At 70.2% G+C, this 227,309-nt stretch carries 222 protein-coding genes, 2 tRNA genes and 2 pseudogenes (1 of these 226 only partly in view); 72 read left to right on the top strand and 154 right to left on the bottom strand.

The genetic code is table 11. The features are described from left to right. From IEY73_RS08920 to trpS, 10 genes are all read right to left on the bottom strand, one after another. Positions 1 to 727, bottom strand: partial view of a thymidine phosphorylase gene (locus IEY73_RS08920; protein ID WP_189078617.1) — the 5' portion only. 557 nt of this gene lie to the left of the window's left edge; the window shows 727 of its 1,284 coding nt (coding positions 1-727); the start codon lies at positions 725 to 727; its stop codon lies off the left edge, out of view. A 43-nt stretch (positions 728 to 770) separates the two neighbouring features. Then, the gene (locus IEY73_RS08915) at positions 771 to 1,499 is read right to left on the bottom strand and encodes a cytidine deaminase (protein WP_189078655.1); all 729 of its coding nucleotides are present in this window, start codon (positions 1,497 to 1,499) and stop codon (positions 771 to 773) included. A gap of 38 nt (positions 1,500 to 1,537) precedes the next feature. Further along, positions 1,538 to 2,806: an ABC transporter permease gene (locus tag IEY73_RS08910; protein ID WP_189078616.1), complete on the bottom strand. Its 1,269-nt coding sequence runs from the start codon at positions 2,804 to 2,806 to the stop codon at positions 1,538 to 1,540. A gap of 1 nt (position 2,807) precedes the next feature. Next, a complete protein-coding gene (locus IEY73_RS08905) occupies positions 2,808 to 4,109 on the bottom strand; it encodes an ABC transporter permease (RefSeq protein ID WP_189078615.1) in 1,302 nt (433 codons plus the stop codon). Beyond that, complete coding sequence (locus IEY73_RS08900; protein ID WP_306661478.1) at positions 4,106 to 5,641, bottom strand: ABC transporter ATP-binding protein; 1,536 nt, start codon at positions 5,639 to 5,641, stop codon at positions 4,106 to 4,108. Before IEY73_RS08900 ends, IEY73_RS08905 begins: the two co-directional genes overlap by 4 nt. 158 nt (positions 5,642 to 5,799) lie before the next feature. Continuing rightward, positions 5,800 to 6,894: a BMP family lipoprotein gene (locus IEY73_RS08895; RefSeq protein ID WP_189078614.1), complete on the bottom strand. Its 1,095-nt coding sequence runs from the start codon at positions 6,892 to 6,894 to the stop codon at positions 5,800 to 5,802. A 261-nt stretch (positions 6,895 to 7,155) separates the two neighbouring features. After that, positions 7,156 to 7,563 carry a hypothetical protein gene (locus IEY73_RS08890; protein WP_189078613.1) on the bottom strand — a complete coding sequence of 136 codons (408 nt, stop codon included), beginning with the start codon at positions 7,561 to 7,563 and terminating at the stop codon, positions 7,156 to 7,158. Positions 7,564 to 7,570: 7 nt separating this feature from the next. Continuing rightward, entirely contained in the window at positions 7,571 to 8,491 is a 921-nt protein-coding gene (locus tag IEY73_RS08885; protein WP_189078612.1) for a YihY/virulence factor BrkB family protein, read from the bottom strand. Positions 8,492 to 8,511: 20 nt separating this feature from the next. Then, a complete protein-coding gene (locus tag IEY73_RS08880) occupies positions 8,512 to 9,060 on the bottom strand; it encodes a 2'-5' RNA ligase family protein (RefSeq protein ID WP_189078653.1) in 549 nt (182 codons plus the stop codon). After that, a complete protein-coding gene (gene trpS, locus IEY73_RS08875) occupies positions 9,057 to 10,082 on the bottom strand; it encodes a tryptophan--tRNA ligase (RefSeq protein WP_189078611.1) in 1,026 nt (341 codons plus the stop codon). Before trpS ends, IEY73_RS08880 begins: the two co-directional genes overlap by 4 nt. A gap of 246 nt (positions 10,083 to 10,328) precedes the next feature. On the opposite strand from trpS, the gene galE reads away from it, so the two are divergent. The 3 genes from galE to IEY73_RS08860 are packed head-to-tail and all read left to right on the top strand — an operon-like array spanning position 10,329 to position 12,703. Continuing rightward, the gene (gene galE, locus IEY73_RS08870) at positions 10,329 to 11,306 is read left to right on the top strand and encodes a UDP-glucose 4-epimerase GalE (RefSeq protein ID WP_189078610.1); all 978 of its coding nucleotides are present in this window, start codon (positions 10,329 to 10,331) and stop codon (positions 11,304 to 11,306) included. Positions 11,307 to 11,318: 12 nt separating this feature from the next. Continuing rightward, a complete protein-coding gene (gene galK / locus IEY73_RS08865; protein ID WP_189078609.1) occupies positions 11,319 to 12,470 on the top strand; it encodes a galactokinase in 1,152 nt (383 codons plus the stop codon). 32 nt (positions 12,471 to 12,502) lie between these two features. Beyond that, entirely contained in the window at positions 12,503 to 12,703 is a 201-nt protein-coding gene (locus IEY73_RS08860) for a hypothetical protein (RefSeq protein ID WP_189078608.1), read from the top strand. Between the two features lie 44 nt (positions 12,704 to 12,747). Here IEY73_RS08860 and cysN read toward each other — a convergent pair whose 3' ends face one another. The 17 genes from cysN to IEY73_RS34075 all read right to left on the bottom strand — a co-directional run bounded on the left by cysN (position 12,748) and on the right by IEY73_RS34075 (position 40,196). Next, positions 12,748 to 14,046 (bottom strand): sulfate adenylyltransferase subunit CysN, encoded by a 1,299-nt coding sequence (cysN, locus tag IEY73_RS08855; protein ID WP_189078607.1) that lies wholly within the window; start codon positions 14,044 to 14,046, stop codon positions 12,748 to 12,750. Next, entirely contained in the window at positions 14,046 to 14,957 is a 912-nt protein-coding gene (gene cysD / locus IEY73_RS08850) for a sulfate adenylyltransferase subunit CysD (protein WP_189078606.1), read from the bottom strand. The genes cysN and cysD overlap by 1 nt, the downstream gene beginning before the upstream one ends. Positions 14,958 to 14,995: 38 nt before the next feature. Then, complete coding sequence (locus IEY73_RS08845; RefSeq protein WP_189078605.1) at positions 14,996 to 15,886, bottom strand: 3'(2'),5'-bisphosphate nucleotidase CysQ; 891 nt, start codon at positions 15,884 to 15,886, stop codon at positions 14,996 to 14,998. Positions 15,887 to 15,976: 90 nt separating this feature from the next. Continuing rightward, positions 15,977 to 17,500, bottom strand: coding sequence for a sugar transferase (locus IEY73_RS08840; protein ID WP_373292760.1), 1,524 nt, complete (start codon positions 17,498 to 17,500; stop codon positions 15,977 to 15,979). A 467-nt stretch (positions 17,501 to 17,967) separates the two neighbouring features. Beyond that, a complete protein-coding gene (pth, locus tag IEY73_RS08835) occupies positions 17,968 to 18,555 on the bottom strand; it encodes an aminoacyl-tRNA hydrolase (protein WP_373292756.1) in 588 nt (195 codons plus the stop codon). 74 nt (positions 18,556 to 18,629) lie between these two features. After that, on the bottom strand, positions 18,630 to 19,247 hold the full coding sequence (locus tag IEY73_RS08830; RefSeq protein WP_189078603.1) for a 50S ribosomal protein L25/general stress protein Ctc: 618 nt from the start codon (positions 19,245 to 19,247) through the stop codon (positions 18,630 to 18,632). 252 nt (positions 19,248 to 19,499) lie between these two features. Continuing rightward, a complete protein-coding gene (locus tag IEY73_RS08825) occupies positions 19,500 to 20,480 on the bottom strand; it encodes a ribose-phosphate diphosphokinase (protein ID WP_189078602.1) in 981 nt (326 codons plus the stop codon). 129 nt (positions 20,481 to 20,609) lie between these two features. Then, on the bottom strand, positions 20,610 to 22,088 hold the full coding sequence (glmU, locus tag IEY73_RS08820) for a bifunctional UDP-N-acetylglucosamine diphosphorylase/glucosamine-1-phosphate N-acetyltransferase GlmU (protein ID WP_189078601.1): 1,479 nt from the start codon (positions 22,086 to 22,088) through the stop codon (positions 20,610 to 20,612). 110 nt (positions 22,089 to 22,198) lie between these two features. Next, positions 22,199 to 22,270: transfer RNA gene (locus IEY73_RS08815), tRNA-Gln, on the bottom strand. Positions 22,271 to 22,360: 90 nt separating this feature from the next. Next, the gene (locus tag IEY73_RS08810; RefSeq protein WP_189078600.1) at positions 22,361 to 23,287 is read right to left on the bottom strand and encodes a CE1 family esterase; all 927 of its coding nucleotides are present in this window, start codon (positions 23,285 to 23,287) and stop codon (positions 22,361 to 22,363) included. Between the two features lie 45 nt (positions 23,288 to 23,332). Next, complete coding sequence (locus IEY73_RS08805) at positions 23,333 to 25,153, bottom strand: hypothetical protein (RefSeq protein WP_229715678.1); 1,821 nt, start codon at positions 25,151 to 25,153, stop codon at positions 23,333 to 23,335. Positions 25,154 to 25,247: 94 nt separating this feature from the next. Next, a complete protein-coding gene (locus IEY73_RS08800; protein ID WP_189078599.1) occupies positions 25,248 to 26,954 on the bottom strand; it encodes a hypothetical protein in 1,707 nt (568 codons plus the stop codon). After that, complete coding sequence (locus tag IEY73_RS08795) at positions 26,951 to 27,880, bottom strand: sulfotransferase domain-containing protein (protein WP_189078598.1); 930 nt, start codon at positions 27,878 to 27,880, stop codon at positions 26,951 to 26,953. The genes IEY73_RS08800 and IEY73_RS08795 overlap by 4 nt, the downstream gene beginning before the upstream one ends. Further along, entirely contained in the window at positions 27,873 to 28,643 is a 771-nt protein-coding gene (locus tag IEY73_RS08790; RefSeq protein ID WP_189078597.1) for an alpha/beta fold hydrolase, read from the bottom strand. Before IEY73_RS08790 ends, IEY73_RS08795 begins: the two co-directional genes overlap by 8 nt. A gap of 31 nt (positions 28,644 to 28,674) precedes the next feature. After that, a complete protein-coding gene (locus IEY73_RS08785; protein WP_189078596.1) occupies positions 28,675 to 28,968 on the bottom strand; it encodes an acyl carrier protein in 294 nt (97 codons plus the stop codon). Positions 28,969 to 28,980: 12 nt separating this feature from the next. Further along, positions 28,981 to 33,417 carry a type I polyketide synthase gene (locus IEY73_RS08780; protein ID WP_189078595.1) on the bottom strand — a complete coding sequence of 1,479 codons (4,437 nt, stop codon included), beginning with the start codon at positions 33,415 to 33,417 and terminating at the stop codon, positions 28,981 to 28,983. Further along, a complete protein-coding gene (locus IEY73_RS34075) occupies positions 33,411 to 40,196 on the bottom strand; it encodes a type I polyketide synthase (protein ID WP_189078594.1) in 6,786 nt (2,261 codons plus the stop codon). The genes IEY73_RS08780 and IEY73_RS34075 overlap by 7 nt, the downstream gene beginning before the upstream one ends. Positions 40,197 to 40,611: 415 nt before the next feature. On the opposite strand from IEY73_RS34075, the gene IEY73_RS08770 reads away from it, so the two are divergent. Together IEY73_RS08770 and IEY73_RS08765 are read left to right on the top strand one after the other, a co-directional pair. Then, the gene (locus IEY73_RS08770; RefSeq protein ID WP_189078593.1) at positions 40,612 to 41,574 is read left to right on the top strand and encodes an acyl-CoA desaturase; all 963 of its coding nucleotides are present in this window, start codon (positions 40,612 to 40,614) and stop codon (positions 41,572 to 41,574) included. A 137-nt stretch (positions 41,575 to 41,711) separates the two neighbouring features. Next, entirely contained in the window at positions 41,712 to 42,314 is a 603-nt protein-coding gene (locus IEY73_RS08765) for a TetR/AcrR family transcriptional regulator (RefSeq protein ID WP_189078650.1), read from the top strand. Positions 42,315 to 42,346: 32 nt separating this feature from the next. Here the strand turns inward: IEY73_RS08765 and IEY73_RS08760 are convergent, their stop codons facing one another. From IEY73_RS08760 to IEY73_RS08730, 7 genes are all read right to left on the bottom strand, one after another. Further along, positions 42,347 to 42,811 (bottom strand): DUF4383 domain-containing protein, encoded by a 465-nt coding sequence (locus IEY73_RS08760; protein ID WP_189078592.1) that lies wholly within the window; start codon positions 42,809 to 42,811, stop codon positions 42,347 to 42,349. Then, positions 42,811 to 43,272, bottom strand: a complete 462-nt coding sequence (locus IEY73_RS08755; protein WP_189078591.1) for a DUF4383 domain-containing protein — start codon at positions 43,270 to 43,272, stop codon at positions 42,811 to 42,813. The genes IEY73_RS08760 and IEY73_RS08755 overlap by 1 nt, the downstream gene beginning before the upstream one ends. Before the next feature lie 79 nt (positions 43,273 to 43,351). Beyond that, on the bottom strand, positions 43,352 to 45,163 hold the full coding sequence (locus tag IEY73_RS08750; RefSeq protein ID WP_189078590.1) for an ABC-F family ATP-binding cassette domain-containing protein: 1,812 nt from the start codon (positions 45,161 to 45,163) through the stop codon (positions 43,352 to 43,354). 7 nt (positions 45,164 to 45,170) lie between these two features. Continuing rightward, the gene (locus tag IEY73_RS08745; RefSeq protein WP_189078589.1) at positions 45,171 to 46,115 is read right to left on the bottom strand and encodes a 4-(cytidine 5'-diphospho)-2-C-methyl-D-erythritol kinase; all 945 of its coding nucleotides are present in this window, start codon (positions 46,113 to 46,115) and stop codon (positions 45,171 to 45,173) included. Then, positions 46,112 to 46,552 (bottom strand): Uma2 family endonuclease, encoded by a 441-nt coding sequence (locus IEY73_RS08740; protein ID WP_189078588.1) that lies wholly within the window; start codon positions 46,550 to 46,552, stop codon positions 46,112 to 46,114. The genes IEY73_RS08745 and IEY73_RS08740 overlap by 4 nt, the downstream gene beginning before the upstream one ends. Continuing rightward, positions 46,549 to 47,436, bottom strand: a complete 888-nt coding sequence (gene rsmA / locus IEY73_RS08735) for a 16S rRNA (adenine(1518)-N(6)/adenine(1519)-N(6))-dimethyltransferase RsmA (protein ID WP_189078587.1) — start codon at positions 47,434 to 47,436, stop codon at positions 46,549 to 46,551. The genes IEY73_RS08740 and rsmA overlap by 4 nt, the downstream gene beginning before the upstream one ends. A gap of 26 nt (positions 47,437 to 47,462) precedes the next feature. Beyond that, entirely contained in the window at positions 47,463 to 48,362 is a 900-nt protein-coding gene (locus tag IEY73_RS08730; RefSeq protein WP_189078586.1) for a TatD family hydrolase, read from the bottom strand. Positions 48,363 to 48,470: 108 nt separating this feature from the next. Here IEY73_RS08730 and IEY73_RS08725 point away from each other — a divergent pair, with 108 nt between their 5' ends. Next, positions 48,471 to 49,499 (top strand): hypothetical protein, encoded by a 1,029-nt coding sequence (locus IEY73_RS08725; protein ID WP_189078585.1) that lies wholly within the window; start codon positions 48,471 to 48,473, stop codon positions 49,497 to 49,499. Between the two features lie 60 nt (positions 49,500 to 49,559). Here the strand turns inward: IEY73_RS08725 and metG are convergent, their stop codons facing one another. Then, positions 49,560 to 51,359 (bottom strand): methionine--tRNA ligase, encoded by a 1,800-nt coding sequence (gene metG / locus IEY73_RS08720; RefSeq protein WP_189078584.1) that lies wholly within the window; start codon positions 51,357 to 51,359, stop codon positions 49,560 to 49,562. 143 nt (positions 51,360 to 51,502) lie between these two features. On the opposite strand from metG, the gene IEY73_RS08715 reads away from it, so the two are divergent. Beyond that, on the top strand, positions 51,503 to 53,164 hold the full coding sequence (locus IEY73_RS08715) for a hypothetical protein (RefSeq protein ID WP_189078583.1): 1,662 nt from the start codon (positions 51,503 to 51,505) through the stop codon (positions 53,162 to 53,164). Between the two features lie 11 nt (positions 53,165 to 53,175). Here the strand turns inward: IEY73_RS08715 and rsmI are convergent, their stop codons facing one another. Then, a complete protein-coding gene (gene rsmI, locus IEY73_RS08710) occupies positions 53,176 to 54,036 on the bottom strand; it encodes a 16S rRNA (cytidine(1402)-2'-O)-methyltransferase (protein WP_189078582.1) in 861 nt (286 codons plus the stop codon). A 16-nt stretch (positions 54,037 to 54,052) separates the two neighbouring features. Between rsmI and IEY73_RS08705 the strand changes: the two genes are divergently transcribed. The 3 genes from IEY73_RS08705 (at position 54,053) to IEY73_RS08695 (ending at position 59,811) form a co-directional block, all read left to right on the top strand. Next, positions 54,053 to 55,669 carry a dolichyl-phosphate-mannose--protein mannosyltransferase gene (locus tag IEY73_RS08705; protein WP_373292759.1) on the top strand — a complete coding sequence of 539 codons (1,617 nt, stop codon included), beginning with the start codon at positions 54,053 to 54,055 and terminating at the stop codon, positions 55,667 to 55,669. A gap of 705 nt (positions 55,670 to 56,374) precedes the next feature. Further along, positions 56,375 to 57,286 (top strand): hypothetical protein, encoded by a 912-nt coding sequence (locus IEY73_RS08700; protein ID WP_189078580.1) that lies wholly within the window; start codon positions 56,375 to 56,377, stop codon positions 57,284 to 57,286. Continuing rightward, positions 57,286 to 59,811, top strand: coding sequence for a bifunctional polysaccharide deacetylase/glycosyltransferase family 2 protein (locus IEY73_RS08695; RefSeq protein WP_373292755.1), 2,526 nt, complete (start codon positions 57,286 to 57,288; stop codon positions 59,809 to 59,811). The genes IEY73_RS08700 and IEY73_RS08695 overlap by 1 nt, the downstream gene beginning before the upstream one ends. 80 nt (positions 59,812 to 59,891) lie before the next feature. Here IEY73_RS08695 and IEY73_RS08690 read toward each other — a convergent pair whose 3' ends face one another. Continuing rightward, on the bottom strand, positions 59,892 to 61,127 hold the full coding sequence (locus IEY73_RS08690; protein WP_189078579.1) for a GAF domain-containing sensor histidine kinase: 1,236 nt from the start codon (positions 61,125 to 61,127) through the stop codon (positions 59,892 to 59,894). 104 nt (positions 61,128 to 61,231) lie between these two features. Between IEY73_RS08690 and IEY73_RS08685 the strand changes: the two genes are divergently transcribed. Together IEY73_RS08685 and IEY73_RS08680 are read left to right on the top strand one after the other, a co-directional pair. Next, complete coding sequence (locus IEY73_RS08685) at positions 61,232 to 62,248, top strand: NAD(P)-dependent alcohol dehydrogenase (protein ID WP_189078578.1); 1,017 nt, start codon at positions 61,232 to 61,234, stop codon at positions 62,246 to 62,248. 22 nt (positions 62,249 to 62,270) lie between these two features. Then, positions 62,271 to 62,513: pseudogene (locus IEY73_RS08680) on the top strand (VOC family protein); the annotation flags it as partial. Between the two features lie 74 nt (positions 62,514 to 62,587). On the opposite strand, the gene IEY73_RS08675 reads toward IEY73_RS08680, so the two are convergent. From IEY73_RS08675 to IEY73_RS08650, 6 genes are all read right to left on the bottom strand, one after another. After that, positions 62,588 to 62,661: transfer RNA gene (locus tag IEY73_RS08675), tRNA-Ala, on the bottom strand. Positions 62,662 to 62,737: 76 nt separating this feature from the next. Continuing rightward, positions 62,738 to 63,481, bottom strand: coding sequence for a divisome protein SepX/GlpR (gene sepX, locus IEY73_RS08670; RefSeq protein ID WP_229715677.1), 744 nt, complete (start codon positions 63,479 to 63,481; stop codon positions 62,738 to 62,740). A gap of 168 nt (positions 63,482 to 63,649) precedes the next feature. Beyond that, on the bottom strand, positions 63,650 to 64,291 hold the full coding sequence (locus IEY73_RS08665) for a GNAT family N-acetyltransferase (protein WP_373292754.1): 642 nt from the start codon (positions 64,289 to 64,291) through the stop codon (positions 63,650 to 63,652). Next, on the bottom strand, positions 64,291 to 65,601 hold the full coding sequence (locus IEY73_RS08660; protein ID WP_189078574.1) for a molybdopterin molybdotransferase MoeA: 1,311 nt from the start codon (positions 65,599 to 65,601) through the stop codon (positions 64,291 to 64,293). Before IEY73_RS08660 ends, IEY73_RS08665 begins: the two co-directional genes overlap by 1 nt. Further along, positions 65,598 to 66,509, bottom strand: coding sequence for a UTP--glucose-1-phosphate uridylyltransferase (locus IEY73_RS08655; RefSeq protein ID WP_189078573.1), 912 nt, complete (start codon positions 66,507 to 66,509; stop codon positions 65,598 to 65,600). The genes IEY73_RS08660 and IEY73_RS08655 overlap by 4 nt, the downstream gene beginning before the upstream one ends. A gap of 51 nt (positions 66,510 to 66,560) precedes the next feature. Further along, complete coding sequence (locus IEY73_RS08650; protein WP_189078572.1) at positions 66,561 to 68,672, bottom strand: diguanylate cyclase; 2,112 nt, start codon at positions 68,670 to 68,672, stop codon at positions 66,561 to 66,563. 81 nt (positions 68,673 to 68,753) lie between these two features. On the opposite strand from IEY73_RS08650, the gene IEY73_RS08645 reads away from it, so the two are divergent. Together IEY73_RS08645 and IEY73_RS33460 are read left to right on the top strand one after the other, a co-directional pair. Next, positions 68,754 to 69,392, top strand: a complete 639-nt coding sequence (locus IEY73_RS08645; RefSeq protein WP_189078571.1) for a 5-formyltetrahydrofolate cyclo-ligase — start codon at positions 68,754 to 68,756, stop codon at positions 69,390 to 69,392. Positions 69,393 to 69,431: 39 nt separating this feature from the next. Beyond that, positions 69,432 to 69,590 (top strand): annotated as a pseudogene (locus tag IEY73_RS33460) (FmdB family zinc ribbon protein); the annotation flags it as partial. Positions 69,591 to 69,652: 62 nt separating this feature from the next. Here the strand turns inward: IEY73_RS33460 and IEY73_RS33455 are convergent. Further along, positions 69,653 to 69,874 (bottom strand): hypothetical protein, encoded by a 222-nt coding sequence (locus IEY73_RS33455; protein ID WP_229715690.1) that lies wholly within the window; start codon positions 69,872 to 69,874, stop codon positions 69,653 to 69,655. A gap of 196 nt (positions 69,875 to 70,070) precedes the next feature. On the opposite strand from IEY73_RS33455, the gene IEY73_RS08635 reads away from it, so the two are divergent. After that, a complete protein-coding gene (locus IEY73_RS08635; protein WP_189078569.1) occupies positions 70,071 to 70,613 on the top strand; it encodes a hypothetical protein in 543 nt (180 codons plus the stop codon). Positions 70,614 to 70,629: 16 nt separating this feature from the next. Here the strand turns inward: IEY73_RS08635 and IEY73_RS08630 are convergent, their stop codons facing one another. Both IEY73_RS08630 and IEY73_RS08620 read right to left on the bottom strand, forming a co-directional pair. Beyond that, positions 70,630 to 70,809 (bottom strand): hypothetical protein, encoded by a 180-nt coding sequence (locus IEY73_RS08630; protein WP_189078568.1) that lies wholly within the window; start codon positions 70,807 to 70,809, stop codon positions 70,630 to 70,632. A 503-nt stretch (positions 70,810 to 71,312) separates the two neighbouring features. Then, complete coding sequence (locus IEY73_RS08620) at positions 71,313 to 71,789, bottom strand: DUF2231 domain-containing protein (RefSeq protein WP_189078566.1); 477 nt, start codon at positions 71,787 to 71,789, stop codon at positions 71,313 to 71,315. A 224-nt stretch (positions 71,790 to 72,013) separates the two neighbouring features. On the opposite strand from IEY73_RS08620, the gene IEY73_RS08615 reads away from it, so the two are divergent. Together IEY73_RS08615 and IEY73_RS08610 are read left to right on the top strand one after the other, a co-directional pair. Further along, positions 72,014 to 72,442: a Fur family transcriptional regulator gene (locus IEY73_RS08615; RefSeq protein ID WP_189078565.1), complete on the top strand. Its 429-nt coding sequence runs from the start codon at positions 72,014 to 72,016 to the stop codon at positions 72,440 to 72,442. 31 nt (positions 72,443 to 72,473) lie between these two features. Next, entirely contained in the window at positions 72,474 to 73,334 is an 861-nt protein-coding gene (locus tag IEY73_RS08610) for an oxygenase MpaB family protein (protein WP_189078564.1), read from the top strand. Positions 73,335 to 73,361: 27 nt separating this feature from the next. Here the strand turns inward: IEY73_RS08610 and IEY73_RS08605 are convergent, their stop codons facing one another. The 7 genes from IEY73_RS08605 to IEY73_RS08575 form a co-directional block, all read right to left on the bottom strand. Continuing rightward, positions 73,362 to 74,174 carry a RecB family exonuclease gene (locus IEY73_RS08605; RefSeq protein WP_189078649.1) on the bottom strand — a complete coding sequence of 271 codons (813 nt, stop codon included), beginning with the start codon at positions 74,172 to 74,174 and terminating at the stop codon, positions 73,362 to 73,364. 66 nt (positions 74,175 to 74,240) lie between these two features. Beyond that, entirely contained in the window at positions 74,241 to 74,849 is a 609-nt protein-coding gene (locus IEY73_RS08600) for a MarC family protein (RefSeq protein ID WP_189078563.1), read from the bottom strand. Positions 74,850 to 74,901: 52 nt separating this feature from the next. Next, a complete protein-coding gene (locus IEY73_RS08595; RefSeq protein WP_189078562.1) occupies positions 74,902 to 75,753 on the bottom strand; it encodes a PHP domain-containing protein in 852 nt (283 codons plus the stop codon). A gap of 77 nt (positions 75,754 to 75,830) precedes the next feature. Next, positions 75,831 to 76,673, bottom strand: a complete 843-nt coding sequence (locus IEY73_RS08590; protein WP_189078561.1) for a PH domain-containing protein — start codon at positions 76,671 to 76,673, stop codon at positions 75,831 to 75,833. A 9-nt stretch (positions 76,674 to 76,682) separates the two neighbouring features. Continuing rightward, complete coding sequence (locus IEY73_RS08585) at positions 76,683 to 76,841, bottom strand: hypothetical protein (protein WP_189078560.1); 159 nt, start codon at positions 76,839 to 76,841, stop codon at positions 76,683 to 76,685. Positions 76,842 to 76,951: 110 nt separating this feature from the next. Continuing rightward, the gene (locus IEY73_RS08580; RefSeq protein ID WP_306661475.1) at positions 76,952 to 77,620 is read right to left on the bottom strand and encodes a DUF6758 family protein; all 669 of its coding nucleotides are present in this window, start codon (positions 77,618 to 77,620) and stop codon (positions 76,952 to 76,954) included. A gap of 126 nt (positions 77,621 to 77,746) precedes the next feature. Next, positions 77,747 to 78,364 carry a TrmH family RNA methyltransferase gene (locus tag IEY73_RS08575; protein WP_373292753.1) on the bottom strand — a complete coding sequence of 206 codons (618 nt, stop codon included), beginning with the start codon at positions 78,362 to 78,364 and terminating at the stop codon, positions 77,747 to 77,749. A 487-nt stretch (positions 78,365 to 78,851) separates the two neighbouring features. Between IEY73_RS08575 and trxA the strand changes: the two genes are divergently transcribed. The 4 genes from trxA (at position 78,852) to IEY73_RS08555 (ending at position 83,039) form a co-directional block, all read left to right on the top strand. After that, complete coding sequence (gene trxA, locus IEY73_RS08570; protein ID WP_189078558.1) at positions 78,852 to 79,214, top strand: thioredoxin; 363 nt, start codon at positions 78,852 to 78,854, stop codon at positions 79,212 to 79,214. A 149-nt stretch (positions 79,215 to 79,363) separates the two neighbouring features. Beyond that, on the top strand, positions 79,364 to 81,358 hold the full coding sequence (locus IEY73_RS08565) for an intein-containing Rv2578c family radical SAM protein (protein ID WP_373292752.1): 1,995 nt from the start codon (positions 79,364 to 79,366) through the stop codon (positions 81,356 to 81,358). Between the two features lie 145 nt (positions 81,359 to 81,503). Next, complete coding sequence (locus IEY73_RS08560; protein WP_189078556.1) at positions 81,504 to 82,133, top strand: hypothetical protein; 630 nt, start codon at positions 81,504 to 81,506, stop codon at positions 82,131 to 82,133. 102 nt (positions 82,134 to 82,235) lie between these two features. Then, on the top strand, positions 82,236 to 83,039 hold the full coding sequence (locus IEY73_RS08555) for an SDR family NAD(P)-dependent oxidoreductase (RefSeq protein ID WP_189078555.1): 804 nt from the start codon (positions 82,236 to 82,238) through the stop codon (positions 83,037 to 83,039). A 40-nt stretch (positions 83,040 to 83,079) separates the two neighbouring features. On the opposite strand, the gene IEY73_RS08550 is transcribed toward IEY73_RS08555, so the two are convergent. From IEY73_RS08550 to IEY73_RS08540, 3 genes are all read right to left on the bottom strand, one after another. Beyond that, complete coding sequence (locus tag IEY73_RS08550; RefSeq protein ID WP_189078554.1) at positions 83,080 to 83,742, bottom strand: DUF4190 domain-containing protein; 663 nt, start codon at positions 83,740 to 83,742, stop codon at positions 83,080 to 83,082. A 110-nt stretch (positions 83,743 to 83,852) separates the two neighbouring features. Beyond that, positions 83,853 to 84,260, bottom strand: coding sequence for a CoA-binding protein (locus IEY73_RS08545; RefSeq protein ID WP_189078553.1), 408 nt, complete (start codon positions 84,258 to 84,260; stop codon positions 83,853 to 83,855). Further along, complete coding sequence (locus tag IEY73_RS08540) at positions 84,257 to 85,159, bottom strand: DMT family transporter (RefSeq protein ID WP_189078552.1); 903 nt, start codon at positions 85,157 to 85,159, stop codon at positions 84,257 to 84,259. Before IEY73_RS08540 ends, IEY73_RS08545 begins: the two co-directional genes overlap by 4 nt. A 152-nt stretch (positions 85,160 to 85,311) precedes the next feature. On the opposite strand from IEY73_RS08540, the gene IEY73_RS08535 reads away from it, so the two are divergent. After that, complete coding sequence (locus IEY73_RS08535) at positions 85,312 to 86,025, top strand: HAD family hydrolase (RefSeq protein WP_189078551.1); 714 nt, start codon at positions 85,312 to 85,314, stop codon at positions 86,023 to 86,025. 11 nt (positions 86,026 to 86,036) lie between these two features. Next, the gene (locus tag IEY73_RS08530; RefSeq protein ID WP_189078550.1) at positions 86,037 to 86,537 is read left to right on the top strand and encodes a hypothetical protein; all 501 of its coding nucleotides are present in this window, start codon (positions 86,037 to 86,039) and stop codon (positions 86,535 to 86,537) included. Here the strand turns inward: IEY73_RS08530 and IEY73_RS08525 are convergent. Further along, positions 86,534 to 87,427 (bottom strand): PhzF family phenazine biosynthesis protein, encoded by an 894-nt coding sequence (locus tag IEY73_RS08525; protein WP_189078549.1) that lies wholly within the window; start codon positions 87,425 to 87,427, stop codon positions 86,534 to 86,536. The genes IEY73_RS08530 and IEY73_RS08525 overlap by 4 nt on opposite strands. A gap of 27 nt (positions 87,428 to 87,454) precedes the next feature. Here IEY73_RS08525 and IEY73_RS08520 point away from each other — a divergent pair, with 27 nt between their 5' ends. From IEY73_RS08520 to IEY73_RS08510, 3 genes are read left to right on the top strand one after another with little or no spacing between them, the layout of a single operon-like run. Further along, entirely contained in the window at positions 87,455 to 88,747 is a 1,293-nt protein-coding gene (locus IEY73_RS08520) for a magnesium transporter MgtE N-terminal domain-containing protein (RefSeq protein ID WP_189078548.1), read from the top strand. Continuing rightward, a complete protein-coding gene (locus tag IEY73_RS08515) occupies positions 88,744 to 89,268 on the top strand; it encodes a DUF1003 domain-containing protein (RefSeq protein ID WP_189078547.1) in 525 nt (174 codons plus the stop codon). Before IEY73_RS08520 ends, IEY73_RS08515 begins: the two co-directional genes overlap by 4 nt. A 21-nt stretch (positions 89,269 to 89,289) precedes the next feature. Beyond that, entirely contained in the window at positions 89,290 to 90,447 is a 1,158-nt protein-coding gene (locus IEY73_RS08510) for an Mrp/NBP35 family ATP-binding protein (protein ID WP_189078546.1), read from the top strand. Between the two features lie 23 nt (positions 90,448 to 90,470). On the opposite strand, the gene IEY73_RS08505 is transcribed toward IEY73_RS08510, so the two are convergent. Together IEY73_RS08505 and IEY73_RS08500 are read right to left on the bottom strand one after the other, a co-directional pair. Next, positions 90,471 to 90,938: a twin-arginine translocase TatA/TatE family subunit gene (locus IEY73_RS08505; RefSeq protein ID WP_189078545.1), complete on the bottom strand. Its 468-nt coding sequence runs from the start codon at positions 90,936 to 90,938 to the stop codon at positions 90,471 to 90,473. Between the two features lie 103 nt (positions 90,939 to 91,041). Then, complete coding sequence (locus tag IEY73_RS08500) at positions 91,042 to 92,307, bottom strand: S1C family serine protease (protein ID WP_229715676.1); 1,266 nt, start codon at positions 92,305 to 92,307, stop codon at positions 91,042 to 91,044. 223 nt (positions 92,308 to 92,530) lie between these two features. On the opposite strand from IEY73_RS08500, the gene IEY73_RS08495 reads away from it, so the two are divergent. Beyond that, positions 92,531 to 93,094, top strand: coding sequence for an O-methyltransferase (locus IEY73_RS08495; protein WP_189078544.1), 564 nt, complete (start codon positions 92,531 to 92,533; stop codon positions 93,092 to 93,094). On the opposite strand, the gene IEY73_RS08490 is transcribed toward IEY73_RS08495, so the two are convergent. Together IEY73_RS08490 and IEY73_RS08485 are read right to left on the bottom strand one after the other, a co-directional pair. Beyond that, positions 93,091 to 94,515: a leucyl aminopeptidase family protein gene (locus IEY73_RS08490; RefSeq protein WP_229715675.1), complete on the bottom strand. Its 1,425-nt coding sequence runs from the start codon at positions 94,513 to 94,515 to the stop codon at positions 93,091 to 93,093. The two genes, IEY73_RS08495 and IEY73_RS08490, sit on opposite strands and share 4 nt — an antisense overlap. A gap of 76 nt (positions 94,516 to 94,591) precedes the next feature. Then, positions 94,592 to 94,759 carry a DUF3117 domain-containing protein gene (locus tag IEY73_RS08485; protein WP_189078542.1) on the bottom strand — a complete coding sequence of 56 codons (168 nt, stop codon included), beginning with the start codon at positions 94,757 to 94,759 and terminating at the stop codon, positions 94,592 to 94,594. A 274-nt stretch (positions 94,760 to 95,033) separates the two neighbouring features. On the opposite strand from IEY73_RS08485, the gene IEY73_RS08480 reads away from it, so the two are divergent. The 3 genes from IEY73_RS08480 (at position 95,034) to IEY73_RS08470 (ending at position 97,548) form a co-directional block, all read left to right on the top strand. Then, positions 95,034 to 95,846, top strand: coding sequence for a PaaX family transcriptional regulator (locus tag IEY73_RS08480; protein WP_189078541.1), 813 nt, complete (start codon positions 95,034 to 95,036; stop codon positions 95,844 to 95,846). After that, positions 95,843 to 96,628, top strand: a complete 786-nt coding sequence (locus IEY73_RS08475) for an enoyl-CoA hydratase-related protein (protein WP_189078540.1) — start codon at positions 95,843 to 95,845, stop codon at positions 96,626 to 96,628. The genes IEY73_RS08480 and IEY73_RS08475 overlap by 4 nt, the downstream gene beginning before the upstream one ends. A gap of 107 nt (positions 96,629 to 96,735) precedes the next feature. Then, the gene (locus IEY73_RS08470; protein ID WP_189078539.1) at positions 96,736 to 97,548 is read left to right on the top strand and encodes a S1 family peptidase; all 813 of its coding nucleotides are present in this window, start codon (positions 96,736 to 96,738) and stop codon (positions 97,546 to 97,548) included. 48 nt (positions 97,549 to 97,596) lie between these two features. Here IEY73_RS08470 and IEY73_RS08465 read toward each other — a convergent pair whose 3' ends face one another. The 5 genes from IEY73_RS08465 to ndhC all read right to left on the bottom strand — a co-directional run bounded on the left by IEY73_RS08465 (position 97,597) and on the right by ndhC (position 100,340). Continuing rightward, on the bottom strand, positions 97,597 to 98,127 hold the full coding sequence (locus IEY73_RS08465) for a hypothetical protein (RefSeq protein ID WP_189078538.1): 531 nt from the start codon (positions 98,125 to 98,127) through the stop codon (positions 97,597 to 97,599). 16 nt (positions 98,128 to 98,143) lie between these two features. Beyond that, a complete protein-coding gene (locus IEY73_RS08460) occupies positions 98,144 to 98,785 on the bottom strand; it encodes a DNA-3-methyladenine glycosylase I (RefSeq protein ID WP_268240427.1) in 642 nt (213 codons plus the stop codon). Positions 98,786 to 98,835: 50 nt separating this feature from the next. Beyond that, a complete protein-coding gene (locus IEY73_RS08455; RefSeq protein WP_189078537.1) occupies positions 98,836 to 99,333 on the bottom strand; it encodes an SRPBCC family protein in 498 nt (165 codons plus the stop codon). Next, on the bottom strand, positions 99,330 to 99,893 hold the full coding sequence (locus tag IEY73_RS08450; protein ID WP_189078536.1) for a DivIVA domain-containing protein: 564 nt from the start codon (positions 99,891 to 99,893) through the stop codon (positions 99,330 to 99,332). The genes IEY73_RS08455 and IEY73_RS08450 overlap by 4 nt, the downstream gene beginning before the upstream one ends. Before the next feature lie 69 nt (positions 99,894 to 99,962). Beyond that, positions 99,963 to 100,340 (bottom strand): NADH-quinone oxidoreductase subunit A, encoded by a 378-nt coding sequence (ndhC, locus tag IEY73_RS08445; RefSeq protein WP_189078535.1) that lies wholly within the window; start codon positions 100,338 to 100,340, stop codon positions 99,963 to 99,965. 185 nt (positions 100,341 to 100,525) lie between these two features. Between ndhC and IEY73_RS08440 the strand changes: the two genes are divergently transcribed. Together IEY73_RS08440 and IEY73_RS08435 are read left to right on the top strand one after the other, a co-directional pair. Next, the gene (locus tag IEY73_RS08440) at positions 100,526 to 102,388 is read left to right on the top strand and encodes a 2-oxoacid:acceptor oxidoreductase subunit alpha (RefSeq protein WP_268240426.1); all 1,863 of its coding nucleotides are present in this window, start codon (positions 100,526 to 100,528) and stop codon (positions 102,386 to 102,388) included. Continuing rightward, a complete protein-coding gene (locus IEY73_RS08435) occupies positions 102,381 to 103,418 on the top strand; it encodes a 2-oxoacid:ferredoxin oxidoreductase subunit beta (RefSeq protein WP_189078533.1) in 1,038 nt (345 codons plus the stop codon). Before IEY73_RS08440 ends, IEY73_RS08435 begins: the two co-directional genes overlap by 8 nt. A gap of 20 nt (positions 103,419 to 103,438) precedes the next feature. Here IEY73_RS08435 and IEY73_RS08430 read toward each other — a convergent pair whose 3' ends face one another. Further along, positions 103,439 to 104,458: a potassium channel family protein gene (locus IEY73_RS08430; RefSeq protein WP_189078532.1), complete on the bottom strand. Its 1,020-nt coding sequence runs from the start codon at positions 104,456 to 104,458 to the stop codon at positions 103,439 to 103,441. 212 nt (positions 104,459 to 104,670) lie between these two features. Here IEY73_RS08430 and IEY73_RS08425 point away from each other — a divergent pair, with 212 nt between their 5' ends. Continuing rightward, on the top strand, positions 104,671 to 105,192 hold the full coding sequence (locus tag IEY73_RS08425) for a phospholipase (protein ID WP_189078531.1): 522 nt from the start codon (positions 104,671 to 104,673) through the stop codon (positions 105,190 to 105,192). Between the two features lie 116 nt (positions 105,193 to 105,308). Here IEY73_RS08425 and IEY73_RS08420 read toward each other — a convergent pair whose 3' ends face one another. Both IEY73_RS08420 and IEY73_RS08415 read right to left on the bottom strand, forming a co-directional pair. Continuing rightward, positions 105,309 to 107,960, bottom strand: coding sequence for an adenylate/guanylate cyclase domain-containing protein (locus IEY73_RS08420; protein WP_229715674.1), 2,652 nt, complete (start codon positions 107,958 to 107,960; stop codon positions 105,309 to 105,311). A 321-nt stretch (positions 107,961 to 108,281) separates the two neighbouring features. After that, positions 108,282 to 108,506: an FmdB family zinc ribbon protein gene (locus tag IEY73_RS08415; RefSeq protein ID WP_189078530.1), complete on the bottom strand. Its 225-nt coding sequence runs from the start codon at positions 108,504 to 108,506 to the stop codon at positions 108,282 to 108,284. Between the two features lie 106 nt (positions 108,507 to 108,612). Between IEY73_RS08415 and IEY73_RS08410 the strand changes: the two genes are divergently transcribed. Both IEY73_RS08410 and IEY73_RS08405 read left to right on the top strand, forming a co-directional pair. Continuing rightward, the gene (locus tag IEY73_RS08410) at positions 108,613 to 109,932 is read left to right on the top strand and encodes a lytic transglycosylase domain-containing protein (RefSeq protein WP_189078529.1); all 1,320 of its coding nucleotides are present in this window, start codon (positions 108,613 to 108,615) and stop codon (positions 109,930 to 109,932) included. Positions 109,933 to 110,056: 124 nt separating this feature from the next. Continuing rightward, on the top strand, positions 110,057 to 111,070 hold the full coding sequence (locus IEY73_RS08405; protein WP_189078528.1) for a GNAT family N-acetyltransferase: 1,014 nt from the start codon (positions 110,057 to 110,059) through the stop codon (positions 111,068 to 111,070). 43 nt (positions 111,071 to 111,113) lie between these two features. Here the strand turns inward: IEY73_RS08405 and hemB are convergent, their stop codons facing one another. The 7 genes from hemB to IEY73_RS08370 all read right to left on the bottom strand — a co-directional run bounded on the left by hemB (position 111,114) and on the right by IEY73_RS08370 (position 117,910). Further along, positions 111,114 to 112,103 carry a porphobilinogen synthase gene (hemB, locus tag IEY73_RS08400; RefSeq protein WP_189078527.1) on the bottom strand — a complete coding sequence of 330 codons (990 nt, stop codon included), beginning with the start codon at positions 112,101 to 112,103 and terminating at the stop codon, positions 111,114 to 111,116. Positions 112,104 to 112,144: 41 nt separating this feature from the next. Continuing rightward, positions 112,145 to 113,731 (bottom strand): bifunctional uroporphyrinogen-III C-methyltransferase/uroporphyrinogen-III synthase, encoded by a 1,587-nt coding sequence (locus IEY73_RS08395; RefSeq protein ID WP_189078526.1) that lies wholly within the window; start codon positions 113,729 to 113,731, stop codon positions 112,145 to 112,147. Then, the gene (hemC, locus tag IEY73_RS08390) at positions 113,728 to 114,684 is read right to left on the bottom strand and encodes a hydroxymethylbilane synthase (protein WP_189078525.1); all 957 of its coding nucleotides are present in this window, start codon (positions 114,682 to 114,684) and stop codon (positions 113,728 to 113,730) included. Before hemC ends, IEY73_RS08395 begins: the two co-directional genes overlap by 4 nt. Further along, a complete protein-coding gene (locus IEY73_RS08385) occupies positions 114,681 to 115,970 on the bottom strand; it encodes a glutamyl-tRNA reductase (protein WP_189078524.1) in 1,290 nt (429 codons plus the stop codon). Before IEY73_RS08385 ends, hemC begins: the two co-directional genes overlap by 4 nt. After that, positions 115,967 to 116,704 carry a redox-sensing transcriptional repressor Rex gene (locus IEY73_RS08380; RefSeq protein WP_189078523.1) on the bottom strand — a complete coding sequence of 246 codons (738 nt, stop codon included), beginning with the start codon at positions 116,702 to 116,704 and terminating at the stop codon, positions 115,967 to 115,969. Before IEY73_RS08380 ends, IEY73_RS08385 begins: the two co-directional genes overlap by 4 nt. Positions 116,705 to 117,002: 298 nt before the next feature. Then, positions 117,003 to 117,644, bottom strand: a complete 642-nt coding sequence (locus IEY73_RS08375) for an HAD family hydrolase (protein WP_189078522.1) — start codon at positions 117,642 to 117,644, stop codon at positions 117,003 to 117,005. A gap of 11 nt (positions 117,645 to 117,655) precedes the next feature. Further along, a complete protein-coding gene (locus IEY73_RS08370) occupies positions 117,656 to 117,910 on the bottom strand; it encodes a glutaredoxin family protein (protein WP_189078521.1) in 255 nt (84 codons plus the stop codon). Between the two features lie 451 nt (positions 117,911 to 118,361). On the opposite strand from IEY73_RS08370, the gene IEY73_RS08365 reads away from it, so the two are divergent. Together IEY73_RS08365 and IEY73_RS08360 are read left to right on the top strand one after the other, a co-directional pair. Next, entirely contained in the window at positions 118,362 to 119,222 is an 861-nt protein-coding gene (locus IEY73_RS08365) for an ECF subfamily RNA polymerase sigma factor, BldN family (protein WP_189078520.1), read from the top strand. A gap of 157 nt (positions 119,223 to 119,379) precedes the next feature. Next, positions 119,380 to 120,618: a DUF5667 domain-containing protein gene (locus IEY73_RS08360; protein ID WP_229715673.1), complete on the top strand. Its 1,239-nt coding sequence runs from the start codon at positions 119,380 to 119,382 to the stop codon at positions 120,616 to 120,618. A 139-nt stretch (positions 120,619 to 120,757) separates the two neighbouring features. On the opposite strand, the gene IEY73_RS08355 is transcribed toward IEY73_RS08360, so the two are convergent. The 5 genes from IEY73_RS08355 to IEY73_RS08335 form a co-directional block, all read right to left on the bottom strand. Continuing rightward, positions 120,758 to 121,735, bottom strand: a complete 978-nt coding sequence (locus IEY73_RS08355) for a lysophospholipid acyltransferase family protein (protein ID WP_189078519.1) — start codon at positions 121,733 to 121,735, stop codon at positions 120,758 to 120,760. After that, on the bottom strand, positions 121,732 to 122,808 hold the full coding sequence (locus IEY73_RS08350; protein WP_189078518.1) for an NAD-dependent epimerase/dehydratase family protein: 1,077 nt from the start codon (positions 122,806 to 122,808) through the stop codon (positions 121,732 to 121,734). Before IEY73_RS08350 ends, IEY73_RS08355 begins: the two co-directional genes overlap by 4 nt. Before the next feature lie 67 nt (positions 122,809 to 122,875). Then, on the bottom strand, positions 122,876 to 122,977 hold the full coding sequence (locus IEY73_RS08345; protein ID WP_007465623.1) for a 30S ribosomal protein bS22: 102 nt from the start codon (positions 122,975 to 122,977) through the stop codon (positions 122,876 to 122,878). A gap of 177 nt (positions 122,978 to 123,154) precedes the next feature. Next, positions 123,155 to 123,397, bottom strand: coding sequence for a helix-turn-helix domain-containing protein (locus IEY73_RS08340; protein WP_189078517.1), 243 nt, complete (start codon positions 123,395 to 123,397; stop codon positions 123,155 to 123,157). 144 nt (positions 123,398 to 123,541) lie between these two features. Then, positions 123,542 to 124,462 (bottom strand): proline dehydrogenase family protein, encoded by a 921-nt coding sequence (locus tag IEY73_RS08335; RefSeq protein WP_189078516.1) that lies wholly within the window; start codon positions 124,460 to 124,462, stop codon positions 123,542 to 123,544. Between the two features lie 79 nt (positions 124,463 to 124,541). Between IEY73_RS08335 and IEY73_RS08330 the strand changes: the two genes are divergently transcribed. Continuing rightward, positions 124,542 to 125,078, top strand: a complete 537-nt coding sequence (locus IEY73_RS08330) for a CGNR zinc finger domain-containing protein (RefSeq protein WP_189078515.1) — start codon at positions 124,542 to 124,544, stop codon at positions 125,076 to 125,078. A gap of 46 nt (positions 125,079 to 125,124) precedes the next feature. Here the strand turns inward: IEY73_RS08330 and IEY73_RS08325 are convergent, their stop codons facing one another. After that, positions 125,125 to 125,934 carry a sugar phosphate isomerase/epimerase family protein gene (locus tag IEY73_RS08325; protein WP_189078514.1) on the bottom strand — a complete coding sequence of 270 codons (810 nt, stop codon included), beginning with the start codon at positions 125,932 to 125,934 and terminating at the stop codon, positions 125,125 to 125,127. A gap of 141 nt (positions 125,935 to 126,075) precedes the next feature. Between IEY73_RS08325 and IEY73_RS08320 the strand changes: the two genes are divergently transcribed. Beyond that, positions 126,076 to 126,957 carry a DUF3109 family protein gene (locus IEY73_RS08320; RefSeq protein WP_189078644.1) on the top strand — a complete coding sequence of 294 codons (882 nt, stop codon included), beginning with the start codon at positions 126,076 to 126,078 and terminating at the stop codon, positions 126,955 to 126,957. Positions 126,958 to 126,979: 22 nt separating this feature from the next. On the opposite strand, the gene IEY73_RS08315 is transcribed toward IEY73_RS08320, so the two are convergent. Beyond that, positions 126,980 to 127,663 carry a response regulator gene (locus tag IEY73_RS08315; protein WP_189078513.1) on the bottom strand — a complete coding sequence of 228 codons (684 nt, stop codon included), beginning with the start codon at positions 127,661 to 127,663 and terminating at the stop codon, positions 126,980 to 126,982. 21 nt (positions 127,664 to 127,684) lie between these two features. Continuing rightward, positions 127,685 to 128,977, bottom strand: coding sequence for a sensor histidine kinase (locus tag IEY73_RS08310; RefSeq protein ID WP_373292750.1), 1,293 nt, complete (start codon positions 128,975 to 128,977; stop codon positions 127,685 to 127,687). A 201-nt stretch (positions 128,978 to 129,178) separates the two neighbouring features. Between IEY73_RS08310 and phoU the strand changes: the two genes are divergently transcribed. Beyond that, positions 129,179 to 129,832 (top strand): phosphate signaling complex protein PhoU, encoded by a 654-nt coding sequence (phoU, locus tag IEY73_RS08305; RefSeq protein WP_189078512.1) that lies wholly within the window; start codon positions 129,179 to 129,181, stop codon positions 129,830 to 129,832. Between the two features lie 90 nt (positions 129,833 to 129,922). Here the strand turns inward: phoU and IEY73_RS08300 are convergent, their stop codons facing one another. Next, a complete protein-coding gene (locus IEY73_RS08300) occupies positions 129,923 to 130,669 on the bottom strand; it encodes a phosphoglyceromutase (RefSeq protein ID WP_189078511.1) in 747 nt (248 codons plus the stop codon). Between the two features lie 139 nt (positions 130,670 to 130,808). On the opposite strand from IEY73_RS08300, the gene IEY73_RS08295 reads away from it, so the two are divergent. The 3 genes from IEY73_RS08295 (at position 130,809) to IEY73_RS08285 (ending at position 136,742) form a co-directional block, all read left to right on the top strand. Continuing rightward, positions 130,809 to 132,053: an MFS transporter gene (locus IEY73_RS08295; protein ID WP_189078510.1), complete on the top strand. Its 1,245-nt coding sequence runs from the start codon at positions 130,809 to 130,811 to the stop codon at positions 132,051 to 132,053. Positions 132,054 to 132,459: 406 nt separating this feature from the next. After that, positions 132,460 to 135,270 (top strand): PAS domain S-box protein, encoded by a 2,811-nt coding sequence (locus IEY73_RS08290; RefSeq protein WP_229715671.1) that lies wholly within the window; start codon positions 132,460 to 132,462, stop codon positions 135,268 to 135,270. Continuing rightward, on the top strand, positions 135,267 to 136,742 hold the full coding sequence (locus IEY73_RS08285; protein ID WP_189078509.1) for a chemotaxis protein CheW: 1,476 nt from the start codon (positions 135,267 to 135,269) through the stop codon (positions 136,740 to 136,742). Before IEY73_RS08290 ends, IEY73_RS08285 begins: the two co-directional genes overlap by 4 nt. A gap of 109 nt (positions 136,743 to 136,851) precedes the next feature. Here the strand turns inward: IEY73_RS08285 and IEY73_RS08280 are convergent, their stop codons facing one another. Together IEY73_RS08280 and mshA are read right to left on the bottom strand one after the other, a co-directional pair. Continuing rightward, the gene (locus IEY73_RS08280) at positions 136,852 to 137,439 is read right to left on the bottom strand and encodes a type III secretion system chaperone family protein (RefSeq protein WP_189078508.1); all 588 of its coding nucleotides are present in this window, start codon (positions 137,437 to 137,439) and stop codon (positions 136,852 to 136,854) included. After that, a complete protein-coding gene (gene mshA / locus IEY73_RS08275) occupies positions 137,433 to 138,737 on the bottom strand; it encodes a D-inositol-3-phosphate glycosyltransferase (RefSeq protein ID WP_189078507.1) in 1,305 nt (434 codons plus the stop codon). Before mshA ends, IEY73_RS08280 begins: the two co-directional genes overlap by 7 nt. 134 nt (positions 138,738 to 138,871) lie before the next feature. Here mshA and IEY73_RS08270 point away from each other — a divergent pair, with 134 nt between their 5' ends. Both IEY73_RS08270 and IEY73_RS08265 read left to right on the top strand, forming a co-directional pair. Next, the gene (locus IEY73_RS08270; RefSeq protein WP_189078506.1) at positions 138,872 to 139,627 is read left to right on the top strand and encodes an SDR family oxidoreductase; all 756 of its coding nucleotides are present in this window, start codon (positions 138,872 to 138,874) and stop codon (positions 139,625 to 139,627) included. Beyond that, positions 139,624 to 140,379 carry a class I SAM-dependent methyltransferase gene (locus IEY73_RS08265; RefSeq protein WP_189078505.1) on the top strand — a complete coding sequence of 252 codons (756 nt, stop codon included), beginning with the start codon at positions 139,624 to 139,626 and terminating at the stop codon, positions 140,377 to 140,379. The genes IEY73_RS08270 and IEY73_RS08265 overlap by 4 nt, the downstream gene beginning before the upstream one ends. A 90-nt stretch (positions 140,380 to 140,469) precedes the next feature. Here IEY73_RS08265 and IEY73_RS08260 read toward each other — a convergent pair whose 3' ends face one another. Beyond that, entirely contained in the window at positions 140,470 to 142,197 is a 1,728-nt protein-coding gene (locus IEY73_RS08260; protein ID WP_189078504.1) for a CBM96 family carbohydrate-binding protein, read from the bottom strand. A 161-nt stretch (positions 142,198 to 142,358) separates the two neighbouring features. Continuing rightward, on the bottom strand, positions 142,359 to 142,760 hold the full coding sequence (locus IEY73_RS08255) for a response regulator (protein ID WP_189078503.1): 402 nt from the start codon (positions 142,758 to 142,760) through the stop codon (positions 142,359 to 142,361). Between the two features lie 240 nt (positions 142,761 to 143,000). Between IEY73_RS08255 and IEY73_RS08250 the strand changes: the two genes are divergently transcribed. After that, complete coding sequence (locus tag IEY73_RS08250) at positions 143,001 to 143,207, top strand: DUF7455 domain-containing protein (protein WP_189078502.1); 207 nt, start codon at positions 143,001 to 143,003, stop codon at positions 143,205 to 143,207. Between the two features lie 113 nt (positions 143,208 to 143,320). Then, complete coding sequence (locus IEY73_RS08245) at positions 143,321 to 144,823, top strand: sensor histidine kinase (protein ID WP_229715670.1); 1,503 nt, start codon at positions 143,321 to 143,323, stop codon at positions 144,821 to 144,823. On the opposite strand, the gene IEY73_RS08240 is transcribed toward IEY73_RS08245, so the two are convergent. The 3 genes from IEY73_RS08240 to IEY73_RS08230 all read right to left on the bottom strand — a co-directional run bounded on the left by IEY73_RS08240 (position 144,809) and on the right by IEY73_RS08230 (position 147,163). Further along, positions 144,809 to 145,738 carry a CDP-alcohol phosphatidyltransferase family protein gene (locus tag IEY73_RS08240; RefSeq protein WP_189078501.1) on the bottom strand — a complete coding sequence of 310 codons (930 nt, stop codon included), beginning with the start codon at positions 145,736 to 145,738 and terminating at the stop codon, positions 144,809 to 144,811. The two genes, IEY73_RS08245 and IEY73_RS08240, sit on opposite strands and share 15 nt — an antisense overlap. Before the next feature lie 62 nt (positions 145,739 to 145,800). Next, the gene (locus tag IEY73_RS08235; RefSeq protein ID WP_229715669.1) at positions 145,801 to 146,343 is read right to left on the bottom strand and encodes an SRPBCC family protein; all 543 of its coding nucleotides are present in this window, start codon (positions 146,341 to 146,343) and stop codon (positions 145,801 to 145,803) included. Between the two features lie 109 nt (positions 146,344 to 146,452). After that, the gene (locus IEY73_RS08230; RefSeq protein WP_229715668.1) at positions 146,453 to 147,163 is read right to left on the bottom strand and encodes a hydrolase; all 711 of its coding nucleotides are present in this window, start codon (positions 147,161 to 147,163) and stop codon (positions 146,453 to 146,455) included. A 379-nt stretch (positions 147,164 to 147,542) separates the two neighbouring features. On the opposite strand from IEY73_RS08230, the gene IEY73_RS08225 reads away from it, so the two are divergent. Beyond that, entirely contained in the window at positions 147,543 to 148,352 is an 810-nt protein-coding gene (locus IEY73_RS08225) for a peptidoglycan DD-metalloendopeptidase family protein (protein ID WP_189078499.1), read from the top strand. Between the two features lie 213 nt (positions 148,353 to 148,565). On the opposite strand, the gene csrA is transcribed toward IEY73_RS08225, so the two are convergent. The 5 genes from csrA to flgN form a co-directional block, all read right to left on the bottom strand. Then, positions 148,566 to 148,805 (bottom strand): carbon storage regulator CsrA, encoded by a 240-nt coding sequence (csrA, locus tag IEY73_RS08220; protein ID WP_189078498.1) that lies wholly within the window; start codon positions 148,803 to 148,805, stop codon positions 148,566 to 148,568. Positions 148,806 to 148,881: 76 nt separating this feature from the next. Continuing rightward, positions 148,882 to 149,274: a flagellar assembly protein FliW gene (gene fliW / locus IEY73_RS08215; RefSeq protein ID WP_229715667.1), complete on the bottom strand. Its 393-nt coding sequence runs from the start codon at positions 149,272 to 149,274 to the stop codon at positions 148,882 to 148,884. A 41-nt stretch (positions 149,275 to 149,315) separates the two neighbouring features. After that, a complete protein-coding gene (locus IEY73_RS08210; protein ID WP_229715666.1) occupies positions 149,316 to 150,164 on the bottom strand; it encodes a flagellin N-terminal helical domain-containing protein in 849 nt (282 codons plus the stop codon). Between the two features lie 57 nt (positions 150,165 to 150,221). After that, positions 150,222 to 151,604: a flagellar hook-associated protein FlgK gene (gene flgK, locus IEY73_RS08205; protein ID WP_189078495.1), complete on the bottom strand. Its 1,383-nt coding sequence runs from the start codon at positions 151,602 to 151,604 to the stop codon at positions 150,222 to 150,224. Continuing rightward, a complete protein-coding gene (flgN, locus tag IEY73_RS08200) occupies positions 151,604 to 152,089 on the bottom strand; it encodes a flagellar export chaperone FlgN (protein ID WP_189078494.1) in 486 nt (161 codons plus the stop codon). The genes flgK and flgN overlap by 1 nt, the downstream gene beginning before the upstream one ends. Before the next feature lie 253 nt (positions 152,090 to 152,342). On the opposite strand from flgN, the gene IEY73_RS34215 reads away from it, so the two are divergent. The 14 genes from IEY73_RS34215 (at position 152,343) to IEY73_RS08130 (ending at position 165,483) form a co-directional block, all read left to right on the top strand. Further along, a complete protein-coding gene (locus IEY73_RS34215) occupies positions 152,343 to 153,536 on the top strand; it encodes a flagellin N-terminal helical domain-containing protein (RefSeq protein ID WP_189078493.1) in 1,194 nt (397 codons plus the stop codon). Between the two features lie 122 nt (positions 153,537 to 153,658). Then, the gene (gene fliD / locus IEY73_RS08190; protein WP_189078492.1) at positions 153,659 to 154,981 is read left to right on the top strand and encodes a flagellar filament capping protein FliD; all 1,323 of its coding nucleotides are present in this window, start codon (positions 153,659 to 153,661) and stop codon (positions 154,979 to 154,981) included. Positions 154,982 to 155,008: 27 nt separating this feature from the next. Then, complete coding sequence (gene fliS, locus IEY73_RS08185) at positions 155,009 to 155,407, top strand: flagellar export chaperone FliS (protein WP_189078491.1); 399 nt, start codon at positions 155,009 to 155,011, stop codon at positions 155,405 to 155,407. 37 nt (positions 155,408 to 155,444) lie between these two features. Next, positions 155,445 to 155,765: a hypothetical protein gene (locus tag IEY73_RS08180; protein WP_189078490.1), complete on the top strand. Its 321-nt coding sequence runs from the start codon at positions 155,445 to 155,447 to the stop codon at positions 155,763 to 155,765. A gap of 191 nt (positions 155,766 to 155,956) precedes the next feature. After that, the gene (locus tag IEY73_RS08175) at positions 155,957 to 156,304 is read left to right on the top strand and encodes a flagellar basal body rod protein FlgB (protein ID WP_189078489.1); all 348 of its coding nucleotides are present in this window, start codon (positions 155,957 to 155,959) and stop codon (positions 156,302 to 156,304) included. 2 nt (positions 156,305 to 156,306) lie between these two features. Beyond that, positions 156,307 to 156,699, top strand: coding sequence for a flagellar basal body rod protein FlgC (locus tag IEY73_RS08170; RefSeq protein WP_189078488.1), 393 nt, complete (start codon positions 156,307 to 156,309; stop codon positions 156,697 to 156,699). Between the two features lie 5 nt (positions 156,700 to 156,704). Beyond that, the gene (fliE, locus tag IEY73_RS08165) at positions 156,705 to 157,022 is read left to right on the top strand and encodes a flagellar hook-basal body complex protein FliE (protein WP_189078487.1); all 318 of its coding nucleotides are present in this window, start codon (positions 156,705 to 156,707) and stop codon (positions 157,020 to 157,022) included. 1 nt (position 157,023) lies between these two features. After that, positions 157,024 to 158,616: a flagellar basal-body MS-ring/collar protein FliF gene (fliF, locus tag IEY73_RS08160; protein ID WP_189078486.1), complete on the top strand. Its 1,593-nt coding sequence runs from the start codon at positions 157,024 to 157,026 to the stop codon at positions 158,614 to 158,616. 42 nt (positions 158,617 to 158,658) lie between these two features. After that, positions 158,659 to 159,681 carry a flagellar motor switch protein FliG gene (fliG, locus tag IEY73_RS08155; RefSeq protein ID WP_189078485.1) on the top strand — a complete coding sequence of 341 codons (1,023 nt, stop codon included), beginning with the start codon at positions 158,659 to 158,661 and terminating at the stop codon, positions 159,679 to 159,681. Beyond that, positions 159,665 to 160,342, top strand: a complete 678-nt coding sequence (locus IEY73_RS08150; protein WP_229715665.1) for a FliH/SctL family protein — start codon at positions 159,665 to 159,667, stop codon at positions 160,340 to 160,342. Before fliG ends, IEY73_RS08150 begins: the two co-directional genes overlap by 17 nt. A gap of 28 nt (positions 160,343 to 160,370) precedes the next feature. Continuing rightward, the gene (locus tag IEY73_RS08145; RefSeq protein ID WP_229715664.1) at positions 160,371 to 161,678 is read left to right on the top strand and encodes a FliI/YscN family ATPase; all 1,308 of its coding nucleotides are present in this window, start codon (positions 160,371 to 160,373) and stop codon (positions 161,676 to 161,678) included. A gap of 124 nt (positions 161,679 to 161,802) precedes the next feature. Further along, positions 161,803 to 162,414 carry a flagellar FliJ family protein gene (locus tag IEY73_RS08140; protein WP_229715663.1) on the top strand — a complete coding sequence of 204 codons (612 nt, stop codon included), beginning with the start codon at positions 161,803 to 161,805 and terminating at the stop codon, positions 162,412 to 162,414. A gap of 5 nt (positions 162,415 to 162,419) precedes the next feature. Further along, complete coding sequence (locus IEY73_RS08135; protein WP_189078637.1) at positions 162,420 to 163,400, top strand: transglycosylase SLT domain-containing protein; 981 nt, start codon at positions 162,420 to 162,422, stop codon at positions 163,398 to 163,400. 112 nt (positions 163,401 to 163,512) lie between these two features. After that, positions 163,513 to 165,483, top strand: coding sequence for a flagellar hook-length control protein FliK (locus IEY73_RS08130; protein WP_189078484.1), 1,971 nt, complete (start codon positions 163,513 to 163,515; stop codon positions 165,481 to 165,483). Here IEY73_RS08130 and IEY73_RS08125 read toward each other — a convergent pair. The 27 genes from IEY73_RS08125 to IEY73_RS07995 form a co-directional block, all read right to left on the bottom strand. Then, complete coding sequence (locus tag IEY73_RS08125) at positions 165,474 to 166,472, bottom strand: sulfotransferase family protein (RefSeq protein ID WP_189078483.1); 999 nt, start codon at positions 166,470 to 166,472, stop codon at positions 165,474 to 165,476. The genes IEY73_RS08130 and IEY73_RS08125 overlap by 10 nt on opposite strands. An 86-nt stretch (positions 166,473 to 166,558) precedes the next feature. Next, entirely contained in the window at positions 166,559 to 166,792 is a 234-nt protein-coding gene (locus IEY73_RS08120) for a hypothetical protein (protein WP_189078482.1), read from the bottom strand. Beyond that, on the bottom strand, positions 166,789 to 168,468 hold the full coding sequence (locus IEY73_RS08115) for a hypothetical protein (RefSeq protein ID WP_189078481.1): 1,680 nt from the start codon (positions 168,466 to 168,468) through the stop codon (positions 166,789 to 166,791). The genes IEY73_RS08120 and IEY73_RS08115 overlap by 4 nt, the downstream gene beginning before the upstream one ends. Next, positions 168,446 to 170,485 (bottom strand): flagellar biosynthesis protein FlhA, encoded by a 2,040-nt coding sequence (locus tag IEY73_RS08110; protein ID WP_189078480.1) that lies wholly within the window; start codon positions 170,483 to 170,485, stop codon positions 168,446 to 168,448. Before IEY73_RS08110 ends, IEY73_RS08115 begins: the two co-directional genes overlap by 23 nt. Positions 170,486 to 170,594: 109 nt before the next feature. Beyond that, complete coding sequence (locus IEY73_RS08105) at positions 170,595 to 171,674, bottom strand: EscU/YscU/HrcU family type III secretion system export apparatus switch protein (RefSeq protein ID WP_189078479.1); 1,080 nt, start codon at positions 171,672 to 171,674, stop codon at positions 170,595 to 170,597. Between the two features lie 96 nt (positions 171,675 to 171,770). Continuing rightward, positions 171,771 to 172,535, bottom strand: coding sequence for a flagellar biosynthetic protein FliR (locus tag IEY73_RS08100; protein WP_189078478.1), 765 nt, complete (start codon positions 172,533 to 172,535; stop codon positions 171,771 to 171,773). Continuing rightward, positions 172,532 to 173,323: a flagellar type III secretion system pore protein FliP gene (fliP, locus tag IEY73_RS08095; protein WP_189078477.1), complete on the bottom strand. Its 792-nt coding sequence runs from the start codon at positions 173,321 to 173,323 to the stop codon at positions 172,532 to 172,534. The genes IEY73_RS08100 and fliP overlap by 4 nt, the downstream gene beginning before the upstream one ends. 11 nt (positions 173,324 to 173,334) lie before the next feature. Further along, entirely contained in the window at positions 173,335 to 173,712 is a 378-nt protein-coding gene (locus IEY73_RS08090; RefSeq protein ID WP_189078476.1) for a flagellar biosynthetic protein FliO, read from the bottom strand. A 3-nt stretch (positions 173,713 to 173,715) separates the two neighbouring features. Continuing rightward, entirely contained in the window at positions 173,716 to 174,456 is a 741-nt protein-coding gene (gene fliN / locus IEY73_RS08085; protein ID WP_189078475.1) for a flagellar motor switch protein FliN, read from the bottom strand. After that, positions 174,453 to 175,415, bottom strand: coding sequence for a flagellar motor switch protein FliM (locus IEY73_RS08080; RefSeq protein WP_229715662.1), 963 nt, complete (start codon positions 175,413 to 175,415; stop codon positions 174,453 to 174,455). The genes fliN and IEY73_RS08080 overlap by 4 nt, the downstream gene beginning before the upstream one ends. A gap of 89 nt (positions 175,416 to 175,504) precedes the next feature. Continuing rightward, on the bottom strand, positions 175,505 to 175,963 hold the full coding sequence (locus tag IEY73_RS08075; RefSeq protein WP_189078474.1) for a flagellar basal body-associated FliL family protein: 459 nt from the start codon (positions 175,961 to 175,963) through the stop codon (positions 175,505 to 175,507). A gap of 18 nt (positions 175,964 to 175,981) precedes the next feature. After that, positions 175,982 to 176,998, bottom strand: coding sequence for a flagellar motor protein MotB (locus tag IEY73_RS08070; protein ID WP_189078473.1), 1,017 nt, complete (start codon positions 176,996 to 176,998; stop codon positions 175,982 to 175,984). A gap of 4 nt (positions 176,999 to 177,002) precedes the next feature. Further along, positions 177,003 to 177,791 (bottom strand): motility protein A, encoded by a 789-nt coding sequence (locus IEY73_RS08065; RefSeq protein WP_189078472.1) that lies wholly within the window; start codon positions 177,789 to 177,791, stop codon positions 177,003 to 177,005. Next, positions 177,791 to 178,069 carry a flagellar FlbD family protein gene (locus IEY73_RS08060; RefSeq protein WP_189078471.1) on the bottom strand — a complete coding sequence of 93 codons (279 nt, stop codon included), beginning with the start codon at positions 178,067 to 178,069 and terminating at the stop codon, positions 177,791 to 177,793. The genes IEY73_RS08065 and IEY73_RS08060 overlap by 1 nt, the downstream gene beginning before the upstream one ends. Before the next feature lie 174 nt (positions 178,070 to 178,243). Next, on the bottom strand, positions 178,244 to 179,407 hold the full coding sequence (locus tag IEY73_RS08055) for a flagellar hook protein FlgE (RefSeq protein ID WP_189078470.1): 1,164 nt from the start codon (positions 179,405 to 179,407) through the stop codon (positions 178,244 to 178,246). A gap of 2 nt (positions 179,408 to 179,409) precedes the next feature. Then, positions 179,410 to 179,889, bottom strand: coding sequence for a flagellar hook assembly protein FlgD (locus tag IEY73_RS08050; protein WP_189078469.1), 480 nt, complete (start codon positions 179,887 to 179,889; stop codon positions 179,410 to 179,412). Positions 179,890 to 180,076: 187 nt separating this feature from the next. After that, the gene (locus IEY73_RS08045; protein ID WP_189078468.1) at positions 180,077 to 180,565 is read right to left on the bottom strand and encodes a hypothetical protein; all 489 of its coding nucleotides are present in this window, start codon (positions 180,563 to 180,565) and stop codon (positions 180,077 to 180,079) included. Between the two features lie 7 nt (positions 180,566 to 180,572). Then, a complete protein-coding gene (locus IEY73_RS08040; RefSeq protein ID WP_189078467.1) occupies positions 180,573 to 180,935 on the bottom strand; it encodes a response regulator in 363 nt (120 codons plus the stop codon). Next, a complete protein-coding gene (locus tag IEY73_RS08035; RefSeq protein ID WP_189078466.1) occupies positions 180,932 to 181,420 on the bottom strand; it encodes a chemotaxis protein CheX in 489 nt (162 codons plus the stop codon). The genes IEY73_RS08040 and IEY73_RS08035 overlap by 4 nt, the downstream gene beginning before the upstream one ends. Next, entirely contained in the window at positions 181,417 to 181,803 is a 387-nt protein-coding gene (locus tag IEY73_RS08030; protein WP_189078465.1) for a response regulator, read from the bottom strand. The genes IEY73_RS08035 and IEY73_RS08030 overlap by 4 nt, the downstream gene beginning before the upstream one ends. Before the next feature lie 7 nt (positions 181,804 to 181,810). Then, positions 181,811 to 182,656, bottom strand: coding sequence for a CheR family methyltransferase (locus IEY73_RS08025; protein WP_189078464.1), 846 nt, complete (start codon positions 182,654 to 182,656; stop codon positions 181,811 to 181,813). Further along, positions 182,656 to 183,831 (bottom strand): protein-glutamate methylesterase/protein-glutamine glutaminase, encoded by a 1,176-nt coding sequence (locus IEY73_RS08020; protein ID WP_189078463.1) that lies wholly within the window; start codon positions 183,829 to 183,831, stop codon positions 182,656 to 182,658. The genes IEY73_RS08025 and IEY73_RS08020 overlap by 1 nt, the downstream gene beginning before the upstream one ends. After that, on the bottom strand, positions 183,828 to 184,718 hold the full coding sequence (locus tag IEY73_RS08015) for a hypothetical protein (RefSeq protein WP_189078462.1): 891 nt from the start codon (positions 184,716 to 184,718) through the stop codon (positions 183,828 to 183,830). Before IEY73_RS08015 ends, IEY73_RS08020 begins: the two co-directional genes overlap by 4 nt. Next, positions 184,718 to 185,155: a chemotaxis protein CheW gene (locus IEY73_RS08010; RefSeq protein WP_189078461.1), complete on the bottom strand. Its 438-nt coding sequence runs from the start codon at positions 185,153 to 185,155 to the stop codon at positions 184,718 to 184,720. The genes IEY73_RS08015 and IEY73_RS08010 overlap by 1 nt, the downstream gene beginning before the upstream one ends. 1 nt (position 185,156) lies before the next feature. Then, positions 185,157 to 187,490, bottom strand: coding sequence for a chemotaxis protein CheA (locus IEY73_RS08005; RefSeq protein ID WP_189078460.1), 2,334 nt, complete (start codon positions 187,488 to 187,490; stop codon positions 185,157 to 185,159). 96 nt (positions 187,491 to 187,586) lie between these two features. Beyond that, the gene (locus IEY73_RS08000; RefSeq protein WP_189078459.1) at positions 187,587 to 188,285 is read right to left on the bottom strand and encodes a response regulator transcription factor; all 699 of its coding nucleotides are present in this window, start codon (positions 188,283 to 188,285) and stop codon (positions 187,587 to 187,589) included. A 228-nt stretch (positions 188,286 to 188,513) separates the two neighbouring features. Next, the gene (locus IEY73_RS07995; protein WP_373292749.1) at positions 188,514 to 189,602 is read right to left on the bottom strand and encodes a UDP-N-acetylmuramate dehydrogenase; all 1,089 of its coding nucleotides are present in this window, start codon (positions 189,600 to 189,602) and stop codon (positions 188,514 to 188,516) included. A gap of 68 nt (positions 189,603 to 189,670) precedes the next feature. On the opposite strand from IEY73_RS07995, the gene IEY73_RS07990 reads away from it, so the two are divergent. From IEY73_RS07990 to IEY73_RS07980, 3 genes are all read left to right on the top strand, one after another. Further along, the gene (locus IEY73_RS07990; protein ID WP_189078457.1) at positions 189,671 to 190,429 is read left to right on the top strand and encodes a maleylpyruvate isomerase family mycothiol-dependent enzyme; all 759 of its coding nucleotides are present in this window, start codon (positions 189,671 to 189,673) and stop codon (positions 190,427 to 190,429) included. Positions 190,430 to 190,557: 128 nt separating this feature from the next. After that, a complete protein-coding gene (locus IEY73_RS07985; RefSeq protein WP_189078456.1) occupies positions 190,558 to 191,976 on the top strand; it encodes a GH1 family beta-glucosidase in 1,419 nt (472 codons plus the stop codon). Positions 191,977 to 191,980: 4 nt separating this feature from the next. Beyond that, on the top strand, positions 191,981 to 192,997 hold the full coding sequence (locus IEY73_RS07980; RefSeq protein WP_189078455.1) for a LacI family DNA-binding transcriptional regulator: 1,017 nt from the start codon (positions 191,981 to 191,983) through the stop codon (positions 192,995 to 192,997). Positions 192,998 to 193,017: 20 nt separating this feature from the next. Here the strand turns inward: IEY73_RS07980 and IEY73_RS07975 are convergent, their stop codons facing one another. Beyond that, positions 193,018 to 193,794: an EI24 domain-containing protein gene (locus IEY73_RS07975; protein WP_189078635.1), complete on the bottom strand. Its 777-nt coding sequence runs from the start codon at positions 193,792 to 193,794 to the stop codon at positions 193,018 to 193,020. A 108-nt stretch (positions 193,795 to 193,902) separates the two neighbouring features. On the opposite strand from IEY73_RS07975, the gene IEY73_RS07970 reads away from it, so the two are divergent. Continuing rightward, positions 193,903 to 194,307 (top strand): hypothetical protein, encoded by a 405-nt coding sequence (locus tag IEY73_RS07970; RefSeq protein ID WP_189078454.1) that lies wholly within the window; start codon positions 193,903 to 193,905, stop codon positions 194,305 to 194,307. An 88-nt stretch (positions 194,308 to 194,395) separates the two neighbouring features. Here IEY73_RS07970 and IEY73_RS07965 read toward each other — a convergent pair whose 3' ends face one another. The 11 genes from IEY73_RS07965 to mtfM all read right to left on the bottom strand — a co-directional run bounded on the left by IEY73_RS07965 (position 194,396) and on the right by mtfM (position 201,863). Continuing rightward, entirely contained in the window at positions 194,396 to 195,283 is an 888-nt protein-coding gene (locus IEY73_RS07965) for an alpha/beta fold hydrolase (protein WP_189078453.1), read from the bottom strand. Continuing rightward, entirely contained in the window at positions 195,280 to 195,597 is a 318-nt protein-coding gene (locus IEY73_RS07960; protein WP_189078452.1) for a DUF2516 family protein, read from the bottom strand. The genes IEY73_RS07965 and IEY73_RS07960 overlap by 4 nt, the downstream gene beginning before the upstream one ends. A gap of 57 nt (positions 195,598 to 195,654) precedes the next feature. Further along, positions 195,655 to 196,107: a hypothetical protein gene (locus tag IEY73_RS07955; protein ID WP_189078451.1), complete on the bottom strand. Its 453-nt coding sequence runs from the start codon at positions 196,105 to 196,107 to the stop codon at positions 195,655 to 195,657. Further along, positions 196,104 to 196,583, bottom strand: coding sequence for a helix-turn-helix domain-containing protein (locus IEY73_RS07950; RefSeq protein ID WP_189078450.1), 480 nt, complete (start codon positions 196,581 to 196,583; stop codon positions 196,104 to 196,106). The genes IEY73_RS07955 and IEY73_RS07950 overlap by 4 nt, the downstream gene beginning before the upstream one ends. Positions 196,584 to 196,652: 69 nt before the next feature. Continuing rightward, positions 196,653 to 197,576 (bottom strand): asparaginase, encoded by a 924-nt coding sequence (locus IEY73_RS07945; RefSeq protein ID WP_189078449.1) that lies wholly within the window; start codon positions 197,574 to 197,576, stop codon positions 196,653 to 196,655. Beyond that, positions 197,573 to 198,406 (bottom strand): beta-keto acid cleavage family enzyme, encoded by an 834-nt coding sequence (locus IEY73_RS07940; protein ID WP_189078448.1) that lies wholly within the window; start codon positions 198,404 to 198,406, stop codon positions 197,573 to 197,575. The genes IEY73_RS07945 and IEY73_RS07940 overlap by 4 nt, the downstream gene beginning before the upstream one ends. A 9-nt stretch (positions 198,407 to 198,415) precedes the next feature. After that, positions 198,416 to 199,441, bottom strand: coding sequence for a CAF17-like 4Fe-4S cluster assembly/insertion protein YgfZ (gene ygfZ / locus IEY73_RS07935; RefSeq protein ID WP_189078634.1), 1,026 nt, complete (start codon positions 199,439 to 199,441; stop codon positions 198,416 to 198,418). Between the two features lie 8 nt (positions 199,442 to 199,449). Further along, entirely contained in the window at positions 199,450 to 199,866 is a 417-nt protein-coding gene (locus IEY73_RS07930; protein ID WP_189078633.1) for a Fur family transcriptional regulator, read from the bottom strand. A gap of 40 nt (positions 199,867 to 199,906) precedes the next feature. Further along, a complete protein-coding gene (locus IEY73_RS07925; RefSeq protein ID WP_189078447.1) occupies positions 199,907 to 201,157 on the bottom strand; it encodes a saccharopine dehydrogenase family protein in 1,251 nt (416 codons plus the stop codon). Next, positions 201,154 to 201,765 carry a heme-binding beta-barrel domain-containing protein gene (locus IEY73_RS07920; RefSeq protein ID WP_229715682.1) on the bottom strand — a complete coding sequence of 204 codons (612 nt, stop codon included), beginning with the start codon at positions 201,763 to 201,765 and terminating at the stop codon, positions 201,154 to 201,156. The genes IEY73_RS07925 and IEY73_RS07920 overlap by 4 nt, the downstream gene beginning before the upstream one ends. Continuing rightward, positions 201,759 to 201,863: a small membrane protein MtfM gene (gene mtfM, locus IEY73_RS34070; RefSeq protein ID WP_268240430.1), complete on the bottom strand. Its 105-nt coding sequence runs from the start codon at positions 201,861 to 201,863 to the stop codon at positions 201,759 to 201,761. The genes IEY73_RS07920 and mtfM overlap by 7 nt, the downstream gene beginning before the upstream one ends. A gap of 13 nt (positions 201,864 to 201,876) precedes the next feature. On the opposite strand from mtfM, the gene IEY73_RS07915 reads away from it, so the two are divergent. Then, entirely contained in the window at positions 201,877 to 202,251 is a 375-nt protein-coding gene (locus tag IEY73_RS07915) for a DsrE family protein (RefSeq protein WP_189078445.1), read from the top strand. Between the two features lie 78 nt (positions 202,252 to 202,329). Here IEY73_RS07915 and IEY73_RS07910 read toward each other — a convergent pair whose 3' ends face one another. The 3 genes from IEY73_RS07910 to IEY73_RS07900 form a co-directional block, all read right to left on the bottom strand. After that, positions 202,330 to 205,191 (bottom strand): RICIN domain-containing protein, encoded by a 2,862-nt coding sequence (locus tag IEY73_RS07910; protein ID WP_189078444.1) that lies wholly within the window; start codon positions 205,189 to 205,191, stop codon positions 202,330 to 202,332. A gap of 629 nt (positions 205,192 to 205,820) precedes the next feature. Next, positions 205,821 to 206,681, bottom strand: a complete 861-nt coding sequence (locus IEY73_RS07905) for a hypothetical protein (RefSeq protein WP_229715660.1) — start codon at positions 206,679 to 206,681, stop codon at positions 205,821 to 205,823. 43 nt (positions 206,682 to 206,724) lie between these two features. After that, the gene (locus tag IEY73_RS07900) at positions 206,725 to 207,705 is read right to left on the bottom strand and encodes a Gfo/Idh/MocA family protein (protein WP_189078443.1); all 981 of its coding nucleotides are present in this window, start codon (positions 207,703 to 207,705) and stop codon (positions 206,725 to 206,727) included. Between the two features lie 38 nt (positions 207,706 to 207,743). Between IEY73_RS07900 and IEY73_RS07895 the strand changes: the two genes are divergently transcribed. After that, a complete protein-coding gene (locus IEY73_RS07895) occupies positions 207,744 to 208,523 on the top strand; it encodes an NUDIX hydrolase (RefSeq protein ID WP_189078442.1) in 780 nt (259 codons plus the stop codon). 11 nt (positions 208,524 to 208,534) lie between these two features. On the opposite strand, the gene pstB is transcribed toward IEY73_RS07895, so the two are convergent. From pstB to IEY73_RS07855, 9 genes are all read right to left on the bottom strand, one after another. Next, positions 208,535 to 209,311: a phosphate ABC transporter ATP-binding protein PstB gene (gene pstB / locus IEY73_RS07890; protein ID WP_189078441.1), complete on the bottom strand. Its 777-nt coding sequence runs from the start codon at positions 209,309 to 209,311 to the stop codon at positions 208,535 to 208,537. A gap of 14 nt (positions 209,312 to 209,325) precedes the next feature. Continuing rightward, positions 209,326 to 210,408 carry a phosphate ABC transporter permease PstA gene (gene pstA / locus IEY73_RS07885; RefSeq protein WP_189078440.1) on the bottom strand — a complete coding sequence of 361 codons (1,083 nt, stop codon included), beginning with the start codon at positions 210,406 to 210,408 and terminating at the stop codon, positions 209,326 to 209,328. Positions 210,409 to 210,425: 17 nt separating this feature from the next. Further along, positions 210,426 to 211,496 carry a phosphate ABC transporter permease subunit PstC gene (pstC, locus tag IEY73_RS07880; protein WP_189078439.1) on the bottom strand — a complete coding sequence of 357 codons (1,071 nt, stop codon included), beginning with the start codon at positions 211,494 to 211,496 and terminating at the stop codon, positions 210,426 to 210,428. Positions 211,497 to 211,542: 46 nt separating this feature from the next. Continuing rightward, entirely contained in the window at positions 211,543 to 212,631 is a 1,089-nt protein-coding gene (gene pstS / locus IEY73_RS07875; protein ID WP_189078438.1) for a phosphate ABC transporter substrate-binding protein PstS, read from the bottom strand. A gap of 295 nt (positions 212,632 to 212,926) precedes the next feature. Further along, positions 212,927 to 213,244 carry a DUF1416 domain-containing protein gene (locus IEY73_RS07870; protein ID WP_189078437.1) on the bottom strand — a complete coding sequence of 106 codons (318 nt, stop codon included), beginning with the start codon at positions 213,242 to 213,244 and terminating at the stop codon, positions 212,927 to 212,929. 5 nt (positions 213,245 to 213,249) lie between these two features. Further along, positions 213,250 to 214,098 (bottom strand): sulfurtransferase, encoded by an 849-nt coding sequence (locus tag IEY73_RS07865; RefSeq protein WP_189078436.1) that lies wholly within the window; start codon positions 214,096 to 214,098, stop codon positions 213,250 to 213,252. Positions 214,099 to 214,249: 151 nt separating this feature from the next. Then, complete coding sequence (locus tag IEY73_RS34370) at positions 214,250 to 214,327, bottom strand: Ms5788A family Cys-rich leader peptide (RefSeq protein ID WP_311772860.1); 78 nt, start codon at positions 214,325 to 214,327, stop codon at positions 214,250 to 214,252. Between the two features lie 86 nt (positions 214,328 to 214,413). Then, the gene (locus tag IEY73_RS07860; RefSeq protein WP_189078435.1) at positions 214,414 to 215,202 is read right to left on the bottom strand and encodes an LmeA family phospholipid-binding protein; all 789 of its coding nucleotides are present in this window, start codon (positions 215,200 to 215,202) and stop codon (positions 214,414 to 214,416) included. Positions 215,203 to 215,367: 165 nt separating this feature from the next. Continuing rightward, entirely contained in the window at positions 215,368 to 216,366 is a 999-nt protein-coding gene (locus IEY73_RS07855; protein WP_189078434.1) for a hypothetical protein, read from the bottom strand. 283 nt (positions 216,367 to 216,649) lie between these two features. Between IEY73_RS07855 and IEY73_RS07850 the strand changes: the two genes are divergently transcribed. Both IEY73_RS07850 and mshD read left to right on the top strand, forming a co-directional pair. Continuing rightward, positions 216,650 to 217,372: a winged helix-turn-helix transcriptional regulator gene (locus tag IEY73_RS07850; RefSeq protein ID WP_189078433.1), complete on the top strand. Its 723-nt coding sequence runs from the start codon at positions 216,650 to 216,652 to the stop codon at positions 217,370 to 217,372. 18 nt (positions 217,373 to 217,390) lie between these two features. Continuing rightward, positions 217,391 to 218,269: a mycothiol synthase gene (mshD, locus tag IEY73_RS07845; RefSeq protein WP_189078432.1), complete on the top strand. Its 879-nt coding sequence runs from the start codon at positions 217,391 to 217,393 to the stop codon at positions 218,267 to 218,269. An 8-nt stretch (positions 218,270 to 218,277) separates the two neighbouring features. Here the strand turns inward: mshD and IEY73_RS07840 are convergent, their stop codons facing one another. The 4 genes from IEY73_RS07840 to IEY73_RS07825 form a co-directional block, all read right to left on the bottom strand. Beyond that, entirely contained in the window at positions 218,278 to 219,285 is a 1,008-nt protein-coding gene (locus IEY73_RS07840; RefSeq protein WP_189078431.1) for an inorganic phosphate transporter, read from the bottom strand. Between the two features lie 3 nt (positions 219,286 to 219,288). Continuing rightward, a complete protein-coding gene (locus IEY73_RS07835; protein WP_189078430.1) occupies positions 219,289 to 219,915 on the bottom strand; it encodes a DUF47 domain-containing protein in 627 nt (208 codons plus the stop codon). Positions 219,916 to 220,020: 105 nt separating this feature from the next. Further along, positions 220,021 to 221,022, bottom strand: a complete 1,002-nt coding sequence (locus tag IEY73_RS07830) for a PI-PLC domain-containing protein (RefSeq protein ID WP_189078429.1) — start codon at positions 221,020 to 221,022, stop codon at positions 220,021 to 220,023. A gap of 155 nt (positions 221,023 to 221,177) precedes the next feature. Then, complete coding sequence (locus IEY73_RS07825) at positions 221,178 to 221,684, bottom strand: DUF402 domain-containing protein (protein ID WP_189078428.1); 507 nt, start codon at positions 221,682 to 221,684, stop codon at positions 221,178 to 221,180. A gap of 240 nt (positions 221,685 to 221,924) precedes the next feature. Here IEY73_RS07825 and IEY73_RS07820 point away from each other — a divergent pair, with 240 nt between their 5' ends. After that, on the top strand, positions 221,925 to 223,847 hold the full coding sequence (locus tag IEY73_RS07820) for an ATP-dependent DNA helicase (protein ID WP_229715681.1): 1,923 nt from the start codon (positions 221,925 to 221,927) through the stop codon (positions 223,845 to 223,847). Here the strand turns inward: IEY73_RS07820 and IEY73_RS07815 are convergent. Next, positions 223,824 to 225,086 (bottom strand): AI-2E family transporter, encoded by a 1,263-nt coding sequence (locus IEY73_RS07815; RefSeq protein WP_189078426.1) that lies wholly within the window; start codon positions 225,084 to 225,086, stop codon positions 223,824 to 223,826. The two genes, IEY73_RS07820 and IEY73_RS07815, sit on opposite strands and share 24 nt — an antisense overlap. Positions 225,087 to 225,296: 210 nt before the next feature. On the opposite strand from IEY73_RS07815, the gene IEY73_RS07810 reads away from it, so the two are divergent. Further along, positions 225,297 to 225,593: a GroES family chaperonin gene (locus IEY73_RS07810; RefSeq protein WP_189078631.1), complete on the top strand. Its 297-nt coding sequence runs from the start codon at positions 225,297 to 225,299 to the stop codon at positions 225,591 to 225,593. Here the strand turns inward: IEY73_RS07810 and IEY73_RS07805 are convergent. After that, positions 225,584 to 227,309, bottom strand: a 1,726-nt coding sequence (locus IEY73_RS07805) for a PrsW family intramembrane metalloprotease (protein ID WP_268240422.1), incomplete at its 5' end; no start/stop codon positions are given. The two genes, IEY73_RS07810 and IEY73_RS07805, sit on opposite strands and share 10 nt — an antisense overlap.

The raw sequence follows: 227,309 nt of genomic DNA, 5'->3' as shown, positions 1-227,309 counted from the left end.
TGTCGGTGAGCAGGGCGACCGTGTAGACCCCGCTGTCGTGTCCCAGCCGGACCATGGTCCGGGCCAGTTCCCGGGCCGAGTCGATGTCCTTCATGAAGGCTCCGGAGCCCACCTTCACATCCAGCACCAGCGCTCCGGTGCCTTCGGCGATCTTCTTGCTCATGATGGAGCTGGCGATCAGCGGGATCGCCTCGACCGTGCCGGTGACATCGCGCAGCGCGTACAGCTTCCGGTCGGCCGGGGCCAGGCCCGCGCCGGCGGCGCAGATCACCGCGCCGACCTCCTGCAACTGCCGGAGGAACGCGGCGTTGTCCACCGTCGCCCGCCAGCCGGGCACCGATTCCAGCTTGTCCAGCGTGCCGCCGGTGTGCCCCAGCCCGCGGCCGGACAGTTGCGGGACGGCCGCGCCGCACGAGGCCACCAACGGGGTCAACGGCAGCGTGATCTTGTCGCCCACCCCGCCGGTGGAATGCTTGTCGGCGGTCGGCCGGGGCACCGTGGACAGGTCGAGCCGGTCCCCGCTGGCGATCATCGCGGCGGTCCACCGCGCGATCTCCCCGGGCGTCATCCCGCGCAGCAGGATCGCCATGGCCAGCGCCGACATCTGTTCGTCGGCCACCGTGCCCCGGGTGTACGCGTCCACCACCCAATCGATCTGGGCGTCGGTCAGCGTCTGTCCGTCCCGCTTGGCGCGGATGACGTCCACCGCCGCGAAACCAGTGCTCATGTCTCCTCCGTACGGGTCCGGCCGGCCGCCTCGCCGCGATGCCTCATTCCCGGCTGTCCCCGTGCTCCGGCCAGCGCACTCCGATGCCGTCCGGCGGCGCACCCTCGCCCGCCCAGGACAACGCCCCGGCGGGGTCCACCACCACGATGCGCGGGGTGCGGACACGGCCCCAGCGCACCGCGCCGTCCGCGGTCGGGAAGTGCGGCCCCTCCTCCAGCACGCCCTTGTCCGCGTCGCTCTCCTGCGGGCTGCCCGCGGAGCGTTCCCAGTACGCGGTCCACACCTGAGCGCCGCCGGCCAGATCCGGATGCACGAAGACGGTCCCCCGCCCGCGCCAGCGGGCAAGCTGCGCGGGCACCTCGGGCACCGCGGCCGGACCGGTGACCCGGGCGATATCCTCGGGACCGAAGGCATGCGGCAGCAACTCGGCCATGGTCAACGGCTGCGGCACGGCCTCCACCAGGCACTCCGCGCCACCGGCTTCGTAGAGCAACTGCCGGCAACGACCGCACGGCATCAGCGGCGACCCGGCGGCATCCACGCACGAGACCGCGACGAGCCGACCGCCGCCCGTGGCGTGCAATGACGTGACAAGTCCGCATTCGGCGCACAGGCCGACGCCGTAGGAGGCGTTCTCCACGTTGCAGCCGACCACGATCCGGCCGTCGTCGACCAGCCCGGCCACCCCGACCGGAAAATCCGAGTACGGCGCGTACGCGTGCCGCATGGCCTCGATCGCGGCCTCCCGCAGCACCGCCCAGTCGATCTCCATGCCCGTCATCTTCCTCTCCCGGGCCGCGGTCCGGGCGTCTACCCCGAGGTGTACGGCTGTCCGTCCGCCGCCGGTGCCCGCACCCGGCCCACCAGACCGGCCACCGCGATGATGGTCGCCACGTAGGGCAGCATGTTGAGGAACTGGCTGGGTACCGGGCTGCCCACCGCGCTCAGATAGGTGGCCAGCTTCTGCGCGAAGCCGAAGAACAGCGCCGCCCCGAACGCGCCGAACGGGGTCCACCGACCGAAGATGAGCGCGGCCAACGCGATGAAGCCCGCGCCGGATGTCATGTTCTTGTTGAAGCTGCCCGTCGCCACCAGCGTGAAGTACGCCCCACCGATGCCCGCCACGACGCCGCCCAGCAGCACGTTCAGGTATCGCAGACCGCGCACCCGGATGCCCACCGTGTCGGCCGCCGTCGGGTGCTCACCGACCGCGCGGGTCCGCAGCCCCCAGCGGGTGCGGGACAGCGCGACGTGGATCAGCACCACCACGATCAGCGCCAGCCACACCAGCAGGTTGGTGTCGAAGAGCACCGGGCCCAGCACCGGGACCTCGGCCAGGCCGGGAATGCGCCACTGCGGCATCTGCGGCGGCTGGTTGTACGTCTGCGCCTGGGGCTGCATCAGCCGCTCGTACAGGAAACCGGTCACCCCCAGCGCGAACAGGTTCAGCACCATGCCGACCACCACCTGGTCGACCAGGAAACGGATGGCGAACACGGCAAGCATCGCGGCGATCAGCACTCCGCCCATGGCCGCGCTGATCAAGCCCAGCCAGACGCTGCCGGCCATGGTGCCGACCAGGGCGGCGCCGAAGGCGCCCATCAGCAACTGCGCCTCGATCGCCACGTTCACCACGCCGGAGCGCTCGCCGAGGACGCCGGCCATGGCGCCCAGGATCAGCGGCAGGCCCAGTTGCAGGGTGCCGTTCACGGTGTCCACCAACGGCAGGAACTTGCCGGCGACCTGCCAGCACAGGAACGACACCACGAAGCCGACGATGCCGATCGACAGCAATGTGGTCTGCCAGCGCGGCGCCACACCGATCAGCATCGCGACCCCGGCGCCCACCGCCACCAGGCCGAACAGCACCGCACCGAGCTGCCCCTGGATGTCCAGCGCGGCGCCCTCGGCGTTCTCGCTCAGCGTGAAACGGGCGCTCTCGCCGGTCGCGAGCGCGCCGAACACCACGGTCGCCAGCAGGCCGATCAGCACCAGGGCCGCACCGAGGCGGCGCTGCCGGTTCCAGAACCGGTCCGGAGCGGTGACCTCCGTGAGGTCTTCCACGGTCGCGGTCGACATGTCACCAGCCCTTTGTCATCGTGGCGCCGATCCGCGCGGTGCGGGCGGCTCGGAGTTGGAAGATCGCCTTCACCAGGGCGGGCGCGGCGATGAAGATGACGATCAGCGCCTGCAGCACGGTGACCAGTTCCAGGGAGATGCCGGAGAACGACTGCATCCGGTTGCCGCCGGCGCGCAGCGCGCCGAACAGGATCGCCGCGAGCAGCGTCCCCCACGGCCGGTTGCGGCCGAGCAGCGCGACAAGCAGGCCGTCGAAGCCGATGTTGCCCGCCACGGCCGGCGTCAGCGCGTACGCGGTGCCCAGCACCTGGGTCGCGCCGCCCAGCCCGGCCAGCCCGCCGGCGACCACCATCAACAGCGTGTACGTACGGGCCACGCTGATCCCGGCAGTCCGGGCGGCGGCCGGGTTGGCGCCCACCGCGCGCAGCTCGAAGCCGAACGACGACCGGTTCAGCAACCAGGCGACCCCGGCGGTGACCGCGACGGCCAGCACGATGCCGAGGTTGACCCGCAGCGCACCACCGAACGAGGGCAGTTGCGCGGACTCGGCAACCGTCTTGCTGATCGCATCCGTGCGCTTCGGGTCCTGGACGCCGTCCTGCAGGATGAGCCAGGTCAGGAACAGCGCGGCGGTGTTGTTCAGCATGATCGTGACGATCACCTCGTGCGCGCCGGTGCGCGCCTTGAGGATGCCCGGGATGAAACCCCACAACGCCCCGCCCAGCGCGCCGCAGATCAGCGCGACGACGAGGTTGAGCACCACCGGCAGCCCGAAGGCGAAGCCGGCCACCGCGCCGGTGATGGTGCCGATCACCGCCTGCCCCTGGCCGCCGATGTTGAACAGGCCGCCGCGGAACGCCAGCGCCACCGACAGGCCGGTGAACACCAACGGCGCCGCGTACGTCAACGTCTCCGAGATCGGCGCGAACGCGGCCCGCCAGCTACCGGTGCCGTGCAACCAGGCGGACATGGTGGCGGGGTCGAAGACGGCACCCTTGAAGAGATCCGCGTACGCCCCACTGATCAGATCCCAGGAACCGGTCAACGCGTCGCTCGGGCGTGCGGTGAAGTAACCGAACATGGCCAGCACGTCGGAGTCCGACACCACGATCAGCACCGCGCCGATCACCATCGCCAGCACGATCGACCAGATGGTGACCACGACGGTGTTCGCAGACCACAGGTTGTGCAGGAAGTTGCTCGCCAACGAGCCGCCGGGGCCGGCGGTCGGGGCGGCAGCCGCGTCGTCGGGCGATGCGGCCTCGTCCTCGCGCGGCGCCTCGACCGAGGGGTCGCTGCTCACTTCGGCTCCTCCTCCGCACCATCGGCGGGTTCGCCCGCGCCGGGTGTCACGCCGTCGGCGGGCTTGTCCGCGCCGGGTGTCACGCCCGCCATCAGCAGGCCGAGTTCCTCGCGCGGGGTCTGCGGGTCCACCACGGCCAAGACGCGCCCGCGGTACATCACCGCGACCCGGTCGGCCAGCGCGACCACCTCGTCCAGCTCGCTGGAGACCACCAGCACCGCCGCGCCGGAATCCCGCTCCCGCACGATGCGACCGTGGATGAACTCGATCGAGCCGACGTCCACCCCGCGGGTCGGCTGCGCCGCGATGAACAGCCGCAGCGGCCGGGACATCTCCCGCGCCACCACCACCTTCTGCTGGTTACCGCCGGAGAGGGTGCTGACCGGCGCGTCCGGCGAGGAGGTGCGGATGTCGAACTGCTCGACGCGTTCGCGGGCAGCCGCGGCGATGGCGGCCGGGTTCAGCTTGACGGCATTGCCGTACGGCGCCCGGTCGTACGTGTCCAGCACGAGGTTCTCGGCGACGGTGAACTCCTTGACCACCCCGTCGAGGCTGCGGTCCTCGGGCACATAGCCCACACCGGAGCGCAGGATCTGCTTGGTGCTCATGCCGAGCAGGTCCTCGCCGTCCACCGTGACCGCCCCGGCACGCGCCGCCCGCAGTCCCATCAGAGCCTCGACCAGCTCGGTCTGCCCGTTGCCCTGCACTCCGGCGATGCCGAGCACCTCACCGGCGCGCACCGAGAGGTCCACCCCGTTCACGGCGCGCACCCCACGGTCGTCCTCGACGATCAGCCCGGTGACCGTCAGCACCTCGCGGCCGGGCTGGGACGCCGCCTTGCCCACCTCCAGCGTCACGTCGCGCCCGACCATCAGCGCCGCCAGCTCGTCCTCCGGCGTCTCGGGGGTGGCCGTGCCGACCGTGCGCCCGCGCCGGATCACGGTGATCCGGTCCGCGATCGCCTTGACCTCTTTGAGCTTGTGCGTGATGAAGACGATGGACTTGCCCGACTCGGTGAGCGACCGCATCACCGTCAGCAGTTCATCGGTCTCCTGCGGGGTGAGCACCGCGGTCGGTTCGTCGAGGATCAACAGATCCACGTCCCGGGTGAGCGCCTTGACGATCTCCACCCGCTGCTGCGCCCCCACCGGCAGGTTCTCCACCAGCGCGTCCGGGTCGACCGGCAGGCCGTACCGTTCGGACACCTCGACGACCTCGCGCCGCACCCGCCGGCGGTCCAGCCAGCCCGCCACCCCGCCGCGGGTCCGTTCGGCGCCGAGGGCCACGTTCTCCGCGACGGTGAACACCGGCACCAGCATGAAGTGCTGGTGGACCATCCCGATGCCGGCCGCGATCGCGTCGCGCGGGCTGCGGAACGTCCGCGGCCGTCCGTCGACGAGGAACTCGCCCTCGTCCGGCTGCAGCAGGCCGTACAGTTGGTTCATCAGCGTCGACTTGCCGGCACCGTTCTCGCCGAGCAGCGCGTGCACCTCACCGGGCTCGACGGTGATGTCGATGTGATCGTTGGCCACCAGGTCGCCGAAGCGCTTGGTGATGCCGCGCAGTTCCAGTCTCAGCGGAGTCTCCTCGCAGGCGCGGTCTCCGGAGGGGCCCGGAGCTCAAGCCGCCGCCCGGCCGCGGGGCGAGGTCCCGCGGCCGCGCGGCGGCCGAGATCTTATCTAGAAAACGATCACTTCGGCGCGTTGGCCGACTCGACCTTCACGGTGCCGTCGATGATGTCCTGCTTCAGCTTGTCGACCTCGCCCTTGAGACCGGCGTCGACCTTGCCGTCGAACTGGTTGTACGGCGCGAGCGAGACACCGTTGTTCTCCAAGGTGCCCACGTAGCCCGGGTCGGCGGCCAGCGGCTGGCCGGAGGCGCCGTTGACCACTGCCTCCTTGACCGCTTCGTTGATGTTCTTCACCACGGTGGTCAGGAAGACGTCGCAGTACTGCTCGGCGCTCTTGCAGCCGTCCTGGTCGACCCAGATGACGGAGACCTTGCCGCCGGACGCCTTGGCCACGTCCGCGGTGCCCAGCCCGGTGCCGCCGGCCACCGGCATCACCACGTCCGCGCCCTGGGCGACGAACGTGTTGGTGATCGATTTGCCCTTGTTCTGGTCGCCGAAGTTGTCGGCGAAGGTGCCGTTCTGCTTCGCCTTGTCCCAGCCGAGCACCTTGACGCTCTTGCTCTTCTGCTTGTTGTAGTACGCCACGCCGTCGACGAAGCCGTCCATGAACACGGTCACCGGCGGGATGCTCAGGCCGCCGTAGGTCGCGACGGTGCCGGTCTTGGTGTAACCGGCCGCGAGGTAGCCGGCCAGGAAGGCGGCCTGCTCGGTGGCGAACTGCATCGGGTAGACGTTGCCGGCGCCCTGGATCGCGCCGTCCACGATGGCGAACTGCTGGTCCGGGTTGGCCTTGGCGACCTTCTCGGTGGCGGTGGCCATCAGGCCGCCGACCGCGAGGATGAAGTCGCACTTCTGGTTGACGAACTGGCGGAGGTTGGGCTCGTAGTCTGCCTCTGCCGTGGAGGCGACGTACTTCGGCTTGACGTTGTCCTGGTCGTCCGCCGCCGCCTGCATGCCGGCCCAGGCCGAGGCGTTGAAGGAACGGTCGTCGATGCCGCCGGTGTCGGTCACCATGCAGGCGCTGTATGCCGGGGCGGCGCTCGCACCGCCGCCGCTGGGGCTTTCGTCAGGGGCGTCGCCACAGGCTGCGGCGGCGAGTGTCAGCCCGCCCGCCGCGAGAATCGCCACGATCCGCTTCCCACGTACTGGGCGCAAGACGCCCTCCTTCCTCCGGCTCGCCGATACCTCTCGGTGAGTCTTCGGCGGCAAAGGTACGCGCAGGCCAGAGCGCTCGTCAGGAGATCCAGCCGTACTGTTGGCGCACCGTTATCTCGCCGCAACCGCAACGCTCGGTCCCCGCTGCTTCGGGACTGATTAGGGGCGAATTGCCCCATCGGCGGCGTAACACGCCGTTAACGCCGCGAGGGCCACGAGGTGGGTGTGCCGTCGGCGAAGGCCCGTTCGGATTCGGCGCGGCTACGGGCTCTGCGCGAGGCCCGGCAGGCGGGCCGCGATCCGCGCGAATCCGGCACGGACCTCGGATGCGGCGGGTGCCGGGCCGGGCTCCACCCGTTCGACGTCGACGTCGACGTCGACGTCGTCGTCGGCCGTGGCCGCACCAGCGTCCGGGCCGCTGCGGGCCATCTCGATCTCGTCGCGGATCGCCTCCGCGTCCACCAGCGGCAGCAACGGTTCCACCACCGCCATCAACTGCTCGTCGGCCACCACCGCCTGGGCGAGTGCGAGCGCATGCGCGCGCTCATACGGCCCGCAGACCACCGGTTCCCAGTCCTCGTCCTCGTCCAGCGTGCCGATGGTGACGACCCATGGCAGGTCAGCCACCGGCGAGTCCGGGGGCAGGCTGAGTGTCATGAGAGTGCCCACGGGGACATCATTCCGGGTGACGATGCCGAATCCAGGTATTTTGCCCCACTGGGGCATTTTTATCGTCAGCCGAGAGATCGACGACTCGCCCGTGCGGACTGGTCGCCGCCCACGCCGCGCCGAAGAGCAGCAACTGGTTGAAGACGTACAGATAGACGAGCACGCCGACGGCGCTGGCCACCAGGCCGTACGCGGGATTGCGCTCGACCAGCCCGACGAACGACCGGCCCACCGTGTTGAGCAGCGTGATGCCGATGCCGACCTGCAGGACCGGCGGCAGCATCCGGCGCACGGTCATCCGCAGCCGGGGCACGGCGGCCAGCAGCGCCGCGGCGAGCAACATGTTGATCCCGGCGGTGAAGACCAGACTGACCACGGACAGCACCGTGCCCACCCGGCCGCCGGCCAGCCACTCCAGCAGGTGCTCCAGGCCGTACACGGCGGAGACGAGCACGGCGAGCAGCAGCAGAATGCCCAGCAGCACGCCGAGATCGACCGCCTGCCGTACGCCGAGATAGCCGGGCTGCTGGTTGAGCCGCCAGATCAACCGCTGTGAGGAACGGATCGCCTCGACCCAGCCGATCCCGGTGAAGGCGAGCCCCACGATGCCCACGATCCCCACGGTCCGCCCGCTGTCCAGGATCTGCTGCAGGTCCACGAACGGCAGGTTCTGCTCCAGGAACGCGCGCACCAGGTCGAACAGCGCCGGATTCTGGTCCAGCAGGATGCCGAAGACGGAGTACCCGATGAGCAGCAACGCGAAGATGGCGAAGAATCCGTAGTAGGCGATCGCCGCGGCGAGACGCCCGCCCTGGACTTCGAGGTAGCGGAGCACGGCGCGGCTGAGGTGGTCGAAGTTCGGCGAGCGATGCCGGAGCACCATCAGACGCGATCCGACCGCGTCGTAAGCACGGTCGACCGGATTCACGGCCTGACCGTACCCAAGATCTAGCCGCCCAGGGAGAAGTCACGCCGGGGATGCCAGGGCCCGGCGCTGCCGTGCCCGTTGCCGCCGTGCGAGAAGAGCGTGAACGCGGTGACCTCGAAACGCGCGGAGAAGCCGGCCAGGTCGTCGAAGACCGCGTCGAGCTGTTCCGGCGGCACATCCTGGGCCACGGTGACGTGCGGGTGGTAGGGAAAGCGGGTGTCGCGGTGTACGCCTTCGGCCGCCGCGATCGCCCCGGCGAGCAGCTCGCACTCGCTGATCCCCATCGCCAGGGCGACGAACACCACCTCGGTGATCGGCCGGAAGGTGCCGGTGCCGCGCAGATGAATGGTGAACGGCGGGTGGGCCGAGGCGACCGCCTCCAGGTGCTTCTCCACGGCGGGCAGCACCGCGGTGTCCACCTCGGTCGGCCCGAGCAGTGTGACGTGCGCCGGCGTGTACGCCGCTTGCGGATCACCCGTGGCGGCGCGCCGAACGGTCAGCGCGGTTCCCCACGGCTGCGGCACGTCGATGGCCACGCCGATCCGGGTGCGATCCACCACGCGGGTCAGGCCCCCCGTACGGGGCTCAGAAAACCGACGTGCTGGTAGGCCTCGGCCAGGGTGGGGGCGGCGACCGCACGCGCCTTCTCGGCGCCGACCGCGAGCACCTTGTCGAGATAGCCGGGGTCTTCAAGGAAGGCCCGGGTGCGCTCCTGCACCGGCTTGACGAAGCCCACGACCGCGTCGGCCAGGTCCTTCTTCAAGTCGCCATAACCGCGACCGTCGTACTGTTCGAGCAGCTCGTCGATGGTGCGCGTGGTCAGCGCGGCGAAAATGGTCAGCAGGTTGCTGACGCCCGGCTTGTTCTCCTCGTCGTACAGGATCTCCCGACCGGTGTCGGTGACCGCCGACTTGATCTTCTTCGCCGAGCGGGCCGGGTCCTCCAGCAGGTCGATGATGCCGGCCGGCGAGGACGAGGACTTGCTCATCTTGGCCGTCGGGTCCTGCAGGTCGAAGATCTTCGCGGTGTCCTGCAGGATGTAGGCCGCGGGCAGGTTGAAGGTCCGGCCGAACCGGGAGTTGAACCGCTGCGCCAGATCGCGGGTGAGCTCCAGGTGCTGCCGCTGGTCCTCGCCGACCGGCACCTGGTCCGCCTGGTAGAGCAGAATGTCCGCGGCCTGCAGGATGGGATAGGCGAACAGGCCGACCGTGGTGCCGTCCTGGCCGCTCTTCGCGGACTTGTCCTTGAACTGCACCATCCGGCTGGCCTCGCCGAAGCCGGTGATGCACTGGAGCACCCAGCTCAACTGGGCGTGCTCCGGCACGTGCGACTGGACGAACAGGGTGCACCGCTCGGGGTCCAGGCCGAGCGCGAGTAGCTGAGCGGCGGAGATCCGGGTGCGATTGCGCAAGGCGATCGGATCGTGCCCCATGGTGATCGCATGCTGGTCGACCACGCAGTAGAACGCGTCGTGCGTCTCCTGCATCGCCACCCAGTTCCGCAGCGCCCCGAGGTAGTTGCCGAGATGAAACGAATCGGCCGTCGGCTGGATGCCGGAGAATACCCGGGGGCGTTGGTCAGCGTGGGACATGAGCGCCATTCTGTCAGCAACGGGGACCGTGGGGCGAAGAGACCCGACCGCCCTCATCGCCGGGATCGGCGGGCCCGTCCGGCTCCGATCCGGCCGGGCAGAAATGTTTGACCATGTTTGTTTCTGGTGGTTTATGATTGAGCTAGAGCGCCCCGGAGGGTCGAGGCGCCCAGCGTACGCGCGGTCGGCACAGGGGTTCGCCCTACGCTGGCCGGGCATGGTGCCCGCGAACCGGAGGTCAACGTCGTGAAACTGCTCGTCACCGGAGGCGCCGGCTACGTCGGCAGCGTCGCCAGCCGCCTTTTGCTGGACGCCGGCCACGAGGTGGTCGTCCTGGACGACCTGTCCACCGGGTTCCGCGCCGCGGTGCAGCCGGACGCCACATTCGTCCAGGCCGACGTGGCCGCGGCGGCGACGGTGCTGACCCCGCAGGCCGGCTTCGACGCCGTGCTGCACTTCGCCGGCCTGATCGCCGCCGGGGAGTCGATGGCCAAGCCGGAACTCTACTGGCGGCAAAACATGATCGGATCGCTGGCGCTGCTGGACGCGGTCCGCGCCGCCGGCGTGCCCCGGTTCGTGTTCTCCTCCACCGCCGCGGTCTACGGCAACCCGGCCGAGCTGCCCATCCCGGAGACCGCGGCCAAGGCGCCCACGAACACGTACGGCGCGACGAAGCTCGCCTTCGACTACGCGCTCACCTCGGAGAGCTTCGCCCACGGGCTGGCCGCGGTGTCGCTGCGTTACTTCAACGTGTGCGGCGCCTACATCCGGCCGGACGGCACCGCTATCGGCGAGCGGCACGACCCGGAGACCCACCTCATCCCGATCGCCCTCCAGGTGGCCGCCGGCAAGCGGGACAAGCTCCAGTTGTTCGGCGACGACTACCCCACCCCGGACGGCACCTGCATCCGCGACTACATCCACGTCGAGGATCTGGCGCGGGCGCACCTGCTCGCCCTGGACGCGACCGCACCGGGCGAGCACAAGATCTACAACTTGGGCAGCGGCACCGGCTTCTCCAACCGGCAGGTCGTGGAGGTGGCCCGCGAGGTCACCGGCACCGAGCTGCCGGTCGAGATCGCGCCGCGCCGGCAGGGCGACCCCGCATCCCTGGTGGCGTCGTCCGAGCTGGCACGCGCCGAGCTGGGGTGGACACCGCAGAAGACCACGTTGCCGGACATCATCGGCGACGCCTGGGAGTTCTACCGGACCCACACGGCGTGATGTGATCACCGCATGACGACGGACAACGATGTTGCAGCCCGCGCCGCAGCCGCCTTCACCGAGACATATGGAACCGAGGCGGAAGGGCTGTGGGCCGCGCCCGGCCGGGTCAACCTGATCGGTGAGCACACCGACTACAACGACGGGTTCGTGTTGCCGTTCGCGCTGCCGTTCCGCACCGTCGCCGCGGCAGGCCGGCAGTCGGCGGGGTGGACCGTCTGCACGGACTACACGTCCGGGTCGGTGACGTTCGACGACCCCCGGCCCGGGTCGGTGGACGATTGGGCGGCCTACCCGGCCGGCGTCGTCTGGGCGCTGCGGGAATCCGGGTTCGTGGTGCCGCCGGCTCGCATCGCGCTGGCGTCCGACGTCCCCGTCGGCGCCGGGGTCTCGTCCTCGGCCGCGCTGGAGTCCGCCGTGCTGACCGCCCTCGCCGACCTGGGCGGGCTGGACCTCCCGGCGGCCGACCGGCCGGCGCTGGCGCAGCGGGCGGAGAACGCGTACGTCGGCGCGCCCACCGGCATCATGGACCAGTCCGCGGCGCTGCGGTGCACGGAGGGGCACGCGTTGTTCCTGGACTGCCGCAGTGGGCGGGTGGAGCAGATCCCCTTCGACGTGGCGGCGGAGAGCCTGTCCGTCCTGGTCATCAACAGCAACGCACCGCATCGGCACGTGGACAGCGAGTACGGCGCCCGCCGTTCCTCCTGCGAAGAGGCGGCCCGGCTACTCGGCGTCGACGCCCTCCGTGACGTGCCGGCCGACGGACTGGACGGCGCCCTCAAGCAGCTCGACGACGAGGAGATGCGCCGCCGGGTGCGGCACGTGGTGACCGAGAACCAGCGGGTGCTGGACACCGTCGAGGTGCTCCGGTCCGGCCGGATCCGCGACATCGGTCCGCTGATGACCGCCTCGCACGCGTCGATGCGCGACGACTTCGAGATCACCGTCCCGGAGGTCGACGTCGCCGTGCAGGCGTCGCTCGCGGCGGGCGCGTACGGCGCCCGGATGACCGGCGGCGGCTTCGGCGGATGCGTGCTGGCGCTGGTGGACGCGGACCGGGCGGACGCCGTGATCGACGCGGTCACCGCGGCGTACCGGGATCGCGGCTTCACCGAGCCCACCCCGTTCGTCGCGGTCCCCGGGCCGGGTGCCACCAAGCTTTGAATGAAGCCGCCGATCCGGGGTACCGCACGGATATGACTGATGAGGTCGAACACCACGAGCCGAACAAGTACGGCTTCGCGGGCGGTGCCACCACGCCCGACCCGGAGCCGCCGGTGACCTCGGCCGACGACGTCCACGGCGAGGACGTCGCCGTCCCGGCGGGGGATCTCACCGGCGCGATCACGCACGCGATCGAGGATCCGTTGCATCACAAGAACCACGACGACGAGTGAAGGCGGCGGGGTGGGTCTCGTCCCGCCCCGCCCGTCACCGCCGTCTAGTTGGCCTCGATGATCATGCCCGCGGCGACCGTCCGGTTGGTGGACTCGTCGATCAGGATGAACCCGCCGGTCGTACGGTTCCGGCGGTACTCGTCGGCCAGCAGCGGCACCGTGGTGCGCAGCTTCACCCTGCCGATCTCGTTGAGCGCCAGGTCGGATGCTTCCTCGTCACGGTGCAGGGTGTTCACGTCAAGCTTGTACTGCAGCCCGCGCACCACCGCCCGCGCCGCCCGCGTGGTGTGCTTGATGGCGTACTTCCCGCCGACGCGCAGCGGGGCCGACTCGTCCATCCAGCAGACCATCGCCTCGATGTCCTGCGCCGCCTCCGGGGCGTTGTGCGGCCGGCAGATCATGTCGCCGCGCGAGATGTCGATCTCGTCGGAGAGCCGCACGGTCACCGACATCGGCGGGAACGCCTCGTCGACCGGCCCCTCAGCGGTGTCGATGGAGGCGATCGTGCTGGTCATGCCGGACGGCATGGCCATCACTTCGTCGCCCGGCTTGAGCACGCCGGAGGCCACCTGCCCGGCATAGCCGCGGTAGTCGGTGACCGTGGTCGACTGCGGCCGGATGACGTATTGCACCGGGAACCGCACGTCCACCAGGTTCCGGTCGCTGGCGATATGCACGTGCTCCAGATGGTGCAGCAGCGACGGGCCTTCGTACCAGGGGGTGTTCTCCGAACGGGAGGCGATGTTGTCGCCATTGAGGGCGGAGATCGGGACCACCGTCAGGTCCGGCACGTCGAGCTTGGTGGCGAACGAGGTGAATTCGTCGGCGATCTTCTCGAATACCGAATGATCCCAATCGACGAGGTCCATCTTGTTGACGCACAGCACGAGATGCGGCACCCGCAGCAGCGAGGTCAGGAACGCGTGCCGACGGGACTGCTCGACCAGGCCCTTGCGCGCGTCCACCAGGATCAGCGCCAGGTCGGCCGTGGACGCACCGGTGACCATGTTCCGGGTGTACTGAATGTGCCCCGGCGTGTCCGCGATGATGAACTTGCGCCGCGGGGTCGCGAAGTAGCGGTACGCCACGTCGATGGTGATCCCCTGCTCACGCTCGGCCCGCAGGCCGTCGGTGAGCAGCGCCAGGTTGGTGTACTCGTCGCCGCGGGCGGCGCTGACCGCCTCCACCGCTTCGAGCTGATCGGCGAAAATGGTCTTGGTGTCGTACAACAGTCGACCGATCAGGGTCGACTTCCCGTCGTCGACACTGCCCGCGGTGGCGAATCGCAGCAGATCCATGTTCCGGGCCATGGCGGTGTCCGCCTCCAGCACAGCCTGGCTCATCAGAAGTAGCCCTCCCGCTTGCGGTCTTCCATTGCCGCTTCGCTGACTCTGTCGTCGCCGCGTGTCGCACCGCGCTCGGTGATCCGGGTGACCGCGACCTCTTCGATGACCTTCTCCACGGTGTCCGCATCCGAGAGCACGGCGGCCGTCTGCGACGCGTCACCGACCGTGCGGTAGCGCACACGCTTGACCATGGGGGTCTCACCCTCGCGCGGGCGGAAGAACTCGTTGACCGCGTAGAGCATCCCGTCACGCTCGATCACCTCGCGATCGTGCGCGTAGTAGATGCCCGGCAGCCCGATCTTCTCCTTGGCGATGTAGTGCCAGACGTCCAGCTCGGTCCAGTTGGAGAGCGGGAACACCCGGATCGACTCGCCGGCGTGGTGCCGGCCGTTGTACAGCGACCAAAGCTCGGGACGCTGATTCTTCGGATCCCACTGGCCGAACTCGTCCCGGAAGCTGTACATGCGCTCCTTGGCGCGCGCCTTCTCCTCGTCGCGTCGCGCCCCGCCGAAGAGCGCGTCGAAACGGTACTTCTCCACGGCCGCGAGCAGCACCGGTGTCTGGATCCGGTTGCGGGTACCGTCCGGAAGCTCCCGCACCGTGCCGGAGTCGATCGCCTCCTGCACGCTGGCCACCACCAGGTTCAGGCCCAGCGCAGCCACCCGGGTGTCGCGGAACTCGAGGACCTCGGGGAAGTTGTGACCGGTGTCCACGTGCATGACGGGGAAGGGGATGCGGGCCGGCGCGAACGCCTTCTCGGCGAGCCGAAGCATCACGATCGAGTCCTTGCCCCCGGAGAACAACAGCACCGGACGCTCAAACTCCGCCATCACCTCCCGCATGACGAAGATGCTCTCGGCTTCGAGAGCATCGAGGTGGGTGACGCGGTAAGGCTTCGTTTGGCTCATCGGCTTCCCGGACCCTTTCAGTGTCGGCCGAGTCGGTGTCAGGTTAGCGGGAGGTGACGCTGCAGCGCGGCAAGCAGGCGTGGCGCAAGATCCTTGCGGCAGACCACCAGGTCGGGGAGTTTCGGATCGGCTTGGTTGTATTTCAGCTCAGTTCCGTCGATTCGGGAAGCGTGCAGCCCCGTGGCCGACGCCACAGCCACCGGTGCGGCACTGTCCCATTCGTACTGACCACCGGCGTGGATGTAGGCGTCCGCGTCCCCGCTCACCACCGCAGCGATCTTCACACCCGCCGATCCCATCGGCACCAGCTCGGCGCCGATGTCCTCGGCCAGCGCGGTCACGAACGACGGCGGTCGGGTGCGACTGGCGGCGATCCGGATCGGCCCGCCGGTCGCCACCCCCAGGGGCAACGGCGGGTAGGCGGGCGGGTGATCTGTTGCCAGTGTACGGTGCCGGGCCGGCATCGCCACCGCGCCGGCGGCCAGGCAGCTCGGGCTGGAGCAGTCCGCCGTCCACAGCGCCACGTGCACCGCCCAGTCGGTGCGGCCCTGCTCGGAGAACTCCCGGGTGCCGTCCAGCGGGTCGACGATCCACACCCGGTTGGCGCCGAGACGATCCGGGCGGGCCGCCTCGTCGCCGGCCGGCCAGGCCAGCCGGGAACCGTCGTCCTCCTCCGACAGCACCGCGTCGGAGGGACGCCACCGGGCCAGTTCGCTGCGCATCAGGTCGTGCGCGGCCTTGTCACCGGCCGCCTTCAGCGCGCCACCGTCCGCGAACCCCATATCCTCCCGGACCTGGAGCAGCAACTGCCCGGCGCGGTCGGCGAGCCAGCGGGCGAACGCCGCGTCGATGACCGGTGGCGTGCCGCCGTCGGCGGACGCGTCGCGCTGCCGGGCGGCGTGCGCCGGCGACTCTGCCTGCTCGCGCATGTGCGGACTCCCTTGTCGTCAGTAGACCCCGTCGGTGGGCCCGTCGTCAGTAGACCCCGTCGGTGGGCCCGTCGTCAGTAGACCCCATCGTCAGTAGGCCCCGGAGGAACGGACCACGGCGGACATCGTCCGCATCAGGATCACCAAATCCAAACTGAGCGACCAGTTCTCCACATAGCGAAGGTCCAGTCTGACTGCTTCCTCCCACGGCAAGTCAGATCGTCCCGAGACCTGCCACAGGCCCGTCATGCCGGGTTTTACCGCCAGTCGTCGGCCCACGTCACCGGCGTAGGCAGCCACCTCCGACGGCAACGGTGGACGCGGCCCGACCAACGACATCTGACCCGCCACGACGTTGAGTAGCTGCGGTAGCTCGTCCAGCGAGAACCGGCGCAACCACCTGCCCACCGTAGTGACCCGTGGATCATCACGCATTTTGAAGAGCACGCCGTCGTGCTCGTTGAGATGCTTCAGCTCGGCAAGCCGGGCCTCGGCATCGACGTACATGCTCCGGAACTTGAAGATCCGGAACTCGCGTCCGTCGCGACCGACGCGAACCTGCCGGAAGAGTACCGGTCCGCGCGAGGTGAGCCGCACGCAGAGTGCCACGCCCAGCAGCACCGGCCCGAAGAGGAGGACCAACAGCAGCGCACCGAACCGATCGACGGCATCCTTCACCAAGCGAGCGCCGCCGTGCAACCGCGGATGCTCGACGTGCAGCATCGGCAGCCCGTCGAACGGCCGGATCGTGGTGCGAGCGCCGGCCACGTCCACCAGCGCGCTGGCCACCACCAGATCCACCTCGTCGCGTTCCAGCCGCCAGGCCAGCCGGCGCAGTTGCTCGCCGTCCAGTTCCGGGCAGCCGAGCACCACGACGGTGTCCACGTCCGCCGCGTCCACCGCGGTGGCCACATCGTCGAACGTCCCGTAGACCGGCAGGTCGATCGCACCGTCGTGGTGCTCCGGCAGGCAGGCCCCGACCACCTCCAGGCCGTGGTAACGCTCCCGGCGCAACTGTCGGGTGATCGACACCACCGACATCTCGTGCCCCACCACCAGCACCCGGCGCAGGCACTCGCCGCGCGCCCGCGACAGATGCAGCCGCTTGCGCAACGCGAACCGCAGCACCAGGGCGGACGCGACGGTGGCGGGCAGCGCCGCCAGCACGTACGAGCGGGCCAGGTCCAGCCCGAGCGCGTACGACAGGACCGCCGCCCCGGCGATCAAGCCGATGCCGCCGCGAATCACCCGCTCGTACTCGTCGGTGCCGACGAACAGGTATCGCCGTTCATAGGCGCGGCTGCCCACCAGGGCCAGCAGCATCACCAGCGGCAGCAGGGCGGACAGCAGCAGATATCCCCGGTTGTACGCGGTGACCTGGGTCCCGAAGCGCACCGCGAACGTCGCCGCCCCGGCCGCGACACCGGCGGTCAGGTCGGCCACCAGCAGGTTCCGCACATATCGACGTTCCCAGCGCTGCCGCCGCGACATCGCGGCGTGCCTGCCACGCAGCCGGACGAACGGCCGGACCGGCGGTCGGACCGCAGCGGAACGATTGGGCCGCACCGCGCGGTGCCGGTCGGCCGCGTCATTGTGGGACGGACCGAACGGCATGGTGGCTGCGAGCGGCACCGCGTTCGGATCCCCGGCACCGGCCGGGGCCGGGCTCGACGGCCGGGACGGCAGCGGAATCTTGCTGTTCATGCCGCGTCCGGCGTGCGGCTTGGGACCGCGCGGACGAGCACCGTGATTGGCCGGCGGGTGGTTGGCCGGGCCGTAGTTCTCGGCGGGCGGTCCGGCCTTCAGCACCGGACCGCCGGGCGAGGGCACGCTCCGGCCGAACTCGTCGGGCGGAGCATCTGGCGGGCTCAGGGTCGGCAACGCGGCGGTCTGTTCCTGCGTCGCCGCCCGGTGGCCTCCGGAATGATCATCCAACAATCCCGACGAACCTCCCCCGGCACGCGATCGATCTCACGCCATATGGCGTCTCCAAGAAGAGAACGCGCGTACCAGGAGCAGCGTCACGGTGCCAATAGATGGACAAAATAGTCCAAATGATTTCACCGTCTGGCTACGCAATGTCAGCTTCCGTGATACTTGTTCTGCGCCCACTCGACGCCCTCCAGCACCACGGCCTCCGCCACGTCGGCCGCCCGGTCCACCAAGAAGTCGAGTTCCTTGCGCTCCGCCGAGCCGAAATCCGACAGCACATAGTCGGCCGGGTCCTGCCGCCCCGGCGGCCTCCCGATGCCGAAGCGGACCCGGGCGTACTCCTTGCTGCCCAACGACTTGGACATGGACCGCAGGCCGTTGTGGCCGCCCTCGCCGCCGCCACGCTTCACCCGCACCTGCCCGTACGGCAGATCGAGTTCGTCATGCACGGCGATCACCCGGTCCACCGGCACCTTGAAGAACTGCCCGAGCGCGGCCACCGGCCCGCCGGACAGGTTCATATAGGTCAGCGGCTTCAGCAGGATCAGCTTCGGACCGCCGTACCCGAGGCGGCCCTCCGCGACGTCGGCGCGCGCCCGCTTGCTGCGGCCGAACTTCCCGGCCACCCGGGACGCCAGCAGGTCGACCACCAGGAATCCCACATTGTGCCGGTTCCCGGCGTACTCCCGGCCCGGATTGCCCAGCCCGGCAACCAGCCACGGCCCGTCGTCGCCCATCACAACCCCTCACATGCGATCAGGGAAAGCACCCCGGAGGGCGCTTTCCCTGATCACCAATGTCTTGCCGCGGATCACTCCGCGTCGGTCACCTCGGCCTCGGCGGCCTCGTCCTCGGCGGCCTCGCCCTGCATCTGTGCGGCGCTCTGCGCCTGAGCGATGGTCGCGATCACGTAGCCGGGGTCGACGGCCAGCGTGACGCCGGACGGCAGCTTCACATCGGCGGCCGTGACCTGCGCACCGGCCTCCAGGCCCTCGATGGACACCTCGAACTCCGGCGGCAGGTGCATGGCCTCCGCGGTCACCGGCAGCGTCATCGACTCGTTCACCACGAGCGTGTTGCGGGACGCCTCACCGGTCAGCGCCACCGGCACCTCGACCTGCACCTGCTCACCGCGGCGCACGATGATCAGGTCCACGTGCTCGTAGCTGTCCCGGATGGGGTCGCGCTGGATGGCCTTCGCCAGCGCCAGCGTCGGGCCGGCGTTGCCGGCGATGTCGATGGCGAACACCTGGTTGGCGCCGCCGTGCCGGATCGCCGCCGCGAACTCGCGCGCCGGGAGGGCGATGTGCTGTGGCTTCTCGCCGTGGCCGTACAGCACGGCAGGCACCAGGCCGGCCCGGCGCGTGCGGCGGGCACCACCCTTGCCGAACTCGGTGCGGGGCTCGGCGCTGATCTTTACCTCGGACACGGGGAAACTCCTGAAACTCTTCTTTCGGCTGCGGGGCTGAGCCGGCGGGTAGCGGGCGGTGCACCGGCCGGTCCCGAGGGTCCGGCCGTCGTCAGGCGCTGCTGGACGAGGGGGCGCGCTGGGCACAGGCCCGAGGCACCGCGTCGATCACGGCACCTCCTGGCGTCTGCGAGACTTCAGCAGACCGCGGGGCACCCTCGCCGTGGCAACCGCACCAGCTTACCTTCCCCGAGCACCGCATGCTGTCGCGGGTCAGCTCAAGCCACCGAACAGGGTGGTCACCGACCCGTCGTCGAAGACTTCGCGGATCGCCCGCGCCAGCAACGGAGCGATGGACAACACGGTGATCTTGTCGAGTCTCTTCTCCGGCGGCAGGGGCAGCGTGTTGGTCACCACCACCTCACCGATCCGGCTGTTCTTCAGTCGCTCGGTCGCCGGATCGGACAGCAGCGCGTGCGTCGCCGCGACGATCACCTCGGCCGCTCCGGAGTCGTGCAGGATGTCGGCCGCCTTCGCGATCGTCCCGCCCGTGTCGATCATGTCGTCGACGATCAGACACACCCGGCCCTCGACCTCGCCGACCACCCGATTGGCCACCACCTGGTTCGGCTTCGTCGGGTCGCGGGTCTTGTGGATGAAGGCCAGCGGGCAGCCGCCCAACCGGTCGGTCCACCGCTCCGCGACCCGCACCCGGCCGGAGTCCGGTGCGACCACCGTCATCGGCCGGCCCTCGAACTTGCGCTCCACGTGCTCGGCCAGGATGTCCATGGCGAACAGGTGGTCCACCGGCCCGTCGAAGAAGCCCTGAATCTGCGCGGTGTGCAGATCCACGGTCAGGATCCGGTTGGCACCGGCCGTCTTCAGCAGGTCCGCCATCAGGCGGGCGGAGATCGGCTCGCGGCCGCGGTGCTTCTTGTCCTGCCGCGAATACGGATAGAACGGAAGCACTACCGTGATGCGTTTCGCCGACCCGCGCTTCAACGCGTCGACCATGATCAGGGTCTCCATGACCCAGCGATTCACGCCTTCGGTGACCGACTGCACCACGAAGGCGTCGGACCCGCGCACCGATTCCTTGAACCGGACGAAGATCTCCCCGTTGGCGAACTCGTACGAATCGGTCGGCGTCGGAGCGACCCCGAGCACCTGCCCGATCTCCTCCGCCAGCTCCGGGAAACCCTGACCGGAGAAAAGCATCAAACTCTTACGGTTCTCCGCGACGATGCTGCCCATCGGCTCGTCTGCTCCCGTGCGTCGAGGGGATGTTCGCTTGCAGTATCCCCCGCATATGCGCGGACGCCACCCTGCCCGGCGTGCCCGTGGGATGACTCACGCGGTTGGCACGCGGGGAGTGAGTTCCCGCTAACGCCCGGCGTCGCCGGACGCATCGGCATCGCCGTGCCGCTCGGCGGGCTGCTGGGCGGCGGCGCGTTCGGCGGCCTCCGCGGACACCGTGCCGGCTCGCCGCCGCACGGTCCACCCGTCGACGTTGCGCTGCTGCGCCCGGGTCACGCCGAGGTTGCCCGCCGGCACCTCCTTGGCCACCGCGCTGCCGGCCGCCACGTACGCCCCGGCGCCCACCTCCACCGGGGCGATCAGGACCGTGTCGCTGCCCACGAACGCCGCGTCACCGACCGTTGTGCGATGCTTGCGCACTCCGTCGTAGTTGGCGAAGATCGTCCCCGCTCCGATGTTGGCCTGCGCGCCGATCGTCGCATCGCCGACATACGACAGGTGCGGCACCTTGGCACCCTCGCCCACCTCGGCGTTCTTGGTCTCGACGAACCCGCCGACCTTCGACTTGCGCGCCAGCCGGGTGCCCGGCCGCAGGTAGGAATAGGGCCCCACGGTCGCCTCGGGGCCCACCTGCGCGCCCACCACGTGCGCCCGCAGCACCGTCGCACCGGCGCCCACCACGGCGTCCACCAGCGTCGTGTCCGGACCGATCACCGCGCCCGCCGCGATCGTCGTGGTGCCGCGCACCTGCGAGTTCTGGTCGACCACCGCATCCGGTTCGAGTCGTGCCGTCACGTCGATCCAGGTAGTCGCCGGGTCCATGATCGAAACCCCGGACCGCATCCACGCGGTGTTCACCCGGTCGCGCAGCAACGCGCGCAACGCGGCCAGTTCGGCCCGGTCGTTGCAGCCGAGGGTCTCGTCGGGATCGGCGGCGACGAACACCCCCACCGGCTGCCCCACCTCCGCCAGCAGGCCGAAGACGTCCGTCAGATATTCCTCGCCCTGGTCGTTGTCGGTGGACAGCTTGCCCAGCGCGGTGCGCAGCGCGGCCACGTCGAACGCGTAGATGCCCGCGTTGACCTCGCGCACCGCACGCTGCTCGGGCGAGGCGTCCCGCTCTTCCACGATCTGCCGCAGATTGCCCGCATCGTCGCGGATCACCCGGCCCAGTCCGACCGGGTCGGCCACCTGGGCGGCCAGCACCGTCGCGGACGCCTTCGACTCCTCGTGCGCCGCCACCAGGGACGCCACGGTCTCCGGGCGCAGCAGCGGCACATCGCCGTTGAGAACCACCACCGTGCCCTCCGCCTCGGGCACCGCGTCCAGTGCGATCCGCACCGCGTGACCGGTGCCGTTCTGCTGCTCCTGCAGCACCGGTGTCGCCTCCGGCTGGATCTCCGCGAGGTGCGCCTCGACCTGCTCCGCGCGGTGCCCGACCACGACCACCGTGCGGGACGCCTGCGCCGCACCGGCCGCGCCCAGCACATGCCCCAGCAACGTGCGGCCGAGCAACGGGTGCAGCACCTTGGGGGTGGCGGACTTCATCCGCTTGCCCTCGCCGGCGGCGAGGACGACGACGGTACGGCGGGGGGCCTGACTCACGCGGGACTCCATTGTTCGCAGTGTTGTCGATGTCGGGGACGGCGCCGACTCAGCCGTCCCCGAGGCGTCATAAACGCCCATGCCATACATGAGCTCGTGCCACACATGAGCTCGGCCGCCAGGACTCGAACCTGGAATATTCGGACCAAAACCGAAGGTGTTGCCAATTACACCACGGCCGATCGGCTCGTCCGCCAGCGTAGCGGGCGGCGACCACGTGCAGAACTTACTACCTCACCCGCGGGCGCGCGTGGTCCGCCCGCGGTGCGGCGTCACGCCTTCGGGTGCGCCGCGAAGAAATCGGCGATCACCCGCGTCGCGTCCACCGCCGAGGACGGCGGGTCCAGATGCAGCAGGCGTTCGGCCGCCGGGGCGCTGCGCCCGCCGGGCCACTGGTGTCCCGCGCCGGCGACGGTGACCAGGTCGACCGCGCGGCCATCGGGACAGCCCGCGGTGGAGGTGGTCACCTCGCCCGTACGCCGGGTGTGTGCCGCCCCGCACTCGTCCACCGCCCGCCAGGTGGCGATCAGGTCGGGCACCGCCGGTCCGTCGATCCTGGCGGGCAGGCGTGCGCCCGCCCCCGCGTTGTCCCGCTTGCCGGGGCCTCCGCGGTACGGGACGGTGCCGTCGGCGGTGCCGTGCACGGCGATGACGGACAGCGGATGCGGGTGCGGGCAGGGGTTGAGCATCGTTCCGGCCACCGGGCCGATCGCCGCGAACAGGCTGGTCTCACAGGCCAGTCGATAGGTGAGGAAGGCACCGTTGGAGATGCCCGTGACATAGACCCGGTCCGGGTCGACGCGGTCGGCGAAGGAGGCCACCAGCGCGGTGATGAAGCCGACGTCATCGACGTCGTCCCGGGCGGCCACGCCGCAGCAGTCCGGATCGGCGTTCCAGGTCCGGCGGACCCCGTCCGGGTACGCCACCAGGAACCTGCCGGCGTCCGCCCGGGCGTCCCAGCCGTACGACTGCTCGGCCTGGGCACCGGTCCCGGCCGCGCCGTGCAGCACCACGACCAGCGGCGCCGACGACGGCAGGCCGGCGGGCAGGTAAAGGCGATAGGTCCGGTCCAGTCCGGACACCGTGATGGTCCCGCCGGACCGGCCGACCGGTGGCGACGGCGAGGGCGGCGCTGGCGACGGCGCACGCGTGCAGCCGGCGAGCAGGATCAGCAGGGCCAGCGGGACCAGTCGGGCCATCTCGTCATCCTTCCCTTCACCGGTTCGAGACCGGTACGGGCGAGGTCAGCGTCCGGTCATCTCCAGCAGTTCCCAGCCGCCTTCTGGACGCAGGTCGCGGCGGTCGGTGCGCAGGTTCATCGGATTGGCCATGCCGAGGTACAGACCCCCGCCCCCGTTCGGGATCATGTTCCGGATGCCGTAGTTGAGGTAGTTGCCCTCGCCACGGACATTGATCGGCTGCGCGGCCTGACCCGCCGAGGGGAACATCCACAGGTCGCCGCCGAAGGTGGCCGGGTTGATGTACGGCTGATGCCAGTTGCCCGGGTCGGCCAGCGCCCTGCGGGCACGGGCGTTGACCGGCGCACCGGTCGCCGCGCTGGCCAGCAGATCCTTGACCAGATAGCTCCAGTCCATGGTGCCGACGAACAGCTTCCCGTCGGTCACGGTCATCCGCCACGTGTAGTTGTTGAACAGGTATCCGAAGCCCGACTTGCCGTACTTCGGCGTCCATCCGGTCGGCACGTCACGCCACTCGGCGGTGGCCGGATCCCAGGCGGGCAGGGTGGACTCGCCGTACAGCAACTCGATCTTCTGGGTGGGCCCGCCGAGGTCCTTGCCGCGCCAGATGCTGATCGCCCGTTGGGTCTTGACCGCCTGCTCCTTGGCGGTGGCGTCGTCCGCGGGCGGGTAGACGGTGGCGTGCACGGTGCTGGACTTCATCGGCACGTGCATGGTTCCCCAGTAGACATATCCGTCGAAGGCGGCGATCCCGCCCCCTCCGTAGGTCGCCGAGACGACCCGATCGGTCTCGTACTGGCGGGCGTTCCACACCTGCGTCCAGCCCGCCGCGTCATCGGGGGTGAGGCCGGGCTCGCCGTCCGCCAGCCGCGGGCTGATCCACAGGCCGGCGAGCATCTGCTGAGTGGTGGGCTTCTCGGCGGGCCAGCTAGTGGCCGCGAGGCGTCCGTCGTACTCGGTGAGGTCCGCGGCCTGCACCGGCAGATCCGCCACCGTCTGGAAGGCGAACGGGTCGGTGCGCGAGCCGGTCCATCGCCACACCGCTCCGCCGGCCGAGCCGTTGCGGCCGATGCCCACGCCGAGATACAGCGCGTCGTCGGCGACGAGGAAGGTGCGGATGTTGCCGTAGTCCGCGAAGTTGATCGACCCGAGGTACGCCTTGGTGGTGGCGTCGAACGCGAACATGTTGAGGGTGTTCTCCAGCGCCGGGCCGCCGAGCAGGACGACGCCGCCGAAGGTGCCTGCGGCGCGCAGCCCGACGGTGTGCGCGAGGCGGGCGGCATCCACGGCGCCGCGGGCACGGATGCGCGCGGACATGTCGACCGACCGGCCGGTCACCGTGTCGTAGGTCCACACCTGCGGTGCGCGCATGTCGCCCAGGTACGGCGGGATCGCACCGTCCGCGAGCGCGGTCTGGCTGTTTCCGTACTCGCAGGTCCAGTTGTCGTTGGCGGTGGGCACGACATAGTCCAGGGTGGCGCCGCTGACCAGGCAGTGCACGTTGGCGCCGGTCCCGAACCAGATGGTGCGCCCGGCCTGGGTGAGCCCCCAGACGTACGCCTGGTTGACCTTGGGCCGGCCACCCCGGCACGGCGGCCCGGCGGGGTAAGCGAGTCCGACACCGGCGAAGCACTCGTCCGGACGGGCCTTGGCCAGCCGGCGAAAGCGGTAGGGCAGCCGGCTGATCAGGGCTTCGTCGCGGTTCCGGGTGGCCGCCGCGGTCGCCGCCTCGGTGGCAGCGGTGGCGGTGGCGGTGGTGCGATCGGCGGAGCCGCGGCCGGCGGCCGGGACCGCGGCGGCGGGCACCGCAGCGGCGAGGAAGGCGACGCCGGTCGCGGCGGCCGCCAGGAACGATCTTATATTCACGCTTTTCGATTCCTTTCGGAACATGCGAAGGGCGCCCCCGCACTCCGCGGGGGCGCCGGAAAGCGTGGACGGGCGCGCCGCCCGTCCACGTCCGTCAGCGGTTCCTGGTCAGCCGGATCAGCTCCCACCCGCCCTCGGGCACGTCGTCGTCCGGGTCGGTACGCAGGTTCATCGGGTTCGCCATGCCGAGGTAGAGCCCGTCCCGATCGACGATCATGTTGCGAATGCCGTAGTTGAGGTAATTGCCGGCCCCGGTCTTGGTGATCGCCTGCGCGGGGGCCTCCGCCGCCGGGAACATGTAGAGGTCGCCACCATACTGATCGGGGTCGATCGGAATGGTCGGCGAGTCCATCGTGGCGCGGGTGACGCGGGCGACCGCGTCGGATCCGCCGCCGGTGACCTGGCCGGCGATGTCCTGGATCAGGTAGCTCCAGTCCATCGTGCCGACGAACAACTTCCCGTCGGTGACGGCCATCCGCCAGGTGTAGTTGTTGAACTGGTACCCAAATCCGGACGTGCCGTACTTCGGCGTCCAGCCGGTGGGTACGTCGGCCCAGGTGCCGGTCGCCGGGTCGTAGGCGGGAAGCGTGCTCTCGCCGTACAGCAACTCGATCCTCTGGCCGGGCCCGCCGAGGTCCTTGCCGCGCCAGATGCTGATCGCCCGTTGGGTGTTCTTGACCTGCAGCGCGATCGCCTCGTCGCCGGACTGCGGATAGAGCGTCTGATGCACCTTGGTGGCCTTCAGCGGCACGTGCATGGTTCCCCAGTAGAGATACCCGCCGTACGACGCGATCCCGCCGCCGCCGTAGGTGGCCGAGATGACGCGATCGGTCTCGTACTGACGCGCGTTCCACACCTGCGTCCAGCCCGCCGCGTCCTCGGGACGCAGTCCCGGAGCGCCGTCGGCCAGCGGCGGGCTGATCCACACCCCGGCCAGCATCGCCTGCGACGTGGGCTGATCGGCGGGCCAACTGGTGGCGGCGATCCGGCCGTCGTGCAGGGCGAGGTCGGCGGCCTGCACCGGCAGATCCGCCACGGTCTGGAAGCGGAACGGCGCACGGGCGGAACCGGTCCAGCGCAGCACCGCGCCCCCCGCGCCGCCGTTGCGGCCGATGCCCACACCGAGGTAGAGCGCTCGGTCGGCGACCAGGAAGGTGCGGATGTTGCCGTACGCCGGAAGGTTGACCGACCCGATGAAGCGGTGCGTGCGGGCGTGGAAGGCGAACAGGTTCAGGCTGTCACCCAGCGCCGGGCCGCCGAGCAGCACCACGTCCTGCAGCGTCCCGGCGGCGCGCAGCCCGACGGTGGTGCGCAGGCGTTCGGCGTCCTGCGGCGAGCGCCGGCTGATCTCGGCCGACTTGTCGACCGCGCGCCGGGTGCGGGCGTTGTAGAGCCAGACCTGCGGTGGGCGCTGGTCACCGATCTCCGGCGGGATGTCCGGGTCGTTCTCGGCGATCTGGCTCTCGCCGTATTCGCAGACGTAGTTGTCGTTGACCGTCGGCTGCAGCACATCCAGGGTGGCGCCGCTGGTCAGGCAATGGGTGTTGGCACCGGTGCCGAACCAGACGTCGGCGCCCACCTTGGTCAGCCCCCACACGTACGCCTGGTTCACCTTGGGTGTCCCCTCGGCGCACGGCGGACCGGGCGGATACGGCTGCCCGATGCCGGCGAAGCACTCGTCCGGTTGCGCCTTCGCCAGCAGCCGGAAGGAGTAGGGCTGGTCGGCTGCCTGCGCGGGCACCGCCGCGGCGGCGGCACTCAGGACACACGCGCCGAGCAGCGCAAGGAGTCGACGGCTCACAGCTTCACCGGCGCCTTCACGTGGTGCGCCACCGACCCGGCCCAGCCGGCGGGATCGGCGAAGCCGAGGAACTCACCCAGCCGCGTCAGCCCGCCGACCGGGTCGCGGACCAGATCTTCGTAGGCCATGGTGTGCAGGCCGGCCGGCGGGCTGTCGGCCAGCGCCTGCTCGGCCTGGCTGCTCATGAACGCGCACAGGGACAGGTAACGGCTGGGGTCGGCGCCGCGCTCGGCGAGTAGCTCCGCGGTGAGCCGGCCGGGCAGGTAGCGCTCCAGTTCCGCGGGCACCGGCTCGCCGGGCTGCACGCCGAAGGTGTCCACGCCGTACCGGCCGTAGGTCTCCACGCGCAACTGGACGAGTTGGAACGACGGATGCTTGCTCATCGACGCCGCGGTGTCCACCCAGTTGCGGGTCAGGTAGACCACCTTCGCGGTCGGGTAGTTCGCCAGCAGGGAGGTGGCCACCTGGCTGGAACCGCCGGAGCGTTCCACCCAGCGGTCCCGGCCCAGCGACTCGGCGAGCAGGTCGAGGAACTGCTGATGGTGCGCGGCCACCGCCTGGGTGGGGAAGCACGGCACCTGCTCGGCGAGGCGGGCGAACAACGCATCCGGGTCGTCGGTCAGCTTGGGCAGCGTGATGGCCAGGATCCGGGGCAGGTTGACCAGGTCCCCGGCATACCGGCCGGATTCCGGGTACCGGACCTCCTTGGGCGGCACCCCGATGCGGAAGAGCACGGAGAGCTCCTCCTTCGGTCCGCTGAGGACCTTCCAGTAGTCCGGTCCGCTGATCACCTCGGTGCTGCGGTTCCACGGCGCCACGGACATGAAGAACTCCTGCACCGAGCAGGTCCGCGGTTCGCGCGCGATGAGGTCCGACAGCAGCGTCGATCCACAGCGGCCGTTGCTGATGATGATGGCTCTATCCATGGCTCGTCCCCTCGGCGAACGATTTCCGCGTGTCCCGCAACCAGGGCAGGATCTGGTCGCGAACCTGGGCGCGGTGTTCCAGGAGCAGGCTGTGCCGCCCGCCGTCGATCACCACCGTGCGCGTCTGCGGCATCAGCGCCTCGGTCTGCGGTGCGAGCTGGCGCACCGCGGACTCGCCACCGAACAGGCAGAGCACCGGACAGGTGATTCCGGCCAGGTCGTCCGGGGTGGGCAAGGCGCTGGCATGCAGCTCTGCACGGATCGGGGTGTCGCGCAGCAGGGCCAGGGTGTCCCGCACCCGGCGACCCCCGCCGCCGGGGAACGCCGCCGCCTGGGCGAGCCGCCGCTCGATCCGGTCGAACCAGGCCGGCACGGGCGGGGCCGACTCGATGGCGACGATGCCGGCGACTCGCTCCGGGCGGCGCGCCGCGTACCCGAAGGCGATCGTCCCGCCGAACGAATTGCCCAGCAGATGCACCGGTTCGTCCACCGACCAGTGCCGGTCGAGCAGCGCCGCCACATCGTCGACGAAGTGGCCCAGTGCGTACCCGCGGGGCGGCCGGTCGCTGCGCCCGTGCCCGCGCAGATCGTGCATCAGCACCCGCATGCCGGCCGCGGCCAGCGACGGCGCCAGGGTGAGATACCAGCTAGCCAGGCTGTCGCCCGCCATCCCGTGCAGCAGCACCGCGGTGCCCCGGGCGGGCCCCTGCGGCGGTAGTTCCTCGACGTGCAACCGGATGCCGTTGACCTCGGCGGTGTTCATGCGCCGCCCCCACCTCGCGCGCGGCGGCCGGTCACCGGGTGGGCACCCGGTCGAGCGAGCCGGCGATGTGATCGACCAGTTGCCCGACCCGCAGCTCACCCATGGACGCGACGTCGAGTCCGGCGACGAACTGGGCGAAGTTCACGGCGTCGCCGTAGCGCGCCTGCAACCGGCCGGCCAGGGAGACCACGTCGAGGCTTTCCAGCCCGAGGTCGTCGCGGAAGGTGCTGTCCATGGTGATCTCGACGCCGTCGTCGAAGTCACCGAGCACGGCGCGCAGCATGGCGTCGATGTCGGAGAGGATGTCGGTGCGGTCGGCGGACATGATGGTGCTCCCTTACTCGTCGACGACGGTCCAGGCCACGACGTATCGGCGCGGCGGCAGATCGGGTGGGTTGGTGAGGTCGCGGGTGTGCACGACGAACGAGCGGTCGCCGATCGTGACATCGAGCCGGTCCGCGGCACCGACAGCGACCGTGAACCGGCGCGGGTTGCCGTCCAGGCCGGTGCCGAGCGCCTTGCCGACCGCCTCCTTGGCGGCCCAGAACCGGGCGAAGTCGCGCTCCGGGTCGCGCATCGCGGCGATCTCCGCCTCGGACAGCGCGAAGCGGACGGTGGCGTCGTCCCGCGGCGTCACCTCGGCCACGTCGATGCCCACGTCACGGCTGGGATGCGCGATGGCCACACCCACCTCGCCGCTGTGCGCCAGCGACACCCGGCACTCCACCAGGCCGGGACGGACCTCGACGTACGGGCGACCGCTGGGCTCGTTGCGCACGGTGAGCTCGATCGGGTAGACGTCGGTGTGCCCGGCGTCCCACTGCCGGAACCGCACCGCGTCCTTGGCCGCGATCCGGCCGAGCAGCCACTGTTTCTTCGCCGCGCCGGTCATCCGCTCGTACTCCAGCGCCGCCTTGCCGCCCAGGATGCCCCGCGCGGCCATGCCCTGGGTGACCAGATCGGTCCAGGCGTCGAAGGCGGCCGTCCATCCCTCCGGCTGGCGCAACGACATCGGGTATCGCTCCGGGAACCGCTCCGCGGGACGTGCGCTGGGATGGCTGTCGAAGCGGCGGTCGGTGGCGCCGTCGATCCGCGCCCAGACGCGCCCGTCGACGGACAGTTGGGTGTCCGCGACCAGCTCGCCGTCGTCGATCCTGCGGACCCGGGCGACGCACTCGAACGCGGTGCCGGGAGGTGGAGGCGGCCCGAAGAAGCGGACATGTCGCAAGCCGACCGGCAACGCCACGGTGCGGAACGGCTGGGTGGTGATCAGCCAGTTCCCGATCAACTGCAACGCGTTGTCCAGCAGGGCGCCCGGCGGATGCGGGGCGGTGACCACGCCCCGGACGTGCATGTCGCCCAGCGCGTGCACCGCGGTGACGCCCTGGAAGCGCGGGCCGTGGAACATCAGCCGTTCCTCGTACATCCGGGCGGCGCTGACCGACGGCGGCCGTTCAGTCGCCGGGTCGTGCGTCCACACCGGCTCGTCGGGCGCCGGGTATTCCGCGGCCATCTCGACGATGGACCGGGCGTACCCGCCGAACACCACCGACAGCCGGTTCGCGCCGACCTTCTTCACCACGATGTCGACCCGTTGCGGTGGAGCGGCGATGAGCCAGCGGTGGAACTTCGCCTCGTGGACCGCGATCGCCCGCAGACCGGGCACGGCCGCCTCGGCGGCCTCCATCATGTGCGCGACAACCGTGGTCGCGGGCACCACCGGCCAGCGATCCTCGATGTCCGGCCAGTCATCGGGCTGCACGAAGAAGCAGTGGTCCCGCAGGTACGGCATGGCCTCCACGGACACGTCCAGGGCGCTGCGCACCAGCAGGCCGTCGGGCACCTCCGGGATGACCGGCCGCGGGGGCGCTGCGGGCCGGGATGCCACCGTCCGGGAGGTCGCGACATTCATCACCGTCACCGCATCCTGCGCGGTCTCCTGCAACAGCGCGGCCAGCTCGGCCGCCGCGCTGGAAGTTCCGGCAAGCCGTTGCAACGCCGCCAATGCCGTGGGTCTCGCATCCGCCGACACCGGCTCCGACGCAGCGGCGGGCGCCGGCACGCCGCGCCCGGCCATGCCCAGCAGATCGGCCGCGCCCGTGCCCAGCTTGACCAACGGCCCGCCCAGGTCGAGCCGGATGCGCGGCCCGGTGCGCGCGGCGGGCGCCGCCACCGCACGTCGGCCCGGCGCCGAGCCGGATGCCGGGGAGCCGGATGCCCGCACCGGCTCCAGCGCCGTCCGGTCGGGTGTGCCACCGTCCACCCACAGCGCGGTCGCGACCCGGCGGAGCTGGTTCATGCCGCCGCGCCGCGACACGTTCACCGGCATCGCCAGGTGATCGTGCTCGCGCAGGTTGTCATCGATGACGGTGGCCAGTTGCCCGGCACCCACCTGGAGAAACGCGCGGATCCCGGCGTCGTACATGGCCCGGATCGTCTGCCGGAACCGAACCGGCTCGATCATGTGCCGGATGAAGAGCGCGTTCACCTCGTCCGGATCCGCGGGGAACGGCGCGGCAAGCGTGCCGGACCACACCGGGACCGCGGTCGGGTGCACCTCCCAGCGGCCCAGCGCGGCGCCGATCGCCTGCAGCCCCTCGGCGAACACCGGCGTGTGAAAGGCCGACCGGAACGGCAGCAACTGACACAGCACGTTGCCGGTGCGCAGATCGTCGACCAGGCGCTGGACCTGCTCGCGGGGCCCGTTCACCACGCATTGCGCCGGGGCGTTGTCGTGCGTGAGGACCACCCCCGGGTAGTCCGCCAGCCGGGGCGTCACGGCATCCACCGACGCGCTCACCGCGGCGAACGCGTACCCTGCCACCTCGACCGTGTCGGCGTCGAAGATGCCCAGAAAAGCGTCCACACCCCGGGTGCTCATCTGCCCGGTGACCGCAGCCGCCGTCCACTCGCCGATGCTGTGGCCGGCCACCGCGTCCGGACGTACGTTCATCCGGGCCAGCGCCTCGTGCAGCACCCGGCCAACCTCGACCAGCCCGGTGCCGTGCCGGCCCAGATCGTCCGCGGTGTACTCGCGGTACGGCAGTCCGAAGTGGGCGGCCACATCGGTCACCCGGGGCGCGAACTCCGCCTCCACGCCGGGAAAGACGAACGCCAGCTTGCCGCCGCCGGGGCCGAGCAACGGCTGCGGCGTGAACCAGATGTCCCGTCCGCCCCGCCACGGCTGAGCGCGGGCGACCATCTTGCGAGCCGCCGCGAGGCGGTTGTCGCTCGGATCGACCACGCCCAGCCGGACCGGTCCGCCGCTGGCGGCCGTCGGCAGGTCACGAACGTCCGGGCGGTCCAGCAACTCGGCCATCGCCGCCACGGACGCAGCGGACAGCCACACCACCCGGTCGGGTTCGTCCACCGCCGCCGCGAGGGGCGTGGCGTGCTGCTCCACGATGACGTGCGCGTTGATGCCGCCGAACCCGAACGCGTTCACACCGGCCCGGCGCGGCCCGGCACCCGGCCACGGGCGCGCCTCCGCGATCGTCTCGAACCGTGTCGCCGCCATCTCGGCGCGCGGGCGCGTCACGTTCAACGTCGGCGGCAGCACCCCGTGATAGACCGCCAATGTCGCCTTGATCAGGCCGGCGATGCCCGCGGCGGGCATCGCGTGCCCGATCATCGACTTGACCGAGCCGATCACCGGACGCTCACCCGCGACGTACGGGCCGAACACCTCGGCCACCGTGGCCAGTTCCGCCGCGTCGCCGGTCGGCGTCGCGGTGCCGTGCGCCTCCAGCAGCCCGAGCGCATCCGGCGCGGCCGGGTCGAGACCGGCCATCTCCCAGGCACGCCGGATCGCCAGCGCCTGCCCGGAGCTGGCCGGGTTGAACATGCTCGCCGAGCGTCCGTCACTGGACGTGCCGCTGCCCCGGATCACGGCGTACACCCGGTCGCCGTCACGGTGCGCGTCGGCCAGTCGCTTGAGCACCACCATGCCGGTGCCCTCGCCGATCAGCACGCCGTCCGCGTCCGCGTCGAACGGCCGGATCTCACCGGTACGACTGAGCGCCTGCAACTGGCTGAACACCGACCAGAAGCTGATGTCGTGCACGTGGTGGGTGCCACCGGCCAGCACCGCATCGAGGCGGTGCTGGGCCAGCTCGGTCATGCCCTGGTCGACGGCCAGCAGGGAAGAGGCACAGGCCGCGTCGATGGTGTACGCGGGACCGCGCAGGTTCAGCCGGTTCGCCACCCGCGAGGCGGCCAGGTTCGGCACCAGCCCGATGGTGCCCTCCGGCTGATGCTTGCCCAGCCGCTCGTCGAAACGGGCCCGGACCATGTCCAGTCGTTGCTCGTCCAGGTCCGGGACGAGCTCCCGGAGGATGCCGATGACCTGGCTGGACATGCGCACCCGCTGGGCGTACCGGGCGGCGGCCGGGCTGAGGATGCCGCCCCGGCCGAGCACCACGCCGACCCGGTCGGCGTCCGGCATCCGCTCCGGACCACCGGCGTCGGCGATCGCCGCCGACGCCACCTCGAGCGCGATCAGTTGGTCCGGCTCGATGTCACCGACCGAGTTCGGCATGATGCCGAACTTGAGCGGCTCGAACTCGGCGGTCAGGAAGCCACCCCGCCGGCAGTACAGCCGGTCCGGCCGATGCGCCTGCGCCGGGTCGTAGAACAACGCGTCGAAGCGGTCCTCCGGCACGTCGGTGATCTGGTCCTTGCCGGCCACCAGGTTCTGCCAGTACTGGTCGAGATCGGCGGCACCGGGGAACATCGCCGCCATCCCGACGATCGCGATCGGTTCCACGGTCACCATCCGGAGGCGGTGAGGACGACCGAGGTCCGCGTGCCGTACGCGAGTTCCCGCAGCAGGCTCATCGCGCCCTCCTCGGGGTCGATGAGACCGATGCCGCGGCGGGCGTACTCGGCGGTGAGCTCGGGGGTCACCATGCCGCCGTGCACCCCCACCGGCGCCCACGGTCCCCAGTGGACGGTCAGCGCCCGGCTCCCGGCGGACGCCGCCCAACGCCCGGCCATCGCGTCCAGCGCGTCGTTCGCGGCGGCGTAATCGCTCTGACCCCGATTGCCGTACGCCGCGGCGATCGAGCCGAACATCACCACGAACCGCGGGCGTGCCCCGTACGCGTCCAGCGCGTCCAGCACCGACTGAGCACCGTCCACCTTGGTGCGGTACACCCGCTCGAAGGACTCCGGATCCTTCTGCTCGACAAGCTTGTCCTCGATGATCCCGGCCGCGTACACCACCCCGTCGATGCGGCCGTGCTCGTCGTGGATCTGCTTGATCAGCCGCCGGATGCCGCCGTCATCTCGCACGTCAGCCGCGTGGTAGCGGACGTTCGCGCCCAGCTCGGCGAGCTCGGTCATGGTCGCGTTCACCTCACGCGCGGCGAGGATTCCGGAGGCGACCCGGTCGATCTCCGCCGGCGACCGCATGCCGCGGCGGGCCAGCGTGGCGCGCAGCGCGGCCTTGTCGGCGGCCTGAGTGATCTCCGGGTCCTCGTCGGTCTGCGGCAGCGGTGTGCGGCCGACCAGCTCGATACGGCACCGCGCGGCGCCCGCCACGGCGCGGGCGAACCAGGGCGTGATGCCCCGGGCACCGCCGATCAGCACCACCACCGCGTCCGCGTCCAGGCCGATCGCCTGCGCCTCGGCCACACCCTCGCCGGCCGGCCCGGCGCCGCCGTCGGCGAGCACGCCCAGCCCGGATTCGGTGAGCTCTTCCACCTCCCGTACGCCGGAACGTCGCACCACGACCGGCGCGGGCGTGGCCTCGCGCAGTTCCTCCACCAGCGCCCCGGCCGCGTCCACGCCCTCACCGATCGCCACCCAACGCACGGTCACCTGCGGATACTCCCGGGCCAGGGTGCGGAACAGGCCGGGCATGCCGTCGGTGCGCGGGCCGCCGTCCAGCGGACCGGCGGCGAGCAGCCAGCGCGGACCGGCGGCGAGCGCCTTCTTGACGAACGCGAACGCATCGGGCAACAGCGGCCCGCCGTCGGTGAGTCCGTCGAGCATCAGCACACCGTCCATGCCGACCGGATCGGCGTGCGTGGGTGCGCCGTTCATGCCCCGCGCACCCGCTTCGGCGAGCAGTTCGGCGAGCCCGGCGCCGGCGGCCGCCCCGCCGGTGATCAGGAATGTGGCATCGGCCAGCTCCGGCGCCGGCCCGGCGGACGGTGCGGCGGGCCGATGGCCGGGCACCAGTCGTTGCGGCGCGAGGCCGACCCGCTCGGGCACCGACGCGCTCACCGGCGCGCTCACCGGCGCGGGGACCGTGGTGACGGCCGCCGCGGCGATCTGCGGGGCGGGCGCGTCCGCTCCGTTGATCCGGATGTCCAACCAGGACACCATCGCCCGCACCGTACGCGCCTTGACCAGATCCTCCAGCTCCGATTCGTCCCCGTCCACCGACAGGCTCAGCCGGTTCGCCACCTCACCGGCCACCTCCGCCCGCTTGATCGAGTCCACACTCAGATCCGCCTCCAGATCGAGGTCCAGCTCGATCAGCTCCGACGGATATCCGGTCCGGTCGCTGATCACCGCCAGCACCGCCGCCTGCACATCCAGCCCGGCACCCGGCGCGGAGGGCGGGCCGGCATCCGTCGGGTCGGCGACCGGCGGCGGCGCGGTGGCGGGCGACGGCGGCGCCAGCACTACCTCCACCGTGTCCAGGGCGGGTGCCGGCGGCAACGATGCGGCCACCGGGGTGGCCGGGGGCCGGGACGGGACTCCGCCGTCGCCGAGATAGGCCAGCAACACCTCACGCTGGGTGGCGATCAAGTCGCGGCTGGTCCGCAAGAACTCGCTGACCAGCTCCGTGCGGCCGTCGCGGGCCGATCCGTCGGATTCGAAGGTGGCCATGGTCGTGAGCTCCTCCACTCGCCGGGCGGGCGTCATGCCGCCGCTCAAGGTGTCGCCGTTGCGGTCGCGGACCAGTTGGCCGTCCACCGTCCACAGGGGCCGGTCCCCGGCCGTGGCGGTGGTCGTGGTGTCCCGGCCGGCGAACAACCAGCCGGTCTGCACGCCGACGCCCGCACACGCCAGTTGTCCCACCGTGGTCAGCAAGGCACGCAGTCCGTCGCCGGCGCCGTCCACGCCGACCACCAGGTGCGCCCGGTCGCCGAGGATGTCGCGCACCAGGTTGCCCAGCACGTGGCCGGGTCCGGTCTCGACGAAGACCCGTGCGCCCGCGGCGTACATCGCCTCGATCTGGTCGACGAACCGCACCGGCGCGCCGATCTGTCCGGCCAGGCCGGCCCGCACCGCGTCCGGGTCCGCCGGGTACGGCTCAGCGCTGCGGTTCGACCACACCGGCAGGCCGGGCGCGGCGACCGGGGTATCGGCCAGCACCGCGGCGAACGTCTCCCCGCCGGCCGCCACCACCGGGCTGTGGAAGGCCGCCGCGACGCTGATGGGGCGCGCCCGCACGCCCGCCTCGGTCAGCGCGGTGACCGCGCGCTCGACCGCCGCCGTCGGACCGGAGATCACCGTCTGCGTGGGGGTGTTCTGGTTGGCCAGCACCACCTGGTCGGCGAGCGCGGCGGCGGCGAGCACCGCGGCGATCCGGTCACGGTCCGCGGACACCGCCGCCATGGCTCCCGGGTCGTCACCGGCCGCGTCCAGGATCGCCGCGGCGCGCCGGCCGCTCAGCGACAGCAGGGTGGCCGGATCGAAGGCGCCGGCCGTGCACAGCGCCACGAGTTCTCCGTAGCTGTGCCCGCCCACCATGTCCGGGCGTACGCCGAGGCGCCGCAGCACGTGGTCGGCGGCCAGTCCGCCGATGCCCAGCACGGGCTGCGCCACGCGAGTGTCGCGCAACCGGTCCGCCTGCGCGGCGCTGGTCTCCTCGTCGAAGGCCGCAGCGGGGAACAGCAGGTCGGCCCACTCCCGTCCGAGGTCCAGGTAGTGCCGCAACTCGGGGAAGGCGACGAACAGGTCGGCCAGCGCGGCCGGCTTCTGACTGCCCTGCCCCGGGAAGAGGAAAGCCACCTTGCCGGGCGCCGGGGTCGCCGCGGGCGGCTGGATCAGGCCACGTCGCGGGTCATCGTCGCCATCCATGGCACGCTGCAGCAACACCACCAGGTCGTGCACATCGGATGCGACCACCGCGATGCGTACCGGACCGAGCCGCGAATCGCTCGCCGCGGTGGACGCCGCGGCGGCCAACGCACGCAACGTCGACGCGCCGGGAAGCCGGTCGAGCAGCGTACGGACGGCGCGCCGGGCCGCGTCCACGGTGCCGCCGCGGAACAGGAACAACTCGGCGGGCCATTGCCGCCGGGCGTGCCGCGGGTCAGCGGTCGGCGCATGGGCGCCCAGCACCACGTGGAAGTTGGTGCCGCCGAAGCCGAACGCGCTCACCCCGGCCATCCGGTCGGGGGCGGCGGCGGCCCACGGCGACGCTGCGGTGTGGAAAGCGAACGGGCTGGTCTGCGGATCCCACGCCGGATTCGGGCTCGTCAGGTGCAGAGTGGGCGGCCGGACCCCGGTATGCAAGGCGAGCGCCGCCTTGATCACCCCGGCCATGCCCGCGGCGCACTTGGTGTGACCGATCTGGGACTTCACCGACCCGAGCACCGCTCCGCCGGGCCGGGCGCCGGATTCGGTGAACAGTTTGGTAAGCGTCTCCAACTCGGTGCGGTCGCCGACCACGGTGCCGGTACCGTGCGCCTCCACCATGCCGACCTGCGCCGGTGACACACCCGCGCTGGCGTACGCCCGGTCCAGCGCGCGCCGCTGCCCCTCCGCGCGGGGCGCGGTGAGCCCGAGGGCGCGTCCATCGCTGGCTCCGCCCAGGCCCTTGACGACGGCGTAGATCCGGTCACCGTCGCGTTCCGCGTCGGCAAGACGCTTGAGCACCACACAGGCGACCCCCTCACCGAGGGCGATGCCGTCACCGGTGCTGTCGAAGGTGCGGCAGCGACCGGTCGGCGACAACGCATGCGCCGACGTGAACATCAGATAGTCGTTGATGCCGTTGTGCAGGTCGGCGCCGCCGCAGATCATCAGGTCGCTGGCGCCGCTGATCAGCTCCTTGCAGGCCGAGTCCATGGCGGCCAGCGAGGAGGCGCAGGCAGCGTCCACGGTGTAGTTGGGACCGCCGAGGTCGAGACGGTTCGCCACCCGGCCGGCGATCACGTTGGCGAGCACGCCGGGGAACGAGTCCTCGGTCACCCGCGGCAGCAGCCCCTCCAACTGCGACGGCACCTCACCGAAGTACGCCGGCAACATGGTGCGCAGGGTCTGCGTCTGGCTCATGTCGCTGCCCGCCTCCGCACCGAAGACCACGCCGGTGCGGGCGTGGTCCGCACCGGCGTCGTGCGGGTAGCCGGAGTCCGCGAGCGCTCGGCAGGCGATCTCCAGAGCCAGTAACTGGGTGGGATCGATGCTCGCCAGGGCGGCCGGCGGGATGCCGTACCGGATGGCGTCGAAGGGCACCGGCTCGATGAACCCGCCCCATTTCGACACGGTCACCCGGCCGGTCTGGCCCGGCCCCACCTCGGCCGCGTAGTAGACGTCGGGGTCCCAGCGGCCGGCGGGCACCTCCCCCACCGCGTCGGCCGCCCCCACCACGGTCTCCCAGAAGGCCGCCAGATCCGGTGAGCCGGGAAACACGCAGGCCATGCCGATGATCGCGATGTCCAACGGCGCGGCGTCCGCCTCGGGCGCGGACGGTTCCGCCGCCGGGGCACGGGCGGCGAGCAGTTCCGCCGCGCCGACCGTGACCTCGCGATGCAGGTCCGCGATCGTGGTTGCGGCGTCGCGCAGCACCGCGACCTGGCCGGCCATGAACAATCCTTCGGCGGCTTGCTGGTCCGCATCCACCGCGAGCAGGTGCGCGCCGTCCCGGCGCAGGCCCTTGGCGGCGATCCGCAGCCGTCCCACGTTCAGCAGCTCAAGCTGCTCCCAGATGGATCGGTTTTGCACGCCGGCCGCCTCCAGCTCCGCGCGCAGCCGATGGAAGTCATCCACGAAGGAGGATTGCAGGCAGCGGGTGGCGTGGCCCGGCGCGGTCTCCAGCAGCGCGGTGCGGTCCGCGGCGATGGCCTGTTGCTGGAACAGCGGCTGAATCGCCCCATGCTGCACGGCCTCGGCGGTGAACAGGTAGGCGGTGCCCATCAGGACGCCGATTTGCGCGCCACGGCGGGTCAGCGGGCCGGCCATGGCGGCGACCATCGCCGCCGAGCGGGCGTCGTGGACGCCACCGGCGAAGAACACTCGCAGGTCGTCGCCGGTGCCGGGCGGGCTCTCGTCGAGGAACTCCGCCAGCACCGCCAACTGCGCCTCCCACAGCGGGAAGCTGGCGCGCGGCCCGACGTGGCCGCCGCACTCGGCGCCCTCGAAGACGAACTTGCGCATCCCGCTCTGCAAGAACTGGCGGAGCAGTCCCGGCGAGGGCACATGGAGGAAGGTGCTGATGCCCTCGGATTCCAGTTCCCGGGCCTGCGCCGGGCGCCCTCCGGCGATGATCGCGCAGGATGGCCGCACCTCCCGGACCACCTCGATCTGCGCGGCCCGCAACGCCTCCGGTGCGAAGCCGAGCACGCCGACGCCCCAGGGTCGGTCACCCAGCAGGGCCGCGGTCTCGGTCAGCATGCGCCGGGTCTGTTCCGCGTCGGCCAGGGCCAGAGCGATGAACGGCAGGCCACCGTGCTGCGCCACGGCGGCGGCGAAGCCCGCCTCGTCACTCACCCGGGTCATCGGGCCCTGCGCCACCGGGAGCTGCACGCCGAGCGTACGGGCCAGCGGCGCGCCCGGACGCAGGACCGCGGCGAGTTCGCCGGTGTCCTGCGCATCCTCGATGGACCGTCGCACGTCGCGTACGGCGGCGGCCACGTCGGCATACCGGCGGGCGAAGTCGGCGGCGAGCCAGCCGTCCTGCCCGATCGGCAGCAGGCGTCCGGCGTGCCGCAGGCCGCGACGTCCGTCCTCGGACACCACCTCGGTGCCGTCCATGCGCCGCAGCACGGCGGCGAGATCGTCGGGCACCGTGGATTCCGGCAGCAGGCAGAGCTGGGTGTCGAGCAGCACGCCGGCTGCCCCGCCGGCCACCGAGGCCGCGGCGGTACGCGGTCCGACGCCCCCGGCCACCCATACCGATTGCCCTGGGTGGGCGGCGAGAAGCTGCTGCATCAGCACGAACGCGCTCAGATCGCCGACCCGGCCGCCGGACTCCATGCCACGGGCGATCAGCCCGCACGCCCCACCGCGCAGCGCCGCATCGGCCTCGGCCAGATCGGTGACCTCGGCGATGACCGGGTAGCGCCGCGCCGTCTCGGCCACCGGCCAGGACGAGCCCGGGCCCAGCACGACGAGGTCGACGGTGTCCGCGGCGATGCGCTTGAGGTCGGCCGGTTGCGCCGCGCACCCGGCGGGCACCCGGACGCCGAGGCGGCTCGCCCGCCCGGCGGCTCCGGCCAGTGTGCGCAGCGGCCAGTCGCCCCCGGAACCGAGGTCGATGACGGCGTGGGCACCGGCCCGCGCCGCCGCCAGGGCGGTGTGGGTGCTCGGTTCCAGTCCTTCGCCACCGGTGACCGCGAGGATCGAGGGAATGGGATCGCGTGCAGTACTCATCGGACTCCCGCTTCGTCAGGGGTGTCTTCCGGTGCCGTCGTAGGATCGAGCGATTTCAATACGTGAATGTCGCTCGCAGGCCGAAGCTATCTGGATCTAGTTACGGCACGGTTACGCCTCATGAAGGGAAGTGGTGCAGTTCTTCCTGCCCATTTGGTGCAGATTCCCTGGCTTTTCTGCCGTCATAACCTCACACAGCAGTTCTTCCATACCTTCGGCGTATGACCCGACGGAGCCATTGGCGGCGAAGCCAAACCGAGCTACGGTGGCGTAGGTTACGGTGACGTAGGCGTAGCTTTTGCGCCGCGGGCGTCGCTGTCGGAAGCCCTCCGACCGTGCCGCCGGCCGCCGCGTCCGTCCCCGCATCGCACGCCCCCGCCTGCCGACAGCACCGCATTTCACCTAGCGAGGTGCCATGACATCCGTGCTCGCCGAACCCGCCACGAAGACCGGGCCGAAGCCCCTGACCGAGGGCGCCCAGCCGACCGGCGTGCTCATCGCGCTGTACGCGTTCGTGATTGTGCCGTTCCTTGCCGTCCTGGCCGCCATCCCGATCGCGTGGGGCGGCTGGCTCTCCTGGACGGACGTCGCGATCGGGGCGGTCTTCTACGTCATCTCCGGGCTGGGCATCACGGTCGGGTTCCATCGCTACTTCACGCACGGCTCGTTCAAGGCCAAGCGCTGGCTGCGCGTCGCGCTGGCGCTGGCCGGTTCGCTGGCCATCGAGGGGAACATCATCCAGTGGGTGGCCGACCACCGACGCCACCACGCGTTCAGCGACCAGGAGGGCGATCCGCATTCGCCCTGGCGATTCGGCACCGGCTACTGGGCCCTCACCAAGGGTTTGTTCTTCGCACACGTGGGGTGGATGTTCAGCCGCGAGTTGTCCAACCGCTCGCGCTTCGCGCCCGATCTGCTCGCCGACCGCGACATCGACCGCATCGACCGCGCCTTCCCCGCGATCGTCATCTTCTCCACCCTCGGACCGGCGCTGGCCGGCGGCCTGATCACCTGGTCATGGCAGGGCGCACTGAGCGCCTTCTTCTGGGCCGGCATCGTGCGCATCGGCCTGCTGCATCACATCACCTGGTCGATCAACTCGGTCTGCCACGTGTACGGCGAGCGACCCTTCGAGGTGCGCAACGGCGACCGGGCCAGCAACTTCTGGCCGCTGGCTATCGTCTCGTTCGGAGAGAGCTGGCACAACCTGCACCACGCCGACCCGACCTGCGCCCGGCACGGCGTGCTGCGCGGTCAAATCGACATTTCGGCCCGGGTCATCTGGATCTTCGAGAAGCTGGGCGCGGCATACGCGGTGCGCTGGCCGCGTCCCGATCGGTTGGCCGCCAAGATGGCCAAGGCTGCGGGATCACACTGAACCCACCCGACGGTTCACGTCCTGGCATCATGGCCGGGGTGACAGATCAGAACGACTCCGGCAACGACTCAGGCAGCCGGCGTGCCCGCAACCACCGCACCACGGCCGCCGGCACACCTGCCACCTCCCGCGTGCGCATGTCCGCCGCCCAGCGCCGAGAGCAGTTGATCTCCATCGGCCGGCAACTGTTCGCCGAGCGCGGCTTCGACGCCACCAGTGTGGAAGAGGTGGCGGCTCGGGCGAAGGTGTCCAAGCCGGTGGTCTACGAGCACTTCGGCGGCAAGGAAGGCCTGTACGCCGTGGTGGTGGACCGGGAGGTCCGCTCGCTGCTGGAGCGGATCGCCGCCGCGCTGACCGCGGGACACCCGCGGGAACTGCTCGAACAAGCGGCTCTGGCCTTGCTGGACTACATAGAGCAGGAACCACACGGCTTCCGCGTGCTGGTCCGCGAGTCGCCGGTGTTGTCCCCGGCGGCCAATTTCTCCAGCGTCATGAATGACGTCGCCCACCAGGTGGAACACATCCTCGGCGACGAGTTCAAGAGCCGCGGCTTCGACCCGAAGTTCGCCGAGCTCTACTCCCAGGCGCTGGTGGGCATGGTGGCCCTGGTCGGGCAATGGTGGCGGGAGGCACGCAAGCCCAAGAAAGAGATGGTCGCCGCCCATTTGGTCAACCTGGCCTGGAACGGACTGTCCCACCTGGAGGCCAAGCCCGTCCTGCTGACCCGCAAGGCGCGCTGAAGTGCGTCCCGCCCCGTGCGGGACGGGACGCGTCAGTTCACCGGGGTGCTGGTGCGGTTGGTGCGCGTCCGCCGTTCGGGGCCAACCTCGTCGACGCGCCCGTACAGGCCGGCGGTCAGCGTCAGCAGCCCCACGACGATCAGCGCGAACACGTTGACCATCGACACGTTCAGCACGTTCGCGTCGGTCTGCATCACCGCCAGCTCGATCATCGACACGGCGAGAAGCGCCCATCCGAGGATCAAGTTGACCTGGTGAAGCATGTTTCCGCCGACCGTCGCGGCGCCGAGCACCACCAGGCCGGCGATCAGGAAGAACCAGGCGCCGGCCGGGTTGACCCGTACCCCGAGCACCCAGTCGGAGGTGTCGCCGAAGAAGGCGTCGCCCCAGGTCTGCGCGATGCCGATGGCCCCGGTGAGCACCAGGTAGAGGCCGCCGAGGGCGGCGATGAAGCGGTACGTCTGGCGGAGGGAGTGGTTGAGGGGGTAATGCGCCATCAGGCCGGACGGCCCTCCCTTACTTGCCGCGGGGCGCCGCCGTGCTCGGCGGGCCCAACCTTGCAGTAAAGCCCGGCAGTGATCAGAGCCATGCCGAGCACATAGGCGACCACCACGGTGGCCATCGTGAACGCGAGGAAGTTCGCGTCCGTGCGCAGGGACGCCAGCGCGTAACTGCCCACCACCAGCATGCCCCAGCCGACATACTTGTAGATCTCAATGTCGAGATTGCGACCGATCACCGCGCCGGCCAGGACCGCCACACCCGCGATCACCGACACCAGGGACCACAGCAGATTCGCACCCTGCCCGAGAACCCGCTCGTCCGGCTGCCCGAAGAGCCCGTCGCCCGCGGTCATCGCCAAGCCGACGACGCCGAACACCACCAGGTAGATGCCCACCAGCCCGCCGAGCGCGCGGTACAGCGGACGCAGTGGATGGTTGAGCGGGTTGTGCGCCATGGGTCCGTCTCCAACGTCGGTCGTGATCTCACGGCGATTCTCGCGCATCGCCGTGCCGCCGCGCAGGGGCACCCCCGGATCAGCCCTCCGGCACGCTTTCCGCCAGTTCCAGCCAGTTCTCCTCGACCTCGGCGCGCTCACGCTGCGCGGCCTGCAACCGCGCGTCCAGCTCGACGACCTTCTCATAGTCGGAGCCATGCTCGGCCAGGCTCTCGTTGATCTCGACGATCTGGCCTTCGAGCTTGGCCAGCCGGCGCTCCAGACGTGCCAATTCCTTGCGCGCGGCCCGCGCCTCACCGGCGGACATGCCCGTCGGCTCCGGGGCCGCGGATGATGCTGCCGCCACGGTGCCGGCCGGCGCGGGCGCCAGGCCCTGCGGCGACGCCGACGCACGCGTGAGGTATTCCTCCACGCCGCCGGGCAGGTGCACCAGCCGACCGTCGCCGAGCAGCCCGTACGCCGTGTCGGTCACCCGTTCCACCAGATAGCGATCGTGGCTTGCCACGATCATCGTGCCCGGCCAGGAGTCCAGCAGATCCTCCAGCGCGGCGAGCGTGTCGGTGTCCAGGTCGTTGGTCGGCTCGTCGAGCAGCAGCACGTTGGGCTCCCCGGCGAGCAGCCGCAGCAGTTGCAGCCGACGACGTTCGCCGCCGGACAGGTCGCTGACCGGCGTCCAGAGCCGCCGCTCGGTGAAGCCGAAAACCTCGGCGAGCTGCGCCGCGGACAGTTCCCGGTCGCCCAGCCGGACCCGCTTGGCCACCTCCTCCACGGCCTCCAGCAGCCGCAGCCGGCCCGGCAGCTCGGCCAGTTCCTGGGAGAGGAAGGCGGGGCGCACGGTGGACCCGGTCCGCAGAGTCCCGTCCGCCGGTGTGCCCAGCCCGGCCAGCAGGCGCAGCAGCGTGGTCTTGCCGGCGCCGTTGACGCCCAGCACGGCAATCCGGTCGCCCGGACCGACCTGCCAGGTGACGTCCTGCAGGATCGTCTTGGGCCCGGCGTTCAGGGTGACACCCTCCAGGTCGTAGACCTGCTTGCCCAACCGCGTGGTGGCCAGGCGCTGCAGGCTGACCGTGTCCCGCGCCGGGGGGACGTCGGCGATCAGCGCGTTCGCCGCCTCGATCCGGAATCGGGGTTTGGAGGTGCGGGCCGGCGGTCCGCGGCGCAACCAGGCGATCTCCTTACGAAGGAGGTTCTGCCGACGCGCCTCCGCGGCGGCGGCCAGCCGCTGCCGCTCGGCACGAGCAAGCGTCCACGCCGCGTAACCGCCCTCGTAGGTCTGCACGGACTCGTCGACGACCTCCCAGGTCGCCGTGCACACCGCGTCGAGGAACCAGCGGTCGTGGGTCACCACGGTCAGCGCGCCACGACGTCCCAGCAGGTGCCGGGCGAGCCAGTCCACCCCGGCCACGTCCAGGTGGTTGGTGGGCTCGTCGAGGATCAGCAGGTCGGCCTCGCGCACCAGCAGGGCCGCCAGCGCGACGCGGCGTCGCTCGCCGCCGGACATCGACCCCACCGGGCTGTCCAGGCTGCCCTGCACACCGAGGCCGTCCAGGATGGCCCGCACCCCGGCGTCGCCGGCCCACTCGTGCTCGGCGCCCATGCCCTCCGCCAGCCAGGCGGTGCCCAGCACCAGGTCCCGGACGGTCGCGCCGGGGGCCAGCGTGAGCGTCTGCGGCAGCGTCGCGACGCGCAGGTCACGACGATGAGTCACGCGCCCGGAATCCGGCTCCTCGATCTTGGCCAGCATGCGCAGCAGCGTCGACTTGCCGGCCCCGTTGAGGCCGACGATGCCCACCCGGGCGTCGTCATCCAGTCCCACGGAGACGTCGGTGAGTAGCTGACCGGCCGCGCCGTATCCCTTGCTCACCCGGTCGAGATTGACAATGTTGGCCACGGTGCGACTACGTTACCCGCGCTCCCGGCATGGGCCCGCGGGCGGTGCTCACCTGTCGGCACACACCGGCCTCGGCCAGGCCGGATGCCACCCGCTCCGCGTGCGCGCCGTCGCCGGCCAGGAAGACGCAGGTCGGGCCGGACCCGGACACGATGCCGGCCACCGCACCCGCCTCATACCCGGCCTTGAGCACGTCGGACAGCTCCGGCCGCAGGGACAGGGCGGCAGCCTGAAGGTCGTTGCCGAGCACGTCGCCCAGCACTTCCGGGTTGCGCTGACGCAACGCGGCCATCACGTCATCCAGGCCGGGCATCGACTCGGGGGCACGGCCGCCGGCGCGCAGGCGATCCAGCTCGCGGTAGACATCCGGGGTGGAGAGCCCGCCGTGCGCCAGCGCCACCACCCAGTGCCACACGGTCGGGCGGGCCAAGATCGGGCTCACCGCCTCGCCCCGGCCGGTGCCCAGTGCGGTGCCGCCGTGCAGCAGGAAGGGGACATCCGACCCGAGCGTGGCGCCGACGTCGGCGAGCTCTTCGCGGCTCAGCCCGGTGCCCCAGAGCGCGTCGCAGGCCAGCAAGGCGGCTGCGGCGTCCGCGCTGCCGCCGGCCAGCCCGGCGGCGAGCGGGATGGACTTGCGCAGGTGCAACCGCGCGTACGCGGGGACGCCGGCATGCTCGGCCAGCGCACGGGCCGCGCGGATCGCCAGGTTGGTGTCGTCCAGCGCCAGCTCGCCCTGGCCCTCGCCCTCCATGGTCAGCGCCAAGGTGTCACCCGGGCTGGCCCGCAACTCATCGAAGAGGCTGATGGCGTGATAAATCGTGCTCAGCTCATGAAAGCCGTCCGGCCGCACCGGCCCCACACCCAGGTGAAGGTTGATCTTGGCAGGCACACGGACTCGCACCGGACCGCCGGGCCGGCGCGTCCCGTCGTCCGGACCCCAGGCTTCGGTCACGGAGTGATGTCCCCGATCGGGAGTTTGATCTCGAACGGGGCGGTCAGCACGAGCTCGTCCGCCGCGTCGGCCACGGCTTCGTAGCGGCCCTCCACCAGGTCGTACGCGAAGATGCGCACCGGATCCTGCTCGACGGTGGCGTCCACCAGCAGCACGTCGGGTTCGAAGGTGCTGTCGACCGAGACGGCCACCCCGGTGGCCAGGCTGGCTCGGAACTCACGCGGCGCGTGTCTGCGCAGCCAGGCCCAGAGCAGACCGGCGATGTCCTGATGGTCGTATGTCGGTGTGGGAACCACGATCATGACCCCGTCGCGAAGTTCGACGCGAGGCGCGCCGTCGGGCAGGGACAGCACATCTTCAATGGTGTGATCCGCCGCCTTCTGTTTGCGCGGATCGGGAACCCACATGACGTGACCGGGCACCGCTTCCGCCGTCATGAGTCCACCTCCTCGCGCCACGTGCCGGATGCGCTGAGCTTACCGCCGCTCGGCATCCCGGTCGCGGCGGTCGCGATCGCCGCGAACTGCTCCACGGCCAGCGACTCGCCGCGCGCCTGCGGATTCACCCCGGCCCGCACCAGCACGGCCTCCGCCGCCGCCGGGCTGCCCGCCCATCCGGCCAGCGCCGCGCGCAGGGTCTTGCGCCGCTGCGCGAACGCGGCGTCCACCACCGCGAACACCGCCCGCCGGTCGACGCCCGGCGGCGGGGTGTGCCGCGCGAACGCGACGAGGCCGGACTCCACGTTCGGCACCGGCCAGAACACCGCCGATGGCACCCGGCCGGCCGGGCGGGCATGCGCGTACCAGGCCAGCTTGACCGACGGCACGCCGTACACCTTTGAACCCGGCGGCGCCACCAGCCGGTCGGCGACCTCCTTCTGCACCATCACCAGGCCGCCGCGCAGTTCGTCCAGCGCGGCCAGCAGGTGCAGCACCACCGGCACGGCGACGTTGTACGGCAGATTCGCGACAAGCATCGTCGGCGCGGGTGTGAAGTCCGCCGCGGACACCCGGAGGGCATCGGCATGGTGCACGCTCAGCGTCGCGGCGGACACCGTGGCCGGCAGCGCCGCCGCCAGCACCGGGTCGATCTCCACCGCGTGCACGTGCGCGGCGGAGCCGACCAGGCCCAGGGTCAACGAGCCGAGCCCCGGCCCGACCTCCAGCACGACATCGTCCGGGCGCAGCCCGGCGGTGGCCACGATGCGCCGGACCGTGTTCGGGTCGTGCACGAAGTTCTGGCCGAGCTTCTTCGTCGGCGCGACGCCGAGCCGTGCCGCCAGATCCCGGATCTCGGCCGGCCCGAGAAGCGCGTCAGCCATGGCAACAGAGGGTACGGCCTGCCCGGTCAGCGCCACGGACCCAGCGCCCGTTCGCCGTTATCCGAGATCGCCGCGCACAGCTCGTCCAGGTCGGTGCCGGTCGTTGCGGCCAGCGCCCGCACGGTCACCGGGATCAGATACGAGGCGTTCGGCCGTCCCCGGTACGGCGTAGGGGTGAGAAACGGCGCGTCCGTCTCCACCAGCAGGTGCGAGGCGGGGGTGACCGCGGCGGCCTCGCGCAGTGCCCCGGCGCTGCCGAAGGTCACCGTGCCGGCGAAGCTCAACAGGTAGCCACGCCGCACGCATGCGGTGGCGAACGCGACGTCCCCGGAGAAGCAGTGCATGATCACCGTGTCCGGTGCACCCTCCTCGTCCAACACCCGCAGCACGTCGGCGTGCGCGTCCCGATCGTGGATGATCAGCGCCTTGCCATGCCGCTTGGCGATGGCGATGTGCGCCCGGAAGCTCTCCTCCTGCGCCGCGCGCCCCGGCGGCGGAGTGCGGAACGTGTCCAGCCCGGTCTCGCCGACGCCCCGCACGCGCGGCAGGCCGGCGAGGGCCTCGATCTCCCGCAACGCCTCGTCCAGGTCCGCCAGCCCGGGTGCCTCGTTGGGGTGCACCGCCACCGCGGCCAGCACCCGTTCGTCACGCGCGGCCAGCTCGGCACCCCAGCGCGAGGAGGCCACGTCGACGCCGACCTGGACCAGCCGGTCGACGCCGACCTTGGCGGCAGCCGCGATCAACGACTCGACCGGGTCCCCGGCGGTCGCGTCGGCGCCACCCGGCACGCCGGCCTCGTGCACGGTGATGTCCAGGTGGGTGTGGCTGTCCAGCACCGGGACGGCGAGCGGCTCGGGTGCCGCCGGGAACTCACCGGCGCGCCGGGCGGCCCGCTGCTTGCGGGATTCGGACGGCTGACTACTCATGGCTGCTTGCCTCGCATACTGAGGGAAAGGGTGAGACATACCCCACTCGAACCTGTCGGCTACCACGCGTTCACTTTGCGTCCACCGCCCGGGCCTAAGTTGTCGCGGGTGACGCTGACCGGTGCGGACGTGGTCGAGGTGGACCCGCTCGAGCCGCCGCTGATGGCACCACTGTCCCGCAAACTCGGCTGGGCCGAGGTGCAGCGGATGAGCCAATCTGCGACACATCGCGACGATCCGGTGCTGCGCCGGATCCGGGCCACCGCCGCGGTCAAGCGGGGGACCCGCATGGTGAAGATCTTATCGGCAGCGCAGACGGCCGGACACCTCGGCGGGTGGATGCCCTACGGTTTCTGCTACCGCGCCTGCGACATCAACCATCTGCGGCACCCCGACGAGCTGGCGCTGCTGCGCACCGACGGCGCTGCCCAGGCCCAGGTGGCGTACGCCCTGCGCTGGCGGGCTGTGGACCCGGCCGACTACGAGGTGCCCGACGTCCGTACCCAACCGGGGCTGGCCGGGATACCCGCGCATGCCCGCATCGGAGCCATGGTGCTGGGCACCGGCTTCATCCCGAGCACCGACGACCTGGTGCCGGAGTACATCACTGCGGGCTTCGCCGACCTACCGTTGCCGGCCAACGCGCAACTGATCGCCTACACCGGCAGCGAAGAAGTCGTGCTCTACACCTACCAGCCGGAACAACACGGCTGGCTGCGGCTGTCCGGCCCGCGGTGGCGGCACCTGCTGGAGTATCTGCCCGGCATCAGCCCGGATCGCGAATACCTGCCATGCACCGACTCCGGGTCCGCCCGGCTGGTCGGACGGATCAATCAGCACGAGTACGACGCGGTCGCCGATCCGCCGGAGGAGTTCCGGGTGCGGGCGTTGACGCGCGCGGCTCGATACCCGGTGACCACCCTGAGCCGACGCGCCGAGCAGGCGCTGTGGCGCGGCGTCGGCTGCTGGGTGTTGCAGCGCGACGACCGGTGGGCGCGGTTGCGGGTGGTCCGCCCGGACGGCGACGCCGTCGGGATCACCGGCGCACGAGCCTACGAGCGGGGGGTCTACGAGGCGTGGGCACCGGTGGCCGAGCTGGTCGACCATCACCTCTGGGACGTCCCGTACGAACTGTGAGCCCTCCGCGCCGGGCCGCGCCGCGGGCGCACCGCGCTCGGTGCGCCCGCATGAGAACGACTATTCCGCGCCGAGGCGGGCCAGTTCCTCGTCGACGACCGACGGGTCGAGCTTCTTGAACACCGGTTTCGGCGCGCTCAGCGGCGTCCCGGCGACCAGCGGCACCGACTCCCACCGGGCACCGACCGTGTAATCGCCGGTCAGCACCGGGTACGACGGGCCGCCATCGAGGTCGTCCACCTCGATGATCGACGGCATCGGCGCGTGCACGCCGGTGCCGCCCAACAGCTCGTGCACCTTCTGCGCGGAATGCGGCAGGAACGGGGTGAGCAGGGTGTTCGCGTCGCTGACGACCTGCAACGCGACGTGCAGCACGGTACCCATCCGCGGCTTCTGATCGTCCGACTTCATCTTCCAGGGCGCCTGTTCGGAGAGGTACTTGTTGGCCTCGGCAACGACCCGCATCGCCTCGCCGATGGCGGCCTTCTGCCGGTGTTTCGCGATCAGTTCGCCGACCGTCGCGAACCCGCGGCGAGCGACCGCCAGCAGGGCCTCATCCTCCGCGGTCAGCTCACCCGGGGTGGGCACCGCGCCGAAGTTCTTGGCAGCCATCGAGACGGACCGGTTGACCAGGTTGCCCCATCCGGCGACCAACTCGTCGTTGTTGCGCCGGACGAATTCCGCCCAGGTGAAGTCGGTGTCGTTGGACTCCGGACCGGCCGCGGCGATGAAGTAGCGCAGCGCGTCCGGGTCGTAGCGCTCCAAGAAGTCGCGCACATAGATGACCACGCGCCGGGAGGAGGAGAACTTGCGTCCCTCCATGGTCAGGTATTCCGAGGAGACCACCTCGGTGGGCAGGCCCAACCGGCCCAGCGAGCCGGGCTCCCCGCCGCGGTCGCCCTCGCCGGAGTATCCGAGCAGGATGGCCGGCCAGATCACCGAGTGGAAGACGATGTTGTCCTTGCCCATGAAGTAATAGGCCGACGCGTCCTTGCCGTCGCCGTCCACCGACCACCACCGGCGCCAAGCCTCCGGGTCGCCGGAGCGCCGGGCCCACTCGATCGACGCGGAGAGATAACCGATGACCGCGTCGAACCAGACGTAGATCCGCTTGTCCGGCCGGTCCCGCCACTCGTCCAGCGGGATCGGCACCCCCCAGTCCAGGTCCCGGGTGATGGCCCGGGGCTGCAGGTCGTCCAGCAGGTTGCGGGAGAACTTCAGCACGTTGGGGCGCCAGTTCTCCCGCCGGTCGAGCCAGCGGGAGATGGCCTGGGCGAACGCGGGCAGATCGAGGAAGAAGTGCTCGGTCTCCACGAACTCCGGCGTCTCGCCGTTGATCCGGGAGCGGGGCTCGATCAACTGCTCCGGATCGAGCTGGTTGCCGCAGTTGTCGCACTGGTCGCCGCGCGCGCCGTCGTACCCGCAGATGGGGCACGTGCCCTCGATGTAGCGGTCGGGCAGCGTACGTCCGGTGGACGGAGAGATCGCACCCAGCGTGGTCTTGGGCACGATGTAGCCGTTGTCCAGCAGGCCGGTGAACAGTTCCTGGGTCACCGCGTAGTGGTTACGCGTCGTGGTGCGGGTGAACAGGTCATAGGACAGCCCGAGGCCGTGCAGATCCTGCACGATCACCCGGTTGTACCGGTCGGCGAGCTCACGCGCCGTCACCCCGTCGGCGTCGGCCTGCACCTGGATCGGCGTGCCGTGCTCGTCCGTGCCGGAGACCATGAGCACGTCGTGACCGGCCATCCGCATGTACCGGCTGAACACGTCGGACGGCACCCCGAAGCCGGACACATGACCGATGTGGCGCGGGCCGTTGGCATAGGGCCAGGCGACCGCGGCGAGAACGTGACTCATGGCTTCACAGCGTAGTAAGTGGCCCGGCCCCCTCGCGAACCCGTTGCGGTGACGCACTCGCCGACACCACCGGCTAACAAGTGATTTATCCGACACGCGGCTTTATGCGTGATCGACGGACCATCACGTAGTGCAATGAGGGCGTGACCCGAAACGCTCCCCGGACGCCGCCGGACGACGGCGGGACGTCGAAACCGCATCCCATCCCGGACAGCGCCTGGTCACGCATCGCCGACGAGCAACGCGAACGCGACCAGGAACTGGCCGAGGCATCGGCCCGACCGCGGCACCCGCGCCGCCGGGACACGCCGGAGCCGTTCATGGCGCGCCCACCGCTGCGCGCCGCCCACGACGCCGCCCCGGCGTTCTCCGCCGAAGCGCTGGACGCGCACGCGGCCGGGGTGCACGACGCCGATGAGGCCCTCTCCATGCCCGCCTACCTGGTGCAGGCCGAACGTGAGGCGCAAACCGAGGACGTGGAGACCGACGCGGCGGCACGGATGAGCGCGGACGTGGACAGCCGCGCCGCCGACGCACCGCCCGAGGCGGACCAGGCGGACACCGGGCAAGAAGCGGTCGAACACGGCACCGCCGACGTGGCACCGGCGCCGGACGCGAAGGCCGTACCGGCCGGGCGGCTCGCGCCCGCCGGCACCGAGCCCGCAGCGGCGGAGCACGATCACGACCGTCGCACCCGGGGCCGCTATCAGCCCCCGACCGCCGGGGGCGGGCCGCGACCCGAAGTTCCGGCCGCCGCCCGGACCGAGGCGGCGCCGGAAGCGTTGCAGGGCGAGATCGTGGACGCGGCGGACCCGCGCGTGGCGCGCACCGGCCTGGCCGCCATCGTCCACGCCGCCGCCGAGCACACCGGCGATGCCGCGACCGGGAACGTCAGCGATACGGGGAGCGTCGTGCCGGACACCGACGAGCCGACCGGGTCCGAACCGCTCGGGCATGAGTCGTCCGGATCCGACGGCGGCGAACGCCGGCCCGGCCCGGAGCAGCGTTCCGCCGACGAGCCGGAGATCATGATCCTGCCCGAGCCGAACCGTGCCCGGTCCGGCGGGGAGAAGAATGCCGTGCCGGGCCAGCCGTCCGGGTCGGCGCGCACCATGCGGACCCCGTCCGGCACCACGGCGTCCGGCGACGCACAGGCAACGGAGCGGCTCATCTCGCGGGAGCGGATGGAGAACCACCCGTTCTGGCTCACCGAGCAGGAGCGTGCCGCGGCCGAGGCATCCGGAGCACTGCCGGCGCGGGACGGCGCACCGGGCACCGGCCGCCGCGAACGTCCGGGACGTCGGCCGCGGGAGCCCCGCGGTCCGGCGGGCCTGGTCGGGCTGGTCGTGCTCGGTCTGGTCGCCGCCTTCTTCTCCTGGGTCAGCGCGGAGCCGTTCTGGCTGGCGGTCGGCCACGGGGTGGACGGTCGGGCCACCGTGGCGGAATGCGTCGGCTCCGGAGTCACGCAGCGATGCCACGGCTCGTTCATCAGCGCAGACGACCGTTTCGTGGTGACCGACGTGACGCTGCTCGGCGTTCCGGACGGCGAGCGCGCGCCCGGCTCGGTGCTCGACGCGCGGATGGTCAGCGTGGACAGCCGTCAGGTCTATGTCGGCGGCACCGGACTGCTGATCAATCTGCGGTGGACGCTCGGCTTCCTGTTGCTGCTGCTGTGCGGGTACGGCATAGCCGGGCTCACCGGTGCTCGTCAGCTCCGCACCGGCCGCACGCGGCGCTCCGCCGTGCTGATGAGCCTGGCCGGGCCGATCCTGTTGCTGCTCGGGTTCCTGGCCGCCACTTACTGAACCGCCACCCGTTACCGGCCGGTCACCGACTGGCCGGACCGATGGACCAGCTCGTACACCTCGCGGCGGCGCAGGCCATGCTCCCGCGCTGTCGCGGCGATCGCGTCCCGGCGTGACTCGCCCGCCTCTTCCCGAGCCGCCACCGCCGCGCGGACCTCGTCCTCCGACGGCGGTTCCACGGGACCGGCCGTCGCCCCCGCGACCACCACGGTGATCTCGCCGCGGGGCCGGGCGTCCGCCGCCCACGCCGCCAGCTCCTCCAGCGGCCCGCGGCGGACCTCCTCGTACGTCTTGGTGAGCTCGCGGCAGACGGCCGCCTCCCGCTGGCCGCCGAACCCCGCCACGAAATCGGCCAGGGCGTCCACGATCCGGTGCGGAGCCTCGAAGAAGACCAGGGTGCGCGTCTCCGCGGCCAGCTCACGCAGGCGGCTCCGCCGCCCGGAGCCGGACCGCGGCAGGAAACCCTCGAACACGAAGCGGTCGCTGGGCAGTCCGGAGAGCGCCAGCGCGGTGGTCACCGCGCTCGGCCCGGGCGCGGACGTGACCGGGAACCCCTCCGCGAGCGCCGCATGGACCAGGCGATAGCCCGGATCCGAGACGCTCGGCATGCCGCCGTCGGTCACCACCGCGACGGTCGCGCCATCACGCAGGGCCTGCACCAGTTCCGGCGTACGGCGTTCCTCGTTGCCCTCGAAGTACGACACCACGCGCCCGGCGACGGTGATCTCCAGATCCCGCGCCAGCCGGCTCAGCCGGCGGGTGTCCTCCGCCGCCACCACGTCGGCGGTCTCCAGCACCCGCCGCAGCCGCGCCGAGGCGTCCGCGATGTTGCCCAACGGAGCGCCGACGAGAACCACCCGGGCGTCATGCATCTCGAAAGTCCATCACATCGGGCTCGGAGCACCACCGCGTGGGCGGTCGGCCTACGATCGCGGGGTGACTTTGGCGACAGACACGGCACGATCGGAGATCGAGGACGACCCGACACCCGTCGGGGTCAGGGGCGTTCCCGACGCGGTGCGTCGACGGCTGTCGACTCTCGACAATTGGCTCAACCCGCATTCCTGGCTGGTCACCCTGGTGGTAGTGGTGATCGCCGGGATCCTGCGGTTCGTCCGCCTGGACCGGCCGAAGAACTACGTGTTCGACGAGGTCTACTACCCCACCGACGCGTGGGACATGCTGCACCACGGCGTGGAGTGGGACGAGAAGACCAACGGGCCCGCGTACGTCGTGCATCCTCCGCTGGGCAAATGGCTTATCGCCCTGGGCGAGATGGTGTTCGGCAACAACGAGCTCGGCTGGCGGGTGCCCGCCGCCGTGGCCGGCACGCTGATGGTGCTGATCCTGGTCCGGGTCGCCTACCGGATGTTCCATTCGGTGGTGCTGGCCGGCACCGCGGGGCTGCTGATGGCGTTGGACGGTTTCCACCTGGTGCTCTCGCGCACCTCCTTGCTGGACATCTTCCTCGGACTGTTCGTGCTGGCCACGTTCGCCGCGTTGGTGCTGGACCGGGACGCTTACCGGCGACGATGGCTGCGGGCCTTGGAGAGCGGTCACAACCCGGAGACGGCCACCCGCTCACCGGGCGGGGTGCCTTGGTGGCTGCTGGCCGCGGGGGCCCTGTTCGGGCTGGCCTGTGGGGTGAAATGGAGTGCCCTGTTCTTTGCCCCGTTCTTCGCCCTGCTGGTGATCGTGTGGCGGGTCGGCGCGCGGCGTTCCGCGGGCATGCGCCGCCCCTTCGCCCGGGGCATCGCGAGCGACCTCGGCTATCTGGTTCTCAGCTTCGTGCTGACGGTGCTGTTCTATCTGGCAACCTGGACCGGATGGTTCGTCACGAACACCGGATACTTCCGGCACTACCGGGCCGACAACGGCCTGAGCGAGCCGCCGGTGCTGGGTGCGCTGCTGAACCTGATGCATTACCACCACGAGGCGTACACGTTCCATAGCGGCCTCACCGAGAAGCACCCGTACCAGTCGTGGCCGTGGCAGTGGCTGTTGCTCGGCCGACCGGTCTCGTTCTCTTGGAACACCGACGGCAACTGCGGGGCGCCGCAATGCGCCGGTGAGGTGCTGTTGCTGGGGACGCCCATTCTCTGGTGGTCGTTCCTGCCCGCGCTGGCGGTCCTGGTCTGGTTCGGTATCGCCCGGCGCGACTGGCGCGCGTTCGCGATCGGCACCGGCGTGGTGGCCGGCCTGTTGCCGTGGTTCTATTACGCGATCGCGGACGGCCGCACGATGTTCTCCTTCTACGTGCTTCCGGCGCTGCCCTTCCTCATCCTCGCCGTGACGTACGCGCTCGGTGCCGTCATGACGCCGACGGAAGGCGTGACGAGCGGGCCGGGACGGAGCGAGCGGCAGATGACCGGAACCATCGTGGCCGGCGTGTACGTGCTGGCCGTGGCGGTGTGCTTCGCGTACTTCCATCCCATCTTCGTCGGTCAACTGATCCCGTACGAGGCGTGGCAGCACCGGATGTGGTTGGGCAGTCGCTGGATCTAGGCCCGGCCCCGCCGCCCACGCCGACCTTGGCCGCCACGCAGCTCTTGGACGAACCCGCAACGACCATTGCAAGCCTTTTCATGTTGCTGTGAAGCGATCGGCTCGCTCGGAGCACTCATCGCAATGGAGCGTCGCAGGCACACATCTGCACAATGGCGAGGACGCGGATGCCGCCATGCGACCTCAACACAACCGAAGGGCGCGACATCGCGAGAAAGAAAGCGCGCGCCCCGATCGCCAGCCACGGGGGAAGCGGGCGATAGGGGCGCGCTGGATAGCAGCGTAACGACGCGTGCCGGACTCACACAACGCCTGTGACTACTCAGTTTCGATGACCCTTTCGCTACATCAACGCCCCACTGTCATGATGCGGGCACGCTGAGCCACCAGGCAGCATCGCTTGCGACAAATAGGACATATTGCTATATTGCCTCAAGCATCGCTTTTCGCGTCAGGAAAGTTGCTCGCATTGAGGCACCCAATCAGTCGGAATTGCGACAGCAAATGGGTAAGGCTTTTCGCGTAACCTTTTGGCCCATCGAAGTGCGCTGCAGCTCAACGAGCCGCTTCCATCGAGTGAGACAACACCTCCCATCAGGTCAAATGTTCATGGTCGTCATTTCGGACGATTCTGTTCGGCGTTCCGCCGTCGTTCCATCGAGTGACTCCCGTCAAGATCGGCGCTGATGTTCCTAAGCTCGGCGAGTGACTTTGCAGGAGCCGAAAAACCCGCTATCCGCCGACCACGACATCCCCGACAGCACGCAGGTGATCGTCGTATCTGCGCCATCGCCGGTGTTCGTCGACTCGACCGGGCGGCGCCGGCGATTTCTCCGCCGACTCTCATACGCCTTCGGCGCGATTGTCATGATCTATAGCGGTCTGGTCAGCGTCAGTGTCGCCGGCGGACCCGTCAGCTCGAAGGCCGTGCTCCCCCTGCCCGACCTGGGGAGCAAGAGGAATGAGGACGTACGACCCGATCCTCCCCCGCCGGGCAGCACCCCCGGGCCGGTCGCCACCTCCCCGGCCGGCATGGTGATCGCCGGAGGGCTGCCGCGCGTCGCACCCTCCACACGCCAGGTTGCCGAGACGACGGTCGTCTCGCCGCGCCGGCGCTCCACGCCGCCCCCGTCCCGCACTCCCACCGCGAAGCCGTCCACGACCAAGCCGTCGACGACCACGCCGAGCGCGACGCCGTCTGCCAAGACCACGACCGCCACGCCCAAGCCGCAACCGAGCACGCCGCCGACCGTCACCCCACCGCCGACCGCGATACCGCCGCCGGCCCCGCAACCGCCGGCCCCGCAACCGCCGAAACCGCCCGTGATGGACGACTCCGCCGACGCCGGAGGCACCGGCGGTGGTTCCGCCGTCGATGCGAGTGCCGGGGGTGGCACCGGCACCGCGACCGGCGCCTCAAGCACCCGGTCACCGGCGGCCACGGTCGACATGACGGCCGCGACGACCAAGGCCCCCCAACCGCCCGCCGTCGAGGTCACCGCAGCCACCAGTCAATCCACCGCTGGTCGATCCACCGGCAGCCAGTCCACCGACGCCCCGTCCACCGGCGTCGTGGTTGCCGTGTCGGCCCGTGCCGACGACGGGACCGCAGCCTGATGGCGGCGCCGTCGCCACGTGTGCGTCTGCGGATACCCCGTCCGCGGGTGCTGATCGGCACGTTGATGCTGGTGTTGTTCGTCGCCGTGCTGATCGTGCAGGCGTACATCAACGCCGAGTTCACTGGCGACCATGTCGAATCCGAGATCGGCGACCAGAACGGTGTGCCGGCCGACATCCGCGGCGGCGGGCCGATCCTCAACACCACGGGCGGGCAGACGAGTTCCAACCGCCTGCCACCCCTCACCATCGCGCTCACCTTCGATGACGGGCCGGATCCCACCTGGACGCCGCAGATCCTGAAGGTGCTGGAGGAGAACGACGCACACGGCACGTTCTTCGTGATCGGCACCGAGGTCGCCCGGCACCCCGATCTCACCCGGCGGATCGTCGGCGGCGGGAACGAGCTGGGCCTGCACACCTTCACCCATCCCAACCTGCAACGCATCCCGCAGTGGCGGCGGCAGCTCGAACTGTCGCAGACGCAGTTCGTCATCGCACGCGCCGCAGGCGTGCAGACCCAGCTCGCCCGGTTCCCGTATTCGTCGCGCCCGAGCGCCATCGACGACGTCAACTGGAAGATCGTCAAGCAGGCCGGCGCGGACGGCTATCTGGTCGTCGTCAACGACTTGGACAGCGAGGACTGGCAACGGCCGGGGATTTCCCGGATCGTTCGCAACGCGATGCCGGCCGGTGACGACTCGGCGGTGGTGCTGTTCCACGACGCGGGCGGCGACCGCGCGCAGACCGTGGCCGCGCTGCGGCAGTACATCCCGATGATGAAGGCACGCGGCTATCGCTTCACCACCGTCACCGAGGGGCTCAACCTGGGCCTGGCGGAACGCACTCAGCGGCCGCCGCTGCCGGTGAACCCGCCGGCCGCGCGCGCCGACGCCTGGCGCGGCGGCGCCCTCATCTGGACGGTACGCCTCGCCGACGGCATGGTCTGGCTGATCGCCGGCCTGTTCCTGGTGGTGGGGCTGCTCACCGTCGGGCGCACCGCGTTGATGCTGCTCTTCGCCGGACGGCACGCCCGACAGCGCCGCAAACCGGACTGGAGCTGGGGGCCGCCGGTGACCGAGCCGGTGTCGGTGATCGTGCCCGCGTACAACGAGAAGGAAGGCATCGAAGCGGCCGTCCGGTCCCTGGCCGGCGGCGACTACCCGCACATCGAGGTGGTGGTGGTCGACGACGGGTCCACCGACGGGACGGCCGAGCTGGTGGAACGGATGGCGCTGCCGAACGTGCGCGTGATCCGGGTGCCCAACGGCGGCAAGTCCAACGCCCTCAACACCGGGGTCGCCCTGGCCAAGCACGACATCATCGTCACGGTGGACGGCGACACGATCTTCGAGCCGGACTCGATCCGGATGCTGGTGCAGCCGTTCGCCAGCCCGGCGGTGGGCGCGGTGGCCGGCAACGTCAAGGTCGGCAACCGGGGTAGCCTCGTCGCGGCGTGGCAGCACATCGAGTATGTGATCGGCTTCAACCTGGATCGGCGCCTGTACGAGGTGCTGAACTGCATGCCAACCGTGCCCGGAGCGATCGGCGCGTTCCGCCGGGTGGCGCTCGCCGAGGTCGGCGGGATCAGCGACGAGACCCTCGCCGAGGACACCGACGTCACCATGGCCCTCTGCCGGGCCGGATGGCGTGTCGTGTACGAGGAGCGGGCGCGCGCCTGGACCGAGGCCCCGGCCACGCTGGAGCAGCTATACCGGCAGCGATACCGCTGGTCCTACGGGACCATGCAGGCGATGTGGAAGCACCGCAAGGCGCTCACCGACACTGGCGACTCGGGCCGGTTCGGCCGCCGCGGGCTGCCGTTCCTGGCCCTGTTCGGGGTGGCGTTGCCGATGCTCGCCCCGGTCGTCGACATCATGCTCGTGTACGGCCTGGTGTTCTGGGAGCTGAATGAGACGCTGCTGGCATGGTGCGGCATGCTCGCCCTGCAACTGTTCACCGCGGCGGTGGCGTTCCGCCTGGACCGGGAGTCGATGCGCCCGCTGTGGCGGTTGCCGCTGCAGCAGTTCGCGTACCGGCAACTGATGTACCTGGTGCTGATCCAATCGGCGACCACCGCCTTGACCGGAGGCCGGCTGCGCTGGCACAAGTTGAACCGGGCCGGGTTGCCCGGCACGGCCTCGGGCACCGACACGGTGCCCGACCACACGGCTTTCCAGAACACGGCGCCCGGGGACGCGGCGCCCGGGGACACGGCGCCGGAGACCGTGGAGCGGGACGTGGAGACCACCCTCGCCGACGTGGCCGCCGAGGCGCCCACGCAGATCATGGCGGGCCAGCAGATCATTCCGGGCCAGAAGGTCGCTCCGCAGGTGGACAGTTGGCCGCCGACCTCGCCGCTGCCCACATCACCGCGGCACCCCGCGGGCGGGCGCGCGGTTGCCCGGCCTCCGGTGCCCGCTCAACCGGAACCGGTGGAGAACACGTACTTCGAACCGCGGGACATGCCGACTGCCGGTGCGCCACCGGACGGCGAATCCCCGGGGCGGATACGCCTGGGATGAGCACGCCGGCCCCGCTTCGCGAGTGATCTGCAGCCACTCGCGAAAGCGGGGCCGGTGCCGTCCGGGGCGCCGTCCGCGGATCAGACGCCGACGAGGTCCACGCGCTGGTCGGGAGTCATGGACGGAAACGCCACATGCAGCGTGGTGCCATCGCCGGGCCGGTCGCTCAGCGCCACCGTCGCGTGGTGCGCATCCAGGATCTTCTTCGCCGCCACCAGCCCGCTGTCCGGTCCGGGCTCACCCGGCGAGCCGGCGATTGCCCCGTAGTACAGGTGCGGGAACAGGTCCGGCCGCATGCCGTCGGCCAGGTCCAGGTCTTCCAGGCGCAGCGTGGGCACGGGTTCGGCCTCCATCTCCACCCGCACCCGACCGCCGGACGGGGTGTACTTCACCGCGGCGAACAGCAGTTGGGTGAGCACCTGCTCCAGGCGTACCGGGTCGGCGGTGATGTGCAGCGCGGGACCGCCCGTCTGCTCTCGCAGGGAGATCCCGCGGGCCACCGCGATCGGGCGGACCGCCTCGACCGCGTCGTGCGTCAGGGTCCGCAGGTCGGCGCTGCGCATGTGCAGGTTCTCCATGCCCACGCCGGTGTCGGCCACCGCGGTGAGGTGGCCCAGCAGGTCGGACAGGCCGTGCACGTGGGCCGCCGTCGCGCGGCCGACCAGATCCGCCAGTTCCGGATCGTGGTGTCCGGTCCGGCCGAGCGCGTCGAGATAGACCGACATCCGGCGCAACGTCGACTTGAGATCGCCGCCGATCAGCCCGGCAAGGTCGTCCTTGCTGCGTTCCAGCACCTGCAGACGTGCCGTCGAGTCGGTCATCGTCGTGCCGCACCGGCGCAGTTCCATCTGCGCGACCGCCTGCGCGGCCAGGGCACGCAGCGCCTGGAGTTGTTCGGTGCCGAGGCGGCGCGGCTGCGAGTCGAGCACGCAGAGCGCGCCCACCGCGAACCCGTCCGTGGTGACCAGCGGCGCGCCCGCGTAGAAGCGGATGCCCCCGTCCACGGTGACCATCGGATTGCCGGCGAACCGGGCATCCTCCCGCGCGTCCGGCACCACCAGCAGGTCGCCGCCCAGGATCGCGTACGCGTCGAGGGAGAGATCGCGCGAGGTCTCCATCAGGTCAGTGCCGGAGCGGGCCTTGCACCACTGTCGTTCGGTGTCGATCAGGCTGATCAGCGAGACGGGCACGTCGCACACGCGGGCGGCGAGCGTGACGATGTCGTCGTAGTCCTGCTCGGGCTCGGTGTCGATGACATCGAGCGCGTGCATTGCGGCGAGCCGAGCGGTCTCGTTGCCTGGAGTGGGTGCTTTCATGGGGTCACCTCCGAAGCTGACTTTTAAGAGGTACCACGTAAAAGCCACGAGATTCTCATTTCCGGCAGGTTGCCTCCCGCCCGTACGCGAGGCAGGCTCGGACCATGGCAACAAACCTCGCGGCGGTCCTGCACGGCATCGGTGACCTGCGCATCGAAGACCGGCCCATGCCGACACCCGGCCCCGACGAGGTCGTGGTGCGGATCGAGTCCGTGGGCATCTGCGGCTCAGACGTGCACTACTACGAGCACGGCCGGATCGGTGACCATGTGGTCCGGGCGCCGATGGTGCTCGGCCACGAGTCCTCCGGCGTCGTGGTCGAGCCCGGAGACTCCGCACTTCGGGCCGGGCAACGTGTCGCCGTCGAGCCCGGCGTCCCCTGCGGGCGTTGTGACCAGTGCCGCCGCGGGTCGTACAACCTGTGCCCGAACGTCGCGTTCTTCGCCACACCGCCGATCGACGGGTCGCTCGCCCACTTCGTCGCGGTCAACGCCGCCTTCGCACACCCGGTGCCCGACGGGTTGTCCGACGACGCCGCCGCCCTGATCGAGCCGCTGTCCGTCGGGCTGTGGGCCAACCGCCGAGCCGGCACCGGCCTCGGATCCCGTGTGCTGGTCACCGGCGCCGGACCGATCGGCGTGCTCTGCGCCCTCGCCGCCCGGGCGGCCGGGGCCGGATGGGTCGGCCTGGCCGATGTGCACCCGGACCGGCTCGCCGCCGCCGAACGGTTCGACGCCGACGAGGTGATCGACGCCCGCAACGACGTCGACTACGCCGCTTTCCGGCCGGACATCCTGCTGGAGTGCAGCGGTGCCCCGCCCGTGGTGACCGCCGGCGTGCGCGCCCTGCAGCCGCTCGGGCACGCCGTACTGGTCGGCATGGGCCCCACCGCGGAACAGAACCTGCCGGTCTCCCTCATCCAGAACCGGGAACTCACCGTGACCGGCACTTTCCGGTACGCCCACACCTATCCCGATGCGATCGGGCTAGCGTCGTCGCGGCGGATCGACCTCGACGCGCTGGTCGGCGCCCGGTTGCCGCTAAAGGACGCGGAGGCGGCGCTGAAAATGGGGCACACCGATCCGTCGGTGCTGAAGACCGTCGTCCGGGTCCAGGACTGAGCGGCGTGCTCGGCCGCAGCTCACGACATACGTCTTGTTCCAGCGTTCCCGACACTACGTCCCACCGGTGTGGCCGCCGGAGGACGGGCGTCAGCAGATGATGATGCACGTCGACATCGAAGTCCCGGACCTGACCACGGCGGTGGCGGACGCCGAGTCGCTGGGGGCACGCTTGGCCGACACGCAATACCAGGACGACGTACGCGTCATGCTGGACCCGGCGGGCCACCCGTTCTGCCTCTACCGAGAGACGCCAAACCCCTGAGAAGCAACGCCACCGCGACACCGCAGGGGGAACAAACATGGCCGGAACAGAGCCTGCCCATGGATGCGCCTGGGTGGAGCTGAGGGGATTTGAACCCCTGACCCCCTCGATGCGAACGAGGTGCGCTACCAGTCTGCGCCACAGCCCCTTGGCCCCGAACTCGAAGCCGCAGCAAGGCTAGCAGGTCGCCGGGCGCGGCAGCGAACCGGATCCCGGCGCGCCGGTCACGCCGTGTGGGAAGCCCCGCGACCGCCTGCTTCGTACGGCCGTCCGCGCAGTCCGCCCCGGCGACGGTAGGACACCGAGCCGCCGTTCGTGGCCGCCGGCGCGTCGCCGTCCAGGCCCATCGCCGCCCGCCGTACGGCCTCCTTCTGCGCCGCCAGACGCCGCTGCGCCTCCCGACGGGCCGCCGCCCGGCGGGCCTGGGCACGCCGCACATCCGCCTGCCGCGCGGCGAGCCACGCCGCCTCGCGTGCCTGCGCCCGGCGCCGGCGACGGTCCGCGAGTGCGCGGTTGCGCAAGTGCACCAAGTACACGACCAACAGGGTGGCGGTGGCCGCGAAACCGATCCAGAATCCCGGTCCGACCGCGAGCACGCCGATCAACTCGATGATGTTGAGCAGCAGCAACGCCGCGAAGACACGGCGACGCCGGACCACGGCGGGCGTGTGCCGACGTGCCGGGATGTGCCGGACCGGACGACGCCCAGTGACCAGGCGCAGGCGCCGCCGGGGCGGTGCCGCGTCCCCGGACGGAGGAGGTACCGTAACCGTCACCTCGCGTCCGGGGTTGACCGGACGGCGGCCAGGCACGGTTCGGCGCCGACGGTGGCGCGTCAGCACCCGTGCCGTCGACAGCGCCCGCTCCGCGACGAGTCGCTCCGTCGCGTCGTACCGGCGCACCAGTGCCGGCGCGAGCGCGAGCAGCCCTGCCGCGGTGAGGACAGCGAGGAGCACCGAGGTGGGCACCTCACCCCTCCCGTCAGCCTTTGCGGCTCCCCTGACATGGGCACGGGGTATCGCCGCTGGTCCCAATCACCCAGAGACTAAGCGTCCGAGCTGCGCAAATGCGCGCGCCGCGCCGGGATGGACCGTGCCAGATGATCAGATATGCCGGGTTCGCCGCGGTCCTCGGCGTCAGCTCGCGGCGGCCCGCAGACGGCGCCAGCGCGCCAACAGGCCGCCTTCCGCGGCGACCTCCTCGCTCGTCATCGCGTAACCGAGATGATCACGCCAGGCGCCGTCGATGTGCATGTAGCGCGGGTGGTACGCCTCCTCACGGAAGCCGAGTTTCTCCACCACGCGGCGGCTGGGTCGGTTCTCGGGGCGAATGTTCACCTCGACGCGGTGCAAACCTCCCGGCCCGAAGGCGTGATCCACCGCGAGTGCCAGCGCCGTCGGCATGATGCCGCGACCGGCCACCCGGGAGTCGATCCAGTAACCGGCGTACGCGGAGCTGAACGCACGCCGGACGATGTTTCCCAAGTTGATGTGGCCGACCAGGTTCTCCCGACCGTCGTCGGTGCGCAGGCAGACGGCGAACGGCATGCTTTCGCCCCGCCGCGCGGCCCGGCGCATGTCCCGGTAGGCGTAGAGGTAGGCCCGCGCCGAGTTCATCTCGGCCCACGGTCCGGGTGGCGCCGATTCCCAGGGGGTCAGCCATTGCTGGTTCGCGATGCGCACCTCCGACCAGCTTCCGGCGTCACCGCGCCGGTAGGGGCGCAACACGACGGGTCCGTCTGCCAAGACGACGGGCCACCCGGTCGTGGAGCCCAGCATCATCGCCTCCGGTCGAGGAGCAGCACGTCGACAGTCGACCCGGCAGCGGCCGAGGTGACCCGCTCGCCCAGCACGAGCAGGCCGTTGGCTCCGGCAAGGCCGGAGAGAGTGTACGGCCCACCGGCCAGCGGTTGCACGGTATGTCCGCCACCACGGCGCTCGGACACGTGCGCGGGCCGGAATTCGCGCAGCCCGCCGGGGGACGACACGGTCTCCAGCAGGTGCGCCTTGACGCTGCGCCGGAACATCGGTTCGGCACCGGCCAGCAACTGGATCACCGGCCGGGCGAGCACTTCGAAGCCGATCAGGGCGGCGCCCGGTTCGCCGGGCAGGCACACCACCGGGACCTCCTCGCCACCGACCGTGCCGAATCCCAGGGCGGTGCCGGGAGACAGCGCCACGTCGGTGAAGTCCACCACCCCGCGTCCCGCGTCGCGCCGGGACAGCACCCGGCGCAGCATGTCGCCGGGGCCGTTGCCGGTCCCGCCGGTCGTGATGATCAGATCGGCTCGGAGGGTCTGGTCCTCCAGCAGGCCGCGCAGCCCTTCCGGGTCGTCGTCGCAGATGCCGATCCGGTACGCCAGGGCACCGGCCTCCACGGCGGCGGCGGTCAACGCGTGGGAGTTGGCGTCCACCACCTGCCCGGGTTGGCTGGGGCGGCCCACGTCGACGAGTTCGTCGCCGGTGGCCACCACGATCACGCGCGGGCTGGGCCGGACCACGACATGCCCGATGCCGGCCGCGGCGAACACGGCGACCAGCGGCGGGGTCACGTACGTTCCGGCCGAGGCGAGCATCTGCCCGACGGATACCTCGTCACCGGCCCGCCGCAGCCCGGAACCGCGGCGGGGGGCGTGCAGGATCTCCACCGCCGCCATGCCCTGATCGGTCCAGTGCACCGGCACGACCACGTCGGCCCCGATCGGCAGCGGCGCCCCGGCCGCCACCGAGAAGCAGGTGCCCGGCGTCAGGCGTACCGGCCGCCAGCTCGCGGCGCCGAGGTCGCCGACCACGTTGAGCCGCACCGGTCGGGGGCCTGACTCCAGACGGCCGAAAGACGGGTGCGAGCCGACGCGGCCGGCCGCCGCGAGATCTTCCCAGCGCGCCGCGTAACCGTCGATCGCGGCCTGGTCAAAGGCCGGGAACGGGTGCGGTGCCAGCACGTCGACGGCGAGGACGTTGCCGTGCGCCTGGGTGAGGTCGAGGTCGAGCGGAGGCAGCGCGCGGAGCCTGCGCAGCACGCTGCCCAGGTACTCGGCGAGAGGCATCAGCTCGTTGGCGGCCGCCTCGGCATCGGCCGCGGCGGTCATCCCTGCTGACTCTTCACGAACTCGGCCAGCCAGCGCACGAAGTCCGGCCCGAGGTCCGGCCGCTTCGCGGCTAGCTGCACCACGGCCTGCAGGTAGCCGAGGGGCATTCCGGTGTCGTAGCGGTGCCCGCGGTAGATGACCGCGTGCACCGGGGTGCCGTCCGCGAGCATCTGCGCCATGGCGTCGGTGAGCTGGATCTCGCCACCGCTGCCCGGCTTGGTGGCGGCGATGGTCTCGAAGATCGCGCCGGGAAGCACGTAGCGTCCGAGCACCGCGAGGTTGCTGGGCGCCTCTTCCGGGGACGGCTTCTCCACGAGTCCCGTCACCTCGACGATGTTCTCGCCCAGCGACGACGGACGCACCGAGGCGATGCCGTACCGCGACGTCTCCGACGCGTCGACCTCGATGAAGGCGAGCACGATGCCGCCGGTCCGCGCCTGGAGGTCCAGCATGTCGGGCAGCAGGGGCTGCGCTTCGTCGACGAACTCGTCGCCCAGCAGCACCGCGAACGCGTTGTCGCCGACATGCGATGCCGCCACGCCGACCGCGTGGCCGAGGCCGAGCGGCTCACCCTGCCGACAGGTGTAGATGTCGGCGAGTTCGCTCGTGCGGCGTACCGCCGCGAGACGTTCCTCGTCTCCCTTCTCCTCCAGCCGGGCCTCGACGTCGGGACGGCGATCGAAGTGATCGACCATCGATGTCTTGCCGCGTCCGGTGACGAGCAGGACATCGGAGATTCCCGCGGCAGCGGCCTCCTCGACGATGTACTGCAACACCGGGCGATCGACAACCGGGAGGAGTTCCTTCGGCACGGCCTTCGTGGCCGGCAGGAACCTGGTGGCCAGCCCGGCCGCGGGGATGACCGCCTTCACGGCCCGACGGCCGGTCGCGTTCACGTTCGTCGTCATAGTTCTCGGTCACCGCACCTTTGCTTGGATCGTGCCCGACATGCCGCGAGACTATCCGCCACCGCGTATCCGTGACGGCTGCGGCCCTGCGGGCGCGACAGGGACCTGATCGAATTGCCCGGCTCCGGCGTCCGCCGAACCTCGTTCAGCCAGCCGGTACGTGTCCCGGCCGGCCTTCTTCGCGGCGTAGAGCGCCCGGTCCGCCGCCGCCAGCACCTGCTGCACCGACCCACCATGATCGGGATAGACGGCGACGCCGATCGACACGCTGATCGCGATGGCCTCGACCGGTTGCCCATCGTCTTGCCCATCGTCGGACTCCACCCGGTTCGGCGAGATCGGCACCGGCACGTCTCGGATCGCGGCGCCGATCCGCTCGGCAACCGTGACGCCGCCGTAGGCGTCGGTTTCCGGAAGCAGCGCGACGAACTCCTCGCCGCCCTGTCGGAAGGCCAGGTCCACCTCGCGCAGGCCGGACCGGACCCGGCGCGCGAATTCCGCGAGCACCTGATCCCCGGCGGCATGCCCATGGGTGTCGTTCACGCTCTTGAAGTGATCCAGATCGAGCACCAGAACCGTGAGCATGCGCCCGAACCGGCTCGCGCGCTCCACCTCCCGCCGCAGCGACTCGTGCAGGTAGCGGTAGTTCCACAGGCCGGTCAGCGGGTCGGTGAGCGAGAGGCGCTGCGCCTCCTCGTGCACCCGCACGTTGTGCACCGCGACGCCGGTCTGCGCGGCGAGCGTGCGCAGCGTCAGCTCGTCGGCGTCGTCGAACTCGTCCGCGCCGAGCCGGTCATAGAGGGCGAGCACCCCGAACACCTGCGGCGAGGCGGTTGACGCGGCGTTGCCCATCGCGGCCGGGACGTCGGCGGTGGGGGCGCAGATGGGCACGGCCAGATAGGAGCGGCAGCCCGGTTCGCCGCTGTCCGCGGACAGGTCGCCGCCCCTCCCTCGGCGGGCCGTGCCGTGGGCTGCCACGCCGCCCAGCACACCGTGGCCGAGCGGCACCCGCAGCCGGCTCAGCTCGGATTCCGGCACCGCCCATCGACCGGCCAGACCCTCGGCGCAGCGGGCCACCAACTGGTGGCCGGAAGCGTCGGTGAGCAGCACCACCCCCGCTCGCGCGCCGGCCACGGACATGGCGGTCTGCAGGATGAGCCGGAGGATCCGGGCGAGGTCGTGGGTGCTGGACAGGGTGTCGCCCAGGACCGCGAGGTGGCCGCGCATCTGATCCCGGCTGGCGGTCAACGCTTGCACGTACGACTGCAGCCGCTGGGTCATGCGGTTGAAGGACCGGGCCACCCGGCCCAGTTCGTCGTCGCGTGCGATCGGCACGCGGGTGGCCAGTTCACCACCGGCCACCCGGTCGGTGGCGTGGGCCAAGTCGGCCAGCGGCCGGGTGGTGGAGCTCGCGAGCCAGCGCGCAACCACCGCGGTCACCGCGGCAACGAACAGCACTATCCCGGCAAGAATGGCATAAAGGTCGTGCTGCCGTGCGGCCGGCACCGAGACCGCCAACGGAAGCGGCTGACCGGCTTCGGCGGGCAGACGGCACACGTACCGTCCGCCGTCGTCGGTGCGGGCCGCAACCGCCGGCAGGCCGCCGGCCGCCGAATGACCGGCGGCGATCGCCACCCCGGAGCGGGCACCCGGAGCGATGCTGCTGTGCACTGCCGAGACGCCCGTGCCGTCTCCGGCCAGCAACGTCACGTCGCTGCCGCTGGAACCGGCCAGCCGCTCGACGAACCCGGCGTCGACTAGCTGCCCCGCGAGCACGGCGTGGTCACCTGCGCCGGAACGCGCGAAGATGGCCACGACGCCGCTGTCCGCCGGTGCGGCGCAGTCGCGCCACTCCGCCGTAATCTCCTGCGCGCCGTTCTCATCGGTCCGGATGTCACTGGCCAGACCGCGCCGCGTCAGTTGCTCCGCGGCTGCGGCACGGTCGTCGACGGGCAGCGTCGCGACGGCGTCCGCAACCGCTTGGAGCTGTCGGCACACCGCGCTCATGGAGGTGCGTACCGTGGTGGCGGCGTGCGCCAGCCGGTCCAGTGCGCGGTCTCGACTCACGGCCGTCACCGTGATGCCGACGAACAGAGCGCCGAGGAGCACCGGGCCGAGCACCACCGCAAGGAAAGCGGAAGTGAGTCGGCCACGCAGCGTCACGCTACCTCCCGGGGGCGGCCCTCTTTGCAGCGATGCTGACATAGTGTGCGCCGTTTGCCGGTTTTAGACAGGGGGTGTTGCATGCCGGATTTCGCCCACGAACGGAACGACGTCCGCACGGTCAAGACTGCTCTAAGGAACCGCCTGATTACAAGGCGTCGCGGAATTCTGCCGGAAGACCGCCGGGCAGCGGCGGTCACTGTCCGTGCCGCCTTGGGCGACCTGGTCGCATCCCTGCGCCCCTCGTGGACCGCGGCATACGCACCCGTGGGGAGCGAACCGGGCGGGCCCGACCTGCCGGACGCGCTGGCCTCCATGACACGACTACTCCTTCCCGTGCTGCTTCCCGACGGTGATCTGGACTGGTCCGAGCACCACGGCGGATGGACGGCCGGCCCGTACGGTCTGCGTGAGCCAACCGGTCCCCGGCTTGGCCCCGCGGCGGTGACACGAGCCTCGCTGGTGGTGGTGCCGGCACTCGCCGTCGACCGAGCAGGGCTGCGGATGGGCCGCGGCGGCGGGTCGTACGACCGAGCACTGTCACGCCTGGACGCGCTCGCGAGGAATCACACCGGACCACGTACGGCCCCGTTCGTGGTCGCGTTGCTGCACGACGGCGAGCTGCTCGACGCGGTCCCGGCCGAGCCGCACGACCGTCGTGTGCACGCGGCCATCACGCCCACGGAGGGACTCACCCTGCTGGGTTCGCGGGCCGAGTAGACGAAATGCGGTCCGGTGACGGATCATTGGCACTCGGAGATGGCGAGTGCCAATCCCAGAGTACTCAACACCTGTTCTTCTCTGACCGATACACGCGGAGGACCCGTGCCCACGTATCAGTACTCCTGCACCGAGTGTGGCGAGCCGCTTGAGGCGGTGCAGTCGTTCTCCGACCCGGCGTTGACCGAGTGCCCGGCCTGTGGCGGCCGTCTGCGCAAGGTGTTCGGCTCCGTCGGCGTCGTTTTCAAGGGCTCCGGCTTCTACCGCACCGACTCGCGCTCCTCGGGCTCCGGCAAGGAGGCGGCGAAGAACGGATCGGACAGCAAGTCCGAGTCGACATCCTCGAAGGAGTCGAGCGACAAGTCCGCGGCATCCTCCACCTCCCCCTCGTCCGGAAGTTCCAACTCATCCGGAAGTTCCAACTCGTCGGGGAGTTCCGGCTCGTCGGGAAATTCCGGCTCGTCCAGCACGAGCAGCGCCAAGGCCGGCGCCGCCACCTCCTGAACCGCTCGTCCTTCCTACCGCTACGACCTCCCTCGCCGAGCGTTATCCACAGTCCGGCTCTGTCCACAGGCAGATCCATCGCCGGGTGGACGCCGGCCTAACGTTCTCCCCTGTCGACAAGCGGAGATCGGCCGACGACGGAGATCGACAGAGGAGCGGAGAGCGGGGGGTGGGATGCGGTCGTTCAACAGACGATCGGGCGACGACCCGGACGGTCGGCTCGACCCGGTGCGATGGCGCAGGCCCGGGCGCAACGTGCTGCTGCGTTCCGGGCTGGTCGCGGCGCTGCTGACACTGGCGGCCTTCATCGCCTGGTCGGGCACACCCCCCGAGCCGACGAGGTGTGCGCGACGATCCCCCGCGCCATCCGCGGGGCACCCGTCGGGGCGGGCCGAGGCCCGGCCGGGCGCATTCGCCCCGGCCACCGACCGCACCGATCACCCCGCCGTGCCGCCCGGCACCCTGGGGGTGCCGGTGCGCTTGGCGGAGCCGGCCGCCCTGGCCATGGTCCGGCCCGGCGACCGGGTCGATCTGCTCAGCCTCGATGAACCCGACGGAGAACCGACCGTCATCGCCACCTCGGCGCTCGTGCTGGGCACTACCGACGCCGACGATCCGGCGACCGGCGGGCTGCTGCTGGCGCTGACGCCAAGCGGGGTCACCCGGGCCGTGCCGGCGCCCGGTCGGAGCTTCGCGGTGGTGCTCCGCCCGGCGTGAACGCGCCGACGGCAGTTCAGGACCAGTGCGGTGGCCGGTCCTCCCACAGCCTGTCGTCGTTGGAGTCGGTGCGCTCGCCCCATCCACGCTCGGTGTCGTCGCGGGTCTGCTCGGGCAGCAGGGGACCGTCGTCGACATCGAAGTCGACGGTGCGCTCGGCGTCCGCATCGTGGTCGGGCTGGTCCAGGATGTCCACGGTAAGAGCGTAGGCCGCGTCGGGACGGGTCGTCTTCCCCCGCTCGCTGTACCGTCGGTGAACGTGAGCACCCCCACTGGTGTCCCGGACGATGACGCTTACTGGCGGCGACCGGAGTCTGAGCCGCCCACGTCGCTCCCCCGACCGGCAGCACCGCCGCCCGAGCCGTCCCCGGCCTACTCCGGGCCGCCGCGGTCCAGTCCGCCGCCTCCCGGTTGGCGCCCACCGATGGTGGCCCATCCCCCGCCTCCGAGGCACATGCCCGGTCAGGACATGGATGCGTTGGACGACGCCGAGGGGTCGGCCCGGACCGTCACCTACGGAGTCGGACTGGTCGCGGGGGCGATCGTCCTGCTGCTGATGTGCCTGCTGTGTGCGCGGGCCGTGCTCTAGGCCGCAACCCGGGGTTTCTCAGTGAACCTGTTTCAACGCGGTGAGGTCGGCAGATGCCGCCGCTGGTCGACGGCGCGCAACCGACGGGCTCGATGCCAGGTTGACAAGGTTCAGTAGGTGCCCCAAACCGCGGTCGCGCCGGAGTCGCCGGTGCGATAGACGTAATAGCCGGAAACCACGGCGAGCGCCACCGCCGCAACGGCGAGGACGATCTCGACGACGCGTGGCATGGTCTTGGTGCGCCGTGCTCGCGCCACCGCCACCATGAGGAGCGTGACCAGGCCGAGCGCGAGGGAGAACCAGAACGTCATCGAGCCGTAGCCTTCATGATCAGTGAGAATCTCCAGTCCACGGCCGCTCAAGCCGCGTTCCCGGAGCCGGTCCAGCAACTGCTCACCGGATTCCTTGGCCACCAGCGTCGTCACCGGGGTGAGCACCGCCAGGATGGTGACCGCCCACCCCACCCTGGGTCGCCACGGGATCACCATCGCATAAATCACCGAGCCGACGGCCAGCAGCGGCACGAACACCACCGCGGCGTGCACCACGAGAGCATGGACCGGCAGCCCGCCAATCTGGTCGAACACGTTCGCCTCCTCGATCATGGGTCGACCACCGACCCGGGGCCGGCCCGTCCGCTAGACACGGAGCAGCCCTGCTATGGCCTACGCACGCGGACACTGTCCGGTTCAGCACACTGTCCAGGAACGGCCCGGTCGCCGCCACCGTTGCACGTGATCGCCGTGCGGAGCGAGCATGCGCGCCGATCTCCCGGGTTGGAGTCTCGCGTCTGACGTGCTGTCATGGACGAATGTCTGACGGTGCCGACCTGTTGCGCGCACGGGGCCTGCGGGTCACGCGCCCGCGCCTGGCCGTGTTGGAGGTGCTGACCCGGGGCGGCCATCTGGAGGTCGACGACATCGTCCGGCGGGTCCGCGATCGACTCGATTCGGTCTCTGTTCAGGGTGTGTACGACGTCCTGGGCGCGCTGTCCCAGGCCGGCCTCGCCCGCCGCATCGAACCGGCCGGCCGGCCGGCGTTGTTCGAGGCCCGGGTCGGCGACAATCACCACCACATCGTCTGCCGCATCTGCGGCACGATCGAGGACGTCGACTGCGCGGTGGGCGCCCGCCCGTGTCTCGACCCGGGCTCCGTCACGGGGTTCGTGGTGGACGAGGCCGAAGTCACCTTCTGGGGCCTGTGCCCACGATGCCAAGCGCCCGGCGAGCAGCCGAACTGAACAAGTTCAAAATTCGTGGCACCCTTGAGGCATGGACGCTGCGCGGGACGTCGGACTTTTCGGCCCTGATTCGGTGACCTGGAAACTGCATGCGGAGCCCATCCTCCTCATCGGCGGGATCCGGTCGCTCTACCTGCAGGCACTGCACCCGCGCGCGGTGGCCGCGGTGGCGCAGAACTCGCAGTACCGCTCCGATCCGTGGGGCCGCCTCAACCGCACCTCCCTCTATGTCGGGACGGTGGTCTACGGCAGCACCGCCGAGGTCGAGGCTGCCGGGGCACGGCTGCGGCGCCTGCACGCCCGGATGTCCGCCGTCGACCCGAGCACCGGTGAGCGGTTCCGTGTGGACGAGCCTGACCTGCTGCGTTGGGTACACGTCGCCGAGGTGGAGTCGTTCCTGACCACCGCCCGCCGCGCCGGTGTGTCGCTGACCGCGGAAGAGGTCGACCGCTACTACACCGAGCAGCTACGTGCCGCGGCGATCGTCGGGCTGGATCCGGCCACGGTGCCCGCCACCGCGTCGGAGGTGGCGGATTATTACGCCGACATGCGGCCTCACTTGGGCCTGACCCGCGACAGCGCGGAGACCGCGCTGTTTCTGACCGTGCCTCCGGTGCCGGACAACTGGGGCTCTCGAGCTCTGCGACTGAGCCTGACGCTGGGACCGGCGCGGTGGGCCTATCTCGGCATCGCGGGGACCGCGCTCGGTCTGCTGCCGCCGTGGGCCCGCCAGATGTACGGCGGTCCGGGCTGGCGGACCACCGACGTCACGGCTGATCTGTCCGTCCGCGGCATGCGCCTGCTGCTCGCCTCGGTGCTGGCGGCCATGCCGGAGCGATACCGGGTGCCGCCGATGCGCAAGGCGGCCCTGGACCGCGCCGCACTGACCTAGGCCGACTGCTGACCGGGCCATGGCCTCCTAGCCCATGGCGGCCCACGGTTCCTTGGCCGGACGGTCGGTGCCGGCCGGACAGTTGCGCCGGAAGTCACACCAACTGCACAACGTCCCCGGGCGCACCGGGAACTCGGCGTCCGGGTCGGCGCCGGCGGCCACCGCCTTCTCCGCCGTCATGATGTCTCTGGCCGTGTCCTCGGCCCGGGACATCTGGCGAGACAGCGACTCCTCGGTGTGCTCGTGCGCGGCGACGGTTCCGCTCGGCAGATGGTGCAACTCGACCCGGTGACATGGGCGCCGGAAAGTGCGCTGAGCGGCATAGGCGTACAGCGCGAGGGCCTGGGAGCCGCGAGCGTCGTCCGCGGTGGGCTCGAAACGGCCGGTCTTGTAGTCCACGATCACCGCCTCCGGCCCGGAGGGACCGGGACGGGCGTCGATGCGGTCGGCGCGACCGTTGAACGCCAGCACGGAGGTCTTGGTCGCCACCACCCGCTCGATGCCGAGCGGCTCGTCGGACGGATCCAGCCCGGTCACATATGACTCGACCCAGCCGAGCGCACGCCGGTAGGCGGCGCGCTCCTGCTCGGTGTCCCGGAACCCCTCACCCACCCACGTCGCCTTGAGCAACATCGGCAGCTCGGCCACGGCGCGACGGTCGCTCGGCAACGCGTACCAGTTCCGCAACGCGGTGTGCACGCTGGCACCCACCGAATTGTGTGCCCACGGCGGCCCCTTCGGCGGGGACGGCCGGTCCACATAGGCGTATCGATATCGGCGCGGACAGTCCGCATAGGTGCCGAGCTTGCTCGGTGTGCAGACGAACAACCGCTCGGGCATCCCGGCGAAGCCCAGTTGCTGATGACCCACGCGGCAATCCTGCCAGCCGGGTCCGACAGGAACGAATCAGCCGTAGAGCCGGACGAAGGCCGCCACCGCATCGGCGATGAGCTGGACCGCGATCGCCGCCAGGAGCAGACCGGCGATGCGTGTCAGCACCTCGATGCCGCCGGGCCGCAGCAGCCGCACGATCACGCCGGAGAATCGCAGCACCAGCCAGACCAGCAGCATCACGGCCATGATGCCGAGCGCGATGACCAGATAGTCGACGGAACCGTCGGCGCGCCGGACGAACAGCATGGTCGCCACGATCGCCCCCGGACCGGCCAGCAGCGGCGTGCCCAGCGGCACCAGCGCCACGTTGCTCGTGCCGCCCTGGTCCTCGGGGGCGTCCGTCTTACCGGTGAGCAGTTGCAGCGCGACGAGCACCAGCAGCAGGCCGCCGGCACCTTGCAGCGCCGGCAACTGCACGTGCAGGTAATCGAGGATCGTCTGGCCGGCCACCGCGAACACCACAATGACACCGAGGGCGAGAAGCACCGCCTGCGTGCCGGCCCGGATCCGGTCACGTGCCGGAAGTGCACCGGTGAGCGCGAGGAAGACCGGCACCATGCCCGGCGGATCAACGATCACCAGCAGGGTCACGAAGACCTCACCCAACAGCTTCAGATTCACCCGATCAAGGTAGGACCGCAGCCTCCGGTGATGCGCGCTGCTGCGTCGAGCGTCACCCCAGCACGGGTACGCCGCTCGCGGCGGCGACGATCTTCTCGTACGCCGATTCGTCGGTGACGAAGGCGCCGAGGCGAACCGACTTGTGCGAACCGTGGAAGTCGGACGACCCGGTCACCACCAGCCCCAGCCGTTCCGCCAGAGCACGGACATGCGCGCGCTCGTGCGCCGTATGGTCCTCGTGATCGGCTTCCAGCCCGAAGAGGCCGTCCGCGGCCAGCTCCTCGATCACCCGGTCCGGCACCACCCGCCCGCGCCGCGAGGCCCGCGGATGCGCCAGTACGGGCACGCCGCCCGCCACGCGTACCGCTCGCACCACTGCGAACACGTCAAGGTCGGACTTCGGTACGAAATAGCGTCCGCCCAGCCAGCCCGGCGTGAACGCCTCGTCGGTGTTGCGCACCAAGCCGGCGCGGATCAGCGCCTGCGCGATGTGTGGCCTGCCCACCGAGCCCCCGGCGGCATAGCCGGCCACCTCCGGCCAGGAGATCGGCACGCGATCGGCACGCAACAGCGCGACGATCTGCTCGGCGCGCTGCTTCCGGTCCGCTTGAGCGCGGACGAGTTCCGCGGCCAGGTGTGGCTCGCCGGGATCGAAGAGATAGGCCAGCAGATGCAGGGCGATCGACGGCTGGACGCCGTACCACCGGCACGACAGCTCCGCGCCGCGGACCAGACGCAGGCCAGTGGGTCGCGCGGTCGCCGCGCGCGCCCACCCGCCGGTGGTGTCGTGGTCGGTGATCGCCATGACGTCCAGCCCGGCCGTCGCGGCCTCGGTGACCAGTTCTTCCGGCGACAGGGTGCCATCGCTGGCAGTGGAGTGGCAGTGCAGGTCGATGGAGGTCACCCGACGACGCTACCGGGTGACAACCTCCGCACACTGCGGGTATCGCGGTACGCCACTCGGCGTACCGCGAAATCCGCTCAGGCGTCGTCCAGTTCGCTGTCCTTGCCCAACCGAGCCTCGACCGCCTGCGGCTCGTACATCTCCTCCACCACACGCAGGTAGAGCTCATTGGGGTTGGGCAGGTGCTTGATCTCGCGCAGCGCCTGGTCCTGCCCGGCGGACTCAAGCACGAACGTGCCGTAACTCAGCATGCGCCCCAGGGCGGACTGCTCGTACTTCATGTCCGTGACGCGCAGCAGCGGCATCATGGCGACCTTGCGAGTGACGATGCCGTTGACCACCATCACCCGCTTGTTGGTCAAGATGAATCGATCGAAGTACCAGTCCAGGACCTTCCATGCCACCCAGCTAATGGCACCGATCCAGAGCAGCACGGCAACGGTGACGAAGCCGTCGAGGTTCTGCCGCGTCAGGAATCCGGCCAGGTACCCGAACAGGAGGGTGGCCGCGAGCCCGATCGCGAGCGGGGTGGCGAGGTGGATCCAATGACGCTTCCACTCTCCCCGGTAACGCTCGGTGGGAAAGAGGTAGCGCGAGACCAAGGTGGTCGGTTCGTCCTCCAGCGGGAGCACACGGCGCGTGCCGGTCGGTGCGCCCTCTCCCGTGAGGCCTTCCAGCTCCTCCTCGGTGAAGCTCGGCGGCAGGTACTCACCGCTGTCCCGATATTCGCGGGTCTCGCGGTTGTCACCGGCATAGCCTGCGTCCGGGGAGGGATACCGACCGGCGTCCGCTGAGGCACCACTGTGCGCGTAGCGCGGGTCCTCATCGAACGCCGGGTCGTTGTATCCGAAGTTCTCGTCGTCGTCGCGAGGACGGCGTGCGTCCTCATCGTCCGGCTGACGTGGCTCACCAGGGCCCATCAGCCGATGTTACGCGACGAGGTTGGTGAAGAACGTGCCGAAGCCCTGCGCGATGTCGCCGATCGTGCTCCCGAGCGACGAGAACACCTGGGCAGCGCTGTTCGGGTTGAAAGCGATGAAGAAGATGAGGAATGCAATGCCAAGCCAGGTGAGGACCTTCTTGATCATGGCGACCTTCTCCTCCGTTGCGGGTCACGGTCATCGCCGGCAACACTTACGGTAGCAGTTAAGTAGCAGTCTGTGAACAGAGTGCGCAGACTGACCTAGGTTTTTCCAGGTCAGACACGTCCATGAAGGCACGGTGACGGCGCTCCGTACACGAGTTCGGGCGGCACCCCGTCGGACAAGTCGCGCAGGACGACATGCTCGGCGAGGAGATAACCCGCGCTCGCAGGCCAGGCTACCGCATAGAGCCACATCCCCTGAGCCTCCGACACGTACGCCGAGCGATCTCCCGGACTCTTCACCGACCACAGGGGAATATGGTGCCCGCCCGCCCGGATCTTCGCATCCGGACCGGCATGACCGCTGGCCTGAGCCTCGGCCACCAGGTTGCCGCAGTCCAGCCCGGGCAGACCGCCGAACCGGGTGCCCAGCCCGACGCCGGGCTGCTCCGCGATCAGCACCACGTCGGCGGGGCCGCCGAGCAGCGGATCCGGGCCACTGCACGCGAGCGCGGTGGCCCGCACCCCGTCCCGGTCGTCACCGGCCCAGCCGACCCCGGTGACCACCCACCCGGGCGGCAACGGCCACGGGCACCAGAGCGGCAGATGGTCCAGCGACGGCGCGGGCCGACGGAGCACGCTTTCCAGAATCTCCGGTCCGATGTGCTCGGCGACGTGGAAGGGCGGCACCTCACCACACGTGTCGCAGCGCCAGGCGGTGTGCATGAGGTCCGGTTTCCGGACCCGATCTCCGCACCGCGGGCAACTCACCGTGACACCCATGCTCTTACCGTGCGGCGCAGGCGTGGCACCGTCAAGCGGTTCGCCGGAACCGGGGACCCGCCGTCGAACGTGAGCGCCGGCCGGCTCGCGTCGCCGGCCACACACCCGCCCGGACGCCCGGCACCGTCAGTCCGGGGGCGGCCCGGCATGCGCGCGAATCCACGAGTGCATGGCGATGCCGCTGGCCACACCGGCATTGATGGAGCGAGTCGAGCCGTACTGAGCGATGGACAAGAGTTCCGCACACGCCCGCCGTGCCGCCTCGGACAGTCCCGGCCCCTCCTGGCCGAGCAGCAGCACGCAACGCCTCGGGAGGGTGACCGTCTCGATCCGGCGGGCGCCCGGCAGGTTGTCGATGCCGATCACCGGCAGATCCTCCGGGTACGCCCAGGCGAGGAAGTCGTCGACGGTGGGATGGTGCCGGATGTGCTGATACCGGTCGGTGACCATGGCGCCCCGGCGGTTCCATCGGCGCAAGCCGATGATGTGCACCTCCGCAGCGAGGAACGCGTTGGCGTTGCGGACCACCGCACCGATGTTGAAATCGTGCTGCCAGTTCTCGATGGCCACATGGAAGGAGTGACGCCGGTTGTCGAGATCGGCGATCACCGCTTCACGCGACCAGTATCGATAACGATCGACGACGTTGCGCCGATCCCCATGCGCAAGAAGTTCCGGGTCGTACTGCTCGCCGAGGGGCCACTCGCCGGGCCACGGTCCGACACCGACTTCTTCCGTCATCATGGCGGCACACGCTACGCGGCCGGATGCGGCAACGGATGCAAGGCCGACGGATGCAAGGCCGACGGATGCAAGGCCGACGGATGCAAGGCCGACGGTCAGTGGCGGGTGGTTCAGCGAAGAGTGGCGGCGGTCCGCGAAAGGTCAGCGGACGCAATGAGCGGCGGGGCCCTCCCCGGCACCCGCCGCCCACGCTCTGTTAGAGAAGAGTTTGCCTTACCCTTAGTATTCATGTGAAGAGGTTTCAAGAGTGACCCAGCTCACATTTAGGTTTGTTTTCTCTTCCATCAGTCCGTTATGTGACTGCACAAGCCGCATCGAGGCGGACAGAAGCCCGGCTCCTACCGGACCCCTTCAACGCTACTCTGAGTTATCGGACCCTCTCCGGCATGGTGCTCCAGACCACGTGTCAGCCGCACGGCCTAGGGGAATTGAGCCAGGGAGCGGGGAGTTTCCGTACAGGTAAGCCGATTCCGTGGACGGAGAGATCATGGCGACCGTTGCGCTGACCGCAGAGAACTTCGACGAAGTGACCGGCAAGGACGGGATCGTCCTGGTGGACTTCTGGGCCAGTTGGTGCGGGCCCTGCGTGCGCTTCGCACCGACATACGAGCGCTCGTCCGAGAAGCACCCGAGCATCACCTTCGGCAAGGTCGACACCGAGGCCGAGCAGACCATCGCCGCCAAGTTCGACATCCGCTCCATTCCGACCATCATGGCCGTGCGCGATGGGGTGATCGTGTTCTCGCAGCCTGGCGCCCTTCCCGAGTCCGCCCTGGAGTCGCTGATCGAGCAGGTCGAGGGTTTGGACATGGACGATGTCCGCAAGCAGCTAGCCGCCCAGAACAGTTGACCAGAGCCGGCGAAGCCGGCGAGAGAAGGGCCGCGAACCGCTTCGGTTCGCGGCCCTTCTCGCGATCGCTGCGCGACCCCGACCGGCCGCCGCGGCGGCCGGCTCGGCTCCCCGCGGCACACCGCCGAGGGCTGGACAGCGCATAGAACATGTGTTCGAATCTTGTCATGCGTTGGTCAGACCTGGCGGCTTCTGCGCCCACCGCTTGCGCGCCCGCGGTTTCCGCGCCCTCGGACAGGGCAGCGCCCGCGGCACCACCCCTGCCGCTGGCGCTGCCCGATTCCACCGTCCGCAGGTTCGACACGCCCGCGTTCCGTGGCATGACCTACTACGAGATCCGCGCGAAGTCGATCATCAATCGCGTCCCGGGCAGCTCACGTGTGCCGTTCGCATGGACCGTCAATCCCTATCGCGGGTGTTCCCACGCCTGCACTTACTGTCTGGCCGGTGACACGCCGGTGCTGATGGCCGACGGGAGCACCCGGCCATTGGCGCAGCTCCACATCGGCGACACGGTGATGGGGACCGTGGGCGCCGGCGCGCACCGGCGCTACGTGGCGACCACGGTCCACGATCACTGGTCCACCCGGCGCCCGGCCTATCGCGTCACGCTTGCCGACGGCACCCGCATCGTCGCCGGTGCCGAGCACCGGTTTCTCACCCGGCGTGGCTGGCGACGCGTGCGTCCGGCGGATTCCGCTCATCCGGCGCTGGCGGTGGGCGACGTGATGCACGGCGTGGGCCGCTTCGCCGATCCGCCGAAGGATTCGCCCGACTATCGGGCCGGTTTCATCTGCGGCTTGATCCGCGGCGACGCGACCGGCTCCGGCACGGTCCGCGAGCACGATGAGGCGTGGCGCCGGGCGGACACCTACGTGCAGGACTTGCCGATGCACGAGGCGCTCCGCTGGCCCGATTCTCCGGCACACGGGTGGTACTGCGGTTTCCTGGCCGGAGCCTTCGGCTCCACCGGCGAGGTCGACCGTCTGGCCGTCACCTTCACCACCGCGGACGGCACCTTCCGGCACCGGATCATCGATGCGCTCACCCGCCTAGGCATGCCGAGCCGGGTCCGCACGTCCGCTCCGGCGGTCGTGGAAACCCCCCGAGACCTCTGGGTCGCCCTGCGCTTTCGTCACCTCACCGGCGTGGCCGATGCGGCGCTCGACGCCTCCGGGGTGGGCGTCCGCAGCGACATGCAGTTGTCCGTCGTCGGCATCGAGCCGCTCGGGCTCACGCTCCCCCTCTGGGACATCACGACCGGCACCGGCGACTTCATCGCCGACGGGGTGGTCAGCCACAACTGCTTCGCCCGCAACACGCACACCTACCTCGATCTCGACGCCGGCCACGACTTCGACACGAAAGTCGTGGTCAAGGTCAACGCCGGTGAGCTGGTGCGCCGGGAACTGGCTGCGCCGAGGTGGTCCGGGGCACCGATCGCCATGGGCACCAACGTGGACGTCTATCAGCGCGCCGAGGGCCGCTACGGTTTGATGCCGGAGATCCTCCGCGCGCTGCGCGACTTCGCCAACCCCTTCTCGATCCTGACCAAGGGCACCCTCATCCTGCGCGATCTCGCGCTGCTCCAAGAGGCGGCATCGGTCACGTCCGTGGGGCTGTCGTTCTCGGTGGGATTCATCGACGAACGAATGTGGCGTTCGGTCGAGCCCGGCACACCGAGTCCGCAGCGACGGCTGGATGCCGTGCGGAGCCTCACCGAGGCCGGGATGCCGGTCAGCGTTCTGATGGCACCGGTGCTGCCCGGCCTGACCGACGACGACGGATCCATCGAGGCGACAGTCGCCGCGATCGCGGCGGCAGGGGCGACGTCGGTGACCCCGCTCGCGTTGCACCTGCGCCCGGGCGCCCGCGAGTGGTACGCGTCCTGGCTCACCCGAAACCATCCGGAACTGGCACCCCGATATCGAGAACTGTATGGCCGCGGGTCCTATCTCCCCCGTGCCTACCAGGATGATCTGGCGGCGCGGGTTCGCCTCGCTGCCCGTCGGCACGGGCTGCACCGGAGCACTCCGCAGGCGGCGCGGCGAGTGCCCGCCGACGGGGGCCCGACCGCCCGCGTCGCGGATGTCCCCCCGCGCTCGCACCCCTCTTCCCCGCACGAGCAGTTGCGCCTTCTGTGACGCCCGGTCGAAACCCGTCGGCCCGCGGCGCATCCTTCGTCCCGTGCACCGAGGTGCCGACCCGGCCTTCGTCTCGTTGAGCCCCGTGGAAAACCCCTCGGTCCTGGCGGATCGGTGTGGATCCGCGGTAAAGAGATGAGATGCGATGCGCTGGGACGGGACTCTCACCGGACGCCTGCTGCTGTGTGCGGTGGTGCTGATGGCTGGGTGCAGCGATGCGGATGTCGGCGGGAACCAGCACGCCGGGCTTACCGGTGAGTGGCGCACGGCAGGCTGTGCCATGCCACGCCGGCCGCAGACCACGCCGCTCGGCGACACCATGATGCCGGTGACTCCGCCGGATCTCGATGCCGCCATGAGGCGCATCGACGAGGGCGCGCGTGCGGAGTTCTCGGGCAGTTACGCCGGCCTCGAGGTCGACCAGCACCTTGTTCGCGCGATCGTCTATCGCGTGCCCGATGCCGCGTTCGACGAATTCGTCCGACAGAACGCCGAGGATGCGTGCATCGTGGTGCGAGATGCGGCGCATGACCTCGACGAGTTGCGGTCATGGCACGACCGGATCGTCACGGACCTGGGCTTCTGGGCGGCCCAAGGCGTGCCCATCAGCAGCGTCGGCTCGCGCCACGACGGAGCCGGAGTGGAAGTCGGGACCCATGACGCGGCTCGGGCCCGAGCGGCGATGACCGACCACTACGGAGACCAGGCACCGTTGATTTTCATCGAACAAGGGCCGGTGACACCGCTGCCGTCCGGGCCGTCGACGGCGCCGTAACCCCAAGACTGAACCTCGACGCGCCGCTGTGCCGTAACGCGGTCGGGCGGCACGCGGGACCCCGTGTTTGCCCCGCTTGCCGGGCTCGGGCAGGATCGCGGCATGGTCTACGAGGCGGAGGACGGCAACGCCGAGGATTTCCCGGCGACGTTGCGGCTGGACGGCAAGGTCGCGCTCATCACCGGCGCGGGCAGCCCGGACGGCATCGGGTACGCGACCGCCCGTCGACTGCGTGACCTCGGCGCCAAGGTGGCCATCGTGTCCACCACCCGACGCATCCATGAACGCGCCACGGAACTCGGCATCACCGGCTTCGTCGCCGATCTCACCGACGAGTCCGAGGTGGGCGCCCTCGCGGACGCGGTCGCCGAAACCCTGGGCGACGTCGAGGTGCTCGTCAACAACGCGGGTTTGGCGAGCCGTGCCAGCCCGGAGGTGCTCCGCCCGGTGGCGCAACTGACCTACGACGAATGGCGCGCCGAGATCGACCGGAATCTCAGCACCGCGTTCCTCTGCAGCCGTGCCTTTGTCGGCGGCATGTCCGAGCGGGGATGGGGACGCATCGTCAACCTGGCCGCCACGGCGGGGCCGGTCAACGCCCTCCCCACCGAGGCCGCTTATGCCGCCGCCAAGGCCGGTGTGGTGGGCCTGACCAGGGCCCTGGCGATGGAGCTGGTCGCCGACGGCATCAACGTCAACTGCGTGGCGCCGGGCACCATCTACACCGCCGCCTCCACGGTCACCGAGATCAAGCAAGGTTTAGGAACGCCGATCGGGCGGCCCGGAACCCCGGATGAAGTGGCCGCGGCGATCGCCTTCCTCTGCTCGCCCGCAGCGTCGTACATCACCGGCCAGATGCTGGTGGTGGACGGTGGCAACAGCGTTCGCGAGGCCGAGTTCCGCTGATGCGAAGAGCCGGCCGGGCGCACCCGGCCGGTTCTCCCGTTCAGTAGGTCGACGTGTTGCTCGTGCTGAAGCCGAACACGGCCAGCACGATCCACAACGCGCAAAACAGCAGGTAGAGACCGGTGAAGATGTAACCGAGCCACAGGCCGGCGGTGGCCAGCCCATCGCCCTGCTCGCCACTCTGACGGATCTGCTTCTTCGCGACGTGCCCCAGCACGATCGCGGCCGGCGCGAAGAAGAAGGCAACCACCAGCGCCAAGATCGCCATGGTGTTGGTCTGCGCCGACGCGTACGGCTGCCCGTACGGCGGCTGGCCATAGCCGGGCTGACCATAACCCGGCTGGCCATACGCGGGCTGACCATAACCCGGCTGACCATAACCCGGCTGGCCGTACGCGGGCTGGCTGTAATCGGGCTGACCGTAACCCGGCTGGCCATACGCGGGCTGACCGCTGGCCGGCTCGCCGTAACCCGGCTGGCCATAACCGGGCTGACCATAACCGGGCTGGCCATAAGCGGGCTGACCGCTGGCCGGCGTCGAGTATCCCGGCTGCTGATAGTCGGGCTGCCCACTGCTCGGCGCTCCGCTCGCCGGCGTCGCATAAGGATCCGACGAGTACGGCGCTGTCGGGTCGTTGTTCTGCCCGTAGGGCTGCTGCGGCTGGTACGGATCCGGCGAACCGCCGGGCGGCGGATAAGTCATTTCAGGGCCCTCCTTGTTTCCCGGCACAGTAACCGCCCGTGAAAATCACGGAGCGCCGGTGTCCATGCCCGGCGGGTGTCAATTCGGCGTCGATCGCCGGCGGCGTGCCGTCAGGACAGCCGCGTCAGCCGGGCGGCGGCGCGTTCCACCGCCACGCATCGATCCTCGACATAGTCCATGCCCGCCTCGGCCGCGATCCGTCGGGCCTCCGCCGAGACGATGCCGCTCTGCAACCACACCGCGCGTGCTTTGATCGCCGCCGCTTCCCGCACGATCTGCACGGCGTCGGCGGCCGGCCGGAAGATGTCCACCAGGTCGACGGGTTCGTCGATGTCGGCCAGCGTCGGGACGGTGCGGATCCCGAAGACCTCATCGACGTACGGGTTGACCGGGATGACGTGCCACCCGTACTGGGACATCTGGAGTGGGACGGCGTGTGCCGGCTTCAACGGATCCCGCGAGGCGCCGACGACCGCGATCGTGGACGCGTCCGCGAGAATTTCTGCGGCGCTCCTCATAGCTCGACACTAGCGGTGGGCATGCGCGAACGTCCGCCGACGACGACCGCCGCCACCCCGGCCACCAGCAGCACCAGGCCGGGAACGCGGTCCGCCCGGATGGTCTGGCCCAGCCAGGCCCAGGCCAGCAGCGCCGCACCGGGGACTTCCAGCAGCACGAGGACGCTCACCGCCGTCGCCGACACGTGGTGCAGGGCGTAGCTGAACATGGAATGGCCCAGCAACTGCGCGCCCGCCACCAGCGCCAGGACTGCCAGCCAGGTCGTCGGGGCGTACCCGTGCAACGGAACGCCCGCCGCGAGGCAGATCCCGAGCAGCCCCACGGCGCAGGTGCCGTAGCAGACCCAGGTATAGGTGGTGGTGCTCGAGCTGGTGCGCGCCTGTTCGCCGAGGGCCACGTACACCGCCGCGGCCACCGCGCCCAGCACGGCGAGCACGTCGGCGAAGACGGCTTGCGGGGAGACGCCGAAGTCGATGCCGGTGGTCCAGACGGCGCCGGCGACCGCGAGGACAATGCCGATCCACCCTGCCCGGCTCGGCGCCCGGCCCTGCCCGGCCGCGATCAATCCCTGCCAGACCGGTTGCGTGGCGACAAGCGCGGTGGCCGTGGCCACCGATCCGAGCTGCACGCTGGGCATCCACAGAGCGAAATGGGCGGCCAGGGCGACTCCCGCCAGCAGGCAGTAGGTCCATGCCCGGCGGGGCATGTGCACGAGTTCCGGGCGGCGTGGACCCAACGAGATCGGGGTCAGCACGGTGAAGGCCAGCCCGTTGCGCCAAAACGCGACGGCCAGCGCCGGGGCCGCGGCGAAGGCGATGAGCGGCCCGGAGGACGAAATGGCCAGCACCGCGACGGCCAAGGCGAGCACGGTCGAGAGCTGTTGGCGGCGTGCGCTCATATTCATCCCCCGCCGTCGCTTCTTGCCGTACATATCACACTCGATGACTCCGTCTTGAGCACAGAGTGATCACATGATTACGCTTCGCTGGGTTTATTCCGGTACGGCCCTTCGCTTCGCCCCTCACCGCCCCTCAAGGAGGCTGGTTCATCGTGTCCGCTTGCCGCGCGGTCGTCTTCGACTTCTTCGGCACTCTCACCCGATCCGTCGTGCGCGGACCGCAGCATGCTGCGATCGCCCGCGCCCTCGGATGTGACCCGGTCACCGTGCTCAACGTTCTGGACCGTACGTTCCACTCACGGGCGCGAGGAACCTTCGGATCGGCCGAGGCGACCCTACAGTTCGTGACCGAGCTTGCCGGGGGGCACCCGCGTCCGTCCCAGCTCGCGGCGGCATTGCCCGCCCGGGTGGACGCGATGCTGGCGGACACCCGGCTGCGGCCCGACGCGGTGCGCACCCTGACCGCCATCCGCGAACGCGGACTGGCCACCGCGCTGATCAGCGATTGCACGTACGAACTGCCGCTGTTCCTGCCCAGCCTGCCCGTCGCCGACCTGCTGGACGTCCGGGTGTTCTCGGTGGAGCTGGGAGTATGCAAGCCGGAGGCGGCGATCTATCGGGCCGCCTGTGCACGGCTCGGCGTGGCCCCGGAGGAATGCCTGTATGTCGGCGACGGAGGCAGCAGGGAGCTGACGGGCGCCGCCGCGGTCGGCATGACGGCCGTCCGCCTGGCCGCACCCGACCTCACCGATCATCTGGTCTTCAACCCGGACACCGAATTCGCCGGGCCGCAGGTGACCGCGCTGAGCGAGTTGCTGCCGCTGCTCGACGGTGCGTCCCTCGTGCGAGAGTCGGCAGTGGCCTGACGCGTGGCAGGATGGGCCGCGTGAGCGGGTTCCTGATCGACGAAGCGGTCAAAAAGGCGTCGCTGGCCTGGGTGTCCGTCGGCGATCAGCCGCCACGCGCGCTGTGGTGCATGCCGCTGGACGGCACGCTGATCGTGGTGACCGGTCCGGGCGAGCAGAGCGCGCCCGGATTGGCCGATGCCGGGTCGGCCACGGTGCGTCTGCGCGGCGACAACGGCGGATTGATCGTGCTCTGGGAGGCGGCCGTCGAGCGCGTCGCCCCGGATACCGAGGACTGGCAGACGATCGCCCCGCAACTCGCCGGCAAGCGTCTGAACGCCGTCGGCACCGCCGACCACGTGGTCGGCAGGTGGGCAACGACCGGCTGCGCCGTGGTGCGGCTGCGTCCGCAGCCCGAGACCGCGGTGGGAGCGCCGGAGTTGCCCGACGACGCGGGAGCCGCGCCGCCACGGGAGAGCCCCGCCCGGGTTGTTGCGCGGCGCCCCTTCCGCCTGCATCGCGTCCGCCGCTAGCCCACGAACGGCGGCACCGCGATCTCACCCCTGGCCACCGGCACGACGTGACCGGACACGGTCGCGGCGGTCGGCGTCCCTCCGGCTGCAGTCACCGTGCACGTCAACAGCGACGGCCGATGCATGTCGACGCCCTGATGGACGACATAGTCGGAGGTACCGTCCGCGGGCAACCAGCCGGACCCGACAAGCCACACGCCGAGGCCGAGTGCCGCGGAACCGGTCGCCGGATCCTCCGCCACCGAGACCCCCGGAGCGAACACCCGCGCGTACGCCTGATGTGTCTCCGCATCCCAGGCGAAAACGCTGATCAGCGGCTCGGCGAGAGACCGGGACAAGTCGGCGTCGACGCGGGCCCGGGACAGAGCCGACCGGCGTACCGGCAAGAACGCGCATTCCAGCCCGCACCCGGCACGACGCGGCACCGCATCGCCCGTCGCCTCCGTCTGGTCTCCGGCGTAATCGTCGGCGGTCAGACCGGCCAGTTCCAGGAGCATCTTGGGATCGGCGGCGTCGCCGAGCGTCGGCTGACCGCCGGTCAGCGTGGCCGACCCGGCCGGGGAGACGTCGATCGGGAGATTGCCGGCGCCGCATTCCTGCACGATGCCGCCCGCGGCGGTGAGTCCGCGCCGCATCATGGTCACCGCGGCGCCGACGCTGGGATGCCCGGCGAACGGCAGCTCGACCTCGGGTGTGAAGATCCGCGCTCGATAGGTGCCGCCGCGCTCCGGTGGCAGCACGAAAATCGTCTCCGAAAGGTTGAACTCGCGCGCCAGCGCCTGCATCTGATCCGCCGCGAGGGCTTCGGCATCGAACACCACGGCAAGGGGATTGCCGGCGAAGGGCCGATCGGTGAAGACGTCGACGATCTCGTACGCCACGGTAGACATGACCCGACGCTAACCTACTCTGGGGACGTGACCATGGGGACCAGGGTGTATCTCGCACGCCTCGCCGCGCTCCCCGTCTTCGACCCGAACGGCGATCGCGTGGGCCGGGTACGCGACGCGGTGGTGCGGCTGCGCACCACGAACCGACCGCCGCAGATCGTCGGCCTGATCGCGGAGATGGCGCTGCGACGCCGGATCTTCCTGCCGATCGGCCGGGTCACCTCCATGGACGCCGATGCGGTCGTGCTCAGCACCGGCACGCTGAACCTGCGCCGCTTCGAGAAGCGGCAGAACGAGCTGCTCGTGCTCGAGGATCTGCTGGACCGCCGCGTGACGGTGCTGCCGGAGGACGGCAATGGGCCGGGCACCGCCGGAACGGTGGTGGACGTCGGGATGGACCTGAACCGCAACAACGAGTGGTTGGTCACCCGGATCGCGGTCCGTCAGCACACCGGTCGGCTCGCGCGTCGAGGACACGTCTATCAGGCCGAATACGAGCGGGTGAAGGGCCTGATCGGGCCGACCGACACCCAGGGCACGTCGAACCTGATCGCTCTGCTGGAGCAGATGCGGCCGGCGGACATGGCGAACGCGCTGCAGGATCTGCCGTCGGCGCGGCGCAACGAGGTGGCCGAGGCGTTGAGCGACCGTACGCTGGCCGATGTGCTGGAGGAACTCCCCGAGCACGACCAGGTGGAGATCCTCATCCGGCTGGACCGGGAGCGCGCCGCGGACGTGCTGGAACGGATGGATCCGGACGACGCGGCGGACCTGCTGGCCGAGTTGCCGAAGGCCGAGCAGGCGGTGCTGCTGGATCTGATGGAACCGGAGGAAGCGGCACCGGTCCGGCAACTGATGAATTATCGTCCCGGCACGGCGGGTAGCGTGATGACGTCGGAACCGGTGATCATGACGCCGGACGCCACCGTGGCCGAGGCGCTGGCCCGCATCCGCGAACCGGAACTGTCGCCGGTGGTCGCCGCACAGGTGTTCGTGGCGCGCGCGCCGTCCGCCACGCCCAGCGGGAAGTACCTCGGCATGGCCCACTTCCAGCGGCTGCTGCGGGAACCGCCGGCCGCGATCCTGGGCGGCCTGGTGGAGACCGACATCGACCCGCTGTCGCCGGAGACGGACCTGACCGAGATCACTCGGCGCATGGCGACCTACGACATGGTGGCGATGCCGGTGGTCGACAACGCATATCGGCTGGTAGGGGCGGTGACGGTGGACGACGTGCTGGACCATTCGCTGCCGCGGGACTGGCGCGACCGGGATAAGGACGACACGGACACCGCGATCCTGCCGAGGGCGACACGGTGAGCGATCTGCGCCGTGACCGGCTGGACCAGCCGGTGCAGCCGGGCCGGGTGCGGCTGCCGCGGTTCGACCCGGAGGCGTTCGGTCAGTGGTCCGAGAACATCGCCCGCTATATGGGGACCGCTCGGTTCATCGTCTGGATGACGGTGGTGATCGGGGCCTGGTTCGCCTGGAACACGCTGGCGCCCGCCAGTCTGCGGTTCGACCCGTACACCTTCACGTTCCTGACCCTGGTGCTGTCACTGCAGGCCTCGTACGCGGCTCCGCTGATCCTGCTCGCGCAGAACCGGCAGACGGACCGGGACCGGCTGGCCATGGAAGAGGATCGCCGTCGAGCGGCGATGCAGAAGGCGGACACCGAATATCTGGCACGCGAGATCGCCTCGCTGCGTGTCGCGTTGGGCGAGGTGGCGACCCGGGACTTCGTCCGGTCCGAACTGAGCCGGCTGGCCGACGAACTCGACGAGGCGGCGCACCGTCGGCAGAAGCTGGAGCGCAAGGAGTGGGACGCGGACCGCACTTGAGAGCGACGTAGCATGGGCCGCATGTCAGCTCCCGCTCCCTCGGCCGCGCTCGAAGACGCCATCCAGGCAGCCCTGGCCACCGTCGACGACCCGGAGATCCGCCGCCCGATCACCGAGCTCGGCATGGTGCGGGGTTTCACCGTGACCGGGGACACGGTCACGGTCGAGCTGCTACTCACCGTCTCGGGCTGCCCGCTGCGCGACAAGCTGAACGCCGACATCACCGCGGCGCTCACCGCCATCCCCGGCATCGCATCAGTGCGTGTCGACTTCGGCGTCATGTCCGAGCAGCAGCGCAAGGAGCTGCAGGCCAGCCTGCGCGGAGGCGGCGGGGAGGCGGAGCCGGTCATCCCGTTCGCCCAGCCCGGCTCGCGCACTCGGGTGTACGCGGTGGCCAGTGGCAAGGGCGGCGTCGGAAAGTCCAGCGTGACCGTGAACCTGGCGGCAGCGCTGGCGCAGCGCGGGCTGTCCGTCGGCGTCATCGACGCGGACATCTACGGCCATTCGGTGCCCCGGATGCTCGGCGTCGACGGGCGTCCCACCCGCGTGGAAGACATGATCATGCCGCCCCAGTCACACGGCGTGAAGGTGATCTCCATCGGGATGTTCACCGCGGGAAACGCGGCAGTGGTGTGGCGCGGTCCGATGCTGCACCGGGCGCTGCAGCAGTTCCTCGCCGACGTCTACTGGGGCGATCTGGACGTCTTGCTGCTCGACCTGCCGCCGGGCACCGGCGACGTCGCCATCTCGTTGGCACAACTGCTGCCGAACGCCGAGATCCTGGTGGTCACCACACCTCAGGCGGCCGCGGCGGAGGTCGCCGAGCGGGCCGGCGCGATCGCCATGCAGACCCATCAGCGCCTGGTCGGCGTGGTGGAGAACATGTCATGGCTGGAACTGCCGGACGGCTCCCGGATGGAGGTGTTCGGTGCCGGCGGCGGCGAGACCGTCGCGCAGTCCCTGACCCGCACGGTGGGCGCCTCGGTGCCGTTGCTGGGTCAGATCCCGCTGGACACCCGCGTGCGGGAGTCCGGTGACGAGGGCGATCCGGTGGTGCTGGCCGATCCGCAGACCCCGGCGGCGCGTGCCCTGGACGCGGTGGCGGAACGCCTGGCGGTACGCCGGGATTCCCTGGTCGGGAAGCCGCTCGGGCTGACCGTGAACGCCGGCGGGCGGTAGCAAACCTCAGGGGGCCATCCGTCTCAGGTGGCGTCCAAGTCGTAGGCGGGCGTCGACGGCTTGGCCGGGCTCTCCCCGGCCGTTTTGGCCGGGCCGCCCGACACCGCCGCCGATGCGGACGACTCCGAGGCCGCTTCCGCACGCCACGACTTCGGGTCGGCCGCCGTCGCGACGTCGTTGAGCTCCGACCGTACGCCGTTGAGGTCCTGCTTCACGTCGTCGAACAGACCCTGGAGCGGCTTGCGGATGGCCGCCTCGTCTTCCTCGCTGAGCAGGTGCTTGCGGATGAACGCCTTAGGGTGCAAGTCCTGCAACTGGATGTCGGTGCCGAGCTCACGGCTCAGGTCGGCGGTGGCGTTCTGGGCCATGGCGCGCAGCCCGCGCAGCATCCGCATGCCGTCACCGATGACCTTGGGCAGCCGTTCCCCGAAGATCATCAGCGCGAGCATGAGCAGCGCGCCGATCTCCCACCAGTTCAGGTTCTCGAACACCCGGGGCCTCCCCTGAATCCGTCGCGCCGGCCCGGTCCCACGTCCGGCGGATCGACCCGGCGACGGGGCCTAGCGTACGCGCATTCGCTGAGCGTCCGGTCGGCTAGTTGGAGTCCGCGGCGAGCGTGACCGAGGCGGTCATGTCGCTGCCGCCGCGGCGGTACTCCACCGAGACCACGGTGTTCGGGGCGTACTTGCGGACCAGGGCGATCAGGTCGGTGCCGTCCTCCAGCGGATGCCCGTCGATCTTGGTGACGACGTCGCCCGCCTTCAGGCCGGCGCGCGCCGCCGGTCCGGCCGAGTCGACCGACCGCAACTGGGCGCCGCCACTGGCCACGCCGGTGCCTCCGGTGACGACCTCGGCGCCGATCACGGTGCGCCGGGCCTTGCCCGAGTCGATGATGTCCGACGCCACCCGTTGCGCCTGGTTGATCGGGATGGCGAAGGCCAATCCGATGTTGCCCGCCTCGGCTTCCGAAGCGCCGATGGAGCGGATCACCGAGTTGACGCCGATGACCCGGCCCGCGCCGTCCACCAGCGGCCCGCCCGAGTTGCCCTGGTTGACCGCCGCGTCGGTCTGGATGGCCGCGTAGTAGCGGGTCACCCCGCCCGGTTCGCCCGCTTCGATGGTGCGATCCAGGGCGCTGACGATGCCGTACGTGACGGTGTTGACCAGGGCCAGCGGAGAACCGAAGGCGAGCACCGGATCACCGACCGCGATCTGGTCGGAGTTGCCCAGCCGGACCGGCTGGAGGCCGGACTTGGACACCTTCAGCACCGCGATGTCGGACTCCGGGTCCCGTCCCACCAGGCTCGCGCGAGCGGTGGAACCGTCGCTGAAGGCCACCGACATGGCGCCGCTGTCCGCGCCCTCGACCACGTGGTCGTTGGTGATCACGTACCCGCTGCCGGTGACCACGAAGCCAGACCCGATGGCCCCGGTGACGCGCACGGTGACCACGCTGGGGGTGACCGTCTTGGCCACGCCGGCCAGCGACTCCGGCGCGCGGTCGACGCCGGCCGGGTTCTGCTGGGCCGGGGCGCCCAGCGCGGTGCTCCCGGCGCCCACGCCGGACCGCATCGCGAAGACGTATCCCAACGTCCCGCCAAGCCCGCCGGCCAGCAACGCGGTCACCAGACAGATGATCAGGATCGGGGCGAGGCTGCGGCGCGGCGCGTCCGGATCGGCGACGGGTTCCGGGGCTGGCCCGGTGCTCGCCGGCGGGGCCGGCACCACCACTGCCGCCGGTGCTTGCGGGTCGCGCCACGGATCGGTCAACGCATCGGACCACCACGGGGACCCGGCGGGACGACCGGACTCTGCGGCCGGGGGTGTCGGAGGCCGGCGCCAGTTCCAGCCGTCGGTCACGTCGGTCCTCCACTCGTCCCGCGCCGATGCGCGGCTCCGCATCCAGGATGACACGGATGCACCGCCTTCATCGAAGCCACGCGTCACGTCCCTCTACGCTCATAGGAGTCCATGCACGCACGAGGGGGTCGTCATCGCCACCGTAGCCCGCCCGTTCGGGACCCCCGAGGGCCAGTCTTCGATCTTCGCTGAGGCGTTCGCCGGCGAGGACGAGGTCCTGCAAATGGCACGCAATCTCGCCGCCGAGCTCGGACTCACGTCGGTCAGTCAGGGTGTCGGCGCCGTGTTGCGGCTGCTCGCGGCGGCAGGCAGCGCCAAGGCCGTGGTGGAGATCGGCACCGGCACCGGCGTGAGCGGCCTGTGGCTGCTGCGCGGGATGCGCGCGGACGGCGTGCTGACCACCATCGACGTGGACCACGAGCATCAGCGGATCGCGCGGCGGGTCTTCGCCGAGGCCGCGTTCGCGCCGTCACGCACCCGGATCATTACCGGGCGCGCGCTGGACGTGCTGCCGCGGCTCGCCGACGGCGTCTACGACCTGGTCTTCTTGGACGCGGACCCGGCCGAGCTGGGCGCTTGCGCGGAGGCCGCGCTGCGGCTGCTGCGCCCCGGCGGGGTGCTCGTGGTGAACGGCGCGCTGGCCGGCGGGCGGATCGGCGATCCGTCCGCCCGGGATGTGGACACGGTGACCATCCGCGAGACGCTGAGCAGGATCCGGGAGTCGGCGGACTGGGTGCCGGCGCTCATCCCGGCCGGCACCGGTGTGCTGGCCGCGGTGCGCCGCTAGCCGGCCTCGCCCTGCCGCTCCAGCCAACGCACCAGCATGTGCGCGCCCCAGCCGGTCGCGCCCTTGCTCAGTACCCCGTCCGCGCTGTCCGACCAGGACGGCGCAGACATGTCCAGATGTGCCCAGTCGCCCACCCTGTCGCCCAGGAATTCGCGCAGGAAGAGCGCCGCGACCACCGAGCCCGGCCCGCCCGCGGGTGAGCTGTGCCGGTCGGCCAGGTCGCTGCGCAGCAGGTCGGTGTAGTCGTCCGGCAGCGGTAGCTGCCACATCGCCTCGCCGGCCATCTCTCCCGCGGACACCAGGGCGGCCGCGAGATCGTCGTTGTGGCTGTAGAGCGCCGCGGTGCGCCGGCCCAGTGCCACCGCGTTCGCCCCGGTCAGCGTGGCCAGGTCGACGACGACGTCGGGACGCAGGTCGCGTACGGCGTACCCGAGCGCGTCGGCGAGCACCAGCCGCCCTTCGGCGTCGCTGTTGGTGGTCTCGGTGGTGGTGCCGTCGTAGTGCTCGATCACGTCACCGGGCCGGTACGCCGAGCCACTGACCGCGTTCTCCGCCAGCGGCGCCAGGGTGGTGACGCGCACCGGCAGACGCAAGTCCGCCGCCGCGAGCGTGGCCGCCACCACCGCCGCCGCGCCGGCCATGTCCTTCTTCATCAGCTTCATGCCCTCACGGGTCTTGATCGAGATGCCGCCGGTGTCGAAGGTGATGCCCTTGCCGACCAGCACGATGTGCTGCCGCGCGGCGGGCGGGCGATAGCTCATCTCGACCAGTCTCGGCGGGGTGGCGCTACCGCCGCCGACGGCCAGCAGGGCGCCGAAGCCCTCCGCCGCCAGCCGCTGCTCGTCGCGCACCGTCACGCTCAGGTCGACACGGCCGGATGCGGCGTCCACCACCTGGTCGGCGAACCAGGCGGGGTTCTTCTCCGAGGCCGGCGCATTGGTCAGATCGCGGGCGAACCAGACCGCCGAGGCGACCGCACGCGCCTGCTCGATCGCGGCCCGCAGACGCGCCTCGGCACCGTCCGTGGGCGCGCCGGTGAGCTGCACGTCGACCGCCTCGGTGCGCGGCGTGCGCACGTGGTAGCCGCCCAGCCAGAGCCCTTCCACCAGGGCGCGCATCGCGTCGTCCGGCACCGCGGCGGGCAGCAGCACTCGCAGCGGCCCGTCGCCGGTCATCGCGCGGACGGCAACCGCGCCGGCGGCACGCCACTCGCCGAGCGTCTGCGCACCCACACCGACCACCAGCACCGGGCCGTCCGGGTGCCACAGTTCGCGCACCGCCCCCGCCTGCGGGGTGCCGCGGGCCTCGCAGTGGGCGGCCACCCGCTCGTCGGCGACCAGCGGGCCGTCGGCGCCAGCCGGCACCACCCGGGCGCTCGCGTCGGCGGAGTTCCGGGCGTCGGTCAGGCGAATCGCAAACACGTACGGATGCCTTTCGGTCCAGGACATGGAAAGCCCGCCGGTACGGCGTTACCGTACCGACGGGCCCGCGTGAGCGTCAGCCGACGATCGCCTTCAGCGCGTCACCAAGTGCGTTGGCCTCGTCCGGAGTCATCTCAACGACGAGACGGCCACCACCCTCCAGCGGGACACGCATGACGATCCCGCGCCCTTCCTTGGTGACCTCCAGCGGACCATCGCCCGTCCGCGGCTTCATCGCCGCCATCTTGTCTCCCCTCAGACCTACATCAGGGTCGGTGGGTTATACCCCACAGCCACTACATCAACGCCACGCGCTCAGCCTCACGTGACGCCGTTACCTCGTGTCCGACCGGCAGCCGCGCCGACCACTGCGCGCCGACCACACACGCTCGCACGCGACCCGGACCACCGTGCCGATCAAACATTTTCCCTGATGAACACCGGCGGACCCAAACCCAGCCCGGGCAGATGTGACAGCGTCTAGCATATAGCCTTTTCGACTGTCACAATGTGCGGTCATGCAGGCGCGGTCGGCACTCTTCGACCTCTACGGCGACTACCTGCGGAGCAAGGGTGGCCGCGCGAGCGTTGCCGCCCTGGTCAGACTGCTCGCGCCGCTCGGCATCGCGGCACCGGCCGTGCGCACCGCGGTGTCCCGGATGGTTCGGCAGGGGTGGCTGCACCCCATGCGTCTGGTTTCCGGGCCCGGCTATCTGCTGACGCCGAAGGCCGCTCGCCGCCTGGACGAGACCTCCGCGCGAACGGGCCGCAACGGCCGGATCGGCTGGGACGGCAGGTTCGATCTGGTGCTGCTCCATGCGCCGGTGTCCCGGCGGCACGGGCAACGGCTCACCTTCCTCGGGTACGGCATGCTCGGCGAGCACGCCTGGGTGGCACCACGGCCAGCCGACGAACTCGACGCGGTGCTGATCGAAGCCCGCGTCGAGTATGAGCGCTTCAGCGCCGCACACGCCGCAGGCTCGCCGAGCGCCGCCGACCTGGCGGGGCGCGCCTGGAATCTCGGCGAGCTCGCGCAGGCGTACGAGGAGTTCGTCTCCGGACAACGGCGGGCCCTGCGGGCGATCACCGTGCGCAGCACCGACGAAGAGGCGTACGTGGCTCGCTTTCACCTTCTGCACGCGTGGCGATCGGTGGGACTCGCCGACCCGCAGCTCCCGTCGTCGCTGCTGCCGTCGCCATGGCCGGGCACGGCCGCCGCGGTCTTCGCCGACAAGCACGCCGCACGCCTGCGACCGGCCGCCGACCGCTTCGTGGAGAGCTGTCTCGGCCCGATCACACGCAGCGGTCGTATGGGATTCTCGGAGTTATGACCGATTCGCTTCTCGTGGAACGCACCGACGCCGTCGTCACCCTCACCCTGAACCGGCCGGACAAGATGAACGCCCTGGACGTGGAGCTCAAAGAGGCGTTGCGCGACACCCTCGGCGAGCTGTCCACCGATCGGTCGTGCCGGGCCATCGTGCTGGCCGGCGCGGGTAAGGGCTTCTGCGTGGGCCAGGACCTGCGCGAACATGCCCAAGTCCTGCAACGTGGGGGCAAGCTGGACACCGTCGAGGTGCACTACAACCCGATCGCGCAGCGCCTGGCCAGCATGCCCAAGCCGGTCGTCGCCGCGGTCGGCGGCTCGGCCGCCGGCGCCGGAGCCGGCTTGGCACTGCTCGCCGACTTCCGCATCGGCGGACCCGCCACCACGTTCCTGATGGCGTTCGCCAACGTGGGCCTGGCCGGGGACACGGGCGTCTCCTGGTCGCTGCCGCGCATCGTCGGCCACGCCCGCGCGCTGGAATTGCTGCTGCTCGCCGAGCCGGTGCCGGCGCAGTCGGCGTACCAGATGGGCCTGCTCTCCCGGCTGACCGAGGACGACGACCAGGTGCTGCCGGCAGCCCAGGAGCTGGCTGCCCGGCTGGCCGCCGGCCCCACCGTGGCGTACGGCGCGATCAAGCGCGAGTTGTCCGTCGGCGACGCCGGTACGCTCTCCGATGCGCTCGCCGCGGAGAACCAGGCCCAGGTCATCTGCGCGGCGACCGAGGACCATGTGACTGCGGTGACCGCCTTCGTGGCCAAGCAGCGCCCGGATTTTCAGGGCCGGTGATATGACACGTTCGGGATAGATGCATTCACTCCCATAAATGCCTACGCTCTGGTGCATTCGACAAGCCGTGCGCCCCACCGGGTGCACCGTGGGCCGGGGAGGCCTGGATGGCAAGAATGCGCAATCTGCTCGGCGCGGCGGCTGCCGCGCTCACCGTCGCGGCGATGGGTGCGCTCACCCCCGCAGCACCCGCCGCTGCGGCCGGGCCGACCGGTGACGGCGTCGTCAGTCCCTCCGTGGTCGGCGGCAGCCAGGCCGCGCAGGGCGAGTTTCCGTTCATGGTCCGCCTCTCCATGGGCTGCGGCGGCGCGCTCTACAGCTCGGACCTGGTGCTCACCGCGGCGCACTGCGTGGGCCGGACCGGCACGAACACCAGCATCACCGCCACCCTCGGGGTGGTCGACCTGAACTCGTCGAGCCGGATCACCCGGTCGTCCAACTACGTCTACCGGGCACCCGGATACAACGGCTACGGCGACGACTGGGCGCTGATCCGCCTGTCCAGCCCGGTCACCGGCCTGTCCACCCTGAAGATCGCCACCACCACGGCGTACGACTCGGGCACGTTCACCATCGCCGGGTGGGGCGCGAACCGCGAGGGCGGCGCCCAGCAACGCTACCTGCTGAAGGCCACCGTGCCGTTCGTGGACGACGCCACCTGCAACTCCCGCAGCATGTACAACGGCCAGGTGATCGCGGCGGAGGAGATCTGCGCGGGTTACACCGCCGGCGGCGTGGACACCTGCCAGGGCGACTCCGGCGGACCGATGTTCCGCCGCGACGCCGCCAACGCCTGGATCCAGGTCGGCATCGTGAGCTGGGGCGACGGATGCGCCCGGCCCAACAAGCCGGGTGTCTACACCCAGGTCAGCTACTTCGCGTCGGCGATCCAGTCGGCCGCGTCCAGCCTGGGCGGCTAGTCGCCCGACCGCGAGGGTCCCGGTCGCCGCCGTCGCGGGGCCGGGACCTCAGTCGTCCTCTTCCTCCGGGTCCTGGTTCGCCTCGGTGCCCAGCACGAACGCCTGCATGGCCAACTCTTTCCCGGAGGGCCAGACCAGCGCGGGCAGCTCCGCCGGGCCCAGTTCCCGCACGTACGACCAGAACTGCCGAACCGCTTCCGCCGGCTGCGCCGCCTCGATCGGCATCGCCACGCTGACCAGCCAGTCCGTCATCACCCGGCGACCGCCGACGCGAGCCGCGACACGGTCGAAGTCGACCCGGTCCAGGGCGGTCACCGCCTCGGACAGCTTCAGGTCCTCGACGGGCACCGGCTCGTCGAAGGCCCGCCGCCGATAGCCGACCAGCAACGCGCCCGTCCGCGCCTCGCGGATCGTCGCCACTGCCACCGCGCACGGATCCGCACCACCGGCCACCAGCAGCGCGTCGTCCCCCGGCGCCGGATCGACCCCCGTGGTCCCCGGCACCGCCACCGTGTCGTGGTGGAACAACCGCTCGGCCGCCCACTGATCCGCCGGAATGATCACCGCCCACTGCGCCATGCGCCCATCGAACCATTCACGTCGCGGCGGGCGGCACGCAGCACCCCTCGATGTGGTCGTCCACCATTCCGGTCGCCTGCATCAGCGCGTACGCCGTGGTGGGACCGACGAAGGCGAAGCCCCGGCGTTTCAGGTCCTTGGCCAGCGCCGTGGACTCCGACGTACGAGCGGGCACCGCGTCCCGCGAGGCCGGCCGCGGGCGACGGGACGGCGCATAGGACCACAGCAGCGCGGCGAGGCCGCCGTCGAGTTCCGCGGCGACGCGCGCGTTGCGCAGCGCGGCGTCGATCTTCATCCGGTTGCGCACGATGCCGGCGTCCGCCATCAGACGCTCGGCGTCCCGCTCGGTGAAGGCGGCCACCGCCGCGATGGAGAAGCCGTCGAACGCCGCGCGGAAGGCCTGCCGCTTGCGCAGAATGGTGATCCACGCCAGCCCGGACTGGAACGCCTCCAGGGTCATCCGCTCGAACAGGGCGTCGTCGCCGCGCACCGGCCGGCCCCACTCGGTGTCGTGATAGACCATGTAGTCCGCGCTGCCGGCGCCCCAGAAGCAGCGCGGCTGCCCGTCCGGGCCGGTCGTCAGGCCGACCGCCTCGGGTGCCACGGCACCGTCGGATCGCGCAGCGGGGAGGGCGGGATCGGGCATCGTGTCGGTCACCGCAACACCGTAGACGCGACCTGTGACATCGGCCTTCCGCGCGCGGGGAGTCAGGGCAGGCGGCCCTGCTCCACCAGCCGGCCGAACTTCTTCAGCGCCGAGGTGAAACTGACCTTGGAACCGGGCCAGAGCACCGGCCACGCGAGCCTGCCGACCGGGCCGGCCGGCAGGTGGAACCACTCGTGCAGCACCACCTGGGTGCGGTTGCCCGACATCGGGGTGCACCGCAGCGAGCCCGGCCCGCGCAACACCTTGCCGCAGTGCACGACGCGCACCTCATAGGGCGGGTTCACCCGAATGACACGCAGCTCGTCACGCAGCACCGCCGGCCCGAGCGCGGTGACCGCCTCGACCAGACTGCCCGCGCCGCCGTCGCCCTCCACCACGCGCACCGTCGTCAGGGGTATCCACTCGGACTGCTTCTCCCAGCTCAGGAACGCCGCGAAGACGCGCTCGGCGGGGGCGTTGACGATCACCGCCGCGGTGACCTCCCCGGTGCCCGGCCGTGCGGCGTCGCCCAGACCATCGACCGGCTCGGCCGCGCTCATCGGCCCTCCGTCGCGGCGTCGCGCGTGGATCCGGCGTTCTTCTTCTGGGCCTGCCCGGCGGAGGGAACCGGCGGCGCGCCGGAGGGCATCTCCGCGACCACGCCGACCGGGTCGTCGGTGGTCTGGCCGCCGGTGACCATGACGTCGGCATCGTCGCCCGGCTCCGCACCGTCGGTGCGGGCCTCCGTCGGAACCGCCGGGATGACCGCCGCCTCTCGCGCCCGGCGCAACATGTCCGCGTCCGACGTCCGCCCCTCACGCAGCGCCAGCACCTCGGCTTCCAGCACGCCGATCAGCTCACTCTTGTAACCGATGTCGTACGCCGCCCGCTTCAGCGCCTGGTCGACCTGCGACATGCGGTAGCCGCGCAGCGCGGTGTCGAACCGGGCGTGCACGATGTCCTCCTCGCCCAGCGGCCGGTCCCCGGGCAACGGCGCCGACTGGCCGTCCGGCTCCACCGGCGTCAGTCCCGAGTCACCGCCTCCGAGCATCACGGTGACGCCGAACACGATCGCACCGACGACCAACGCCACGACGACGAAGAGCAGAAGCTGACCCATAGCGACGATCGTGGCACGACGGACACCGCGTGGCGAGTCCGGCACCCCCACGACGGCCGCCGCCGCGCGTCACGTCCAGGCGAGGATGCGTTTGCGCCAGGCGTAAAGGATGCCGAGCGCCAGAACTGCCACGAAGATGCCCATTTCGGCGACCGTGACGCCGCCGAACCCGGGACGGTCGAAGATCACCGCCCAGGGGAACAGGAACACCGCCTCGACGGCGAACAGCACATAGAGATAGGCATAGACGTAGTACCTGATCTGCGCCTGCGCCCAGTCGCCGCCGACCGGGTCCACGCCGCTCTCGTAGGCGACCCGTTTACCCGGCGGCTCCGCCGGGTGCGCCGGCCGCAACAACCGGTTGGCGGCGAAGGCCAGCACGAAGACCAGCACGCCCACCAGCAGGGTGAGCCCGAGCGTGGCGTACGAACCCAGATAGCCGTCCACCCGGGCAGCCTAGCGAGAATGCCAGGAGCCGACGTGGCACAGTCCGGTGCGTCGTGTGTGGGACGCCAGTGGTTCAGGCAAGCCTTACCTCGTTACTGTGGTCCGGGCCGGGATCACAGGCCATGATTTCGGCCGCGTAAGGAGCGGCGACGTAGGCTGAAAGTGACGCCAGGAGGATGAACGAAGTGGCCGAGGTCGATGCGCCCGAGAAGCGGGTGGAGCAACTCGAGCGGGTGGTCATCCGGTTTGCGGGTGACTCTGGCGACGGGATGCAACTGACGGGGGACCGATTCACCTCGGAAGCCGCACAGCTCGGCAATGACATATCCACCTTGCCGAACTTCCCCGCCGAGATCCGCGCGCCCGCGGGGACGCTGCCGGGAGTGTCCAGCTTCCAGGTGCACTTCGCGGACTACGACATTCTCACGCCGGGCGATGCGCCGAACGTGCTGGTGGCGATGAACCCCGCGGCGCTCAAGGCGAACCTGGCCGATCTGCCGGCCGGCGCGGACATCATCGTGAACACCGACGAGTTCACCCGGCGCAACCTGGCCAAGGTCGGGTACGCCGCGAGCCCGCTGGAGGACGACTCGCTGGCCGGCTACGCGGTGCACCCGGTGGCGCTGACGTCCATGACGGTGGCCGCGCTGGCGGACACGGGTGTGGCCAAGAAGGACGCCGAGCGCGCGAAGAACATGTTCGCTCTCGGGCTGCTCTCCTGGATGTACTCCCGGCCGTACGAGTCGACCCTGCGCTTCCTGGAGCAGAAGTTCGCCAAGCGCCCGGAGCTGGTCGCGGCCAACACGGCGGCCTTCCGGGCGGGCTGGAACTTCGGCGAGACCACCGAGGACTTCGCCGTCCGATACGAGGTGAAGCCCGCCCGGATGCGGCCGGGCACCTATCGCAACATCACCGGAAACGCCGCGCTGGCCCTCGGGGTAGTGGCCGCCGGGGTGCGCTCGGGGCTCCCGGTGTTCCTCGGCGCGTACCCGATCACGCCGGCTTCGGACGTGCTGCACGAGCTGTCCAAGCACAAGCGCTTCGGGATCACCACGATGCAGGCCGAGGACGAGATCGCCGCGGTCGGCGCCGCGCTGGGCGCGTCCTACGGCGGCGCGTTGGGCGTCACCACCACGTCCGGTCCGGGTGTCGCGCTGAAGAGCGAGACCATCTCGCTGGCGGTGGCGCTGGAGCTGCCGCTGGTGGTGATCGACGTGCAGCGCGCCGGCCCGTCCACCGGCATGCCGACGAAGACCGAACAGGCCGACCTGAACCTCGCCCTGTACGGCCGGCACGGTGAGGCGCCGGTCGCGGTGATCGCGCCCCGCTCGCCCTCGGACTGCTTCCACGCCGCGATCGAGGCGGCGCGCATCGCGCTCACCTATCGCACGCCGGTGATCCTGTTGTCGGACAACTACGTGGCCAACGGCTCGGAGCCGTGGCTGCTGCCCGACGTGACCGAACTTCCGGACCTGCACGTGCCGTTCGCGGACGCGCCGAACGGCGAGGACGGCCGGTTCCTGCCCTACCTGCGGGACCCGCAGACGCTCGCCCGGCCGTGGGCCGTTCCCGGTACGCCGGGGCTGGAACACCGCATCGGCGGCCTGGAGAAGGCGGACAAGACCGGCGACATCTCGTACGACCCGGCGAACCACGACTTCATGGTGCGCATCCGGGCGGAACGCATCGCGGCCATCCCGGTGCCCGACATCGAGGTCGAGGACCCGGACGACAACGCGAGAGTGCTGGTGCTGGGCTGGGGGTCCACGTACGGGCCGATCGGCGCCGCGTGCCGTGCCCTGCGGCAGCGGAGCCTGCCGATCGCCCAGGCGCACCTGCGTCACCTCAATCCGATGCCCGCGAACCTCGGCGCGGTGCTGGCCGCGTACGACAAGGTGGTCATCCCGGAGATGAACCTGGGCCAGCTCGCGCGCGAGATCCGCGCCCGGTACCTGATCGACGCGATTCCCTTCAACCAGGTCAGCGGCCTGCCGTTCACGGCCGCGACGCTGGAGAACATGCTTGAGGACGTGGTGAAGAATGGCTAGCCCGGCGATCCCCGCGGGCCGCACCCCGCTGAAGCTCACCGCCAAGGACTTCAAGTCCGACCAGGAGGTCCGCTGGTGCCCCGGCTGCGGTGACTACGCGATCCTTGCCGCCGTCCAGCAGTTCATGCCGGAGTTGGGCATTCCCCGGGAGAACATCGTGTTCGTCTCGGGGATCGGCTGCTCCTCGCGATTCCCGTACTACATGAACACCTACGGCATGCACTCCATCCACGGACGCGCCCCGGCGATCGCCACCGGCCTGTCGTCGTCCCGCCCGGACCTGTCGGTCTGGGTGGTCACCGGCGACGGCGACGCGCTGTCCATCGGCGGCAACCATCTCATCCACGCCCTGCGCCGCAACGTGAACGTGAAGATCCTGCTGTTCAACAACCGGATCTACGGCCTGACCAAGGGGCAGTACTCCCCCACCTCAGAGATCGGCAAGATCACCAAGTCCACGCCGGCCGGGTCCGCGGACTCCCCCTTCAACCCGCTGTCCCTGGCCCTGGGCGCGGAGGCGAGCTTCGTGGCACGCACCATCGACTCGGATCGCAAGCACCTGCAGTCGGTGCTGCGTGCCGCGGCCGAGCACCACGGGTCGGCGTTCGTGGAGATCTACCAGAATTGCAACATCTTCAACGACGGGGCCTTCGAGCTGCTCAAGGACGCGTCCAGCCGGGACGATCACCTGATCCGTCTGGAGCAGGGGCAGCCCATCACGTTCGGTGCGGACGGCCGCTACTCCGTCGTACACCCGGAGGGAAGTTTCGGCCTGCAGGTCCGCGAGGGCGGCGAGGCCATCGTGCACGACGCGACGGTGGACGACCCGGCGTACGCGTTCGCGCTCTCCCGGCTCTCCGGGTCGGATCTGAGCACCACGCCGATCGGCGTGTTCCGGAACGTGCCGCGGCCGACCTACGACGAGATCGTGCAGAAGCAGCTCCTCGATGCGCGGGCGCAGGCCACCGGCACTCCCGACGAGATGCTGTCCGGCCTGCTGAACACCGGCGACACCTGGACCATCCTGTAGCACCGCGCGCCCGGTGTGGGCTACGAGACGGGCACGCCGGGCACCGTGGCCTCCTCGTCACGGATATAGATCATCATGTCGCCGGTCTCGATGGTGACCACCTGCTCGCCGCCGAGCGGCATGACCTTGCCGCGGCGGATCAGCGCCACCACCAGCGTCTGCAGGTCCCGCGGGTTCCGGCCGACCTCGGCGCGCTCCGCGGAACGCATGGCCAGCGCCATCCCCTGGCCCGGGGTGAGCAGGTCCTCCACGACGTCGATCAGCGGCGGCGTGGTGGTCGTCAACCCGAGCAGCCGGCCGGCCGTCGACGACGACACGATCACGTGATGGGCACCGCTCTGCTTCAGCAACGCGGCGTTCTCCTGCTCGCGGACCGCCGCGATGATCCGGACCTGGCCGGCGGTCAGTTGCCGCACGGTCAGCGTGATCAGCACGGACGCCTCGTCGCTGTCGGTCGCGATGATTACCGACTTGCAGTTCTTCACGTCAGCCTCGTTGAGCACCGACGAACGGGTCGCGTTGCCCTCGATGGCCGCGAGGCCGTTCGCCGCCGCCTGCCGCAGCGCCGCCTCCCGGTTCTCCACGATCACGATGCGGGACTTGTCGTACCCGGTCTCCAGCAGCGCGCTGACCGCGGCGCGCCCCTTCGTGCCGTACCCGCAGATGATGATGTGGTCCTTCAATTTCCGCCTCCACCGGCTCACACGCAGGGTGTTGCGATACTGATCGGTGAGCACCTCAAGAGTGGTCCCGACCAGGATGATCAGGAAGAGCACGCGCGCGGGCGTGATGAACAGGATGTTCACCAGGCGCGCGGCAGGCGTGAACGGGGTGATGTCGCCATAGCCGGTGGTGGACAGCGACACCACAGCGTAATAGAAGCAGTCGAGCAACGAGAGGCCGTCGGCGTTGACATCGCGATAGCCGTCCCGATCCAAATAGATCACCAGGACGGTCACCATGACGAGGACGACCGCGAGCACGAGCCGGATGGCCAGCGCGCGCAACGGACCCTGACGGACCAGGGGAAGGTGTATCACTGAACGCCCACCTGCACGCCATCACGATAGCGGGCGGGTCCGGCGCCGTTCGTCAGGACGTCACTCATGGCCGTACGCCACACTACCCGCGGGTAAGTTGAGTCACCGTTCCATAAAAAGACATCGACACGGTTGTATGAGGCAAGGTCGTATGCCGAGACTGGCCTTCCGAGCGCCCCCACCCGGGGGCCCGCTCCGCTGGAGGTCCCCCCATGAAACGGCTCGTCCGCCGTACCGTCGTCTCCCTCGCCGCTGTCCTGGCCGTCCTGGCCCCGGCCAGCGGTGCGTCGGCCGCGGCCAGCAAGGCTTCCGTGCTGTCCAACTGGACCCAGACCGCGGCGTCCAGCTACGACCAGTGGAACGCCGCCCGGCTCGACCGGACGCCCTGGGCGTCCTACGGCTTCGACTGGTCCACCGACTACTGCTCGGCCAGCCCGGACAACCCGCTCGGATTCGACTTCACGCTGGCCTGCTGGCGGCACGACTTCGGGTACCGCAACTACAAGGACATGGGCACCTTCTCGGCCAACAAGTCCCGCCTGGACTCGGCGTTCTACGCCGACCTCAAGCGCAAGTGCGCCACCTACAGCGCCGTCGTCCAGCCCGCGTGCTACAGCCTGGCGTGGACGTACTACGAAGCGGTGCACATCTTCGGCTCGCTGACCGCGGTGCAGCAGAAGGACATCGACCGCGCCGCCCAGATGAAGCGCCAGGCGGTCGCCGCCAACCGCTGACCCGATCGCCCACGACCGCGCCCGGTATGTCCGCCGGGCGCGGTCTCGCGTCTGCGGCACCCGCCGGACGTGCTCGCGGCTCGGCGACCCGCGCCGGGTGGTGCGCGGGCGGGTGGTCACCGCACCGTCTGCGCGAGTCGCACGAAGCCCCGCTCCAAATCGGGATGTTCTACCGCGAGCGCCATGGCAACAATCCGATCGAAGCCGGTCTCGGCGCCGTCGGCGCATGCCGCGTCGAACGCCGCGTCGCCCAGCGTGGCGCGGAGCCGGACCCGCAGCTCCGCCCAGTACGAGCCGAAGGACGCCACACGGCGCACCCCGGTCACGGTTTCCGCACCACCGAAGAGCACCGCCGCGGTGACCGGATCGTCGCCGAGGGCGCAGCGCGCGGCCACCGCCGCCACTGCGTCGGCGGCGGCGCCCCGGAATCCGTGCCGCAGCCGCGAGCGCAGCGCCACCACCAGATGGTCGTGCGCCGCCACCAGGTCGCCGCGACGCAACGCGACCATGCCCAGCATCCAGTCGACGGCGCGCCGTCCGCGGTCCTCGGGCCGGGCCGTCTCCAGCAGGCGGGCGCCGCCGAGCAGGTCCGCGGCCTCGTCGAGGGCGCCGCGCCGCCACAGCGACTCGGCCAGCAGAAGGACCGCGGGTAGCGCCGCTTCCGGCACGCCCGCCCGGCCGGCGCGTGCGATCACTCCATGGCACACCTGCTCGGCCTCGGACGACGCGCCGCCCCCGATCCCGGTGAGGCGCCGACCGGCGATCGCGCGGATCAGCAGGTCGGGGTCCTTCGCCTCACGTGCCGCCGCCTCCGCCTCGACCAGCGCCGCGTAACGCTCCTCGCGGTCGTCGGCGAGCCCGGCGCGCACCAGGTGCACGGCCGCCAGGTCGTCCGGCGCCACCTCCACGTGGCCGAGCCGACGATGCAGCCGGGCCAACAGACCGCGGCCACGCCGGGTGCCGCCGTTCTCCCGCCACCAGACGTCGAGCGCCTGCACCAAGCGCAGCCCGGAGCGTACGTCCCCGCCCTCCGCGGACCAGCGCAACGCCTGCTCCCACTCGTCCACATGGGGGGCGAATTCGGTCAGTGCGAGCGTCTGCGAGTGCCCGTCGGACGGATTCGCGAGGCGATCGAGGCTGCGGACCGCCCAGGCGAGGTGGTGGTCCCGCGCGGCGACCTCCTGGCCGGACGCGGCAAGCCTGCCGGTGGCATAGCTGCGGACCTGCGCGGACATTCCGTAACGCGGCCCGGCGAGCACGTCGACCAGCGACTTGTCGGCAAGTTCGGACAGCGCCGTCACGGCACCGTCGTGGCACCACTCGGCGACCTCCAGGTCGACCGGGCCGGCGAAGACCGCGAGGCTGTGCAGCATCCACGTGGCCGCCGTGCTGAGTGTCCGATAGGACCAGTCGATGTTCCGGGTCAGGCTGTCGTGGCGCCGGCTCGCATCGAGCGTCACGTCGGCGGACCGGCTCGGGTCCAGGGCGGCCAGCGGATCGTCGAGGCGGCCCGCGAGCTGCGCCGCCGAGAGCAGGCGCAGCCGCCCGGCGGCCAGCTCAATCGCCAGGGGGGATCCGTCGAGCCGCGACGCCACCCGGGCCAGATCCGGCAACTCGTCCGCGACATATCGCGGATGCCCGCGGTGCGCGCCGATCACTCGGCCACCACGTGCGGCCACCGTGCGCTCGCTGAGGAGCGCAAACGCGTCGGCGGGGGCGAGTGGCGGGATGCGCCAGAGCACTTCACCCGGCACGCCGAGCGGCTGGCGGCCGGTGGTGAGCACGTCCATCTGCGAGCAGTCGGCGAGCAACCGGCGCACCAGCCGGGCCACCGCGAACGGCGCGGCTTCGCAGGTCTCCAGCACGACCAGCATCCGCTGCCCGGCACACTGCTCGATCACTGTGTCCAACGCCGGCCGGCCCGGCTCCCGCCGCAGGCCGAGGGCGTCCATCATGGCGGTCGGCAACCCCGGCGGATCACGCACGTCGGCCACATCGACCGTCCAGACACCATGCGCGTACGCGCTCAGCAGCCGCCGCGCCACGGCCAGTGCCAGCCTGCTCTTGCCCGACCCACCCGGCCCGGAGACCGTGACCAGCCGATGGTCGGCGATCAGGCTTCGCAGCTCGGCCGATTCCGGACGCCGGCCGATGAAGGACGTGACGTCGGCGGGCAGATTGTGCCGTGGGGCACGTCGCGTCCGCGGCGACGGGAAGTGCCGGTCCAGCCCCTCGGCCACCACCTGGAACAGTTGCTCCACATCGTCGAAGCCGCGCAACAGATGCGGGCCGAGATCGATCAGGCCGACCCCGGACATCACCTCGGTCGTGGCCCCAGCCTCGGCAGGTGCGGGACGCGGCGCGGGCACCTGCTCGGTGGCGGCGCGCATGCTGGCCCGCGAGCACAGCACCTGACCACCGTGGGCGGCCGCGGCGACCCGGGCGGCACGATGGACCTCGGCGCTCGCATATTCTCCGGCGACCGGAACCGCCCAACCCGTGTGCAGCCCCATCCGCACCAGCGGCCGGGCCTGCTGGCTCGGCCAGTCGTGGGCGGCCAGTCCGCGCTGCGCGGCCACACAGGCGGCGAAGGCGGAACGCGCGTCACGAAACGCCACGAAAAAGGAGTCACCCTCGGTGAACAGCTCCACACCGCCGTACTGACACAGCACCCGCCTCACCACCGCCCGGTGAGCACCCAGCACCTCCCCGTATCGGTCGCCGAGCATCCGGGCAAGACGCGTCGAGCCCTCGATATCGGTGAACATGAAAGTCACCTGGCCGCTTGGCAGCTCGATCGCCCCCGGCACGCTGGGTACCTCCGCCCCCTCGGAAAGTCGAGTCATTTCCGGTCGCTCCGCAACTGGTCATCACGTCACGGGACGGCCATGGCCGCGCCGCATCGCTCACTGTCCGCCACGTGGCCTGACGGTAAAGCATTGACGCCTACGCACGGCCGTACGCGTGACGTAACGACATGGTTCATCGCGGGTTGCGCGACGGGCGGCGACAGTTGCCGGACCGGTCAGGTCTACCCGATAGGTGTCACCAACCGCGACGACTGGTGTCTGCGCGACTGCCGAGAGTGGTCAGCAACCGCAGGCGCCTCCACAGCAACCGCCGCCTCGGGGAACGTCCGGAACGGGAGCAGAGGCGGTGGCGCCTGCACGCCCCGTGACGGCGACGGTGGACAGCAGCTTCACCGTGTCGGCGTGGCCCTGCGGGCAGGAGGCCGGCGCACCGGCATCGCGCATCGAACGGCTCACCTCGAAGGTGGCGCCGCACGCACGGCACCGATAGTCATATCGCGGCATGCGCACAGCCTAGTCCGGTGTCCACAATCGTCGGCGGTGTCGCCGGGCCGCGGATACGACATATGCGGCACGCCCGCCAACCACCCGAACGGGTACTGTCGGGCACGTGGCGGAGGGGCAGGAGAATCCATCGCGGAACGACGATTCCGCTCGCGCGCAGCCGGGCGACGCCGAGGCCCCGGCAACGCCTGCGGCGAAGGACGACGCGGCACGCGTCGCCGCCGAGTCGGCCGACAAGACCAGCAAGCCGGCAGGCAAGACCAGCAAGCCGGCAGGTAAGACCAGCAAGTCGGCCGACCGGGCGAGCGAACCGGCGGGCAAACCCGCGTCGGCGGTGGGCGACATCCGGCCCCCCGCGCCGGCCAACGCGGACGGGTCAGCCGGCAAGGACGAACCAGCCGGACCAGACAAGCCGGACAGCAAGAATAAGCCCGACAGCAAGGACCTCTCAGACAAAAAAGATAAGCTAGGCGTACCGGAAAAAGCGGCCGTGGTCGCCGTGCGCAATTCCTCCGGACGGTGGGTGACCAAGGCGCTTCGCCACGCCAACCCGGTCCGCGCCGCGCGCAGCGCCGGGCGCACCACCTCGGCCTGGGCCAAACGCCCGACCGGACGCTTGCTGGTCCCGGTGATCGTGGCGGTGCTCCTGGTCGTCGGGGCCGCGACCGCCGGAGCCTACGTGGTGCCGGCCGCCATGGAATCCCCGCCGCCGCCCAGCGCGACTCCCGAGTTCGGCGCCGAGGCTTCGCAGCAAGCGCCCAGCGGCGCCGCGGCACCGCCGACCGTGTCCGCCCCGGCGGCGCCCCCGTCGCTGCCCGGCGTCCCCGCTTCGGCACCGGCGGCGACCGGCGGGCGGCCCGCCGACGCGCTTGCCGGCTGGGCGCAAACCGTCGGCACCAAGTCCGGCATCCCGGTGGTAGCCGTGCAGGCGTATGGCTACGCCGAGAGAGTGCTGGCCCACACCACTCCGAGCTGCCACCTCAGTTGGACCACGATCGCCGCCATCGGCAAGGTCGAATCGGGACACGGCAGCACCGGCGGCGCCGTACTCGGCGCGGACGGCGTCGTCCAGCCGACCATTCTCAGCCTGCCGTTGAACGGCAAGGGGGGACGCGAACTCATCCGCGACACCGACCAGGGCACCCTGGACGGCGACACCACCTATGACCGCGCGGTCGGGCCGCTGCAGTTCATCCCCCAGACGTGGAAGACCGTGGCGGTCGACGCGGACAACAGCGGTACGGCCGACCCGAACGACATCGACGACGCGTCGCTGGCCGCCGCCGATTACCTCTGCCAAGGAGGGCGCGATCTGGCGAAGGCGGACGCCTGGTGGGATGCCATCCTCTCGTACAACGCCGTCAGCCCGTACGCGCAGAAGGTCTTCGACGCGGCCGACGAGTACGGTCGGCTCAGCCGATCGTGACCGGGGTGCGGCATGGCGGCGACGGATCGACTCCGCGCAAGACCCAAACACTCAGAGTGATCTGGTGAGCATATTTCCGTGTAGGGACCTTCCCTGAAAGTCGACTTCCCGGCAAGCTGTACGGGTGAGGGTGCGTGAATGGGATCCCCGGGCGGCTTCGCCGGGGGAGATCCGATCGCTCGTCCAGACGCTCAACGCAGCGCTGGCCGTGGATCTCCCGGAAGATCCACCATGGCGAGAGGTCCAGGTCAGTGATTATCTGGCCGAGACGATGCCAGGCGAGCGCCGGATCAGCTGGGTGGCCGAGGACGACCGACTGGCCGAGGGCGAGAGCCAGATCTTCGGGCATGTGAGCATCCTGCTGCTCGGCGACATCGGCGTCCTGGAGGTGCTGGTGCACCCGAACCTGCGCCGCCGCGGTCTGGGCCGGCAACTGGTCGCGATGGCCACCAAGCGGGCCTACCTGGAAGGCTTCTCCTCGATCGGCGTCGAGGCGATCGGTGGCACCCCCGCCATCGCCTTCTATGAGGCGATGGGCTTCGAGCGAGAATTCGTGGAGACTCGCAGCGTCCTCACGCTGTCGCAGGTAGATTGGCCGGAGCTGGCCCGGATGGCCGACAGCATCGGTGTCGGATATCGGGTCGAATATCATCCGGGCGGCCCCTCCGACGAGCTCCTTGAGGCGTACGCGCAGGCAAAGCTCGACGCGCAACGCGACGACAGCGACCTGGACCTGGCACCGCGCTCGTCAGACCCGCAACGGCTGCGCGAGAGCCTGGACACCCTGCACCGACGCGGCCTCAGGCCCTATATCGTGCTGGCCATCCACGATGCGACAGGCGCCGTTGCCGGCCTGACCGAGGTGGTCGTGCCAGCCCAACACCCGGAGCGTGCGGACCAGTACGACACGATCGTCGTGCGTGAGCATCGCGGTTACGGCATCGACCGCGCGATCAAGGCGCGGATGCTCTTCGAGTTGCGTGCGGCCGAACCCGCGGTGCGACAGGTGCAGACCTGGAACGCCCAGCACAACGAGTCGATGCTGAAGGTCAACGCCGAGTTGGGGTACGAGTCCGACCGCGACTGGTACGAGTACGGCGCGGACGTCGCCCAACTCGTGCAGAGCATGGAGCCTTAGGCCGCGTCACCGACAAACGGCACCGACCGGGAGGCTGGTGCGGCTAGAGGCGTTCGCGCAGCAGGTGAGCAGCCTCCGCCGCCCAGTAGGTGAGGGTCATCTGGGCCCCGGCGCGCTTGATCGACGTCAGGCTCTCCAGGATGACCCGGTCACGATCGATCCAGCCGTTCGCGGCCGCAGCCTCGACCATGGCGTACTCGCCGGAGACCTGATAGGCGGCGACCGGGACATCCACGCGCTCGCGAACCGCGCGCACCACGTCCAGGTAGGGCAACGCCGGCTTCACCATCACGATGTCGGCACCCTCGGCCACATCAAGGTCCACCTCGCGCAGCGCCTCCCGCGCATTGCCCGGATCCTGCTGATAGGTGCGACGGTCACCCTGCAACGTGGACTCGACCGCTTCCCGGAACGGGCCGTAGAACGCGCTGGCGTACTTCGCGGCGTATGCCAGCACCGAGACGTCCTGATGCCCCGCGCGGTCGAGGGCCTCGCGGACCACGCCGATCTGCCCGTCCATCATCCCGGACGGGCCGACCATGTGTGCGCCCGCTTCGGCCTGTGCGACGCCCATCTGAGCGTACGACTCCAGCGTGCGGTCGTTGTCCACGGCGCCGTCCGCGGTCAGCACGCCGCAGTGGCCGTGCGAGGTGAACTCGTCCAAACAGAGGTCGCTCATCACGACCGTGGAGTCACCGACCTCCGCGATCACGTCACGGATCGCGGCGTTCAAAATGCCGTCCGGGTCGATCCCGGCCGACCCGGTTTCGTCCTTGGCGGACTGCTCCGGGACCCCGAAGAGCATCAGCCCACCGACACCCGCCCGCACCGCGTCGTGTGCCGCCTTGCGCAGGCTCTCACGCGTGTGCTGAAGGACACCGGGCAGCGAACTGATCGGCCGCGGCTCGGTGAGACCCTGCTTGACGAACAGGGGCAGGATCAGCTCGGCCGGCGCAACCCGGGTCTCCTCGACCAGGCGGCGCAGCGCGGCGGTGCGCCGCAGCCGGCGCGGGCGGATGTCGGGGTACGTCATGAGGGGCTCCTCGGACGAAGTCGGCGAAACCGGACCTTAACTCAGCGGAATCGCAGAGCCGTCGGCCCTTGCACCTTGGATCCGCGGCGCTGCTTGGCCGGCATGGTGGCGAGTTTCTCGCGCAGCTCGACGGCGTACTCGGCGAGTGACTCCACCAGATCGGGCACGGACGCGTGCGGCGGCTGGACGTCGACCCGCAACCCGAACTCGGAAGCGGTCTCCGAGGTCTTCGGGCCGATCACCGCGACGACCGTACGGGCGTGCGGCTTGCCGGCGATGCCGACCAGGTTGCGCACGGTCGAGGACGAGGTGAAGAGGACGGCGTCGAAACCGCCGCTCTTGATGGCGTCACGGATCTCGGCGGGCGGCGGGGCGGCGCGCACGGTGCGGTACGCGGTGACGTCATCGACCTCCCAGCCACGCTCGATGAGGCCGGCCGCGAGCGTTTCGGTGGCGATGTCGGCGCGCGGGAGCAGCACCCGCCCGACCGGGTCGAGCACCTCGTCGTGCGGTGAGAACTCGGCGAGCAGGCCCTCGCTGGACTGCTCTCCGGACGGTACGAGCTCGGGCTGGATGCCGAAGGCGCGCACCGCGTCGGCGGTGGCGTCGCCGATGCAGGCGATCTTGACGCCGCCGAAATGACGGGCGTCCAGACCGTGCTCGGCGAACTTCTCCCACACCGCGCGGACCGCGTTCACCGAGGTGAAGACCACCCAGGCGTACCGTCCGTCGACGAGTCCCTTCACCGCGCGCTCCATCTGCGCGGGGGTGCGCGGCGGCTCCACGGCGATGGTCGGCACCTCACACGGGATGGCCCCGTAGGCGCGCAGCCGGGCGCTCATCGCGCCGGCCTGCTCCTTGGTGCGCGGGACGAGAACCTTCCAGCCGTACAGCGGACGGTTCTCCCACCAGCTCAACTTGTCACGCTGGGCGACCTCGGCACCGACGGTGAGCACGACTCGACCGGTGAAGCCGAGCGCCGCCGCGACGAAACTGTCCACGGTGGACGTGGTCGTGTACTGGGTCTCGCCGGTGCCGTCGCCGGTCACCGCCACGGTCACCCCGGGCTCGACGCCCGCCGCGAGCAGCCCGTCGCGCACCGCGGCGAGGTCACCGGCATCGACGGCGACCGCGAACGAGCCCTTCAGCACGGCGGCGGCCAGCGCTTCGAAGTCCAGCGCCGCGACATCGTCCACGTCGGCAGCGATGCGGACTCCGGGCAGGGGCACTCCGGCGTACGTGGAAACGCCCTCGGCCTGGCCGAGGCCGGGCACGACCTCGAAGCGCACCGCGGTGCGTGCCACCGCCTGCGCTTCCTTGATCACCGCCTCGTGGCCGAACGGGTCTCCGGCAACGAGGTGCACCGCGGAAAGCCCGGACCGGGCCGCGGACAGCAGCACGTTGGCGACGTCGCCCGGCGCGCCCTCGGCGAGGCTGAATTGGGCCTCCTCCTTGACCTCGGCCCGGACGGCAGCCAATAGCTGTTCCGGCACACCGCGGTCGTACACCACCTGGTCGGCGTCGATGAGGGCGTCGTGTGCCCGGCGGGTCAGCAGGCCGGGGTCTCCCGGTCCGGCACCGACGAACGCGATGCGTCCAACGGGCTTGCGGGTGGTGCGGGTGGTCATTCTCTGCTCCCCATCAGGGTGTCAGCGCCGGCGTCGAGGAGATCGGCGGCGAGCGCCTTTCCGATCTCCGCTGCGTCGGCGGGCGTACCGGTGCGCGACAGGCGGACGGCTCGGGCTCCGTCCGGGCTGATCACCGCACCGCGCAGGTGGATCCGTTCGCCGGATTCGCCGTCGATGGCTGATCCGGCGTGCGCGCCTGCGTCGAGGCGAGCGTATGCCGCGACCGGGGCGGAGCACCCGGCCTCAAGCGTGGCGAGCACCGCCCGTTCCGCCGTGACGGCGGCACGGGACGGTGCGTGGTCGAGTGCGGCCAACAGCTCGACCAGGTCTGCGTCGTCGGACCGGCACTCCACTGCCAGCGCACCCTGAGCGGGCGCGGGCAGCATGAGCTCCGGATCCAACGTCTGTGTGATCTCGGCGGCCCGACCGAGACGCACCACGCCGGCGCGAGCCAGGACAACCGCGTCGAGGTCGGCCTGCGGGCCGAGCACCCGGCCGATGCGGCTGTCCACGTTCCCGCGGATCGGCGTGACCTGCAACTCTAGGCCCAAAGCATGCAGTTGCGCGATTCGGCGCACCGCGCCCGTCCCGATCGTGGCGCCGGAGCCCAGGTCGCGCAGCGCGCGACCACCACGAGTGACCAGTGCGTCACGCGGGTCTTCGCGCTCCGGGACGGCGGCGATGTGCAGGCCGGGGTGTTCCCCGGTGGGCAGGTCCTTGTAGGAGTGCACCGCGAAGTCGATCTCCCCGGCGAGCAGCGCGTCCCGCAACGCCGAGACGAAGACGCCCACACCGAGCTGAGCGACCGGCGCGGCCGACCGGTCACCCGCGGTGACGACTCGGACGAGTTCCACCGGGCGTCCGGTCGCGGCGGTCAGCGCGTCGGCGGTGAACTGGGATTGGGCCAGCGCCAGCGCGCTGCCGCGGGTGCCCAGGCGCAGCGCGGCGGTCACCGTGCATCCCCGATCTCGGGCACGGCGGCGACCTGCGTGGCGTGCGGAACGTCGAGGTCGAACAGCTCGCGCAGGAGGGCGGCGTACTGGTCGCCGCCGGGTTCCGCGGCTAGCTGACGCACCCGTACGGTCGGCGAGTGCAGCAGTTGCTGCACCACCCGGTGCAGGGTGCGCGCCACGTCGGCGCGTTGGTCCTCGGTGAGCTCCGGACGGCGGCCGGTGAGTTTACGCAGCTCCGCGGCGACCAGTTCGTCGGCGCGGGTGCGCAGGGCCGCCACCGTGGGAGCGATGTCGGCGCCGCGCAGCCAGGCCAGAAAGTGGTCGACCTCGGCCGTCACGATCTGGTCGACGGCGGCGGTCTCGGCCGCGGCCGGAGCAGCCCGGTGGCCGGCGGCCAGGGCGTCGATGTCGATCACGGTGATCCCGTCCAGGCGGGTGGCGTCCGGGGCCACGTCGCGTGGCACGGCGAGGTCGAGCACGACCAACGGCCGCGTCCGCTCCAAGCGCTCGCGCGTGAGTACGGGGCGGGTCGAGGCGGTGGCCGACACCACCAGGTCGACCTCGCCCAGGACCTGATCGAGTTCGGCGAAGGGCACGGCCACCGCCCCGTACGCCTCGGCAAGCCGGTGGGCGCGGTCGGCGCTGCGGTTCGTGATGCGCAACGGGCCGACGCCGGCGCGGGTGAGTGTCGCGACCGACAGCGCGCCCATCGCCCCGGCACCGATGACCAGCGCGGAACGCCCCTCGATCGGCCCGAGATGCCCGTTGGCCATGTCCAGCGCCGCGCTGACCACGCTCTGTCCGGCCCGGTCGATGCCGGTCTCGGCGTGCGCCCGCTTGCCCACTCGCAATGCCTGCTGCATGAGCTCGTGCAGCAGCCGGCCTGCGGTGTCCGACTCGGTGGCGCGGTGGTAGGCGTCCCGGAGCTGCCCGAGGATCTGCGCCTCGCCGACAACCATCGAGTCCAGCCCGACGGACACCCGGAACGCGTGCCGCACGGCCGCCTCGTCGTAGTGCACGTAGAGGTGGCCGGCGAGTTCGCTGGCCCCGATGCCGGAGTACTCGGCCAACACGTTGCAGACGTCGCCGAGCCCGCCGTGGAAGCCGGTGACCGCGGCGTAGACCTCGACCCGGTTGCACGTGGACAGCACCACGGCCTCGCCCACGAACGGCTGCGCAACCAGCCGTTGCAGCAGGGCGGACATCTCGGACTCCGGGATCGCGAGACGCTCCAGGGTGCCGACGTCGGCGGTGCGGTACGAGGCTCCGACGCTGAGAAGGTTCACGATCCGACTGCCTCCTGATTGCCGGCGGCAGACCGTCCGCCGGGCAGCGCGGTCAGCGACGCCTTGCGGTGCTCGTGGAACGACAGGATCTGCAGCTCGATGGCCAGGTCGACCTTGCGGACGTCGACGTTGGCGGGAACGGTCAGCACGCATGGCGCGAAGTTGAGGATGCTTGTCACCCCGGCGGCGACCAGGTCGTCGGCCACCGCCTGAGCGGCGCTGGCGGGGGTGGCGATGACGCCGATGGCCAGCGACTCCTCGGCTGCGACGCGGCCCAGTTCATCGATGTGGCGCACGGTCAGCCCATTGATCTTCTCGCCGATGCGGGCCGGGTCGGCGTCGAACAGGGCGACGATCCGGAAGCCGCGGCTGGCGAAGCCGTCGTAGCCGGCCAGCGCGTGCCCGAGATTACCCACGCCCACCAGGCAGACCGCTCGCCGCTGATCGAGACCGAGGATGTATTCGATCTGATCGATCAGTAGGGCCACGTCGTAGCCCACCCCGCGGGTGCCGTACGACCCGAGGTGGGACAGATCCTTGCGAAGCTTCGCCGAGTTGACCCCGGCGGCCGTGGCCAGCCCCTCGCTGGAGATGGTGTCCGAGCCCGACTCGCTGAGGTAGTGCAGGGCACGGAGGTACTCCGGGAGCCGGGCGATGGTCGCCTCCGGAAGATCCGGAAAGGCGGGGACCGCACCGGTGCTACCGGGTGTGCTGCCGTGACGTTGCTGGCTCATCTGACTCCGTGCCGACGAGGCGGACCTGCGGTGAGCCCTGCCGAATGTGGTGTACCGATGACGCCTGCACAGTCCGGCTGTGGTAGCGGGCTCGTCGGAACCACAGCCTAGGCGCTTGTGAAGGCCTGCACAAATCGCGATCTTGAGTGGAGACCTGGACAAAGATCGACTCGACGTGCTACCTGGCACTCGACCCATCGCGAGTATGCCCCGTTTCGTGACCCGCCTGCCAACCCCGACGGATTTCGAACCGGATGGATCGGGCGACCGGTGTCCGCGTCACGACACCGGCCGATGCCTACACCTGCTGCGCCCGCTGCACGGCCTCGACCAGGGTGTCGGCCACCGGAAGCCCGGACTCGCGCAACCGGGCCGCATCGGTGAACCCGCCCGTGTAGAGCACCACCTCGGCACCGACCGAACGGGCCGCCACCGCGTCGTCCAGCGAGTCGCCGATCAGCACCGTCCGGTCCCCGGCGATCTCCAGCCGGTCCAGGTGCCGGGCGAGATGGCCGGCCTTCAGGTCACCGCCGACCTCGGCTCGCAGCCCGTCCACGCGACTGAACGAGCCGGTCAGCCCGTACGTCTCGATGGCCGGCACCAACTCGTCGTGGAACCACATGGAGAGCAGGGACTGGGTGCCGGGCCATGCCTTGATCGCTTCCTTCGCATCCCCGGCGAGCGAAGCCGTGGTGAGTCCCAGCCGGTATGCCTCGTGGAAGATCCGGTCCAGCCGGCTGAACTCCTCCGCATCCACCGCCCGGTCCAAGACGTCGGCGTAGTACTCGGCGATCGGACGCCGGAACGAGCGCCGGTGCTCCTCGGCATCGACCGCGCGCCCACCGACCGAGTCGAACGCCAGATTGGTCGAGGAGACCACCAGCGTCAGGTCGTCGAGAAGGGTGCCGTTCCAGTCCCAGACAAGGTGCGTTCTCCCCACGGGTGACTAAGTTACCGCCGCGGCTCCCCCGGCCGTCGAGCGAGATCCCGTCGCAGCCGGTCCTCCTCCACCCGCCAGTACCCGTGCTCGGCGCCGTCCAGCAGAAGCACCGGGACCCGGTCGCCGTAATCGCGCTGCAGGTCAACCGTGGAGTCCACGTCCACCCGGCGCCACGCGCCGGGGACGATCCGGTCCAGGTCACGCTCGGCCACCTCACACAGGTGACAGCCGTCGCGGCTGATCAAGGTCAGGCGGATCTCGCTCACGAGCGGTGAGTCTCGCACACGTCGCCCGTACGGAGGTGGCCGCACAACGGGTCCGCCTCCTGTCCCAGGCTGCAATCCATCCTGTCATGCGCACCCGATGTCGTGTCTGCACCACTACGGGATAATTTCTCCCGCCGCACACCGTGTGCGACCTCACGTGCCATTCGGCCGTGATACTTCCCAGCTGTGTAACGGACCCCACACCCCCGGGTGAGGTTGCCCCTAATTTTCGCGGGCGCTTCACCCCTTTTGTTATGAGGACATCCTCTCTTCCCGAGGAGGCCGCCGTGTCGCTTGAAGCACGTATTTGTCCGGGATTATGGGCTCCGGAACCGCGGTCCGCGCGGGCGCACCGGTTCGAGGAGGCGCAGTGAGTCATGCGCACGCCTCAGGACCCACATTCGACCCTCAGCATGGGCTCCCGCGGAGAGGGGGCTCGCTGGCACGTGCGATGGACAGCACGGTGATGCGCGCCATCCGCGGTGACAATCCCCGACAGACCCGGAACCGCCCGCACACCAACGAGGTGCCCGGCCATCGCCTGCCGGCCACCGGCAACACCAAGCATGTGGGCGGACGGGTGGCGGCACCCGGCCGACCGACCATGCCCGCACAGCCCGGCCCCGGCCGGCGTCCCGGCGAGACCACCGACGGTGAGACCACCGTCGTCGTACCCACGCAGAGCACCACCGGACCGCCACGCGAGACCGAACCGCCCAAATACCCGGCACGCCCGGATCCCTCCGACGCTGCGGCCGAGGTGTGGGCCCTGGTGGAACGCGCCCAGGCCGGCGACGCGGAAGCCTTCGGCAAGATCTATGACCGGTACGTCGACACGGTGTTCCGGTTCGTGTATTTCCGAGTCGGCAACCGGCAGCTCGCCGAAGACCTCACGTCGGACACCTTCCTGCGTGCGCTCAAGCGCATCGGCAGCTTCACCTGGCAGGGGCGCGACCTGGGCGCGTGGCTCGTCACCATCGCGCGCAACCTCGTCGCGGACCACTTCAAGTCCGGCCGATACCGCCTTGAGGTGACCACCGGCGACGTGCTGGACGCCGACCGCGAGGCGCGCGGCCCGGAGGGAAGCCCGGAGTCGTCGGTGGTCGACCACATCACCAACGTGGCCCTGCTGACCGCGGTCAAACAGCTCAACCCGGAACAGCAGGAATGCATCGTGCTGCGATTCCTGCAGGGCTTCTCGGTGGCCGAGACGGCACAGACCATGGGCAAGAACGAGGGCGCGATCAAGGCGCTGCAGTATCGCGCGGTACGTGCCCTGGCCCGCCTCCTGCCCGAAGGTTTCCAGTGGTGAGCCCGCCATACCACATGTCGACGACCGTAACCGTTTGCCACTCTCATCCGTTTGTCTGGATGCGACCCACGAGGGAACGAGTGCCTACTCGATCTTCTGTCGCGCCCGCCGGCACCGCCGCCGGCGTAGCCATCACCAGCGAAGGGAGGTGCCCGCGGTGAGTCTTGCTTTCCGGGACCGGCGGAGCGCCGAGCGCTTCGCGGAGCTCCTCGAGGCGACCGGCGAGCCACTCCGGCGTACCGGCCACGACCGGCCGGGCGATGACCGGCTCGCCGAACTCGTCGCCGTCGGCCAGAGCCTCTCCGCGGTCCAGCCCGAAGCGCGCGTGGACCCCGAGTTCCGCGTGGGTCTGCGCGCCATGTTGCTGGCCACTGCCGAGCGCGACGGCATCGGCCAGACCACCGCCGACCACACCGAACCGGCCACGCCGGCCACCGAGCCGTCGCGTGGCGTGCTCGGGCGACTGTCCGGGCGGCGCATCCGCACCCGCGGCCTCATCGTCGTCGGTGTGGCGGCCGGCGCCATGGCGGTCTCCGGCATCTCCGCCGCCAGCGAGAACGCCTACCCCGGTGACACTCTCTACGGGGTCAAGCGATCCACCGAGAAGGCGCAGTTGGCGATGGCCGGCTCGGATGTCACGCGCGGTCAGTTGTCCCTGGACTTCGCGAAGACCCGCCTCGCCGAGGCGGTGACGATGCACGGCGGATCCGCTGCGCTGCGCCGGGTGCTGGACGACATGGACGACGACACCCGCCAGGGCGTCAAGCTGCTCACCATGTCGGCGGTCGCCCGCCGGGACGCGTCGGTGCTCAACACCGTCGACCAGTTCGTGGCCGGTCAGCTACGGACCTTCCGGCCGGCGCTGGACCGCCTGGAAACCATCGACGGGGAACGCACCGCGGAGTCCATCGGTCTGCTGGACGACATCCGGCACCGTACCGAAGCCCTGCGATCCGGGCTGGCGTGCGACACCGTGGCCTCGGCCGGAGCCGACTCCCTGGGACCCGTGCTGCGCCCGTGCGCGGACGGAGCCGGCGACGAGTCGATCGGCGAAGCGCCCGGCAGCGCCGGTGCGGCGGCGGAGTCCACAGCGACGGGGGCCACCGAAAATGCCGAGCAACACACCAAGATGCCGGCGACGGGCACAGTGAGCGAGGGCGACGCATCGAACGGCGGCACGGCAACGGGCGGCACGGCGAATGGTGGCGCTGGGAACCCGGCGACGGAGTCGGCTGCTCGGTCGGGCGGCGGCGCCTCCTCCGGCGTCCACGGCGCGACTCCGGGGCTCACCCCGACCACCACCATGACGACCACGCCGTCGACGGGCACGCCGGCCGAGGGCGACGGTCAGGCGGAGGACAGCCTGCTGGGCAAGCTCCTCGGCGGGGTCGGCTGACCAGCCGAGCCGGGCCCCGCGAACATGGCGAGGGGCGGTGCCGGGTATCACCCGGGGCCGCCCCTCAACTGCACTATACGGACCGCACGGCGTCGCCACCATCGATCAAACGCCATCGATCGATGATGCGGCGCCGGCATCACGGCCCGAACGGGTCGGGCCGCTTCTCCAGCAACGCGTACAGCGTCGTCTGAATCGTCTCCCGCACCTGGTCGGCCAGGTTGTAGACGACCATCGGGTCGTCCGCGAACTCGGTGAGATGCCCGGTCGGGATCGGCGGACAGAACTGGATCAGCCACTTGCTGGGCAGCGGCACCAAGCCGAGCGGCCCGAGCCACGGGAACGTGGGCGTCACCGGGAAGTAGGGCATGCCCAGCAAACGGGCCAGCGGCTTCAGGTCCGCCAGCATGGGATAGATCTCCTCGGCGCCGACGATCGCCACCGGAATGATCGGGGTGCCGGTGCGCAGGGCCGCCGACACGAACCCGCCACGACCGAAGCGCTGCAGCTTGTACCGGTCGGCGTACTTCTTGCCGATGCCCTTGAAGCCCTCCGGGAACACGCCGACCAGCTCACCGGAGCTCATCAAGCGTTCGGCATCCGGATTGCAGGCCACCGTGGCACCGGCCTTGCGGGCCAGTTCGGAGAGCACCGGCACGCGGAAAACCAGGTCGGCGCCCAGCAGCCGGAGGAAACGTTCCCGCGGATGGCGGTCGCGCAGGGCCACGGACAGCATCACGGCGTCCAGGGCCAGGGTGCCGGAATGGTTGCCCACCATGAGTCCGCCACCGCTGTCCGGCACATGCTCGATGCCGTGCACCTCGGTGCGGAACCAGTCGCGGTAGAGCACGCGCAGCATCGGATAGAACACCGAGTCGGTCAGATCCGAGTCGAAGCCGAAATCGTCCACCTCGTACGCGCCGGCCAGCCGCCGCCGCAGGAAAGCGAGCCCGCCGGCGATCCGCTCGTCCCACACGTCGACGGCGTCTCGCCGCGGGGCGGAGCCGGTGGCGTGCGGCACCGGCGGCACCCCGTTGACCCGGCGGGGTGGTCCCTCCGCGGGAAGTTGGAATTCGGCGTGACCGGGCATCGCCGAGCGGTACTCCTCCTGGCTCACGCGTGTTCACCGCCCACCGACGCGCGCACCTTCCGGATGCCGTCCAGGATGGCGCGTTCCGCCGCGGCCAGGCGGTCCGCGGTCAACGAGGAGCCGTTGGCGTGCCCGGTGATGAAGTCCTGAAAGGCTTCCGCCGTGGTGCGCGGAGCAAAGCCGAACTCGCGCACCAGCCTGGTGGTGTCCACCACGCGCCCGTGCACGAACAGGTCGAGCTGGTCGAGGCCGATCTGGCCGACGCCCGCGTGCCGTGCCACCGCGGCGGTCGCCGACAGCGTGCCCTCCAGCAGCGGCAACGCGATGCGCCCGGCCCGGCGAACCGCCTGCGAGAGGGTGAGCACGCCGGCTCCGGCCACGTTGAAGGTGCCCGGATGGTCTGCCACCACCGAGCGGTGCAGCACTTCCAGCGCGTCGTCGACATGCACGAACTGCAGCCGGGCGTCACGGCCCCACACGGTGGGCACCAGGGGCTGCGCGAAGTACCGGGTCAGCGAGGTGTCCGCGGTCGAGCTGATCAACGGGGCGAACCGCAGCACCGTGGCGATCACCTCGGGACGGCGTCGGCGGAAGCCGCGCACATATCCCTCGATGTCCAGGATGTCGCGGGCGAAGGCGCCGCGCGGCACCGCCCGTGGCTCGGTGTCCTCGGTGAACACGGCCGGATCACGGAACGAGGCACCGTACGCCGCGGTGGACGAGCGCACCACCAGCTTGCGTAGCCGCGGCGCGGCCTGAGCGGCGGCGATCAGTTGCATGGTGCCGATGACGTTCTGTTCCTTCATCGCCGCGCGCCCGCCGTGCTGCGGATCGGGCGCGCCGGTCACCGCGAGGTGCACGACCGCTTCGGCACCCAGTTCCGCGATCGCCGCGGAGGCGGCACGCGCGTCGGCACGCACCAGTTCGACGCCGCCCAGCAGGCCGGCGAGGGTCGGCGGCGGTTCCAGCGGATCCAGACCGACGACGCGTTCGACGCGCTCATCGGCGGCGAGCCGCGCGGCCACCCGGGCACCGAGGAATCGGCTGACGCCGGTGACAACGACGACCCGCGGCGGCGCCGCGGGATGGGAGGTCACCACGGTCGCGCCCTTCGAAACGAGGCGGTGGAGAGGCTAGCGAGATGGCCGGGCGTTGCCCGGCCATGCCTCACTTGCCGAGACGACGACGCTGGACGCGGGTCTTGCGCAGCAGCTTACGGTGCTTCTTCTTCGCCATACGCTTGCGACGCTTCTTGACCACGGAGCCCATACGACAAGCCTCTCGAAACCATGTGGGGTCGACCCGGCGCACCGATGAGGCGCGACCGAAGTCCGTTCTGGATGACTAGCCCCGGCCCAGCGACTCGCTGAAGGATCCCGGGACCAACCGCACCAGCGTAGCGGCCCTGCCCCCGGGCGACCAACACGACCCCGTATCGCGGGGAGCTCAGGCCGTCTGGCCGAACGCTCCCCGGAGGTAGTTGTGCACTGCGTGCTCCGGCACGCGGAACGACCGTCCGACCCGCACCGCGCTCAGCTCCCCGCCGTGCACCAGGCGGTACACGGTCATCTTGGAAACCCGCATCAACGTGGCCACCTCGGCCACCGTCAGGAAGCGGACCTCGGACAAGCGTTCCTCGGTCTGCGCCGGTCCCGCCGTCGCCGCATCCGTCTGCGTCGGACCCGTCATCGCCTCGCACCGATCCTTTCGGCCGTGCCTCCGTGTCCCCAGTACCGTATCGATACGGCTGTGACCAATGCGATGCGTTCCGTGAAATGGCTACAAAAAGTCAAGGCAACACGCCGCAGTGTGACGTTTTTTGCCCCGAAATGACTACTTTCGCGAGGTAAGGGCGCGGCTGAAGAACGCCACGTTCGCGGGGCGCTCCGCCAGTCGGCGCATCAGGTAGCCGTACCACTGACGGCCGTACGGCACATAGACGCGCACCGTGTGCCCGTCAGCCGCCAACCGGGCCTGCTCGTCCGGCCGCACGCCGTACAGCATCTGGAACTCGAACTCATCCGACGACCTGTCGAACCAGCGCGCACGGTCCTCGGCGATGGCGATCAGCCGCGGGTCATGCGTGGCCACCATCGGATAGCCGTCACCCGACATCAGAACGTTCAGGCAGCGGACGTACGACTTGTCGACGTCCAACGCGGATTGGAACGCCACCGACTCCGGTTCCGCGTAGGCGCCCTTACAGAGCCGGACCCGCGAACCCGACGCCGCCAGCTCCCGGCAGTCCGCCTCGGTCCGTCGCAGGTACGCCTGCAGCACCGCCCCGGTGGTCGGATGGTCCTTGCGCAGGTCCGCCAGGATCTCCAGGGTCGAATCCGTGGTGGTGTGGTCCTCGGCGTCCAGGGTCACCGTCGTGCCGGCCTGCGCCGCGGCGGCACAGACGGCCCGCGCGTGTTCCACCGCGACAGCCGGGTCGAACTTCTGCCCCAGCGCGGACAACTTGACGCTCACCTCGGCCGCCGGCGTGAGGCCCGCTTCCCGCAGCCGGCTCAGCAGCATCAGGTATTCGTCCCGGACGGCCTGCGCCTGCTCCGGTGTCTCGGTGTCCTCGCCCAGATGATCCAAGCTGACCGCCAGACCGTCGTCGGCCAGTGCCCGGCTCGTGCGCAGCGCATCCTCCGCCCCGGAGCCCGCGACAAACCGGCGCACCACGCCCCTGCTGACCGGCGCGGACTCCACCAACCGCTCCAGGCGGGACGATCCGGCGGCGGCGAGAAACACGGAACGCAGCATGGCCATGAGACTATCGCTCAGCGCGGTAACGGTCGCGGCGACGATGTCCCGATCCCACCCCTGCGGCTACCGTTGTCACGTGAACTTCGATGCGTACGCGCGGACCGCGGTCGACCTGGTGAATGCCGAGCTCGCCGACCTGGCCGGCCTGCGCGCGTTGTTCTCCGACGACCAGGCATGGATGCGCGACGAGGTCGGCGACAAGGACCTTGCCACGTTCCGCCGCGCCCAAAGACGGCTGCGGGAGGTCTTCGAGCGCGGCACGGCCGGGCGGGACGCCGACGCGGTCGACGAACTGAACGCCCTGCTGGGCGTCTTCCCCGTGCAGCCGCGCATCTCCGGGCACGACGCCGGCGACTGGCACATGCACGCCACCGGCCGCGGCGCCTCGGTGAGCGCCGAGTACCTCGCCGGGGCGGTCTGGGGGCTGTCCGTGTGGCTCTGCGAACACGGCAGCGCACGTTTCGGCATCTGCGCCGACGACCGATGCGGCAACGTCTACCTGGACACCTCGTCGAACAACTGCCGCCGGTTCTGCTCGGAGCGCTGCGCCACCCGGTCCCACGTGGCCGCACACCGCGCCCGCAAGCGCGCCGCCACGCTCACACTTGCCTAGACCCGACCGCGACATCCGCGACCACGACGGTGCGATGGCGTCGCGCCTAGAGCGCCATCGTCGATGCGGACGGGGCCAGGTGGCGGCGGGCGAAGTCCAGCGACTCTCGCAGGTCGGCTTCCCGTGATGGGCGGCTGGGCGCCTTGCGGGTGGACACCTCCAGCGCCACCGACCCCCGGAAGCCGCGCCCGGCCAGCGACTGCAGCACCTCGGCACAGGGCTGCGTGCCGCGACCGGGCACCAGGTGCTCATCGCGGGCCACTCCGGTGCCATCGCCCAGGTGCACGTGGCGGAGCCCGACACCCATCCGGTCGGCCATGTCCATCGCCTCGACGCGGGCGGCGGCGCAGTGCGACAGGTCGAGCGTGTACGCGTCGAAGCCGACCTCGGTCGGATCCCAACCCGGCGTGTACGGCACGAACCACCGGCCGGCCATCTTGACCGGGAACATGTTCTCGATGGCGAACGCGATGTCCGGGTGCCGGTCCTGGATCCGTGCCAGGCCGGGGACGAAGTTGCGGGCGTAGTCGCGCTGCCAACTGAACGGCGGATGCACCACCACGGTGGGTGCGCCGAGCGACTCGGCCAGGTCTGCGGCGCGGCTCAGCCGCTCCCAGGGATCGGAACTCCACACACGCTGGGTGACCAGCAGGCACGGGGCGTGCACCGAGAGGACCGGGATCTCATAGTGGTCGGCCAGCACCTTCAGGGCGTCGGCGTCCTGGCTGACGGCATCGGTCCAGACCATCACCTCAAGGCCGTCGTAACCCACCGTGGCCGCCATCTCGAACGCTGCCGCGGTCGGCTCCGGGAACACCGAGGAGCTGGACAACAGCACTGGCACGCGGAAGCTCACCGATCCAGGGTAGACCGGACGCGCCTGCGCGCCATTTCCCCGGAAAGGTAAGAACCGCGCGCACCGGGCGTCAACCGGGCGCGAGCCCCCCGCACGCGTACGCTGGCGCAGGTGAGTGGCCGTACCCAGATTCGCATCGTGATGGACGCAGCGGCTGCCGCGCGTCAAGCCGAGGTCGGACTCGACTTCCCCAGGGAGTGGATCGAGTTCACCGACCCGTCCGACGACCAGCACGTCATCCGTGCCGACCTGACCTGGCTGCTGTCGCGGTGGACCTGCGTGTTCGGCTCCGCCTGCCACGGCATCATCGCCGGGCGGGCCGAGGAGGGCTGTTGCTCGCACGGCGCCTTCTTCACCGACGCCGACGACGAGAACCGGGTGAAGTCGGCCGCCGCCAAGCTCACCCCGCAGACGTGGCAGCACTATCGGCGAGGGTTCAAGAACTACACCGAGATGGACTCGGTGGACGGCGAGAAGCCGGCCCGGCGCACCGCGACCCAGCACGAGGACGGCCCGTGCGTCTTTCTCAACGACGCCGACTTCCCGGCCGGCGGTGGCTGTGCGCTGCATGCTCAGGCGCTGCGTGACGGCGTGCACCCGTTGGCATACAAGCCGGACGTCTGCTGGCAGTTGCCGGTGCGCCGCGAGCAGGACTGGACGAAGCGCCCGGACGGCACCAAGTTCCTGCTGTCCACGCTCACCGAGTTCGACCGGCGGGGCTGGGGACCGGGCGGCCACGACCTCGACTGGTGGTGCACCTCGTCACCGGACGCGCACGTCGGGGGCGAACCGCTCTTCCAGTCGTACGCCGCGGAGCTGACCGCACTGATCGGGCCGGAGGCGTACGCGGAGCTGGCCCGGCTGTGCGAACGGCGATTCGCCGCCGGGCTGGTGGCACCGCACCCGGCCACCCTGGCGGCGCAGCGCGCCGAGGAGACCGCGCCCGACCCGGCAGCGCCGGACAGGGCGAAGCCCAAGAAGCGCGGCGGGCGCGAGCCGGCCTCCCCACCCGGCGAGGCGTGACCGGCGGCTCAGGAGGCGCCGGTCACGGCTCGAACTTGTAGCCCAGTCCGCGCACCGTGACGATATAGCGCGGTGCGCTCGGCTCCGGCTCCACTTTGGAGCGTAGGCGCTTGACGTGCACGTCGAGGGTCTTGGTGTCACCGACATAGTCGGCGCCCCAGACCCGGTCGATCAACTGGCCGCGGGTCAACACCCGGCCGGCGTTGCGCAGCAGCAGTTCGAGGAGTTCGAACTCCTTCAGCGGCAACTGCACCGAGGAGCCCTCCACGGTCACCACGTGCCGCTCCACATCCATGCGCACCGGGCCGGCGGCAAGCGTGGGGGCACTGACCTCGGCCGCCTCGGAGCCCTGCCGACGCAGCACGGCCCGGATGCGGGCGACGAGTTCCCGCGGCGAGTACGGCTTGGTGACGTAGTCGTCGGCGCCGATCTCCAGGCCGACGACCTTGTCGATCTCGCTGTCCCGGGCGGTCACCATGATGATCGGCACGGCGGACCGCTGCCGCAGTTGGCGGCAGACCTCCGTGCCGGACATCTCGGGCAGCATGAGGTCCAGCAGGACGATGTCGGCGCCGGTCCGGTCGAACTGCGTCAGCGCCGAGGTCCCGGTCGCCGCGACCGACACCTCGAAACCCTCCTTGCGCAGCATGTATGACAGTGCATCGGAGAACGACTCCTCGTCCTCGACCACCAGAACGCGGGCCAATGTGGTTCCTTTCGTCTGCGCCTAGGCGCCGGACTCGATCTCAATCGCCGCCGGTAACGGCAGCGGGGATTCCGGGGGTCGCGCCGGTAGGCGCAGGGTGAACGTCGAACCACCGCCGAGGGTGCTGGACACGTCGACGCGTCCGCCGTGATTGGTGGCGATGTGCTTGACGATGGCCAGGCCCAGACCGGTGCCGCCGGTGGACCGGGACCGGGCCTGGTCGGCGCGGTAGAAGCGCTCGAAGATGCGGTCCACCTCGTGCGGCGCGATGCCGATGCCCTGGTCGGCGACGTCGATCTCGATCCAGTCGTCGTCCTGGCGCATGGTGAGCGACACCGTGGTGTCGTCGCCGGAGTACGCGATGGCGTTCTCCACGAGATTGGTCACCGCGGTGGCGACCTGGGTGTCGCTGCCGTACACCACCGCGCCCCGGGCCCCGGTGTAGACCACGTCAATGTTCTTGGCCGACGCGGTGGTGCGGGTGCGGTCGATGACCTCGGCGATCACCCAATCCACCGTCACCGGCTCCGGGGTGGGCAGCGGCTCGGCGCCTTGCAGCCGGGTGAGTTCCAGAAGCTCGTTGACGAGGCGACCCATCCGGGCCGACTCGTGGTGGATGCGCTCGGCGAACCGGCGCGCGGCCATCAGGTCCTCCGACTGCTCCTCGTCCGGTTCCGGATCCGGCAGTTCGGTTGCGTCGAGGAGCGCCTCGGCGAGCAGTTGCAGCGCGCCGATGGGCGTCTTCAGCTCGTGGCTGACGTTGGCCACGAAGTCACGCCGGACCCGGGCGAGGCGGTGCGACTCGGTGACGTCCGCCGCCTCGACCGCGACGTGTGTGCTGTTCAGTGCGACCGCGCGCAGGTGCAGGCCAAGCGGCGCGACCGCGCTTCCCGCCCGGCCGCGCGGCAGGTCCAGCTCCACTTCGCGGCGCACGCCGGTTCGGCGTACCTGCCCGGCCAGAGTGCGCAGGATCGGGTGAGCGGCGATGGTGCCCGGCGTCCCCGCGGAGCGCAGCAACCCCATGGCGCGGGCGGCCGGGTTGACCAGCACCGGGTGATCGTCGGCGTCGAGCACGACCACGCCGACTCGCAGCGAGTCCAGGCTCTTGCGACCGAGGCCCTTGAGTCCTTGCTTGCCGGACTGCTCCGCGTCGGATTTGATAGCGCGCCCCTTCATGGACCTGTCGGCCGCCCCCGTCCGCGCAGCACCCGGGATTAGCGGGCTCAGCCGACGGGTACGGGCCAGAAAACCACCGGCCACGACGCCCACGACGAGCGCGGCGACGATCAGCCCTACGCCCAGCACCGTGTCCACGAGAGCGATCGTAGGGTCATTGTTTACCTATACCATCGAGAAAAAGGGACAAAACCGGCGCACTTCGAGGAAAGTTCACCACCGCGCCCGGCTTCGTTCATCACCGTTCATGTCCACGCTGCCCCATCGCCTTTAGCGTGGGGCGCACCAGGCTGGCGCCGAAGCCGATCGGCTCAGCCCCGAACCCGGGACGAGATGAGAATGCGCGAGGAGTTTCGAGCAGACCTCACCGAGGTCAGCCGCCTGCTGGTGACCATGGCGGAGGCGGTACGCGCCGCGATGCGCAAGGCGACCACCGCGCTGCTGACCGCCGATCTGTCGGCCGCCGAGATGGTCATCACCTCCGACGCCGAGGTCGACCAGATCTACGGCCAGGTGGAGGCCAAGGTCGCGGACATGCTCGCCCGCCAGGCGCCGGTCGCCTCCGATCTGCGGACGGTGATCACCGCGCTGCACGTGTCGGCGGATCTGGAACGCATGGGCGACCTGGCCGAGCACGTGGCCAAGACGGCGCAGCGCCGCCACCCGTCGCCGGCCGTGCCCGCCGAGCTGCGGGCCGTGTTCCAGCAGATGGCCGAGGTGGCGGACCACATGGCCGAAAAGATCACCACGGTGCTCGGCAACCCCGACGCGGATCTCGCGGCCGAGCTTGAGAAGGACGACGACACCATGGACGACCTGGAGCGGGACCTGTTCAAGGTGCTGCTCGACGACGACTGGCCGTACGGCGCGGAGACCGCGATCGACGGCGCGTTGCTGGGCCGCTTCTACGAGCGGTACGCCGACCACGCGGTGAACGCCGGCGAGCAGATCGTCTACATGGTGACCGGCGAACCGACCGCCGACCCCGTGTGATCTGACGATGAGCTGACGGCGCGGAGACCGGCCGGGGCGACCACGGGGACGCCCCGGCCTTCGCCGTGCCTCGACGTCCGGCCGACGGCGTTACCGGCCCTGGTTGGCCACTGCCGCCGCGGCCTCCTTGGCCGCCTCCGGGTCCAGGTATTCCCCGCCGACGGTGCGCGGCCGCATGTCGGCGTCCAGCTCGTATCGCAACGGCATGCCGGTCGGGATGTTCAGCTTGGCGATCGCCTCGTCGGAGATCTGGTCGAGGTGCTTGACGATGGCCCGCAGCGAGTTGCCGTGCGCGGCCACCAGCACCGTCTTCCCGTCCCGCAGGTCCGGCACGATCTGGTCGTACCAGTACGGCAGCGCCCGGTTCAGCACGTCCTTGAGGCACTCCGAGCGCGGCAGCAGCTCGGGCGGCAGGGCGGCATACCGGGGATCGCCGGACTGCGAGAACTCATGGCCGTCGGTGATCGGTGGCGGCGGCACGTCGTACGACCGGCGCCAGAGCATGAACTGCTCCTCGCCGAACTCCTCCAGGGTCTGCTTCTTGTCCTTGCCCTGAAGCGCGCCGTAGTGGCGCTCGTTCAGCCGCCACGAACGACGCACCGGAATCCAGTGCCGGTCCGCCGCGAGCAGCGCCATCTCGCCGCTGCGAATCGCGCGACGCAGCACGCTGGTGTGCATGACGTCGGGCAGCAGCCCGTGCTCCTTCAGCATCTCGCCGGCGCGGTGGGCTTCTTCCTCACCCTGCGAGTTGAGGTCGACGTCGACCCACCCGGTGAAGAGGTTCTTGGCGTTCCATTCGCTGTGGCCGTGCCGCAGCAGCACCAGGGTTCCAGTCATGTGCCCATCCTGCACCGGCCCCGAACACCACCGGAAAACGGGGGCTCGACGGACCGGCACCCCTTCCGGAACGTACGCCGCCACATCGCACGACGTAGCCTGACGGCAATAGTTAACTTGGTTACCTGATGGAGGTCGCGTGCGGGCGATACGGAGTTGGTTCCGCGACGCCGCAGGCGGGCTGCCCGCCACGTACTGGTACCTCTGGGCCGGACTGCTGATCAACCGCGTCGGCGGGTTCGCGGTGCTGTTCCTGTCGCTCTACCTGACCGTGCAACGCGGCGCCGGGCCCGCACTGGCCGGCCTCATCGTGGGCGCGTACGGCGTGGGCGGCGTGCTCGGCACCCTGGCCGGCGGCGTGCTGACCGACCGATGGGGCCGCCGCCACACGCTGATCTGGTCGCACCTGGGCACCGCGGTGACGCTGGCCGGGTTGGCCGTGTCGACCGATCTGGCGGTGATCGCGGGGCTGTGTCTGCTGCTGGGCGCCGGCCAGTCGATGCCCGGCCCGGCCTTCGTCGCCGCGATCATCGACGTGGTGCCCGGGCCGCGCCGCAGTCGCGCGTTCAATCTGCAGTTCTGGGCCTTCAACCTGGGCATGGCCGGCGCATCGCTGCTGGCCGGACTGCTGGCCGAGTGGAGCTACGTCGGTCTCTTCCTGCTCGACGGCGGCTCGACGCTGGCGACCTGCCTGCTGATCGCCTGGAAGGTGCCGGAGACGCTGCCGCACCGCGGGCCGGCGGGCGTGCACCCCCGCCCCGCAGCGAGCCGCCCGGCGGGCGGGCTGCGTACCGTGCTGACCGACCGCATCTTTCTCACGTTCGTGGGTCTGACGCTCTTGCAGTCGCTGCTGTACGCGCAGAGCAACACCATCGTCCCGCTGGCCATGCACGCGGACGGCATCCGGCCGTCCGGGTACGGACTCGTGGTGGCGTTGAGCGGAACGCTGATCGTGATCGGTCAACTGTTCGTTCCCGGCATCATCGACCGGCATCTCAAACATCGTGTGCTGGCCGCCGCCCTGGTCCTGATGGCGTTCGGATTCGCCGCGTTGGCCTGGGCCGACCGGCTGGCGGTGTATCTCACCGCGGCGGTGATCTGGACGATCGGCAGCATGCTCGCCGCGCCACCGAACGCGGAGATCAACTCGGAACTTGCCCCGCTCGCGCTGCGCGGCCGGTATCAGTCGGTGTTCTTTCTGACGTTTCCGGCGGCGTCGTTTCTGGCACCCGCGCTGGGTGGTGCGAGCCTGCAGACCTTCGGCGCCGCACACTGGGTGATCGCGGCCGGCGTCGGGCTGGCGGCGGCCGGGTTGCACCTGGCGGCAGGACCGGCGCGCGAGCGGCGCGTGGCGGCACTGCGGGAAACGGCGGCACCTCGATAAGAACGACACCGCGATAAGAACGACACCGGGAGAAAGAATGCGCCGGCGGCGGCGGACGACACCCATCCCCATAGGCGTCGCCCGCACAAGCCGCCGGTCTCGGGTCGCGCCGTCCCCCAACGGCTTATGCCACCCGTCCCCGACGCCGTACCGCGGCGACTCACTGAGTCACCCGTTCCCCGAACTCACGGTGCGGCGTCCATTGACCACGCTAGTTGGAGCGCGCAACCCCCACAAGCCAGTTGGCTGTCTGCCATCTGTCTGAACGGTCACAGCCAACCGAACGGACGAGTCTGCCCCCCGAGCGTTCCGCCATCGCACCACCCGCGCAACGGCTCAGCAACCCGGACCCACATGCCGATGAATCACGTGGAAACGCGCGCGTCACAAGTCGCCTGGAGTGCACATGACTCAGCCCACCCCGCTCGTCGAAAACCCCGCCCTGCATCGTGCGGCGCTGAGTCTGCTGCTGCACGAGCGGCTCGTGGCCACGGTGAATGCGCGCACCGGCACGGTCATGGCGGCCAACGAGCGTTTCTGCACCACGTCCGGCCTGGAGGAGTCCGAGGCGCCGGGCAAGCTGCTCAGCGAGCTCTGGCACACCTCGGCCGCCGCGGTCGATCGCCTGCTCGATGCGACACGCCGCGGCGAATATCTCGAACAGGTCGTGGAGATCGTCGACAGCAACGATCGTCACCGCTGGTTGCGACTGAACTGCGGGCCTGTCGAAGCGGCCAGCAAGGCCGGCCTGCCAGTGCTGGTCACCGGGTATGACATCACCGAGGACCGGCGGCAGATCACCGAGCTGAAGGGCAAATACGCGGCCATCGACCGCTCCCAGGCCGTCATCGAGTTCGACCTCGAAGGCGTCATCCTGTCCGCGAACGAGAACTTCCTGGAACTCACCGGGTACGGCCTGAGCGACCTGGTGGGCGAGCACCACCGGATCCTGTGCGAGGAGCGCTTCGCGGAGAGCCCGGAGTACGCGGCCATGTGGGACCGGCTGCGCGCGGGTGAGGTGGAGAGCGGCGAATTCAAACGGCTCGGCCGCGGCGGGCGCGAGGTGTGGATCCGGGCCACCTACAACCCGATCCTCAACCTGGACGGCAAGCCCTACAAGATCGTCAAGTACGCGCTCGACGTGACCGACACCAAGCTGCGCAACGCGGAATACGAAGGCAAGGTCAACGCCATCGGCAAGGCGCAGGCGGTCATCGAGTTCGACCTGGCCGGCCATGTCCTGGAGGCGAACCAGAACTTCCTCAACGCGATGGGATACACCATCGACGAGGTCCGCGGGCAGCATCACCGGATGTTCGTCGAGGAGCAGGAGGCGCGCAGCGCGGCGTACCGCAACTTCTGGCAGGCCCTGGCGCGCGGCGAGTTCCAGGGCGGCGAATACAAGCGAATCGCCAAGGGCAAGCGCGAGGTGTGGCTGCAGGCCACCTACAACCCGATCTTCGACCTGGACGGCCGGCCGATGAAGGTGGTCAAGTACGCCACCGACGTCACCGCTTCCAAGCGGGAGAACGCCGAGTTCATCGGCAAGGTGGCGGCCATCGGACGATCACAGGCGGTGGTCGAGTTCGACCTGGAAGGCCATGTGCTGGCCGCCAACGACCGGTTCCTGGAAACGGTCGGATACACCCTTGACGAGATCCGCGGACAGCACCACCGGATGTTCGTGCCGGACAGTTATGCGCGGACCGCCGAGTATGAGGGCTTCTGGAAGAACCTGGCACGCGGCGAGTACGAGGCCGGCGAATACAAGCGGGTCGCCAAGGGCGACCGCGACGTGTGGCTGCTGGCGACCTACAACCCGATCTTCGATCTGGACGGCAGGCCCTTCAAGATCGTCAAGTACGCCACCGACATCACCGACGCCAAGCTGCGCAGCGCCGAGTACGAGGGCAAGGTGAACGCCATCGGGCGGGCCCAGGCGGTGATCGAATTCGACCTCACCGGACGGATCCTGAACGCGAACCAGAACTTCCTCGACCGCATGGGCTACTCCCTCGCCGAGGTGATCGGGCAGCACCACCGGATGTTCGTGGAACCGCAGGACGCCACCAGCCCGGAATATCTGGCGTTCTGGGAGAGGCTGGGACGCGGCGAATTCGACTCCGGCGAGTATCGCCGGAAGACCAAGAACGGCGCGGACGTGTGGCTGCAGGCCACCTACAACCCGATCTTCGACCTGGACGGCAAGCCCTTCAAGGTGGTCAAGTACGCCGTCGACATCACCGACGCCAAGCTGCGCAACGCCGAGTACGAGGGCCGGGATGCCGCCATCAATCACGCGCAGGCGGTGATCGAATTCGACCTGGAAGGCAACATCCAGTCGGCCAACGAGAACTTCCAGCGCACCATGGGGTATTCGGCGCGGGAGCTGATCGGCCAGCATCACAGCATGCTGTGCTCCGGTGACTACGTGACCTCGCCCGAGTACCGCGACTTCTGGCTGCGGCTGCGCAAGGGCGACTCGCTCAGTGGCCGCTTCCACCGGGTCGGCAAGTTCAACCGGGACGTCTGGATCCAGGCCACCTACAACCCGATCTACGGCCTCGACGGCAAGCCCTTCAAGGTCGTCAAGTACGCCCATGACATCACCCGTCAGGTGCAGTTGGAACAGAGCCTGGCCGCGAAGACCCAGGAGATGAGCGCCTCCATCGGCGAGCTCACCCAGTCCATCGACGAGATCACGGTCAGCGCCCGTCAGGCGAGCACCCTGGCGAGCGAGACGCAGCAGAACGCGCAGGACGGCTTCGAGGAACTGCGCAACGCCATCGAGGCGATCGACCTGATCGAGAAGTCGTCCGACAAGATCGCCGCCATTGTCAACGTGATCGGCGAGATCGCCGGCCAGACGAACCTGCTGGCATTCAACGCCTCCATCGAGGCGGCCCGCGCCGGCGAGCACGGCGTCGGCTTCTCCGTGGTCGCCGGCGAGGTGCGCAAGCTCGCCGAGCGTTCGTCCGAGGCGGCCCGGGAGATCACCGCGCTGATCCACGAGTCGGCGAGCCGCGTCGGCCAGGGTTCCCAGGTCTCGCACCGCGCGCAGGATGCCTTCGGGATGATCCTGAAGAGCGTCGCGTCCACCGGAGAGTCGATCACCCGGATCGCCGAGTCCACGCAGCGCCAGCAGTCCACGTCGGCCGAGGTGACCCAGCACATCAACGAGCTCATCGGCGCCAGCAAGGCCCGGGAAGATTCGTGACCACCGGCACGGCGTACGCCCTGTACGGGGTGTTCCGGGTCGGCGCCATGCGGGTCGCGCTGCCGTTGGACGAACTCCGTGAAGTGATCATGAAGCCGGAGCAGTTCAGTTCGCTTCCGGCGACCGCCGACGGACTGCTCGGCGCGGTGAATCTGCGGCACGTGGTCATTCCGGTGCTCGATCTGTGCCGGCTGGCCGGTTCGCCGTGCCCGGACGACGGCTCGGTGATCGTGATCGTGGCGCAGGACGGCCGGGTCTTCGGCCTGCTCGCCGATGAGATCGAGGGCGTCACCAGGGTCACGCCCGAGGCGCTGCTCAAAACGGACGTGGCCGGAGACCAGGCGGCGTTGTTCTCACACACCTTCGAGCGCGCCGAGGACCGCGAGGTGATCTCCCTTTTGGACGCTCAGGCGATCGCCGGGCGCCCCGGCGTACCGGCGGTGTGCGACGTGGGCCTGCGCCCGCCGACCATGTTCGCCGGCGACGGGGACCGGTCCCGGCGTACCGTCCTGTTGCTGCGCTGCGGCAGCATCCGGCTCTGCATCGACGTGCGCCATGTGCATTCGGTGATCCCGCAACTGACCGTGCTCCCGTCCCCGCTGGAGGGGCAGATCTGCCAGGGCGTCGTGCACCTGCACGGCCGCGCGGTGCCGGTGGTCGACCCGCTGCGCCTGCTCGGCCTGGGTGCACAGTCGGACGAGGCGCAACTGCAGGGCATGGTGCTCGCCACCGAACGCGGCCTGGTCGCGTGCAGCGTTTCCGACATCGCCGACATCATCACCGTCCCGGCCGGGGACATGCTGCCGTTGCCGCCGATCCGGGTCGGTCGCGTCGGGCTGTTGACCGGCGTCCTCACCACCGAGGACGGCGACCAGGTGCTGGTGCTGGACGGCGAGGCGCTGCGCGCCGACGCGGAATTGGACACGCTCGCCAGCCTGGGCCTGCCCTTGGACAACCGCGATGCCGAGCCGGCGAAACCGAGCCGAGCGGAAGCCGCGGCAGAGGGCCCGGAGGGCCGGCACGTCGTCACCAGTGTGCGGACCTTCCTCACCTACAGCGTGGGCATGGAAGCCGCGACGCCCCTCGACCAGATCGCCGAGATCCTGCCGTACCCGCCGCACGTCACCCACCTGACCGGCGGGGGCGCGCTGATCGGCATCTTCACCCATCGCCGCCTCTCGGTGCCTCTGATGTCGCTGCCGGCGCTGCTCAACCTGGGCGATGCCACCGACCCGGCCACGGCTCGGGTTCTCCTCGTCGACACGCCCGGCGGAGAACTGATGGGCTTCGCGGTGCCCACGCTGCACGCGATCGAGGAATCGGTGTGGGAAGAGGCCGGGCCCAAGGACAAAGGCGAGCCGGGTACGGCGTTGCAGCGCGGGCCCCTGGTCAAGATCGGCGACGACGGGCACGGCCGGCTGCTCCCCCACGTGGACCTGAAGGAACTGGTCGCAGCAGAACTCGCCGCCTGACCTCCGCCATGCCCCCTCTCCGCCGATCTTGGACTTTGCGTGCCGGTTCCGACCCGTCATATCCGATATGCCAGACCAGAAAGCTCAAGATCGACGGGGTGATGGCCGCTCAGGGGACGGCGGGACCGGAGGGGTGGTCGGGGTGGGGCGGGGGGTCGGCGGGGGGCGGGGGGTCGGCGGGGGGCGGGGGGTCGGCGGGGGGCGGGGGGTCGGCGGGGGGCGGGGGGTCGGCGAAGTGGGCGAACGCCTGCAGGTTGGCCAGCGACTCGCCCCGCTTCACCCGCCAGTCCCACTCGCGGCGGATGGCCGCGCCGAATCCGATCTCCAGCATGGTGTCGAACGACTCGTCGGCGTAGGTGAGCACGACCCCGAGCAGCCTGTCCAGTTCGTCGGCGTCCAGGCCGTTCAGACTCACCCGGCCGGTGAGATAGACGTCCCCGTTGCCGTCGATGGAGAAGGCGACCCCGAACATCCGGGCGTTGCGCCGCAGCAGCCACGCCCACAGCTCTTCGTGGTTCTCGTCCGGCCGGCGCATCACGAAGGCCTCGATGCGCATCGCGTGGTCGCCGACGATGAGGTTGCACACCGTCTTCAGCTTGTGCGTGCCCGGCAGTGTCACCACGTACGCGGAGTCGCCAGTCTTGTCCCACTCCAACTCGCGCTCGGTGCACACCCGCTCGATCAGGTCGGTCACCATGGCACACCCGCCGCGTCGAGACGGGCCGCGATCATCCGGCGATGCTCGGTCACCGCCTCACGGTAAACCTCGATCAGCCCATCCGCCGTGCGGTCCCAGGAGAAGCCGGCGGCGTGCGCGACGGCGCCGTCGGACAGCCGTCCGCGCAGGCCGGGAGCGTAAAGGACCCGGTGCAGAATGCGCGCCCAGTCGTCCGGATCGTGCCCGTCGACCAGCGCACCGCTCGCGCCGTCGCGCACCGCGGTGACCAGGCCGCCCACCGCCGCCGCGACCACCGGCGTTCCGCACGCCTGCGCTTCCAGGGCGACAAGGCCGAACGACTCACTGTGTGACGGCACGGCCACCAGGTCCGCGCTGCGATAGAGCGCGGCCAGGTCGGCGCCGGTCTGCGGCGGGAGGAACCGCACCGCATGCGAGACGCCGAGGGAGGCGGCGAGTTCCATCAGCGACGTGGGCCGGTCCAGTCCGGTGCCGCTCGGGCCGCCGCAGATGACCACGGTGACGTTCGCACCGGGATCCCGCCGCAACAGCGCGGCCAGGGCGGCGATCAGCACCTCCGGGCCCTTGAGCGGCTGGATGCGCCCGACGAAGGCGATCACCTGGCCGTCGGCGGGCAGACCCAGCCGGGCACGGTCGGCGATGCCGGGGCGGAACCGGTCGAGGTCGACGCCCGGCTGCACGACGGACAACCGTGCCGGGTCGGCGTCGTACCCGGCGACCAGGTCCTGCGCCTCGAAGCGGGTGTTGGCGACGAGCCGATCCGACTCGGAGATCACCTGCTCCTCGCCGATCAGCCGGGCCTTCGGTTCCGGGCGATCCCCCGCGGCGATCAGCCGGTTCTTCACCTTGCCGAGGGTATGCGCGGTGTGCACGTGCGGCACTCCCCACCGTTCCCGCGCCAGCCAGCCGACCTGCCCGGACAGCCAGTAATGCGAATGGATCAGATCGTAGTAGCCGGGCGGCCGGGCGGCCTCGGCGCGCAGCACGCCGTTGGCGAATGCGCACAACTGCGACGGCAGGTCCTCCTTGGCCAGCCCCTCGTACGGGCCGGCGGTGATGTGGCGCACCCGGACCCCGGGGGTCATCTCGACGACCGCGGGCAGCTCACTGGTCGTCGCCCGGGTGAAGATCTCGACTTCCACGCCACGCTCGGCGAGCCGCTTGGACACCTCGACGATGTACACGTTCATTCCGCCCGCATCGCCGGTGCCGGGCTGTTCGAGCGGGGAGGTGTGCACGGACAGGGTGGCGATGCGACGGGGTGTCGGCCAGGCACCCGGCGCTAGCCGCTCAACCACGTCGTATCCCTTTCGCCGGGAGCAAAACGTACCGTTCAACCATCGAACCGTTGCCAATCTTCCCTATCCGCTCCGGATCAACCCTCACCCGTCGGCCGAGCGTGACCCAGCTCTCGTACGGCAGGATCGGGGGCATGGAGAAGAACATCGCGGTGGTGACCGGCGCATCCAGCGGCATCGGCGCGGCGAGCAGCCTGCGCCTCGCCGCCGAGGGCTACCACGTCGTGCTGGCCGCGCGGCGCACCGAACGCCTGCAGGATCTGGTGGACCGCATCGGCGTGAAGGACGCCACGGCGGTGTCGTGTGACGTCACCTCCGACGCCTCGGTGGCCGCCCTGTCGGACGCCGTGGCCGAGCTCGGCGGTCCGCTCACGCTGCTGGTCAACAACGCGGGCGGCGCCCACGGCATGGATCCGGTGGAGTCGGGTTCGACGGCCGACTGGCAGTGGATGTACGACGTGAACGTGCTCGGCACGCTCCGGGTCACCCAGGCGCTGCTGCCCGCGCTGGAGGCCAGCGGCGCCGGCACGATTGTCGCGATCGGCTCCACCGCGGCCTTCACGGTGTACGAGGGCGGCGCCGGATACACCGCCGCCAAGCACGCGCAGAACGCGCTCGTCGGCACGCTGCGCCTGGAACTGTCCGGCCGCCCGGTGCGGGTCATGGAGATCGATCCCGGGATGGTGCGCACCGAGGAGTTCTCGTTGAACCGGTTCGGCGATCCGGACAAGGCCGAAGCGGTGTACGCCGGAGTGCCCGAGCCGCTCACCGCCGAGGACATCGCGGACTGTGTCGCTTGGGTGGCCACCCGCCCGCACCACGTGAACGTGGACCGCCTGGTGGTGCGTCCCCTGGCCCAGGCCGCGCAGCACAAGGTGCACCGCGTGTGAAACCCCTCGGCGCCGTCACCCGCGGCACCACGAATCCCAACCGGCTGCGACGCGTGGACAACTGGGTCGCGTACCGGTGTGGTCCGCGGCTGGCCGATGCGGGCCGGCCGCTCGTGGTGGATCTGGGCTTCGGCGCCTCCCCGGTGACCGCCGTCGAGCTGCGATCGCGGCTGGCCGCGACGGTGCGCCCGGACGTGACGGTGATCGGTCTGGAGATCGACCCGGTACGCGTGGACGCGGCACAGCCGCGGGCGGACCCGCCGCGTCTGGAGTTCCGTCGCGGCGGCTTCGAGCTGGCCGGGTTGTGCCCGGTGGTGGTGCGGGCGTTCAACGTGTTGCGACAGTACGACGAGGACGAAGTGGACGGCGCCTGGCGCACCATGACGGAGTGTGGCGCGGCGCTGATCGACGGGACCTGCGACGAGCTGGGGCGCATCGCCACGTGGGCGTACATCGAGGCGGGAACGCCGAGCACGTTGACGTTCTCCGCCCGGCTGTCCAATCTGGATCATCCGATGACGTTCGCGCAGCGGCTGCCCAAGGCGTTGATCCACCACAACGTGGCCGGCCATCCGGTGCACGATCTGCTGCGAACGCTGGGCCGGGCGTGGGACGCCGAAGCGACCCCGTTCGGCGCGCGACAACGCTGGATGGCGATGGTGCGCAGGGCCCGGGAGGAAGGGTTGACGGTGCTCGACGGCCCGGCCCGGTGGCGGCGCGGAGAGCTGACGGTGCCGTGGCCACGGGCTTGACCGGTGAGCGGCGGCACGGCGAACCGCGTGCGCGCAAAAGGGAACGGGCCGGCCCCCAGGGGGAAGGGGCCGGCCCGTGGACGGGAACGGTCAGTGCCGGATGTCCACCTCGAACATCGGGTCGGCCGCAAGCTCGCGGAAGGCGGTCAGGCTGCTCTGCGTCGAGTCCACCGCGATGTTGCGGTCACCCGAGTCGTCCTTCGGGGTGTCGAAGTAGACGATCGCCTTGACCTGCGGGTGCTCCTTCAGCTCGGGGACCACGGTCCGGAACGCCGGCGCCTTGTCGTACGGGGCGCTGAGGCGGTGGTAGACACCCCACTCGGCGACCATGATCGGCTTGCTCGCGTGGTTGGCCACCGCCCAGTCGTACCAGCCGGTCCCGCCGCCGGACGGCTCGCGGTCCAGCAGGTCACCGAAGTCGCCGTAGTGGTAATAGCCGGGTTCCGCGCTGACGTAGGAGTCCAGTCCCATCCAGTCGACCACGTCGTCGCCCGGGTACAGGTCACCCCACCAGGACTGCGCCATCCACTTCTCGTTACCCATGTACGCGACCACGTTGACCGCGTTGGTGACACCGTCGGCACGCAGCCGCTGGATGACGTGGCGGTACATCGCCGCGTAGTCCTTGGCGGTCATGCCGGAGCCGGCCCACGGCTGCACGTCGTTCTCCGGCTCGTGGTGCAGGGCCAGGAAGAACTTCTGGTCCGGGTAGTTGGCCTTCACGTACGCGGCCCAGTTGTCGATCCGCTCGTCCTGCTCGCCGGCGGCGACCTTGGCCCAGGTGGAGCCGTACGCCACCTTCCAGTTGAGCAGCAGCACACGGGGGTGCTCGGGGTCGCGGGTCATGGCGATCTCGGCGGCCGTGGGGAACTTCTGGTCGCCCTTGTGGTACGCGTGGAAGATCGACGCGGTGCGGCCGGTGAGCGCCTCCCAATCGCGCAGCGCCTCGTCGCGCGGCGCGGTGGTGAAGCCGCCGGCGGCGGCTCCCCAGAGCACCCCGCAGCTCGGCACGAGCAACGCGCCGGTGACGCAGCCGGGCTCAGTCCCGGTCGGTTCGGTGCCGGTCGGCTCGCCGGGCACGGGCTCCGGTTCGGTCGCGGTCGGCTCGGAGGTGGTCGGCTCGGAGGTGGTCGGCTCGGAGGTGGTCGGCTCCGGGTCGGCAGGCTCTGGGGCGGCAGGCTCCGGGTCGACGACCGGCTCCGGCGCCACCACCGGTTCCGTGGCGGGCTCCGGGTCGGCGAGCTCGCGCGTCACGGTGACCCGCAACTCGGGGCCGCCGGTGTCCGGGTTGCCGTACTCCACCGACCGCAGCCGGGTTATCTCGGTGCGCGAGGATGACTTGAGGGCGAACGCGTAGGTGCCCGCCTTGCGGACGAACTTCGACACGTCGAACTTGATGATCGTGTCGGTGTCACGCGGCACCAGCGAGACCCGCTGCGACCCGAGCGACGGCGCGTTGGACGCCGTGATGGTCTTCTCCGACCAGCGCGTCGACACGGGGTAGACGGACAGCTTCGATTCCGCCGGGGAACTCGCGACCGGCAGCCGCAACTGCACCCGAGTGACATTCCCGTCCGGCAGCGCCGGCACGCGGAACTTCACATAGGACAGCTTCGTGTCCTTGCCGAGGCGGCCCACCGCCAACTTGTCGGCGAGTCCGAAGTTGACATGGGGACGGGCGCTTGACACGTACGCGTCGTGCGCCGCATAGACCCGGACCACCTCGGTGGAGGTCGCGGCATAGGCGGGCGCGGCCAGACCTCCCGCCGTCATCACGCAGGCAAGCGTGGCGGTGATCAGTGCCCTCCTGGCAGCCATAGGCGTCTCTCCCGTGTGTATCGATCGCTGGTGACTCCACGATCGAGACGCCGGGGTGCCGGGACGGCCTCCGTTACGGTGCAGAAAAGGAGCGCGCGGTGGAGCGCCGCCGGCCGTGACGGCCGGCGGCGCTCCACCGCGCGCGGATCAGGAGTGTCGACTCAGGAGGTGGTCACGCTCCGCTCGTCGAGGGCGGCACGCACGGCCGCGGTCAGCGAGTCGGCCGTGAACGGCTTCTTGACCAGCGTGGCGCCGGGATCGATCAGGCCCTTGTCGGCGGCGATGTCGGCGGGCAGCCCGGAAATGTAGACCACGCCGATGCCGGGACGCAGTTCACCGATCACACGGGCCAGCTCGGCGCCGGAGCTTCCGGGCAGGCCGAGGTCGGCGACCAGCACGGCGATGTCGCCGTCGTGGTTGCGTGCCACGGCCACCGCCTCGTCGAGGCTGCCGGCGGTGAGGGCGTCGATGCCGCGCCGCTGCAACATCCGCCGCATGACGTCCCGGAGATCTTCTTCGTCGTCGACGACGAGAACGGTTGGTCGTTCGGTGGGCTCCGACATGTTTCCTCCCCCGTGCCGAAGAGCCTGCATGGTCACGCTAACAGCGCCTCGACCGGGATAACGGCAAAGAGGATTTTGTCCGCTGCAGCGCGGTTTCGAGGGTTTGCGAGGTGGTTTGGTTAGTGGTTGGTTGCGTCCCGGGTGCGGTCGTCCGGCGTGCGGCATTGACGCTAAGGCGGTCCGATGGCGGGCCGAAGCGGGGGGTCAGGACGATGCCCCATCACGAAGGAGCGACGGACGATGAACACCCTGATCAGCACACCCACGATCACCGTGGTCCCGGAACTGACCGAGCGGTGTGACGGCTGCGGTGCGGCCGCCAAGATGGAGGTGACCCTGCGCGCCGGGACGCTCGCGTTCTGCGGCCACCACGCCACGCGGCACGCGGACGGCCTGAACAACGCGGCGACGGCGATCCGTGTGGTGGAGGACTTCATCTGGTCCTGAAATGCCCTCTCTTAAGGTGCTTTGAGCGATAAAATTGATCTCTTGCTTTGCCTGTGACTCATCGCGACCCGGGTGATCCCTCGCCGCGATCAGCCGTATCGGAGAGATCTTCATTGCAGATCGCGGCGCACGACGTGGGCCGGCTCTCCCGGATCCTCGCCGGGTGCGCCGGCGGCGCGGTCGCCCTCTATGGGGCGTTCGCCGCCACCCCGCTCGCCACCGGCCCGGCCATGGCTCTCGTGCCGGCCGGGCTGGCGCTGCTGTGCTGCGTGCTGCCGACGCGGGCGGTACGCCGCACGGCGTACGGGCTCGGCGCGGCCGCCGCGATCCTCGGCGCCGCACGGCTCGGCCAAGAACCCGCCGCCGCGGTCGCCACCATGCTCGCCGGGCTCGCCCTCGCGCTGATCGACGTACGCCTGCCGCTCCGCCCCGGCCGCCCCGCCCGCCATCGCGCCGCGGACCCGCTGCTGGCCGGATCCGCGGTCATCGCCCTGGTCGCCCTGGTACCCCGCATGTTCGCGCCGACCTTCCCCGGCGGCCCCGGGCCGGACGGCGTGATGTCGCCATACACCGCGGGAGCCGTGCTCACCCTGGCGCTGGGCGGCATCCTCGCGCGGCCGGAAGCCGGACCGCTACGCACCGGTGCGCGCGCCGGGCCGGCCACCATGGTGCGCCGGTTCTTCCCCACCCTGGTCGCCGTCCCGGTGATCGCCGCACTGACCAGCGCGCTGCTGGTGCGTACCGGGATCAGTCGCCCGGCCGCGGCGATCAGCACCGGCACCGTCCTCGCGGTGCTGGCCGTGCTCGGCTTCGTGGGTGCCCTGGTGCGGTCCCTGGAAGCCATGGACCGGCGGCAACGTGCCCTGTTGGCCGACCGGCGGCGGGCCGAGGAGCAGCTCGGCGAGCACGCCGCGGGCCTGGAACGCGGCAACGTCGCGCTGCGCGAGGCGAACACCCGGCTGGAAGCCGCGCTGGCCTTCAAGAACGACCTGACCTCGATGCTGACGCACGACGTCGCCCAGCCGATCAGCTCGATCGCAAGCCTGGCCGAGCTGCTCTCCGAGGACTGGGCGGACCTGCCCGAGGACATTCGCCGGGAGCTGGCCTGCAAGATCGACAAGAACACCCGGCGGCTGATCAAGATGATGAACGACCTGCAGCTTCTGTTCGAGCTGGACACCGGCGCGGTCACCGCGCGGCGCACGCCGGTCCCGCTCCGCGAGGTGGTGCAGTCGGTGATCGCGTCGGCCGGGGCGGAGGACGACGTACGTGTCGCCGTCGGCGATGATCTGTCCGCGCTGGCCGACCGCGGCCACGTGGGCGTGGTGGTGCGCAATCTGCTGGCCAACGCCGTGGCCTACGGCGAAGCGCCGGTGGAGATCTGCGCCGCGCGGACGCACGACACCGTCACGCTGATCGTGTCCGACCACGGGCCGGGCATCGCGGACGACCTGTTGCCGAGGCTCTTCGACCGGTTCATGGGCGGCGCCGGGCTGGGCCTGTTCATCGTCCGGCACCTGGTCGAGGCGAACGGCGGAGCGGTGCGCTACGAGCCCGGCACGCCCCGCGGCGCGCGTCTCATCGTGACGCTGGAGGCGGCCTCAGTGTCCGGCTGAGACCTGCTCCCGCTCCGCCCTAGGGTCCGGCACATCCGCCTCCGCGTGCGGCGCGGACGCCTCGATCTTGCGCAACTGCCGCTGGAACCGGCGCGTGGCCTGATAGAGCCGCATCACCAGGGCAGCCTCGAAGAGCAGCAGCAGCGCACCGGCCGCGATGGTCACCAGGGCCACCTGGAAGACGAGCGGCCCGATGATGAAGACCGACATCTCGTATTCGATGCCACTGAACAGGTGAATGCGGATGCGGCGCGCGTTGAGCCAGTTGCGGAGCCGGATGTATCGCGAGCCGCCGGCGGCGGCGTTGACCTCGACGGTGTCCGCCGGATCCGCCTCGTCGTCGGCGAGCTCCGCGTCGGCGGCGGCGGCGCGCGCGCCGGGCACGGCCGACCCCGGCGCCTCGCCACGAGCCTCGGCGAGCCGCCCGTCCATGGCCCGCTTGAGCTTGCCCATCTGCGACGAGTTCAGGTAGCGGAACAGGTCCAGCGTCACCACCGCGACGGCGAGCCACAGGAAGATCAGGTCGTGGGTACGCGCGTACTGACCACCCATCAGCGCGACCGTGCACATGATGACGCGCACACGGTCGAACATGAAGTCGAACCATGCCCCGAACATCGAGCCGGTGCCGTTCAGCCGGGCGATCTTGCCGTCCATGCAGTCCACCACGAAGCTGAGGTGGAACAGCAGGGCGCCGACGGCCAGCCAGGCGTGCGTCCCGAGCGCGAAGCAGACCGCGGAGCCGATGCCGAAGACGAAGGCGATCGCGGACAGCAGGTTGGGCGTGATCCAGCGGTACGGCGCCACCAAGCGGACCAGGCGTGATGCCAGCGGATCGACCAACAGGACGGTCCACCAGGCGTCACGCCGCTTGTACGTCCGTTCCCGAATCTCCTGTAAGCCGATGCGTTGCACGCTGTTAACTTGGACGTTCGTCGAGGTTTCCGCAAGAACACGAACCCATTTTTACGTAAATGTCACAGAACGCGGCGCTCCCGTAGTCGCGCTGCCACATCGGCCGGGCTGGCCATGACGTTACCGCCCGCACCGGTGGAGTTACCGGACAGATTCTTGGTGCTGGCGCCGCCGCGCGGCACGCCCTGCCCGGACCCCTGCTCCACCAGGGTCTTGAGCGTGGTGAGGTCGTGCTTGAGCCGCCGGTTCAGGGTCTCCTGGCCATGCTTGTCGCCGGGCATCAGAAACGCGATGTCGGCCTCCAACTGTGCCACTACCTGGGTGCGGGTCTCCCCCATGGGGCGCAGCGTGAGAGTCTCGGCAAGCAGCGGGCCGCCGGTGGCGCACCACGATACCCGCTCGTCGAGCGTGCGCTCGGTGATGGTGGCGTCGAACTCACGCCGACGCCCGTCCACGTCCAGCACCCAGTGGGTCTGGTCGGCGCCGGTCGGCGTGACGCGCTGAACTCCGGTCATGAACTGTGGGTAGTTTTCAAAGGCGGCCAGCTTCTCGTACACGTTGTGCACCGGCGCGCCGACCTCGATGCTCTGCTGTACCAGGCTCATGACATCTCCCCCATGCAAGAGTGCGCCCGTCTGCACGCTCCGGTCTCCGCCGCAGGCAGGCCGATACGAGGAGGGTACGTACGCCCGCACGGCCGGACACGAGAATTGCTCATACTCGGCGCAGGTACTGCCAGACGCCCACGTCCGAGGCGTACCGGGCGTCACTCGCGGCCACGAGCGGCACGTCGGCCTCGCGCAGTCGGCGCACCACTCGCGGCGACGGGCTGCGCCAGGCCTCGCTGACCTCGACCACGGTGCCGGCCGAGCGGCAGCCGTCGATCAGCGCGCGCAACGCGTCGTCGGTGATCGCCTCGTCGTCGATGCCGACCTGGTTCAGCAGGCTGAGCGGGCGCGCCAGTTGCGTCGGCGCATACCGCGCCGCGCGCGCCAAGCCGAGCACCGTTGCGGTCACCACGGTCTCCACAACCTGAGCGACACGGAGAGTTCCGGCGGCCAGCCCGGCGCGTACCTCCCTCGGCTCGACCGGGTCGTCCGGCGTCGGCAGCCTGGACACCGCCACGGAAACCGCCTCGATCTTGGCGAAGTCGGACGGCAACGCGACCCATCCGTCCGGCCGTATCACCTCCACCTCCGCGGCCACCCGCAGCCGAATCTCGGTGCGGCGGCGGGCGCGTTGCACCGCGTCCGCGTACGCGGGCAGCCAGGCGGTGTCCGGACCGACCTGGTCGGCGAAGGTGAGCGCGGTGAGACCGCCCCGGTCGGCGGCGGACACCACGACACCGACGCTGTCCCGGCCGGCGGCGAAACCGGTATGCACGTGCATGTCCGCCGTCAGGTCGAGTGCCCGTGGGCCGCTCACCACGACTGATTCCCGCTCTGCGCCCACGATTTCGCTCCCGGACTGGCTGTGACCTGCACTTTCCTTCTGTGCACAAGAGTCGGACGGAGGCGTTGTGAGCGCAGGTCCGCCGATGGAGCGGTTTGGTATCAGGCCGTGCGGCGGCAGCACGATACCGCCGGGCGCGCCCGCCGAGACGGTTATGCCGGAACAGCCGACTCCCACCCCGTACGCGCGCAACTATGACCGGTGCCCGCCCTGCCGGCGGCGGACCACGAGTCGCACACACATCCCGGTCTTTGGTGCAACCGTCCTGCAATGGCGGCGCACCTCACCCGGCAGCCCGCGCTCGGCAGCCTGGCGTCGTGCACGCAGGGTGCGTGCCGGAAGGGATCTTCTTATGCAGCGCCGACATCAGCGCCGCGCCATGTTCGCGGCGGTCGCAGTGATCACCGCCATTCTGCCGTTCGCCGTCGCGCCCGCCTCCGCGGCGCAGGCGGCCTCGCGCATCGCCGGATACGGCAAGGTCGTCGTCTCGGGCTCCGCACGCCTGGCCATGCGCACCGGCCCCAGCCTCGGCTACCCGTCCGTGGGCGCCATTCGCAACGACGGCAACGTGGGCATCATGTGTCGCGTGCTCGGCAAGCCGCTCAACGGCACGGTCCGGTACACCGGTCTCTGGGACCGGCTGACCAACGGCGCCTATGTCTCCGACGCCTTCATCCGGCGCGGCGCCTTCCGCATTCCGGTCTGCACCGACACTCCCACCTACGTGCCTCCGGTGTACGCGGGGCTGTCCAGCGCCTTCCGCACGGCGACCCGCCCCACCCACGACGGCGTGGACCTCTCCGCCGCCCGCTACACCCCGATTCGCGCCGCCGCCGCCGGCCGCGTGACCCGGGTCCGGTGCAACGCCTCGACCAACAACTGCGACGTCGACGGCAGCCGCAACATCAGCGGCTGTGGCTGGTACGCCGAGATCTCACACCCGGACGGCTTCCTCACGCGGTACTGCCACATGTACCGGCGCCCGTCCGTCTCGGTCGGACAATCCGTGGCCCAGGGACAGGTCATCGGCTACGTCGGATCATCCGGCGCGTCATCCGGACCACACCTGCACTTCGAGGTGCACGCCGGAAACCCGGCGACACGCGCCAACGCGATGAACCCCATCTGGTTCATGCGCCGGTACGGCCAGTACTTCGGCTGACCCGGTACGCCCCATCGTCCAGCGCCCCGCCGGTGAATCATCCCCGGCGGGGCGCTGTCGCGTCGCCCGGGCTCGGTGGCGGCCCAGCCGGGGACCTGGGCGCGACGTACCTGGCCGCTACCCACGCCTGAGCAGGGGACGACGGAGGACCGCCGGCGACCGGGCACGACGAAGCGGGCCGGAAGGGATCCGGCCCGCTGTCGGGTGGTGCGCTCAGTGCTGCGGCGGCGGACGCAACATCTCGGTCAGTGCCGCCACGGCTTCGTCGGTCGGCGACGCGGCCTCCCGGTTCGCCGCTTGCAGCTCCCGGTAGACCTCTTCACGATGGACACGAACGTCACGCGGAGCGTCGATGCCGAGCCGGATGACGTCGCCCCGGGCCTCCAGAACCGTGATGACGATGTCGTCACCGATCATCACGCTCTCGCCGGCCTTCCTGGTCAGCACGAGCACCCGGTTTCCCCCTCCGTGGCATGGAACAGGTGCGTGCCCGGGACATGCCGCCCACCGGCGGTATGCCCGGGGCGTCTTACTTGCCGCGCTGCAGGATCGCCCGGACCGGCAGGCCGGAACCGGTGAGCACGACCTGCACGGCCATCCGGTTGACCTGGTTGATGACGATGGGAGCCATCAGGTTGGCCGAGGTGGCGTCCCGGCCGGCCGTGATGACCAGCATCGTCAGCAGGTCCTCGGCCTGCGGGTAGCCCAGCAGCGCGAGCGCCTCGTCGGGGATCTCCGGCGTGTAGTTGTCGAAGAACTTCTCCGGCGGCACGACCAGGAAACGCAACTCCGGGTTGTCGATCGAGGTGAAGGCGTACAGGAGGCCTTCGTCGTTGAGACGGACAAGCACGAACCTCTGGTGCGCCGGGAATCCGGGCATCGGTGCCGCCATGTGAATGGTCGGCAGGGACATGTTCGTCATGCGTTCCTCGAGCGGTCGTGCGGTTGCTTGCATGCTCATGGTCACCTCAAGAAGTCGATGAGCGAGGGCTGGATCACCTTGGCCGAGGCGGCCAAAGCTGCCTGGTACGACGTCTGCTGCAGCTGCATTTCCATGATCGTCTTGGGCAGGTCGACGTCCTCGACATCGGAAAGCTGCGACGCCACTGAAAGCAGACGGTCCTGCGCGGACTGCTTCATTTGCGTAATCCGATTGTATCGGGCACCTACTCCCGAAAGGGTGTTTTTCAGTAAATCTCTCGCGTTGTCGAGGTTCTCCAATCCGGTGCCCAGCGCGTCGGCGTCGCCGGCACGCAACGCGTCGGAGATGTCCTGGAGCACCGTGAACAACTCGGAGCTGCCGAGGCCGAACGCTTCCGGACCGCTCACGTCGACGCGCACCTTCGAGTTGGCGCCCACGGTTCGGGTAGTCGGGTTGGTGTCCCCGACGAAGGCGGCCGCACCGTCGTACGCCACGTCGCCGGTGGTGGTGCCGCCGAAGATCGGACGGTCCAGATACTTGGTGTTGGCGTAGCCGAGAATCGAGGTGCGGATGTTGTCCACCTCGACGGCCAACGCCTCCCGCGAATCGGCACTGCCGCTGCCCATGTTGAGTCCCTGCAGGGTCAGGTCGCGCGCCCGGTTCACCGACGCCAGCGATCCGCTGAGCGCGGTGTCCAGACTCGACAACCAGCCGATGCCGTCGTCGGCGTTGCGGACGTACTGCTCGTTGGCGCGCGACTCGGTGCGCAACTGCATCGCGGAGACCGTGCCGGTGGGCGAGTCCGATGGCCGGTTCAGCATCTTGCCGCTGGAGAGCTGCTCCTGCAGATGCTCGCCGCGCTGGATGTTGCGCTGCAGGTTGTTCAGCACCCGGGTGTGAATGCTGCGTTCGGTGACGCGTCCGGAGATGGCCATGCGTCGTGCTCCTTATCGTCCGACCAGACCGGTGCGGTTGATGAGCTGGTCGAGCATCGCGTCGACGGTGGTCAGCACCCGCGACGCGGCCTCGTAACCCCGCTGGTAGGTGAGCAGGTTGGTCATCTCCTCGTCGAGGTTGACGCCGGAGGTCGACTCACGCGCCGAATCCACCTGCTCGGTGATGGTGGCTTGGATCTCGGTGCGCCGGCTGGAGGACTGCGCGGCCACGCCGAGCCGGGCGATCATGTCGCGGTACTGGGCGTCCGGCCCGGTGGAGCTGGTGCCCACGTCGGCGAGCCCGTCGGCGACCGTGTTGTCCAGCGTGCCGGCGGTCGCCGCGGCGGCGACCTCGGACGGGTCGCTGATCGCCACCGCGATGGTGCCCGCCGTGGTGCCGCTGAAGAAGTCCGTGCCGGGGGTGCCGTCGAGCTGGAAACCGCCCGTGTGCGCGGCGTTCACCGTGTCGATCAGGTTCTTGGCGATGACGTCCAGCTCGTCGGAGATGGCCGGGATGATGGTGGTCATCACGTCGGACATCGCACCCATCGTGCCGCCCACGGTGACCTTGGTGCCGGTGTCCGCCCAGCGCAGCGTGAGCGGGTCGGTGCCCTGGTCCTCCAGCCGCAGCGCGCCGGTCACCTCCAACTGCCGCGGGGTGAACTCACTGACCAGAGTGGAGTTGCCGACGAAGACGTCCATCGCGCCGTTGGGCCGCTTGGACGCGGTCGCTCCGGTCAGCTCGGCCAGCTTCAGCACCTGCAGGTCGCGCTGGTCCTCCAGCTCGTTGACGGTCACCCCGGAGGCCTGCGCCTTGACGATGGTGTCGTTGAGCTGCGCGACGTGCGTGGCCGCGGTGTTCACCTCGTCCACGTAGGCGACGAGCTGCTCCCGGGTGCCCCGCCACTGGCCGGCCAACGCGTCGTGCGCGGTGTTCAGGCCGTCCGCGACAGTGGCGCTGCGCTGGATCAGCGCGGCGCGGGCCGCGGAATCCTTCGGGTTGTTCGCCACGTCGGCCCACGCGTCCCACATGTCATGCAGTTGTGCCTGCATGGCGGTGTCGCTGGGCTCGGCGAAGACGTCCTCGATACTGGAGTAGGCGGCCGTCTGCCGGGTCAGGTACGCGCTGTTCGCGTGCTCGGCGCGGCCCCGGTTCTCCAGGTATTCGTCGCGGACACGCTGCACCGCGGAGACGGCCACGCCGCTGCCGAGTCCGTCGCTGCGCGCGTACATCGCGGGCCGGATGGAACCGGTCTGCGACTGCATAACGACGTGCTGCCGGGTATATCCCTCGGTGTTCGCGTTCGCAATGTTCTGTCCCGTTACATCCAATGCGCGGCGCTGCGCGTACAGCGAACTGAGCGCGGTGTTGATACTGCCGAAGCTGCTTCCCATCAGATCGCCTCGTCCACCAGGCTGGGGCGGCGCACGCCGCCGGTGACGGTCTGGCCTTGCCGCCCATACGTTTCCACGGTTCCGGCGAACGCGAGCATGGTTTCCCGAGCTGCGCGCTGACCGGCGGTGAGCAGATCGCGATTCGACTCGGCGATGGAGCTGATCTCGGAGGTCAGCGCGAGGAACGCCTTGCGGTGCTGGTGCAGCAGCTCGGACCAGGGGTCGGGCGCCGCGTCGGCGAGTTCGCCCAGCGACGCCTCGGCGGCCAGCCCGAACTCCACGGCGACGGCCTGCGAGTAGGCGGCGCGGGCCACCTCGGTCTGCCGAATCTGATCCAGCACGACCTCCACCTCGCGGGTGGCGTGCGAGAGCCACCGCGACCGCCCGGCCGCCAGCAGAAGCTGTTCCTCCTCCAGCTTGAACAGCAGCAGTTCGAGGAGTTCACGGGCGCGCCACAGGACGCTGGACAGGTCGGTCAGGCTCACGCCGGTCCTCCGTCTCCGCGGAGGCCGTTCCCCCGCTCACCGGACAAGTCGGCACTCCGCGGGTCTAACTGAGCGGTTGAGGACCATCCGGTTGCCCGCGCGGTGCGGAGCAATTCCACCGTTTCCCGTACCGGTGCGAACAAGTTTCGGATACTTCTCATGACCGACGGCATACGGCCGATCACTCATGGCGAACGCCAACGGCTCACGGACGAGCCGGGGGATCGGACCCACTTTCAAGGAGGACAACGCAATGGGTCTCCGCATCAACCAGAACATCGCCGCGCAGAACGCCTACCGGAACCTGTCCGTCACGGACAACCAGATGTCGAAGTCCCTGGAGAAGCTGTCCAGCGGCTACCGCATCAACCGGGCGGCGGACGACGCGGCCGGCCTGTCCATCTCGGAGGGCCTGCGCTCGCAGATCGGTGGCCTCAAGGTCGCCGTGCGCAACGCCCAGGACGGCATCAGCGTCACGCAGACCGCGGAAGGCGCGCTGAACGAGGTCACCTCGATCCTGCAGCGCATGCGTGACCTCTCGGTCCAGGCGGCCAACGGTGGCTCCACCGACTCCGAGGCCGCAGCCGCCGCGCAGAAGGAGTTCAGCCAGCTCAACTCCGAACTGGACCGGATCGGTAGCACCACCGCCTTCGGCAAGTCGAAGCTGCTGGACGGCTCGTTCGGCACCACCCAGCAGGTGGCCGGCACCAAGCAGACCACCGCGCTGCCCACCGGCAACCTGGCCTTCGACATCACCACCCTCGGCGGCGTCACGCTGGGCACCCCGATCGCGGTCACCACCACCGGCCCGGGTGCCGGCGCCAGCGCGGCCGAGGTGGTGGACTCGATCAACACGGCCCTCGACAGCGCGCTGAAGGCCGCCGGCTACAACGGCAACGAGGTCCGGTTCGCCGCCACCGTCGCCGACGATGGCTCCGGATACACCTTCGAGATCAACGGCACCACCGACTTCGTCATCAACGACAACGGCGCCGGCACCGGCCTGGACGACCTCGGCCTGGGCACCGGCGCGCAGACCAGCGCCGCCCTGGCCAACGGCCACAGCGGACAGTTCCAGGTGGGCGCCAACAAGGGCGAGACGCTGACCATTTCGATCGGTGCGGTCAGCGCCGCGGCCCTGGGCACCAACTCGCTGGACCTGACCTCGGACCCGGACGGCGCCATCGAGGCGCTGGACTCGGCCCTCCAGCAGGTGTCGGACCAGCGTGCCGAGCTCGGTGCCTACCAGAACCGGTTCGAGCACACCATCAACAACCTGAACGTCTCGGTGGAGAACCTGTCCGCCTCGGAGTCGCGGATCCGCGACACCGACATGGCGCAGGAGATGGTCGCGTTCACCCGCAACCAGATCCTGACCCAGGCCGGCACGTCCATGCTGTCGCAGGCCAACCAGGCCTCGCAGAACGTGCTCTCGCTGCTGCGCTGACAACCCGACGGCAACGCGCGAAGGCTCACGCATCTGAGCGGACAACCGAATAGACGGGGGTGGCAGGCGAACGCCGGCCACCCCCGTTCCACATCTGTCACCGGTTCGAAAGCAGGCTCGCGATGACCAGCTCTGTCGATGGCCTCGTCAGCGGTCTCAGCACCTCCTCGCTGATCTCTCAGCTCATGGAGGTGGAGGCGGCACCGCAGACCCGGCTCAAGTCCAAGGTGTCCGCCGCCGAGACGGTCGTGAAGTCGTACCAGGCGGTCAACACCAAGCTGTCCGCGCTGAAAGGCGCGGCCGACGATCTGAGCCAGCTCAGCACCTGGCGAGCGATCAAGCCGGTCTCCAACTCCACGTCGGTGACCGCCACCGCGGTCGGTGGCACCAACACCACCACCGGCACCATGAGCTTCGACGTGGTCCAACTGGCCAAGGGACAGGTGAGCACGGCCCGCGTGGCCACCAGCGGCGACGTCACCACGTCCGACAGCATCGAGATCACCATCGGCTCCGGCGATCCGGTGACCATCGACATCAGCGCCGACAAGTCGGCCCAGGGCATCTCGGACGCGATCAACCGGGCCGGCATCGGCGTCAAATCGTCGGTGGTGACCACCGGTGGCGCCGAGAACATCCTGCAACTCACCGGCGCGAAGACGGGTGAGGGCAACGCGTTCACGGTCACCGGCCTGGAGGACACCGGCCTGATGACCGCGGTGGCCGCGCAGGACGCGAAACTCCAGGTCGGCGGGCCGGACGAGACCGGCGGCTTCAGCGTGGTCAGCAACACCAACACCTTCACCGGATTGATGGCCGGCGTGACGGTCACCGTCGGCAAGGTGGAGACCGGGGTGACGCTCACCGTCGACTCCGACGTCTCCGGCATCGCCGGCAAATTCCAGGCCCTGGTCGACGCGGCAAACGCCGCGCTGGACGAGGTCGCCACCCAGACCGCGTACGACGCCACCACCAAGAAGGGCTCGCCGCTGACCGGCGACTTCATGGTGCGACAGATGAGCTCGGCGATCATGGGCACGGTCAGCCGCGGTCTGAGCTACACCGACTTGGACGGCAACGACATCGCGTTCGGCAGCCTCAGCAAGCTCGGCATCGAACTCGACCGCACCGGCCGGCTCACCTTCGACCAGGCGAAGTTCACCGCCGCCTACAACGCCGACCCGAGCACGATCAAGAGTGCCGGCATCGGCTTCGCGGATGCCTTCGAGGAGGTGTCCAAGGCACAGTCGGACAACGTCACCTCGGCGATCACCGGCCGCAACAATTACATCGATTCGATGAATTCACAGATCGACAACTGGGACCTCCGTCTCGCCGCGCGCCGGGAAGCGTTGCAAAAGCAGTACGCCGACCTGGAGACCGCGCTGGGCAAGCTGCAGTCGCAATCCACCTGGCTGTCCGGCCAGATCGCCAGCCTCGGCTGACCGTCCCCTACCGGAGAAGGACGCCCCATGAGTTCGTCCCACCTGCGCGACCGTTATCTGCAGGAATCGATCAGCACCGCATCGCCGGGCAAGCTGCTCGCCATGCTCTACGATCGCCTCGTGCTGGACCTGGTCCAGGGCGAGGAGGCGCTGCGCGACGGCCGCCGCGAGACAGCGTCGGAGAAGATCGGCCACGCCCAGGAGATCATCCTGGAACTGCGCACCACGCTCGACATGGAGGCCTGGTCCGGCGCGCCCGGCCTGGCCAGCCTGTACGGCTTCCTGCTCACCGAGCTGATCCAGGCGAACATCCGATGCGACGCGGACAAGGTCGCCTCCTGCCGATCGATCATCGAGCCGCTGCGCGACGCGTGGCGGGAAGCCGCCGCCCTGGCCACCCCGGTCTCGACCGCGGCCGCGGATTGACACCCCACCGCACGGACGTCGGAATGAGGTGCCCGGCATGACACAGGACTGGCGTGACGCCTGGACCCTCGCCCTGGACGCGCTGGAAATGGATGTCGCGGCCACCGAGGCGATGCTTGCCGACCAGCACCGGCTCGCCGAGGTTCCGCCGTCCGACCCGTGGCGCCCGCCAACCGAAATCGGCGCCCTGCCGCTGGAGCTGCGTCCCCGCGCCGACGAGATTCTGACCCGCCAGCTTCGCGCGGCCGAGGAGATCGCCCGCCGGCTGGTCGCCTCCCGCCAGCAACTGGCGATGAACGCCCGGATCGAAACGGGTGAGGCGGTCAAGCGCCCCGTCTACCTCGACTGCGCCATGTGACACACCGGCCTCGCCGGACACGGAGCCCGTTCCGACGCCGTCGGGGCGGGCTCCCGTCATGCAACCGCGCGACACCCGAGGCACGCTCAGCGCGCGAGACAGTGGGTCGAATCGGAGGGTACGAGCACGGATCGCTCAACACATTCGCCATGGACCGGCGGCATTCGGAAAACGAAGGGGGACAGACCGCCGTGTTCGACACCCTGTCGTCGTCATCGCTCAAGGTCGCGGCTGCCGGCCTCACGGCCCGGCAGAGCGCCATCGCGGACAACATCGCCAACATCGAGACCCCGGGCTACCAGGCCCGTAAGGTCAAGTTCGAGGAGTCGCTCGCGCACGCCGTGCGCACCGGCGCCGCGCCGTCCGGGGTCACCCCGAGCGTGCAGCGGTCGCTGGAGCCGACGCGCCTCAACGGTTCCAACGTCAACCTCGACCAGGAGACCCTCTCGCACCTCGACACGACGATGCGATACCAGCTCACGCTCCGCGCCCTGGACCACGAGTACGGCATGCTGCGCGACGCGATCAAGGGAGCCTGACGATGAGCACGTTCAACGCGATCGGCGTCGCCGGCACCGGCGTCACCGTCTACCGCAAGTGGCTGGATGCGGTGTCGGACAACATCGCCAACATCGACAACGTGTCCCGCACCTCCGAGAACGCCTTTCAGGCCCGCTATGTGGTGGCTCGCGAGGCGTACGACGGCAACGGTGCCGAGGTGGGCGGCATCGCCTACGGCAGCGCGGCCGGCCGCCTGTCGTACGAGCCGGACAACCCGATGGCCGACAACGAGGGCTACGTGCGCCGCCCGGACATCGATCTCAGCGACCAGATGTCCCAAATGATCATGGCGCAGCGCGCCTATCAGGCGAACCTCGCCGTGGTCGACCGGGCCCGCGACTCCTACTCCGCCGCGATCAACCTCGGGAGGTGACGACGATGCCCACTGCCATCTCCGCGCTGGGCGCGGTAAGCCCGCTCGCCCCGGCCAGCCCGCTCGGTGCCTCGTCCGGGGTCGCCGCCACCGGTGGATCCGGGAGCGACTTCGCCGGCATGCTCGCCCGGGGCCTGTCCAGCGTGCAGGCATCCCAGGCGCACGCCGAGGACCTCGCGGTGCAGGTAGCCGACGGCACCCTGCAGGACCCGGCGCAGTACACCATGGCCGCCAATGAGGCGTCCCTCGGACTGCAACTGACCGTCGCCATCCGCAACAAGGCCCTGGAAGCCTTCCAGGAAATCATGAGAATGCAGGCCTGACATGACGGACCGACTCCCCGCTCCGGTGCGCCGCCTCGGCACCACCTTCGGCTCGTTCACACCCGGCCAGAAGGTGGTGACCGTGGTGGCGGTCATCGCACTCGTCATCGGTGGGTACTTCTTCGCCACATGGGCGGCGAAGCCCTCGTACGCGATCTTGTTCAACAACCTGTCGACCAAGGACGCGAGCGCGATCGTCGAGTCGCTGCAGAAGACCGGCACCTCGTACGAGTTGGCCAACGACGGCTCGACCGTGCTGGTGCCGCGCGACCAGGTGAACTCCCTGCGACTGCAACTGTCCTCGGAAGGGCTGCCCGGCGATGCCGACTCGGGCTATGCCCTCCTGGACCAGCAGGGCATCACCACGAGCGACTTCCTGCAGCATGCGAACTACCAGCGTGCGCTGGAGGGGGAGTTGTCCAACACAATCAAGTCGATCGATGGCGTCGAGGCGGCCACCGTGCACCTGGTGATGCCGCAGAAGGACGTGTTCGCCGACAGCCAGGACAAGACGACGGCGTCGGTGCTGGTGCAGACCTCGCCCAACAAGCCGCTGTCCGGTCAGCAGGTGACCGCGGTGGTCAACCTGGTGGCCTCCAGCGTCGAGGGGCTGGACCCGACCCAGGTGACGGTGGCCGGCTCGGACGGCAAGGTGCTGTCGGCCGGCAACGGCGCGGCGGTGGCCACCGGGGGCGACAGCGGCGCGGCGGCGCAGACCACGTCGTTCCAGAACCGCCTCAACACCTCACTGCAGAACATGCTGGACAGCGTGGTCGGACCGGGCCACGCCGTGGTCACCAGCACGGCGGAACTGGACTTCGACCAGACCGAGACCACCTCCAAGACGTACACGTCGGACCCGTCGGTGGCGGCGCTGTCCGAGAGCATCAGCCGGGAGGCGTACAACAGCGACGGCTCGGGCACCGGCGGGGTGCTCGGCCCGGACAACATCCAGGTGCCCAACGGGGCGAACGGCACCGGGCAGTACGAGAACAGCAACACGGTGCGCAACAACGCGGTCAACGAGGTCACCGAGACGCGGCGCAGCGCGCCCGGCGCGGTGCAGCGGCTGAGCGTGTCGGTGCTGCTGGACAGCACGGTCGCCGCCGCCGTGGACCCGGCCCAGGTGCAGCAGTTGGTCAGCGCGGCGGCCGGCATCGACGCGACCCGCGGCGACACGGTCGCGGTGGCCGCCATGCCGTTCGACACCAGCGCCGCCCAGCAGGCCCAGCAGTCCCTGGCGCAGGCGACCGCGGCGGAGCAGAGCGCCAAGCAGATGTCACTGATCAAGACGGCGGCCCTGGCTCTTGTCGTGCTGATCCTGATGTTCCTGGCCTGGCGGGCCAGCCGGCGGGCCAAGAAGCGCAAGACGCTCACCCCCGCCGAACTCGCCCACCTGGAGAAGATGCAGGCCGCCCTGGAGCAGCAGCGGCTCGCGGAGCTGAACGAGGGCATCCCCAGCCCGGCGATCGAGGGCCCGACCGCCGACGATCTGGCCCGCGAGGACCGGCAACGCGAAATCGAGCAGATGGTCGAGGAACAGCCCGAGGAAGTGGCCGCACTGCTGCGCGGCTGGCTCGCGGCCAGCCGCTGACCGCCCGAACCACCCGGACCGCACCGCCGAGGAGAGACGAACGTGAGCACCCCCGCGCTGGCCACCGCGTCGATGACGGGCGTCCGCAAGGCGGCCATCCTGCTGGTCCGGATGGGCAAGGAGCACGCCGGCCGGATCATGGCCGGGATGTCCGAGGCCGAGGTGGAGGAGCTGTCGGCCGAGATCGCCCGGCTGGGCAACCTGGAATCCGACGTGGTCGGCGACGTGATCGACGAGTTCTACGCGATGGCGACCGCCAAGCACGCCGGGGCCGGTGGCATGGCGTACGCGCGGGAACTGCTGGAGGCGTCCCTCGGCCCGGAGCGCGCCGCGCTGATCTTGGACCGTCTGCAGGCGTCGTTGAACGACATGCCGTTCAACTTCCTCAGCCACGCGGATCCGCGGCAGCTTCTGTCGTACGTGCAGTACGAGCACCCGCAGACCATCGCGCTGGTGCTCGCGCATGTGCCGTCGGCGCTGGCGTCCTCGATCCTGTCCGGGCTCCCGCCGGAGGTGCAGTCCGACGTCGCGCACCGGATCGCCGTCATGGACCGCACCTCACCGGACGTCATCCGCCAGGTGGAGCTGGCCCTGCAACGCAAGCTGTCCACCGTGCTGCAGCCGGACGAGCTGTCCACGGTCGGCGGCATCGAGCCCCTGGTCGACATCATCAACCGGGCGGACCGCACCACCGAACGCCTCATCCTGGAGGCGCTGGAGTCGCGCAACCCGGAGATCGCCGAGGAGATCCGGCGCCGGATGTTCATGTTCGAGGACATCGTGAATCTGGAGGACCGGGCGGTCCAGTTGGTGCTGCGCCAGGTCGAGCCGTCGGACCTGGCCACCGCGCTCAAGGGCGTCGCCGAGGGGGTGCGCAGCAAGGTCACCAGCAACCTGTCCGAGCGGGGGCGGGAGAACCTGCTCGAAGAGATCGATCTGCTCGGTCCGGTCAAGGTCAAGATGGTCGAGGAGGCGCAGCAGAAGATCGTCTCGGTGATCCGTTCGCTGGAGGACTCCGGCCAGATCGAGATCCAGCGTGGTGAGGCCGATGAACTCATCGACTGACGGCACGCCGCCGGTGCTGCGCGGGTCGCTGGCCGAGTCGGCGTCCGCCGCACGGTTCGCCACGGACCTGCGACGCGAGCCGCCGATGGACAGCGCCCCGGTGGAGCGGGCCAAGCAGCAGGCCCGCACGGCCGGTTATGCCGAGGGCTGGGCGCAGGGCCAGCGGGCCGCCGCGGTGGCCGCCGAGGACGCGGCCGAGCAGTCTCGGGCCGCCGAACAGGCGCACGAGCGGCGCCGTGCCGCGGCCCTCGACCGTGCGGTGAACGCGCTCGGGCGCGCCGTCGGCGAACTGGAGACGCGGCTCGCGCCGGATGCGGCCGTGCTGCAGGAGATCGTGCTGGCGCACGCCTTCGAGCTGGCCGAGGCGATCGTCGGCCGGACGCTGGACGATCCGGACCATCGCGGGGTGGACGCCCTGCGCCGGGCGATGACCGCCGCACCGGAACGCGGCGAGGTCGTGGTGAGCCTGCATCCCGACGATTATCGGAGTCTGGTCGGCACCGCAACCGACGCCGACTACAACTATCAGGGACGGCCGGTGCACCTGCGACCCGACCCGGAGCTGCGGCCCGGCGACGCGGTGGCGCGCACCGGAGCCACGACGGTGGACGCGAGCATCGCCGCGGCGGTCCAGCGCGTCCGCGAGGCGCTGCGTCTGTGACCTCCGCGGCGCGAGGAGGAGGCTGGGCGTGACGGATCTGTTCCGAACCCGCATGGACGCCGCGCTGACCGCCGCCGCTCCGCTGCACCGCGGCACGGTGACCGGCGTTGTCGGTCTGCGCGTGACGGTGAGCGGGCTGGAGGCCCGCGTCGGCGATCTGGTGCGGATCGGCGAGGGCCCGGACGCGGTGCTGGCCGAGGTGGCCGCCCTGGACGGCGGCCGGTTGTCCTGCATGCCGCTGGGGTCGATCACCGGGCTGAGCACCGGCAGCCCGGCCACCGCCACCGGCGGTCCGCTGCGGGTGACCGTGGGACCGGACCTGCGTGGCCGCGTCCTGGATGGGCTGGGCCGCCCGATGGACGGCGGACCGCCGTTGCGTGGAACCCCGGTGAGCATCGAGGCAGCTCCCCCATCGGCCATGGAGAGGCAGCTCGTCGACCTGCCGATGCCGTTGGGCGTACGGGTGCTGGACACGCTCGTGCCGTGCGGGCGCGGGCAGCGCATCGGCATCTTCGCCGGCTCCGGCGTCGGCAAGTCCACCCTGCTGAGCATGATCACGAGAGGCACCACGGCCGAGATCAACGTGGTCGCCCTGATCGGCGAGCGCGGTCGTGAGGTGCGCGAGTTCATCGAGCACGACCTGGGGCCGCAGGGACTGGCGCGGTCGGTGGTGGTGGTGGCGACCAGTGACCAGCCGCCGCTGGTCCGGCTACGGGCTGGTGCCCTGGCCACCCGGATCGCCGAGTATTACCGCGACGAGGGCGCCGATGTGTTGCTGCTGATGGACAGCGTGACCCGGGCCGCGATGGCGCAACGCGAGGTGGGACTGTCGATCGGTGAGCCGCCGGCCACCCGCGGATATCCGCCGTCGGTCTTCGCCATGCTGGCCTCGCTGCTGGAACGTGCCGGGCCGGGCGCGCGGGGCAGCATCACCGGCCTCTACACGGTGCTGGTCGAGGGGGACGACCACAACGAGCCGATCGCCGACGCGGCGCGGTCCATTCTGGACGGCCACGTCGTGCTGGACCGCAAGCTGGCCACCGCCGGGCACTTCCCGAGCATCCAGGCACTGGACTCGATCTCCCGGGTGGCCAACAAGATCACCACGGCGGAGCAGCGGGCCGACGCCACCGCGTTGCGCCGCCTCTTGGCCGCCCACCGCGAGGTGCGGGAACTGGTGGAGATCGGGGCGTACGTGGAAGGCACCAATCCGGAGGCCGACCGGGCCACCGCGATATGGCCGCAGATCCTCGCGTTCCTGCAACAGGGGCTGGACGAGCGGGTCTCCGCCGAAGAGGCGTGGCTCTCGCTGCGTGAGGTGATCGCCGCGTCCTGACCGTGCCGGTCGCGGCCGGGCTCTTCGCCGCGCCTGGGAGCGGAACGGGTGCAGCGCTCAGCGATCCCCGCCGCGGGACGAAGCGGAGGGCAGGACACACGCCCGTTCCCGGCTAGGAGGATCGATGAACCGGATGTTCCGGCTCACGCCCGTGCTCCGCGCGCGCAAGGCGCAGGAGGACATGGCCCGCGGCGCGCACCTGCAGTCGCGCGCGGAGATCCGCGACGCGCAGGCGCTGGTCAAGCGGCGCCGCCTAGAGCTGACCGGGGCGGACGCGCCCACCGAGGGCACCGCGCGTGCCATGGTCGCCGCGCTGGTCGCCCGGCAGTCGCTGGCGGCGGGCCTGTCCGCGGCGCACCAGACGGTCGCCGACGCCGAGGAGGCAGCCGAGCGCCGGGCGGCCACGCTCGCCGAGGCCGCCAAGCGCCGCCGGGCGGTGGAGCTGCTGGCCGAACGCCACGCGGAGGCGCTGCGTCATCGTGACCTGGCCGCCGACCAGGCCGCCCTGGACGAGCTGACGGTGACGGCCAAGGCGCGCAACGCCGCCCGCGGCATCGACGCGCTCCATGAGCGGCGCGCCAACACGTTGCGTACCGGAGCCGGCACCGCACCGGCCCGCGAGTCGGCGAGCCGGCGGCGGCTCACCGAGGCCGGCGTCGCGCGCACCAGCATCGACCTGGCCGAGGCGACCGGCGCGGACATCGCGCCACGCGCCGACCGGGAGAACCGGCCGTGACCGGCATGACGGGCGTGAGCGGCGTGCTGAGCCGCATCTCCGAACTGCAGCTCCAGCTCGGCCTGACGCCCCCGGCCGCGACGACGAACGGCGGCACGGCGTTCGCCGCCGCGCTGCGCGACGCCACGTCGGCCACCGGGGTCGCCACGACGGCCGGTCCGGGCGCGAGCTCCGGGCCCACCGGCGCCGACGTGGTCGCCGCCGCGAAGAAATACCTGGGCACCCCGTACGTGTTCGGCGGCACCGATCCCGCGAAGGGACTGGACTGTTCCGCGCTGGTGCAGCGCGCGTACGCCGATCTCGGGGTGGATCTGCCGCGCAACTCCTGGCAGCAGGCCAAGGCCGGGACGGCGGTGCACGGGCTGGCGAACGCCCGGCCGGGCGACATCCTGGCCTTCGACTCGCCGGTCGACCACGTGGCCATCTACCTCGGCGGCAACAAGATGATCGCGGCGCCCAAGCCGGGCGACCACGTGAAGATCCAATCGGTGTACGAGAAGCCGACGCACATCCGTCGCGTGGTCGGTGCCGAAGCCGCCCCGGCCGGGTCCGCCCCGACGGCGGTGCGCCCTGCCGGTCTGCAGGACTCCGGGAAGCTGGCGGGTGTGCCGTACGCGGACATGTTCATCGCCGCGGGCCGGCGACACGGCGTTGCACCGACGTTGCTCGCCGCCGTCGCGAAGGTGGAGTCCGGGTACGACCGTACGGCGGTGAGCAAGGCGGGGGCGCAGGGCCTGATGCAGTTGATGCCGGCCACCGCGCGGGAGCTCGGTGTGCGGGACAGTTTCGACCCGGCGCAGGCCATCGAGGGCGCGGCCAAGCTGCTGTCGCGTCACCTCGACGAGTTCGGCTCCGTGCCGCTGGCCCTGGCCGCCTACAACGCGGGCGCCGGTGCGGTGCACCGCCACGGCGGCATTCGGCCGTACGCGGAGACCCGCGCGTACGTGCCCAAGGTCCAGAAGGCGTGGACCGCCCTGGGCGGCTAACAAGTTACAGAAAGTGATGGAGCGCCTGCGCGACGCCGCCGGCGCGCCACGGTAAGCAGAGCAAGCGCCTGCCGGACAGTTCCGGCAGCCCGCCCGAGGGGATCACAGTCAGATGAGTTCGCCCAGCGTTACCGGACTGGACCGCACGTCCGCCGCAGACCACGGCCGACGGTCGGCAGCGCGCTCGCACGACGGCGCGGACGGCTTCGGATCGGCACTGTCCGCCGAGTTGTCGCGCGGCGGCACCACGGACGACCAGGTGCGGGACGACGCCGCGACGGCCCGGGCGCGTGCCGCGCGAGACCGCGACACGGTCGACCGCGCGGCGATCAACCGTGCCGCCCAGCACCGCCTGTCGCGGGAGCGAGCATTCCGGGACCGAGCGGACGAGCGCCGGTTGCGATCCCGCGCCGATGCCGCCGATGAGCCGAACACGGCCGCGGCTGCCGCCGGAACGGACGCGGATGCGACGAGCACGGATGCGACGACTGCCGGATCGGGTGCCGGATCGACTGCCGGATCGGGTGCTGCGACGGTGGCCGGGGTGGCAGCGACGGGCACGGCGACGACGGCAGCAGCGACGGGCACGGCACCGGCAGCCGCCGATGGGGTGACATCCGTCAATGGGGCGGCGGCCGGGGGGACGACGCCGGATACCGGCACGGCCACGGCGGGCACGTCGGCCACCGGCACTGCCGAGGCGGGCACGACGACGGCAGGTGCGTCGGCCGACGCCACGCGCACCGGCATCACGACGAACGGGACGGCGCGCGACGGCGCCACCCCCGCGAGCACGGCGAACGCCGACGGCGCGCCGACGGCCGACGGCGCGGCCCCCGTCGCAGGGGCAGCGGCAGCCGCCGCCGCGGTGTCGGCTGACACCGCGGATGAGGCAGCCCGCCCGGCGGGCGACGCGGCATCCCCCAAGATCGCCCACCCGGATCAACGCTCCGCCTCCGGCACGCCGATCGCACCGGGCACGCCGGGCACGCCGGGCACCGCAGGAGCTTCGGGCACCGGGAGCACACCGGACGCCGTTGTCGCCGGTTCGGCGGCCACCGCGTCTCCCACCACCGCGTCTCCCACCACCGAGCCGCCAGCCACCGCGTCTCCCACCACCGGGTCGCCCGCCACTGCGTCTCCCACCACCGGGCCGCCCGCCACCGGGTCGCCGGCCGGGGCGGCCATCTCGCAGAAGAACCCCGCCGGGCTCGGCGCCGCAGCGACCGAAGCGACACCGACCGGCATCGACGCCACGGACGCCGCCACGAGTGCGGGCGACGGCGACGCCGACCGGCCTGACCCGGCCGAGGCAGGTCCCGGCACCGACGGCGTGGCGTCCCTCGACAAGGGTTCCGCGCGGGTGACGCCGGATGCGGTCACGCGGCCCGGATGGACCGGCGCGGGTGCCGCCGCCGCGGCCACGAAAGTAGCGGCAGCGGCCATGGCGAACACGCAGGCGGCGGCCACGGAGACGGCGGCAGCGACAGAAACCGCAGCCACCGGAACCGTTGCGGCAACGGAAGCGGCGGCGGACGGCAACGCCGCACCGACGAACGCCGCACCGACGACCATGGTCGGCCTACCCGACGCCGGACCGCGCGTGGCGACGCCGAATGTCGCCGCCCCGGCGCCGGCGTCTCCGCCACCGTCGTCGGCCCCGCCGCCGACACCGGCCGCCCAAGTCGCCATGCACATCGCGCCGCTGCGGCTGGAGGCCGACGGCGTCCACCGCCTCACCGTGCACCTGCACCCGGTCGACCTCGGCCCGGTTCAGGTGGTCGCGGAGGTGCGCGACGGCGCGGTCACCGTCGCGCTGTCCAGCTCCACCGACGCCGGCAACGACGCGTTGCGCGGCGCCATGGACGAGCTGCGCCGAGAGCTGCAGCAGTCCGGATTCGGCAACACCAGCCTGGACCTGCGGGACGGACCAGGTCAGCAGCAGCACCAGACCGCGCGTCAGCCGTTCGGGTCCGCCGACCGCCCGGCCCACCCGCGCAGCGCCGGGCCTGAGCCGGAGGTGCCGGCACCGTCGGCACGGCGCGACGCGGACGCGGGTGGGCGGTTGGACGTTCAGGCCTGAGGAGCGGCCTCCTCCGGAGTGCGGGCCACCGGCAGGCCGGGCCGCACCCGCCGCCCGGTGCTGGCCATCGCGCGGCGCAGCGGCGCCACCCGATGCTTGACCGTGGCGACCTGATAGCGCATCAGGTCGCCAACGGGCGGCCGGGGCGCACCGGACAGCTCGTAGCCCCACTCGGTGAGCCGGCTCCCGAGTGCCGCCTCACACAGCCCGATCTCGTCGGTGGTGAGCCGCTGCTGCCAGCTCTGCACCCGCTGCGTGGTGACCTCGGAGTGGGTGCGTTCATGCCACGTCTTGAACTTGGGCACGGCCACGTCGGCCACCTCGTTGGGACGTGCCATGGACGGGTCGTACTCCTCGCCCAGGAACTCGCACACCCCCCGCAGGTGGGTCTCCGGGTCGGCCACCAGGTCTTCATAGCGCAACTGGTGCCACTGTGTGGAGTCGAGTTGGCGGGCCGCCCGGCGCGCCTCGTCGATCGCCCGCGCCCAGATCGCGACGGTGCCGTAGAGGTCCTGCTTGTGCCAGGACATCTCCTTGAGCGACGCCACGCAGTCCCGGCCGTCGCGCACCACATTGATGATCTGCGCGTCCGGGAACAGCCGCAGGATCACGTCGAGGTTCTGCGCGTACGCCGGACGCTTGTCACCCCAGCGCGGCTTGCCGAAGCGTGCCGAATACTGCTGGAAGATGGTGCCCAGCGCGGCACCCAACGTGCCGGGGCCGGCGGTGATGCGCTCGACGATGTCGTCGGCGTCCAGCCCGAGGTCGCAGAACCGGGTCACCTTCCGGTCCACGATCCAGCGGGCCAGGGCCCGGCGGCGTTCGGCTTGCCGCAGATCTCCAAACTGGTGCCGGCGGTAGTAAGCGGACAGCACGAAACGCGTCTCCGGCGGAATCGCGATGCGTGCATGGGCATGCAGCATGAGCTGCATCATCGTGGTGCCCGAACGTGGGCAGCCGACGACGAAGATGGGCCGGCCTGAGTTCACGATCACCTCCGTAGGCCATGAGCGACCTGAGGTAACTTACGAAACCGCGAGCAAGATGTGAACATCAGGTGCGTTCGAAGTCCCATTCAGGGGTTTTCGTCCGATATGTCCGGCGTAGGTGTCACCGGCGTCGCGGACTCGTCCTTCGAACCGTAACCCGCGGTCACGAACCGCAGCCCGGCCAGCAGCAACGCGGCGATCGGCACCGCGATCAGGAACCGGATCAACGCCTCCGTGATGTTGATCTCGTCCAGCACGTACCGGTACCACCCGGGGGCACTGATCAACAGCGCGAAGACGAGGACCGACCACCGGATCATCGCGCGGAGCGGGCCTGACGACGGGCCGGGGCCTGCACCGGCGCAATGTCCGCGGCGATACGCGCGCACAGCAGCGCGGCCCAGGCGTGCGGCGTCGCCGGTTTGCCGTCCATCGAGAAGATGGGCAGATCCAGCCCGAGCACCGTGGCCGGGTCCGAGGTGAGTTCGATGCCGTGCACCACCAGCGCCTCCACCTCGCCGAGCATGCGCAAATGCCGCGCGGTGTCGTTGGTCTTGCGGGTGGCGTCGACCACGGCCCACAGCGCCGTGGCGCCCAGCGCGTCACACATGTCGTTGATCGCCACCGGATTCGTCGCACCCACCGGCGTGTCCATCAGCACGATCCACGGCTTGTCCGAGGCCTGCAGCTTCTCCGCGCGCGCCGCCGCCGCCTCGGGTGTGTGCATGATCCGCGACGAGTGCAGGCCGGTGCCCGACGCAGACGGCCCGGCCAGCAGCAGGCGGTTCTGGTCGAGGCCGGCCTGGGCGAGCAGTTGCTTGGCCATCGGCACGGCGTGGCTCAGCTCGCCGGCGAGCACCAGGACCTCGCCCGGTCCGTCCGGGATGCCGGGTGCGGCCGGGCGCGCGGCCATTGCGGTCAGCACCGCGGCGTACGTGTCGCCGCCGGTGATCTGCTCGGCCATGGTCTCCGGCATGCCCACCGAGATCAGGTTGGTGATGACCGAGTCGGACGGCGTCGGGCGCAGCGCCGGAACCTGCGCCGCCGGTTCCGGCACCGCCAGGTCCGCCGACCCAGGGCGGGCCGGCGACGTGGGGGCGGCCGGCGGCGGAGTCCGCAGCCCGTACGCGGCGGCGGCCGACCGGGCCGGTGTCGGCAACGGCTTCTGCGGCTGGAACGGCGGGATGTCGTCCTCACTCACACCCAGTCCGCCCATCAGGTCCGCCAGGCTCGGCACCGGCGAGAGGCCGCGCCCCTTCTCGCCGTTGACCGGGGAGCCGGTGGCCTGGGCGGGACGGAACGGACGTACCGTCGGCACATCGTCGCGTTCCGAGGTGTCCGCGGGCCGCGGCGCGGACCGGATCGATCCCGCGGTGGCGATCTGGTTGGCCGTGTCCAGGCCGGCCATCAGCTCGGCGAAGGCCGCTCCGGGGTCCGCGATGCGCGGGTGGCCAGCGGGCTCGCCGATCTCGGCCAACCCGTTGAGCTCGTTGTCGTCCGCCGCGGCTTCCGCGTCCCGCATGCCGGCTTCCCGGCTGGACTGCAACTCCGGCGCCCCGGACAGCCGCGGTCCCGCACCGTGCCGCGGTCCCGCACCGGAGCGGGCCGGTTCCGGCATCCCGGACGGCGGCGGCGTGGCGAGTCCCGGCCGTCCGTTGCCGACGGCCGGTCGCTCCTCGGGGGCGATCCGATCACGGGACTCGGCACGTTCCAGCAACTGTTCCAGCGAGCTGGGCCCGGAGGCCGCGCCCCGGGCCGCCGCGGCCCCGGGCGCCACGGGGCGGCTCGCCGGCTTGCGCGGTGGCGCCTTCCGTTCCTCGCCCGGATCCGGCACCTCCACGGACAGCTCGTAATGCTGCTTCGCGAAGAAGCCCCCGATGCCGCCGGTGCGCACCTTGTCCGCCGAGATGATCCGAACCCCGGCACCGTACTCATCCCGGACCTGGGCCAGCAGCGGCTCGATGGCCGGCCCCTCAAGCAGCACCCGCGTAGGCACCGTTCACCACCCCCATGGTCTCGATCTGTGCGGTGGAACCAGAGATCTCCGTGTACGACAACACCTGCACCCGACCGGAGCCGGCACGCAGCAGGCGCATCAGCGGCAGCCGCAACTGCGGCGAGCACGCCATCACCGGCGTGATGCCCTGCTGTTCGGCGGCTTCCACGAGCCGGTTGGCCTCGCTGACGACGGCTTCGGCGCGCATGCCGTCGATCGCCATGAACACCCCGGAGTCACTGGGCCGCAGGGACTCCAACAGCCCCTGCTCCAGCATCGGTTCCAGGGTCACCACCGCCAGGCGTCCGCCGGAGGCGTACTGGGCGGCGATGGCCGGGCCGAGCGCCGCGCGGGCCGCCTCCACCAAGCCGTCGTGGTCGGCGGACAGCTTGGCGCGCAGCGACAGCGCCTCGAAGATGCGCACCAGGTCCCGGATCGGCACCCCCTCGTCGAGCAGGGCCTGCAGCACGCGCTGAATCTGTCCGAGGCTCAGCAGCGACGGGGTCAGTTCCTCGACCACCACCGGATGCGTGCGCTTGACCATCTCGGTCAGCGCGCGCACATCCTCGCGCCCGAGCAGTCGGCTCGCGTTGCCGCGCACCACCTCGGCGAGATGCGTGATGATCACGGACGCCCGGTCCACCACCGTCGCCCCGGACAGCTCCGCCTGGTAGTGCATCTCGGCCGGCACCCATTTGCCGGCCAGGCCGAACACCGGTTCCACACCGGCCCGGCCGGGCAGCGCCTGCAGGCCGTCACCGATGGCGAGCACCGTGCCGGGCGGGGCCTGGCCGCTGCCCGCGTCCACCCCGGAGATCCGGATCGCGTACGAGGAGAGCGGCAGGTCCAGGTCGTCGCGCGTACGCACGGGCGGCATCACGATGCCCAGTTCGAGGGCCATCTTGCGGCGCAGCGCGCGGACCCGGTCGAGCAGGTCCCCGCCGTCGGCGTCCACCAGGTCGACGAGGTCCGGCGAGAGGGCCAGTTCCAGCGGGTCGACGCGCATCTCCCCCATGAGCTGGTCCGGCGAGTCCGGCGCGGGCATGTCGACCTCGGCCATGGCGACGTCGGGCTCCGGCTCGGGGTCCTTCATCCGCTGCGCCACGATCAGTGCGACCGCGCCGACCACGAGGAACGGGATCTTCGGCAGGCCGGGCACCACGCAGAGGCCGAGCGCCGCGCCACCGGCGATGCGCAGCGCCAGCTTGTTCTGGCCCAGTTGCTGGGTGACGCTGCTGCCCATGTCGCCGGAGGTGGCCGAGCGGGTGGTGATCAGGCCGGTGGCCACCGACAGCAGCAGCGCGGGGATCTGCGACACCAGGCCGTCGCCGACGCTCAGCAGGCTGTAGTGGTTCATCGCATCACCCGGCGACATGCCCTGCTGGAGCATGCCGACGCCGAAGCCGCCGACCAGGTTGATGACGGTGATGATGATGGCCGCGATCGCGTCGCCCTTGACGAACTTGGAGCCACCGTCCATGGCGCCGTAGAAGTCCGCCTCGGCGGCCACGTCGGCACGCCGCTTCTTCGCCTCTTCCTCGTCGATCAGGCCGGCGTTGAGGTCGGCGTCGATGGCCATCTGCTTGCCGGGCATGGCATCGAGGGTGAACCGGGCGCCGACCTCGGCAACCCGTTCGGCGCCCTTGGTGACCACCACGATCTGCACGATGATCAAGATCAGGAAGATCACCAGACCGATGATCAGGTTGCCGCCGACCACGAAACTGCCGAACGCGTGGATCACCTTGCCGGCGTCGCCGTCGCGGAGCACCAACCGGGTGGCGCTGATGTTGAGCGCGAGCCGGAACAGCGTCATCACGAGCAGCAGAGCGGGAAAGACCGAGAAGTCGAGCGGCTTCTGCACGAACATGCTGACCAGCAGGATGAGCAGGGCGCCGGTGATGTTCAGGGCGATGAGCATGTCGAGCAGAAGGGTCGGCAACGGCACGACCATCATGACGATGATGCCGATGACCCCCACGGGCACGGCAAGCTTGCCGAGGCTGCGATTCTTCACGGCACCCTCCCTCTTCCCCGATAATCCCCCGATCGTGGTGGTGATGTGAGGAAATCTCCCAGATCAGCCGTTATGCGTTTCTCCCCCGCCCCACCACGTCTCCTCCGGCTCAAGCGGCCGCCGGGTTCCGGTGCAGCCCAGCCGCCGACCCCCGTGTCTTCAGGCTCATCACGAAGGCCAGCACCTTGGCCACCGCGCCGAAGAACTCCGCCGGGATCTCCATGCCGACGTCCACGCTCTTCTCCAGTGCGCGGGCCAGCGCCACGTCCTGCACGAGCGGAATGCGGTTCTCGGTGGCCAACTCGCGGATCTTCTGCGCCACCGCGCCCCGGCCCTTGGCGATCACCCGTGGGGCACCCCGGTCCGGTTCGTACCGCAGCGCCACCGCCACATGCGTCGGGTTGACCAGCACCACGTCCGCGCTCGGCACGTCCGCCATCTGACGGCTGCGGGCGATCGCCATCTGCTTGGCCCGGATCTGCCCCTTCAGGTACGGGTCACCCTCGCTGTTCTTGTGCTCCTGCTTGACCTCTTGCTTGGTCATGCGCAGACGCTTGTTGGTGCGCCGCCGCACCACCACGTAGTCCGCCAGCGCCATCACGATGCCGGCCACCGAGGCGGAACGGATCAGCGACACCACCGCGTCGCCGAGAACGCCCAGCAGCGACCCGAGCGGCACACGCCCGGCGACCATGAGCAGCGGCACGATGTCCTTCATCGTGTAGTACAGAATGCCGCCCAGCACGGCGGTCTTGATCAGTGCCTTGGTGCCCTCCCACAGGGACTGCGGGCCGAGCAGCCGCTTGAACCCGGGGAACGGGTTCAGCTTCTTGAACTTCGGAACGAACAGCTTGGGGGCCACCCGGATGCCGCCCTGCGCACCGGCCGCGGCGATGCCGACCACCATCATGGTGAGTGCCAGCGGCAGCACCGCCCACGCCGCGCCGATCAGGCCGTCCTTCAGGATGGTCAGCGTCACCGCCGGGTCCGGGTCGACGATCACGTCGGGTACCTTGTCCATCACCGCGTGAGCATTGTCCATCGCCGAGCTCATCGAGTGCGGGAGAATGATGCTCGCGGCCAGCATTCCGAACCAGGCGCCGACGTCCTGGCTACGGCCGATCTCGCCCTCGCGTTTGGCCTTCTTGAGCCGCTGCGGAGTCGGCTGTTCGGTCTTCTCTCCGGCCACCGGTGCCCTCCCCTCGGCGCGATCGGGCTCCCCTTCCCCCTTCGGCCCGACGGCCAAGCCGCTGAGCTGCTGATCTGCGCCCGGCAGCGGTGGGGGTCAGGGCGAGGTCAGCCCCACCACCGCGGTCACCGCCCGGTCGACCAGGTTGTCCACCGTGCCGGGCAACACCGTGATCGCGGTGCCGACCAGCGCGAGCACCAGGAAGATCTTCGCCGGAAACCCGAGCTGGAACGCGTTCAGCGCGGGCGCGACCCGGTTGAGCAGACCGAACGCGGCATCGGTGAGGAAGAGCACGGCGATCAGCGGCCCGGCGATCTGCAACGCGGCCAGGAACATGTCGGCGATCCCGTGGGTCAGCAGGTCGGTCAGCGTGGACAGGGAGATCGACGCGTCCAACGGGAGCGTGCGAAAGGTTCGGAGGAACCCGCGCAGCACCAGTTGATGGCCTTCGGTGGCGAACAGCAGGGTGACCGCCATCAGGTTGTAGAACCGCCCGAACACCGAGCTCTGGTTCTGCGAGAGCGGGTCGTACGCGGTGGCCAGCGTGAAGCCGCCGAACAGGTCCAGCAGGTCCCCGGCGGCCTGCACCGCGGAGAAGAACAGCAGGGTGACGAACCCCAGCGCGGCCCCCACGAACACCTGCAACGCCGCGCTGGCCACCAGGTCGGCGGTGGTCGTCGGGGGAACACCCTCCCGCAGGTACGGCAGCATCGGCAACGCCAGCCCCACCGACAACAGCGCCTTGACCTGCGGCGGGATCAGCCGCGACTGGAACGGCGGGGAAACCATCATCCACGCCCCGGCCCGGACCGCCCCCAGCATGACGGCGATCAGGTCGGCAACCGGGACGTCCAGGTTCACCGGTACGAAGCCACCAGTGCGGTGATGATCAGGCCCCAGCCGTTGACCAGCACGAAGAGCAGCAGCTTGAACGGCAGCGACACGGTGACCGGCGGCAGCATCATCATGCCCAGAGACATCAACGACGCGCTGACCACCATGTCGATGATCAGGAACGGGATGAAGATGACGAACCCGATGATGAACGCCTGACGCAGCTCGGAGAGCACGAACGCGGGGATCAGCGTGGTCAGCTCCACGTCGTCGCGGTTGGTCGGTTGTTCCCGGCCGGACACCTTGATCATCAGCGCCAGCTCGTCCGGGCGGGTGGTCTTGTACATGAACTCGCGCATCGGCTGCACGCCGTCGCGGAACGCCTGCGACTGGCTCTTGTCGCCGCGCAGGTACGGCTGCACGCCCTGCTCGTTCACCTGCGAGAGGGTCGGGCTCATGATGAACAGGCTGATGAACAGCGCCAGCCCGGCGATGACCTGGTTCGGCGGCATGCTCATCATGCCGAGCGCGTTGCGGGCGATGCCCAGCACCATGAACACCTTCGTGAAGGCGGTGGTCAGCAGCAACACCGCGGGCGCGACCGAGAGCAGGGTCAGCCCCAGCACGATGACCAGCGAGGTGGCCGGCTTACTGCCGTCCGGCTGGGTGCCGTCGATGTTGACGTTGATCGAGCCGCCGCTGGGCGAAACGGTCGGCGCGGTCGGCGGCGTGGGCGGTGCCGGAGCGGCCGACGCGGACGCGCCCGGCAGCAGCACGCAGGCCACCGCGAACGCGGCGACCAGCATGGCGAACATCCGACGCACGGTCAGTGCCTCGTGGTGCGCTCGCGCAGAAAGTCCATCGTCGCGCTCCACGTCCGGGGCGAGAGAACGGAACCCTCCAGACGCTCGCCGCCGAGCGGGACCGGGTCGCGATGCTCCGCTACGGGCTTCTCGAACGCCGGCAGATCCGTCTCGCCGAGCAGGCTGACCTGATGATCGGTGACGCCCACGATCAGTGCCCGGTCCGCGACCTGCACCACCGCCACCGCGGCGCCCCGGGTCAGTTGCTGGCGGTTGAGCACGGCCAGCGATCCGGCCTGGCCTTTCGCGCCCAGCGGCCGGCGCACCACCTTCGCCAGGCCCCACATCAGGCCGAAGACGATGAGCAGCGAGAAGCCGATCCGCAGGACGATCTCGATCAAGAGTCACTCCCGCTCCGAACCCGGGGCGACGATCTCGGTGATCCGGATGCCGAAGTTCTCGTCCACCACGACCACCTCGCCGCGGGCGATCAGCCGACCGTTCACCAGCAGGTCGGCCGGGCTGCCGGCGGCCCGGTCCAGCTCCACGATGGCACCGGGAATCAGTGACAGCAGTTCCCGTACGCTCATCCGGGTCCGGCCCAGCTCGGCCGAGACCTCCATCTCCACGTCGTGGAGCATGTCCAGGCCACCACGCATGGCCGCGCCGGCCGACGCGGGGTTCATCGCCCTGCCCTCGGCCGGCCACGGGCTCAACGCCAGCGCCAGGATCGCGCGTACGTCCGTGCCGTCCACCAGCGGCACGGCGATCGCGTCGTCCTTGGCCGCAAGCGCGCTCATCGCCACCGACGGCTCCATCGTCTGGCCCGGATCCAGGACCGTGGGGCCGAACACGCGCGAGGCCGCCTCCAGGGCCGGCCGGACCGCGGCGGTCAGGTCCAGTTCGCCCAGCGGGCTCTCCTTGAGGGCGTCCGCCAGGTCCTGGCCGACCACCACGACGACCTCGCCGGACGCCGCGCCGCTGAACTTCGCGGTGATCGCCTGCCCCTCGGCCAGGGTGTCGGCCGCGGCCGCCATCGGCTCGCCCACGGTGAGCTCGCGGCTGGTCGGCAGCACCCCGAGCGCCGCCTGGGCGGCGTTGCGCGCGAGGGCGAGCTGCGGCTCGGTGAGGGTGAGGGCGGTCATCGGCGGCCAACTTCCTTGGGCGTCTCCGTGGGCGCAGGCACCACCAGGCAGGCGAGCCGGGCACCCTGGTTTCCGGGTACGGCATGGGCGAAGACGGTCTCGTTGACGATCACATCGAGGGGCACGCTGCTCGGATGGCGCAGCGGCACCACGTCGCCGGGACGTAGATCCACGATGTCATCGGTTCGCATGCGGATGGGCTGGAATCGGACAGCTACCTCGATCGGCGCGGCGGAAAGTCCGGCCGTGAGGTTGCGGTGCGACGTCTCCCGCACCATGCGCTCGGCCGCGGTCAGTTCGATGGTCTCCCGCTTCTCCAGCACCGGCAGGATGGTGGTGAACGGGATGCAGATGCTCGCCAGGCACTCCTCGGTGCCGATCTTCATGTCGAAGGACGCCACCACCACCGCGTCGCCGGGCTGGTGCGCGCGCAGGAACTGAGCGTTGTACTCGATGTCGCGCAGCTTCGGGGAGATCTCCACCAGCGTCTCGAACCCGTACCGCAGCTCGCCCAGCATGCGGTCCAGCAACCCACGCAGCAGCGGCATCTCCACCTCGGTCAGCGGGCGCTGCGGTTGCGGCCCGCCGGGGCCACCGAGCATGTGATCAAGGGCGGTCATCGACGCCGACGACGCCATCTCCAACAGCGCCGTCCCGGGCAGCGGGTCGAGGCCCACCACCGCAATCACCGTCGGGTTGGCCAGCGAGGCGACGTATTCGTCGTAGTTGAGCTGCTCGATCGAGGCGAGCGCGACGCTGCTGACCACGCGCAGCCGGGTGGTCAGCAGGGTGCCGCAACTTCGCGCGTACGTCTCGAAGGCGATCTGCAGGGTGCGAACATGCTCGCGGGACAGCTTGATCGGGCGGCGGAAGTCGTACAGCGCAGGGCCGGACCCCCCGTCCCGGCGACGCGACATGCGACCGGGGCGGGCGGTGGAGGCGGACGGCGACTTGGTCACATCGTCCCCATCGGCTCGAATCCCGGACCGCTGAGCCGATGGGGTTGGTCCGTCACCTCATGCGCTTGGCGTCCCTTTTCACCCTCTTGTCACTGAGTCACGAACTGCGTGTAGTACAGGCCCATCACCAAGTGCACTTCTTCGGTGTTGTACGCCTCCTCGATCTTGTGGAGCAGCTCGGTGCGTGTCTTCTCACGGCCCTCGGCCGTCTCCAACTCGCCGATCTCCTTGCCCGTGTACTCGGCGATGCCCAGGTCGATCGCCTCGGTCAGGTCCACCGTGACGCCGGCTGCCTCCTCGGTCATCTGGAGCGCGAAGGCGAATTTCAGGTAGTGCCCGTCCGCCAGGTTGACGGTCAGCGCATCCGTGATCGGCAGGATCTCGCCCTTCACCGGCTCGTGCACCGTCGCCGCATCCGCGCTGCCGCTGAAGAGCGTCAGGTACGCTCCCACACCGCCGCCGGCCAAAGCGACGACCGCGATGATGATGATCATCAGCATCTTCTTGGACTTGGGCTTCTCCGCCCCGTCCTTCTCGTCCTTGCTCATCGATGTCCCCCCTCGTGCTCAGTCGTGCGTGGTGGTCTGGCCGTTGTCGGTACCCAGGTTCGTCTGCTCGGGCTGCACCGCGGCCTCCTGGGCGGCCTCGGCGCTGGTCTGGCCCTTGTGCGGCTGGCTGTCCTTCCCCGCCGCCGACGGCAACAGGGCCGCCTGCTCGGCCGTGAGTGCCGTGGTCACGACCACATCCACCCGCCGGTTCATCCGCACCGAACGCGGGTCCTTCGGGTCGATCAGCGGTTCGGTGTCGGAGTGCCCGACCGCACTGAGCCGGTTCTTGGCCAGCCCATGCCCGTTCAGGTACCGCACCACCGTGGAGGCCCGTGCTGCGGACAACTCCCAGCCGCTCGGGTAGTACTTCGTCTTGACCTTGAGCTGGTTGGTGTGCCCGTCGACCTGAATGTCGTTGGGCAGCTTGGCCAGCACCGGCGCGATCGCGTCGAGGATCTTCGCACCGCCCTTGCGCAGGACGGCGCGGTCGCCGGCGAAGACCACCTCGTTGGTCACGATGGTGACCACCAGGCCACGCTCGTCGATGGTGAACAGCACCTGGTCGCGCAGTTGAGCGTTGGCCAACGCGTCGGAGATCTTCTGCTCGATGATCTTCAGGTTCGCCACTTCCTTGGCCGCCTCCTCGGCGTTCTGGGACGCCTTGAGCCGGCCCTCGGCCCGCACCGCTCGCTCGATCGCCTCGCGCTGCTCCTTGCTCATCGTCAACTCGTCGTAGTCGCCCACCTTGGCACCGGGATCGATGGAGACGATGTCGGCCTTGCCCGCGCCCTCAAGGATGGCCGGCGCCCCGTCAAAGGCGGCACTCTGCGAGCCGAACCCCGCCGACAGGCTGGAGGCCAACTGGGCCAGCTTCTCCTTGTCCACGTTGCTCATCGAGAACAGCACCACGAAGAGGACAAAGAGCAGGGTGAGCATGTCCGCGTAGGACACCAGCCACCGCTCGTGGTTGACGTGCTCCTCGTGCTCCTCGTGCCCGCCCTTCTTCTTGCGGCCACCGCCGCCGCCACCGCTCATCGGGTCACGCCGCCTTCTTGCCCGAGGCGGCCTCGGCCGACTTGAGCGCGTCCGGGGGCAGCAGGCTGCGCAGCTTCTGGCCGACCAGGCGCGGGTTGGAGCCGGCCTGGATGGCGAGCACGCCCTCGATGACCAGTTCCATCTCGTCGACCTCGATGCCGGAGAGCCGGCCGAGGCGGGCCGCGATCGGCAGCCACATCACGTTGGAGCTCATCACGCCCCACAGGGTGGCGACGAACGCCGCCGCGATGGAGTGGCCCAGGGTCTCCGGCTTGTCGAGGTTCTCCAGTACGTGGACCAGGCCCATGACCGTACCGATGATGCCGATCGTGGGCGCGTAGCCGCCCATGTTCTCGATGATCTTCACACCGGCCTTGTCGGCCTTCTTCTTCGCGGCGATCTCGGCGTGCAGGATGTCGTGCAGTTCGTCCGGGTCGGTGCCGTCGATGGCCAACTGCAGGCCGCGCTTGAGGAACGCGTGGTCCACGGTCTTGATCGCGTCCTCAAGCGCGAGCAGTCCCTCGCGGCGGGCCCGTTCGGCCAGCTTGACCACGTCGTCGACCAGCTTGTTGGGCGGCGCCACCTTGGGCAGGAAGGCTTTCTTGAGGGAGCCGATGAGGCCGATGGTGTCCTTCAGGACACCGCCGGCCATCGCCGCGCCGATCGAGCCGCCGAAGACCAGCAACATCGCCGGGAACAGGATGATCGAGCCGGCATGACCGCCCTCAAGCGCCTGCACGACGAAGACGATGACGAAGGTGGCACCGATCCCGACAAGGGTGGCGATGTCCATCAGCGTTCCTTCCGGTGAAGCTGGACCACCGTGGCGTCCTGCTCATCGATCTCGGTACGGGAGTCCGCCGCCCACTCGCCCTCCAGCCGACTGGCCTGGGCGATCAGCGACGCGCGGTAGTGACGCACCGAGTCGATGAATTCGGGCACCGATTCGGCGATCACGTACTTGGTGCCGTCCACCAGCGTCACCACCGTGTCGGGCGTGCAATCGGCCCGCTCGACGAGGTCGGGGTTGATGGCGAACACGGCGCCGTTCAGGCGGGTTACGAGGATCACGACGTCCGTCCTTGGTGGGTCTGCGGCTGGCTCGACGGCCCGTTCCGTCACCTAGCAGTTCGGCCTGGGCGCGTTGCTGATGAGCGCGCCGCGGTGGCGATCAGGGTGCGGCAGCGTGGGCATATACGCAGGCCGGGGCGGGTGACGGACCCGCCCCGGCCGTTACCTCATGGGTCAGCGCTTGAGGTTGACAAGCTCCTGCAGGATCTCGTCGGAGGTGGTCAGGATCCGGCTGTTGGCCTGGAAGCCGCGCTGGGCGATGACCAGGTTGGTGAACTCCTGCGCCAGGTCGACGTTCGACATCTCCAGCGCACCGCTGGTGACCATGCCGAAACCGGCCGTGCCGGCGGCGCCGATCTGAGCCAGGCCGGAGTTGACCGTGCTGCGGAACATCGAGTCGCCGATCTTCTCCAGGCCGTTCACGTTGTTGAAGTTGGCCAGCGCGATCTGGCCCAGCGTCTCCTTCAGGCCGTTGGAGAACACGCCGACGATCTGGCCGGTGTTCGAGACCGTGTAGGTGCTGAGCACGCCGGCGCCGGAGCCGTTGGAGTTGCTGACCCGTGCTTCGGTGAGGCCGCTGAAGTTGGTGAGCGCCGCGGTGTCGAAGGTGTATCCGCCGACCGTCTGGCTCGCCAGGGCGGCGGTGCCGTCGGCGTTGAAGTCGATGTTGGCGGTGGAGCCGTCCGGCAGGTCCATCTGCCAGGTGTCCGCGTCCACCTTGGTGAAGGTCGCCACCATCGACTGCGCCGCGCCGTTGGTGTCGATCACCTTGATCGGGATCTCCTTGATGTCGCCGGGCAGGGCCTCGTACGAGAAGTTGCCGGTCAGGGTGATCTCCGTGGTGGCCACCGGGGCCAGGCTGATCCCGATCGGCAGCACGATGTCCGCCGGCGCCCCGGCCGAGTTGACCACACCGTTGGTGGCGGTCCAGCCCTGCACGACCTGACCGTTGGGCGTGGTCAGCGTGCCGTTGGCGTCGAAGGTGAACGATCCGGCGCGAGTGAACAGCTCCTCGCCGTCGGCCCGCACGACGAAGAAGCCGTCGCCCTGGATCATCATGTCCGAGGACTTGCCGGTGACCTGTGCGGCGCCCTGGCTGAAGTTGCCGTTGATGCTGGCCATCCGGACACCGAGGCCGACCTGCGCCGGGTTGGTGCCGCCGGCCTGGTTCTGCGGCGCACCGGCGGCGGCGAGCATCTGGCTCAGCGTGTCCTGGAAGACCGCCTGGCTGGACTTGTAACCGGTGGTGTTGACGTTGGCGATGTTGTTTCCGGTCACGTCCATCATCTGCTGGTGGGCGCGGAGGCCGCTGATGCCGGAGAACAGGGAACGCAGCATGATCAGGATTCCTTCGTGGTCGTGGTCGTGGTGGGCGTCGGGGTCGCGTTCTGCTGGACTTCCGTGACCTGCGACAGCGGCACATCCATGTTTCCGACCACGAGCGTCGGTTCGCTGTCTCCGTTGAGCTTGGTCTTGGTGACGACGCCGGTGGTGCGCGCGCCGTCGCCGTCGATGTAGGTGACCGTGCGCCCGACCAGGGCGCTGGCGCCGATCAGTTGCTGCGCCTGCAGCATGTCGGCGATCTTGCCGAGCTTCTCCACCTGGGTGAACTGCGCGGTCTGCGCCAGGAACTGGGTGGAGTCGGCCGGGTTGCTCGGGTCCTGATATTTGAGCTGGGCCACGAGCAGCTTGAGGAAGGTGTCCCGGTCCGCGGCGTCGCCGGTGCCGGCGGCGGTGCTGGTCTTGTTGGTGTACAGCGAGGTGGCCGTGCGGTCGACGTCGAACTCCCGGCTCACGGTGCCGTTGATCGGTGAGGTCATCCGGACCCCTCCCCCCGTGTCTGGCGCTGATGTGGTTACGTCCATCAGGTTCGGCGCGCTGGTTCGGGCACTTAGTTGCCGTTCCGGTGCGCGTGTGACTGAGTCGGAGAACCGGGCCGGACAGGCGAAAGGCGGGGCTCCCCGGCGGGGAGCCCCGCCTTTCGCGGGTGTGCGCAGCGACGCCGGGTCAGGGCGCCAGCGACAGCGAGAACTTGCCCTTGCCGTACCGCGCGACCTCGACCATCAGGTCCAATCGCCGACCGAGGGCCAGGAGATGGGCGCGGGCATCGGCGGGCAGGTCCATGCCCGGGTAGACGACCTGGTAGAGCTTGACGTGCGGGGCGCCTTCCCGGTTGAGCAGGCTGGTCAGCACGTTGCACAGCTCGAAGACGTTCTCCGCCAGGTTGGGGAAGAGCTTCTTCTCGTCGATGCTGTCCTCGGCTGCGCCCGCGGGCAGGAGACCCAGCGCGGCGCCGACGTTGGCGGCGAGCGTCAGATCCATGCCTAGGACGCCGTAGATCTTCTGCTGGCTGTCGGTGTAGATGGCCACCGTGGCGGTGGCCAGGTCGGCCTGCGCCATCGGGTCGCCGGGACCGACGCTGACATCGCGGCCGAGCAGGTCTTCGAAGAGGTTGCGAACGGTGTGCGAGCCGGGGATAACCGAGGTGTCGGACATGTCTATATCATCCCAGAATTGGTGAGAGGACCTCGTCGAAACGGTCCGCCGTGAACGGCTTGACGATGAAGAAGGCCGCCCCGGCGGACTCTGCCTGCTGCTGCATCTCCGGCGTGCACTCGGACGTGACGAAGCCGAACTTCACGTCGTTGCCGGCCGCCCGCAGCTTGCGCAGCACGTCGACGCCGGTCATCTGCGGCATGTTCCAGTCCGAGATGACCAGATCGGGCTTCTCCGCGGTGGTCTTGTCCAGCGCCTCCTGGCCGTCCGCGGCCTCCACCAGGTCGTGGTCGCCGAACCCGGCCTGGCGCAGCGTCCGCGTGACGATCTGCCGCATCACCCGGCTGTCGTCGGCAATCAAAATCTTCATGCGGTCTTCTCCTGCTTCACGTCGTTGGAGCTACGCCACATCGAGATGGAGACCGGCTCGCCCTCCCACGTGCCGTAGAGGCCGCTGATGCGTTCCGCGCTCGGATACTTGGTGGCAGCCTCCGGCGCGAGCACCACCTGCGGCAGGGACAGCATCGCGCCGGGCGGCAGCATCGCCTTGACGTTGCCGCCGACGATGTTCGCCAGCTCGCCCAGCACGTCACTCAGATCCGCCTCGCTGACCTCGTCCATCTCCATGGCCAGGAATGCGGCGGCGGCCCGACGCGCGGCCGCGGTGGAGGACGCGTACACCACGTGCCCACTCCACGAGCCGGTGATGGACACCGACGAATGCACCTCGGACGGCTGGCTCTCGTCATAGGTCGGAATCAGCGGGCTCACGCCCTCCGGATCCAGGTAGGACACCCATACCTGTTCCACCATCTCGGCCAGCTCGGCCTCACTCACCACAACGTCGACGCTCATGAGCTCGCTCCGGTCGGGACGAGGCCCAACAGGGCCAGTTTCTCCACCATCGCCCCTTCGGTGAAGGGCTTGATCACGTACTCGTGGGCACCGGCGGCGAGCGCCCGGACGATCTGGCTCTGCTCGCTCTCGGTGGTGACCATGACCAGGGTCATCTCCCGGAGCCGAGCGTCCGAGCGCACGTTGGTCACGAACTCCAGCCCGTTCATGTTGGGCATGTTCCAGTCGATGAGCGCCAGCGCGGGCACCGCATCCATGCCCGCGAGCAGGTCCAGCGCCTCCTGGCCGTCACCGGCCTCGGACACCTCGAAGTCAAGTCGCGCGAGGATCCGCTTGAGAATCATGCGCATCGCGCGAGAATCGTCGATCACCATGGCGTGCATCGCGATCTCATCCCCTCCCCGCAGCGCCGACGGACGCCGCGCTCCGGACTCGGTAGGCAGACGTCCGGCCGGCCGTCACCCGCTCATAGTTGTCATCCACGCCGATCGTGGTCTCGGCCGCTCCGAGGAACAGCCAGCCGTCGGGACGAAGCAGGCGTGCGGCGTTTCGCAACACTGATCTCTTCGTCTCGACGTCAAAGTAAATGAGGACATTGCGCAAAAAGATGACATCAAACGGCGCTAGCGATGGCAGGGGCGACGTCAGGTTCATCAGCTTGAAGCTCACGTTGCGGCGCAACGACGGCGCCACTCGCCAGTGCGCGCCGGCCCGCTCGAAGTACTGCACGAGCTGCGCCGCCGGCAGGCCCCGGTTCACCTCGACCTGGCTGTATTCGGCCGTCTCGGCACGCTTGACCATCTCGGTGGAGATGTCGCTGCCCATGATCTCGTAGGACCATCCCGGCGGCAGCGCCTCCTGCAGCGTGATGGCCAGGCTGTACGCCTCCTGGCCACTGGAGCTGGCCGCCGACCAGAGCCGCACCTTGCGCGTCGACGCACGGGACTTGACCAGTTGCGGCAGCACCACGTCGGTCAACGCGGTGAACGGCTCCCGGTCCCGGAACCAGGAAGTCTCGTTGGTGGTCAGCGCGTCCACGATCTTTCGCTGGTACGCCACGTTCGGCCGGCGTTGCAGCTCGGCGAGCAGCGCGGCGACGCTCTCCGCGCCGACCGCCCGGGCCACCGGGATGAGCCGGGCCTCGACCAGATACTCCTTGCCGGGTGCCAGCACGATGGATGCCTCTCGCCGCACCAGCGTGGAGACGTACTGGAACTCGGATGCGGACAGCGGCATCAGGCCACCACCGCCGATCGCCCGGTCTTGACCCGGCTGAGCAGCGCGGAGGCGATCTGCTCCAGCGGTTGCACATCGTCGGCAAGCCCGGCGGTCACCACCGCGCCCGGCATCCCCCACACCACCGAGCTCGCCTCGTCCTGGGCCAAGATCTCGGCACCCGCCTCACGCAACACTCGAGCACCATCCCGTCCGTCGTATCCCATTCCGGTGAGCACCGCCGCGAAGGCGGACGCCCCGTAAATCTGCGCCACTGAGCGGAACATCACGTCCACCGCCGGTCGGCACGAGTTCTCCGGCGGTGCCCCACTGAGCTGCGTCATGATCGCCGTGCCCCGGCGGTGCAGCACCAGATGCTTGTCACCGGGGGCGATGTACGCCCGTCCCGGTGCCAGCTCCATCCCGTCGGCGGCCTCGACCACGGTCAGCGCCGTGCTGCGATCAAGTCGCTCGGCGAACATGCGGGTGAACACCGGCGGCATGTGCTGCGTGACCACGATCGGCACGGGCAGCTCCGCCGGCATCGCTTGCAGCACCTTGGTCAGCGCATCCGGTCCGCCGGTCGAGGAGCCGATGGCGATCAGATCGATTCGGCCCTGCGGGCCACGGCGTGCCGGAGCGCGTCCCGGCGGCTTCGCGGGCCCGGGGCGTACCGGAGGCGACCCGGTGCGGCCCGGCGCAGCACCGAGCGTGCCCGGCCTTGCCGGCGCCACCGCCGGCCCAGCGGGCCGGCGCAGCGGACCCGTGGCCAGCCCCGAAGGCCCGCCCTGCGGCTTGCCGGCCAGCGCATGGATCTTGGGAACCAACTGTTCCCGCACCGCGGCGATCGACTGGCTGATCGATCCCACGTTGCTGGGCTTGGTCACATAGTCCGTCGCCCCGGCGGCCAGCGCCTCCAGCGTGGCGCTGGCCCCCGCCGCGGAGAGGGTGCTGAACATGATCACCGGAATCCGCGGATGCCGCTTGCGGAGCTCCTTGACGGCGGCGATGCCGTCCATCTGCGGCATCTCGATGTCCATGGTGATGGCGTCCGGCTTTAGCTGATCGATCTTCGCCTGAGCCAGGTGACCATTGGACGCGGTGCCGACCACTTTGATCTTCGGGTCGCCGCTCAGCGCATCGGCGACGAGCTTGCGAATCACCACCGAGTCGTCGACCACCAGCACGGAGATCATCCGAGTGTCCCCTTCTCCCCCAGCCAGCCCGGTCCGAGCGCGGCGACGACGGGTGCGAGCAGCCGGTGTGCCGTGGCCGTGTCGAGCAGGTCGCGGACCACGAGCGCCTGAACCGCACCGCTGAGCAGGTTCCAGACCCCGCCGGCCCGATCCGCCAGCGGGATCGACGCGGTGTCCACGGCCTGCACCAACAGCATCTGCGCCGCGGCAGCGGTGCGGACCCGATCGGACAGATACGCCGCCCACGACGCGGAATGCACCGCGGGAGACCATCCACCGGCATTGCGCCGGGCGTCCTCGGCCGACGCGACCAGCCGGGCCAGTTCGCGGGAGCGCACCGAGCGCAGGCGTTCCAGCAGCGCCGACACCGCGTAGTGGTGCGGCCCGAGATCGATCGGCGAGCCGTTGGAAAGCTGGCGCAGCGCGGCCACCCAGCCCGCACCGAGCCGGCGACGACTGTGCTCGTCCAGCACCTCGCGCAGATAGCTGGCCACCGCGGCGTCACACAACAGCGCGGTGGCCGCCGCCGCCTGTTCGCTCTGCTGAGCGTCCCGTCCGGTGCCGTGCCAGGTCCAGGACATGACGTCGTAGCGGATGCAGGTCAGCAGGGAGTCCACCGAACCGATCGGGGCCCGCTCGACCAGAGCGATGGCCGCGGCCGGGTCGTCCTTCTGCATGCTCTTCAGCGACGGCATTCGACGCGCGGCGCTCTCCACCTCGACCCAGAGCGGGCCGCGCACGCCCTCGTCCGGCAGTCGCTCCGCGAGCACCGGTAGGTCGCCCACCGTCAGCCGCAAACCACGCAGCAGCACCTCGGCGGTCGCCGACCCGCCCGCGAGGCGGGTCAGGTCGAACCCGAGGACGGGGGCGCTGACCAGGCTGTACATCAGGTCGTAGCGCGGTAGGTGTCGACTGCCTGATTCACGTCCAGGGCCAGCATCAGCCGACCGTCCAGCTTGAAGGTACCCACCACCAGCTCCCGGGTGGGGCCGCTGAGTGTGTCCGGAGGCGGCTCGAAGGCGTCGTCGTCCAGATCGACCACTTCACCGATCCGGTCCACCAGCAGGCTGACCGGCTCCCCGTCGCCGCGCAGGATCACGTTCATCACCGGGCCCTGCAACGCCTGCCGAGCCAGGCCGAGTTGCACCCGCAGGTCCACCGCGGCGATCACCTGACCGCGCAGGTTGAACAGTCCGCCGACGGCGGGCGGGGCCAGCGGCACCGGGGTGTACTCGTTGTAGGACAGGACTTCCTGCACGGTGTCGACCTCGACGCCGAACAGCTGATTGGCCACCTCGAAGGTGGCGAATTGCCGGTTCGCCATGTCAGGCCTCCACCAACATCTCGTCGTCCGCGTCGCGGTAGAAGTTCGGGTCCGCGGCGAGGATCGCGCGGCGGATGTCCAGCAGCTCGGTGACCCGCTGCTGGATCACCGCGGTGCCGAGCAGCCCGTCGTCCTCGGCCTCGCGGCGCACGTTGGTGGAGTTCTCCGCGATGTCCACGATCCGGTCCACCACCAGCGCGACGCTGCGGCCGGCCTCGCTGTAGACCACCACCGGGACGGTGTCGCTGTCCGGCTCCTCGCTGTAGGTGCCGAGCACATGGGAGAGCCGGAACAGCGGCAGGATCTGGTTGCGGTACTGGACCACTTCCCGGGAGCCCGCGTGCTCGATCTTGTCGCGCGGGAACTCCTCCAGCCGGGTGACCGTGTCCAGTGGGATCGCCAGCCGGCGTTCGCCGACCGCGGTGATGAGCAGCCGCTCGCCCGAGCCGGTGCCGCCGGACCCGCGGGAGGTGCCGGTGGCGTTCTCCCGTTCGGAACCCACCGCCAGGTGGGAGCGGCGGGCGAGGGAGGAGACGTCGAGGATCAGGCCCACCTTGCCGTCGCCCAGGATGGTCGCCCCGGCGTACATGCCGATGTCCTTGAATCGGCTGTTCAGCGCCTTGACGACGACCTCTTCGGTGTTCAGCACCCGGTCCACCACCAGGCCGAAACGACGGCCGTCGGCTTGCAGCACCATGATGTAGACGCCTTGGTCGCCGCCCACGTCCAGGCCGAGCGCACGGTCCAGCCGGACCAGCGGCAACAGCTTGCCGCGCAGCCGGTACACCGGGGCGCCGGAGGCGTACTCGATCTTCGTGCTCTGGCCGTCGATGTAGACCAGCTCCAGCACCGCCACCTGCGGCACGACGTAGCGCTGGTCGCCGCAGTCGACGGTGAGCGCCTGGATGATGGCCAGGGTGAGCGGGATGGTGAGGCGCCATGTGGTGCCCTCGCCCAGCGTCGAGTCCACGCTGACCGTGCCGCCGATCCGCTCGATGTTGGTCTTCACCACGTCCATGCCGACGCCGCGGCCGGACACGTTGGTCACCTTGGCCGCGGTGGAGAAGCCGGGCTGGAACACCATCGCCATGATGTCCCGCTTGTCCATGCCGGCGATCTGTTCGGCGCGCAACAGACCCTTCTCCACCGCCTTCGCCGCGATGCGGTCCACATCCATGCCCGCACCGTTGTCGCCGACCTCGACGGCGACGTGCCCGCCCTCGTGATAGGCGCGCAGGGTGAGAGTGCCCTCCGGGTCCTTGCCTGCGGCGGCGCGGCGCTCGACGTCCTCGATGCCGTGGTCGACGGCGTTGCGCACCAGGTGGGTCAGCGGGTCCTTGACCGCTTCGAGCAGGCTGCGGTCGAGCTCGGTCTCCTTGCCCTCCATCACCAACTGGACCTGCTTGCCGAGCGAGCTGCTCAGGTCCCGGACCACGCGCGGCAGCTTGGACCAGATGTGGTCGATCGGCTGCATGCGGGTCTTCATGATGCCTTCTTGCAGCTCACTGGTGATCATGCCGAGCCGCTGCGCGCTGCGCACCAGCCCGGTGTCGCCGAGCTCGGTCACGCCCCGGACCAGTTGGTTGCGGGCCAGCACCAGTTCACCGACCATGTTCATCAGGCTGTCCAGCAGGTCCACGTCGACGCGGATGGTCTGATCCGCGACGCTGCGCTTGGGCGTTTGTGCCTGCAGCGCCTCGGTCACCGCCGTGGGCTGGGCCTTGCCCTCCTCCAGCAGGATCGTGCCGAGCTTGCGCTCGTCACCCTCCAACTGCTGCTGCAGCGCCGAGCCCACGTCGGAGGGCTGGGCCGCGCCGCTTTCCACAAGCATCTCGCCGAGCGGCTTGCGCTGCCCCTCGACGGGCTCCGGCGCGGGCCGGACGGCCTCCGCGGCGGGCGGCTCGGCGGCGACCTCGGGCGTCGCCGCAGCCTCGGCCGGGGCCGCGGCGGCCTCGGTGTCCATCTGCGCGTGGATGGAGCTGATCACGCTCTCCACGTTGACGTCGTCGCTGCCGTTCTCCTCGATCGCGGCAAGCATCGCCCGGACGCCGTCGATGGTGGCCAGCAACGTGGTGATGGTCTCCGGGGTCACCGGTAGCACGCCGTCGCGCAGCTTCGACAGCAGCGACTCCCCGGCGTGCGCCAGGGCTTCCAGGCGGCTGAATGCCAGGAAACCGCTGGTGCCCTTGATGGTGTGAATGGCCCGGAAGATGCGCGAGATCAGATCGCGCGAGTTCGGCTCCTGTTCCAGGTCCACGAGATCCCGGTCAATCTGGTCCAGGTTCTCGTGGCTCTCCATGAGGAATTCGCCGACGATCTCACCAAGTTCTTCCACAGCGCCTGCCTCCCGACGACGTTCCAAGACCCTGATCGACCCGTTGACGTGCTACCTGAGCGCCTTGACCCGACGAGGCCCGGCGACGCTTGCCGCTCAGGTGTCCGCACCCGGCCGGCGGTAGCGGTAACCGAACCCGCGGACGGACTCGATGGGCGAGTCCTCCGGGTCCGACCAACCGAGCTTGCGGCGCAGTCGCAGCACCGCGAACTTGACCCGTTCCTGGCCGATACCCGTCGGGTCGTCCCATGCCTGGGTCAGCAACTGGTTCGGCGACAACACCGCTCCGGCATGCCGCACCAAGGCATTGAGCAGCCGGAACTCGGTGGGCGTCAGCCGCTTCTCGTCGCCCTTGACATAGACCCGCCGTTTGGTCGGGTCGAGGTGCACCAAGCCGTCGTCGTAGACCTGACTGGCCCAGTTGTTCTGCCCGGCCGAGGACCGGCGCAGCAGGGCTTCGACCCGGGCCAGCAGCTCGTTGTTGGCGAACGGCTTGGTCAGGTAGTCGTCGGCACCGCCGCGCAGGCCGCGGACCTTCTCCGCCTCCTGACCGTGCGCGGTCAGCACCAGGACCGGCACGTCGGAGACGTCGCGCAGCCGCTCGAGCACCTGCCAGCCGTCCATCTCCGGAAGGCCGACGTCGAGCACCACCAGGTCCGGGTGTTCGGCATAGGCCTCCTTCAGGCCGGTACGCCCGTCGCCGGCCTGCGCCACGTCGTAGCCCGCGCGGCTGAACAGCAGCCGGAGAGCCAGCGCGATGTCCGGATCGTCCTCCACGACCAGCAGTCGGCTCATGGAGCACCACCCACGTCACCGACGCACGTCGAGATCGTTGAACCCATCGCCCAAACCCCCGTTACGCGCCCATGGGCGCGGCACGCCTGTCGGCGCGCAGGAAACGCGCAGAAGCCGAAATAGCGCTATGTCATGCCCTAAATACGAACAGTCATAGCTTAGGCGTTCTTATCGGCGCGCGTGGCCGGTCCGCGAGGATCACCCGGGCATGGTGTCTCGGAGGGCGGTTCAGAGGGCGCAGTTCACCAGCACCGGCTCCGGGTGCAGGAGGACGCCGAACCGGTCGTGCACGCCGTCGCGGATCTCTCGGGCCAGCGCGAGCAGCGCGCCCGTCGTGCCGGTGCCGCGGTTGGTCAGGGCCAGGGTGTGCTTGGTGGAGATCGCCACACCGTCACCCGCGTAGCCCTTGTGAAAGCCGGCCCGCTCGATCAGCCAGGCGGCCGGGACCTTGACCGCGCCGTCCCCGGCCGGCCAGCTCGGCGGTTCCGCGCCGTCGGCGCCCACCCGGCCGCGCAGCCCGTCCCAGGCGTCCGCGTCGAGCACCGGGTTGGTGAAGAAGGAACCCACCGACCACGTGTCCGGGTCGTCGCGGTCCAGCACCATGCCCTTGCCGGCACGCAGCTTCAGCACGGTGTCCCGCGCCTGGTCCAGCGGGACGCGATCACCCACGGCGACCCCGAGCCGCCGGGCCAGCTCGGCGTAGCGGATCGGCACCGACTCCGCCGCGGCGGTGAGCTGGAAGTCCACCTCCAGCACGACCCATCGCGCGCTGTGTTTGAACACGCTGGTCCGGTACGCGAAGCCGCACTCCGCCGCGGGCATCTCGACGACGCGGTCGGTTTCCCGGTCGTACACGTGCACCGCCACGATGGTCTCCGCGACCTCCTGCCCGTACGCGCCGACGTTCTGGATCGGGGTGGCACCCGCCGAGCCGGGAATCCCGGACAGGCACTCGACGCCGGACAGCCCGCGTTGCACGACGTCGGCCACGAAGCCGTCCCACGGCTCGCCGGCGGCCACCCGCAGCACCACCTCGTCGGCGCGCCGCGCGATCTCCCGCACGCCTCGGGTGCGTAGCAGCACCACCGTGCCGGGGAATCCGTCGTCGCCGATCACCACGTTGCTGCCACCGGCGAGGATCAGGACCGGCTCGGCGGATCCACCGCAACCACGCACCGTGTCGACCAGCTCGCGGGTTTCTGACACCACCGCCAAGGTGCTGGCCTTGCCACCGAGGCGTAGCGTCGTCAGCGGCTCCAGCGAATTGTCACTCTTCACGGATACGGCATCCACGGAATGGGCATTAACGTCGGGCACGGCCTTCACCCTAGGCTCATCCGTCTTTGGCTCATCCGGCGGTCGGCGCCCCAGCGGGAGAATCTGCAATGAACAGACTGCACGCGACGAAGGAGTTCTGGCTGGCGGCGCTGCGCGCCGACGGCCCGTCCCTGAAGGACGCGGTCACCGAGGCCGGGCCCGAGGCCGCCGTTCCCGGCTGTCCCGGGTGGACGGTGGCCGACCTGGTCGAGCACCTCACCGTCTTGCTGCACTGGGTCCGGGAGATCACGCCGCGGGGGGTCATCACCAAGCCGGAAGACCGGGTCACACCGCCACGGCCGCCGTGGTCCGAGGCGCTGGAGTCGCTGCATCGGGAGATGACCGGCACCATCGAGACTCTCGACGCGCTCGACCCGGACTTTCCCGCCTGGACCTGGCCGGCCCAGCCCAAGCGCGCCGGCTTCTGGCATCGCCGGGTGGCGCACGAGGTGGCCGTGCACCGCTGGGACGCGGAGGCAGCCGCCGGACGGCCACGCCCGATCGAGACCAAGCTCGCCGCGGACGGCGTCAACGAGATCCTCGACACGTGGCTGCCCGCCGGCCGCCGGCAGGGCGCGACCGACATGCACGGCGTCGCGCACCTGGTGGCCACCGATGCGGCTTATGAGTGGTTCGTCCGCCTTCGCGGCGCTGGCATCGCCCTGCTGGACACCGGCACGATCCTGGACAGCGACGATCATCACGCGCGTGCCGAGGCAACCGGCACAGCCAGCGATCTCCTCCTCACGCTGATGGGTCGCCAGGGAACGGACGCTCTCACGGTAACCGGAGATCCACGACTGATCGCGGCACTGCGCGCGGGCTGACATCGTCCGGTCCGGAGGCGTTTCGCAACTTTTGGAGGTCCCCCGCGCGAGTTATTCGCCGTACGCTGTACCGGTTAAGTCCGGCCAGATTCTGTCGGCCGGAACGATCGCGCAGGGAGCGGTGAGGCATGACGGCAACCGTCACGTCCGCGACGGCGGAGTCGGGCAGTGAACCGAAAGGGACCGGCTTGGTCTTCCCGGACGATTTCGTCTGGGGTGCGGCAACGGCGTCGTACCAGATCGAAGGCGCAGCCAACGACGACGGCCGCGGATCGTCCATCTGGGACACGTTCAGCCGGACGCCGGGGAGGGTGTTCGCCGGGCACACCGGCGATGTGGCCTGCGATCACTATCACCGGTACGCCGAGGATGTCGCGATCATGGCGGACCTCGGCCTGGCCTCGTACCGCTTCTCGGTGGCCTGGCCTCGGATCCAGCCGGACGGCACCGGCCCGGTCAACCCGCGTGGGCTGGACTTCTACGACCGGCTGACCGACGAACTGATCAGCAAGGGCATTGACCCGGTGGTCACGCTCTACCACTGGGACCTGCCGCAGACCCTGCAGGATCGCGGTGGCTGGACGGTCCGGGAGACCGCCGAGGCCTTCGCCGAGTACGCCCAGATCATGCACGCCCGGCTCGGTGACCGGGTGCGCACCTGGACCACACTCAACGAGCCCTGGTGCTCGGCCTATCTGGGGTACGGCAGCGGGCGGCACGCCCCCGGGATCACCGACCCGGCATCCACCTTCCGCGCGGTGCACCATCTCATGCTCGGGCATGGTCTGGCCGCCCAGGCACTGCGCACGGCGGGTGCGCAGAGCATCAGCATCACGCTGAACCCGAACGCGGTCTATCCGGTGGACGAGAGCAATCCGGCCGACGTGCAGGCCGCGCGCATCGTCGACGGACTGCACAACCGGATCTTCTTCGACCCGTTGCTGATCGGCCGATACCCCGACGACGTGCGCGAACACATGAGCCGGTTCGTCGACCTCGCGTTCATCCGAGACGGCGACGAGAAGATCATCAACGCGCCGATCGACGTGCTGGGCGTGAACTTCTATCAGCCGTCGTACGTCTTCGCGAAGCCCGGCCAGCCGGCGTCGCCGGACGCGCCGGGCACCGAGGGCATCGCGGTCCGGGAACCGGTCGGACCGGTCACGGACATGAACTGGCAGATCGAGCCGGCGGCGCTGACGCGGCTACTTAACCGGATCAGTAACGACTACCCCGGCACCGCCATGTTGATCACCGAGAACGGTGCCGCGTACCCGGACGGGCCGTCCCCCGAGGACGGCCGCGTGCGCGACACGAAGCGCATCGAATACCTCGACGGCCACCTCCGGGCCTGCCATGAGGCCATTTCTCGCGGGGTGGACCTGAGGGGATACTTTGTGTGGTCTCTGATGGACAACTTCGAATGGGCCGAGGGCTATGACAAGCGCTTCGGCATCGTGCACGTCGACTACGCGACCCAGGCACGTGTGCTGAAGGACAGCGCCCGCTGGTATTCGGACGTGATCCGCCGCAACGGCTTGGAGTGATGCGATGGTGACGCGGGAGCGGCCGACCCTTGAGGCGGTGGCCCGGCGCGCCGGCGTCTCCCGGGCGACCGTCTCCCGCGTCGTCAACGGTTCCACCACGGTGGCGACCGCCATCCGGGAAGCGGTGCACCAAGCCGTCGAGGAGCTCGGATACGTGCCCAACCAGGCGGCTCGCAGCCTGGTCACGCAGCGCACCGAGTCGATCGCGTTGATCCTGCCGGAAAGCGCGAGCCGGGTGTTCTCCGACGACATGTTCTTCCCGGCGGTGATCCGCGGTGTCAGCACCGAGCTGGAGGCCGCGGACAAGCAACTGGTGCTGATGATGGCCGGCTCGGCGGCCAGCCACGACCGGGTCGAGCGCTATGCGATGGCCGGGCACGTCGACGGTGTCATGTTCGCGTCGATGCACGGCGCCGACCCGCTGCCGGGCGCACTGGCCCGGCTGGGCATCCCGGTGGTGTGCAGCGGTCGCCCGTTGACCCCTTCCGAGGCGGCGGTGCCCTACGTCGACGTGGACCATTTCGGCGGCGTCACCACCGCCGTCGAACACCTGCTCACCAGCGGCCGGCGTCGCGTCGCCACGATCGCCGGGCCGCAGGACATGGTCGCCGGCATCGACCGGCTGAACGGCTATCGGGCTACCGTCGACCGGGCCGGCATGGGCACGCTCATCGCGGTCGGCGATTTCACCCGGGAGTCCGGTGTGCGGGCGATGGGTGAGCTGCTGTCCACCGACCCGACGCTGGACGCGGTCTTCGTCGCATCCGACATGATGGCGCACGGCGCCTTGCAGACCCTGCGCCGCGCCGGACGTCGGGTGCCCGAGGACGTCGCGGTCATCGGCTTCGACGACGTCGAAATCAGCCGCCTCAGCGATCCGCCGCTGACCACCGTGCGGCAACCGATCGTGGAGATGGGCGGCACCATGGCCCGGCTGATGCTCGGCCTGGTGCGTGGCCGATCGGACGCGACCTCCGCGGTGGTCCTGCCGACCGAGCTGGTGGTGCGTGCATCGGCATGACCCGAGCGCCCCGCCCGGGATCAGGTCGTCGACATTTCCGCTCCGCCGGCACCGGCGCGGCCCGGCCCTACCGACGTGGCGGCCGTGTTGTGCCCGAGGGCGTTCCGGGCGAGCAAGGTCGCCCCGGCCACTGCGGCCGGCATCAGCAGCACCGCGCCCAGCGGGATCAGGAAGCACAGGAACACCGCGACACCGAATCCCAGCGACATGGCCCGCTGCGCCCCCAGCGCCGCGCGGCGATCACGCAGGCGGCGGCCCCGCCGCTGAAACGGCACACCGGTGAGCTCCACCGCCAGCAGCCAGCCACCGACCGCCGCGCCCAGCACCGGCACCACCGTCTGCCCGACGACGGGCAGGAACCCCAACGCGAAGAGCGGAACGCCGAACAGCACGGAAAGCGCGATCAGCCGCACCGAGTCGACCAGGCTCCGCCCGAGCGAGCGCCACCACGGCGTCTCCACCTCGTCCGGCACCCCGCCGAAGCGAGCCTCGACCAGGCCGGAGATCTTCTCGTAGAAGGGGTCCCCGACCAGCAACGTGACCGCGGTGAAGGTGAGCACCCCGAGCAGCCCGGCCACGCCGACGACGGCCACACCAGCCAGCACCCGCACCAGATCGCGCGTGCCGGTGGGCCAGCCGCCGGCGAATCCGGTGAGCCAGCGGGTCAGGTCGGGCAGAAAGACGATCAACGTGATCAGCGCAGCCGCGTAGAGCAACCCGGAGATCAACGCCGGCAGCATGCCGAGGAGCAGCAGCCGTGGGCTCCGGGCGACGAGACCCAACCCCCGGCCCAGCATGCCGGCGCCGGTGACGAATTGCCGTATCGCCGAGACGCCCGCTCGGTCCCCTGCTTCTCCCACGACCCGGGAGCTTATTGCTTCGGCGCCAGCACCGGGGTGAGGGGCGTGGCCGAGGCCGTCGATGCGGGCACCGACGGCGAACCGTGTTCCTCCGGCGCGTCGGTGGTCGGGTCGACGGTCGGCGCCGCGGACGTGGCAGGGGACGGCGACGTGTGTACCGCGGTCGGCGAGGCCGAGGCGGTGACGCGCACTTCCACGGTCGCGGTAGCCGTCAGCCGCCGGACTCGGCCCGCGGGGCCGTGCCGGGCGACAGATCGGGACGGAGACGGCATGTCGTACCCGGCAACCACCGGTTCAGTCGCGACGCCCGTCGTCGGTGCTGGGCCGAGCGTGCCGCGCCCGACCGAGTTGCTGACGACGGAAGCCGGGGTGCTGGCGGAGAAGATCGCCCAACCGCCCGCGATGGCGAACGGCAATCCAACGAGCACGATGCCGAAGAAGGCAGATTGAGGAGAGAAGCGCACGGCAGATACACCGCTGGACGACTGGCCGAGGTTACGGTTCCGGCAGCGACAAATGTTGATCTCCGGCCGACGATTCAGGCGCGCAGGAACCCGGAGATGCTGTCCCGCAGGGTCGCCCGGTCGTTCCACAGCACCGCCGGGCGGTCGTGGATGTCGAGCTCAGCGTGCGGGAACAGGTCGGCGAGGCGGCGTGCCACGTCGAGCGGGTGGACCGGGTCCCCGGCGCATCCGATGATCAGCGCCCGGCCGCGGAACCGTCGCAGCGCCTCATCGTCCGGCACGGCCGGCTCGTCCCACAGCGTGCCGAGCTGCTCGGCCAAGCCGTCGGACTGCAACTGGTCCACCCGTCGGCGCAGGTGACTCCAGCCGGCCGGGGTGTCGCGTGCCGACGGAGGTATCTCCGGCTCGACCGCCTCCGCGATCTCGGCGGCGTGCCCGGACCGCAGGGCGGCGAGCAACCGCTCGAACCGCTCCCCGGCGGCCCGGGGCCGCGGACCGGACAGCGGCGCCGGCAGGTAGAGCACGATCCGTTCGAAGCGGTCCGGCGTCTCGGCCAGCAACCGGCACAGGGCCGCCGCGCCCATGCTGACGCCAAGCGCCCGTGTCGCGCCGCACCGATCGGCGACGGCGCGCAGGTCAGCAGCCAGGTCCGCGAAACTCCACGGGCCGGGCGGCGCGTCCGACCGGCCGTGGCCACGGAAGTGGAAGAACACCCGGCGGCCCGGGACGCCGCTGCCCAATGGGCGCGTGCCGGAGATGTCGGAGGCCAGCCCGTGGGCGAACACCGTCACCGGATCGCCGGCACCGGTGATCAACTGCTCCAGCCGCACGCCGTGCGGCGTCTCCACCGGTTCTGTGGGCGGCGCCGGCAGGGTCGGCCGCCCGGCGCGCGGCCGAGCCCGGTCGGTCCGCAGCACCCGCGGGCCGCCATCCGGAGGAGGCGGCCACCGCAGGTCCCTCACCAGAACCCTTTGCCATCCGAGAGGTCGCGCAGGCCGGGCCGCACATCCAGCAGGTAGATCAGGGCGGCGGCCACCCCGATCAGGCCGAAGATGCCGATCGCACCGCCGCCGACACCCAGCAGGGTGAGCAGGAAGCAGATCGCGAGGATGGCCAGCCAGGCGCCCTTGGGCAAGGTGCCGATCGCCTGGAAGCCGTCGCCGCGTTGCGTCACGCAGTGAATCAGCGCGACGGCTTGCACGATGAGCGAGACAACCCAGACGGCGAACGAGATCAGCCGGGCTACGTCGTCGTAGAAAAGCGGGGCGCTGGCCATGAGAGGGATTCTATGCGTCGGGCCCCGGGATCGTCCGGGGCCCGACACTCGGGTGGCTCAATTGGCCTGCGTGGAAGCCGATTTGGTGGTGCGCTTGCGCGGCTTCGGCGCCGACTGCGCCTCCGCGGCCGCCACCGCCTTCGGCTCCTCGGTGGCCGTCATGTCGGCGTTGACCACGTCGGCGGCCTCGACCACGCCGGTGCCGACCACACGCTCGCCACGGGCGACCAGCGCGGTGTAGGCGGCGACCGCACGGTCGGAGGCGAGCTGGACGAACGCCACCGCTCCGGTGGTCGCGGTGGTGCGCAGCTCGTCGAGGTCGGTCGAAGCGGCGCGCTCGCGCCAGGCGACCGCCCGCGCGTTGGCGGAACCGAGCGACACGGCCGCCCGGCCACTCAGCTCGCCGACCACGCCGGGAAGCTTGCGAAGCTGCTGCACGGCCATGTCACCGGCACCGGCAGCGGCGTAGAGCGGGGCGGGGAAACGGGTCTTGGTCTGCTGGTCGGTCACTTCTTCTCCTCGGAGTCGGGAGCGGTCTGGGGAGCAGGCGCCGCGCCGCCCTCGGCGACGGCGACATCCTTGAGCACGTCGGTGATATCCGCGGCCGGGGCGGGCGCATCGGCATCGGCAGAGGGCGCGTGGCGCGCGTTCTCGCTGCGGAAGGTCTCGTAGATCTGCGACAGCGACTGCTTCTGCGCCATGGTCAGATCGGGATCGACCGCGATCGCGGCCAGCACGCCCGGGTGACCGTCGCTGTCCAGCAGGCCGGCACGCAGATACATCGCCGGGGTGGAGACCCGCAGCGCGCTCGCCAACTGCTGCAACACCTCCGCGCTGGGCTTGCGCAGGCCACGCTCGATCTGACTGAGATAAGGGTTGCTCACCCCGGCCCGCTCGGCGAGCTGCCGGAGCGAGATCTTCGCGGTCTGTCGCATGTCCCGGATGAAGGTTCCGATGTCCTGCGGCAGGTCCTTCGATGTGGCCATGTCGTCGACGGTAGCCGCAGGTGCTAGCTTGAGCAAGCAAAATGCTTGCTCAAGCTAGCGTGAGTCGCCTCACCACACCGACCGCACCTCGCCGACCGGCTCGCCGCCGCCCAGCACCCACTCGCCCGGCCACGGCGAGGTGACGCCCAGCCGCCGCAGCCCGGCCGCCAACACCGGCATCCGCGCCCGCATGGCGCCGTCGGCGATCTTCAGAGCCACCGCGCCCACGCCTGGGACCGCGACCGCGTGCACGCCCTCGGCACCGCCCTTGGCGATCAGGCCGGGCACCGCACCGATCAGCACCGTGTCCTCGGCGCCGGTGCCGGCGACCAGCTCGGGACGCGACCGCATCGCCTCCGCCACCCGGCCCGCCGGCGACCCGGGCACGGCGGTCACCAGGCCCAGGAACGCGCGGGCCAGCCCGGTCAGCGACAGCGCGAACACCGGTGCCCCGCACCCGTCCACCGCGGTGTCGGCGATCAGTTCCCCGGCCAGTTCGGTCACCGCGGCGGCGATGGCCGCCTGCAGCGGATGCCCCGGATCCCGGTACGTCTCCCGGGGCCAGCCGGCCGCGACGCAGGTGGCAAGCATCCCCGCGTGTTTGCCGGAACAGTTGTGCAGGATCGGTTCCGCCCGGCCGCCCGCCGCGTGCCACGGGCCCAGCTCGGCGGGCGCCTTCGGCGCGGCGGGCGGGCAGCGCAGGGCAGATTCGTCCAGCCCGGCGGCGGCCAGCACGTCGCGCACCCGTCGCACGTGGAACGGCTCGCCGTAGTGACTGCCGCTGAACAGGGCCAGATCGTCCGCCTCGCGCGGCACCAGGCCGGCGCGCAGCATGCCCACGGTCTGCAACGGCTTGAGCGACGAACGCGGCAGCACCGGCGACACCACGTCGCCGGCGGCGGCGAGCACAACCCCGGAACGGTCCAGCACCACGACCGCGCCGTGGTGCACGCTCTCCACGAAACCTGAGCGCACCACCTCGGCGACGATCATCGGGCCGGCATGCCCAGCAGCTCACGGGCCTGCGCGGCGGTCAGCGGCGGGCGCAGCGCCAACTGCGCGAACCCGACGGCCCGCGCGACCAGTTGCATGTTCGACTCGACCGGACGCCCCTTCGCGTACGTGAGAGTGTCCTCCATGCCCACCCGCAGGTGCCCGCCGGCGGACAGCGAGGCCAGCATCACCGGGATGGTGCTGCGGCCGATGCCGGTGGCCGAGAACGTGGTGCCCGCGGGCAGGTCACGGATCGCCTGCTCGCACGCGACAAGCGCGGCAGTGGTGCCGGGCATGCCACCCGGCACACCCATCACGAGGTCGACGTGCACATGCCCGCCGTGGGGCAGGCCGTACCGGTCGAGCAAACGCCGCAGGGTGGTGAGCTGACCCAGGTCGAAGATCTCGTATTCCGCAACGACCCCGCGTTCCTGCATCCGCGTGTGCAGATCCACGATGAAGTCCCAGCGGTTCTGGAACACCGCGTCACCGAAGTTGACCGTGCCCATCGTGCAGGAGGCCATCTCCGGTTGCGCATCCAGCACGGCCAGCCGGGCCGCCTCCGGGTCGGTCACCGCGCCGCCGGTGGAGAGCTGCACGATCAGGCCGGTCGACTGCCGCAGCGCGGCCACCGTGGCGCGCAACCGGCCCGGATCCAAGGTGGGCTCGGCGGCGTCGTCCCGGATGTGCACGTGCACGATCGCGGCGCCGAGCGCCTCGCATTCCTTCGCCGTGGCGACCAACTCGTCGAGAGTGACCGGCAGCGCGGGAACGTCTGCCTTACGGCTTTCGGCGCCGGTGGGCGCCACAGTGATCAAAGTCCCGGACACACTAAGAGCTTAGGGTTCGATCAGGGCTGCCGACTCCCCGACCAACAGGCGGGCGTCGTCCGCGACATTGCGCTTCACCACGGCCAGGGCGATCATCCCGAGATCGTGGTGCCGCACCGCAGTGCCGACGAAACCCACCGTCCGGCCGTCGAGCGACACCGGCGTGCCCCGCACCGGAGGCTGATCGGTGGCCACGCCGTCCAGGTGCACCAGCACCAGCCGGCGCGGCGGGCGGCCCAGGTTGTGCACCCGCGCCACCGTCTCCTGGCCGCGGTAGCACCCCTTGTCCAGATGCACCGCGCCGGCCAGGAACCCGGCCTCGGCCGGGATGGTGCGGTGGTCGGTCTCCCAGCCCAGCCGCGGGATCCGGTGCGCCACACGGATCGCCTCGTACGCCCACAGCCCGGCACGCGGGACACCGAGCCGGGCGGCGATCTGCTCCGCGTCGGCCCGCGGGACCAGCAGGTCCACCCCGAGCGGCACCCGCCGGGCCAGTCCACCCTCGAATTCCCGTACGGCATACAGCGCGGTGGGCTCCGGGAGAACCGACCCGGCGGCGAACTTCGGCGGCGGCACCTCGGCGATCCGCGGCGCGCCCAGCCCGGCCACCACGTCGGCCGCGCCCGGCCCGACCAGCGACAACACCACCCGCTCCGGGCCCGCGTCACGCGGTTCGACGCGGGTGAGGAAACGCATCGATTCGAGGTGTTTCAGCAGGCCCTCACCGGCACCCGGCTCGGTGTCCAGCCAGGCCGTGTCGCCGTCCTCGGTGACGTAGGCGTGCTGCTCGATGTGGCCGTGCGGGCTCAGCACCAGCAGTTCCGACCCTTGCCCGGCACGCAGGCCGGACAGGTGTTGGGTGGTGAGCGTGTGCAGCCAGCCGGCGCGCTCCTCGCCGGGCACCGCCAGCACGTCCCGGTGGGACCGGTCCACCAGCCCCACCGCGGTCTCCAGCACACGCTGCTCCCGCATCGGGTCGCCGTAGTGCGCGGCCACGCCGCGGTCCGCCGACGACGGATCCACATCCTCGATCATGACGGTGGTCACGGGCCCTCCCGGTCCTCGCTGCGCTCGGTGCAGTCGCCGCAGACCCCGAACAGGCTGACGTGCCCCACGTCCACCCGGAAGTCCCGCTCGTCCCGCAATTGGTCGGTGACCGGGTGCATCACCGACGTGTCCATCTCGGCGACCGACCCGCAGGTCCGGCAGACCAGGTGCACGTGCTGATCGGCGCCCGTGGCGTGATAGGTCGGCGACCCGTGCGACAGGTGGGTGTGGTTGACCAGGCCCAGCTCTTCGAGAAGTTCGAGGGTGCGGTAGACGGTCGTGATGTTCACGCCCGCGGCACGCTGCCGCACATGCTGGTGCACCTGCTCGGGGGTGGCATGACCGAGCAGGTGCACGGCCTCCAGGATCAGTTGGCGCTGCGGCGTCAGCCGGAGACCGCGCTCACGCAGCATGCTGGCTAGCGATGTGGCGGACACGTGACGAGCATAGTTCTTACGTGTAGCGATCGGCCGGTCGCGCGAGGGCCCGTGCGGACACCTCCACACCGGCGTCGCGCAGCCGCCGCACCAGGGCGTCGCCGAGACCGGTGGCGGGGGTGAGCACACCGCCGGGCGTGGCCGGCAGGTCGTCCCGGTCCAGGATGAGCGCCAGCGCCGACTCGCCGAGCAGCACCGCGGTGGCGGCGTATCCCGGGTCGCCGGTGGCACGGAACCGGGCGGCGTACCGGGCACCCGTGGTCGTGGTGGTGAAGATGTCCATCGCGAAGTGGCCGTTGCGCCGCGTCTGCTCGTCCGGGCCGGTGCCCGGCTTCGGCAGCACCCGGTCCAGCACAAACCGGGTGGGCGGCACGGACAGGCCGACCAGCAAGCCGCCCATGGCGGCCTTCACCCCCGCCGCGAACAGCGGAGACAGCCGTGAGGTGCCCACGCTCATCACCTCGCGATAGCGGAACCGGCGCCCGTACGCCCAGTCGCGCAACGCGTTGCTGCGCCGCACCACACGGGTGTTGTAGGAGGCCATCATGAACGGCGCCAGGGTGCCGCGCAGCGACGGGTCGACGGCTGCGGCGGGCAACGACAGGGCGTCCTCCTGGCGTCCCAGGTCCGGTTCCCGGCGACGGTCCGGGCTCAACGAGTACGGGCTGGCGGCGACCCGGCGCTGTTGGCGATCGGCGCGCATGGCGTCCGCCTGCACCCGGACCGAGTCGATGGTGCCGCCGCTGAAACCGCCGCGCAGCGCGGTCACCACCAGCGTGGTGTCGGTCATCTCGCCGGCACCGTCGGCCGTCACCCGATCGTGCAGGACGTGCACCCCGAGGTCGGAAGGGATGGAGTCGAACCCGCACGAGTGCACGATCCGCGCGCCGGTGCGGCGGGCCGTCTCGTCGTTGTCGTCGATGCTCTGCCGGGCGAACAACACCTCGCCGGTGAGGTCCAGGTAGTCGGTGCCGGCCTGCGCGCAGGCACGAGCCAGGGCTCGGCCATATCTCAAGTACGGGCCGACGGTGGTCACCACCACGCGCGCCGACGCGGCCATCCGCTCCAGCGCCTCCTCGTCGGACGCGTCGGCGACGATCACCGGCCAGTCCACGCCGAGGGCGACGTTGCACGCCTCCAGTTTCCGGGCGGACCGCCCGGCCAGCGCGATCCGGACGCCGTCCGGCGCGTTCCGGGCGAGATGCTGGGCCACGAGCGCGCCGACGAAACCGGTCGCGCCGTAGACGACGATGTCGTAGTCGCTCATCCGCCGACACGCATCAGTCGCGCGGACAGGTGCGGCTTGAGGCTCTCGCCGTTCACCGACATCTCCTGGGCGTACAACAACGCGCCCTCGACGATGCCGAAGAGGCGATGCCCGCCGGTGACGGCGAGCCCGGTGGCGGAGCGGGCCACGCCGGCGGTGGCCATCTCCAGCCGGGTGCCCTCGGCCTCACCCTCGTACAGCTCGATCACCCCGTGCTGGGTGGTGAGGGTGGCCTCCAACTCGTTTCCCGGACGGCCGTCGACCAGCACCGGGCGCCAGAAGCCCACCTCGCGCTCGCCCATGCCGGTCGGCTCGGACTTCTCGTCCAGCTTCCAGATCCGCGACTCGTACGCCAGGAACGGCCGGCCGTCATGACTGATCCGGATCTCCTGGGCGAAGTCGTAGTCCTCCGTCTCCGGGAAGCCGCCCTGGCCGCGCCCGCGCCACAGACCCACGAACGGCAGCAGCCCGAGCAGCGCCGGATGCAGATCCGGCCCTTTCCGCAGGTCATGCGTGTCCTCGTACGGGTACGGGGAGACCGGCGGAGCGTTCAGCCACGGCGGCGGACCCAGCGGGTTCTCGGCGTTCTCGGTCTCGCTGCTCACCAGCGCCCCCTTGCAATGCGCATCGCCAGATATCCCAATCCGCCCGCCAGCGCGCCCAGCCCGGCGACCAGCAGGCTCACGAACCCGATCTCGGTGACCATGGGGAACCATCCTATGCTGACCGCTATGGCACGCCTGCTCGTCGTCAAGGCCACCGCCGGCACGGACGCACCGGAGCGCTGCTCGCAGGCGTTCACCGTGGCGAGCACCGCCGCCGCATCCGGGGTCGACGTGTCGTTCTGGCTCACCGGCGAGTCCGCGTGGTTCGCGGTGCCGGGCCGGGCGCAGACGTTCGTCCTGCCGCACGCCGCGCCGCTGGCCGACCTGCTCGACGTGCTGCTCACCGAGGGCCGGGTGACGCTGTGCACCCAGTGCGCGGCGCGCCGGGCGCTGGGTCCGGACGACGTCCTGCCGGGGGTGCGCATCGCGGGCGCGGCCGTCTTCGTCGAGGAGATCATGCGCGACGACGCCCAGGCGCTCGTTTACTGACCCTGCCCGGCTTTGCTGGCCCTGCCCGGCTTTACCGGCCCTGCCCGGCTTTACCGGCGCGCCCCGTCGACCCGCGGCTCAGCCCGGGATGATCCGCCAGCGCTGGTTCGCCAGGCCCAGATCGGCCCATTGGGTGACCGGCGCCCCGTCCGCCGTGCTCTGCCCGGAGACCTCCAGCACCTTGCCGCTGTGCCGGGCGGTGATCCGGAAGACGCCCGGCCCGGTCCAGCCCAGCCGCCACTGCTGGTTGGCGCCGCCGACGTAGTCCCACTGGTGCACCCGAGCCCCGTCGGCGGTGGACACGCCGTCGACGTCCACGCACTTGCCGTCGTACGCGCTGAGGATCCGGAAGTATCCGGCACCGGCGTCGGAGAACCGCCACACGTGGTCGGCGGTGCCGGTGGCCGGCCACTGAGTGAGCTGGGCGCCATTGTCGCGGGACATGTCCTGGATGGCGAGCACCTTGCCGGTGTGCGTCGCCTGGAGTTTGACCGTGCCCTCCGGGATCAGCCGCCAGTCGTGGTCGGCGGTGCCGTTGTCTGCGAACTGCACCGCGTTCGCCGAGTCCGCGGTGGACATGCCGGACACGGCGAGCACCTTGCCGGAGTTCTTGTTGCGGATCCGCGCGTATCCGTCGCCGTTGTCCACCACCTGCCACAGGTGATCGGCCGTCCCGTTGTCCGCGAACTGCACCACCTGCGCGGAGTCCGCAGTGGACATGTCGGACACGGCGAGCACCTTGCCCGAGTTGACGTTGCGGAGCCGGACGTACCCGTCGCCGTTGTCCACCACCTGCCACAGGTGATCGGCCGTCCCGTTGTCCGCGAACTGCACCACCCGGGCGCTGTCGGCGGTCGACATCTGATCCACGCCGAGCACCTTGCCCGAATGCCGGTTCTGGATCCGGAACGCGACGCCCAGCGGCACCCACGGGCGACCGTCCCCGATGCGCGGGAACGCGGTGATCCGCAGCCGGGCCGCACCCATCGGCAGCAGCGTGACCGTCTCCTCCGGCTCCGCGGACGGGGTCGGGCTGTCCTGCAAGGGCGTGACGATCTGGTCCGAGTCCGCCATCCAGTTCGGAATCCGGCGCGCCGCGGTGGTGATCCGGATGGGCGCGTTCGCCGGTGTGAACGGATCGGTGGCATCGCCCAGTCCGGTGGTCACCGCGAAGCCGCCCATGGTGAGCCCGTAGTTCCACGGCGATCCGGGCCGCACCTCGCTGGTCGGCCAGGTATCGGTGCCGCCGGTCCGGGTCCAGTTCTCGGTGATCGCCAGCGCGAACGTCAGGGCCCCGAAATCGACCGACACCGCATTGTGGTTGCGCGCCCAGGTCCGTGTGCGGGCCTGCATCGGCAGACGGAGCAGCACCCGGTCACCGTCGGTCCAGGTCCGGTCGATCTTCGCGTACGCGGGACCGGCCGTCACCGCGACCGCAGCGCCGTTCACGGTGAGGGCGGGTGTCGTCGCCCAGCCAGGAATGCGGAGGTAGAGCGGGAAGGCGAGGGATCGCGGGGTGCGCACGGTGTAGGTGACGGTGTCGCCGAACGGGTACGCCGTGTCCGCCGCGATGGTCACCGCGGTGCCGTCCGCCACCCGCGCAGTCACCTGTGACGGGCCGTGCAGTTGCGCGACGAGGCCGTTGTCCGGGGTTGCCGCCCACATCTCCTCGACGTAATACGGCCAGCCCATCCCGTAGTTGTGTGGGCAGCACCGGTAGTTGTCGATGCCCAGCATGTACGCCTGCATCGGGAAGCCGTTCTGGAATTGGCCCTGGCTGCCCGCCCGGTCCCGCAACGCGATGCTGTTCGCGCTGGTGATGTAGTGAATGCCGCGCTGCCGGGGGTCGAGCGCCGCGGGCAACGAGTTGAACGCGAGATCCTCGGTGCGATCCGCCCACACCGGATCGCCGGTGATCCGGCCCAGCATCTCGTGGCTGGCCATGAACTCCACGATGCCGCACGTTTCGAAACCCTGCCGCGGGTCACCGAAGCCCGGACGGGCATTCTCATCACCGGCGAATCCGCCGCCCGGGAACTGCCCGTACGCACTCATGATCGAGTCGTAGTCGTGGTAGCTGGCCTGCCGATGCGCCGGGTCACCGGACAGCACCGAGTAGACCGCCGGCTCGCGGAAACCCTGCGCCAGGTTGACGTTGTGCAGCGTAGGCAGGTCGTCCACATAGTTCGCCGAGTTAGCGTGGATCTTGCGGGCCAGGTCGATCAGGAACGCGTCCCCGGTTCGGTTGTAGGTCCAGAACACCACCTCCAGGGTGTCTGCCCACCGATAGCTGCCCCAGCTCTGGCTGAACACCCCGGTGCTGCGGCCATTGACGTACTGAAAGAACTTGGTGAGGAACGGGACCACCCGGCCGTCGCCGGTGAATTCCGCGTACGAGCGAATGGCGTGCAGCATCGGCATGTGCGGCCACAGGTCGGGGCCGTTGTTCAAACTGGTGCGCAACGCCGACGGGCCGAAGAAGCCGTCCGACGCCTGAGTGGCGAGCACGCCGTCGATCCAGCGCTTGGTCTCGGCGATCACGCGAGAGTCGCCGGTGACGTAGCCGAGGCTGCTGAATCCCTTGAGCCAATAGGGCACCTCCTCCCAGCCGCCGATGTTCGGATTGGTCCAGCCCGTATTGTCAAACTGGAGGAAGTGGGATATCTCGGTCATCCGCCCGTTGATGCCGTCCAGTTGGTAGCCGAGTTGCGTGGCGAGCCACCCGCGAGGCTGCACCGAGCCCGGGGGTAGGCGCAGGAAAGCATCGGCGCGCAGGGGAGCCCGGTTGACGACGTAGCCGGACGCCGCTGCTGCGGCAGCGGCCGGCGAGGCGGCGAGCATGTCGGCGACCGTGGCGGCGGCGGGGATGGCGATACTTCCGGCGAGGAACGAGCGACGGTGCACAGCGACCTCCGGGGATGTGCCGGGACGTTCGCTCATGAAAAATAATGTGCGAACTCTTGCGTTACGGCAGCGTAAAACAGGAGATCCACCGATGTAAATCCACCGACCCTCCACTCCGCCCCGTCCCGACGCGGCGGCCCGGGGACGCCCACCCGGCACGCCCCGCCCCGGCGACACCCACCCAGCACGCCCCGCCCCGGCGACACCCACCCAGCACACCCCGCCCCGGCGACACCCACCCAGCACACCCCGCCCCCGCGACACCCACCCAGCACGCCCCGCCCCCGCGACACCCACCCAGCACACCCCGCCCCCGCGACACCCACCCAGCACACCCCGCCCCCGCGACACCCACCCAGCACGCCCCGCCCCCGCGATCTTGGAGTTTGCGGTGCCACATTTCCCCACGAAAGCCCCCTTCCATCCACACAAACCTCAAGATCGCCCCGACGACGGGGGCGATCTTGGACTCTCGGGGAGGTCAAATGTGGACAGATGCCGCGTATGGACCACGCAAAGTCCAAGATCGCGGGGCGGGACGCGACGAGCCCGGGCCGGGCGGGACGGGACGCGACGAGCCGGGACGAGCCGGGACGCGACGGCACGCGACGAGCCGGGACGGGACGCGACGGGGCTGGGCAGAGCGGGACGTGGTGCGGTGCGGCTCAGGCGCAGGAACTGGTCGCGCTCACCCGCAGGCCGCCGTCGCCCTGGGCCAGCACCACGACGGAACCCGCCGGGGTCCGGTAGGCCCACCCCGCCGGTTCCGCACGTACCACGCTCGCGCCGGCGACCAACGGCTGCAGGCTGGCGCCGAGATCCTTCGGGGCGGCCACGGACGGCACCGTCCAGGTTGCCGCGACACCGCCGTCCGGGCAGGCGACCGACTGCGTCCGCGGATTCGCCGGTGCAGCGGCGCCGAGTGCGCGCAACGCGGCGGTCAACGCGGCCGGGGGCGGACCGGGAGCGGGGCCGGCCTCGTTCGGCTTCGCGCCCGCCCCGGGGCGGCATCCGGTGGATACGCGCAACGTCAGCACCTGCGAGTCGACACTGGCGGCAGCATCGATGCCGACGAACACGCCGGCGTCGGCATGCAGCCCGACGCGGCGGCCGGTGGCGGTCGCACCGGCGCCGGCGCGGTAATCGCTCGGCAGCCGTCCGGCGATCGATTGGAGCACCGGCAGCGCGCGCCCGGCGGGCACGTAGACGGTTATGTCGCGAACGGCCTGACGCCCGTCCCGCACCGCGGTGACGCTGCAATTCTGGAACACCGTGTCGCCGAGCACCACGGCACGGTCGGGGCCGTCCGCCGCGGCCATCAGCGCCCCGGTCGCGCGGCGCACCTCCGGCATGGCCGCGGCGATGTCTCGCTGGTCGGCGACGGTGGGCGGGTCGTTGCGCGCGGACCAGACCGCCAGCACCCCCAGCACCGCCACCCATGCCGCGATCAGCACGGGCGGCCAGATCCGGCGGGTACGCCGCGGCGGTGCGGGTGGCGCGTACGGATAGCCGGGTGGCGGGGTCACGGCTGCCATCGTGACACGCGACGCTCGCACGTCCGCGCGGCGGTCAACGGTCGTACCGTACGCCGATCTCCTCGCGGATCGTATCCATCAGGTTCATCAATTCCAGCGTGGTGGCATGCGGCACCAGCGGGCTTTCCCGTTCCCCGGCGAGCAGGCAACGCTGCACCTCCTCGGCCTCGAACTGATAGCCGCCGCCGGCGAACGGCAACTCGAAGGTCTCCGTCGCGCCGCCCCGGTGCAGCTCGAACGACTGCGCACGGTAGAACTCGACCGGCAGCTCGATGCGGCCGGTGGTGCCGGTGATGGTCGCGGCGTTACGGGTGGCGCCGTCGATGCCGCAGGTCAGCGCCGCCACCGCGCCGGACTCGTACCCCAGGAGCATGCCGGTGGTGCGATCCACCAGTTCCGGGGTGAGGTCGGCCCAGGAGCGCACCTGTGCCGGCGCACCCAGGATCAGATGCGCCAGGTGCAGCGGGTAGATGCCGAGATCGAGCAGCGCGCCGCCGCCCAGGGCGGGATTGCGCAACCGGTGTTCCGGCGGGAACGGTCCCTGCAAGCCGAGATCGGCGTGCACGGCGACGACGTCACCGATCGCCCCCGCACGCACCATCTCGACGACCTTGCGGATCGCCGGGTTGCACCGCATCCACATGGCTTCCATCAGGAACACCCCGCGGGTGCGGGCCTCCTGGACCAGGCGAGCGGAGGTCGGCATGTCCAGCGTCATCGGCTTCTCGCAGAGCACCGCCTTGCCGCCGGCGATGCACGCCAGCGCGGCGTCCAGGTGAGCGGCGTGCGGGGTGGCTACGTAGACCACGTCGACGTCCGGGTCGGCCGCCAGCGCATCCCAGCTCCCGTGCGCGCGGGCGAAGCCGTGCCTGTCGGCGAAGGCGGTCGCCGCCTCGGGCGTACGCGAGCCGACCGCGGCGAATTCGGCACCGGCCACATGGGTCAGGTCCGCGGCGAAGGTGGCGGCGATGGCTCCGGTGCCCAGGATGCCCCAGCGGGTCGTGCGGTCAGTCATGATCGCCACGGTATCGCTCCGGGTGGCACCATCGGAGGGTGACCGAGCACTTGCCGTTCCCGCCCGCGCTGGCGCGTCAGGCCCGGGACTTCCGGGGCACGCCCGTGCCGGTGCGCCCGGCCGCCACCGTGGTCCTGCTGCATCCCACGACGCTGCATGTCTATCTCCAGCGACGTGCCGCGACGATGGCGTTCGGCGGCATGTTCGCCTTCCCCGGTGGTCGGGTTGATCCGACCGACCGCCCCACGACCGTGCGCCCGGATTGGGCGCGGCGGCTGGGCGTGCCGGAGGAGCAGGCCCGCGCGGTGGTCGGCGCGGCGATCCGGGAACTGTTCGAGGAGACCGGCGTCCTGCTGGCGGGCCGGGCGGACGAGCCGGACCACACGGTGAGCGATCTGGGCCCGGACGACGGGGAGGCGGACCGTGCGGCGGTCGCGGCGCGCGACCTCTCCATGACCGATCTGCTGGCGCGACGCGGATTGCGGCTGCGCGACGATCTGCTGCTGCCGTGGTCGCGCTGGATCACTCCGGAGTTCGCTCCGCAGCGGTTCGACACGTGGTTCTTCGTCGCTCTGCTGCCGGACGGGCAGCGAACCCACGACGTGTCCGGGGAGAGCGAGGAGACGCGCTGGGTGAGTCCGGCGGGCTCCGCCGAACTGGCGATGCTCCCGCCCACCCGGGCGACGCTGGACTCGCTGCGGCCGCACCGCACGGCCGCCGACGTGGTCGCCGCGGCCGCACGACGCGACGCCGCCACCCCGGTTCACGCACGCGTGGAGGCGACCGAGGACGGCGGCGCCGTGCTGAGCATCGACTGAGACGGGAACCGTCAGCCGAAACGACCGGTGATGTAGTCCTCGGTCTTCTTCTCGCTCGGGTTGCTGAAGATCTTCTGCGTGTCGTCGTACTCGATCAGCCGGCCCGGGTCACCGGTCTTGTCGATGGAGAAGAAGCCGGTCTTGTCGCTGACCCGTGCCGCCTGCTGCATGTTGTGCGTGACGATGATGATGGTGAAGCGGTCCTTCAGCTTGAACATCAGGTCCTCGATCGCCAGCGTGGAGATCGGGTCGAGCGCGGAGCACGGCTCGTCCATCAGCACGACCTGCGGCTCCACCGCGATCGTACGGGCGATGCAGAGCCGCTGCTGCTGACCGCCGGACAGACCCGCGCCCGGTCGGCCGAGGCGGTCCTTCACCTCGTCCCACAGGTTCGCCGCGCGCAGCGACTTCTCCGCCGACTCCTCCAGCGTCGACTTACGCTTCACGCCGTTGAGGCGCAATCCGGCCACCACGTTGTCGAAGATCGACATGGTCGGGAACGGGTTGGGCCGCTGGAACACCATGCCGATCATGCGACGGACCGCGGTGACGTCGACGTCCGAGTCGTAGATGTTCTGATCGTCGATGGTCAGCCGGCCTTCGATGCGGGCGTTCGGCAGCACCTCGTGCATGCGGTTGATGGACCGCAGGAAGGTCGACTTGCCGCAGCCGGAGGGACCGATCAGCGCCGTGATGGTCTTCGGCTCGACGGTCATCGACACGTTGTCGATCGCCTTGAACGATCCGTAGTACGACGAGACGTTGCTCGCTTCGATGCGCTTGGCCATGGGGATGACACCTCTTATCGGGACAGCCGGTTGCGGCGAGCGAGCAGCTTGGCCGCGATCGTCAGGATGAGCACCAGGGCGACCAGCGTCAATGCTGCCGTCCAGGCTCGGGGCTGCGCGTACTTCGACGCGTCGCCGGCCTGCTGATAGACGAACAGCGCCAGCGACGACTGGTTTCCCAGGAACGGATCGAAGTTGATGAACGGGGCGCCGCCCGCGACGAGCAGGACGGGCGCCGTCTCGCCTGCGGCACGAGCGATGGCGAGCATGATGCCGGTGATGATGCCGGGCAGGGCGGTGGGCAGCACCACTCGCAGGATCGTCTTCCACTGCGGTACGCCGAGCGCGTACGCGCCCTCGCGAAGCGGCCCCGGCACCAGCCGCAGCATCTCCTCGGTCGATCGCACGATGGTCGGCAGCATCAGCACGGTCAGCGCCAACGCGGCGGCGAATCCGGAGAAGCGCGGGACTCCGTTGTTGAACCACGGGCTCACGATCAGCACCCAGAACGCCAGCACGAACAGACCGGCGACGATCGACGGGATACCGGTCATCACGTCGACGAAGAACCGTACCGTCAGGGCGAACTTGCCGCGGCCGTACTCGACCAGGTAGATCGCGCCGAGCACGCCCAGCGGGATGGCGAGTAGCGCGGCGATGCCGACCTGTTCGAGGGTGCCGACGATGGCGTGGTAGGCGCCGCCGTTCTCATCACGGGCGCCGATGTTGTTCATCGACGTCAGGAAGAAGTCTCCGTCGAAGCGGGCGGCGCCCTTGGAGACCAGCGTCCACACCACCGAGGCCAGCGGCAGCACGGCCAGCACGCAGGCCGCGTAGACCAGCGAACGCCACAGCCGGTTGCGGGCCGAACGGCGACCCTCGACGCGGGTGGCGGCGGCCAGCAGGCCGACCAGGTAGAGCACCACGCCCAGCACCACCACGAGCACCCAGTTGCCGATGCCGGTGCTCAGCACGAGCACCGCCGACAGGACCAGGGCGAGCACGCCGATGCCGATGTTGACGACCAGCGGCAGGCGCTGCGACCGGATGTGTTCCGGCGTCATGCCGACGGATGCTTCGCGTTCCAGCACGCTCATGCGTCGTTTTCCTTCTGTCATGCTGCGTTGTCGCGGAACTCGCGCCTCCGGTAGATGATCACCCGCGCGGCCATGTTGACCACCAGCGTGATGGCGAACAGCACCAGGCCGGAGGCGATCAATGCGCCGCGTCCGGTGTCGTTGGCCTCGGCGAACGTGTTGGCGATGTTGGCCGCAATGGTGTTCCCGCCCGACTCGATGAGGTTGAACGAGATGTCGAAGGTGGCGCTCAGTGTCAGCGCCAGGGCGATGGTCTCGCCGAGGGCCCGGCCCAGGCCGAGCATCACGGCCGCGATCACGCCGGGTCGCCCGTACGGCAGCACCGCAGTGCGGATCATCTCCCACTTCGTGGCGCCGAGGGCGAGTGCCGCTTCCTCGTTCATGCCCGGTGTCTGCTGGAAGACCTCCCGCGACAGCGAGGTGATGATCGGCAGCACCATGATCGCCAAGACCAGGCTGCCGAGCAGGACGGAACGGCCGAACGGGCCGTTGCCGCCGAACAGCGGAATCCAGCCGAAGTATTTGTTGAGCCACTCGGAGAAGTCACGGACCGGGCTGAGAAGCACGTCACGACCCCACAGGCCGAAGACGACGCTCGGCACCGCGGCGAGCAGGTCGATCGTGAAGCCGAGCGGGGTGGCAAGCCGCTTCGGCGCGTAGTGCGACAGGAACAGTGCGATGCCCAACGCCACCGGCACCGCCATGAGCAGCGCCAGGACGGACGACAGCACGGTGCCGAAGGCCAGCGCCGCGATACCGAAGTTGGGGTTGGCGTCGTTCGGGAACCAGCGCTTGTAGGTCAGGAAGTTCTCGGTGTTCTCCTGCAGCGCCGGCATCGCCTTCGAGACCAGGAAGATCGCGATGGCGACGATGATGACCAGCACCATCGCACCCGCAGCCGTGCTCAGCGCACGGAATCCGCTCTCGGTGGAGAACCGGGACTTCTTCGGCAGGGCACCGCCGCCGCCGAGGGGCGGGTGGCCGGGACTGCTCGGCGATACGCCGGAGCCGGCGGCCCAGTCGCGACCATCGGTCGCGCCCGGACCACCGGCGTCGGTGTCCACCGAGCGGGAGGGGTAATCACCCATCTGCTCGCTCGCTGTCGTCTCGAGGGTTGGACGAGGGAGATGCTGCTCAGGAGATGTTCGCGACCGAGGCCTCGACCTTGCTCCGGACCGACTCCGGCAGCGGAGCGTAACCCAGGTCGCCGAGTTCCTTCTGTCCGGCCTCGCTGGAGGTGTAGGTCAGGAAGCCCTTGATGGCGTCCGCCTTCGGGCTGCCCTTGCTGCACACGATCTCGTACGTCACCAGGACGATCGGGTAGGCGCCCGCTTCGGTCGTGGTGTAGTCGAGTTCCAGCTTCAGGTCGTCACCGGTGCCGACGATCTTGGCGCCCTCGACCGCCTTGCCCGCGGACTCGCCGGTGAGCTCGGTGTACTCACCGGCACCGTTCTTGATCTTCGCCATGCTCAGGTCGCTGTTCTCCGCGTACGAAAGCTCGACGTAGGAGATCGTGCCCGGCGTGCTCTTCACCTGGGAGGCAACGCCGTCGGACTTGGTCGCACCCACGCCGCCCGGGGCCTTCCAGGCCTTGGCGTTGCCGTACGTCCAGTCGGCCTCGTCGGACTTGCTCAGGTACTTGGTGAAGTTGTCGGTGGTGCCCGACTCGTCGGCGCGGTGCACCGCCTGGATCGCGCTGGACGGCAGCTTGGCGCCCTGGTTCTCGGCGGCGATCGCCGGGTCGTTCCAGGTCTTGATCTTGTCGGAGAAGATCTTTGCCAGCAGCGGGGCGGAGAGCTGAAGGCCGTCCACGCCCTCCAGGTTGTAGACGACCGCGATCGGGCCGGTCACCATCGGCAGGTTCAGCGCCTGGCCGCCCGCGCACTTGGCGTCGGCCTGCGGCTGCTCGTCTTCCTTGAGCGCGGAGTCGGAGCCGGAGAAGTCGGCGGTGCCGTTGATGAAGGCCTCGATGCCCGCGCCGGAGCCGGTCGGGTTGTAGTTGATCTGCGCGCCGGAGCACTGACCCTGGTACGCCTTGATCCACTCGTCCATGGCGTTCTTCTGGGCGGAGGAGCCCTGCGCCTGGATGGTGCCCGCGACGCAGTTCTCACTGGAGACGTTCTCGCCGCCGCCGGCAGCTTCGTTGTCCGAGCCGCAAGCGGTGAGCGCGAGCGTTGCAGTCAAAGCAATGCCGGCCGCGTAGCCGACTCGCTGGAGCTTCACGGTGTTCCCTTCGGATGCGTTTCTGGTGCACCCGAAGCTAAGAGGGGGAGGTGGACTGCTCCCCGGAGAGAAATGAACGGAAGGTGAACACGTGCGACCGTAAACCTTACTAACGACTGAGGGCGAGTTGTCCGTTACGTGAACTGAGTGATTAGAGACCGAAATATGCGATATAGACGGTCAGCCGTGACGCCTTCGAGATGCCCGCTTGACCGTCTTGTGACGCATGTGGCGACCTCAAAAGAGCCGCGGGGCGGGACCTTCAGGTCCCGCCCCGCGGCTGACAGAGCGTGGGTCAGGCGGCGACGTTGATGCCGACTTCGTTCACCCCGCGGGTGGCGTCCACGGTGAGATCGCCGTTGCCGTGGCGGGAGAGCGCCCGCAACGTCCACGATCCCGGTGCCGCGAAGAACCGGAACACCCCCTCGGGCGAGGTGACCACCTCAGCGGTGAACTCGCCCCCGGAGTCGAGCAGACGCACGTACGCGCCGCCCACCGCGTCGCCGTCGGCGTTGTTCACCACTCCGGTGATGACGGTCTCCTTCTCCAGATCAACGCTCGCCGGAAGGGGCGCCGCCTGGTCCGGTGCGGCGCAGCCGCTCACATCGGTCATCGATCTCACGCCTTCCCGGGCTCGTCGCCCAGCACGATCGGCACGCCGATCAGCGATCCGTACTCGGTCCACGATCCGTCGTAGTTCTTCACGTTCTCCCGGCCGAGCAGCTCCTTGAGCACGAACCAGGTGTGGCTGGACCGCTCGCCGATCCGGCAGTACGCGATGGTGTCCAAGGTGTCGTCCAGGCCGGCCGCGGCGTAGAGCTTGGCGAGCTCGTCGTCGGACTTGAACGTGCCGTCCTCGTTGGCGGCCTTGCTCCAGGGCACGTTGATCGCGGTAGGGATGTGCCCGGCACGCTGCGACTGCTCCTGCGGCAGGTGCGCCGGCGCAAGCAGACGGCCCGCGAACTCGTCGGGGCTGCGCACGTCGACGAGGTTCTTGGCGCCGATCGCCGCCACCACCTCGTCGCGGAAGGCGCGCAGCGAGGTGTCCGGCGCCTTCGCGGCGTATGAGGTCGCCGGCCGGCTAGGCACCTGGGTCGAGTACGGGCGGGCGTCCAGCTCCCACTTCTTGCGACCGCCGTCGAGCAACTTGACGTCGCCGTGCCCGTAGAGCTTGAAGTACCAGTACGCGTACGCGGCGAACCAGTTGTTGTTGCCGCCGTAGAGCACCACGGTGTCGTCGTTGCCGATGCCGCGCTCGGAGAGCAGGCGCGAGAACTGCTCCTGGTTCAGGAAGTCACGCCGGACCGGATCCTGCAGGTCCTTCTTCCAATCGATCTTGACAGCGCCGGGGATGTGCCCGCCGTCGTAGGCGGAGGTGTCCTCGTCGACCTCGACGAAGACGACACCCGGCGCTTCGAGGTTCTTCTCGGCCCAATCGGCAGACACGAGCGCGGTTTCGCGACTCATCAGAAAACTCCCTCTGTCAGGTGAGGACGGAATGAGTCAGCGCGCATGCAATCGTTGCTCGTCGCACGCGCGTAACCCAGCGGAAACGGATCACGTAGGGGTGCGAACGGTGCCACTGCCGGGCTGAAATGAGCAGGCGCAGTCGGCCCCGTCAGATGACAGGGCGACACAGGCAGGCGGCCACACGGCACAGGTCGACCGCGCGCCTCTTGGTGAGCAGCAGGCTCATGGGAAGCGACCCTACCAGCGATTCCACGCCTTCAAACAGACACGGACCACGATCCGGGACGGCGATCACACCGCGCGTCGTACAGCTCAGATGCCGCCCGTGTTCAGCGACACGTCGTCGGCGTTCGCGGCGATCACCAGGCCGTCCGCCGTGGGCTGCACCTTCTGCACCGTCATCTGCAGCGGCAACTCCGGCACCTTGATGTCGAAGGAGAACTGCTTGGCGAAGTTGTTGAGAAGGTTCTGCACCAGCGGGATGTTCGGCAGGCCGGGAGCATCGAGCGTCTCGAAGCGCACCTGCACCACGTTGCCGTCCGCCACGGTCAGCTTCGCCGTGCCGTTCACCGTGACCGACTGCTGAAGCACCTGGACCGGAGCCGTCACCGCCAGCTTGCCGTCATTCTCCGCCAGCTTCACGCCATCCCGGCCGATCAGGTCGGTGACCGTCGCATAGTCCACCGTGCCCGTGCCGGTCACCGTGCCGGCGGTGATATCACCGTTCCCACTGCGCAGCGTGTCGAGCGGCGCGTTGACATCCTGGGCGCGAACGTCGAGCAGCGGCATCTTGATGGTTTGCCCGTTGCCCGCAGGCCCGGAGAAGTTGCGCAGCTCGATCTTGATTTCCTGATATTCGCCGCTGGCCACCTGAGTCAGGAACGGCACTCCCTCGATGGTCACGTCCGGGGCATCGGAGGAGGCGCCCTTGTCGGCGACCTGCTCGGCGACCCGGTCGCCGATGACACGCTCCGCAACCGCCGCACCCACCCGGTCGGCGACCACCGCAAGCGCCAGGAGAATGAGCAACAGCACGACGAGGACGATCAAGAGACGCCGTCCCCGGCGTCGACGCGGTCGCTGCTCGTAGACCTCGGCCACGGTGCTCTCCCCTTCGTCACGGGCGCTCTGGAACGCCCGGCGACCCTATATGCCCGGATCCAGTCGGCGGCGAAACAGTACGCCGACCCGCCGCCGGCCGTGCAGCACTCGCCGCTCGGGGGTTCCCGGGCATGGCGGGCCTCGATCTTGGAGGGCGGTGCGGGGCTATGTCAGGTAGAAGGTCGTCATCGCGTACGCCACCGGGGCCACCACCGCGAACGCCGCCAGCGGCCCCTGCAGGTGCCGGGCCACCCAGAACGTCGGCGTCTCCGTGTCCTCCTCGCGCGCCGCCTCTGAATAGTTGACGCCCAGGTCCGCCACCACCGCCACGCCCGCCGCCACCAGCCCGAGGACCGCGCCCTTGGCCGGCGTGAACGGCAGCACCAGCACGCTGCCCAGGGCCGAGGCGCCGAGCGTGCCCACCATCGCGCCCAGCACCACGCCGATCCCGCCCCGCGGAACCTGCGGCGCCAGCCGAGGCTTCGGGTACACCGCGTCCGCCAGGCGAGCCAGCAGCACTGCCAGCCCGGCCGTGGACACGCAGACCAGCAGCGACTGAGTGCCCGTCGGCTTGCGGGTGAGCAACACCAGCATGGCGAAGGCGGCCACGCCGAACACCACCGCCGCGGTGTTGCCGAACGACTCGCGAATCCGATGCCGATCGCCCGCCCGCACGAGCTGGGCCACCACCGCCGCGAAAAGTCCGGCGAGCGCCACCCAGAACAGCGAGAGCAACGAGACCGACGCGCTCGTCGCGGCGATGTAGACGGTCAGCAGGCCGACCACCGCGCCGATGCCGGTGATCACCGGTGCGGCCGGCGGGCGAGTCGCGGTCATCCATGCGAAGAGGAACAGTGCCTGGATGCCGAAGATCACCGCGGCGTACGACGTGCGCGCGTCGGGGCCGGTGGTCTGCGCGCCGACCACCAGGCCGAAGGCGAGCAGGCCGGCGAATCCGGCGATGGCCAGGGACAGGCTCCGGCGGACCGCCACGACCTCGATCTCGTCCTCGACGAGCTCCGGGTCCTCGCGGTCGGCATCGCCGCCGTGACCGGACGACCGCTCGGCGAACGTCGCCCGGCCGGGCGCCGACTTGGCGATCTCACGGGACCGGTCGGGGCCCCAGGGATCCCGTTCGCCGTCCTGTGGCATGGAGGGGAACACGCCTGCGATGGTGCCAGACGCCGCGCGGCGACTCGCCGGGGCGCTCGGTGCCGCGACGACACCCCACCACTAACATCGGGTAAAAGGATGGTTACGGATTGCCCAAACGGTCACCTCCGGGGCGTTCGTCACATCACTCGATGATCCGACCGGGGTGAACACCGTGGTCCATCCGCTAAAGTGAGCGCAGCCCACCCGTCGGTGACGCCGGGACCCGTCCTCCGGCCGCGGAGACCGCATCCGCGCCGGGTCACCCGAGCGGCTGCATGCCGCGAGGATCGAGGTGAGTGTGGAAATCCTCCTGTTGGTGACGGCCCGCGCCGGTGAGCCGTCCGCCGTGCTTCCCGCACTGGACCTGCTGCCCCACTCGGTGCGCACCGCGCCGCGTGACGTGCGCACGCTGGTTTCCGGTCCCAGTCCCGACGCCGTGCTGGTGGATGCCCGCTCGGAGCTCTCCGAGGCCCGCGCCACATGCCGGATGCTGCACGCCACCGGCATCGGCGTGCCGCTGGTCGCCGTGGTCACCGAGGCCGGGCTGATCGCGTTGAACGCCGACTGGGGCGTCGACGACGTCATTCTCGCCAGCGCCGGACCGGCCGAGGTCGAGGCTCGCCTGCGTCTGGGTGTGGGCCGGCTGACCAACGCCACCGCCGGAGCGGGCGGCTCGATCCGGGCCGGCGACCTCAACATCGACCCGGACACGTACGCCGCAAAGCTCAAGGGTCGGCCGCTCGACCTCACCTACAAGGAGTTCGAGCTGCTCAAGTTCCTCGCCCAGCACCCGGGGCGGGTGTTCACCCGCGACCAGTTGCTGCGCGAGGTCTGGGGTTACGACTACTTCGGCGGCACCCGCACGGTCGACGTGCACGTGCGGCGGTTGCGGGCCAAGCTCGGCTCGGAGTACGAGTCGATGATCGGAACGGTCCGGCAGGTCGGCTACAAGTTCGTGGTGCCGCCCACCGGTCGTCAACTGCCCGAGAACGAGCCGGTCTCACTGCCGGTCTGATCGCGGGCTCCTTCCCTCATGACGCCTGACGAGCCGGTCCGTGCCGTGGACCGGCTCTCGGCTGCGGACGCGTCCGCCGTGCTGGCGTTGGCGGATGCCGCCTTCGCCGCCGACGGCGTGCGTCCGCTGTCCGAGGACACCATCCTGCGGCTCCGGCACGGCGGTCCCGGACGGCATCTGCTCGGTTACGGCGACGGGGAGCTCGCCGGATACGCCCACCTGGACGACGATGCGGGCGAGTTGGTGGTGCATCCCCGCCTGCGACGTCGTGGTCATGGCACGGCGCTGCTGTCCACTTCGGGTCCCGGACCGCACCACTTCTGGGCACACGGCGACCTGCCCGCGGCACGGGCCTTCGCGCAACGGCACGGCTTCGCCCGTACGCGCGTGTTGTGGCAGATGCGCCGCCCGCTCACCACGCCGGTGCCGGACCGCCCGCTGCCGGCCGACGTGACGATCCGCGCCTTTCGGCCGGGATTCGACGAGGACGCCTGGTTGGACGTGAACGGCCGAGCCTTCGCCGATCATCCCGAGCAGGGGCGCTGGACGCGGGCCGACCTGGATCTGCGGGAGGCCGAGCCGTGGTTCGACCCGGACGGCTTTCTGCTCGCCGTGGATGTGGCGGACAAGCTCGTCGGCTTCCATTGGACCAAGGTGCATCCGCCGGAGGGCGACGATCCGGCGCTGGGCGAGATCTATGTGCTCGGCGTCGACCCCGGCGGCCATCGCCGGGGCCTGGGCGCCGCGTTGACGGTCGCCGGGCTGCGGCATCTCGCCGGTCGCGGGCTGACCGGGGCCATGCTCTATGTGGACGAGTCCAATGCCGCGGCGGCTGCCCTGTATCGCGGCGTCGGCTTCGCGGTGCACACCACCGATGTGACCTACACCGGCGGCTGACGGTTCGCTCAGCCGAAGAGCGGCCGCACCAGGAAGTACACGATGCCGGAGATGGCGGCGGCGGCCGGGAACGTGGTGATCCAGGCGATCACGATGCTGCCGGCCACGTTCCACCGCACCGCGTTCAGGCGTTTGGTCGCGCCCACGCCCATGATCGCCGAGGTGATGGTGTGCGTGGTGGAGATCGGCGCGTGCAGAACCTGAGCGTTGAAGAACAGCACGGAGCTGGCCACCGCTTCCGCGGCGAAACCCTCGGCCGGTCCCAAGTCGATGATCTTACGGCCCAGGGTGCGGATGATGCGCCAGCCACCGGCGTACGTGCCCGCCGCCAGCACCGCCGCCGAGGTCCAGAACACCCACCACGGGATGTGCGTGGTGTCGTCCTGGAAACCGCCGGTGTAGAGGGCGAGCACGACGATGCCCATGGTCTTGGCGGCGTCCTGCATGCCGTGTCCGACCGACATGGCCGCCGCCGACACCGTCTGCGCCATCCGGAATCCGCGGTTCAGCTTGCCCGGGTTGCCACGCCGGAAGATCCACATGATCGCGACCATGACCACGAAGCCCAGGATGATGCCCACGATCGGCGAGGCGACCATCGGGATCAGCACCTTGTCGATGATCGTGCCCCACTGCACGGTGCCCTGCGAGGCGAACAGGGTGGCGCCGACCAGTCCGCCGAAGAGCGCGTGCGAACTGGACGACGGCAGACCGAAGTACCACGTGATCAGGTTCCAGGCGATGGCACCGAGCACGCCGGCGAAGACGATGCCCAGGCTGGGCACTCCGGGCGGCAGGTCGACGAGTCCGTCGCCGACCGTCCGGGCCACCCCGGCGCCCAGGTGCGCGCCGACGAAGTTGCCGACCGCGGCCATGATGAGCGCGACCCGCGGCGTCAGCGCTCGGGTGCTGACGCTGGTGGCGATGGCGTTCGCCGCGTCGTGGAAACCATTGGTGTAGTCGAACGCCATCGCGGCGAAAATGACCGCGAGGACCGCGACGAGCTCGGAAGTCAAGGCCTAGGACTCCTTGACCGCAATGGTCTCGATGGTGTTGGCCACGTGCTCGAAGGCGTCGCAGGCGGCCTCCATCTCGTCGGCCACCTCCTTCATCTTGAGCACCGTGAGCGCGTCGTACTCACCGGAGAACAGCCGCACCAACAGCATCCGGTAGGCCCGGTCGCCGTCGTTCTCCAGCCGGTTGATCTCGATCCAGTACTCCTCCAGGCCCTTCATCGCGCTCAGCTTGGGCATGGCGTCCGCGGTGATCTTCGCCTGCTGGTCGAGGACCGTCACGAGCTCGTGCATCTCGCGGGGCAGCGACGGCAACTCGGTCAGCCCGTAGAGGTAGAGCAGGTTGCCGACCGCTTCCAAGTGGTCCATCACGTCATCGAGCTGGGAGCCGAGCGAGTAGATGTCGGCGCGGTCGAACGGCGTGATGAACGTTGAGTTGATCTTCTTGTAGAGGTCGTGCGTGATCTGGTCGCTGTCGTGCTCCACGTCGGTCAGCCGTTCACTCACCGATTGGACGTCGACGCCTGGCAGGGCGAGCTCGTTGAGCAGCTCGGTGCCCCGCACCAGGTTCTTCGCCGCGCGGGTGAAGAGGTCGTAAAAGGCGCCCTCGGTGGGGCGGAAGGAGAACTTCACGGCGCGAACCTCGATCTCGGGTGAGCGGATCTCCGGGGAATGCTAGGGAATGCGGCCCGGGTTGCCGCGCCCGCCTACCCCCGTTCACCCTCGGTACAGGCGAATTTAACCTGCAGTGGTGTCAAGATCGCCCGAGCCGTGATCATTCGGGCGCTCGTCACCCCGAGCGGCGTCGAACCGCGCCGCACCGGCCGGCGCCAGGCGGGGGGACGGCGCGGTCCTCGTCGGCGTCTGCGCCGGGGCCGTCGACCGGCGCCGCAGGTGGCGCGCCAGGCCGCGCTGGTCGGCGTCGGCGATCACGTCCACGCCGGCGGCGGCGAGTTCGATCCAGATCGCCCGCCGGGCACGCCGTGACCCCTGGGACAGACCGGTGATCCGTACCGTACGACCGTCCGCGTGCGCCGCCCGCACCATCGCGTGCAGCAGATGCCGCTCCTCGGCGGGAATCGGCTCCTGCCCGTCCCAGCCGAACCGGCGTGACCACGGCTCGCTGATCATCGGTGCCAGCGTCGGCGGGACCATGCTCGAACCGACATCGTCGAACGAACCGTCCACGAACGCGTACCGGGTCCGCTCCGCGGCCAGCAACTCCCTGGCGTCCACGATGCCGGACACCGCGACGGTCACCGCTCCGGGCGTCAACCGACCGTCGTCGCAACAGCTCAGCACGGCGGCGTGCGCGTGCAACTGCTGGTCCAGTTTCCGGTACGCGCGAAGCAGGGCCTGCGGGTCGCGGTGCGCCCCGGCGAACTCGATCACCAAGCGGAACGGCACGCGCTGGTCGCGGCAGAGGCGGCCACCGTTGGCCCCGGCCCGTGCGGACAGCGGCGCCAGAACCCGACGGCGGAGTGTGTGGCCGGGACGCGCGGCGCCACGGCCGAGGAAGAGCTCACCGGTCGGACCGGGCCACACCGGAACGGTCATGCCGGCGAGCCCGCGCCGCAGCACCGCGGGGAGCGGATCGCGCACCGCATCGCTGACCACGGCGTGGCCGCCGGGCAGATAGCGGCCGGGGCGGCGCAACAGGTGGAGTCCGATCGACGCCACGCCGATCGCGCCCGCCGCGCCGGTCACACCGCCCGCGAACAGTGTGAGGTCATCCGCCATCGAGCCCGCCTCCTGACACCTCAGTCCGGACGAAAAGGGATCTAGCTCCCAAAACGCTCAAACCACTGTGTCATATCTGACACTCCCGGCAGGGCCATGTCGTACAGAAAATCCGCAATGCCGGGCCGATGCCGGTCCCGTGACGGTGAAAGAACTCAGGCGGCGACGAGCGACAACCACTTGCGAAAGTGCGTCGCGAACGGCTCGACGCTGTCCCGCAGCGCGCCGAGCAGGTGCCCGGAAGCGGCGTGTGCCGAGCTCACCACGTCCTCCGGGTAGCCATAGCGCCGCCGGTGCAGCTCGAACTCGTCCTCATCGCGCAGCTCCACCACGCCGGTGTCGCGACGGCGGACCACGTCGAGGTCGAGGTCGATGATGTGCACGGTGTCGCCGTCCCACCGCGCCGGGGTGGTGATGTCGCAATAGACCTCACTGGTCCGCGGCGGTGGGTTGAACATCCCGGTCCACCACGCCTCGTGCGGGATGAGGAGCACGAACGGGATCTGTTCCACCGAGGGGCGCCCGTGGTAGACGGACTCCGTCCCGCGTGTCACACCCACCCAGATGCCCAGGTCATCGGTGTGCAGCCGACGTGCCGGGTAGTCCCGATGGGCCGAACCGTCGTACTTGGTGTAGACCACCCGGACCATCTCGCTCGGCATGACAAGAACCCTAACGGGTACGACCGTTGTGTCGGTGTCGGCGGGTACCGTCTTGCCGTGTCTGCCGTCGCCCGCTCCGCCGCCGCCACCACCACGCCCTCCGCCGGGGCCCCGTCCGAGGCGGCTCCGGCCGCCGGGAAGGGGGCACGCCGCCGGCCCGGGCGCGCCGACGCGTCGGACCTGCTCGCCGCCGCGGTGCAGGCGGTTCCCGGCGGCGCCACCCGCCCCGGTCAGGAGGCCATGGCCGCCGCCATCGAGAAGGCGGTCACCGATCGGGAGCACCTGCTGGTCCAGGCGGGCACCGGCACCGGCAAGTCGCTGGCCTATCTCACGCCCGCCCTGCTGGTGGACGGGCCGGTGGTGGTGTCCACGGCCACCCTGGCACTGCAGAACCAACTGGTCGAGCACGACCTGCCGCGGCTGGCGCAGGCGGTCGAGCCGGTGCTGGGTCGCCGCCCGACGTTCGCGGTGCTGAAGGGCCGCCATCACTACCTGTGCATGGCCAAGATGGAACACGCCGACGAGGAGGCTCCGACCGACTCACTGTTCGACGACGCGCCGCCGCGCTGGCTGGGCGAGGCCGGCCGTCTCGGCAAGCAGATCCAGCGCCTGCAGGCGTGGGCGGACAAGACTGCCACCGGCGATCGCGACGAGTTGGATCCGGGCGTCGACGACACGGCTTGGCGTCAGGTGTCCATGCCGGCCAGGGACTGCGTCGGCGCGGGCCGGTGCCCGTACGGGAACGAGTGTTTCGCGGAAGCCTCCCGTGTGCGCGCCCGCGAGGCGGACATCGTGGTCACCAACCACAGCCTGCTGGCCGTCGACATGATCGCCGAGCGCGCCATCGTTCCGCCGCACAAGCTGCTCGTCATCGACGAGGCGCACGAGCTGGCCGACCGCGTCTCCTCCGCGGCTCAGGCGGAGCTGACGCCGGAGGCCGTGGAACGCGCCGCCAAGCGGGCCCGGCCGCTGCTCTCCCCGGCGGTCGCGGAGTCGCTGTCCGAGGCCGCCGACGCGCTGACGGTCGGGCTCGGCGACACGCCGGCCGGGCGCCTGACCAGCGGGATGCCCCCCGGCCTGGCGCAGGGTGTGCTGCTGCTGGACAAGGCGACCCGCGCCGCGTTGCAGGGCGTCGGCGAGATCAAGGCGGACGACCCCGACCCGGTCCGCAAGCAGCAGGCCAAGGCCACCCTGGACGAGTTGTCGGACACCGCGCAGCGGCTCATGGAGGAGTCCGATCACGACGTCGCCTGGGTGGAGAAATCCGATCTCGGCCACGGCCGGCGGGCTCTCGTGGTGGCGCCCCTGTCGGTGGCCGGCACCCTGGCCAACCGCCTCTACCAGGACCGCACCGTGGTCGCCACGTCGGCCACCCTGGCCTTGGGCGGGCGCTTCGACACGGTGGCCAGATCGCTGGGCCTGCCGGTGAGCGCCGTCGCGCCCACCCAGCCGACGTCGGCGCAGTCCGGCCCGTCCCAGCCCGCCCGCGGCGAGGGCTGGAGCTCGCTCGACGTGGGCTCGCCCTTCGACTACGGGAAACAGGGCATCCTCTACGTCGCCGCCCACCTGCCGAGACCCGCTGCTTCCGGGCTGCCGGGCGGCGCGGGCGAGGAACTGCTCGAACTGATCGGTGCCCTCGGCGGCCGGACGCTCGGCCTGTTCTCCTCGCGCCGGGCCGCCACCCAGGCCGCGGAGCTGGTCCGGGCACGCACCGATCTGCCGGTCCTGCTGCAGGGCGAGGAGACGCTGCCGCTGCTGGTCCGCAAGTTCCGCGAGGACCGGGCTAGCTGCCTGTTCGGGGTGATGAGCCTCTGGCAGGGCGTGGACGTGCCGGGCGACGCCTGCCAGCTCGTGGTGATCGACCGGCTGCCGTTCCCCCGGCCGGACGAGCCGCTGGCCGCCGCGCGCAGCGCGGCGGTGGACGCCGCGGGCGGTTCCGGCTTCGCGTCGGTCAGCGTGCCCATCGCCGCGGTCCGCCTCGCGCAGGGGGTCGGGCGACTGATCCGCTCCACCGGCGACAAGGGCGTGGTGGCAGTGCTGGACTCCCGTTTGGAGACGGCACGCGGGTACGGCGCCTTCCTGCGCAAGTCGTTGCCACCGTTCTGGTACACGTGTCGGCGTGAGGTGGCGGTCGGCGCGCTACGGCGCCTCGCCGTGTCCTGACACCACCACGGCGCTCGGCGGCACCTCCGGGTGCCGCCGCGCCAGACGCCGCACGCCCGTGTTCAGGACCGCGATCAACGGCACCGCGACAAGCGCGCCGATGATCCCGGCCAGAATGACCCCGGAGGCGATCCCGACGATGACCGCAAGCGGATGGATCGCCACCGCGCGTCCCATGATCAGCGGCTGCAGGACATGTCCTTCCACCTGCTGCACCAGGATCACGGCACCGAGCAGGATCAGGGCGATCACCCAGCCCTGATCCACCAGTGCGACGAGCACGGCCACCGCGCCGGAGACGCTGGCACCGACGATCGGCACGAACGCGCCCAGGAAGACCAGGGCGGCCAGCGGGAACGGGAACGGGACCCGCAGGATCAGCAGGGCGAAACCGATGCCCACCGCGTCGATGAACGCGACCAGGACGGTGGCCCGGACGTAGGCGCCTAGCGTCGCCCAGCTAGCGTCCCCGGCGTCGGCCAGGCTCCACCGGGCATTGACCGGGAACAGGCGCACGATGAAACGCCAGATCTTGCGTCCGTCGCGCAGGAAGAAGAACGTGGCGAACAGCACCAGCAGCATCCCGGTCAGCAACTCGGCCAGCGTGGCCGCGGTGGCCACACCGGTGGCCGTGAGCTGTGACGTGTGCGCGTTCACCCAGTCCTGCAGCGAATTGATCGCCTGATCGACCTGATCGTCGGACAGATGCAGCGGCCCGGTGCGAGCCCACTCCTGGATCTGCCGGACGCCGGCGCTGGCGTTGCTGGTGAGCTGCGGCAGGCCGTCGATGAACTGGTTGACGACCAGGGTGAGGGTGCCCGCCACCGCGGCCAGACCACAGATCATCACCAGGAACGTGGCGAGTGACGGCGGCAGCCGCAGGTGGCGCATCCACCCAACCGCGGGACCGAGCAGTGCGGACAGCAGCAGCGCCACGGCCAGCGGGATGACGACGATGCTGACGATTCCGATCAGCCGGAGCAGGACCCAGCCGACCAGCCCGACCACGATGAGCCGCCAGGACCAGGCGGCCGCGATGCGCAACGAGTGCGGCACCTCGGCGTCGTCACGGCTGGACGTGGACTCGTGCTCGGCGGCGCTGTCCGGCGGCGGCGGCGCGAATTCCACGTTCCGCTCCGCGATCTCGGCACCGCGATGCTGGCGAGCCGCACGCACGGATTCACGGCCGCTGTCGAAGGCCTTGCGAACATTTAGCTGGACGTTCCGCAGGCGGCTCAACCGTCCACCCCCTCGCTGTTCTCACGCGGTGCACCACGGTAGTCGCCGCGCGCATTCACTGTGGCGCGCCGCGATCCGGCAAACCAGCCGACGCGCCCAAGTGCGACGCGCCCGGTGATCCGACGCGCCAGGTGTCCCGACGATCGGCGCAGCACAAGCGGGCGTACCGTCTGCTGCGTGAGCACCGACACCTCTGCGCTGCCGATCCGCATGCTGCACGACCGCGTCCTGGTTCAGCTCGAAGGCAAGGAGGGCGAACGGCGATCATCGGCCGGCATCGTGATTCCGGCGACAGCCTCGATGGGACGCCGGCTTTCCTGGGCGACCGCCGTCGGCATCGGACCCAACGTCCGCTCGATCATCATCGGAGACCGGGTCCTCTTCGACCCCGACGACCGATCCGAGGTCGAGCTGCACGGCAAGGAGTACGTGCTGCTGCGCGAACGGGATGTGCACGCGGTGGCGGCCAGCAGGGTGGAGTCGGACGGGACCGGTCTCTACCTCTGAGGTCCCGGGTTCCCGGGTTCGCCATCGTGCCGCCGGTCCGCATCGGGCGGCGGTTCCCCCCACTGTTGCTGCGCCGGCCACTGCTGCTGCGCCGGCCACTGCTGTTGGGCCGGCCACTGCGGTTGGGCCGGCCACTGCTGTTGCTGCGCCGGCCACTGCTGTTGCTGCGCCGGCCACTGCTGTTGGGCCGGCCACTGCGGGGGTGCACCCCACTGCTGTCCGGGTTGGCCCCACTGTGGGCCCCACTGCGGGCCCCACTGTGGGCCCCACTGCGGGCCGTGACCGGGTGCGCCGTAGACCGGCCGGCCGTACCCCGGCTGACCGTAGGGCGGGTACCCCGGCTGACCGTAGAAGGGCGGCGCCGTCACCGGCTGAGGCATCGGTGCCAGACGCACCGGCACGGGCACGACCGGCTCCTCCGGCGGGTCGACCGTCCTGGTCGTACCGTCCGGGAAGGCCACCCGATACCGGTTGCCGTCCCACCATGCCTGCGGCATCTGCGGGTCCCGGCCGGTGAAGGCTGCCCGGTGGTCGAGGATGCTGACCAGCAGCCGACGCTCCTCCTCCGTCGTCTTGGCCAGTTCTTCCGGGCTGCGTTCGAGGCCTCGTTGCAGGCCGTCCCGGAGGATGGCGAGACGCGTCGCCGCGAACTGGAACGCACGCATCGCCTTGACCCCGTCCGGGCCCGCCACTCGCTTGGCCCACCGCCGGGCCGAGTGCCGACGCCCCAGGCTCCCCAGGGCAGCCACCTCGGGCGGCGACAGCCACCCCGTACGGACATAGAGCGGAAGCACGCGCTCGCTGAGCCGGCCCTCCCAGCTACGCAGGGCGATGGCGAAACCGACCACCGCGAAGAAGAACGGCACCATGAAGCCGATGTAGCCGTACAGCATGATCAGCGACTGGCCGGTCGCCACCGACAGCGTCGGAAGCAGGTTGAAGGTGCCGTGCAGGATCATCGCCAGCAGAAGACCGGCGATCGGAGCGAGCCAGCGCACGCGCCGGTCCGGGGAGCGTGAGGCCAGTCCCAGGCCGATGCCGGACATCGAGGTGAACAGCGGGTGCGCGAAGCCGGTGAACAGGATCCGCACGATGAAGATGAGGAACACGTTCTGGATGCCGGTCGCCGGGCCGTACTGGTCGGCGCCCGCAGCGTACCCGTGACCTCCGAGGTAGAGGACGTTCTCCACCATCGCGAAACCGAGCGCGGACAGCCCGCAGTACACGATGCCGTCGGTGATGCCCGACCATTCGCGGCGGCGACGCCAGAACAGCAGAATCGGACCGGCGGCCTTCATCGACTCCTCGATGAACGGTGCGACGAGCACGGCGACCAGGGCTTCGGGCAGCCCGATCTTGTCGAACAGAGCTGCCACGCCGGTGTTCACACCGAGCGCGACCAGGGTCGCCACCGAGGCGCCCCAGGCGAAGCAGAACACGAGATATTTGGTGGGTTCCGGCTCATACCGATCGAGCCAGAGAAAGCTGCTGGCCAGCACCGGCACCGGCAGAATCGCGGCGACAAGGCCCACCAGCAGCCCGGTGATGCCGCTGCTGAAGCCCAGAATCAGGAGCATCGCGACGGCACAGGACGCGATGAAGCCGATCACTCCCACCAGCGGCAGCCAGCGGCGCCATCCGGATTTGCGTACGCCGTCCGCCGCCGCGCCGTCCGCCGCAGCCGCGTCGGGCACCGCAGCAGCGTCCGGAGCCGCC

The organism is Mangrovihabitans endophyticus (assembly GCF_014646155.1).
GTDB classification, from domain to species: Bacteria; Actinomycetota; Actinomycetes; order Mycobacteriales; family Micromonosporaceae; genus Actinoplanes; species Actinoplanes endophyticus.
The sequence above is the reverse complement of the archived record's forward strand: the minus strand, read 5'-3'. Positions and strand labels throughout refer to the sequence as shown.

Coding starts and splice junctions, on each gene's coding strand:
- IEY73_RS08915 (WP_189078655.1), bottom strand. CDS start 1,499: ATGGAGATCGACTGGGCGGTGCTGCGGGAGGCCGCGATCGAGGCCATG.
- IEY73_RS08910 (WP_189078616.1), bottom strand. CDS start 2,806: ATGTCGACCGCGACCGTGGAAGACCTCACGGAGGTCACCGCTCCGGAC.
- trpS (WP_189078611.1), bottom strand. CDS start 10,082: ATGTCCCACGCTGACCAACGCCCCCGGGTATTCTCCGGCATCCAGCCG.
- galK (WP_189078609.1), top strand. CDS start 11,319: ATGACGACGGACAACGATGTTGCAGCCCGCGCCGCAGCCGCCTTCACC.
- IEY73_RS08860 (WP_189078608.1), top strand. CDS start 12,503: ATGACTGATGAGGTCGAACACCACGAGCCGAACAAGTACGGCTTCGCG.
- cysN (WP_189078607.1), bottom strand. CDS start 14,046: ATGAGCCAGGCTGTGCTGGAGGCGGACACCGCCATGGCCCGGAACATG.
- cysD (WP_189078606.1), bottom strand. CDS start 14,957: ATGAGCCAAACGAAGCCTTACCGCGTCACCCACCTCGATGCTCTCGAA.
- IEY73_RS08845 (WP_189078605.1), bottom strand. CDS start 15,886: ATGCGCGAGCAGGCAGAGTCGCCGGCGCACGCCGCCCGGCAGCGCGAC.
- IEY73_RS08840 (WP_373292760.1), bottom strand. CDS start 17,500: ATGCCGTTCGGTCCGTCCCACAATGACGCGGCCGACCGGCACCGCGCG.
- pth (WP_373292756.1), bottom strand. CDS start 18,555: ATGGGCGACGACGGGCCGTGGCTGGTTGCCGGGCTGGGCAATCCGGGC.
- IEY73_RS08825 (WP_189078602.1), bottom strand. CDS start 20,480: ATGGGCAGCATCGTCGCGGAGAACCGTAAGAGTTTGATGCTTTTCTCC.
- IEY73_RS08810 (WP_189078600.1), bottom strand. CDS start 23,287: ATGGCCCGACTGGTCCCGCTGGCCCTGCTGATCCTGCTCGCCGGCTGC.
- IEY73_RS08795 (WP_189078598.1), bottom strand. CDS start 27,880: ATGGATAGAGCCATCATCATCAGCAACGGCCGCTGTGGATCGACGCTG.
- IEY73_RS08790 (WP_189078597.1), bottom strand. CDS start 28,643: ATGAACACCGCCGAGGTCAACGGCATCCGGTTGCACGTCGAGGAACTA.
- IEY73_RS08785 (WP_189078596.1), bottom strand. CDS start 28,968: ATGTCCGCCGACCGCACCGACATCCTCTCCGACATCGACGCCATGCTG.
- IEY73_RS08780 (WP_189078595.1), bottom strand. CDS start 33,417: ATGGTGACCGTGGAACCGATCGCGATCGTCGGGATGGCGGCGATGTTC.
- IEY73_RS34075 (WP_189078594.1), bottom strand. CDS start 40,196: ATGAGTACTGCACGCGATCCCATTCCCTCGATCCTCGCGGTCACCGGT.
- IEY73_RS08770 (WP_189078593.1), top strand. CDS start 40,612: ATGACATCCGTGCTCGCCGAACCCGCCACGAAGACCGGGCCGAAGCCC.
- IEY73_RS08765 (WP_189078650.1), top strand. CDS start 41,712: ATGTCCGCCGCCCAGCGCCGAGAGCAGTTGATCTCCATCGGCCGGCAA.
- IEY73_RS08760 (WP_189078592.1), bottom strand. CDS start 42,811: ATGGCGCATTACCCCCTCAACCACTCCCTCCGCCAGACGTACCGCTTC.
- IEY73_RS08755 (WP_189078591.1), bottom strand. CDS start 43,272: ATGGCGCACAACCCGCTCAACCATCCACTGCGTCCGCTGTACCGCGCG.
- IEY73_RS08740 (WP_189078588.1), bottom strand. CDS start 46,552: ATGACGGCGGAAGCGGTGCCCGGTCACGTCATGTGGGTTCCCGATCCG.
- rsmA (WP_189078587.1), bottom strand. CDS start 47,436: ATGGCTGACGCGCTTCTCGGGCCGGCCGAGATCCGGGATCTGGCGGCA.
- IEY73_RS08730 (WP_189078586.1), bottom strand. CDS start 48,362: ATGAGTAGTCAGCCGTCCGAATCCCGCAAGCAGCGGGCCGCCCGGCGC.
- metG (WP_189078584.1), bottom strand. CDS start 51,359: ATGAGTCACGTTCTCGCCGCGGTCGCCTGGCCCTATGCCAACGGCCCG.
- rsmI (WP_189078582.1), bottom strand. CDS start 54,036: ATGCATGACGCCCGGGTGGTTCTCGTCGGCGCTCCGTTGGGCAACATC.
- IEY73_RS08695 (WP_373292755.1), top strand. CDS start 57,286: ATGGCGGCGCCGTCGCCACGTGTGCGTCTGCGGATACCCCGTCCGCGG.
- IEY73_RS08690 (WP_189078579.1), bottom strand. CDS start 61,127: ATGAAAGCACCCACTCCAGGCAACGAGACCGCTCGGCTCGCCGCAATG.
- IEY73_RS08685 (WP_189078578.1), top strand. CDS start 61,232: ATGGCAACAAACCTCGCGGCGGTCCTGCACGGCATCGGTGACCTGCGC.
- IEY73_RS08665 (WP_373292754.1), bottom strand. CDS start 64,291: ATGCTGGGCTCCACGACCGGGTGGCCCGTCGTCTTGGCAGACGGACCC.
- IEY73_RS08660 (WP_189078574.1), bottom strand. CDS start 65,601: ATGACCGCCGCGGCCGATGCCGAGGCGGCCGCCAACGAGCTGATGCCT.
- IEY73_RS08655 (WP_189078573.1), bottom strand. CDS start 66,509: ATGACGACGAACGTGAACGCGACCGGCCGTCGGGCCGTGAAGGCGGTC.
- IEY73_RS08645 (WP_189078571.1), top strand. CDS start 68,754: ATGCCGGATTTCGCCCACGAACGGAACGACGTCCGCACGGTCAAGACT.
- IEY73_RS08635 (WP_189078569.1), top strand. CDS start 70,071: ATGCGGTCGTTCAACAGACGATCGGGCGACGACCCGGACGGTCGGCTC.
- IEY73_RS08615 (WP_189078565.1), top strand. CDS start 72,014: ATGTCTGACGGTGCCGACCTGTTGCGCGCACGGGGCCTGCGGGTCACG.
- IEY73_RS08610 (WP_189078564.1), top strand. CDS start 72,474: ATGGACGCTGCGCGGGACGTCGGACTTTTCGGCCCTGATTCGGTGACC.
- IEY73_RS08605 (WP_189078649.1), bottom strand. CDS start 74,174: ATGCCCGAGCGGTTGTTCGTCTGCACACCGAGCAAGCTCGGCACCTAT.
- IEY73_RS08590 (WP_189078561.1), bottom strand. CDS start 76,673: ATGGGCCCTGGTGAGCCACGTCAGCCGGACGATGAGGACGCACGCCGT.
- IEY73_RS08585 (WP_189078560.1), bottom strand. CDS start 76,841: ATGATCAAGAAGGTCCTCACCTGGCTTGGCATTGCATTCCTCATCTTC.
- IEY73_RS08580 (WP_306661475.1), bottom strand. CDS start 77,620: ATGGGTGTCACGGTGAGTTGCCCGCGGTGCGGAGATCGGGTCCGGAAA.
- IEY73_RS08575 (WP_373292753.1), bottom strand. CDS start 78,364: ATGATGACGGAAGAAGTCGGTGTCGGACCGTGGCCCGGCGAGTGGCCC.
- trxA (WP_189078558.1), top strand. CDS start 78,852: ATGGCGACCGTTGCGCTGACCGCAGAGAACTTCGACGAAGTGACCGGC.
- IEY73_RS08565 (WP_373292752.1), top strand. CDS start 79,364: ATGTGTTCGAATCTTGTCATGCGTTGGTCAGACCTGGCGGCTTCTGCG.
- IEY73_RS08560 (WP_189078556.1), top strand. CDS start 81,504: ATGCGCTGGGACGGGACTCTCACCGGACGCCTGCTGCTGTGTGCGGTG.
- IEY73_RS08555 (WP_189078555.1), top strand. CDS start 82,236: ATGGTCTACGAGGCGGAGGACGGCAACGCCGAGGATTTCCCGGCGACG.
- IEY73_RS08550 (WP_189078554.1), bottom strand. CDS start 83,742: ATGACTTATCCGCCGCCCGGCGGTTCGCCGGATCCGTACCAGCCGCAG.
- IEY73_RS08545 (WP_189078553.1), bottom strand. CDS start 84,260: ATGAGGAGCGCCGCAGAAATTCTCGCGGACGCGTCCACGATCGCGGTC.
- IEY73_RS08540 (WP_189078552.1), bottom strand. CDS start 85,159: ATGAGCGCACGCCGCCAACAGCTCTCGACCGTGCTCGCCTTGGCCGTC.
- IEY73_RS08530 (WP_189078550.1), top strand. CDS start 86,037: ATGGGCCGCGTGAGCGGGTTCCTGATCGACGAAGCGGTCAAAAAGGCG.
- IEY73_RS08525 (WP_189078549.1), bottom strand. CDS start 87,427: ATGTCTACCGTGGCGTACGAGATCGTCGACGTCTTCACCGATCGGCCC.
- IEY73_RS08510 (WP_189078546.1), top strand. CDS start 89,290: ATGTCAGCTCCCGCTCCCTCGGCCGCGCTCGAAGACGCCATCCAGGCA.
- IEY73_RS08495 (WP_189078544.1), top strand. CDS start 92,531: ATGGCACGCAATCTCGCCGCCGAGCTCGGACTCACGTCGGTCAGTCAG.
- IEY73_RS08485 (WP_189078542.1), bottom strand. CDS start 94,759: ATGGCGGCGATGAAGCCGCGGACGGGCGATGGTCCGCTGGAGGTCACC.
- IEY73_RS08480 (WP_189078541.1), top strand. CDS start 95,034: ATGCAGGCGCGGTCGGCACTCTTCGACCTCTACGGCGACTACCTGCGG.
- IEY73_RS08475 (WP_189078540.1), top strand. CDS start 95,843: ATGACCGATTCGCTTCTCGTGGAACGCACCGACGCCGTCGTCACCCTC.
- IEY73_RS08470 (WP_189078539.1), top strand. CDS start 96,736: ATGGCAAGAATGCGCAATCTGCTCGGCGCGGCGGCTGCCGCGCTCACC.
- IEY73_RS08465 (WP_189078538.1), bottom strand. CDS start 98,127: ATGGCGCAGTGGGCGGTGATCATTCCGGCGGATCAGTGGGCGGCCGAG.
- IEY73_RS08455 (WP_189078537.1), bottom strand. CDS start 99,333: ATGAGCGCGGCCGAGCCGGTCGATGGTCTGGGCGACGCCGCACGGCCG.
- IEY73_RS08450 (WP_189078536.1), bottom strand. CDS start 99,893: ATGGGTCAGCTTCTGCTCTTCGTCGTCGTGGCGTTGGTCGTCGGTGCG.
- IEY73_RS08435 (WP_189078533.1), top strand. CDS start 102,381: ATGGCTAGCCCGGCGATCCCCGCGGGCCGCACCCCGCTGAAGCTCACC.
- IEY73_RS08425 (WP_189078531.1), top strand. CDS start 104,671: ATGAAACGGCTCGTCCGCCGTACCGTCGTCTCCCTCGCCGCTGTCCTG.
- IEY73_RS08420 (WP_229715674.1), bottom strand. CDS start 107,960: ATGTTCACCGATATCGAGGGCTCGACGCGTCTTGCCCGGATGCTCGGC.
- IEY73_RS08415 (WP_189078530.1), bottom strand. CDS start 108,506: ATGCCGCGATATGACTATCGGTGCCGTGCGTGCGGCGCCACCTTCGAG.
- hemB (WP_189078527.1), bottom strand. CDS start 112,103: ATGACGTACCCCGACATCCGCCCGCGCCGGCTGCGGCGCACCGCCGCG.
- IEY73_RS08395 (WP_189078526.1), bottom strand. CDS start 113,731: ATGACCACCCGCACCACCCGCAAGCCCGTTGGACGCATCGCGTTCGTC.
- IEY73_RS08380 (WP_189078523.1), bottom strand. CDS start 116,704: ATGAGCCAGCAACGTCACGGCAGCACACCCGGTAGCACCGGTGCGGTC.
- IEY73_RS08365 (WP_189078520.1), top strand. CDS start 118,362: ATGGACAGCACGGTGATGCGCGCCATCCGCGGTGACAATCCCCGACAG.
- IEY73_RS08345 (WP_007465623.1), bottom strand. CDS start 122,977: ATGGGCTCCGTGGTCAAGAAGCGTCGCAAGCGTATGGCGAAGAAGAAG.
- IEY73_RS08340 (WP_189078517.1), bottom strand. CDS start 123,397: ATGACGGGTCCGACGCAGACGGATGCGGCGACGGCGGGACCGGCGCAG.
- IEY73_RS08335 (WP_189078516.1), bottom strand. CDS start 124,462: ATGCTGCGTTCCGTGTTTCTCGCCGCCGCCGGATCGTCCCGCCTGGAG.
- IEY73_RS08320 (WP_189078644.1), top strand. CDS start 126,076: ATGGACGCAGCGGCTGCCGCGCGTCAAGCCGAGGTCGGACTCGACTTC.
- phoU (WP_189078512.1), top strand. CDS start 129,179: ATGCGCGAGGAGTTTCGAGCAGACCTCACCGAGGTCAGCCGCCTGCTG.
- IEY73_RS08300 (WP_189078511.1), bottom strand. CDS start 130,669: ATGACTGGAACCCTGGTGCTGCTGCGGCACGGCCACAGCGAATGGAAC.
- IEY73_RS08290 (WP_229715671.1), top strand. CDS start 132,460: ATGACTCAGCCCACCCCGCTCGTCGAAAACCCCGCCCTGCATCGTGCG.
- IEY73_RS08280 (WP_189078508.1), bottom strand. CDS start 137,439: ATGGTGACCGACCTGATCGAGCGGGTGTGCACCGAGCGCGAGTTGGAG.
- IEY73_RS08270 (WP_189078506.1), top strand. CDS start 138,872: ATGGAGAAGAACATCGCGGTGGTGACCGGCGCATCCAGCGGCATCGGC.
- IEY73_RS08260 (WP_189078504.1), bottom strand. CDS start 142,197: ATGGCTGCCAGGAGGGCACTGATCACCGCCACGCTTGCCTGCGTGATG.
- IEY73_RS08255 (WP_189078503.1), bottom strand. CDS start 142,760: ATGTCGGAGCCCACCGAACGACCAACCGTTCTCGTCGTCGACGACGAA.
- IEY73_RS08250 (WP_189078502.1), top strand. CDS start 143,001: ATGAACACCCTGATCAGCACACCCACGATCACCGTGGTCCCGGAACTG.
- IEY73_RS08235 (WP_229715669.1), bottom strand. CDS start 146,343: ATGAGCCTGGTACAGCAGAGCATCGAGGTCGGCGCGCCGGTGCACAAC.
- IEY73_RS08225 (WP_189078499.1), top strand. CDS start 147,543: ATGCAGCGCCGACATCAGCGCCGCGCCATGTTCGCGGCGGTCGCAGTG.
- fliW (WP_229715667.1), bottom strand. CDS start 149,274: ATGACGAACATGTCCCTGCCGACCATTCACATGGCGGCACCGATGCCC.
- flgK (WP_189078495.1), bottom strand. CDS start 151,604: ATGGGAAGCAGCTTCGGCAGTATCAACACCGCGCTCAGTTCGCTGTAC.
- IEY73_RS34215 (WP_189078493.1), top strand. CDS start 152,343: ATGGGTCTCCGCATCAACCAGAACATCGCCGCGCAGAACGCCTACCGG.
- fliD (WP_189078492.1), top strand. CDS start 153,659: ATGACCAGCTCTGTCGATGGCCTCGTCAGCGGTCTCAGCACCTCCTCG.
- fliS (WP_189078491.1), top strand. CDS start 155,009: ATGAGTTCGTCCCACCTGCGCGACCGTTATCTGCAGGAATCGATCAGC.
- IEY73_RS08180 (WP_189078490.1), top strand. CDS start 155,445: ATGACACAGGACTGGCGTGACGCCTGGACCCTCGCCCTGGACGCGCTG.
- IEY73_RS08170 (WP_189078488.1), top strand. CDS start 156,307: ATGAGCACGTTCAACGCGATCGGCGTCGCCGGCACCGGCGTCACCGTC.
- fliE (WP_189078487.1), top strand. CDS start 156,705: ATGCCCACTGCCATCTCCGCGCTGGGCGCGGTAAGCCCGCTCGCCCCG.
- fliF (WP_189078486.1), top strand. CDS start 157,024: ATGACGGACCGACTCCCCGCTCCGGTGCGCCGCCTCGGCACCACCTTC.
- IEY73_RS08150 (WP_229715665.1), top strand. CDS start 159,665: ATGAACTCATCGACTGACGGCACGCCGCCGGTGCTGCGCGGGTCGCTG.
- IEY73_RS08140 (WP_229715663.1), top strand. CDS start 161,803: ATGAACCGGATGTTCCGGCTCACGCCCGTGCTCCGCGCGCGCAAGGCG.
- IEY73_RS08135 (WP_189078637.1), top strand. CDS start 162,420: ATGACGGGCGTGAGCGGCGTGCTGAGCCGCATCTCCGAACTGCAGCTC.
- IEY73_RS08130 (WP_189078484.1), top strand. CDS start 163,513: ATGAGTTCGCCCAGCGTTACCGGACTGGACCGCACGTCCGCCGCAGAC.
- IEY73_RS08120 (WP_189078482.1), bottom strand. CDS start 166,792: ATGATCCGGTGGTCGGTCCTCGTCTTCGCGCTGTTGATCAGTGCCCCC.
- fliP (WP_189078477.1), bottom strand. CDS start 173,323: ATGTTCGCCATGCTGGTCGCCGCGTTCGCGGTGGCCTGCGTGCTGCTG.
- fliN (WP_189078475.1), bottom strand. CDS start 174,456: ATGACCGCCCTCACCCTCACCGAGCCGCAGCTCGCCCTCGCGCGCAAC.
- IEY73_RS08075 (WP_189078474.1), bottom strand. CDS start 175,963: ATGAGCAAGGACGAGAAGGACGGGGCGGAGAAGCCCAAGTCCAAGAAG.
- IEY73_RS08070 (WP_189078473.1), bottom strand. CDS start 176,998: ATGAGCGGTGGCGGCGGCGGTGGCCGCAAGAAGAAGGGCGGGCACGAG.
- IEY73_RS08065 (WP_189078472.1), bottom strand. CDS start 177,791: ATGGACATCGCCACCCTTGTCGGGATCGGTGCCACCTTCGTCATCGTC.
- IEY73_RS08055 (WP_189078470.1), bottom strand. CDS start 179,407: ATGCTGCGTTCCCTGTTCTCCGGCATCAGCGGCCTCCGCGCCCACCAG.
- IEY73_RS08050 (WP_189078469.1), bottom strand. CDS start 179,889: ATGACCTCACCGATCAACGGCACCGTGAGCCGGGAGTTCGACGTCGAC.
- IEY73_RS08045 (WP_189078468.1), bottom strand. CDS start 180,565: ATGTCCGACACCTCGGTTATCCCCGGCTCGCACACCGTTCGCAACCTC.
- IEY73_RS08040 (WP_189078467.1), bottom strand. CDS start 180,935: ATGAAGATTTTGATTGCCGACGACAGCCGGGTGATGCGGCAGATCGTC.
- IEY73_RS08035 (WP_189078466.1), bottom strand. CDS start 181,420: ATGAGCGTCGACGTTGTGGTGAGTGAGGCCGAGCTGGCCGAGATGGTG.
- IEY73_RS08030 (WP_189078465.1), bottom strand. CDS start 181,803: ATGCACGCCATGGTGATCGACGATTCTCGCGCGATGCGCATGATTCTC.
- IEY73_RS08025 (WP_189078464.1), bottom strand. CDS start 182,656: ATGCCGCTGTCCGCATCCGAGTTCCAGTACGTCTCCACGCTGGTGCGG.
- IEY73_RS08020 (WP_189078463.1), bottom strand. CDS start 183,831: ATGATCTCCGTGCTGGTGGTCGACGACTCGGTGGTGATTCGCAAGCTC.
- IEY73_RS08015 (WP_189078462.1), bottom strand. CDS start 184,718: ATGTACAGCCTGGTCAGCGCCCCCGTCCTCGGGTTCGACCTGACCCGC.
- IEY73_RS08010 (WP_189078461.1), bottom strand. CDS start 185,155: ATGGCGAACCGGCAATTCGCCACCTTCGAGGTGGCCAATCAGCTGTTC.
- IEY73_RS08000 (WP_189078459.1), bottom strand. CDS start 188,285: ATGAGCCGACTGCTGGTCGTGGAGGACGATCCGGACATCGCGCTGGCT.
- IEY73_RS07990 (WP_189078457.1), top strand. CDS start 189,671: ATGAACAGACTGCACGCGACGAAGGAGTTCTGGCTGGCGGCGCTGCGC.
- IEY73_RS07985 (WP_189078456.1), top strand. CDS start 190,558: ATGACGGCAACCGTCACGTCCGCGACGGCGGAGTCGGGCAGTGAACCG.
- IEY73_RS07980 (WP_189078455.1), top strand. CDS start 191,981: ATGGTGACGCGGGAGCGGCCGACCCTTGAGGCGGTGGCCCGGCGCGCC.
- IEY73_RS07975 (WP_189078635.1), bottom strand. CDS start 193,794: ATGCTGGGCCGGGGGTTGGGTCTCGTCGCCCGGAGCCCACGGCTGCTG.
- IEY73_RS07960 (WP_189078452.1), bottom strand. CDS start 195,597: ATGGCCAGCGCCCCGCTTTTCTACGACGACGTAGCCCGGCTGATCTCG.
- IEY73_RS07950 (WP_189078450.1), bottom strand. CDS start 196,583: ATGGCCACATCGAAGGACCTGCCGCAGGACATCGGAACCTTCATCCGG.
- IEY73_RS07945 (WP_189078449.1), bottom strand. CDS start 197,576: ATGATCGTCGCCGAGGTGGTGCGCTCAGGTTTCGTGGAGAGCGTGCAC.
- ygfZ (WP_189078634.1), bottom strand. CDS start 199,441: ATGATCGAGGATGTGGATCCGTCGTCGGCGGACCGCGGCGTGGCCGCG.
- IEY73_RS07930 (WP_189078633.1), bottom strand. CDS start 199,866: ATGCTGCGTGAGCGCGGTCTCCGGCTGACGCCGCAGCGCCAACTGATC.
- IEY73_RS07925 (WP_189078447.1), bottom strand. CDS start 201,157: ATGAGCGACTACGACATCGTCGTCTACGGCGCGACCGGTTTCGTCGGC.
- mtfM (WP_268240430.1), bottom strand. CDS start 201,863: ATGGTCACCGAGATCGGGTTCGTGAGCCTGCTGGTCGCCGGGCTGGGC.
- IEY73_RS07915 (WP_189078445.1), top strand. CDS start 201,877: ATGCTGACCGCTATGGCACGCCTGCTCGTCGTCAAGGCCACCGCCGGC.
- IEY73_RS07910 (WP_189078444.1), bottom strand. CDS start 205,191: ATGAGCGAACGTCCCGGCACATCCCCGGAGGTCGCTGTGCACCGTCGC.
- IEY73_RS07900 (WP_189078443.1), bottom strand. CDS start 207,705: ATGACTGACCGCACGACCCGCTGGGGCATCCTGGGCACCGGAGCCATC.
- pstB (WP_189078441.1), bottom strand. CDS start 209,311: ATGGCCAAGCGCATCGAAGCGAGCAACGTCTCGTCGTACTACGGATCG.
- pstA (WP_189078440.1), bottom strand. CDS start 210,408: ATGAGCGTGCTGGAACGCGAAGCATCCGTCGGCATGACGCCGGAACAC.
- pstC (WP_189078439.1), bottom strand. CDS start 211,496: ATGGGTGATTACCCCTCCCGCTCGGTGGACACCGACGCCGGTGGTCCG.
- IEY73_RS07870 (WP_189078437.1), bottom strand. CDS start 213,244: ATGACCGATGTGAGCGGCTGCGCCGCACCGGACCAGGCGGCGCCCCTT.
- IEY73_RS07865 (WP_189078436.1), bottom strand. CDS start 214,098: ATGAGTCGCGAAACCGCGCTCGTGTCTGCCGATTGGGCCGAGAAGAAC.
- IEY73_RS34370 (WP_311772860.1), bottom strand. CDS start 214,327: ATGAGCCTGCTGCTCACCAAGAGGCGCGCGGTCGACCTGTGCCGTGTG.
- mshD (WP_189078432.1), top strand. CDS start 217,391: ATGACGCCTGACGAGCCGGTCCGTGCCGTGGACCGGCTCTCGGCTGCG.
- IEY73_RS07830 (WP_189078429.1), bottom strand. CDS start 221,022: ATGGCGGATGACCTCACACTGTTCGCGGGCGGTGTGACCGGCGCGGCG.
- IEY73_RS07825 (WP_189078428.1), bottom strand. CDS start 221,684: ATGCCGAGCGAGATGGTCCGGGTGGTCTACACCAAGTACGACGGTTCG.
- IEY73_RS07820 (WP_229715681.1), top strand. CDS start 221,925: ATGGCCGCCGCCATCGAGAAGGCGGTCACCGATCGGGAGCACCTGCTG.
- IEY73_RS07810 (WP_189078631.1), top strand. CDS start 225,297: ATGCTGCACGACCGCGTCCTGGTTCAGCTCGAAGGCAAGGAGGGCGAA.